The sequence below is a fragment of the Bartonella sp. B1098 genome (genome assembly GCF_944896145.1).
Taxonomy (GTDB): domain Bacteria; phylum Pseudomonadota; class Alphaproteobacteria; order Rhizobiales; family Rhizobiaceae; genus Bartonella.
On record NZ_CALYLP010000002.1, the window covers coordinates 115,343 to 346,028 of the forward strand.

The window sequence follows — 230,686 nt, forward strand, 5'->3', positions numbered from 1 at the left end:
TTTCTCTCTTTCATTGCGTACAATCGCAGATACCGGAAAAAAATAGATTCAAATTTATAAAGAGAATGTATAAGTGATTTAACTTATTATTGTTTTTATGAAAGAAAGCGTATAGTTTAAGTTATTGATGAGAATTAATAAACAATGCGAAAGCTTATTTACATGAATAAATTGAAAAAGCGTGTTCTTGCTTTATTTTGTATTACGTCTTTGAGCGTAAGTAGCCTGCTCATAAATGAATTTTTGATTCCGTCAGCCTTTGCGCAGACAGCTATTGTTGTTACAGTTAATGGCAATCCTATCACAAATTATGATATACAAAGGCGTGTTGCATTTCTCAGATTGCAACAAAAGCAAGGCAATTTGGTGGCACAGGCTAAAAAAGAGCTGATCGACGAAGAGCTAAAAAATATTGAAATAAAACGTCGTAATGTTGAGGTCAGCAATGATGAGGTTGATAGAGCTTTTGAAAACTTTGCAACGCAAAATAATATGACAATTGATCAGCTCAATCGGATTCTGATCCAAAATGATATTACTGTACAACATTTCAAAAATTATATCCGTGGACAAATAGGATGGGGGCGTCTTGTTAGCGCACGCTATCAAGCTCAAATGGGTATGGTTAGCGAACAAGAAGCTGTGCGCAGAATATTAAAAAATGGTGGTGTGAAACCTTCAACCAACGAATATACATTACAGCGCATTGTTTTTGTTATTCCTGCACATCGTCGTTCAGAAATCTTTGAAAGACGTCAAAGAGAAGCAAGCAATTTCCGCGCACATTTCCGTGGATGTGCAAATGCCCAGAATCAAGCAAGGGGTATTTTAGACGTTACAATTCGCCATTTAGGAAAATTTCTGGAACCTCAACTTCCCAGTGCATGGGAGCAAGCTATTCTTGCAACACCTGCTGGAAAAATGACAAAATTACAAGAAACATCTGATGGGATCGAAGCAATTGCTGTTTGCAAAATAAAAAGGGTTTCTGATGATTATGTCGCTCGGCTGATATTTTCTCTTCAAGATAATAAAAACAGAAGCCCGAAAAAACTTGAAGAATTAAGCGAAAAATATTTAGAAGAACTGCGACGCGTAGCACGTATTCAATAATGACAGCTCTTGTTGTTAGTGGTGGTGATCCTGCCGGAATTGGTCCTGAAATAGCTCTAAAAGCATGGAATTTGCGTGTTAACCGTCAAGTTCCGGCTTTTGTGCTTATCGCTGATCCAGATGTTATTCGTTCACGCGCTCGTTTTTTACAGATGGATGTTGAGGTGGAATCTGTTTTAATCACCAATCCTGTCAAAAATTTTCAAAACGCCCTCCCTATTATACCCTTAAAAAACAAACAAAGTGACCAATTAGCTTTTCCTTCTCCAAACAATGCTGTCGGAATCATTGAAGCTATTGAGCGCAGTGTTCAATTGATTCAAAGTGGACATGCTTCTGCATTGGTTACTTGTCCTATTGCCAAAAAGAATCTTTATGATGCAGGATTTGAATTTCCAGGTCATACAGAATTTTTAGCCGATTTGGCTCATAAAGCTTTTCATAAATCTTATCATCCGGTTATGATGTTAGCTGGGCCTCAATTAAAAACAGTCCCAATAACTGTTCATATTCCATTCAAAGATGTTCCTTCACAGCTGACCCGTCATTTAATCATTCAAACGGCCTTCATTACTGAATATGACTTAAAAACACGATTTAAAATAACGTCACCTCGGCTCGCTGTCGCTGGTCTTAATCCTCACGCTGGAGAAGAAGGCGCAATGGGAAAAGAAGAGTTTGAAGTGATCACGCCTGCTCTTGAATATCTTAAAAAGAAAGGACTCAATATTATAGGTCCACTTCCTGCCGATACAATGTTCCACAAATGCGCAAGAAAAACATATGATGTTGCCCTTTGCATGTATCATGATCAAGCTCTTATCCCTGTTAAAACATTAGATTTTGATACCACTGTTAATGTCACGTTAGGTCTCCCTTTCATTCGTACGTCTCCAGATCATGGAACTGCTTTTGACATTGCTGATAAAGGTATAGCCTCTCCTGAAAGCTTTATTGCTGCTCTCAAACTTGCTCATCAACTTGCAAAAAATAATTCGATACCATGCCAATAGATAATCTTCCTCCTCTGCGTGAGGTCATTGATATATATGGATTGCAAGCGCATAAATCTTTGGGACAAAATTTCCTTTTTGACCTTAATTTAACCTCTAAAATTGCTCGTCAAGCAGGCAATATAGAAGGAAAACCTGTTCTTGAAATTGGTCCTGGTCCTGGAGGGCTCACACGCGCCTTGCTGGCAAAAGGTGCCATTGTAACAGCAATAGAACACGATGAGCGCTGTATACCAGCTCTCTTAGAAATAGAAAAATACTATCCGAACAAATTAAAAGTTATTTATAATGATGCACTGAAACAAGATTACTCAAAACTCTTTGAAACAATCCCAGAAAAGCCACGCATTATTGCCAATCTTCCTTATAATATTGGAACGCAACTTTTATTAAATTGGCTTTTGGTTGAACCATGGCCTCCTTTTTATGAATCCATGACATTGATGTTTCAACGTGAAGTCGCTCAAAGGATTACGGCTAAACCTCAATCTACTTACTATGGACGCCTGAGTGTCCTAGCTGGCTGGCGTACTACAGCTAAAATTGCTTTTGATGTGCCTCCTCAAGCCTTCATACCAGCGCCTAAAGTAACGTCTTCCGTTGTTCATATCATTCCACGAACTCAACCTCTTGTCTGCTCTGCGGAAAAACTAAGCTTTGTTACAAAAACCGCTTTTGGACAAAGACGAAAAATGCTTCGTCAAAATCTCAAAACACTTGGAGGTGAAGTCCTTTTAGAAAAAGCTAGAATTGATGGAACTCGCCGTGCTGAAACGCTCTCTATTTCCGAATTTATAACTTTAGCGAATTTGATAACCTAAAAAGTATAACTTTTTCAAAACAATAAAAATATTAATCAATCTTCTCAGCAATAAGTCTATCAACAAAAGAGCTAAGAAAAGCACATCTCTCGCGTTTCACTGTTTCAGCTAAATAAATCGATTTTATAAGTGATAAAGACTTATCTAAATCTTCATTAATAACCACATAATCGTAAGAACACCAATGCGTTAGCTCCGTTCGTGCATTTTCCAATCGTAAATCGATGATATCTTGACTATCTTCTGCTCGACGATGTAAACGTGAAACAAGCTCTTTCATGGATGGTGGAAGAATAAAAACAGATACTGTATCTCTTGGCATCTTTTTTTGCATCTGCTTGGTGCCTTGATAGTCAATATCAAATAACATATCATGACCAGAACTTAACGCATTTTCAATAGTTTCACGTAGCGTGCCATAATAATTCCCATGTACTTCTGCCCATTCAATAAATTCATCTCTATCACGTTTATATTCAAACTCTTCCTTTGAAATAAAGTGATAGTGGAGTCCATCGACTTCACTGGGACGCTTTTTCCTTGTGGTCACACTAACAGAAAGCTCTAATTGTTGATCTTTGAGGAGTAACCGAGAAATTGTTGATTTACCAGCCCCTGAAGGTGAAGAGAGAATAAATAAAAAACCGCGACGTTGATTTGTTTTTATCGTATTCAATACACTTTCAAAGGCTGTCATCACACCACTCTATTTTGTTCATAAATTTTCCCTCAAAATTTGAACGATACATTATTTTAACCTTTTTTCTAATCAATTGTTTTTTAGCAGTTCTCAATACCACACTGCACTTGCATTGAGAGAATTTATCATAAAATATATTACTTTCTTTCTTAAATATTTTGTATCTGTACGTTTATCTCACTTGTAACATACAAGAAAATGATTTTTATTATTCTCATCAAAAGCTTAAGGTGAAAAATCTTACTCTATTTGGAGTTCATATTTACGAAGCAAAAAGATTCCATATCATTATAAATCAATGTTTTGCCTTCAATTCCCGCCACTTGCGAACATTCATATTATGTTCTTCTAAGGTTCGAGAGAAAACATGTCCTCCTGAACCATCAGCAACAAAATAAAGCGCATCACTGCTTGGTGGATGTACTACCGCCTTCAATGAATCGCGACCTGGATTTGCAATAGCGGTTGGAGGCAAACCATTAATTTTATAAGTATTATAGGGTGTTTCCTTCTCAAGATCTGAACGGTAAATTGCACGCCCCGATGGCTTCCCTTTTCCTCCAAAGAGACCATAAATGACCGTTGGATCTGATTGAAGACGCATGTGCTTTGCAAGACGGTTATAAAATACCGCAGCAACCATTGGTCTCTCTGCTGTAACTCCGGTTTCTTTCTCAACAATTGAAGCCAATATGACAAACTCATCAATTGACTTAATAGGTAAATCAGGGGAACGTGTAGCCCATATCGCATGAATTAACTTTTTCTGTCCTTCGCGCAATCTGTTTATAATTTCTTGACGCGTTGTCCCCCGAATAAAGCGAACAGTATCCGTCATCAAATACCCCTCTGGAGGCAAAACTTTTGGAAGATCCCCAATCAAAATCTCATTTGCTGCTAATCGATCAAAAACTTGCTGAACCGTTAAACCTTCTGGTACTGTAAATGTATATTCAATGGATTTTCCTTTCACAAGAATATCCATAATATCATGCATTGAAGCATGGGCTGGAATTAAATATTCACCAGCCTTCAAGTGACTTGTGTTTTTATGATAACCAACCCCATAAACAAAAATATCTGATGATCGAATGAAACCACGTTTTTCTAGCAATAAAGCAATTTCACGAATTCCTGTACCCGGATGGATAAGAATAACCTGTTCTCCCTCAATTTTTCCCTTTTCTTCAAAAATACTTTTTCCAATATAAAGAGGAATACTTATGCCGAAAAGAATAATCACAATCAGCATGAGAAAAAAATGACCAAGAATAACCAAAGGATTACGGACGGTAGACGATTTCTTTTGTTTTCTATGTGTTAACATGTCACAACTATCTGCTCAATGATTCGAAGAGGAATCGTTCATGTCCTTATAATGGCATTCCATTTTTCACGCCGGACATAACCCCTCAATAGCGATTAAGGACAATATTGTAACTTCTCATTCATCTTATAATAAAGGTGAAAATTAAAAAGCAGAAATTAAATAAAAATACTTATTATCCCCTAAAACGTCGCATCACCAATGATGCATTTGTTCCACCAAATCCAAAAGAATTGGAAAGAATCGTATCAATCTTTCGTTCACGTGGTTTGTGCGGGACAAGATCAATTTTTGTTTCAATTGATGGATTGTCAAGATTAAGTGTCGCTGGCGCGATATTATCTCGTATAGCTAAAACACAAAAAATAGCCTCAGCAGCACCAGCTGCGCCAAGCAAATGCCCGATAGAGGACTTCGTTGATGACATAGAAACTTGTGGTGCATAATGTCCTAAAACACGTTCAACAGCTGCTAGTTCTATGGAATCAGCCATCGTTGATGTACCATGAGCATTAATATAATCAAGCTCACTCACATTCACTTGTGCACGCTTAAGAGCGGACATCATACTCCGCTGAGCCCCTTCACCACTTTCTGAAGGCGCTGTAATGTGGTAAGCATCCCCCGATAAACCATAGCCGATAATCTCAGCATAAATACGCGCTCCTCGTTTTTTGGCATGTTCTAGCTCTTCTAAAACAACAACCGCCGCTCCCTCCCCCATCACAAAACCATCACGATCAGCATCATAAGGACGCGAGGCCCGCTCAGGTTCATCATTGCGACAAGTAGAAAGAGCTCTACAAGCAGAAAAGCCCGCAAGAGATATCCGATTTATCGGAGATTCGGTCCCCCCTGCCACCATGACATCTGCATCACCGAACATAATCAAACGCGCCGCATCACCGATCGCATGCGCTCCTGTCGAACAAGCTGTCACAACCGAATGATTAGGTCCTCGTAAACCATATTGAATAGACACATAACCAGAAGCAAGATTAATCAAACGACCTGGAATAAAAAAAGGAGAAACACGGCGCGGACCTTTATCACGAAGCGTATAACCAGCTTCCACAATGCCCTCAATCCCTCCAATCCCCGAACCAATTAATACCCCTGTACAAATCTGATCTTCATCACTCTTAGGAAACCATTCAGCATCTGTAAGTGCTTGATTAGCAGCAGCCATTGCATAAACAATAAATGCATCAACTTTCCGTTGCTCTTTAGGTTCCATATATAAATCAGCATTATAGGTCCCCTCTGTTCCATCGCCTAAGGGGATACGCGCTGCAATCTGGCATGGCAAATCGGACACATCAAATTCAGTAATACGCCGAACACCACTTCTTCCTTCAAGAAGTCGTTTCCAACTATATTCAATATTACCAGCCAGTGGAGATACCAATCCTAAACCAGTAACAACAACACGTCTCATAACTTCTAACCTTGAACTAAACTTTAGCTCTCAAAGCTCTCTTTTCAAAAGAACTCCGAAGAATACAGGCAAAAGCAATAATACCTTTGCCCTTTAATCATCATGCAGAAGCTTTATCAATGAACTTGACGGCATCACCAACTGTGAAAATCGTTTCAGCAGCTTCATCTGGAATTTCTACACCAAATTCTTCTTCAAAAGCCATAACGAGCTCAACCGTATCAAGGCTATCAGCCCCTAAATCATCGATAAAGCTCGCATTTTCTACGACTTTATCAGCATTAACCCCAAGATGTTCCACAATAATTTTCTTAACGCGCTCTACTGTATCACTCATGTTGAAATCCTCGAATTTATATTTTCCTATAATTTGGTTAACTATATCGGCTCATCTAATCAAGCAATAGATGCATTCCTTCAAAAGATTTTAGCAATGATCTAAAACATCCTGTGGATATCCCCTACAAAATAAACCAATCTGACATTCCGACATCAATTGATCAACGACCATGTTAAAGAAATAGTGCATCTTTCCATTTCAATCGTTACTATCTAAAATAATACAGCTTATAAATCAATGTGGAATACAAGAAAATACTTAAATCATTGCCATTCCACCATTAATATGCAGTGTTTGACCTGTCATGTAGGCTGCCTCATCACTCGCTAGATAAACAGCAGCTGTGGCTATTTCTTGCCCGCTCCCCATACGCTTCATTGGAATCGCAGCCATAATGACTTCTTTTTGCTTTTCATTAAGCTTATCTGTCATGGCAGATTTAATAAATCCTGGAGCAATACAATTGACCGTAATGTTTCGTGACGCAATTTCTTGTGCCAATGCTTTAGAAAAACCTATCAAGCCTGCTTTTGCAGCACAATAATTCGTTTGTCCAGGATTTCCAACAACACCAACAACAGATGTAATATTAATAATCCTTCCATAACGACGACGCATCATAGAATGTATTAATTCACGTGTCAAAAGAGAAGCAGCTGTTAGGTTAACCTCTAAGACATCATCCCAGTCTTTATCTTGCATACGCACAAAAAGACCATCCCGAGTGATTCCCGCATTGTTAACCAAAATATCAACGCCATTCATTTCTTTTTCTGTAACTTCAGCCAATTGTTTAATCGACTGACGTTCAGAAAGATTAGCAGGGAACACAAAAACATTCTGTCCTAATTCTGCTGCCAATTCTTTAAGCTTGTCTTCACGTGTTCCATGAAGTCCAACAATGGCTCCCCTTGCATGGAAACAACGTGCTATTGCCTCACCAATTCCTCCTGATGCCCCCGTTACAAGAGCTTTACGTCCTGTTAATCTAAACATTTTTTTAACTCCTTCATAGATTAAACGCCAAGCATCCCTAGTGCTGATTCTATTTCATCAACTGTTCCAATTGTTATCCCCTTTATATCCTTGTTAATACGACGCGTTAAACCTGTTAATACTTTTCCAGAACCAACTTCAAAAAGTGTATCAACCCCATGAGAACCGATCCATTCTATTGTTTCACGCCACCGCACCCTGCCTGTTACTTGTTGGACAAGAAGAGTAGCAATACGTTCAGGATCACTTTCTGGTGCAACAGAAACATTGGCAATCAAAGGAATAATAGGAGCCACTTTGTTAACAGTCAAAAGCGCTTTCTTCATGGCATCCGCAGCAGGCTGCATTAAAGACGAATGAAAAGGTGCAGAAACCGGAAGAAGAAGCGCACGTTTTGCACCTTTTGTTGATGCAATCTCTACCGCTGTCTCAACGGCTTTTGCTTCACCTGAAATAACAATTTGCCCACCACCATTATCATTGGCAATCTGGCATAGTCCTTCTCCCGAAACAGTTTCACAAATTTCTTCCACAACGTGCTCTTCCAAACCGATAAGTGCTGCCATAGCGCCTTCACCAACTGGAACAGCAGCCTGCATGGCATTACCACGAATGCGCAAAAGCCTTGCCGTATCTGTAAGACTGAATGTACCAGCAGCACAAAGAGCTGAATATTCGCCTAAAGAATGACCGGCAACAAACTTTACCTTTTCTTCTATACGAAGCCCTAATTGTTCCATCACACGAATGACAGCCATGGATACAGCCATTAATGCTGGTTGTGCATTGGCTGTTAACGTTAAAATATCTGCTGGTCCTTCAAAAATGATCTCTGATAATTTCTCACCCAAAGCATCATCAACTTCCTCAAAAACCATTCGCGCCGCACAAAATTGCTCTGCAAGCGCCTTCCCCATCCCAACGAGTTGACTCCCTTGCCCTGGAAAAATAAAAGCTGCACCCATTCATCGACTCCTAAAATTGTGCCATTAACTTATTTTCTTTTGACCTTATTCATCCGCAAAAAGTCAAGATAAAGTGCTTTATTTAGAACGAATATCTCTCTTCAAATTATATCTTAAGGGTGGAATTTGATATAAAAACTTAGGAAAATATGGAGCTATAAACTGAATAATTCCCAGACTTATGAGACTTCCTAAAATGGTACCTGCTAAAATATCAAAGGGATAATGTACCCCCACAAAGATGCGTGCCCAACAGATCAAGCATAAAAACACCATAGCAAATTTAAAAGTACCTTTATATCGGTAAAAATAAAAGCTTGCTGTATAAGCTGCAATGGTCAAGGCATGATTACTAGGGAAAGAAGCTGTTGCTTGATGTTTAATCAGCGGTGTCGTTAATCCTACAACGAATGGACGTGGATGAAAATAAATGAGAGAAATAAGATAACCTATCAAAAGGGCTATGCTAATGCTCATGCAAATGCTTAACACGACACATCGTTCCCTTCTCCCACCACAAAACCACAATACACAAAGATGAAGAGGAATGATGTAAATTAAAAACTTTGCACAAAAAATACTCAACAAAACTAAAATTGACCAAGACTGATGGTTGCCGACAAACATCTTAAAGAGCGTAACATCAATCTGGTTTAAAAAATCCATTTTTCTCTCCTTTATCTGTATGTTACAGCACTATCTCTTTATAGAAGGGGGAAATATACTGAAAATATATCAAGATTTAATAAATCCATTTTTTTATGTGTATAAGCTTGCTATTTTAAAGGATAACCTGTAGATATGAGATGTTCGTTGCCGGCATTTAGCTGGAGGTTGAACGGAGGGCTGTAAAATATCAGTAGGAAATACAATGTTTCCGGCCTCCCGTGTCTCCGCTCTGAGATGTCTCAAATTGTAAACGCGTCCTTTCTTCTTTGGGTTTTCCAAAAAGACAAGTCGCAGAGGCTTTGCGCTAAAACCGGTGAGATTTAATTGAAGAAAGGCAAAACAATGGCTCTTTATGAACATATGTTTCTTGCCCGACAGGATATTGCACCGCAGCAAGTTGATGAACTTTTGAACCTTTACAAAGGTGTCATTGAAACGTATGGTGGAAAGGTTGGGTGTGTAGAAAATTGGGGACTTCGTCCTCTTGCTTATCGTATTCGTAAAAACCGTAAGGCTTATTATGTCTTGGTCAATATTGATGCACCCGCTGCAGCAATTGCTGAAATGGAGCGTCAGATGCGAATCAATGAAGATATTTTGCGCTATATGACCATTCGTGTAGAAAAACACGAAAAAGAAAAATCTGCGATGCTTTCACACCTTGATCGCAATACGGCTGGTCAGGATGAAGAGCGCTCTCGCTCCCCACGTCGTCAATGTGAAAATGCTATGGAAGAGGTAGAATGATGAATGATACGAATCAAAACTCTGCACGTCGCCCTTTTCATCGTCGTCGTAAAACATGTCCTTTTTCAGGGGCTAATGCGCCTAAAATTGATTATAAAGATATCAAATTATTACAACGTTATATTTCTGAACGTGGAAAAATTGTTCCTTCACGAATTACGGCTGTTAGTCAGAAAAAACAGCGTGAATTAGCTAATGCTATCAAACGCGCTCGCTTTTTAGGCTTACTTCCATACGTTATAAAGTAAACGATCAAGATACTTTGCAACTGGAGAAATTCTCCAGTTGCTTTTCTTATAGGGGTTTAAAAAATAGCTTATTGTATTCTATGTTAAGCTATTAAATGTAAAAGTTGAGGTATCAACATGCCTCTAACTGCAGAAAGCAGGACAGCAATAAATGACAAAAAATCGTACTGATGAGATATTAACTGGTGTTTTGGCGGGATTGTTTTCTGTTGTGATGGGAATGGCAATTATTAGTGTTGCCAATATCGCTCCCTTTTTTTCTTTTTTTCTTGGCTGTTTTTTTTCATTGCCAATTTTTATTGTTGCGTTCGGTCAAGGAACATTTGCCAGTTTCGTTGCCTTAATAAGCGCGACTGTTGTTCTTTTCATTGCCACGGATATCTATATTGCTCTTGGGCTTATGTTGTTATTTTTTCTTCCTGCTGTTTATGCCTCTTGGCTTCTTGGATTGGCACGACCAGCACAAAAAGAAAACGCATTGATATGGTATCCATTATCATCCGTTATTTTTCATTTAACCAACTTTATTGCTCTTATAGTTACCTTCATTGGACTTTATATAAAAACCCGTCCAGACACCCATCTCATTGCAAAAAAAATCATTGAAAACATCATACAAGCTTTACAACAAGTGCAGTCATTAAAAGAAGCTAATATACTGAATGTTAGTGAATTTTTAATGGCACATGCCGCAACTTTAGCAGCAATCGCTCTGACAGTTTATAGTTTGATTTTTCTCATTGGTAATCTTTATTTTTCAATGATAACAGCCCAATATATGAAGTGGCTAAAAAGACCTCGAGATGATTGGAGCAAAACTCTTCGCCTTCCAATTTCTGGAATTATTATTTTCATCGCTGTTTCCATCGCCTCAATGGCTGAATTGAGTGATTCTATTAATTTAGGGACGCGCATTTTTAGCTCTGCTTATACTGTCATCATATCAATTAGTGGTCTAGCCTATCTTCATAATATTACAAAAGGGGTTAGCGGTCGGGTTATTATACTTTCTTTTGTTTATATTGCTATTTTAACTGTTGTTTTTTTCCCACCTATTTCTTTCATGATGCTTTTGATGGGCATTTGGGCTGCTATTCAATATAACTTTCAATCACACAAAAAACTTCCCTAAATTTATTTGTTCGAAAGGAAAAACTATGGATATTATTCTACTTGAGCGCATTCCTCGTCTTGGTCAGATGGGTGATATTGTCTCAGTAAAAGATGGTTATGCACGTAATTTTCTCTTGCCTCAAGGTAAAGCTTTACGCGCAAATGAAGCAAATAAAAAACATTTTGAGATCCAACGCGCGCAACTTGAAGCACGTAATCTTGAACGCAAAAGCGAAGCGCAAAAAATTGCTGAAAAACTTGATGGTCAATCATTTATTGCTGTTCGTTCTGCTGGTGAAACAGGACAACTTTATGGATCTGTGTCAACGCGTGATATTGCTGAAATCATAACAAGTGAAAGATTCTCTATTGGGCGAAATCAAATTGAACTTAATCATCCAATAAAAATGATCGGTCTTCATACGATTACTCTTAACCTCCATCCTGAAGTTCAAATTTCTGTGGTTATTAACGTTGCACGCTCTACCAGTGAAGCACAACGCCAAGCAGAAGGTGAAACACTTACTTCTTCTGAAGAAATATATGATATTCAAGAAGAAATATTAGAAGGAAATCAGGAAGAATTGTTGGCAGAAAAAATTAATGACAACGATACAAACAGTCCTCATCAAGAAGTTTAATTGCTCCTTTTGCTTTCTGTTTTATATCTTTTATTCCATTTAAAAGATTGGTCATAAAATACTCACGTTTTAAAACTGAGTATTTTATGACTATCATATGTAAAGAACTAATTTTTATGAAGAATTAGAAGTATGTTATATAAGCACATTCCATATCAGAAATGATAACAGCAATAAAGAGAAATGCTTTTGTTTCTCCAGCATAAAAGCAAAAATAATTTAAAGCTCTACTCTTAAGAATGAATTTTGCATGAGCGGTAAGTTAATGATATCGTCGTGTGATCTACAATGATTCTATTTATAAAGAAGTCATTCTACTTACACCAGTATTAGAATTTTAAAATCACATAATTTCAAAGTGTTTCGATTTAGAGCGCTGAAACTACCACTTAAAATCACATATTATAAAAATAAAACACACGAAATAGATGCTATATTAACAATACACGAATGATAAATGAGCCATTAGAAGAGAGTTTTTTTTAATTATAGATTTTAACTTAAAATGAAGCTTTGTAGCTCTATTCTTTTAATGTAAGATTTTCAATTTATTGCCTAAAGTCGCTAGACTTAGAGTTTTAGTGGGAAAAGTTTATGGAAGAAACTAGCGTTGTTAATATCAGCTCTTCAAAAAAAGAAGATTCTCCTTCTTTTCGGCAACTTCCGCATAATATTGAAGCTGAACAAGCATTACTTGGTGCCATCTTTATCAATAATGATTCTCTCGACCGCGTTTCGGATTTTCTAAAACCAGAACATTTTTTTGAACCGTTGCATCAAAAGATTTATGCTGTTTTATCTCACCTTATTAAAACAGGCAAATGTGTAGATCCGGTTACGATCAAACCCCATATCCAAATGGAAGAGAAAATTGGAGATCTCACTGTATACCAGTATGTTGTTCGCTTAGCCAAAGAGGCAGTCACCATTATTAACGCTGAAGATTATGGACGCGTTATTTACGACCTTTTTATCCGTCGTTCTTTGATTAATCTTGGAACTCAAGTCGTCAATACAGCCTTTGATGCTCCTGTAGAGCTTACGCCTACCCAACAAATTGAAACTGTCGAAAATCAGTTATTTGAGCTCGCAGAAAAAGGAAAATATGGAGGCGGATTTGAGAATTTTAATGTGGCTGTCAAAAAAGCACTCGATATGGCAAGTGCTGCGAAACAGCGTTCTTCGCAATTATCAGGGATAGCCACTCATATTAAAACACTTGATGAAAAAATGGGAGGGTTACAAGCATCTGACTTAATTATCCTTGCGGGACGCCCCGGTATGGGGAAAACCTCACTAGCAACCAACATTGCCTTTAATATTGCCAATGCTTATAATCATAATGGTAATAAGCAAGAAAATGAAGGTGGTATTGTAGGGTTCTTCTCCCTGGAAATGTCCTCAGAACAGCTTGCAACTCGTATTATTTCTGAACAAACAGAAGTCTCTTCTTCTGATATTCGACGGGGGAACATTTCAGATGAACAATTTTCAAAAATTATTCGTGCGGTAAACCAACTCCAAAAGGCCCCCCTTTATATTGATCAAACTGGGGGAATATCAATTACGCAACTGGCTGCTCGTGCTCGACGTCTCAAGCGACAACATGGCTTAGATGTCTTGTTTATTGATTATATCCAACTCATGACAAGTAGCTCAAAGCGTTCGTCTGAAAATCGTGTTCAAGAGATTACAGAAATTACCACAGGATTAAAAGCTTTAGCAAAAGAATTGAATGTTCCTATTATCGCTCTGTCACAACTTTCGCGCCAAGTCGAAAACAGAACAGATAAACGTCCACAACTCTCCGATTTACGTGAATCTGGTTCAATTGAGCAAGATGCCGACATCGTTCTGTTTGTCTATCGTGAAGAATATTATTTCAAAAATGAAGAACCTAAACTGGGTACTCTTGAACATACAAAATGGCAAGATGAAATGGATAAAATTATGGGGAAAGCTGATGTCATTGTCGCAAAACAGCGTCATGGTCCGACAGGAATTGTGTCCCTTGCCTTTCAATCTGATTTCACACGCTTTAGTGATCTGGCAGATAGCAATTATCTTCCAGAACAAATCGGTTAAATCACCATGGTACGGAACCGTATTCAATTTATCTGTCAAAATTGTGGAACCGTCCATTCTCGTTGGGCAGGGAAATGTAGCGCCTGCGGAGAATGGAATTCCCTTATTGAAGAAAATGTAAATGGCGGCATAGGAAGTGGTCCTAAGCAGAATGCTCGTAAAGGACGCATCGTCGCCCTTACATCTCTTTCTGGAGATATCCAAGATGCTCCACGTATTCATTCTGGTATTGCTGAACTTGATCGTGTTACCGGTGGGGGCTTTGTTCGTGGATCAGCACTCCTTGTTGGTGGTGATCCAGGTATTGGAAAATCAACATTGCTTACACAAACAGCAGCGGTTTTATCCCGCAAAGGGCATAATGTTATCTATGTCTCAGGTGAAGAGGCTATTGCGCAAATTTGTTTGCGTGCGCAAAGGCTTGGCGCTCATAATACAGAGGTGAAACTTGCTGCTGAAACCAATGTTGAAGATATTCTTGCAACCTTAAGCGAGCATAAAAAACTTGATATGGTGATTATCGATTCGATTCAAACCCTATGGTCAGATACAGCAGATTCAGCCCCCGGCACTGTCACACAAGTCCGTATTGGTGCTCAGGCAATGATTCGCTTTGCCAAAAAAACAGGAGCCGCTGTTGTTCTTGTGGGGCATGTGACAAAAGATGGGCAAATTGCTGGTCCTCGGGTTGTTGAACACATGGTTGATGGTGTTCTCTATTTTGAGGGTGAAGGAGGACATCATTATCGTATTCTTAGAACTGTAAAAAATCGCTTCGGACCAACAGATGAAATTGGTGTTTTTGAAATGTCTGATAAAGGATTACGCGAAGTGATAAATCCATCCGAATTGTTTTTAGGAGAACGCAATGAAAAAGCACCAGGTGCAGCTGTTTTCGCCGGTATGGAGGGAACTCGCCCGATATTGGTGGAAATTCAAGCCCTTGTTGCTCCTTCTTCTCTTGGAACACCACGACGTGCAGTTGTCGGATGGGATGGAAATCGTCTTTCTATGATTCTTGCCGTTTTAGAAGCCCATTGTGGCATTCGTTTTGGACAGCATGATGTCTATCTGAATGTAGCAGGTGGATATCGTATATCAGAACCCGCTGCGGATTTAGCTGTAGCCGCTGCTTTGGTCTCTTCTCTTGCCAATATCCCTTTGCCAACGGATTATGTATATTTTGGTGAAGTCAGTCTTTCAGGAGCTACTCGTGCTGTTGCACATTCAGCACAACGCATCAATGAGGCAAAAAAACTCGGCTTTCAGGGGGCATTTCATCCCACAACAACAACGGAAATGATAAAGTCGCTCCATTTTCAACAAAAAACTTTCTCCGACCTTCCCGAACTTGTTGCTACTCTTACCGCAAGTAAAAAATGGTCTACACCACAGGCAGGATAATATAGAAAAAACGCTATAAAATACAAAATATCCTTGCTATAAGAATAAAAAATGACCTAACAAAAATATATTTGCACACAGATTTAAAGAACACAACTTTATGTATAAGGAACAAACAAATGATCATAACAATCCTTGATGGAATTGTCTTAGTCATCATCCTGTTGTCCGCTTTTCTTGCTATGCTTCGAGGATTTTCACGTGAAGTGTTATCATTGATTTCTTGGGCAGTTGCAGCTGTTACGACACTGTTTTTATTCAAACCTGTTTTACCTTTCTTTGAACAATATTTCTCTAATAAAATGATTGCATTGATCACAACATTGGTCACAATTTTTATTATTGTTCTCATTATTACTTCAATTATTACAATGAAAATCTCCGATTTTATTATTGATAGTCGAATTGGTATCCTTGACCGCACGATTGGTTTTATTTTTGGAGCACTTCGTGGTTTACTGATTATGGTTATCAGTATGTTGCTTATTAATGCCCTGATTAAACCAGAAAACCAAGCAGACTGGTTAAAAAATGCCAGAACAAAGCCTATCTTAGATTCACTGGGACAAAAAGTTTGGGAAATACTCCCAAAAGATCTTGGATCTGTTCTCGAAAAGGCAGAGAATTTGTTTAAAGACAGCGATAAACATACGAAGAAGAAACAACCTCATGAAAAAACGCTTCTTAAAAATGGAGAATAGCTTTTCATGAGGAAAGAGAACTCAATGATGTAAAATGTGATATTAATGATTCCTCTCTATCACAACTGAAAGAATATGATGATAAAAAGCGATATTTCCTGTCAAGAATTTTCATTAGATGATGATACCCTTCACGAAGAATGCGGGGTTTTTGGCATTCTTGGGCATGAAGATGCTGCAACATTAACCGCTCTTGGACTTCACGCACTCCAGCATCGTGGGCAAGAAGCAGCTGGTATTGTTTCTTATCATAATAAAATATTTCATCAAGAAAAGCATTTAGGTCTCGTTGGTGATCACTATACAAACCCCGCAACACTTGCGCGCTTACCAGGAAATCGCGCTATTGGACATACCCGTTATTCAACAACTGGAGAAGTGGCATTACGTAATGTTCAACCCCTTTTTGCTGAATTGAAAGTTGGAGGTATTGCTATTGCACATAATGGTAATCTTACCAATGGTCTTACATTGCGCCGTGAACTCATTGCTTCTGGTGCTATCTGTCAATCAACGTCAGATTCAGAGGTTTTTCTCCATCTTATTGCCCGCTCACGTTATGAATCGTCCTCTGATCGTTTTGTTGATGCGATTCGGCAAGTAGAAGGTGGGTATGCTATGTTAGCGCTCACACGTACAAAGCTTATTGCGGCACGCGATCCAACAGGAATTAGACCTCTTGTGATGGGAGAACTTGATGGTAAGCCTATCTTTTGTTCTGAAACTTGCGCCCTTGATATTATTGGAGCCAAATATGTCCGCGATGTTAAAAATGGAGAAATTATCATATGTGAAATACAAAAAAATGGAGAAATTACGAAAAAAATTATAAAACCAGAAAATGCAAAACCAGAAAAACTTTGCTTATTTGAATATGTTTATTTTGCCCGTCCAGACTCAATCGTTGGAGGGAGGAGTGTTTATACAACACGCAAAAATATGGGAATCCGTTTAGCACAGGAAGCCCCTTGTAAGGGGGATGTTGTGGTTCCTGTTCCAGATGGTGGAACACCTGCTGCAATTGGCTATGCACAAGAAATTGGAATTCCCTTCGAGCTTGGTATTATTCGTAATCATTATGTTGGTCGTACTTTTATCGAACCAACACAGCAAATTCGCGCTTTTGGCGTCAAGTTAAAACATTCGGCAAACCGTCCTATGATTGAAGGAAAACGTGTTATTCTGGTTGATGACTCTATTGTACGGGGAACAACATCCCTTAAAATTGTACGAATGCTTCGCGATGCAGGAGCAAAGGAAGTTCATATGCGCGTCTCTAGCCCTATGATTTTCTATCCTGACTTTTATGGCATTGATACACCCAAGGCTGAAAGCCTTTTAGCAAATCAATATCCAGATTTAAAATCTATGTGCAATTTTATTGGAGCAGACTCTTTAGAATTTCTTTCAACGGACGGATTATATCTTGCTGTAGCAGGGGAAAAACGAAATAACGCCGATCCACAATTTACTGACCATTATTTTACTGGATATTATCCTACGCATCTGGTTGATCAAAAAAACCTCTCCAAAATTCATCAATCATCTGTCCTTAAAACAAGAGATTAATGATGACAAAACGTGACTTTAGTCTCCATGGGCGTGTCGCACTTGTTACGGGTGCATCAAGAGGAATTGGCTATTATTTAGCACTCGAGCTCGCTGCACGCGGTGCTCATATTATTGCTCTTGCACGAACAGTCAGCGGACTGACTGAATTGGATAATAAAATCCGAGAAAACGCGGCTCTTGCTACCCTCGTTCCGCTCGATTTACATCATATGGAAAACATCGATGCTCTTGCACTCTCAATTGCCAATCGCTGGAAAAAACTCGATATTGTCGTTGCAAATGCAGGAATCCTTGGAACACTCTCACCAATAGCGCATATAGAAAATACGGTCTTTGAAGATGTCTTTCAAATAAATCTTTTCAGCCAATGGCGCTTAATAAAAGCTGTTGAGCCCTTATTACGTGAATCTGATGCTGGACGAGCTGTCTTGTTATCCTCAAGCGTTGCGCATGTTGCTCGCCCGTTCTGGGGAGCTTATGCAGCCTCTAAAGCGGCTTTAGAAATGATTGCCCGTTGTTGGGCAGAAGAACTCAAACAAACTCCTATTAAGATTAATTGTGTCAATCCTGGAGCCACACGTACAGCTATGCGCGCTGAAGCTATGCCTGGTGAAGATCCAGAAACGCTCCCCTCACCACAAGAGGTTGCAAAAAAAATAGTCCATTTGCTCTCACCTGATTTAAAGGAAACTGGAAAACTCTTTAATGTCCGTGAAAATCGGTTTGTGGATTATTATGCCCCTCATTGATCATCATCTGAAATGTAAATAGACCACACTCTCTCTTTCCTGCACTTCTCAACAGAAGAATGAAGCAGTTTATGATTCTTGGATAGCCTTTTTAGCATCAGCCTTTTTCTCTTCTAAAGCGGCCCGTTTATTATAAGCAACGAAACTACAGGGGAGAAAAATCATATAGCTAACAGCTGTAATCAATAAAGTTTTCCATGTGTAAGTCGCAAGAAAACCGACATAAATAACAATGACCAACATGCAGGGTATAACGATATCACGCCTCAAGTTTTGATCAATTGTCTTTGCATTCCACACTGGTAAACGACTAATCAAAAGAAAAGCGATAATGACTGTATAAAGACTAAAAAACAATGCCCACCCCCAATTGGGGACCAAACCAAGAGCACCTAAATAGGTAGGTAATAAAAGGAGTAACGCTCCTGCAGGTGCAGGAACACCAACAAAATAACTTTTCTGCCATTGTGGGATATCAGCATTATCCAACATCACATTAAAACGCGCTAATCGCAAACAACAAGCAACACAATAAACAAGAGCTGCAACCCAACCAATGTGGTGTGCTTGATTCAAAATAAAAGAATAAACAATAAGCGCAGGGGTAACACCAAAATTGACAATATCAGCAAGAGAGTCCATCTGTGCCCCGAAAGATGAACTCCCATCTATTAAACGTGCAATGCGACCATCAGCACCATCTAGAACTGCAGCCAAAAGCACCATTAAAATAGCAGCCTCATAGCGATTCTCAAAAGCCAAACGAATGCTGCTCATCCCTGCGCAAATTGCCAAAATAGTAATGATATTGGGAATAACATAGCGCATTGATGTCGATGAACGTCGCCGATTTGCAATATCATCATGCTGCCCCTCAGGATTGAATGAAGAAAATGGCGAAAAATTTTTCATTGGGTGGCCCTAATCGTATCTGAAATCCGTTGTAGCATTCTTATCATCAAAAGACCCTAAAACTGTCTCTCCAGCAATGGCTGTCTGTCCAACGGCAACACGCAATTTCATTTCAGTTGGTATATAAATATCAAGGCGAGAACCAAAACGAATCAACCCAAATCGCTCTCCCGTGATAACAGCATCATTTTCTTTTGACCAACAAACAATCCTACGAGCAAACATCCCTGCTATTTGTACGATAGCAATTTTACCATGCTTGCTCTCAATGACCACCCCATTCCGCTCATTAAACTGACTAGCCTTATCAAACTCCGCATTGGTAAACCTACCTGGATGATAAATAATAGACTCTACTGTACCACTGATAGGAATACGGTTGATATGGCATGAAAAGACGTCCATAAAAATGGAAATACGAACCATTTCATCTTTCCCTAAGCCTAATTCTTCAGGTGGAACACATGATTCTACAAATGAAATACGCCCATCTGCAGGCGACATAACCCAATTTGGATTCAAAGGGATCACACGATCTGGATCACGAAAAAAGTATATACACCACACTGTGAGAACAAGACCACACCAAAACAACGGACTCCATATCCAACCAAGAATGAGCGAAATAACAAAAAATGCTACAATAAAAGGATAGCCTTCTTTATGAATCGGCACAAAGCTATTATGGACAGATTGTAAAATACTCATATCATTTCCTATTCATCGTAAACTTAAACAAGCAATAAATCTTTTTGTTCCTCTTGCTTTTATGTATTTTATCAATCACTCTATATAAAGATAGAGATTACATTTTGCCCACCTTATTTTTTACGATTAACAATACCCGTTTCATCTTCTTCACGCATTTTACGTAATTTTTCTTCAGCTTGCGATGCTTCAAGCTGCTTATTCCACATTGAAGCATATAAACCTTTCTTTCGTAAGAGCTCTGTATGCGTCCCATTTTCAATAATACGACCGCTTTTAAGAACCAAAATTTCATCAGCATTGATAACCGTAGAAAGACGATGTGCAATAATCAATGTTGTACGTCCACGGCTTACAATATCCAATGCTTGTTGAATTTCCTGTTCCGTTGCCGTATCAAGAGCTGCTGTTGCTTCATCTAGAATAAGAAGTGGGGGGGCTTTTAAGAGTGTCCGTGCAATAGCCACACGTTGTTTTTCACCCCCTGATAATTTGAGACCACGCTCTCCTACCATAGATTGAAAACCTTCTGGTAATATCTCAATAAATTTTGATATTTGTGCCATTTCAGCAGCTTTGTACACCTCTTCATCTGTCGCACTTGGGCGCCCATAGTGAATATTATAGGCAATTGTATCATTAAATAACACTGTATCTTGTGGGACCATGCCGATCGCTTCACGCAAACTTTTTTGTGTTATGTCACGAATATCCTGCCCGTCAATTGTGATAGAACCTGCATCAACATCATAAAACCGAAAAAGTAATCGAGAAATAGTTGATTTTCCTGCACCCGATGGACCGACAATGGCGACTGTTTTTCCTCCAGGGACTTCAAAATTAATATCTCTGAGAATCTGACGCGTCGAATCATAAGAAAATTTTACCTGATGAAAACGAATGGTCCCATCGCTTATCTCTAATGGTCTAGCATTTGATTTATCAATGATTTCCTGCTGAACATCTAAAAGATCGAACATCGCTTCAATATCCGTTAAACCTTGTCGAACATCACGATAAATTGAACCAATAAAATTCAGTGGAATGGAAAGTTGCATTAAAAGGGCATTAATAAAAACAAAATCTCCTACAGTTTGTGTCTTATAAAAAACTTCATAAGCCGACATCAGCATCATGATCGTCATTCCAATACCAAAGATAAGAGCCTGACCAAAATTAAGCCAGCTTAATGATGTCCAAATCTTTGTTGCGGCTTTTTCATAACCCACCATAGAAGCATCAAAACGATCGGCTTCTAGAGTTTCATTGCCAAAATATTTAACCGTTTCAAAATTTAAAAGAGAATCAACAGCGCGCGTATTTGCCTCAGTATCTGCTGTATTCATTTGTTGACGAATGCGAATACGCCAATCACTCGCCTTAATGGTAAAAAAAGTATATAATAAAACCGTTATAACAACAATGAGAAGATAATGCCATCCGTAGTTGATATAAAATACAAGAGCCGTTAATATAAATTCTAAAACTGTCGGTACGGTATTGAGAATTGAAAATCTTACGATCGCTTCAATTCCTTTTGTCCCACGCTCAATCACACGAGAAAGCCCACCAGTTCGGCGTTCTAAATGAAATCGTAAAGATAACTCATGAATATGAACAAAGGTTTTATAAGCTAATTGACGAACAGCATATTGACCAACAGTGGCAAAAAGGGAGTCGCGTAATTGATTTAATCCAGCCTGCATAATCCGCGCGACATTGTACGCCAAAACGAGCATGATGGGGATAATCAAACTGGACGGAAACCATTCAGGGAGCTGAAAGCTTGTATCAAGCACATTCGTAGAATATTTAAAGAAATACGGCACAGATATGAGAACGAGCTTGGACAAAACAAGATAAAATATTGCCCACAGTACACGTATTTTTAGATCACGCCGACCTACCGGCCACATATAAGGCCATAAATTGTAAAGTGTGTGCAGAGTCTTCCCTGTATCGGATGATACAGTTTTTGTCATTTCATTGCGTTTCATAAAGCCCTTACTTCTCTATCATCCACACGAAAAAGGCAAAGCATCCCCCTGTGGTTGTTTATAAGTTTCTTACGCTTTTCAATAAGCTATACCTACTCGTTGTTTGAAGTTAGACTGTTTTTGAAAAAGGAACAAGAAATAATCCATTATACAGCTTATTATTTTGATCTGTATTCTCATACCACTCTGCTGCAAATAAATTTTCAACTTTTACATGCTTTTTTTTCAATTCTGCCTGAAGCCACTTTTTTGTCTTACCAATCTCTTTAAGACCATCATCAATAACTTCACCATTTTCTACGACAATCGTCGATTTCTTCCCCTCTTCCTTCTTAATAACAGTGCAATCACCATTGGTTTCCAAACGAACAAAAGCAGCTTCATGTAAGTGACACCCTTTAAGACGTAACATGGTAATGAGATCATTAACATTGATCCCTAAGCTCTTAATCTTATCCATTTGAAAGACCCCATCTAAAACCAATGTAACATTTCGCCCTGCAATAAGGCGGCGAAAAAAAACTGAATAGCGTGCAAAAAAATTAAAAGAGGTAATCAAGGCTTGCCAAATCAGTAGAACAAGCAATAATTGAGTACTGCTAATATTCTCATTATAAATGACTCCTCCAATAATACCTCCCATAACAAAATTGCTGACCAGATCAACAGGTGTCATCTGACTAAGACTTCCACGACCCATCGTTCTTAGAATAAATAGGAAGGCAACAAGACCTACAGCCAGCTTAAGCGCGATATATCCATAGTGATATAAAAGTTCCATCATATTCTCCCTTTAATTTACGAGAACTGCTGGAATAGGAAAATTAAAATCGTTTTATTTCCCACATGGTTATGCGCTCACCACTCCGTGGATCCTTACTATCTTTTAAGAGAACCCCCTCGGCTGCAAGCTCATCACGAATTGTATCCGCAGCTTCCCACTCTTTATTATGGATAAGCCTTAGTCTTTCGGCAATGCGCTGATCAATAAATTTTGAATCAAGAGATGTTTTTTTTATAAATAATGGGCTGTCTATTTTTTTAACCCATTCTTGTCGTAATAATCCTAATAAATTCATCCCATTGGCAAGAGCCCAAGCATCGCCTGCTTTATAAAATTTTCGCAAAAGAGTAAGTGCTTTTGGCGTATTAAGATCATCACTGAGGGCATCTATCAAAGTATCATCAATCGCTTCATTGTTTTCCATCATACTCTTTTTACTGCGAAGCAATTCATACCAACGATACAGTTCACTGCTCGATTGCATTAAACGCTGCGCTGTCCAATTTAACGGTTCACGATAATGCGTCTGGAGCATTGAAAAACGTGCAGACAAACCCGCCCAATTTTGCTTCATTTCATCAGCTAAAACACCATTAAATTCCAAAAAATTATTCTCTAAAACAGAACGAATGGTTATAAAATTGCTAAAGCTTTTTGACATCTTTTTGCCTTCAACTTGTAAAAAGCCGTTATGCATCCAAAAATTAGCCATTCGCTCTGTCCCAAAAGCGGAACAACTTTGTGCAATCTCATTTTCATGGTGAGGAAAAATTAAATCAAGTCCACCACCATGAATATCAAAAATATTCGCGATCGGATCATCACAAGTTAAACCACCACCGTAGGGCGCTAACAACTTTGCCATTGACATGGCAGAACACTCAATATGCCAACCTGGACGACCTAAAACAGGAATTCCGCCCGGCGATTCCCAACCTGGTTCTCCTTCCACAGAAGGTTTCCATAAAACAAAATCCATCTCTTCCCGCTTATAAGCAGCAACATCAATACGCGCCCCCGCCCTCATTTCATCTAAAGAACGATTTGAAAATGCTCCATAATGGGGAGGATTTTTGATGCTCTTTATAGAAAATAATATATGATTTTCCGCTTTATAAGCATGTCCCTTTTCAAGCAATCTTTCGATGAGAGCGCGCATTTCCTCTAAATGCTCAGTTGCGCGCGGCTGGCTGGTTGGCAATAGACAACCAAGTGCTATTGTATCTTGTTGAAACTGAGAATATGTGCGTTCTGTTAATTGACGAATAGCATCATTTAGTGAAACGTTTGGATATTCGTGGGCAGCTCGTGCATTAATTTTATCATCGACATCTGTAATATTACGCACATAGAGAACATGATCATTGCCATAAACATGACGCAATAAGCGAAATAAAATATCAAAAACAATGACAGGGCGTGCATTTCCTATATGCGCGTAATCATAAACTGTTGGACCACAAACATAAAGACGTACTTTTGTCGGATCTATTGGTGTAAAATTTTCTTTTTTACGTGTCAGCGTATTATAAAATCGCAACTCTTTCATCATTATACTCCGTAAACGATATTACGCACCGTTCTTTTAAATGCCTCTTCTCTCAAATGATCACATTATGCGGTTTAGACTAAAACTTCACCTTATCATCAATTCTTCTTCCCCTATGATGGTATTTACGGCTGTCTCTATCATTTATCCTAAAAACAATCTCTTTTATTTGATTGGACAAAAGCATTCTATAGATAGAGAGCTTTTCCCTTCTTGAAGGAAACAAGTTTAGAAAAAATTCCATAGGCAATAGAATATTTATATGAAAAATAGATTACAGGAAGCAAATCTTAAAACTTTAACCCCATAAAGCTTCGTCAGTATTTTCAATATTTCACAATGGGTTCCTTACTGTCTCTTACGCCCTATATTTTATAATCAATCATTGAAAATAATGTCGCAATTAACCCTCTTTTTTAACAGCGTTCTCATGACACAACTACTTTATCTGTACAGAGTTTTATTCAAAGAAAGCAATCAAAATAATGCGTAATAAATTGAGAAAAATCATTCTTTTAATATTTCTTGTCATTTCAATGCCAACCTTTGCACAACAATCTCCACCTTATGAGAAAAAATTACTTCGCCTCGCAGAAATTTTAGGATCACTGCATTTTCTCCAAAATCTTTGTGAGTCTCCAACAAACCAATGGCCAATAAATCAATGGTATGACTATATGAACGCACTCATTGAAGCAGAACACCCCATTCCACAAAGACGCGCTTATTTTTATGCAGCATTTAATGAAGCGTATCGTGCTTTCTCAGAAAATTATCACCATTGTACACAAGCAGCCATTGAAGCTCATCAAAAATATATTAAAGAAGGGAGAGTTTTATCTGAAAACCTTCTCATGCATTATAACAATTAACCTGTATAAAAAGTACCTCCTTCAATTTAAGTGATATTAATGATGTCTCCTTACAAATGAGTAGAGCAATAAGTTATCTTCTCGAAAATAGAGAGACTTTTTAAAAATAACGCCTCAATATGCTTTTATTCTTATGAGTGCCTTTGTCTTCTGTAGAAAATCATTCTTTGGCTTCCTCCCCCCTTAAAAGATGAAGATTCTTAATCCAATCTGGTTTGTAAATCGCCCAAGTTCTATTGAGTTCCACTTGGCTTCCCACTTATGTGATGTGCTTTGAGACTCTACAAAAAAGCTTAAGAACATTCATCACGCACTAAAAAACATTTATGTGTCAAGGAGATTGATATGCCTTATATCACATCACCGCTCTAAAAGATGGTATTTTGGGCATAACAAAATAAAACTGATGCTGTTTACACCAAAGTTTCTATAAATTTAACAGGCTCTCCTTGTGAAGGTGTGACAATTTCACCTTCCCACATAACGCGCATACCACGGACAATAGTCCCGACAGGCCAACCTTTAACCTTTTGACCATCATAAGGTGTCCAACCGGCACGCGAACCAATTAAGCTATTCGTAATAACTTCTTCTCGCTTAAGATCAACAATGGTCAAATCAGCATCATATCCAACAGCAAGACGTCCTTTACAGCTTATACCAAAAATACGACTAGGGCCATGTGACGTGAGATCAACAAAACGCTCAAGAGACATTTTTCCTGCATTCACATGTGTTAACATAATGGCGGCTGTTGTTTGCACTCCTGTCATTCCTGAAGGTGAAGAGGGGTAAGATTGAAGCTTGTCCTCAAGGGTATGAGGCGCATGATCTGAGCCTAAAACATCAATAATCCCCTGTCGAACACCGTACCAAAGAGCTTCACGGTGGCGCGGTTCACGAATAGGTGGATTCATCTGAATTAATGTACCAAACTGCTTATAATCATCAGCCGTAAGAGTCAAATGATGGTGTGTCACTTCAATTGTTGCAACATCTTTATGTTTTTTGAGAAAATCAATTTCTTCTTCTGTCGAAAGATGTAACACATGAATGCGCGCTTTCGTCTCATGGGCAATTTTTACCAAACGCTGCGTACATTTTAACGCCGCAATCTCATCACGCCAAATCGGATGTGAAGATGCATCCCCTTCCATACGCAGTATTTTACGCTCTTTAAGCCTTTCCTCATCTTCAGAATGAAAAGCCGCACGACGGCGTGTATTTTGCAAAATAAGGCGTACACTTTCATCATCATCGACCAAAAGATCACCGGTAGAAGATCCCATAAAGACTTTAATTCCAGCTGCACCAGGAAGTCTTTCTAATTCAGAGAGTTCATGAGCATTTTCACGCGTTCCTCCAACCCAAAATGCAAAGTCACAATGCATACGATGGAATCCGCGCTTAACCTTATCGCTTAATGTTTCTTCTGACGTTGTCAATGGATTAGTGTTAGGCATCTCAAACACTGCTGTAACCCCCCCTAACACAGCGGAATATGAGCCACTTTCCAAATCTTCTTTATATTCATTGCCTGGCTCACGAAAATGCACTTGACTATCAATAATTCCCGGCAAAATATGAAGCCCCGTACAATCAATCACCTCACCAGCTGAGGCACATGTAAGGTCGCCAATTTCAGCAATACGGCCATTTGTAACACCAATATCACGCTTGCTTTTTCCATCATGATTCACAAGTGTTGCACCTTTAAAAATTGTATCAAATGTTTTAAACATAGCCATGCTCCTTACATATTGCTCACTTATCGATTATGTAACTTTGAGCAGAAAGGCAAGAACCATGATTGAAAAACAAAATGCCATTTGCTTAAAAAACCGCAAAATTATTCAAATTACAGGCGAAGAAGCAACAGATTTTTTACAGTCCCTGATCACAACAGATGTAAAAAAAATAAGTCCCCAAGAAATTTTCCCTGGAGCCCTCTTATCCCCACAAGGAAAGGTCCTTGCTGATTTTCTTATCGGTAAAAGAAAGGAAAGTTATTTTATCGATATTGTGATGTCTTTGGCCGATACACTCTACAAGCGTCTGTTGCTCTATAAACTGCGTAAAAAAGTAGAAATTACACAACCATTACAAGGACTTGTTATAGTTTCTTGGAAAAATGAATCAGATACTTTAAGTTTTGATTCAAATTTTATTGATAAACGCTTTCCACAACAAGAAAAAATAATACGAATCTATAGCAAAGTTCCTTTTTTGGTTTCAGAAAATTATGACACATGGAATCAATTGCGAATTCGTTATGCAATTGCAGAAAGTGATCAAGACTATGAAGTCGGCAAAGTTTTTCCTCATGATATTAATTACGATCAAATTAATGGATTAGCATTCAACAAAGGGTGTTATATTGGACAAGAAATTGTTTCACGAATGCACCACCGACGTGCAGCACGTCGCCGTATCTTGATTGTAAAAGGCCAGCGTGACCTCCCCCCTCAATCGAGCCTTGAAGCAGGAACAAAAGTACTTGGACACTTGGGAACATGTGTTGCAAATGAGGCTCTCGCTTTAATGCGTATTGACCACGTCAAAGATGCTATGGATCATAACATTCCCTTTACTGTAAAAAATATTCCTGTCACTATAAGCATTGCTGAAAATATGAATTTTACCTTTCCTGAAAATACGATAGAAAATGCACATGGCTAAAGCTGAATTATTAAAAAGTGGAGAAGCACGCGCTTGGCAAAGAATGCTCTCTGGACGCAGACTTGATCTTCTCAATCCTTCTCCTTTTGATATTGAAATTGAAGATATTGCTCACGGCCTTGCGCGTGTAGCACGTTGGAATGGTCAAACACGAGGAGAATATGCCTATTCTGTTGCACAGCATTCACTTTTGGTTGAACAAATATTTCAAAAACTTTTTCCACAGTCGCCGCGTCATGAATGTCTCTGTGCTCTTCTTCATGATGCACCAGAATATGTCATCGGCGATATCATTTCACCCTTTAAAGCTGTCATAGGAAAACAATATGAACGCATTGAAAAGCGCATCCAAGATGCAATCCACATGCGCTTTTCTCTTCCCGTTGATCTTTCTCAAAAACTTTTAAAAAAAATTAAACACGCCGATCGTATTGCGGCATATCATGAAGCGATCACATTTGCTGGATTTAATACAGAAGAAGCCCTTCGCTATTTTGGCTCTCCCAATAATATTTCACCCGATGATCTAAATTTACAGCCCTCCTCTACTCAACAAATTGAAAACGCTTTTTTAACGCGCTTTAATGACTTAGATGGCCAAAAATTATAAACTCTTCACATTGTTAATTTTTTGTCATTACAGACTCATTAACCTGATTTATAATAATAATTTGTCGTTTTTCACATTAAATGAGTTCCCTCTAATATGGCAAGATTCACTCATTTCAAATCTGTTTATATTAAATCAATCAAAATCATTTACTTGCACGTCATAAGCAAAGAAAGCCCTAAGGATAAAAACTGTACAAGAAGATTAAAAATGCCGCTTATGAGCCCTCTCAAGTGGCAAGCGCTCGTCAGCAACATTGGTAGTTAGCACAATGTGTAATGCTACCCACTTGTTTTTTTATGAAGCGTAAAAATGGTCGTACTTTCTAAATTTTATACAGTTCCTGAGGGCTTTTCCATTATAGTATTCACGAGTGCCGTCGCAAAATAGAATGAGGTGTCTAAATATTTCTTTTAAAAAGTACGTAAATTAGCATTCCAATGACATTCTGTTTTACATCAGAAGACTGCCTCCATTAAAGCAATAAAAAAATCATAGCTAAAATTTCATACAAAAATATATGAAATAATGCACATTCATTACAAAAATAAACAAATGTTCTCTTATCGAACTTTTTAGCTTAAGCTAAGATTTATTTCAGTTTATAAACTTCCCTATCCGTTGGAAAAGAACGGGATGTAACATCCTCTGCATAGTTTTTGATTGCGGTTTTCATGGCTTGTTCAAGGCCTCCATAACGGCGTACAAATTTGGGTACGTGAGCACCATAGCCCAACATATCTTCCATCACCAAGACTTGTCCATCACATTGATTAGATGCGCCAATACCGATTGTTGGAATAGAAAGCTTTTCTGTCAATTTTACGGCTAAAGGTTCGACAATCCCTTCCAAAACAATAGCAAAAGCTCCAGCCTCCTCAATCGCTGCTCCGTCGTCTTCAATTCTTTGCCAATCACTCTCTTTCCGTCCTTGTGTTTTAAAACCACCAAAACGATTGACCGCTTGGGGAGTAAGACCAATATGTCCCATCACTGGTATGCCACGTTTACATAAAAAATCTACTGTTTCTGCTATATAAACTCCACCTTCAAGCTTAACGGCTCCACACCCCGTTTGTGCAAGAATACGCGATGCATTTAAAAAAGCTTGCTCTTTGCTTTCCTCATAAGAACCAAAAGGCATATCAATAACGATAAGAGCTTTTTGAGATCCACGCACCACAGCCTGCCCATGTAAAATCATCATATCTAAATTAACAGGAAGCGTTGTCTCAAACCCATATACCACCATACCAACGCTATCACCAACCAAAAGGATATCGCAATAGGGGTCAGCAATCCGCGCAGTATAAGCTTGATAAGCTGTTAAAGAAACAATCGGCTGTTCTCCCTTTCTTGCACGTATCTGAGAAGATGTTATACGCTTTACAGTTTTATGTACACTCATTTTCCGCCCTTCTTTTGCAATATGTATTGATCAATAAGCCTTACCTCGCCAAAGCGAACAGTAAGAAGTAAAACCGCTGGTTTATTCAATGTTCCTTTGACCTCGCATAAAGTTTCCATATCCCGTAAATCTATTGCTTCAACGATTGCACGCGTTTCTTTTTGTAAAATATTGCGAACAATTTTGCATAACTTATCAACCGACCGCTCACCTTCATGGTAAAGCTTTTCAGCAGCTTTTCCACTTTCAAGAATAATTTTGGCGGCTTTACGATCTTCTAATGTTAAAAGTTTATTCCGCGAAGAGTGAGCAACACCATCTGCTTCACGTAAAATAGGGACTCCAATAATTTCAACAGGAAAAGCTAAATCTTCAACCATACGCCGAATAATTAAAATTTGTTGAAAATCCTTTTCTCCAAAAAAAGCTTTATTGGGCTGAACAATATTAAAAAGCTTAGCAACCACACTCGTTACACCACAAAAGTGCCCTGGACGTAATTTTCCCATCAACATACGTGATAATTTTTTCACTTGCACAATTGTATCATTTCCCAAGGGCCACATTTCATCTACAGAAGGCGCAAAAACACATTCAACACCCGCTTTTTCCAATAAAGCACAATCGCTTCTCAAGTCTCTTGGATATTTATCAAAGTCTTCATCAGGTCCAAATTGCTTTGGATTGACAAAAATAGAAACCAATACGCGATCACACGTTGCTTTTGCACGCTGTACTAATGCTAGATGCCCCTCATGAAGAGCTCCCATTGTTGGAACAAAACCAATTGAAAAGCCTAAACTTCGTTCTTCTGAAGTATATTGGCGAACTTCAGCAATTGTCTTTAAAATTTTCATTTTCCCATTCTATTCAATTATAATCACATCAAAAAATGACTGCCTGTATACCAAATCGACGCTCAAACAACTGTATCAAATTCATGCGCACTGATGGCTGTTTTATATCTCGTGGCTCCCAGACATGACGCATAAGAAAAAAACCCGTTAAGTTAAAACCATTTATTATATCCCTAAAATCAGTAGGACGAGTCGTTCTTTGCACAAGAAACTGTGGAAGAATGAGAAGCTTTTTTTTCCAAGGTTCCCCTGCTTCTTCACAGACAGCCCGTCCGGATTTTGGCGATACGTAATAAAGTTTTTCCTGACGACCTGTTACAGCACAACAAGATAAATCAAGACCAAAACCAAGTTCTTCAAGAAACCGCATTTCAAAACGTACCAGCAATTCCGCATTTATAAAGGGTTCATCAAAATTCCGCATAAAAAGGTGTAAAATATCATATAAAGTGGGGTGCGGATCACGCTCAGGAAGAAGCCGCAAATGAAAAGCGATCAATTGCAAAGCATAAAGCGCTTCTGGTAGACAGATTAATCGTGCCGCATGTAAATCAAGTGCTTCAAGGCGAAAAAGTCCCAAATGTTCTTCTAAACGTGCACTCCATTCAGCCTCCACAAAATTTCCGGGCTGAAGAAGAGCAGCCATACGACGCGAACGCCCTCCTTTTACCACGCCCATATAACGACCATGTTCACGCGTCATAATCTCAAGAATAACACTTGTTTCACCATATTGGCGTGCCCCAAGAATAACTGCTTGTTCTTTCCACTTCATTTTTTCATTATTTTAAAAAATCCAATCCCATTTTGCGATAACGTTCTGGATCGGTATCCCAATTATTACGCACTTTCACAAAGAGAAAAAGATGAACCTTTTGATCCATAATTTCCATAAGCTCCTTGCGTGCTGCTTGACCAATCGTTTTAATTGTATCGCCTTTTGCTCCTAAAACAATTTTCTTCTGACTCTCACGCTCTACATAAATAACTTGATTAATTTTAACGGAACCATCTGAACGCTCTTCAAAGCTTTCCGTTTCAACCGTTGAGGAATAAGGAAGCTCATCATGAAGACGAAGAAAAAGTTTTTCACGCGTAATTTCAGCAGCAAGATGACGCATGGGCATATCGGAAATTTGATCTTCCGGATAATACCATGGCCCCTCCTGCATCATGTTACTCAACGCATGAAGTAAATCCCTGCAACCAGAACCATTTAGAGCAGAAATCATAAATGTTTGCGCAAACTTTACACGTTCATTTATTTGAGTGGTTAACGCTAAAAGAGATGATTTAACAACTGTATCAACCTTATTGAGAACAAGAACTTTTTCTTGTTTCATAGTGTTTACACTCTCTAACATCATCTCAACTTCATCTGAAAGACCACTTTGAGCGTCAATTAAAATGAGCAGAACATCAGCGCTCTTAGCCCCTCCCCAAGCAGCAGAGACCATGGCACGTTCTAAACGCTTATGAGGACGAAAAACACCCGGAGTATCGACCAACACAATTTGCACATTATCGTGAATAACAATACCGCGGATTAAAGTTCGTGTTGTTTGTACCTTATGCGTTACAATTGAAACCTTTGTTCCGACCAATTGATTAACCAGTGTCGATTTACCGGCATTAGGCATACCGATAAGCACAACAAACCCAGAACGCGTTTTCATAACGTCATTCATGATCGCTTTTTCCTACGTTTTTCCATACTCCCTCTCGTCGCAAAATTTTTTCAGCGGCCATTCTTTCAGCATATCTTTTAGAGCTCCCCAGCCCAATCTCTGAAGCAAAACCTGAAATACTAACCTCTACCATAAAAACAGGATCATGATCTGGACCTGAACGTTTTATTACCTGATAATGTGGCTGTGCATTGCCTTGGATATGCGCCCATTCTTGTAATTCTGTCTTGGCATCACGTCGAGCTGCATTCATTTTCTTTGCCCGACTTTGCCAATATTTTTGAATAAAAGGACGAACGCTTTCCAATCCTCCATCAAGATACATAACAGCAATCAAAGCCTCTACGACATCTGCATGCATATTGATGAGTCGACGCCCTTCAAAATTTCTCATCTCAAAACCGACTTGGATCATATCAGACAGCCTCATTTCACGTGCAATATCAGCACATGTCTGCGCATTAACCAGATGATTCAAACGGACTGATAATTCACCTTCACTTGCTTTCGGAAAAAGTTGATACAGCATCTCTGCAATCAAAAGTCCTAGAACCCGATCTCCTAAAAATTCTAATCGTTCATAATTCCCTTGTTCCGAATCCTGTACACTCGCGTGTGTTAATGCTCTTTTTAATTTCTCTTCATCTTTAAAACGATGCCCCGTCAACTTGCAAAGCTGATCAATCACGAGACGTTTCATCGTTTTTTCCTTGCTTGATAAGCGGCAAATCATGAACCTTATTTATGAAAGAAAACAAACGTTTCCAACGTACATCAAATGGCCAGCGCCAAATCTGCCAAGCACTTGAACCGTTACTGATAGAAAAGAAAATCACGCTCGCGCGACCAATAAGATTTTCTTCTGGAACATAGCCTACATCCAAACGACTATCATCTGAATTGTCACGGTTATCCCCCATCATAAAATAATGCCCCTGAGGAACCTCAAAGACTTTCGTGTCATCAACTTTTGGGATGAAAGCTAAATCAAGCGTATCGTAGCGAACACCATTTGGCAATGTCTCGCGATAGACCTCAACAGGATAGTTCACTTCCGTTATATCAGAATTATCAATCTCTCCCATAAAGTGACGTGAAACAGCCTCATCATTAATATAAAGAACACCTTGACGAACTTGTATACGATCACCTGGCAGCCCAACAACGCGTTTTATATAATCGATCTTTGGATTACTTGGTAAACGAAAAACGACCACATCTCCCCGTTGAGGTTGAGACGCCCAAATACGTCCAGAAAAAAGGGGAGGAGAAAAAGGAATGGAAAAATGAGAATACCCATATGCATACTTAGAAACAAAGAGATAATCCCCCACTAATAAAGTAGGACGCATGGAACCGGAAGGAATACTAAAAGGCTGAAAAAAAAGTGTCCGAATAAACGCTGCTAAAAGCAGAGCCTGTGTTAAAACAGAAATTAATTCAAGAATCCCACCTTTTTTTTCTTTTTTATGCACTTTATCTTTTTGGACCATCACCAACTGCCTTCCCATCACAAATATAACTTTTTTTCATCATAATATTCAAATAACAAAAGCACAATCTCTCACGCCATCTATCCACGTGGAAGTGCTTCAATAATAACAAATGCCTGCGCCCAAGGAAAATCATCTGTTATGCTGAGATGAATAATCGCCTCATGATGAGGAGGTAATAACTTTTGAAGTTGCCCTTGCGCACGATTTGTTAATTGCATGATTGGTTTCCCGGAGGACAAATTAACCACCCCCATGTCTTTCCAATTGATCCCACAAGCGATTCCTGTCCCTAAGGCTTTAGCACATGCTTCTTTAGCGGCAAATCTTTTCGCATAAGAAGAAGATTTCTTTTTGAGATTTTCGGACCTATTCCTTTCAATATCCGTAAAAATGCGCTGGATAAAACGCTCGCCATAACAAACCAACATTTTCTCAATACGTCGTATATCAACCAAATCATTTCCAAGACCAACAATCATAAGTATCCGATCTTTCTTACGATGAACGCTTCTTTAAACGCCTTTTTTTTATAATCTTTTGATATCGCTTTTGTTTAAAACGAACCGTTGCTCTGTAAACACCTATATAAGATAAACCACCAAAAACAATACCTAAAAGAGTTCCACCTAAAATCATAGGACTCATAATTGTATCCCATGCCCCTTTAAAAAGGAGAGAGAGATTTGACACTGTCAAACCGTTAAAAAGAGAACGAATTTGAGAAAGAGAGATCTCATTGACATCGCTAAAAAGCGATAAACAAAAATACCCTACTTTATAATCAGCCATGACAATCAATAAAAATGTGAGTGGATTAGAAAAAACCGTCCCAATGATTGCAGCCGCAAAGTTTGCACGCAAAATCCAAGAAAAAAATATTGCCAAGATAATATGCACCCCGAAGACAGGAGAACAAGCTAAAAAAATACCAATAGAAAACCCTAGTGCAACCTCATGCGGTGTTGCTGATATACGCAAAATACGTTTATAGATGTAAGAAAACGAGCGGGAAAATGAACGACGCGGCCATAACCAAAGTCGAATACGCGTTACAAAATCTACTGGTTCTCGACGACGAAAAAGCATATGACTCTCAATATACATCTTTTGATGATAAAATAATCTATATCATCCAAATTAATTTTTTTAAGTTTTTGCATAAAAAAAAATAGAAAGACAATTAAATATTTCGACTGCCTGGTTTAATCGCTGGAAGAGCAGAAAGATCTGCAGGAAGTTCATCACCCGCATAAGAAGTGATCTCATATTCAGCTAGCGCAATCAACGGAACGCCAACATCAACCTTACCACCAGAACGATCAAGGATGCATGCACTTGCCAAGACCTTTGCTCCTGCTGCCACCAACGCCTCAACGGTCTCACGAATAGAAAGCCCCGTTGTCACAATATCTTCAACAATAACAACCCGCGCACCCTTCTTGATTTCAAAACGTCGTAATTCAAAGACGCCATTGATACGCTCTACCCAAAGAGAAGGAACACCAAGGTGACGTGAAGTCTCATAGGAAGGAATAAGACCACCAATTGCGGGGCCAACAACATAATCAATTTGTTCCTTGATAGATTCTTTGATTTTTTCAGCCAATCCACGACAGAGTTTTTCCGTCAAGTCAGCATGCATAAACACTTTTGCCTTTTGCATATAAGTTGCACTATGGCGTCCCGATGTTAAAATAAAATGCCCTTCTAGAATAGCATCTGCTTGTTTAAAAATATCAATGACATCTTGTGTATTCATTGCAAAATCTTCCTTGTTATCCATGAACCCGCCGTACTGTACTGACTGAATTTGCCTTTTTTAACTGAGAAAAAATACGATTCAAATGTTTTAAATCCCAAACTTCCAAATCAATCATCATTTCTGTAAAATCTGTTGCCGTTCGGATCAAAGATAAATTTTGGATATTGGCATCGTTAGCAGAAATTATTTGCGTAATTTCAGCTAAAGAGCCAGGACTATTGACAACCAAAATATTTATTCGCGCAGGAAAACGTTCATTCATTTGAGCGTCAATATCCCAGCGGACATCAATCCATCGTTCTGGCTGATCATCATAGGCCATCAAAGCCGAAGACTGGATTGGATAAATAACGATCCCAGCGCCTGGTTGCATAATACCAACAATCCGATCTCCAGGCACTGCTCCTTCTGGTGAAAAACGGACAGGTATATCTCCACGGGTTCCTCGAATAGGTAAGGCTTTAGATTGATGATCCTCTATCATTGCATCCTTTTCATTTTCTGGAACCTTAAAAATCATCCCTTGAGCATTTTCAATATTGAACCACCCTTCCTCCCCTGGCTTAAAAGATGATTTTTGGACTACACGCTCTTGATAATCAGGATAAACCGCTTTAATCACATCAGCGGAAAACAATTCTCCACGCCCAACAGCAGCCAAGACATCCTCTACATCTTTACGCGCCAAACGCGGTAAAACTTTCTTCAAAACATCTTTTGAAAATTGTTTTCCCATATATTCAAATGAACGCTCAAGAATACGATATCCTAAGCCTGAATATTGCTTACGCACCGCTGCTCTGCTTGCGCGTCGGATAGCTGAACGCGCTTTACCTGTGACAACAAGAAATTCCCACGCAGCGGGCGGAATTTGAGCGTGTGAACGGATAATATCAACTTCGTCACCATTTTTTAATTTAGTCATTAAAGGCATAATACGACCATTGATTTTTACGCCCACACAAGAATCGCCAATGTCTGTGTGGACAGCATAAGCAAAATCGATAGGTGTCGCGCCTTTAGGAAAAGCAATTAATCGACCTTTTGGTGTAAAACAAAAAACTTGGTCTTGAAAAAGCTCAAGTTTTGTGTGTTCTAAAAACTCTTCCGGATTATCTCCATCAGATAAAGATTGTATCGTTTGACGCAACCATGCATAGGCATTTGTTTCGCTTGATAACTTCGAAGTCGAATAATTGGAACCCTGCTCCTTATATATGGAATGGGCAGCAACCCCATATTCAGCAACTTCATTCATGGCAGCCGTTCTAATTTGCAACTCAACGCGTTGTCTCGAAGGTCCCACAATGGTTGTATGAATAGAACGATAATCATTTTGCTTCGGTATAGAGATATAATCTTTAAAACGACCAGGAACCATCGGCCAGGTCGTATGGATGACACCAAGAGCACGATAACAATCATTCACGGATTCAACAATCACACGAAATCCAAAAATATCCGATAGCTGTTCAAAAGATAATGCTTTGCTTTCCATTTTGCGAAAAACTGAATAGGATTTTTTCTGACGGCTTTTAACATCTGCTTTAATGCCATTTTCCAAAAAAAGTTTTGTCAATTCATTTTCAATTGTGAAAAGTAAATCACGATTGCGCTTTGATAATTCAGAGAGTCGATTGGTAATCGTACGATGACCTTCTGGATTTAAATAAAAGAAAGAGAGATCCTCTAATTCTTCACGCATATCCTGCATACCCATACGGCCCGCAAGTGGCGCATAAATATCCATTGTCTCCTCAGCAATTCGTCGACGTTTATCATCACGCATGACGCCAAGGGTACGCATATTATGAAGGCGGTCTGCAAGTTTGACTAAAAGCACACGAACATCATCAGAAATGGCAATAAGAAGTTTACGAAGATTTTCTGCCTGTACAGCTTTCTTTGATACAAGATCAAGCTTATTAAGCTTTGTAAGCCCTTCAACCAACTTCCCAATTTCAGAACCAAAAAGTTGATCAATTTCTGCTCGTGTAGCACTTGTATCTTCGATTGTATCATGCAAAAGAGCAACAGCAATCGTTGCCTCGTCCAATCGCATATCTGTTAAAATAGCAGCGACTTCTAAAGGATGAGAAAAATAAAGATCACCTGAAGCACGCTTTTGATGTGCATGCTTTCTCATTGCATAATCATAAGCCCTGTTTAAAAGAGCCTTGTCTACGTCAGACTTGTAACGCTGAACACGCTCAACAAGCTCACACTGACGCATCATACGAGCATATCCTTTATCTTTTCACACCTTTAATCCTTATTGAACACACCTTATCAATAAAAGACAAAAAAAATAACCACCCCTTACATGACAAAGTATTTTTACTCCTGTAGTATCAACCAATGCAATTAATAATCGTCATTTTTTTCTGGAACGACCAAACCTTCAATCCCCGCTAAAAGCTCTTCTTCTGACATATGATCAAATGAAGTTCCTTCTTCTTGCGATGATGAATTAAAAACACTTTCAGCTTCACTTGAATGGGTGATAAATTCACTTGCCATTTCTGGCTCATCTACTTCCACATGCTTTTGTAGCGAATGAATAAGATCTTCTTTTAAATCAGCAGGCGACAACGTTTCTTCTGCTATTTCACGCAAAGCAACAACTGGATTTTTATCATTATCACGATCGACTGTAATTTGCGCTCCTTGTGAAATCTGACGCGCCCGATGACCTGCTAAAAGTACCAATTCAAAGCGGTTATCAACTTTATCAATACAATCTTCTACCGTTACGCGGGCCATTTATGCCTCTTTCTCAAATAAAAAAATTTAATAGTGGATTAGGAGAGTATATACAATAATCAAAATAAAACACAAGAAAAACAACACACGCTTTCATATTTTTTGCTTAAAGAACTTATTTGAGAAAACTCTTGGAAACTTTATATGAAAATGTATATCCTGCTCATGCTTGTTATCAAAGCTGCGCTTCAAACAATTCCAATAGATTAGATTTGAGCAAAGGAAGGTGTTTCTTGACAAAATACCTCTTTGAGGTCTTTATTCTTTTAACAGAAAAACCAGCTCTTAAAAATCCTTTCTAATAACAACAATCTTATGCATACTTTTTATGATACTATATTTATGAAAGACGGAATTTTTTCTTTAAACATTATATGTATTGCACGCTTATTTATCGAATGAATTACGGAAAGATTGCCTCTCGTTCCATTATCATTAGCCATAAGTTCATATTAAAATTTCTTCTAAAATAGTTTATTGATATTCTAGATTATTTATAAAAACATCACTCATCATATACGCCATAAAAGACTCAAAAGAATAAAAAAATTGATGCCTAACACCATGAACAACTCATTAACACCGCCTTGCCCAGAGCCCCCCAAAAATTGCAATTTATGCCCCAGGCTCCATCAGTTTATCGCTGACTGGCGTGTGAAAGAACCAAGTTGGTATAACGCACCGGTCCGCCCTTTCTTTCCCTATAAAGGAGCAGATACAACGCGTCTTCTCATTGTTGGTCTTGCTCCTGGACTACGCGGCGCCAATCGAACTGGACGTCCATTTACGGGTGATTATGCTGGACACTTACTTTATTCCACTTTAAAAAAATTCGGGTTTGCGCAAGGAACTTTTGAAGAAAGAGCAGATGATACTCTTGAACTGATTGATGCTGCAATCGTTAACTCTGTTCGTTGTGTTCCACCAGAAAACAAACCCACCGGTGCGGAAATTAATACGTGCCGCTCTTTTTTTTCGCCTCTTTTAACAAATCTTCCCAAACTTAAAGCCGTTATTACCTTAGGTACCATTGCACACCATTCAACCGTACGCGCTCTTAATGCAAAAGTTTTAGCACATCCTTTTGGACATGGCACAATCAATAACATTGGTAGATTACGCATCTTTTCCAGCTATCACTGTTCTCGTTATAATACGAATACAGGCCGCTTGACAGACGCTATGTTTCACCAAATTTTTCAAGAGGCAAAAACATACTTAGATCAATGCTAAATCAATAAAGCATATCCAAGCCGGTCATCCATATCTTTTTAAAAGTCTTGCTTTTTCACGTCCCCAATCACGTTTTTTTTCCGTTTCGCGCTTATCATGAAGTTTTTTTCCACGGGCTAGCGCAATCTCTAACTTAACGCGCCCACGTTCATTAAAGTAAAGTTTGAGAGGAACAAGTGTCATTCCCTCACGGGATGTTGCATTAAAAAAACGTGCCATCTCACGTTTTGAAAGTAATAATTTACGCAAACGTCGCGGCTCATGATTAAAACGATTAGCCTGCGTATATTCAGGAATATAGCTGTTGACTAACCATAATTCCCCATTTTCAAAACTGGCATAGCTTTCAGCAATATTAGCATGATTAGAACGTAAAGACTTTACTTCCGCTCCTTGAAGAACAAGGCCCACCTCAAGATTATTAAGAATTTCAAAATTAAAACGTGCTTTACGATTATCAGCAATTATTTTCCGTACGGGTGCGTTCTTTTTTTTATTCATGGCTTTTCAATATCATTTTATGCTTTTAAAAGACCCGCATGACTAAGAGCTGCATCAATAATCTTCTTGGTGCTCTGTGTTAATGGAACAATCGGAGAACGCACTGTCTCACCACAAAATCCCAATTTTGCAACAGCATATTTAATCCCGGCAGGGCTAGGTTCAATAAATACAGCACGATTGAGAGGCATGAGGCGATCATTTAATTCCCGTGCTGTTTTATAATCCCCATGAAAACAAGCGGCTTGAAGCTCTGCACAAAGTTTTGGAGCAACATTGGAAGAAACTGAAATACATCCGACACCTCCATGGGCATTAAAACCTAACGCTGTACAATCATCACCGGAAAGTTGCACGAAATCTTTACCACATTTTTCACCTTGTTCACTTACGCGCTCAATTCTGCTCGTTGCATCCTTAACACCAATGATATTGTTAAAATCTTGATAAAGGTCTCTCATCGTTTCCACAGCCATATCAATAACAGAACGACCCGGAATATTATAAATTATAATCGGGATAGAAACAGCTTTGGCAATGGAAGAAAAATGCTTATATAAACCAGACTGATTGGGTCTATTATAATAGGGTGTAACAACCAAAACGGCATCTGCACCAGCTTTTTGCGCGTGTTGTGCGAGCTCTATAGCTTCACTTGTGCTATTAGATCCTGCTCCAGCAACAACAGGAACACGCTTTGCGACCTGCTCAACACACAATGCTATAATTCGCTTATGTTCTTCATGACTTAAAGTTGCTGATTCACCTGTCGTCCCAACAGGGCTTACACCGTTAATCCCTTGTGTGATTTGCCATTCAACAAAATCACAAAACGCTTTCTCATCAATTGCACCCTTCTGATCAAACGGTGTAATAAGCGCAGTTATAGCTCCCTTGAGCATGATCAACTCCCTATAATGTTCGCTTTTATTTTTTTTATAATCGCCTTTATAAATTTTAAATAGAGCATAATCTTGCTCTATCATCGAAGCAAGATGAATTTCAAAAAAAGCCTTCATAAGATCAATATATTCTTCCTTAGATTTTGAACATTTCTTTAAAATAAGCCGTCTGTATTAACGTGTTTTTCATGCTTGTATTCTATAAAGCCTTAGTTTTTTTTTACAAAAAGCAAGGTCTCAAGGTCTTTTCTCTATGCGTGTATTTTCCACCTCTCTTTTCGTAGCAACCTTTACTACACTTATACTGGCAATAAGAATTTTATTTTCAAATGCCTATGCACAAACACCTTTTTTACATGGGAAAGCACCAATCCCTTCGGCACGTCCTACCGCCCTTACTGTCAAACAAGCAGCTCAACCTCTTCAACAAAGACACACTACATCGCACAATACTGCGACACTCAAACAACTAAAAGCTGGGCTAGATGCCCTTGCAAACAACAATATTGCAAAAACAATAAGTCTTCGTAATTCACTGGAAAAACATAGCCTTGATCGTTATATTTTAACATGGGCGCTGGGGCTATCAAACCAAGATAATATACCAAGTTCTGAAATATATAATGCCATCAACATGCTAAAAGGATGGCCCGGTATAGAAACGATGCAACGCAATGCTGAGCGTGCTTTTCTTAACGAAACCAATGTCACACGCGCTATCATCCAAAAATTTTCTCATCATCCCCCTCTTACAGCACAAGGTATGGCTCTCTTCGCTAAAGCACTTATCGCGATGGGGCAAACCACTCGTGCTCAACATGTTCTTGCACCGTGGTGGCATAAAACACCGCTTAATGCAAAAGAAGAAGTGTTCGTTCTTAAAAGTGCAAGTGCGGCCTTAAAACCTATTGATCATTTAAAACGCATGCAGTTTATGCTGTATGCACATCGTTTTGATACAGCAGCACGCGTTGCAAAATTAGCCCATGCTCAATCTCTTTTTGATGCTTTTGTGGCCGTTGAAAAAAATGATCCTAGAGCAACACAAAAATTACGCGCTGTCGAGAGAACATGGAAAAAAGATCCTCTCTTCCAGTTTGCTCGAATGCGCCATCTTCGGCGAACAGAGCAATATGATGCAGCCGCAACACTCATGATGAAAACATCAAAAGATGCCTTCCATCTTATGAACCCTCATTCTTTGTGGAAAGAACAACGCGCCCTTTCTCGCGAAATGCTCGATTTAAACAAACCCAAAATGGCTTATCAACTCGTTGCGATGCACACTGGTATGACATCTGCATTAGCCGTCGATGCTGAGTTTCATGCAGGATGGTATGCACTACGGTTTCTTCATAACCCTAAATTAGCAATGCAGCACTTTTCACGCATTCCTCAACTTTCTTCTTTACCTTTTTCTGCATCACGTGGATATTACTGGATGGGACGAACAGCAGAAACGCTAGGAGAACACAAAAATGCTCAACACTACTTTCATCGCGCAGCGCATTTTGGCGCAACTTACTATGGTCAATTAGCCGCTGCACGGCTTAACCAAAAAAAACTTAACATTTCCTTTCCTAAACCAACAACTGCTGAGCGACAACATTTTAATGCACGAAAAGCTATCAAAGCAATTCAACGTCTTGAAGAAGCCGGCTATGCGGATCTTGCTAAAGTTTTTTATAGAGAACTCGGAAAAAAAATAGAAAGCCCCGGTGAATTAGCTCTTCTGGCTGTCATGGCAGAAAAAAATGGTGACTATTATACCAGCCTCAAAATTGGAAAAATGGCTGCTTTTCAGGGTAAAAATGTCGGGGCACTTTCTCATCCGCTGGGAGCTATACCGGCTTCTGCTCATATTTCTGTAGAAGAAAAATCGCTTATCTATGCCATTGCACGCCAAGAAAGCGAATTTAATCCAACAGCCATATCAAAAGCAGGTGCACAAGGGATCCTCCAATTGCTTCCTACAACAGCAAAAGCACTAGCAAAAAAATACTCAATCGCATGGTCTCCTAAAAAATTCGGCAGTGATGCTCATTATAATGCAACATTAGGGGCCCATTTTCTCAATGAACAATTGGAACGTTTTAATGGATCCTATATCTTAACGCTTATTGGCTATAATGCGGGGCCCCGCCGAGTCAATGAATGGATAAAACGTTATGGCGACCCTCGAGAACAATCTCTTGATAACGTCATTGATTGGATTGAGCGCATTCCTTATACAGAAACACGGAATTACGTGATGCGCGTCATGGAAAATTATGGCGTCTACAAAGCAAGACTCACTGGGAAAATAGATATAAAAACCGACCTGCTTTCTGGTAGATGGAAATAATGTGCCTTAATCTTCCCTAATAGCATTGTATTCTTAAGAGATATCTTTATTCCCTCTTAAAGAGTATTCACATACAGCCTCACTCTTAACGTGCAAGTAAGTCAAGTGATTTTAATGGATTCAGTATCAATAGAGTTGAATAAGAAAATCCTATGCTATTCGAAGCTCTCATTCCAAATATAAAATAATGAATTATCATTATAAATCATCATGTTGCGCAAATAGTTTATTTTTTCTCAACACATAAACGATCATATCATAGAGGTTATCAATAGAAAAAGAGTGAAATGAATAGCGCATCCTTTTACTATTGCTTATTCATCAACATTAAAATCTTGTACAATAGCATATTTTGAGGATGTTTTTTCTGCTTACAATATTTCTCTATCCTAAAGGGCCAATAGTATGCATTTCTTATAGCTTTTTTGTTTTAAAAAGGCGTTTTTTAATGTTTCTAAGTTCATTTCACAATGGTGAATCTGAAGAGTGCTTACGAAAATCCTCTCACGAATAGTACCAAAAGCGATTAGATAGAGTGCCTTTAATGCGATAAAAGCTATAAAGCCTTATCATCCCCTAATTCCCAATGTTGCAATAACCCTGTCATTTAGAGCGTTCATAAGAAGTATGTTCACTCTTAAAGTTTCTTATCCATGTTCTCCCTTGGCCCTTGTGACGTCTTTAAGCGAATGGTTTTGATTGATTCAACATAAAAAAATTAGAGAGAACTATATTTCATTCAAATTATAAAATGATGAGCAATCATTATAAATCAATATATTATACAAACAGAGCTCCCTATAAAAAATCAGCTAAAGATCAAGGATACTCTAATCATTTTATTCACTTTTGATGGTGGAGGGGGAGGAAAAGAACCAACACGTTGAAGTGCCGCCATAGCCAATCGATCAAGTTCTGGATCTCCAGCAGAAACGACAACACGGCTAGAAAAAATACTCCCCCGCTCATGTACTCTAAATTCTAACTTCACCGTTCCTTTTGCCCAGCTGGTACGTTGGCCTACAACATAATCTTTTTGCTTTTCTAATTGCAATTGTACCTTTGCTAACCACTCCATTAACATCATATCTTCAAGCCCTGCTGTACTGCCGCTCTGTCTGGCGGATGATGAATGCATGGCCTTTACAGGTGGATGTTTTACAACTGTCTTTAGACTTGTTTTTTTTTCAAATATTTTATCTTCTACTTTTTGAGGAAGAGATTCTTCTAAAGATTTTACTGTAAAATCATCTTTTTCTAAGGTATGTTGGGGCGCTTTTGGTTGAACTTCATCCACCATTTCCAATATCTCTGGCTCTTGCTCAGGAAGATTTGGTTGCGATAGTTCTGATTTTGTACTCAGACTTGATAAATCTGGATCATGTTCTGGATTCGGCGAATCTCTATCAGCATCTAGATATACACTCTCTTGGGCAAGAGTTAGCATAACAGTCGACGAGAGCATACCATTATTCACTCCAATCTTTCGAAAATAAAACTGTGCTCCCAATGCAATATGCAAAGAAAGAGCGCCAACAAATGCACCAACCCAAAGAGTTGGTAACTGCCTCGTATTTGCAAAGTTCATTGTTTCTTCTGCCACTATTCTAATTGCAATATTGATATTTCATCTCATTAAAACAAGCTATTTTGAAATTGCAACTTTTTTCTTGACTGATTCTATCATGTTTAATATGGTCTCTCTGTGATTTTGTATTGTTAAATCATTCCCGCTTGGTTAGCTAATTTTTGATAGAGTTAAGTCAAGCATTTTTGCGGGGATTTTTATTTTATATGTAAAATTTCAAGCTTAGAGAGGGGATGTTTTTAAAAAGATTATTAAAAAAAGGTTATAATGTGTTATGCAAATAAGACGAGAAAATATATACGAAAGCTGTGTGATTTTAGGTGTTTTGTCGGTTTTTATACCTTCATTTGTTTTTGCACAAAATAGCAATAGGAATGTTGTGACAGAGCTCAAACCAATCCTTATTAAAGGACAAAAAATAGGAGATGCTTTAAATTCGATAACCATTCTAACTGATCGTAAAACCAACAAGAATATTGATGAAAAACAAATAACTGATATGTATGACGTGAGTCGTCTTAATCCTTCTGTCTCCTATAACTCTGAAAATAATAGTTTTGTTATTCGTGGTTTAGATGCAAACCGTATTCTTATGACAATGGATGGTATTTCTCTTCCATGGTTTAATGATGTATTCCGTGGTGGCGGTGGAAACACAACTTTTGATTTCAATGCTCTCTCTACGTTTGATACTATTCAAGGATCAGATTCTAGTCTTCATGGTTCTGGTGCTCTAGGAGGAATGATTGCATTGCGTACCCTTAATCCTGAAGATCTTATCGTGGAAGGAAAAAATTGGGGAAGCCTTATAAAGGGTGGTTATAATTCTGTTGATAACAGCTGGCACATCGATCAAGCTTTTGCTGTGCGCAATTACCGGACATTTTTGCTTTTCCAAGGGTCTTATATAGAAGGTCATGAGCGCAAAAATATGGGAACAGTGGGAGGATATGGAGAACGCACGCGTAAAAACCCTTCTCATTTTGACAAAAATAACTTGCTTTTTAAAGTTCATCAATATTTGAGTGATAACCATCGAATTGGTTTGACTGCAGAACGTTTTGGTCATAATAGTAACACCCATGCATTAAATTCATCTAAGAGATATGCTCCGGGTTCCGTTTATGAGCGGGATGATAAACTTCGTGAGCGCTTTTCTCTTTCTTATAATTATAATGGTAATGGCGACGCACTTCTTGATGCGTTTAGTGGGAAGCTTTATTGGCAAAGACAATCAAGTCGTTACGTTATGAGTGGCGTTCGTGTTTCAGCTCCCAAAGGGGATTATTTGAGAGATAATTTTTTGCGTAATATCAATTATGGCTTCAATGCTGATGCACTTAAAAAAGTAGATTTTAGCACTGTGAGCCATACGTTAAAGTTTGCAACAAATGTTGAAGCATCTAAATTTCATCACTATTTGTTTGGTAAAGATAGTTGTCATATAAAAGAACACGCGCAAGGATGTCTTTTTGTTCCTTCTAATCGATCAGATTCACCAGACACAAATGGTTACAATTTAGGTTTTGTTTTTGAAGATGAAATTGGGTTAGGTGATGGTCGTTTTCGTGTAACGCCGGGGGGGAGATATGATTGGTACAAATATGTTCCTCAGAAAACAGCTCCTTATGAAAAAGCACTGATTTCTGATAAATTCCCTCCAGAAAGAAGTGGATCACGCTTTTCTCCTAAATTGCGCATGGAGTGGGATGTACGTAATCAAGTAACGCTCTATGCTCAGTGGGCACAAGCTTTTCGTGCACCACGTATTTCAGAGCTCTACGTCTCTTATATCAAGCCTGGTGCTTATTACGTGAAAGGAAATCCTGACCTTAAACCAGAAACAAGCAATGGCTATGATGTGGGGTTACGCTATGGAAATGGAAGTTTTGGTGGTTCCTTTAATGCCTTTATTAACCAATATAAGAATTTCATAGATACTGAGGATAAGGGCCCATCAGAAGACTTCAGATTTGCGCGTCAGCATTACATGAATCGTTTCCGCGTGCAAATTTTTGGTTTTGAAACAAAAGCGCATTTAGCCCTTAAAAATGGTTTTCATAGCAGTGTTGCTCTTGCTTATTCACAAGGAAAAGATCTTGATAAAAAGGAGTATCTTAACTCAATTCCTCCTTTGAAAGCAGTTATCGGTTTAGGATATGCAAAAGAGGTTTGGGGAGGTGATATTATTCTTACTTTGGCGGCCAAACGTGACAAAGTAGCTAAAGAATCTGATTACCAAAAAATTCCAGGATACCATGTCGTTGATATGACAGGGTGGTGGAAGCCATTCGGTGAAACAGGACCTATCTTGAGAGCCGGTGTTTATAATCTTTTCAATACAAAATATTGGAATGTATCAGAGCTTCCTTCAAGTGGAGGCTCAACACCGAAGGATTATTATAGCCAGCCTGGTCGTAACTTTAAGGTGTCGTTCGTACAAAAGTTTTAGTTACTTTTATTAACGATTAAATCAATAAAATTGTATCGATAAAAGGATTAGTTATTGTGTTTCTATTTTCAACATCTTTAAAATTACAAAGATTTGATAGAAAAGTTTTAATTCTTTCTGTTTTATCGTTTTTTTGGTTGTTCAGCTGTTGGCGGTGGGGCATTATTTTGTGATAGATTAACTCTTAAAAGAATTTAATCTATCGCCTTGAAATTGTAAAATTTGAAAGTTAGTTTTTGAATTAAGTAACATAAAGGTAAAGTCCATGGCATATACAGCTGAAATGATTCTTCGTTTGCGTGAAGAAAAAAAAGAAATGCGAAACCGCGATTTTGCGGTTTCGATTGGTATATCTGAAGCAGAACTTATCGGAGCCTATTGTACCATTGGAAAAGCAAAAAGACTGCAAGCTGATGTTGCTACTCTCTTGGAAAGTGCACCTCGTCTTGGAAAAGTCATGGTCTTAACACGCAATGAATATGCTGTTCACGAAATAACAGGATGTTTTGAAAAAATTATTCAAAATCAACATATTCCTATTACACTAGGTGAAATTGATTTGCGTATTTTTACAAAACAATGGAAGTTCGGTTTTGAATGTGATGTCATTATCCTTGGAAAGCCTGAAAAAAGTCTGCAATTCTTTGATGAGCATGGCGTTGCTATTTTAAAGGTCTATTCTAAAGATATAACTAATATGGAAGAGTGGAATAAACTTGTTGAAAAGCTCCTTCTTGAAGATCAATCCTCTGTTCTTGACATTCTTCCCGTTTCTCTTCCAATTCAGTGTGACATAACAGAATTGGATATTGAGAATTTTCGGGATCGTTGGCGTAAAATGACAGATGTACACCAACTTCATAAAATTATTTCCGAATTTAAAATTAATCGGCATCATGCTGTAAAATATGCTGGAAATGAATTTGCCGATGAACTACAGGTAAATGCTGTTGAAATAATGCTTAACCAAGTCGCAGAACAAGAACTGCCTATCATGTGTTTTGTTGGGAATAAGGGGTGTATTCAAATTTTTAGTGGAACTGTAAAAAATATTAAGCAAATGGGACCTTGGCTTAATGTTCTTGATCCGGGGTTTGACCTTCACTTACTCATGTCTGGGATTGCTAGTGTGTGGCATGTTCGCAAACCTACCCGCGATGGTTATGTCAGTTCACTTGAAGTTTTTGATAAAAATGATGGTATGATTGTTCAATTTTTTGGCTTGCGTAAAGAAGGTCAAAAAGAGCGTGAGGATTGGCGTGCTTTATTGAAGTCTCTTCCTCTCTATCAAGAATTAGTCGTCGCTTAGAAAGATAAAATATGCTTATACTTCTTTTGCGTAGACACTTCAGTTTTTTTCTTCTTTTTTTATTGCTTTCTCTTAGCTTTTTTTCTCAACGTGTCATTGCTGAACCTACCACACATTTTTCTGAGAATGCACGGATTGTTTCCATTGGCGGTTCTCTGACGGAAATTGTTTATGCATTAGGCGCACAAGATCAACTTGTTGCCCGTGATAGTACAAGCGTTTATCCTAAAGAAGCCCTCAAACTTCCTGTGCTTGGCTACATGCGTGCTCTTTCACCTGAAGGTGTTCTATCTCTTGCTCCAGAAGGTATCTTGCTCGTTGAAGGAAGTGGACCTCCTTCAACAATTGAAATTCTCAAAAAAACATCAATCCCTATCGTGATCATACCAGAAAACTATTCTCGAGAAAGTGTCATAGAAAAAATTCGCCTCGTTGGAAAAGCCATCCATCGTGAAGCACAAGCTGCTGCATTAATTCAAAAAGTAAGCCGTGATTTTGTAGATAATGATGCTCTTTTGGCAAAAGTAACGAAACCAAAGCGGGTTCTTTTCATTTTATCTGTACAAAATGGACGCGTTATGGCATCTGGAACAGATACAGCGGCTGATGGTATCATAAAACTTTCAGGGGCTATCAATGCCATTACCGATTATAAAGGGTATAAACTTCTCAATAACGAAGCGTTACTAAAAGCAGATCCTGATGCTATTTTGCTTATAACGCATAGTGGAAAATCTATTAATCTTGAAAAGCTTTTAGCTATACCAGCAATTCAGGCAACAACTGCTGCCAAAAATCACGCTATTAAACAAATGGATGCTATGTACCTTTTAGGATTTGGTCCACGCACTGCAAATGCATCAAGAGAACTTATTCATATGCTTTATGGTGCAAACCAAAACGATAAAGACGGATAGAATTGGTAGAGACGCTGTCCATGGTTTATGCACCTGAAACAGAAAAACATAAAAGAATAAAGCGTGAAGATTTGAGAAAAATACTCTTATTCGCTCTCATAATATTCCTCATCTTTAGCATTTTAAGCGGACTTTTAAATGGCGCTTCAAATACTTCACTCTTTGATTTCCTTTATAGCCTTTTTACGCAAGAATTTTCTGTCAGTCGTAAAACACGCGATTATCTCATATTTATTGATATAAGGCTTCCTCGCGTTATCTTAGGGCTATTAATTGGAGCAGCTTTGGCTGTCTCTGGTGTTCTGATGCAAGGACTTTTCCGTAATCCTCTTGCTGATCCTGGAATTGTAGGTGTATCAGCAGGAGCCGGTCTTGGTGCTGTTTTAGCCATTGTTGTAGGTTTTGCCTTTCCTGCTTCATTTGCGCCTTTTCTAGAGCCGTACAGGGTTATCATAGGCGCTTTTTTGGGTGGGCTTTTATCAACGATTGTTCTCTACATAATAGCAACGCATCATAGCTTTACCTCTATTGCAACCATGTTGCTTGCCGGTATTGCCCTTGGAGCCTTAAGCAGTGCCGTTGTCGGAACGTTGATTTTTATTGCAAATGACCAGCAATTACGCGATATTACTTTTTGGAGTCTTGGCTCTCTTGCGGGTGCGACATGGCTGAAAGTATGGCTTGTTCTCCCTTTCATCTTTATTGGTCTTCTTTTCTCCCCCTTTTTATCACGAGCCCTGAATGCTCTTGCACTTGGAGAAGCCGTTGCTGGTCATATTGGCTTCCCAGTTCAACGCGTTAAAAATATTGCCATTCCCCTTGTTGCTCTTATGTGTGGAAGTGCTGTTGCTGTCAGTGGTGGTATTGGTTTTATTGGGATTATTGTTCCTCATATTTTACGTCAGCTTATTGGTCCTAATCACCGCTATCTCATTCCTTATTCTGCTCTCTTAGGAGCAGCATTACTTATTTTTGCTGATACGTTTGCACGCTTAATTGTTGCTCCCGCAGAATTGCCAATTGGAATTGTAACAGCACTTTTTGGGGCTCCCTTCTTCCTGTGGATCCTTATATGCAAACGAGGAACAGACTTTTCATGATTGAAGCGATAAATATTTGCGTTCAGCGCGGGAAGAAACAGATTCTTAACCACATTAATCTTCAAGCTAAAAGTGGCGCTTTTACCATCATTATCGGTCCCAACGGATCAGGAAAAAGTACTTTCGTCAAAGCATTAAGTGGGGAAATTCCTTACAGTGGGAAAATAACCTTAAATGGTTATGATGTATGCCAAACAAAAACTTATGAAATGGCAAAAATGCGAGCCGTTTTACCACAATTAACAACACTCGTATTTCCATTCTTAGTCCATGAAGTTGTAGGGCTTGGCCTTTCTGTAAACCAAATTACCATTGCCAAAACCGAATTGCAAAATCTTATCCAGGAAGCTTTAGAACGCGTTGACCTTTCTGATTACGGTAACCTGTATTATCATCAATTATCAGGTGGAGAACAAGCGCGCGTACAACTTGCACGTGTTCTTTGTCAAATCTGGAAACCCATTTATAATGGGATTCCTCGTTGGATGATATTAGATGAACCTATCGCTAGCCTCGATATTCAACATCAAGTTATCGTTATGGACATTGCAAAACAATTTGCCCATTCTGGCGGTGGCGTTCTTGCTGTTCTTCATGATCTCAATCTCGCAGCACATTATGCAGATAACATGATCTTGCTCAAAGAGGGCGAGATTTATTGCGAAGGAAATGCCTCTACCGTTTTGACAACACAAAATCTCCGCAATGTTTATCATTGTTCCTTAAACGTTTCTGAATTACCTAAAGAAGATATCCCATTTATACTCCCTCAAACGGCATCCTCCTGTGAAGTTAGATCTCAAAGCTATCGGCTTCAATCTAAAAATTAAAATCCATAAAAAAATAAAATACGAAAAGATCCAAGAGTCTGTTTTATTTTTAAATGAACTCTTTTCTCTAAATCTATAGAAGATTTATTTGTGGTTTTAGTGGCATTATTTTTTTCATAACGCATGTGTTTTAGCTGTTTTTATCAATAGATAAATACTGTTTTATAATGATCATTTACCTTCCTCTATAGCCAATAAGAAGATCAAATATGATCATATTTTTCACTTTTCTTCCTCTATTTAAAAAAATTGTTTTTTGACTCTCTTAAGTATCATATAAACCGTATAGAGGTTTCCTCTTTAAATATATAAAAAATAACGCGGAATTACTCCGCGTTAACAAAATTATCAAATGTATATAGATTCTGTATTTCCCAATCATACTCATGATTTTATAGCATAGACGACTGTTGTATTAACAGGTCGCGTTTCTGCTTCACCCGTATGGGAAAGAGTTACTTTGTGTGTGTGTGCACCAGCAGAATCTGTTGTTCCTTGAAAGGAAGCATCATAGGTATAACATTTTGGTATTCTCCCATTAATACCATTTAACCATCTAACATCTCTATACTTAAAATTGTGCGTATGTTCGCCTGATTCTTCAATGGTCCCGATATGCGTATGCGATTTTATGCTATCTTGTTGTTCATCGGCAAATTTTCTATCATCATCTAACCCCCGACCATCATCAAAGCCCCGTAAAAACATGCCTCTAAAATCGGGAACTTTAAAAGTTGTATCACTGTCTTTTCCCCATTGATCACCTATTGCCTTGAATAACTGCGGATAATCTTTACGCTTATAGGTCTTACCATCACATAAAAGCCAACCGGTTGGTATTTCTTGCATCGCAAATGTCGCAATAAATCCAGCCGGAAAAATTTGCATCTTTGGAGATGTAGGATTTAATAAATACCAACCATCTCGACCTTCCGTTGAAATATTGTCATTATATACCATTTCATAAATACCATCTGTTTGTAGCTCTCCCCCTTCTAACGGTATAACACCTGTATTCGTCGCTTTATAAATAGGCTTTTCTTCCACGCTATTAACTTTTATTGTCGTCTTGCCAACATTCACGCCATGGGCCTTAAAACGTATGATGATATCATTGTTGTATTTCTTTATCGGTGAAACTGTCTTTAAGGTAATTAATGTTGTTTTATCTTCCGCATTGATCATAAAGCCTGCGTCGATAGATCCACCATTATCTGCAAGATATTCACGCACGCGTTGCATCATCGCCCTTGCACTATCATTGACAGAACTAGGCGGCTGGCCTTCTGCCCAATTAATAATATTATCTGAATGAGCATTTTCATCAGCCTTTAGCGACCAATCGTAAATATTCGACATTATAAATCCCCCATTATTTTTCATCGTTTTTCTAACAACTTCTCGTTCTGTACTCTAAAATTTTCCCGCCGCACTGGGATATCATAACCACAGCACTATCCGTATTTTACGCATTCCTTCTCTCCTCACTCCTTTCAATTTAATAAGCTAATTTCATCAGACTTTTTTCATAACATCAATCTTAATGCTTCCACTTCTCATATGTAATGTAGGCACCTCATCTGATGTTATTTGATATCTTGTTTTGTTTCTTTGCTATCGTTATACAGTTGTATTTTTAAATCTTGTATCTTGTTGCAAAGTTTTACAAATACCGTTCAAATTTTCCCTTACTATGGATTTCATATAACCATTATTAAATGCAATAACTTGTCATTTGCATAGAAAGTCGCTGATTTAAATTTTTAATGAAACATTTTATTTGTTCAATATGTTAAATCTCTCTTTTGATTATGATTTGTATTTAAAAAATTTAAAAGTTAGCTTCAAATTCTTTGCATACCTCATTATGTTTTTATTGACATGAGGGTGCTTTATTCTATTTCATTCAATTTATTTCTGAATTTGTATTACGAGATCAATACTAATGTTTTTTGAACGGACTTCTGTTCAACCTCAATGCATCATAGAGAATATATTTAAATGACAATTTCCCCCTTCAGTAAACTGAAATACTAAAGAAAGATCATAGACTTTCCTCAAGTCCGAAGGTTGTATCCGATCCGGATATTAAGAAATATACCCTCACCCCCAAGCTTTTATGAATACATCTCGTCGATTTTTTTTAAACCAACGCCCTGTAACCGCCTGCTCTCCTCCCTCACTTAGAACAGCTCTCTCCCTATATATATTTTATTATAGGTATATTTTTTTTGCAAGAACAATAAATCCTTTTGAACATGATCTCGCAATTATTGGTGTTCTCCTTAATTGATTACGATATAAAAGTAAGCACTCTCGTAAACTATTTTGCTAACTCATCTGCCTCATCAATCCAAACAACAAATGCCCGATTGATTTACATTTTCTACCCCTCCCCCCCTCAGTTATCAAAGACAATTTCTTAATATATAAGTTTATCACTTCATAATGCCTCTTTTTATTCTTAAAAAATACACCAAAATCGTTTAAAATATATCTTTGTGATTGACAATGTCCGTATTTACGCCAATCATACCAGTGTTAACAAAAGTGTTTATATGGGGGAGTGCAGATATTATTTAGATATTGCATTAATCTTTTCAAAATAAATTTTCTTAAGCTTTATTGAAGATCACTTACTATAAAATGTTAGAAGCATTTCTTCATTCAAGAGTACGTAATTGATCATTTGAATATATCCCCATACCACCTTAGTTTTTGAACTCTGTGTTTAGAAGGAAAAAATTTGTGCCCCAAAATATTCCATCAATCAATTGCAGCCCCTTTCTAGCCTCACGCAAAATTTATCAACAGAGTCCTCTTTTTTCTGATGTGCGTGTCCCCTTGCGTGAAATTTCATTAACCGATGGGAGTGGTGAAAAACCTTTAAGTGTTTACGATACTTCTGGTCCCTATACCGACAAAGATGCAATCATTGATCTTACAAAAGGTTTACCCGCAATTGGCTCATCTTGGCTCTCTAAGCGTGATGATACTGAACCTTATCCTGCACGCCCAATTAAACCTGAAGATAATGGATTAACGAGCTCTCCTATACCCGCCTTTGAGAAAAAACAATCTATTTTGCGCGCAAAAAATGGCAAAGAAATTACACAAATGGCATATGCACGTGCAGGTATTATTACAGAAGAAATGGAATATGTCGCTATACGAGAAAATGAAGGGCTCTCAATAAAAGATCAACAACAAGCGCAATCAAATCCATTGGGTGGAGAAATACCAGAAATTTACACTGCGGAATTCGTTCGGAATGAAATTGCCTGTGGGCGTGCCATTATTCCCCAGAATATCAATCATCCTGAATGCGAACCAATGATTATTGGGCGCAATTTTCGTGTTAAAATTAATGCCAATATTGGCAATTCAGCCGTAACATCTTCAATGGCAGAAGAAGTTGATAAAATGGTTTGGGCTATTCGTTGGGGCGCAGATACAGTGATGGATCTCTCGACGGGGCGAAATATTCACAATATCCGTGAGTGGATTATTCGAAATTCTCCTGTACCCATCGGGACTGTTCCTCTTTATCAAGCGCTCGAAAAAGTACAAGGTATTGCTGAAAATTTAACATGGGACATTTTTCGCGATACTCTTATAGAACAAGCAGAACAAGGTGTTGATTATTTTACTATTCATGCTGGCTTAAGGTTACCATTTATTCCGATGACCATTGATCGTATAACAGGGATTGTATCTCGGGGTGGTTCTATTATGGCAAAGTGGTGTCTTCATCATCATAAAGAAAGCTTTCTCTATGAACATTTTGATGAAATTTGTGATATTGCAAGCACCTATGATATCTCTCTTTCCTTAGGAGATGGATTACGCCCTGGCTCTATTGCTGATGCTAATGATGAAGCCCAATTTGCTGAACTTAAGACTTTAGGAAAATTGACAAAAGTTGCGTGGGAAAAAAATGTACAGATTATGATTGAAGGACCAGGACATGTCCCAATGCACAAAATTAAAGAAAATATGGAACAGCAACTCGATCTCTGTCATGAAGCCCCTTTTTATACTTTGGGCCCCCTTACAACTGATATTGCTCCTGGTTATGACCATATTACATCCGCAATTGGTGCGGCTATGATTGGATGGTTTGGAACCGCTATGTTGTGCTATGTAACACCTAAAGAACATCTAGGGCTTCCCGATAAAAATGATGTCAAAACGGGAGTCATCACTTATAAAATTGCCGCTCATGCTGCTGATCTTGCAAAAGGTTTGCCCAGAGCACAATTACGCGATAATGCTCTCTCCCGTGCACGATTTGACTTTAGATGGCATGATCAATTCAACCTTTCTCTTGATCCAGAAACGGCTTGTGCCTTTCATGATGAAACAATGCCTAAAGATGCGCATAAATTGGTGCATTTTTGTTCTATGTGTGGACCAAAATTCTGTTCTATGCGTATTTCTCATGATATTCGTGATGCTGCATCACTCAAAAAAGCAAAAGGTGAAGGTATGGTCGCTATGGCTGAAAAATATCAAGAAAGCGGTGACCTGTATGTTGAAGCTGCTCAAAAAAAAGAGAGTCAATAGTTGAAGAATATTCTTATAAAAGGTGCGGGGGTCGGTGGTTTAACCGTTGCTTTTATGTTACAACAAAAAGGTGCTCATGTTACTGTATCGGCCCCTCCTTTTTCTCCTATAGGAACAGCAAGTTGGTATGCCGGAGGAATGCTTGCGCCTTACTGTGAAAGAGAAAATACTGAACAGATCGTTGAAGATCTTGGTGTACAAGCCATACAATGGTGGCACAAAATATTTCCAGATCTTGTCATAAGAAAAGGAACTTTCGTTGTCGCACCAGCACGAGATAGGGTAGAACTTGAACGATTTTCAGCGCGGACACATCATCATAGAATTATAAACGGTGAAGAAATAGCACGTCTTGAACCTGATCTTGCAGAACGTTTTAACCATGCGCTTTTTTATGAAAATGAAGCCCATCTTGATCCTCGTAAAGCGCTCATTGCTTTAAAAAAAATCTTGATAAAAAACGGTGCATGTTTTGTTGATGTCAAAACATCTGAAATAAATTTTGATATGATCATTGATGCAACAGGAATAGCACGTTTAGGAAAAGATAAAAATATACGGGGGGTGCGTGGTGAAATGCTGCTCGTACGCTGTAGAGATATTAAACTTTCCCGCCCCATTCGTCTTCTTCATCCACGCATCCCACTTTACATTGTTCCGCGACAAGATAATATTTTTATGATTGGCGCAACGATGATTGAAAGTGACTTTGATGGTGCCATCTCTGTGAGATCAATGATGGAATTGCTCAACGCAGCCTATACCTTGCATCCTGCTTTTGCTGAAGCAGAAATTGTTGAATCTGGCGTTGGAGTCCGCCCAGCCTATCCTGATAACTTCCCTTCTGTACGCAAATATGGTAATCATATTTCTATAAATGGATTTTATAGACATGGTTTTCTTTTATCTCCAGAAATGGCAAAACAAGCGGTAAAATTGGCATTGGAATAAAACATGCAAATCTTTGTTAATGGTGAAAAAGTTCAAACAGAAACCACTTTTCTCAATCTCTTGCTTGAAGAATTGGGGTATGAAGGAAATTGGCTCGCTATTGCTGTTAATGCAAAAGTTATTCCTGTAGAGGCACGCAACCAATTTATTTTACATGAAGGAGATAAAGTAGAAATTTTAAGCCCAATGCAAGGAGGCTAATATTTATGTTGAATCTTTATGGACGTGAATTCTCATCTCGTCTTATGTTAGGTACAGCGCAATATCCCTCACCTGCTGTTCTTCGTGATGCTGTTCATAAATCGAATACAGAAATTGTAACCGTTTCATTACGCCGCGAAAGCGCTGGTGGCAAACAAGGGGGACAATTTTGGCAATTCCTTCAAGAGCTTGATATAACGATACTTCCCAATACCGCAGGTTGTTACACTGTTAAAGAAGCTGTAACAACAGCCCATTTAGCACGAGATCTCTTCAAAACCTCTTGGATTAAACTCGAAATTATCGGGAATGCCGATACCTTACAGCCCAATGTTTTTGCTCTCATCGAAGCAGCGCAAATTTTAAATAGTGAAGGTTTCCATATTTTTGCCTATACAACCGATGATCTCATTGTTGCTGAAAAACTTTTAGATGTTGGTTGCCAAGTTATTATGCCTTGGTGTGCGCCTATTGGCTCTGCCAAAGGTCCTCATAATACTGATGGACTGCGTTCTATTCGCGCTTATCTTCCTGATGTTACTCTTGTGATTGATGCCGGCATTGGGCGTCCATCTCATGCTGCTGTTGCTATGGAAATGGGTTATGACGCAGTGCTTCTTAATACCGCAGTTGCTAAAGCAGGTGATCCTGTCTTGATGGCTGAAGCATTTTCTAAAGCTATCCAGGCAGGGCGTATGGGATATCAAGCAGGCATTCTTGAAGCACGCAATGTCGCCGTTCCTTCAACACCCGTTATTGGAAAAGCAGTATTTTCATGAAATTGGATCCATTTTATCTCATCGTTGATAATGCTGATTGGATTGAACGCTTGGTTCCTCTTGGTATCAAACTCATACAACTGCGTATGAAAGACGAAGATCTTCAAACAATCCGTCAACATATCAAACGCGCAAAAAACATCTGTGATAAATGGGGAGCACAATTCATAATTAATGATCATTGGCGTATAGCCATTGATGAAAAATGCAATTTTATTCACCTTGGGCAAGAAGATCTAAGCAATGCTGATCTTCCTGCAATTCGCAAAAATGGTATAAGATTTGGTCTTAGCACCCATGATGAACATGAATTGGATATCGCCCTCTCTGTTTATCCTGACTATATTGCTCTTGGCCCTATTTATCCGACAATCTTAAAAAAAATGAAATGGCAACCTCAAGGATTAGAAAGAATCAAACAATGGAGAAAACGGATTGGTGCTTTACCTTTCGTTGGCATTGGTGGTTTAAACCCAGAACGCGCAATAGATGTTTTGAAAGCAGGAGCCAATAGTGCTGCTGTTGTCACAGACATTATCCTCCATAAAAAACCTGAAGAGCGGGTAGAACAATGGCTCAAGGTGACCCAGCCATGGCGTTAACACCTTCTGTTCTCATTGTTGCAGGCACTGATCCAACAGGAGGTGCTGGTATTGTTCGTGATATAGAAACAGCTGCATATTTTCATATCAAAGCCAATTTAGCCATTACTTGTGTCAATGTACAAGATGATCATCACGTTGCTGAAATCGTGCCCATGAATGAAAAACTTGTTGCTGCGCAAATGCGCATTGCCCTAGAGGCTCATTCAATCAGCGCAATAAAAATTGGTATGACAGGAAATCAAGCCATTATAGCAGCAATTTGTCGTGTACTCGAAGATTATTCCCATATTCCCGTCATTCTTGATCCTGTACTGATTGCCTCATCAGGAGGAAAACTAACAACGGAAAAAATCATAGAAATTATGATCAACCAGCTTCTCCCATATGTTACTCTTTTAACACCAAATAGAGACGAGCTTGCTCTTCTTAGCCAAACCCCACTGGCATTTCATCATGAAGAGACAATACAACAAGCAAAAAAACTTTTGTCATTGGGCGCTCGTTCTATTTTAGTAAAAGGAGGGCATGCAGAGGGACCTCTTGCAATCGATAGCTTCATTGACAAAATGGAAGTTATCAATATTTCTGCTCCACGTTTAAAAGGGACAATGCGTGGAACAGGATGCATTCTCTCAAGTGCTATTGCAGCCCATTTAGCACTCAATGAATCGCTTATTTCAGCTGTAAAAAAAGCAAAAGCATATACCCATACAGTTCTTTTAACCCATTGTAAAAACAGTTTTTAAATAATATAAGCTTATATAAAAGTAATATTTATGTATTTTATTTATATAAATAATATTTTATACTTAAATTTACTATAAAATATAATTTTCATTAATTTTTAAATATAAAATATAATGATAAGTATTTTATTATTTAATCACTTGCATAAAAGTTAAAATTCTTTTACTATGACTAAATTAGTTTGTTTAAAAAGCTAAAATAGCGTATCTAAGTAAATTGTACATTTAACAATGTATATAATCGCAAACTTCCACATTTTATGATGTGCCTTTTTTATGAAAAGAGAAAATGCTATCAGCGTTTTTAGGTACGAACAAACACATTTATAAAACTTGAAGGATAATTTTGTTTGATCTATAATTGCTAGATCATTAGAAAAAATAAAATGTTAAATCAAACGCCGTACTCAATTTCCTATGAAGAACTTTTGAACTTTTATAAAGAAAGTGGTGTGGATGCTGTCCTGACAGACTTGCCTATTGATCGCTTTAAGCAGCTTCCTTCTTCCGAGAGAAAATTAGCACCTGTTGTGAACATTTCTCATAATCAACAAACATCCCCCGAAACATCTCCAACTATAAAATTAGATCATCATCCACTCCATAACTCGAGGGCTATACAAAACGAACCTGCTGCTATAGAGAGTGCCAAGAATGCAAAAACACTTGATGAATTAAAATCTGCTCTTCTTGCATTTAATGGCTGTTCATTAAAATTGACAGCAAAAAACACCTGTTTTTCAGATGGAACAGCAGGAAGCCCCCTGATGCTTATAGGCGAAGCCCCAGGACGAGAAGAGGATATACAAGGCATTCCTTTTGTGGGAAAAGCAGGAATGTTACTGAATAAAATCCTCGCATCAATTGGCTTAACAAGAAAAAATGTGTACATTGCTAATACTATTCCTTGGCGTCCTCCAGGAAATCGTACACCAACACCAAGAGAAATTGCCTTGTGCCGCCCTTTTATTGAACGACACATTTATTTAGCACGTCCTCGTGTGCTTATAGCACTGGGAGGCGTTGCGGCACAGTTCCTTACCGGATCTCAAAATGGGATCATCCGAACACGAGGAAAATGGCATGTTTATGAAAGTGAGGATAATATAAAAATACCTGTTATGCCAACTTTCCACCCTGCTTACCTTCTTAGAACCCCTAGTCAAAAGAAGCTTACATGGATAGACTTCTTAGAAGTAAAAAATCGTCTCGATAGCCTTTTGTAATTCTTTAATCTTCTTTGACACTAAAATTAAAAACCTTCTTTAACTCTTAAAACACGAATGGGAAAAACTATGGAACAGCCAACAACAGCTCTTTATCGTTTGGAAGACTATCAGCCAACCCCTTACGCTATCCCTAAAACACAACTTTCTTTCCAATTGGCACCAACAAAAACTTCTGTTACAGCCATATTGTCTATTGAACCCCGTCATGATACAAAAGAATTAACACCTCTTGTACTTTCAGGCGATGATCTTACTTTAATTTCTGTTGCAATTAATGGTGAAATATTAGCCCCAAACACTTATAAAGTTACGCCTTCACGTTTAGAAATTACCACGCCACCAGCCGCTCCCTTTACGTTGGAATTGGTTACAGAACTAAATCCTGAAAGCAACCGCCAACTTATGGGGCTTTATCTTTCAAATGGTGTTTATTGCACACAATGTGAATCGGAAGGTTTTCGTCGTATGACTTATTTTTACGACCGCCCAGATGTTCTTTCTACCTATAGAGTGAAAATTGAAGCCGATTCCCAAACAATCCCTATCTTGCTTTCAAACGGTAATCTGATGGAAACAGGAACTTTAGAGAATAATCGCCATTTTGCCGTTTGGGAAGATCCTTATCCTAAACCATCTTATCTCTTTGCTTTGGTAGGTGGTGATCTTGATAAGTTAGAGGACCATTTTACAACTGCATCTGGACGACGTGTCGAACTTGGTATTTATGTAGAAAAAGGAAAAACCAAACGCGCTGCTTATGCTATGGATGCGCTCAAACGTTCCATGCGTTGGGATGAACAATGTTTCGGACGCGAATATGATCTTGATGTTTTCAATATTGTTGCTGTTTCAGACTTTAACATGGGAGCAATGGAAAACAAAGGTCTTAATATTTTTAATGATAAATATGTTCTTGTCGATCCTGAAACAGCAACCGATCAGGATTATAGAAATGTTGAACGCGTCATTGCTCACGAGTATTTCCATAATTGGAGCGGTAATCGTATTACCTGTCGCGATTGGTTTCAACTCTGTTTAAAAGAAGGATTCACTGTTTATCGTGATCAAGAATTTTCATCAGATCAAAATGTACGTAGCCTACAGCGAATTGAAGATGTAAAAACATTAAAAGCGACGCAATTTGTCGAAGATGCAGGACCTCTTGCTCATCCGGTCCGTCCTCGTCAATATAGCCAAATTAATAATTTTTACACCACAACAGTTTACGAAAAAGGTGCTGAAGTTGTTCGCATGATACGGACGATTTTAGGTCCCTCTCTATTTCGTAAAGGCACTGATCTTTATTTTCAACGGCATGATGGACAAGCTTGTACCATTGAAGATTTTATCACCTGTTTTGCTGAAGTATCTGGCCGAGATTTCTCCCAATTCATGCTGTGGTATGAACAAGCTGGAACACCCAACGTAGAAATCGATAGTCATTATCGTGATGGTGTTTTAACAGTTCATGCAAAGCAACATATTCCCGCAACCCCACAACAAAATACAAAAAAGCCCATGCTTCTTCCTATTGGATTTAGCTTGCTGGGATCTAATGGAGAACGCCTCGCTTATGAAGCGGAAACAGAAATTCAATCAGACGTTATGCTGTTGTCCAAAGAAAGCCAAACCTTTACATTAAAGGGGCTTTGTGAAAAACCTGTTTTATCACTGCTGCGCGATTTTTCTGCGCCAATCATTCTACACACCCCATTTAATGAAAGCGAACTTATTTTTCTTGCGCAACATGATGACAATCATATCAATCGCTGGCAGTCTCTTAATCAATTAATGACACAAGCTTTGATTGAAAGCATTCAAGATAAAACACAAGAAAAAGCAACACTCTCCTCTGCTTTGCTAAAGCTGATTGAAACGATCCTAACAGATGAAAACTTAGAGCCTGAATTTCGTGCCTTCTGTTTAAATTTACCTAGTGAAGTTGAGCTTGCTCATACAATCGGTAAAAATATTGACCCTGATCGTATTCATTATATCCGCAATCAGTTTTTAGCTTCACTTGCAAAAACACATCAAAAGCTCTTAACAAAGTTCTATGGGCAAATGCAAACCCAAGAACCCTATTTACCAAACACTGTACAAGCTGGAAAGCGAGCATTCAAGAATATCATACTGGATTATCTTTCCATCGCCGAAGCCAATCCAAATCGCGCTGCTCTACAATATGCAACAGCTGATAATATGACTGATCGAATGGCAAGTATCGCTGTTCTCATGAAGCGTTTTAATGAAAGTGAGCAGGCACAAAATGCTTTAAATGATTTTGAAAACCGCTATCGGCATGACCCTTTAGTCATGGATAAATGGTTTTCTATTCAAGCAATGGTTGCTAGCGCATCAACACTCGAGAATATTCAAAAGCTTATGCAACACCCGCTGTTCTCACAAGATAATCCTAATCGTGTACGGTCCTTGATCGGTGTCTTTGCCTCTCATAACCCCACAGGCTTCAACAGAATGGATGGAGCATCTTATCATTTTCTTTGCCAAATCATTTTAGAAATTGACAAAAAAAATCCACAGCTTGCTTCACAATTATTAACCATGATGCGCTCTTGGCGACAATTAGAACCCATTCGGCAACAAAAACTTGAAACTGAATTAAAAACAATTGCTGCTGCGCCAAAATTATCAAGCGATGTCGCTGATATCATCAACCGTCTGCTCACTTAAAACAAAAAAATATTTTAAATCAATATGATATTATTTTTTTTAAATAAATTCTAAAAACACCTCGATCACCATTAAACCGATAAATAGGCAATCCAAGCCTGTTTACCGGTCATGTTTCACATGCCTTTTCCTTTTCGTATTCCACATTCATAAAAGTAAAATACTTTTTTTAAAAAAAAGACTGGACAGAAGACTCCTGTTTTGATTCACTGCGCTTTGATGGGGTTACTCATGAAGATCGAAGCAGTTTTTAAATCACATTATTTCGGAATTAGAGGAACAAGAGATGACTAAATTGGACGCATATAATGCGCCAACGGAAATATATGCTGATTCAAAATCGAGCGCTCAAAATCTTAAAGCGCAGACAAAACCTATTCATCTGCTTTCTGGTTCTGCTTATCAAAAACTTCTCTTTATTGAACCTTGGTTACGACGCTCATTTCCATTTGTCATTGTCGCATTTCTCATTGTTCTTGCAGTCATTCGTTTTGTATCAATCTATGATTGGCGCAATACAATTGATAAAAGCACGCGTTCTACCCTCACGCTCTTAGCTTCTCATATTACCAATACAATTGATCATGACTTATTGGTTATTTCTCAGAAAGGAAAAGTCTCTGTCCTTTCTCATGATCATTTGCAAAATATCCTCACCACTTTTCGCAATCAAGATCTTATCAATCCCAGCACTCTCATCGCCGTTGTTGATCAAAAAGGCAATATCTTGGCTTCATCTAGTTCAGAAATCATCTTAGGAAAACCTTTACAAGATTTTATCTCTGACAGCATTGCTTTACAATCTCTTGGACAACACGCTGGAATTATGAAAATTACAATAGGCAAGGATACCCCTGCTCTTGCTTCATTTCATCAAACAAAAAACAGGCAATATGGCGTATTCATTAGCGAAAAGATGCAAGATAGCACTATGGAATGGCGCAGATTTTTTTCGCTTAATATAACCCTCTTCATTGGAACAAGCGGTATTATTCTTGTTCTTCTTTATGCTTATTATAATCAACTTTTACGAGCACGTAAAACAGATCTTGTTTCAGAAAAAATTCAAAACCGTATTGATATGGCAATGATGCGTGGGCGTTGTGGATTATGGGATTGGAATATGGCAAGTGGACGCGTCTATTGGTCACGAGCAATGTATGAAATGCTTGGCTATGTCCCTCAAGATGCATTGCTCTCCATTTCCCAAATTAGCGCCATTATCAACCCTAATGATGCCAATTTTTTTGACCTTGCTCAAGAATTAATGGGAGGCAAAAAAAAACATATCGATATCAATATTCCCATGCGTCATGCTGATGGTCATTATGTATGGATGCGATTTCGCGCCGAAGTTACTGAAGAAGAAGAACCCCATTTGGTTGGTATTTCCTTCGACATTAGTGAACAACAACAATTGGCTGAACAAACAGCACAAGCCGATCTTCGTATCCGTGACGCGATTGAAAATATTTCAGAATCTTTTGTCTTGTGGGATGCTGAGGGACGTTTAGTCATGTCCAATAGCAAATTTTGCGAATATGCCGCTATTCCTCAACAAATTCTACAATCAGGGATCCAACGTGCAACCGTCGAAGCCATGGCTCGCCCTGCACTCAGTGAATACCCTCTCAAAGATGACGGTCACGGTAACTTAACCAGTATTCGCCAAACAGCAGATGGTTATTGGCTTAAAATTAATGAACGGCGAACCCAAGACGGAGGTTTGGTTTGTATTGGCACGGATATTTCTGAGCTTAAACAACAACAGGAAAAATTTGAAGACAGTGAAAGGCGTCTTTTTTCTTTTATTCAAGAACTCAAACGCACTAGAGGGAGTGCTCAACAACGCGCAACAGAAGTGGAAAAACTTAATAAAAGTCTGAAAGCAGAAAAAGAGCGTGCCGAAAGTGCAAATAAAGCTAAATCAGAATTTTTAGCCAATATGTCTCATGAATTGCGCACACCTCTGAACGCTATTCTCGGCTTTTCAGATATCATGTTACAATCGACTTTTGGCCCTCTTGGTTCACAGCGCTATAAGGAATATATGCATGATATTTACAATTCAGGAACCCATCTTCTAACTCTTATCAATGATATCCTTGATATGTCAAAAATCGAAGCTGGAAGATTTACGCTTGATTGTAAAAATACCGATCTTGAGCCCATCATTAGTGAAGCAGTACGAACGCTTACACCACAGGCTCAAGAAAAAAACATTGCTGTTACAACAAACATTACACCAGAACTTCATGCTGAAGTCGATGGGCGTGCAATGAAACAGATTTTCCTTAATCTCATCTCTAATGCGGTTAAATTTACGCCTTCTGGTGGAAATATCGATGTCTGCGCTTTCAAGAAAAAAAATAACCTTATTTTTAAAATTACCGATACAGGTGTTGGTATTCCGCAATCAGCCATCAAAAAACTTGGGCAACCTTTTGAACAAGTTGAAAATCAGCTGACTAAATCTCATACGGGCTCAGGTCTTGGATTAGCCATTTCACGCTCGTTATTAGAACTACACAAAGGGAAACTTGAAATTACTTCAAAAGAAATGAAAGGAACAACCGTAACGATTATAATGCCCATCACACAAGATTAAATTTGTTTTTAATCTCCTCTGTTTGTTCTCGTTGTAACAAAATCTGTTTCCGTTTAACGCCCCAACGATATCCTGAAATAAAACCATTTTTACGGACAACACGATGACAAGGAATAATGATAGCCAATTCATTACGTGCACACGCATTAGCAACGGCACGAAAAACTTTTGGCATCCCCACACGGCATGCTAACTCCTCATATGAAATTGTTTCACCACACGGTATATCGCATAATTGTGCCCATACTTGCCGTTGAAAAACTGTACCCTTTATATCTAGGGGTAAATTATATTTTTTTACCAACTTAGGCGTTTCTATCATGGCTATAATATGGGCAACCTCTCTCTTAAATGCATTGTCACCCACAACTTGTTGTGCACCACCAAAGCGTACTGTAAACTCCTGTAATAATTGCTCTGAGCTATCGCCCAACGCACTATAACAAATCCCTTTTTGAGATTTAGCCACTAAAAGTTTTCCTACGGATACATCTTCCAGACAAAATATTTTCTTTTGGGAAATATTCAGCATTTTAACTTTCTCTCTATTTTAAAATTTTAAAAAGTTTTGAAGATAACCTATAAAATAAAGGGAGACTATTTACATCTTTTAAAACAAAACATGATTATCCTGAAATTATCTTCTTCGTTATTGTACTAAAATACACTCTCACGATTTTATGGTCTGAAAACAGACAGAGATTGGCTTTCTTCTTCCCCTAAAAAAACAAGACTGCAACCAGAGTCAATCTTGAAATAAAACAGCTTTTTCTCTCACAGTTTCCAGCCCCAAACACTTCAATATAGTTCACTTCATAAATTCTCCTGAAATCCTAGATTGAATTTTATCACATACTCTAACAAAAAATACCTCATATATCATTTTCATGCCCTATATCATCCTCTAAACAGCAGTGTTTTACAAAATAAAAAGATAAACTTCCCCTTTCATTTTACGAAACTTCATCAAAACATAATGATTTATGTTTTATTCCCCACGAATGCTTGAATATTCTTGTTTTTTTGAGCACTCTTATTTTCTTATCAAATGTTATCCTTTTGATATACTGATCAGGTAATTCAACCAAAAAAAGGAATTTATTTTCAATTTTATGAAAAAAAGCATGGAAAAGGCATTTTAGTGCTTACTTTCTTTGTCACTTAACTTATAAAATGACTGTAGCCTCAAAACTTAAATATTTTTCTTGCCACAATCGTGTACGGATATTTGTCATAGGAAAAAACCATGCCCAAACGCACAGATATAAAATCTATTCTTATCATCGGCGCAGGACCTATTATTATTGGTCAGGCATGTGAATTTGACTATTCAGGCACACAAGCCTGTAAAGCATTAAAAGAAGAAGGATACCGGATTATTTTGGTCAATTCTAATCCTGCCACAATTATGACAGATCCAGATCTCGCTGATGCAACTTATATAGAGCCCATTACGCCTGAGATTGTTGCTAAAATTATTGCCCATGAACGTCCCGATGCCCTTTTGCCCACCATGGGAGGACAAACAGCTCTCAATACCGCTTTATCATTAAAGCGTATGGGGATTTTAGACCGCTATCATGTTGAAATGATAGGAGCCAATGCCGAAGCGATTGATAAAGCGGAGGATCGTGCTTTATTCCGCCAAGCGATGGCAAAAATCGGTTTGGAAACACCACGGTCTATGTTAGCCAATGCCACAGAACTGAAAGAAGAAAATCGCCAGCAACATGCAAAAACGCGTGCTGAACTTAAAGAAAAACTTTCTGGTGCAGCCCTTGAAAAAGCCCTCGAAGAACTTGAACGCAACTGGCGACATACCGAAGCTGATCGCAAACAGCATTATATCGCCCATGCAACAGCAAAAGCAGTTCAAGCGCTTGATGTTGTTGGGCTTCCAGCTATTATTCGTCCTTCATTTACCCTTGGTGGAACCGGGGGTGGAATTGCGTATAATCGCTCTGAATTTTATGAAATTATTGAACGGGGGCTTGAAGCTTCTCCTACAACAGAAGTTTTAATTGAAGAAAGTGTTTTAGGATGGAAAGAATATGAGATGGAAGTTGTTCGTGATAAGAACGACAACTGTATCATTGTTTGTTCTATTGAAAACATTGATCCGATGGGTATTCATACCGGTGATTCGATCACTGTAGCCCCTGCTCTCACCTTAACCGATAAGGAATATCAACGTATGCGCAATGTTTCGATTGCGGTCTTGCGTGAAATTGGTGTTGAAACGGGAGGATCCAATGTACAGTTTGCTGTTAATCCTGAAAATGGGCGTCTCATTGTTATTGAAATGAATCCGCGCGTTTCTCGCTCTTCAGCACTTGCTTCAAAAGCAACGGGTTTTCCCATTGCCAAGATAGCTGCAAAACTCGCCGTTGGCTATACACTTGATGAATTGAAAAATGATATCACAGGTGGTGCGATACCAGCATCATTTGAGCCTTCTATTGACTATATCGTGACCAAAATTCCTCGTTTTGCTTTCGAAAAATTTCCTGGATCATCATCTGTCCTTACGACTGCGATGAAATCTGTAGGAGAGGTCATGGCCATTGGACGTACTTTTCAAGAATCATTACAAAAAGCACTCCGTGGACTTGAAACAGGACTTACTGGTTTTGATGAAATTATCATCCCAGAACATGCTGAAGGTGATGAAAAAAGTTCTATACGCTCAGCCATTGCCATACCAAGTCCTGACCGTCTACGCTATGTTGCTGAAGCTATGCGCGCGGGCTTACCCTTAAATGAAATTCACCAAATCAGCAAAATTGACCCATGGTTTTTAGAACAAATAGCTTCCATCGTTGAAATGGAGCAGCGTATCCGCATCCATGGATTACCTCAAGATCAAGATAACTTACGTATGTTAAAAGCTATGGGATTTTCGGATGCGCGATTAGCTACCCTTACCGGAAAAGAACCCGATGATATCGCCGCTTTACGTAAATCACTGAATGTTAAACAAGTCTTCAAACGGATTGATACTTGTGCTGCTGAATTTTCTTCTCCTACAGCCTATATGTATTCAACATACGAAGTTCCCTTTGCCGGTATAGAGCGCTCAGAGGCACAGATTTCTGAACGTAAAAAAATTGTGATTTTAGGTGGTGGTCCCAACCGCATTGGACAAGGAATTGAATTTGATTACTGTTGCTGCCACGCGGCTTTTGCCCTACGTGATGCAGGCTTTGAAGCGATTATGATTAACTGCAATCCTGAAACCGTTTCAACTGACTATGATACCTCTGATCGTCTTTACTTCGAATCTTTAACAACAGAAGATGTTATCGCTATTTTAGAAGCAGAACAGGAAAAAGGTGAACTCGTTGGAGTCATCGTTCAATTTGGTGGACAAACCCCCTTAAAATTAGCAAGCGCTCTCGAAAAACACAACATTCCCATCCTTGGCACTTCACCTGATGCCATCGATTTAGCAGAAGATAGAGATCGCTTTCAAAAACTATTATTTAAACTTAACTTAACACAACCTAAAAATGGAATTGCCCACTCTATCGAACAAGCACGCCTCATTGCCCATGAACTAGGATTCCCATTGGTTGTGCGTCCTTCTTATGTTTTAGGAGGGCGTGCTATGCAAATTATCCGTGACGAGCGAAGCTTGCAAAATTATTTACTTGAAAGTGTGCCTGAATTAATTCCAGAAGATATCAAAGCTCGTTATCCCAACGATAAAACAGGACAAATCAATATATTGCTTGGTAAAAATCCGCTTCTCTTTGACACTTATCTAACAGAAGCCATTGAAGTAGATGTTGATTGTCTGTGTGATGGCAAAGAAACACTGATTGTGGGAATTATGGAACATATTGAAGAAGCTGGGATCCACTCCGGTGATTCAGCGTGTTCTTTACCAGTTCATACGCTCTCACAGAACATCGTCGCTGAATTAGAGCGCCAAACAAAAGCATTAGCACAAGCACTTCATGTTCGTGGCTTAATGAATGTACAATATGCCATTAAAGATGACACTATTTATGTCTTAGAAGTTAATCCCCGCGCTTCACGGACAGTTCCATTTGTTGCGAAAACAATTGGTCGCCCTATTGCTAAAATGGCTGCACGTATTATGGCAGGAGAAACGCTGCACAATGCTCTCCAAGCTTATGGTGGATTACCTTCTTCGCAGAAAAAACAACATATTGCCGTCAAGGAAGCCGTGTTTCCTTTTGCCCGTTTTTCAGGTGTTGATACGCTTCTTGGTCCAGAAATGCGCTCAACCGGTGAAGTTATGGGACTTGACTATGAATTTGCGCTTGCTTTTGCTAAAGCGCAACTTGGAGCTGGTGTAAAACTCCCTAAGGAAGGAACTTTATTCGTTTCTGTAAGAGATGAAGACAAAAAACGCATCTTAAATCCTGTAAAACGTTTAACAGAGCTTGGCTTTTCTGTTGTTGCCACAAGTGGAACACAAAAATTTCTCGCTGAACATCATGTTGAGGCAAAAAAAATCAACAAAGTTCTAGAAGGTCACCCGCATATTGAAGATGCTATTCGTAATCGCCAAATTCAATTGATTTTTAATACAACCAGCACAGCCAGTGCTATCTCAGACTCCAAATCATTACGCTATGCCGCACTCATGCAAAATGTCCCCTATTATACAACAATAGCGGGAGCCAAAGCTGTCGTAGAAGCGATCAAAGCACTCAAAAAAAAGCGCCTTGAAGTACGTTCCCTGCAAAGTTATTTCAGTTGAATTTCTTGCCATGTGGAAAAGCACACGCTTTTTGATACTCTTTCTTGATTTTTTCTTTGTGTAAAAAATGGTAATTAAAGCTTGCTTTTTATGCTAAAGGCTTTTATATGCGGTCTATCGAATTTTCGGTTACGTGACTTTCTTTCCTGTGCGTTCTGCACTTTTGACGAAACTTCTCCCACCTAATTTCGATTTACAACCGTAGTGAAGAATTATAGCTTCAGTACACAATATAATTATATATCTAAGGAGTTTCCTATGTCTACAGGAACAGTTAAGTGGTTTAATACAACAAAAGGTTTCGGATTCATTCAGCCTAGTGATGGCAGCGCAGATGTATTTGTACACATTTCCGCCGTTGAGCGTTCTGGTCTAACCAATCTTAATGAAGGGCAAAAAATTTCTTATGATGTTCTTCAAGATCGTCGTTCAGGAAAATTTGCTGCTGGCAACCTTGCAGCCCTTTAAAGTTTAAATTCTGCAATATTTTATTTAAAAATCTTCGTCTATAACGACGAAGATTTTTTTACTTTGTATAAAGCAAAATTGATCTTAACAAAAGAAAACACTGCTTATCTATTTTGCACAATTTATCAAGATATTTCTCTCCTTCCTCTAATACTTTTATAGTCCTTAAGAGAAGAATTCCTTGTCAAAATTCTCAAAAAACAACACTATAAAAACCCATATCAAAGTATTTTAGAAGTTTTTTATTGCATACAATATAATCTCTTATAGAATATCCTTAAAGCAATAATCATCTATTGATATAATATAAGGATTTTTAATTATGGCTTTTATTGCCGACAAGCTGTCTCGTATCAAACCCTCTGCAACAATTGCTGCTTCCCAAAAAGCTCGTCACTTAAAAACATTAGGGCGCAATGTTATTGCCTTAAGTGCTGGAGAACCAGACTTTGATACCCCAGAAAACATCAAAAACGCGGCCATTGAAGCTATTCGAAGGGGAGAAACAAAATACCCTCCTATATCTGGAATTCCAGAATTGCGCCAAGCAATTTCTGCAAAGTTTAAAAGAGAAAATAACCTTCTTTATCAACCAGAACAAATTATTGTTGGGACCGGTGGAAAACAAATTCTCTTTAATGCATTGATGGCAACTTTGAATAAAGGAGATGAAGTCATCATTCCATCCCCTTATTGGGTGAGTTATCCAGAAATGGTCGCACTTAACGATGGTACGCCTGTCTTTTTAGAAACAAAAGCCGAATTTTCTTATAAACTCCAACCACAAGAGCTTGAAGCGGCCATTACTCCCAAAACAAAATGGTTCATTTTTAACTCTCCTTCAAATCCATCAGGGGCCGCTTATACATATCATGAATTGAAAAAACTCACAGATGTTTTAGTAAAATATCCTCATGTCTCTATCCTTTCAGATGATATTTATGAACATCTCACGTATGAAGGTTTTACCTTTGTGACTCCCGCTCAAGTAGAACCAGCGCTTTATGAGCGTACACTCACAATGAATGGTGTTTCCAAAGCCTATGCGATGACGGGCTGGAGAATCGGTTATGCAGGGGGACCACAAGAACTCATTAAAGCTATGGATATCATTCAAGGTCAGCAAACATCTGGCACGAGTGTTATTTCACAATGGGCTGCTGTTGAAGCACTCAATGGACCTCAAGACTTTATCGCTAAAAATAAAAGTATTTTTCAAGCACGCCGTAATCTCGTTGTTTCCATGCTAAACCAAACTCCTGGCATTCATTGTCCAACACCTGAAGGTGCTTTTTATGTTTATCCTTCTTGCGCAGGACTTATTGGCAAAAAAACACCAAACGGCCAATGTATTAGGAATGATGAAGACTTTGCTATAGCGCTTCTAGAAACAGAAGCTGTTGCTGTCGTCCAAGGATCTGCTTTTGGACTTGGGTCAGCTTTTCGTATTTCTTATGCAACATCAGAAAAATTACTTGAAGAAGCTTGCACACGTATCCAGCGCTTTTGTAACAGTTTAATTTAAAACTTTTAACATCATCTCTTGTGATTATTTTTTGCCGAATGTCAATCTATCCAACATACTATCGAAAGCTATATTAAGGACAGGGCCTATCGATTCAGCAAAAATATTCATGAATAAACATAACAAAAATAGAAGCTGCAGATAAAAATCAAAAAAAACCAGCAATTAAATAAATGAATCAGTCTGTTGTCATGAGAGATGAAAAACCTGTTTAGCCTCCTCTATCCAATTTATAACACTAAGAAAGACCTCGTGCTTTTCAACATAATCGCCCTTATAATGAAACCTTTTCTATTACTTGGCTTCCTTTTCGCCAGAAAATGAAGAAAAGTCTATCCTTCTCCGTTGTGTAAATAGTCCAATTTCTCTTAAGTTTTCGCTATTAACCACTTAATTAATTTTATAGGTGTTATGAACAAGCCCTTAATATTCATCTTATACTCTCATAAAAAACACTCCATATATAAAGTTTTAAAAGAGTTTTATGGTACAACAGAATAAAACTCTCTCAAATTCCTCGTTGAACTTTTAGTCTACCTAAAAAAATTGTTGGATATTCATAAGTTTTGAAATTTTCTCTTATCAATCTTCCCATGCGTTGCAATTTCTAAGCACTCTTTTAGGAATAAAAAAAAAGCCGGACAAATGTCCGGCAAATCTGGAAAATCCTCAGAGATAAAATCAATCTGACAGATCTTCATAAGGGAACACTCAAGAAAATGCAATGGGAGGCAACATAATCAAGAGATAGCATTCTATGTCATTTTATAAGCAGAAGCACAATAAAGACTTAAGCGTATCTGCTATGCAATAAACACATAACTCTAATTTTTTCTCAATCTTGTATCTCTTTCATTAAATAGAAAGAGACCATCCCCATACGATTGTCCAATTTTCAATGTTATAATAGCCTTCACATTTGAGAGAACTTATAAGAGATATTTTATCCCTTTCTGCAAGAATATTTATTCACACAAATGCCCTTCCATCGTATGACCTAAAATAGTTTTAGAGACCTCATAAAAGACATCGGTTGTTTCAGCGAATCAATCGCGTAAACTAGAGTAAAATCTATGCAAACAAGCTCCAAGTTTATTTTTTTCATATCCTTTGATATACAGCTCTCAGCAAAGTAACCTCAATCTCAACAGAAAAAATCATTATGAGATAATAGGCACGCTTGTTTTAAATTTAAAGAGATCTGTCTCAAGCCCCTCACCCCCCAACTCGCGATAGCGCTGTGTGGATGTTATAACGATAAAAGCCAGTGAAATCCTCCATCTTTATACTTGTGAAGAAGAAAACTCGTACCATCACACATTTTACCAGCCCTCATGTTTAGACAGCCCTTGGTATTTGAGATGATTCAAAAGAGGCATGCCTTTCTCATAAAATTTTATCTATATGTCCCACCCGCTTGTAACATGCAAGCAAGTGAGTTGATTGATTCGATATAAACAGATTTGGAATGAGAAAAGCTTAAGGTACTCAAGCTTATAATTCAATATGAATAAATTTTTATTATCATGATAAATCAATAAATTGTACACTTAAAACATCACGCAATCAATGATTGTATTGATTCAATGTGGGAAAATTTGAAACGAAAGAGTATTATGAGAGTCTTAAGGTAAAAAACAATTAATTGTTCCTTATAAATAAGGCATGAATATTAAAAAGACCACTGACGCGCTTTTAAGAAAATATAATCTCGAAAAGCATTCAACCTTACTAAATTCTTTAAATTATAAGGATAACAAAAAAAAGTATCAAAAGAAGGAATATCAACCATATCAGGAAAAAGACGCACCAAGCGCTCATCATTATTGACAATATAATCAGGCAGTACAGCAATCCCAAGATCACGCATAAGCGCATTTTTTATTGAAATGATATTATTGATTTGTAGAATTGAAATGCGCAATGATCCATCACTTCTACCGGCTTTTTCCAACCAATTTAAACCAGATAAATAAGGAGGAACAGGTTCACCGAAAGAAATAATACGATGTTCATCGAGATCAGACAATTTTTCTGGTTTTCCATAATTTGCAATATACTTTTCCGAAGCATAAACATGCATATGAATTGTAAATAATTTTCTTTGTATAAGATCGGGTTGTTGGGGTTGATGGAGGCGAACAGCACAATCTGCATGACACATCGTCAAATCAAGCTCTTCATCAGAAAGTAAAAGCTGAACCTGCATATCAGGATAAAGACTAAGAAATTCTGGCATACGCTCTGCAATCCACCCTGCCCCCATTCCGAAGGTCGAGGTCACACGTAAATGCCCCGTTGGTTTTGCATAGCTTTCACTTAATTGCAAACGTACACTTTCAAGCTTCATCAAAACATCATGAGCTGTACGATAAAGAGTTTCTCCCTGTTCTGTAAGAATTAAACCACGCGCATGACGCAGGAATAAAGATACCCCAACCTCTTGTTCTAAAGCCGAGACCTGTCGGGAAACTGCTGATTGAGATAAATGAAGTTTTTGAGCAGCATGCGTAAAAGATCCTGCTTCCGCTGCAGCGTGAAAAACCCTCAACTTATCCCAATCCAACGGTGGCACCACAATTAATCCTACCTCTAGATCTCTATATTTTTAATAAATTATTAACGCTTAGATATATCCAAAAACCGTTCTGCTTCCAATGCCGCCATACATCCCCTTCCCGCAGCTGTTACAGCTTGACGAAATGTTTCATCTGTTACATCCCCTGCAGCAAAAACACCAGAAATGCTTGTTGCTGTTGAATCCGATGCTGTCCATAAATAGCCGCCTCGTTTTTGTTTCAGTTGCCCTTCAAACAGAGAAACAGCAGGATCATGCCCAATGGCAATAAATATTCCCTCTGCTTCCACTTTCATCTCATGACCTGTTTTAACGTTCTTCAAACGCGCTCCTGTTACAACAGCTCCCTTTGTCCCCTGAGCTGGAAGCCCCACAATTTCTTCGACCACATGATTCCAAAGAACACGTACATTATTACAAGCAAATAACCTATCTTGTAGAATTTTCTCTGCCCGAAACTGTGCTCGCCGATGAACTACGCTTACACTGTTTGCTATATGCGATAAATAAAGGGCTTCTTCAACGGCCGTATTTCCTCCCCCTACAACAATAACATCCTTACCCCGATAAAAAAAGCCATCACACGTAGCGCAAGCAGAAACACCACCGCCCATAAAGGTCTGTTCACTTTCTAAACCAAGCCAGCGCGCTTGGGCTCCTGTTGCAATAATCAGTGCATCACAAGAATATTGTGTTCCTGAATCTCCATATAAAACAAAAGGATACTTCAATAAATCTGCCTTTGTAATCGTATCATAGACAATTTTTGTCCCCATATTCTCAGCTTGTTTTGCCATTTGTTCCATCAACCATGGTCCTTGAATGGGGTCAGCAAAACCTGGATAATTTTCCACATCCGTCGTAATTGTCAATTGTCCACCCTGCTGCAAACCTGTCACTAAAACCGGCTGGAGCATTGCTCTTGCCGCATAAACCGCCGCTGTATAACCAGCCGGACCGGAGCCAATAATCAGCAGACGAATATGCGATTGTAGCATTAAATCCCCTTTATTTTTTACAACTTAATAATTCTATAAATTCTAACGGAATGTAAGTCTTTTAAAAAAATATTTTTCAATAGGCTCAATTATGTTATATATATACTTCTTTTCAAGTTTTATGAAAAGGTCTGATTATCAATTCATCAAGGCATGCTAATGTTAAAGACTAACCTTTATCCTATAAAGAGAAAAACGTAAATTCTTATGAGCACAAAACCATAATAAAAAGAGATACAAAGATAGGGAACGGTCATTTTTCAGTTTATTATCAATGTCTGTGCACGTTTTGCGTTGATCATGGGAGGAGCAATGCTTTTGCCAATTTTGGTGGATTTGCATGACAATAACCGTAATTGGATAATCTTTCTTTATTCTTGTGCCATAACCACCATGTTAGCAACGCTGATTCTTTTAGCTACGAAGGGGGCTACTTGTCGTTTTTCAGCACGACTTGGCTTTATGCTCACTGTTTGTCTTTGGCTTACAGGAAGCATTGTAGGTGCTTTGCCTCTTTATCTTTCCCCTCTTCCCATTTCTCTCGCAGGAGCCATTTTTGAATCTGTTTCGGGAATTACAACAACAGGCTCCACAGTTCTTTCTGGTCTTGATCATTTATCGCGAAGTATTTTGTTATGGCGTTCTATTATATGCTGGATTGGGGGCATTGGTTTTATCGGTTTAGCCCTCTTGCTTTTACCTTCACTGCGTGTGGGTGGCGTACGACTTTTTCATATGGAATCATCTGATAAATCTGAAAAAATATTGCCTCGCATCAATCAAATTGCTAACGGAATTATCATCGCTTATGTTGGACTCACATTGGCCTGTATGCTTTCTTATTTTGCTGCGGGCATGAATTTATTTGATGCCATTAACCATGCAATGAGTACGGTCGCAACTGCTGGTTTTTCAACGCATGATGCTTCTTTTGGCTATTTTTCTGATACACCAGCCATCTTAATTATTTCAACAATTTTCATGTTGCTTTCTGCTTTGCCCTTCGTACTTTATGTTAAATTAGTCCTTCCTGGACACTCCAAGCGCTTCCTTGACCCACAAGTGATTGTTTTTCTCCATATCGTTCTTCTTTTCAGCTTTGCTTTAGCAGCGTGGCTACGGTTTCATGATCATCGTGCTTTCCACTTGATTTTCCTTGATGTTATTTTTCATCTTTCATCCATTATTAGCACCACAGGTTACAGTGCTGAAGATTATCAACTTTGGGGGCCTTTTGCACTTGGAATCTTCTTCATTGTTTCTTTTACAGGCGGGTGTGCTGGTTCTACTTCTGGTGGTATGAAAATCAATCGCCTCATTATTCTTTGGCGTATTACACAAACAAATATAGAAAAACTTCTTTCTCCTAATGTCGTTGTAAAGGCGCGCTACGATCACTCAAATATATCAAACGATGTTGCTCAAGCTGTTTTATTTTTTGTCTGTCTTTATATGTTCTGTCTTGTTATCGGCATTGCACTTTTGCTTACAACCGGTCTTGACTTTACCTCTGCCTTCACGGGTGTCTTAACAGCACTTTCAAATGTTGGCCCAGGCTTTGGAGATATTATTGGCCCCGTTGGCAATTTTTCTACAATCAACGATAATGCTTTATGGATTTTAAGTTTTCTAATGTTAGCAGGACGCCTTGAAATCATAACAATATTCGTCCTTTTTATTCCCGCTTTCTGGCGTGAACAATTCTAATGCATAGAGCATTTTATTCTACCATGATAAAAAAGGCATGAACAATATACGGAATAATATTTAATCTTCAATCAATCATCTGAAGATTTCCTAAAATTTCAAATATCGTATAAATGATTGACGTAAAAATATTTCGGAAAAAAATTGAAGCGTTAACAGCTTTCAACACCGTAACATATAACACTTTACATGACACTCTTGAGCTTCTCTATCAAATAAAATGAATACAGAAAACAATCCTTTTTTACGAATAATCTCCATACAAAAAACATGAATATTGGCTTATAAAAACGTTTTTTTCCTGATAAGTCATTTCCTTATAAAAAACAAAATAGCATTTATTACAAACTCACAAGCTTATTAAAAAAATATCTCACAGCCCCCCTCTTTCACAACAACCCTCATGAAAAGTATAAAATGGGTATTCTTACTTTTACTTAAATAATAAGGTGCAAGTTGGTACCATAAAATAAGATATAAAACAGCACCACCATACTATTTTCTTTCTGTTAATATGGAGAAACCATCACTCTCTTTTTTAAGAGAAGAAAGCACTTTTTTGCTCTCTATTTAAGTCTTACAAAACAAACAATATCAGGACAAAACTGTTAAGATAGTCCATAAATCTATAGATTTGAGCTAAAACATCGTTTTCTTATTCTAAAATATCACTAGAATAAAAACAGCTTTCCTCCCTTCTCGTATGCTTTCTCATAAGCCTCATATCGCTCTCAAGCATATACATTTTTAATTTTTTTATCCAAATTTTGAAAAAATCTTATAACATTCTACTAAAGACAAAATAAATTGTGTAAAATAGCATTTATATTTTTGAGCTATTTTCTTGATGATTACGAAATAACCCTTAAGGGACGCACTTTATTATCATTCCTCAAGGAAATTTCCGATAAATATTAAAGTGTTTTTTCCGCAAACAGTTCTTTGTAAACACTTTCAATCTCGCTTGCTTCTTTTTCCAAAGGAAAGTGGGTACGAACATGCGCTAAAGCTTTTTCCCCTGCTGCCATTGTTTTTTCTAAATCAGCCAAATAAGGTTCAATTGCTGCCATTAAAGCAGCTCCATCTCCTGCTTTAACAACTGTTCCTGTTCCCTCTACAACCAATTCTTTAAAAACTCCTACATCACTCGCAACAACAGCTGTCTGTGATGCCATTGCCTCTAAAGGCGTCAAACCAAAGCCTTCCAAACGCGAAGGTGTTACATACAGAGACAAGCGGCGATACCACAAAGGTGTATTAAGCAGCTCACCAAGAAAAATAATGCGCCCTTCTAAACCAGCATCTGCAATCCTTTGGCGTAATTTTTTTTCAAATTTATAATGTTGTTCTGTCGTTCGACCAGCAATAAGTGCTGTCCAGTCAGGGTAACGTGGCAGCAACGCTATCATTGACTCCACAAACAAATCAGTGCCCTTTAAATAACGCACACGGCCAAAACACCCAACAGCATATTTTCCAGAAATCCCTGAAGAAGAAAAGCGATCATCAAGGGTTTTAGGTGGTGAAAAACGCCTAACATCCACACCATGCATAATAACTCTATAGGGCACTTCTAGATAAGATCCTGTCGGTACACTAGTAGCAATCACCCTATCCATACGTCGAAGCAACCATTTGGTAAAAGACTTATGGTGACGCCGAGAAGCGGATGTAAAAACGAGTTTAAGCTTCATTTTCAAGATATCGCGCAAAAAGATCCCACAAAGCATCTCAATATTGCGCCTTGCATGCCAAATACGAAACGGCTTGCCTTTCGGACTTTTCCAAAGTCCGAAAAGGTCCCGAAAGCCAAGAGCTGGCAAATTCTCTGGAAGCCCAAATCCCAAAGTAGATATACGCACCCCATGTTCTCGCTGCAATGGAATGAGTTGAATGACCGTAGATGTCACTCCGGACAAACGTTTTTTAAAGTGAGGAGCAATAATCTCCGTTTCTTGCAAGGATACACGCATAACTATTTAGATATTCAAATGTACTGAACCTTAATGATTTCGTAATTATGCGCACCACCAGGGGCATTCACTTCAATCACATCACCCTCTTGCTTGCCAATGAGTGCACGTGCAATCGGCGAAGAAATAGAGATTTTACCAATCTTTACATCAGCTTCTTGATCCCCTACAATCTGATACACCTTTTTTTCTTCAGTATCCTCATCTAAGAGTTTAATAGTCGCTCCAAATTTGATTTTGTCGCCTGAAAGACGAGAGACATCTATAACTTCTGCTCTTGCGATATAATCTTCAAGCTCATTGATACGCCCCTCATTATGACTTTGAGCTTCTTTAGCAGCATGATACTCGGCGTTTTCTGACAAATCACCATGGGCACGCGCCTCAGAAATTGCTTCAATAATTCGTGGACGTTCCTGTTGTTGACGCCAACGCAACTCTTCTTTAAGACTTTCAAAACCAGCTGTAGTCATCGGAACTTTTTCCATAATCCGTCCCTTTCTATTACACGGAAGGTTTAATAAAAACACAAAAAACGGCTTCCAAAATTACTTTTGGAATCCGAAAACTACGATCTTTTTCATTATATAGCACAGTATCCCTGTTTTCCATATAAAAATAAATAAAGGGAACAAAACATGCACTAATAGTGTTTAAAACATCTCATTTTGGTGTTTAAAACGTTAAACTTCGCTCTCCTCTTTAAAGTATCATAAAGAAGAAAGAATTGTAATTTTTTTTGTTTTATCATAGTCTAGCAACAGAAATCATATGGGATATAAAGAGAGAAGGATAATTTCTAAAGAAATTCTTTGTAGAAAAATGAAAAAAATTGTCATTTTTTTTATGTTTGGCTCTTTCTTTTTAGCCACGACAATATCTAAAGCAGCAGATGCCTTTGTGACAACAAATCTTAATTTTAGAACAGGACCTAGCATTCAGTATGCAGTTTGTGGCTTAATCTCTGCTGGAGAATTGGTTTTTGTTAAAAACTGTGAAGGAAATTGGTGCCATATCCGACATAACGCTCAAATAGGTTGGGTATCATCGCGTTATCTTTCATTTAAAGATGGCAATGACCTTTATCACACATACACAATGTCTTTAGCTCCAAAACAGATCCCATAGGATTATTCTTCATAACAACCATAATAACTTATCATCATGGCAAGAATGCAATAATATCCCACGAGCGACCACAAATATGCCCCTACCAAAGAAACATTTCGAAGAACTCGTCTCATAGAAAAAACTTGATCAATATCCTCATAAAAGCGCCAGTAAACCAAAACAAACCACTCAATAACGTTTTGCTGTTCTCGTAATAAAATTGTAAAAATTAGTATTTTCTTTAAAATCACCAGCACTTTTCTCTCAAAGGATACAACAATGAAAAATGGTGTTACTGCAACCGTAGAAGCTCTTTCTGCTCTCATTGCTTCAGGTAATCCTCTTTTTAAGAATGGAGCATTATGGACACCTCATCGCCCTATTCGTCCTGAAAAATCTGAAGGTGGTATTCCATTTCAACTCGAAACATCCTTTAAACCGGCGGGAGATCAGCCTCAAGCTATTAAAACTCTGGTTGAGGGAATTGAAAAAGATGAACGTACACAAGTGCTCTTGGGGGTGACTGGCTCGGGAAAGACCTATACGATGGCGAAAGTCATTGAAAAAACACAACGTCCAGCTCTCATTTTAGCCCCCAATAAAACGCTTGCCGCACAACTTTACGGAGAATTTAAAAACTTTTTTCCTCACAATGCTGTCGAATATTTTGTTTCTTATTATGACTATTATCAACCAGAAGCCTATGTTGCACGCTCTGACACTTATATTGAAAAAGAATCCTCTACTAATGAACAAATCGACCGGATGCGCCATGCTGCAACACGCGCCGTCTTAGAGCGTGATGACGTTATTATCGTCGCATCTGTCTCCTGTATCTACGGAATTGGTTCCGTAGAAACCTATACGGCCATGACCTCCCAAATAGAAAAAGGGAACAAACTCAATCAACGAAAATTCCTGGCTGATTTAGTTTCTCAACAATATTATCGGCAAGACATTAATTTCATTCGTGGTTCCTTTCGTGTACGAGGTGATACCATTGAAATTTTTCCTGCTCACCTTGAAGATCGTGCTTGGCGTATCTCGCTTTTTGGCGATGAAGTAGAAAAAATTACTGAGTTTGATCCTCTAACGGGACAAAAAACAGATGACCTTCAATCTATTAAAATTTATGCCAATTCACACTATGTAATACCACGTCCAACCTTAAATCAAGCAATGAAATTGATTAAACGAGAACTCGTTCAACGTCTTGATGAATTGAATGACGCCGGTCGTCTTCTAGAAGCACAACGCTTAGAACAGCGTACAATTTTTGATTTAGAAATGTTAGAAACAACAGGTTCATGTCCGGGAATTGAAAATTATTCACGTTATTTAACAGGACGAAATCCTGGTGAACCACCACCAACCTTATTCGAATATATTCCACTCAATGCTCTTGTTTTTATCGATGAAAGCCATGTCACGATTCCCCAAATTGGTGGCATGTATCGCGGTGACTTTCGCAGAAAAGCCACTCTAGCAGAATATGGTTTTCGCCTCCCTTCCTGTATGGACAATCGTCCTTTACGCTTTGAAGAATGGGACGCTATGCGCCCACAAACAATTGCTGTCTCCGCAACGCCTGGACGCTGGGAAATGGAACAATCCCATGGTGTTTTTGCTGAACAAATTATCCGCCCAACTGGGCTTGTTGATCCAGAAACAGAAGTTCGTCCAGCACGTACTCAAGTCGATGATGTTGTCAATGAAATTCGTAAAACAATTCAAAAAGGCTACCGTACATTGGTCACGGTCCTAACCAAACGTATGGCCGAAGATTTAACGGAATATCTCCACGAACAAGGTATTCGCGTACGCTATATGCATTCCGATATTGATACGTTAGAGCGCATTGAAATTCTTCGTGATCTGCGGCTTGGCACCTTTGATGTCCTCATTGGGATCAACCTCCTTCGAGAAGGTTTGGATATTCCAGAATGTGGTTTTGTTGCCATACTAGATGCCGATAAAGAAGGTTTTTTGCGCTCAGAAACCTCGCTCATCCAAACCATCGGTCGTGCCGCACGTAACGTAGATGGTCGCGTTATTCTTTATGCAGATACAATGACGGGCTCTATAGAACGTGCTTTACAAGAAACTCAAAGACGTCGACAAAAACAAATAACCTACAATAAAGAGCACCATATCACACCAACCAGTATCAAAAAAAATATCGACGATATTCTCAATGCAGGAAGTGAAAGCCGCCAAACTTTTACAAATATCTCTCATTTTATCACGCAAAATAATATAGATCGTAACAATTTAGCAAGCCATATTCAATCTCTGGAAAAATCAATGCGTAAAGCAGCAGCGGATCTTAATTTTGAAGAAGCAGCACGATTTCGTGATGAAATAAAACAACTCCAGAAAATAGAACTCGCAATCTCGGATGGATCCTTAAAATAGTATCGCGAACACCTTTCTCCCATGTTCCCCCTTTAACTCTTAAGTGACATAAATCATGATAACGAAGGTTCATTCATAGATATCAACGTTTTGAAAAAACAAAAAAAGAAAAAGATCTTACAAAAATACTTTTAACAAAACGGCAAAAAAACAAAGAAACATTTTGCCCAACAAATAATCTAAAAATCTCAAAGACTCTCAAATAAACCTTGAATTTCTGAAAGACTTACACGAAATACTCATAAACGAAACATGCTTTATACTTCAATAAAAATTGTCTCATATAAAGAAAAAAGGATCCATTAAAAAACTCAAATATGAGTCTTTTTAGAAAAATTTTTAAATTCTCAATCAATAATAATAAATTAAAGAGAATATTTTTTATAACCCCAAAAATTTATTTATAAAGATAATTTATCGTTTTTTATAGTGCATAAGAACCCAAAACGCCGTAAAATTTTCTCATTTCAAACCTGTTTATGGTGAAACAAAAAACGTCCGACTTATACCTGATAAAAAAATGCACATTAATGTAAAAGATTTGACCTATCAAAAAATGAACAATGATCTATGAATTCAAAAATATAACATATCTCCTTATTATAAAAGTATAAGTTTATAATAACATTAATGATATTCTTGATTCATATTTTTATTTTTTAGGTTATACGGAATCATATAATGCAAGAATTCTCTATCCAATAAAAAGTTTTTTTACTCTTGTAAAAATGAGATTTTATAAAATAATTTTTGTCAACCAAATAGCTCTTTATTCGTTTTGTCAAAATAAAGTCAAAAGTTGTTCAGATTATATTCAGTTTGTCACGTGTATGATGTGAAAAAATATAGATTTAAGTTAAGGAGTGTCGCTATGAAAAAATCTAGTAAATTAGCGGTATTATCAGTGGTATCAGCAACAACCGTTTTGATGCCACTCAGTACAGCGTTTGCCAATATGAAATGGATGCATAGTGAAAGTCATATTGATCAACAAATAAATGATATGAGAAGAAGTATGGATAAGCAAATGGAGGATATGAAGAAAGGAATGCATTCCTATTTTCCTTCTTATCATTCTAACAGCCATTCTACTTTTGAAAGATATCACTCTTCTCATACGCATCCCCACCATCATGTTGACCATAAAAGACGAGAACATAATCGTCATCATGTTGAACGCAAAACATATCGTTATGTTGAACGCAAAAAGACAACACATCGTCATATACATGAGCATCATGTAACACGCGATAACTCAGGGGATGCTGTAGCAGCAGGTATTCTTGGTCTCGCAGCAGGGGCGATTCTTGGCAATGTTTTGAAAAAACCAGAACAGCCACAAATTATCTATCAACCTATGCCACAAAGACAGGTTGTGTATCAAGAGGTTCCGCAAGTGGTGTATCAACAAGTTCCACAAACCCAAATCCTTTATGAATCTCAGTCAACAGCCACATACCAGCCGCTCCAGCAACCATGGACTCGTGGATGGCTTCAATATTGCAAGAAAAAGTATCGTTCATTCAACCCCAAAACAGGTACTTTTAGAGGCTATGATGGACAAGACCACTTTTGTTATGCTCCATTGAATTAGTATTTTTGCGTTGCTAAGAAAATTTTAAGTAACCCCAAAAAAACGCTTTAAAGCGTTTTTTTGGTTATATGCTGAGATCTTGAAGAAAAGGATTCCACCGATGCTCATAGCCTATATGGCTTCCAGGACCATGACCACAGATGAAACGAACATCATCGCCTAAAGGCAAAACTTTTTCTCGAAGTGATTTCATCAATTTTTCATGAGAACAAAAAGGAAAATCTGTACGTCCGATAGAACCACGAAAAAGAACATCACCCAATAAAGCAAAGCGTTCTTTTTCATTAAAATAAATAACATGACCAGGAGAATGCCCTGGTGTATGAAAAACCCTGAACACATGTTCAGCAAAATGGACACTATCACCATTTTCTAACCATTGATCCGGAATACACACAGAGGCATCCGTGATACCATAATTTCTTGCACTTTCAACCACAGCATCCATCACAGGCTTATCATCGCGATGTGAACCGATAATTTTTACGCCAAGTGCTTCTTTTACTTGCATCGCTGCTCCCACATGATCAAAATGACCATGTGTTATCCAAATTGCCTCAACGGTAATACCCATCTTTTTAATGACTTCTTGAATTCGAAGCCAATCTCCACCAGGATCTACTAAAACACCTACTTTCTGTTCTTTATCAAAAAGCAGAGTACAATTCTGCTGAAAAGGCGTAACCGGAATAATATGTGTACTAAAATGACTCATGAAACCCTTTTCAAGCTTACAAGAAACATTTCCTTCCTTTTATAAGATAACCTGCTCGACAGCTTTATGCAACTTATGTAAAGTTAAATCTTTTAAAAACTTCATTTAAAGGTTTTGGAGAATGACCAATCACGTTCAAGTTTTGTGTGACGATGCCCCTCACCTTCTTGTGATTGATGACGATACACGTATTCGTAATCTTTTATTTCAGTTTCTCATTAAAAATGGATTTCGTGTTTCAGTTTCAGCCAATGCCAATGAGGCAAGACGACTATTGAAAAGTTTAGATTTTGATCTTCTTATCGTTGATGTCATGATGCCTGGTGAAAACGGTATTAGTCTTACCCATTCACTGCGCCAAACAAAAGATGTTCCTATCCTCATGCTCACAGCTTTATCAGAAATAGATAGTCGTATCCGTGGATTAGAAGCAGGTGCAGATGATTATCTAGCAAAACCGTTTGATCCTCGTGAACTTCTCCTTCGCATCAATGCTATTTTACGACGCGGTTTTCCCCTTAGCCAACCCAAAATTGAGCAAATCGTTTTTGGGCCTTATATTTTTTCAATTTCACGGCGCGAACTCAAAAGGGGAGGAGAAATTATTAAATTAACTGATAAAGAACAAAAAATGATGGTCATTTTTGCCGAAAACGCAGGTGACATCATTCCGCGTCATCAATTTGCAATGGATGACAACACGATTAGTGAACGCGCCATTGATGTACAAGTCAACCGCCTTCGTCATAAGATCGAAAAAAATCCAGCATTGCCTATATGGCTCCAAACCGTACGAGGAATAGGGTATAAACTCTCAATTGCATAGGCAAACAATGATCAAAGCTTTAAGAATTTTTTTTCGATGGTTAACGAAAAAGATGCCTAAACGGCTTTATGCACGCTCTTTGATCATTATTATCGCTCCCATGGTGCTACTGCAAACGGTCATTGCTTACGTCTTTATGGAACGTCATTGGCAAATGGTAACGGAGCGTCTTTCAATAGCTGTCGTGCATGATATTTCAGCCATTATTGATATTATTGAAACATACCGGCAGCAAGATAACTATGAAGATATTAAACGTATTGCACAACAACGTATGGGCTTAAACATTTCTATTCTCTCTCCTACCCCCTTACCCCCTCCAGGACCTAAGCCATTTTTTGCAATTCTTGATTATTTTCTCAGTGAAGAAATCACCCGCCAAATCAATCGTCCCTTCTGGATTGATACCGTAGGGGATTCTGATCTTGTTGAAATCCGCATCCATCTTGGCCGCAATATCTTGCGCGTCTTTGCACCACGTAGCCAAGCTTATGCTTCCAATACTGCTATTTTTTTAAGTTGGATGGTAGGAACAGCCCTTGTTTTATTGCTGATAGCAATTTATTTTTTACGCAACCAAATAAAACCCATTCAACAATTGGCTGAAGCAGCTGAAAGTTTTGGGCGGGGGCGCCCCTTACCAAAAGGATTTCAACCACAAGGAGCCGATGAAGTTCGTCGTGCTGGTATTGCTTTTTTACGAATGCGCGAACGTATTGAACGGCAAATCGAACAACGCACCATGATGCTTTCAGGTGTAAGCCATGATTTAAGAACTATTCTTACACGTTTTAAACTCCAGCTAGCATTAGCAAATACTGATTTTGATATTAAACCGCTTGAGCAAGATGTCAATGATATGCAAAATATGTTAGAAGATTATCTTGCTTTTGCCCGTGGCGAAGGAAGTGAAAGTGTCAAGACCTTTGACCTCAACGCTCTTATGCAAAAATTCTCCGACGATGCGCATCTTCATAAACGTCAATTTTCTTATGCCATTGAAGGCCCTACACAAATACAAGTACGCCCTCGTGCGTTCACACGCTTGGTCAGCAATCTTGTCTCAAATGCATTTTGTTATGGAACGACCATTAAACTAACAGCCAACTCTCAAAAAGAATCCTTTATATTGATCATCGACGATGATGGACCTGGAATTCATAAAGATATGCGGACAGAAGTTTTTAAGCCATTCTTCAGAATTGATAGAGCACGAAATCAAGATGCAAGTGGAACAGGACTTGGTCTTTCTATTGCCCAAGACATAGCACGCAGCCATGGTGGCAACATACAATTGGATGAGAGCCCTCTCGGGGGATTACGCGCTATTCTTGATATCCCCCTATGAGCAATCTTTCAGCAAACCGCCTATAAACAATAACGGACTTGATATTTTAGGCATTCCCTACAGTTTCAAACAAAGTGTATTGCAGTGCCTTGTAAGCACTTTCTCCTGATAAAGCCACCATCTGAAAAGCAATATAATGGCTTTCACAGGCTTTCAGTGCGTGTATCAACAATGTTTCAACCTGTATATGGGATGGATGCACTCCACCAGCCAACAGAAGACCTTGTCGATAAATAACCGAATTATTCCTCTGCCAGTAATCAAAATGTCCCAGCAACAACTTTTCATTAATCGCGAGCAATAAGCGTTGTATTTCGGCTGTTCGAGCATTTTCAATAGAAAGATCAAATGAACAGGCCAAATGCAATGCTTCTTGCTCTTCCATCCATGAAAAAGCAAGACGATAATTTGCCCGTTTTCCTTCCACACAAACGCTAATTTCATCTTGGGCATCCCGCTCAAACGACCAATCATATTCACAGGCAATCTGTTCGATAAAGTCAACAGGATGCTCTTTTCTTTCTGTGGCGCAAAATGCAAGCCTCATCACAATCCTCAATCATCTTAAAACATTGTCAACAGAATATAAACCGCTTAAATTGTAACAATATTTTGTCACAATCAGAACTTTTATACCAAACAAATACACATTAAAAACATCGACACTACACCCCCCCAGAACACAATAGCGCTCTTTAGGGCAACCTGATAATCATAAAACGAATCATCAAGTCTTTTCAGTGTATTGATACAATTTCATAGCGCCAGCCCCCCTGATTCAAAAAAGTGAATTTTACCCCCCAAAAAAATTAAAAATAAACAAATGCTCCGCTCTAACAGACTCAAGATTAAGCATTTTTTAGTTTCACACATCGTATTGAAAAATTGGGGATATTTTTTTGAAGATTCTTTTTTTAGAAAAACTATTTTACTTTTTTCGTGTCTGCTTTTTTTCTAAATCATCAAGACGCTTTTTCAAATCAGCATTATCAGCATGGACTTTCAGCACCATCTCCTTAAAGGTCTCAAATTCTTCACGTGAAACAAGATCAAGTTTGTTGGCTATCTTTTCAGCTTGCACACGAAAAGCTGTTCCAGCTTCACGTCGTATACCTTGCGCAACGTCAGCGGCATCTGTTGCTAATTTTGCTAATTCATCAAGAATACGGTTTGATCCATTACGCATAACATTTTTCCTTAAATTTTAATATTGACGCACGCATTATAGTGTATTCTCATAACATTTAGATACTGTAATTTGTTCCTTTTACCCTATTTTTACCTATTATGCCGATTTTTCATGACGAGTTTGTTTGAAAATTTTTATATTCCTTTTTATCGCCATAATTTTTTACCATAATGTGAATAGATATTTATTCTCCTTCCTGACTTGACCATTGTGCATTCATCTGTCATTTCTGACCATTAGAGTCACTTCATATCCATCTTATACAATGTAAAGTGCTTAATTCATGAACAATCTTGTCTGTCCAGCCATTGCTTTTCCATCTTTTCTTGATCCTGTCATTATCCAGCTAGGCCCCATAACACTTCATTGGTATGGGCTTGGTTATGTCGTTGGTATTCTTTTTGCTTGGTGGTATGCGCAAAAATTATTAAAAAAACCGTCTCTATGGCATAAAAACCACCCTCCCATGGATAAGGAAAAGATCGGAGATTTCGTTGTCTGGTCTGCCATAAGTGTTGTTGTCGGAGGGCGTTTAGGACAAGTTCTTGTATGGGATCCTCTTTATTACTTCAGCCATCCAAGTGCTATCATTGCCGTATGGGATGGGGGAATGTCTTTTCATGGTGGTCTTATTGGTATTATCATTGCAATGATTTTGTTTGCTCGTAAAAATAACATCAATGTACGATCCATGTTTGATATCATTGCTGCCGGTGCGCCTATCGGTATCGGCATTGTACGAATCTGCAATTTCATCAATCAAGAATTATGGGGCAACGTTACCACACAACCTTGGGCAGTTTGTTTTCCTCTAGATCCTTACTATTTACCGCGCCACCCAAGCCAACTTTACGAAGCATTTACAGAAGGATTTTTTCTCTTCACTCTTCTCCTCATCGTTATTTTTGCCTTCAAAGCATTCAAACGCCGTGGGACTGTGTCAGGAATATTTATTATAGGCTATGCAATAGCACGCAGCATCTCAGAAGTTTACCGCGCTCCTCAAGAAGATCCAGAATGGTTCTCTACTCTTTTCCATTCTACAGGCTTTACCTATGGCATGGCTTTATCTCTTCCCATGCTTCTTTTAGGGTTTTATCTCCTCCTTCAAGCGTTTAAAGATAAATCTACCGAAAATGACATCCCTCAAAGAAAAAATTAAAGAAATCATCGCATCTCATGGCCCCATTACTGTCAGTGAATATATGACATTGGCGCTCACAGATCCTCAATTTGGCTATTATCAAACACAAACACCTTTTGGGCGCACTGGTGATTTCATAACAGCACCCGAGGTAAGCCAATTATTTGGAGAAATGATTGGCATTTGGCTTCTTGCAAATTGGAAGGCCCATGGTTGTCCTCAGCCTTTCATTCTTGCTGAAATAGGACCAGGACGTGGAACTTTGATGGATGACATTTTGCGAACCATCCAAAAGCTTTCGACAACAGCATTTAATGCTGCTGAAATTTTTCTGATTGAAATAAGTAAAAAACTCGCAAAAGAACAAAAAAAGCGCCTTTTCTCTTATCGAAAACAAATCCATAGCATTGAAAATTTTAATCAAATTCCTTCAAAACCTCTCTTTCTCATTGGTAATGAATTCCTCGATACCCTCCCCATCAACCAATATATTAAAATCGATGGTGAATGGAGAGAACGCCGCATCACAAGCAATAAAGATGGAGATTTCATCTTTATTGCTGCCCCGCATAAACTTCCTTCTTCTTGTCTACAAACCTATTGCTCTGAAGTCCCTGATGGGACAATTTTTGAACATGCTCCCTTACGACATCAATTCATGCAACAGATCAGTCACCATTTAGTGCAAGTCACAGGTTCTGCTTTGCTTATCGATTATGGTGCGTGTGACCTTGCCTTTGGCGATACCTTGCAAGCACTCTCAAAACATAAATTTCGAGATATTTTTGATGCCCCTGGTGAACATGATTTAACATCCCATGTTGATTTTTCTTTTTTAAAAAATATAGCTCTTGAACAGGGCTGTTTTGCTGAAACCTTAGAGCAAGGAGAATTTCTTTTTAAAATGGGGCTCATGAAGCGTGCAAAACAGCTTGGAATGGGAAAAAGCGCTTCCTTGCAAGACAAAATCCGCCAAGATATCCAACGGCTCGCTGGCCCAGATCAAATGGGTAAACTATTTAAAGTTTTACATTTCAGTGATAAAAATATATCTATACCTCCCCAATTTTGATGATCGGCAATTGTGTCAATAAGCACATCATTATCTGAAATGTTTATCGACAAATAGAAACATCTCATTTCAAATAATCCTATAAGGAACTTTTATGAAACCTATCCCTCATCCCATCCTCGCAAAAAATCTCTCTACTTTACACACCCATGGAATAAAACATGGATTTTTTACACGTCAAGCTAGTGTTTCAAAAAACCTTTGTCATAGCCTTAATGTTGGAAAAAGGTTAAATGATCAACCTGAATATATTGTGCAGAACTGTCTTTTGATCGCTGATTATTTTTCTATTGAGGTACAAAACTTAGTCACGGTCAATCAAATACATTCTTCTGATGTTGTCGTAGTCAATCAAGCGTTTATTGACAAACCTCCCAAAGCAGATGCTCTCGTTACCACCACACCAGGGCTTGTAATCGGTATTCTTACAGCAGACTGTGGCCCAATACTGTTTGCTGATCCACAAGCTGGGGTCATCGCCGCAACGCATGCTGGCTGGCGCGGAAGTTTAAATGGAATTATTGAGAAAACAATTGCTGTTATGGAAAAACAGGGAGCCAAAAGACAATCAATAACAGCAGCTCTTGGACCTTGTATTGGTCCACACCACTACGAAGTAACAAGTGAATTTTATAACCAATTTATTGAGAGTCACAGCAAATTTCAAAAATATTTTTTAAAAACAGAAAAAGTCAATCATTTTCATTTTAATCTATGGACGTTTATTATCAATCAACTCAAAGAAGCAGGCGTTAATGCTTCTTGTGTAGAGCTTTGTACCTATCAAGATGAACAGCATTTTTTTTCTTATCGACGTACAATACACCGCAATGAACCTGATTATGAGCGGCAAATTTCTGCTATTATGTTGAAATAAATATTTTTTTCAAAAAAAGATCAAAACCGCAAACAAAATAATGTCGATAAAATAAGTACGCTTTTTTCATAAAAATTCTTATTGGCGTTACAAAACACGAAAACTGTCGCATTGAGAAATAAAACAAATTCTTCTGTTCAACGTTTGCTTATTAATGACCTTTAATACGTCATTATTTAAACATAAAATATCACTGAAGCTATTTTCTAAATCAAGTCATTGAAGAAAAAGCTAAATTGGATGATTAAAAGTATCTTCACTTGCCTTCACTCTCACTACAAAAAATAACATATCGATTTTACAAAACACCTAGAAATACCCAAAAAATAAAAAACATGACACGCATCACGATCAGCAAAAACATACTTAGAACAAGGATTATATAAAAGCTCATAGAGATAAAAAATATTTCTAAATTATGAAATAAAATTCATATTATAAAATATCTCATTTTTAAAATAAAAGAGCATACGTATTTAAATGGAATTTTGTAACAAAGCTCTTTAAGCGATTTTACTCCTCAATGATCACAACAGATAAAGTGAATAAATCTTGCTCTATCACAGATCCCCCTGTACAAATAAAATCGTATCCTTTGTTTTTTCTTAACAATTTCAAGAATTAACGCTAAAGGAAACAAAAATTTTGGAAAAAAAGAAAATATACCGCATAGCTCTTTAATAATAATCAATAAAATTGTAAGGCTTTTGTAATTGTTTTCTTGCAATTTAATAAAAAGAAATTAAAAACCGTGTCGCATTCCTACCATGATTATTCAGAGGTTCTACTATGAAACTTTTCTGCGGAAATTCTAACCCACGCCTAGCTGAAGATGTTACAAATTATTTGAACATACCCTTAGGTAAGGCCACTGTAAAACGCTTTGCAGATCAAGAAATTTTCGTAGAATTGCATGAAAATGTGCGTGGACAAGATGTTTTTGTTTTGCAATCTACATCATATCCGGCAAATGATCATTTGATGGAATTGCTCATCATGATTGATGCCCTTCGTCGTTCTTCTGCGCGTCGTATTACAGCGGTGATACCCTATTTTGGCTACGCCCGCCAAGATAGAAAACCTGGACCACGGACTCCTATTTCTGCAAAACTTGTTGCCAACCTGATTACTGAAGCAGGCGCCCATCGTATTTTAACATTAGACCTTCATGCAGGACAAATTCAAGGTTTTTTTGATATCCCTACGGATAATCTCTATGCTGTTCCTGTCATTTCTCGCGATGTCAAAATGCATTATTCTCTTGAAAATGTTATTGTTGTTTCACCTGATGTGGGTGGTGTGGTCCGCGCTCGCTCACTCGCCAAACGCTTGAACAGTTTGCTTGCTATTGTCGATAAACGTCGTGAACGTCCTGGTGAATCAGAAGTTATGAATATTATTGGAGATGTATCGGGGAAAGATTGTCTTCTACTGGATGATATTGTTGATTCTGGTGGAACTTTATGCAATGCAGCAAGTGCTCTCTTGAAACACGGTGCCAATAGTGTCACGGCTTATATCACGCATGGTGTTCTTTCTGGGAGTGCAATCGAACGCATTACCCACTCAGAAATGAAAGAATTGGTTATTACAGATTCAATTATGCCAACAGGAGCCATTGAGAAAGCTCATAATATTCGCGTTTTGCCCATTGCTGATCTCATTGGAGAAGCAATCGCCAGAACAGCAGCAGAACAATCTGTTTCCAGCTTATTTGGTTAAAGTGGTTCTTTGGGATCTCCTGGTGCCGTTTCGACACCAAGATCAGGAAATGCAACGATGCGTTGACCACTAAAATGCGTATGAATAACAATGAGGCCGCGCTCTTCAAAGTAGGTTAAAAGCCGACGTGCACGACTTAAAGAGTGTGTCCCATAAAGACGGGCTAAAAATGCATCAGATGGGCATGGCTTTCCACCCAATGCGGCCTGTGCCACATTCAAGAAGACCCCTTGAACATCATCTTCCAAACTTTCTGATATCTGCAAAATATATTTCCAATGTTCACTGACAGCTGTTTGTTCATCGACAAAAGCTTGAGCAATCGCCAATTTACGCCGAAATTGTGAAAGATTAAAAGGAACCTTAGACATACCATGGATACGGCAACGAACCGAAAAATCTTGATAAAGCACCGCTGTTGAACGATAAAAAGCCTCAGGATCCTTAAGAATTTCCCGAATAACTTGTTCTGCTTGACTATTACGCTCAACATCAGAAAGTTCAGGAAATAAACTTAGATTTTCTTCTAAGTCCTCTTGTTTTTTATGCACCACCTCCTCTAACATCTCGTGCATTGATTTTTCTCTCACAGGCTCTCGTATTTGTTTAAATGGCGTTAAAATTTCCTCTGGTGAAGCCGTAAAAACGAGTTCTTTTGCATCTATGTGCTCTGTTGGAAGTGGCATTAATTTAGGGCTAGAAGAGCGTGCTAAAGTTTCAACAGAACCAATGATAATTGGTAAGGGACGTCGTGATAAAGCAGGACCTAAGGCTATAAAATTTCCCCGCTCAAGATCTCTAAACATTTCCGCTTGGCGACGCTCCATCCCCAAAAGATCAGCCGCACGCATCATATCAATATCTAAAAAAGTCCGTCCTATTAAAAAATTTGAAGCTTCAGCAGCAACATTTTTGGCAAGCTTAGCCAAACGTTGTGTTGCAATAACACCAGCAAGACCACGTTTACGTCCTCGACACATAAGATTGGTCATAGCGCTCAGAGAAATTTTACGCGCTTCATCGGAAACTTCTCCTGCCGCAGTTGGCGCAAACAATTGTGCTTCATCGACAACGATAAGCATAGGATACCAATAATCACGCTCCACATCAAACAATGCTCCAAGGAAAGCCCCCACAGCACGCATCTGTTGTTCGGTATCCAACCCTTCAAGATTAAAGACCACCGAAACCCGATGTTGCCGAATGCGATGGGCAATACGCGTCAATTCTAATTCACTCCGTTGAGCCTCTACAATAACATGACCAAATTTATCGGCCAAAGTTATAAAATCCCCCTCTGGGTCAATCACACAGTGTTGCACCCACTTAGCACTTTGTTCTAAAAGACGGCGTAAAAGATGTGATTTCCCTGAACCGGAATTCCCTTGTACAAGAAGACGTGTCGCCAATAATTCTTCCAAATCAAGAAGTGCTGGCATCGTTTTATGCAAAGCACGACACTCTGACATCTCACCCAAGGCAATCTCAACCTTCATAACATCTCCAGTGTTTGATTTTAAACATATCAGCGCCTATTGGTTGATTCTCCATCCACACCGCAATTTGTAACATTTCCTCCTTTTTAACGGTAGAAATCATCGATTTTTCCCACAACTCTTGCATCTATGAAGAGTTTGAATTATAGAACAAACTTCTACGTAGACACCCTTGGAGGCAACGTAGAATGGAGCAATCGCTGTTTTCTAGCGCATATCTTCATATCCATGCAAAAACTATTATTGTTTTTGAAGGATCTCCAATCATGTAAAAAGGACTTAAATTATGAGTAAAAGTTACACTCTTAAGGCCGAAAAACGCGAGCGGGTTGGTAAGGGGTCCTCCCGTGAACTTCGTCGCAACGGTCTTATCCCTGCTGTCATTTATGGTGAAAAACAACCTCCTTTGGCAATAACAGTTCCCTATAAAGAAATTTTCTACAAAATCCACGCCGGTGGCTTTCGGACCACCATTGCAACAATTGTTCTCGACAAGCAAAAAATTATGGTCTTGCCAAAAGATTACCAATTGGATCCTGTGCGTGACTTTCCACTCCATGTCGATTTCTTACGCATTTCAGCAAAATCCGTTGTAGAAGTGAATATTCCTGTCCACTTCCTCAATGAAGATACAGCACCTGGAATTAAAAAGGGTGGTGTCCTCAATATTGTTCGTCACGAAATTGAATGTACAGCTCCAGCGAATGCTATTCCTGAAGCTATCGAAATTGACCTCTCCAGCTACTCTATTGGTGATTCTATTCACATTTCAGCCGTTCAACTGCCAAAAGATGTGACACCCATCATCCAAGATCGGGACTTTACCATTGCAACCATTGCAGCTCCCGCTAGCCTGGATATCACTGATGAAACTTCCGAACAAGAAAAGGATGAAGACGAAGCGCCAACTTCATAAAACACAACAGGCGGGAATCTTTCCCGCCTTCATTTATGAGACGTATACTCCCCTCACACTTTGACTGAAGGTACATATGTGGCTTATTGCTGGTCTTGGAAATCCTGGTTTGCAATATCAAAATAACCGCCATAATATTGGTTTTATGGCTGTGGATGCTATTTATCAGTCCTTTTCTTTTTCTCCATGGTCGAAGAAGTTTCAAGCAGAAATCTCCAATGGTTTTATAAATAATGAGAAAATTTTTCTTATAAAACCACAAACTTTCATGAATCTATCGGGGCAAGCTATTGGCGAAGCTTTGCAATTTTACAAATTAGATTTAAAGAATTTGATCATCATTTATGATGAGTTAGACCTATCACCGGGAAAAGTCCGTATAAAAATTGGGGGAGGAAATAATGGACATAATGGTATTAAGTCTATTGATGCCCATTGTGGTACTGACTATTGTCGTCTGCGTATAGGAATTGGTCATCCTGGAAGCAAAGAACTTGTTCATCAACATGTTCTAGGAAATTTTACCAAATCTGATCAAGAATGGTTGCTCCCTCTCTTAAATACCCTTGCAAAAAATATTACTCTCCTCATAAAAGGTGACAAATCTCTCTTTATGAATGAAGTTTCACAAACGATAAAAAACAAAAACTTATCCTAATCGCTTATTTCTCTTATTGGCAAAAAATCAACACTTCTCTATAGAAATTTTATATAATACATTGATTTATAAAATTAATTTTTTGTAAGCTGAATAAAAGCATCAAATATCATAAGATTCATTTCAAATCTATTGATAATGAAAGCAATCAAAACCATTGGTGTACACCTCACGAATTGGAGAGGTATACGGATAAAATCTCTTGAAAAAAGAAAGAGAATGCCTCTTATAAGTCTTATCAAAGGTAAAGCCTGTTGGGGAAACATGAAAAGCTGACAAAGAAAATCATCATATTTGTACAGACCTTTTGAAAAAGAGAAGATTGAATAGAAAACCAAAATACTCAAATGGCTCTCTCCAATCTTCTCCCTCAAATTAAAAATCATTTGCCTGAATGGTTGACTCTAGCGGATCGTAGCCATTTGATTGTTGACTGTAAACTGTAGGCACACTCCTATTGTTTTGTAACACCACAACACGTGAACCAACGGGAACACGATCATAAAGATCAATAATATCTTGATTAAGCAAACGGATACACCCGCTTGAAATCGCACGCCCAATTGACCAAGATTCATGTGAGCCATGAATACGGAAAAGTGTATCTTTCCCATTTTTGAAAAGATAAAGTGCTCGTGCGCCCAATGGATTATCGGGGCCTGGTGGCATTCCTTTCCCCAAATGACCATAACGTTCTGGTTCTCGAGCCATCATTGCTGCAGTAGGTGCCCAATTTGGCCAGCGACGCTTGCGCTGTACAACCCCCTCACCTTCAAATGCTAGGCCTTCCTTACCGACCCCAATTCCATAGCGTAAAGCTTTCCCATTTTCACCAATAAGGTAAAGAAAACATTCTTGCGTATCGATAACCAACGTTCCAGGTGGATAAGATGTATAATAAATCACTTCTTGTCGCCAAAACTTTGGATCAATTTTTGCAAGTTCAACAGCAGGTAACGGATAAGTTTCATTCTTTACAGGACCGTACAAAGCCTGTATTTCTGGTGGAATGTATCGAGCTTGTTGAAAAGAAGCTGATGACATATCTGATTGACGTGTTGTAGCACATCCTGCCAAAGCTAAAAGTGCTGCAATTAAAAAGGCACAACGAGATAACACTCTTCTATTTTCTCCGATTAAACTATTTATGCAGATTTGCGTACCATGAAAAACTTAGCACACTATTAACATTAACTAGAAGTTTTCTTAAATTAAGAACTTTAGAAGGTAAAAAAAGCAGATTATTTATTGCTGTAGACTTTTTTCTCACTTCTTGCAATACAAAGACTATAACTCTTCTGAAAATATGCTATACAAATTTTATCTTGAGCATAAAATCAACAGAAAAGAAGGATTCTCATGGGCTTTAAATGCGGTATTGTTGGATTACCTAATGTTGGTAAATCAACTCTTTTTAATGCATTAACAAAAACAGCCACTGCACAGGCTGCCAATTATCCTTTTTGTACCATTGAACCCAATACCGGTGAAGTTGCTGTTCCAGATTTACGAATGGAAAAAATTGCATCAATTGCTGGTTCAAAAGAAATTATTCCTACACGCATTAATTTCGTTGATATTGCGGGGCTTGTACGAGGCGCGTCAAAAGGCGAAGGTTTAGGGAACAAATTTTTAGCCAATATTCGCGAAGTCGATGCCATTATCCATGTTTTACGCTGTTTTCAAAATGAAGATATTACCCACGTAGAAGGACGTATTGATCCTATTTCTGATGCGACAACCGTTGAAACTGAACTCATGCTGGCGGATCTTGAAAGTCTGGAGAGACGAATCGTACAAATCCGTAAACGAGCAATTGGAAAAGATAAAGAAGCTCTTACAATTCTCCCTGTTATGGAAAAAGCATTAAATATTCTGCAACAGGGAAATCCTGTCCGGTTATTACTCAAAGATATTGCTTTAGATGAACACCATATTCTAAAGAGTTTAAATCTTCTCACTTCCAAGCCTGTACTTTATGTTTGTAACGTAAGCGAAAATGATGCCGTTCATGGAAATAACTTTACCCAAGCAGTTGAAAAAATGGCAATAGAGCACAATGCGCAAAGCATTATCATTTCTGCATCTATCGAAGCAGAAATCACGCAACTGAATGATGCTGAAGCATCAGAATATCTCGATGCTCTAGGGTTCGTTGAGCCAAGTTTAAATCGCCTTATTCGCGCTGGTTATTATTTACTTGATCTTATTACTTACTTTACCTGCGGACCTAAGGAAACACGAGCATGGACAATTACGCGTGGTACAAAAGCTCCCCAAGCCGCCGGCGTTATTCACTCTGATTTTGAGCGCGGCTTCATTCGCGCCCAAACGATTAGCTACAATGACTATATTGCTCTGGGAGGAGAAAGCGGTGCAAAAGAAGCAGGAAAGGCCCGCGATGAAGGAAAAGAATACATTGTGCAAGATGGCGATATCATGTTATTTAAACATAATACTTAAATCTTTATTCTCCCTTAATATTTTATCTTGAAGACTTTGCAATAAGTCTATAGAAGGGTGTTGCAAAAACTCCCAAGTTCTTCTGAACTAAAAACCGGTTGCTACCATATTATTATGGTAGCAACTTTTTTATCGATTAAAGAATGAAAATATAAAATTAGCGCATCCAACGCCCTTCATATTTAAATGTTGGAGCATCTTTTAAAGAATCCTTTGTCGCATTTGTAATAAGTTTCCACTTACCATAATTATTTGTCATTTGGATTGTTTCTGGAGAAACAACCACATAACTCTCCCCTATGCCAAGGAAACCGCCAACCGCAATCACAAACCCCACAATATTATTTTCACGTAGAATAATATCTTTTACTTCACCAATATTTTCATCTTCTATATTATAGACATCGGCACCTATAAGGCTGGAAGCAACAAAATCCGTTGCTAAAGGTGTTACATAGCGCACAGACTTATCGATCCCCACCTGTACAATACCCGTTGAAGAAATTATTTCAGGTTTAGAAGGCACTTCAAAAGACTGAGCATAAGTACTCGAAAGCATCAAAATTGACATAAGGGTAATACATACAATTTTTTTCATTTTAACATCTCCGTTTTTACTTTGCTTTTACTTTATAAAAACTCAATGCATCATAAACAGATTTGTTCCTTATGCTCTTTATACTTTTTCCTCTTTCAAACGCGGTCACTTTATCCTTTTCTCTTTATTTCCTCTTTTGTTTCTTCCTCTAAATGACACCAAATACGATTTTTAAAAATATAAACAAGCCCTGCAAAAATGATTAAAAATAAAATAACACGAAAACCGGTTTTTTTACGAATTTCCATATGAGGATCGGCCGCCCACATCAAAAAAGCAGAAACATCACGCGCGTAATGTTCAACAGTTTGGGGGGTTCCATCTTCATAAGTAACCACACCATCACTCAAAGGAGGCGCCATGGTTAAAGAATTACTGGCAATAAAATAAGGATTATACCAATAACCATCTGCAACTTCTACCTTCTTTGGTGCTTCCTGGTATCCTGTTAAAAGAGCTGTAATATAATCGGGACCAGCTGTATCATAATGAGTCAAGACATCCGTAATTAAAGCAGGAAATGGCAAAGATACACCACGTGCCCGTGCCATCAATGATAAATCTGGAGGATAAGCACCATTTAAAATAAATCTTGCTTCTTCTTCATTCGCAAAAGGAGAAGGAAAATAATCCGTTGCGACCCCAGGACGTTTAAAATTTTTTCCTTCTCGATTAGGACCATCACGCACTTCATATTGTGCCGCCAAAGCTTTAATCTGTTCTTGATCATAGCCAAGAGCTTTTAAATGGCGAAAAGCCACATATTTTAGCCCATGGCAGCTGGAACAAACTTGTTTATAAACTTTTAACCCACGCCGCAATTGCGCCTTAACATAAAACCCAAATGGCCCTGAAAAACTCCATTCTTGTTTTGTAGGAATCTGTGAGGGAAAAGAAATAAGTTCCTCCTCTTGATCCAATCGATCAGAGGCATGACTGACCCCACTCTGAACAGAAAAGCTCATAGCAATAATAATCAATCCAATAAAAACATTTACCATAGTCTCTTTTTTTCCTGTTGCAGATCTTGCATAATCGAAGAAGGAAGAGAACGACTTTTTTCAAACGTAGGCAAAATCGGTAAAATAACCAAAAAGAATATAAAATAATAAATCGTAGCCAATTGCGCCCATAAAAGAATTCTGTCACTTATTTCTCTTGAACCCAGCCAACCAAGAAAAACGACATCAAAAACCAATGCCCAAAAGAAAATTTTATAAATAGGCCGATATCTTGCCGAACATATTTTAGAACGATCTAACCATGGAACAAAAATTAACACGAGAATCGAACTGACGAAGAGAACAAAGCCTACAAAAGTTGAAGAAAAAATACCTATATCAAAAGTTATAGCACGCAGCATCGCATAAAAAGGCAAGAAATACCATTCTGGAACCACACGAAGCGGTGCCTTTAAAGGATCGGCCACGCTATAATTTTCGGCTTGCCCCATATAATCGGGCATATAAAATAAAAACCAAGCAAAAAAGATCAAAAAAACAGTAATGGCAAAAATATCTTTGATAAGTGCATAAGGCGAAAACGGTACCGTTTCCTTATCTGATTGTATCGCAAGACCCGTTGGATTTCCCTGCCCGACACAGTGGATTGCCCAAATATGAAGCCCTACAAAAAGAAGCAAAACAAATGATAGAACATAATGAAAAACATAAAAACGATTCAATGTTGGTTGTCCTACACCATAACCCCCAAGAAGTGTTTCATGTAACCATGCTCCCACCAAAGGTATCGTTTTTAAAAGTCCTGCAATCACTGAGGCGGCTGAAATAGACATCATCCCCCAAACAAGCACATAACCAAAAAATGCGATTGCCATCATGATAATATAAATAAAAATCCCTGTGACCCACACCATTTCTCGCATATTTTTATAAGAACCATAATAAAGTCCGCGCGCCAAATGGATATAAACGGCAATAAAAAAAAATGAAGAGCCTACACTATGCCATGGACGAAAAAGCCATCCAAACTGGCCTTCACGCCGAAATCGTTCACCCGTTTCAAAAGCCAAATGAATATCTGGAACATAATGCAGTGACAAGACAAGACCAGTCAAAAGCTGTGATAAAAGCATAAGGGTCAAAATACCGCCAAATGTATAAAAGTAATTAAGATTACGCGGAACAGGAAAAATCACAAATGCATTATAAAAAAAACGAGGAAGAGGAAAACGCTTATCAAACCAACGGGAAAGAGCATTTTTAGGACAATAAGGAGGAAACCTTGTCATGACCTTATCCTATTTTGAGCAAAGTATCAGAAAGAAATTGGTAAGGAGGGATCGCCAAATTATAGTTCGCTGGACCTGACCGCACTCTTCCAGCGGTATCATAAACAGCCCCATGACACGGGCACAACCACCCTCCAAATTTCCCCGATTGCCCAAGTGTTACACAGCCTAGATGCGTACAAAGATTAATGACAATAAGCCAATTTTCACGGCCTTTACCGGCTGAACGTGCAAAATCCGTCGCTTCTTTTTCACCTTCAAGATTAGGATTGCGGGCTTGACGATCTTTTAAAAGACTCAAACTCGTAGCGCGCGCATCAGCAATTTCTTTTGCCGTACGGTTTCGAATAACAACAGGCTGTCCTCGCCATTTCACCGTCACCGACATCCCCTCCTCAATACCGGAAAGGTCAACCTCAACAGAAGAAGATGTCAAAACAGCCTCATCTGGGCGCAACTGACGGATAAAAGGCCACGCAACAACCCCCATTCCAACTGCTCCTGTAACAGCTGTTACCAAAAACAGAAAATCCCGCCTCGTTTGCTCACCCATTGCCTTAACTTCAAAGAGACACGTTGCTAAAACACCTTTTTATCATACCCTCTCCCATTGCACAATGCTTGGATCAATCACCACTGTCTTAACCCATAAAAATACCTCTGTAAAAAATTTCTACTCTTTGGATAACAGATATACAAAAACCTAGTTTAATGATAATTTATCATCCTACAAAGTAAATAAGAAACCTAAGTACCCTAGGTTTATTTCAAACCTCTGTTCCTATTCAATCAATCAAAACCTTTCCCTTACCTGATAAAAATCGAGATCCTTAAAGAAAAAACTTTCTTGTTATGGTCAAATCTCCGTCCCAATGAAAGATCCAACCTCATTAAATATCCTCCTTTTCACCATATCGTTCAATCGAAGGAAATCCCGAATCATGAGATTCCCTCTTATCTCAAACAAATCTTTGACCGTAACTTTTTCTTAAAACTTAAAGTGCATAAAAACTAAATGCAAAAATCATATATTTCTTGACCATATTTTTCGAATAAATTACGGCACTTCTTTACAAAGCTGAAAAAAATCATATTACAGAGAATATGACACTTCATATAGCTCTTTTCCAACCTGATATTGCTGGTAATACCGGAACAATTTTACGTCTTAGTGCTTGTTTTGGTTTACATGTGCACATTATTGAACCCGCAGGCTTTAACCTGTCGGACCGTAATCTCAAACGTGCAGGATTGGATTATCTCGAATATGCTTCCTTAGAACGACACATTGATTGGCAACATTTTTTAAGCTCTATGAAACACTTTAACTGCCGTCTTTTGCTTTTAAGCACAAAAGCAAAAACATGCTATACGCAGATAGACTATCAAAAAAATGATGTTTTACTTTTTGGTCGTGAATCAGCTGGCGTTCCCGATTATGTCCATGAAGCTGTCGATTACACATTGAAAATTCCCATGAAACCACCGGCACGCTCTCTCAATCTCGCCATGAGCGTAGCCATAACAACAGGAGAAGCACTGCGCCAAATTGGTTATTATGAAGAAAACTGTAATCTATAAAAACACAACACTTCTATCAAAGCATTACATAGAATATCAAAATACATAAACTCTGGTTTTTAAATAAATAGAAAAAATTATTTTTCAAGAATTTTACAAATCTTAAAAACCTATACTCTTCAACGATACGTCTGGAATAAAGCCGCTAAAAGCTCATAAGCTATCCTATAAATATAGTTAAAGTGTATAACATCTGCCATCGCCCAATACCTAAGTGCTGATAAAATAAACGTTTCTTAGTGCCCATTACCTCCATTTTATATCACCACCTGTGAATAATTAAATACCTCTCATATAAAAATGCATTGAGCATCCTCCTCTTTATGTTCATAAAAAATACAAACCGTTATCATTATTCCCTCTAATCTGTTCTTATTTTCCAGAATCTTTATCTTTGATATGGTTTATTAAGAGGCATTTTTCCCCCTATAATCGTTTCTTCTCACAGGACTCCTCTCGCTTGTGACGAATAAGGAAATAATTTTGATTGATGTAATATGAATAGATTTGAAATAAGATAATCTTACAATATTTGGCGCTCTTATTTCATATGAGTAATGGTAACTTGTTATTGTAAATCAATTTTTTCTAATAGGGCATGACGATCCATTAAAAATCCACTTTCAATCCATATCATTTCTAGTTCTTTAAGCTTTTTTCCTAAAAGGATACCTTTTGAAAAACCTTTTTTTATTAAATCATTACCATTAATGGGAAAAGTTGGAATCTGCCATTTTTGAACAAGCTGATAAAGTTTGAGATAATCTTCTTTTTTTTGCAAAGCATCCCCTTTTTCTGGAATATCGGCATGTGATGCAGCCACAGACAAGGATAATTGATCTAAAACCGGCTGTCGCCCATGAAAATAAATCAATTTTTGTACAAAATGATCAGAACAGTTTTGGCTTATTATTTCTAACTCTGCCCATTCCTTTAACCGTGTTGTTTCCTTATGGGAAAAACGCAAACGCTGTGCCATTTTATGAAGACGTATAGGATCAGGAGGAAGAAGACTTTCTAGCCGTAAAAATGGATCAACTTTCCAACCCAGCATCTGTTCTGTTTTCACCAATGCGTGAATTGCATCAATGCCCCATTTTTCTGTTTCAGGAAAAATGAGTGACAAAATTCTGCTTTGTCGCATCCATAAAAGAGCACGTGTTGGGTCAAAAGCTAAAAGAAGCTTTTTCATTTCTGCCCAAATACGCTCAGAAGAAAGTTTTTTTAAACCGTGTTTTAAACGAACACATGCCTTCAATCCTTGCCCATCAGGTCGCCCCACTCCATACCACGCAAAAAAGCGAAAAAACCGTAAAATACGCAAATAATCTTCACTAATACGATTTTCTGAAACACCGATAAAACGAACTGTTCGGCTCGCAATATCGCTCAAGCCTCCTACATCATCATAAAGGTTGCCAGCAGCATCACAATAAAGGGCATTTATCGTAAAATCTCGCCGTTCAGCATCTTTTTTCCAATCACGCCCAAATATCACTTTTGCATGACGACCATCTGTTTCAATATCGCTGCGAAGCGTTGTGACCTCATAAGAACATGAATGCGCAACCACTGTTATTGTACCAAACGCAATCCCCGTAGGAATAGCCTTAAATCCTGCTTCTTCTACACGCGCGATAATCTGTTGCGGTAAGCAAGTTGTCGCAATATCAATATCACTAATAGGCTGCCCTAATAGTTGATTGCGCACCGCTCCCCCCACGATACGTGCCTCTTCCCCCTCTAAAGATAAAATACGAAGAAGTGTTTGGACATCACTTTGTTGTAACCACGCAGCCTGTTTAAAGTTCTGCCTTATATTCACCCTTTAACCTTTCAAAAAAGTTGTCTTCATTGCTTTCAAAAACTCTCTTCATAAAACAAAGTTTTTAAAACATTCCTTATAAAACATGCCTCTTTCTTCAAAGAAACTTTTCTCTATCTATACACGAATATGAAAAAAAACGGCTTATGATGCTTCTTTTCTTCTCATTTTCTGTTACAAACAATAAGATGTCCATTATTGTGCAGAGAAAATTACCATTTTTGCGACAAACGCCTTAAGGAAAAAATATGAGTCACCGTGATCCAGCATCTAATTCTGTGAAAAAGGTTAATAACAAACAGGAGGCCCAAGTCATTATTGAGGATATTGATACGGCACACAAAGAATTAGATATTATACAGCAAGAAATTGACAAAGTTATTTTTGGGCAAAGTCATATCATTGAATATGCTTTAACAGCTATTTTTGCTGGTGGTCATGCTCTTCTTGTCGGTGCTCCGGGGCTTGCAAAAACACGTCTTGTGGAAACATTGGGAACCGTTTTAGGACTTGATGAAAAACGTATCCAGTTTACCCCAGACTTAATGCCATCGGACATTATCGGTTCTGAAATCATGGATTCCGATAAAGAAGGGAAGCGTTCTTTTCGCTACGTTCAAGGTCCCATTTTCACGCAGCTTCTCATGGCTGATGAAATCAATCGTGCCTCTCCACGCACACAGTCAGCTCTTTTACAGGCTATGCAGGAGTATCATGTAACCGTTGCAGGAACCCGTTATGATTTACCACAACCTTTTCATGTTCTTGCAACGCAAAATCCTCTCGAACAAGAAGGGACCTACCCACTTCCTGAAGCTCAACTCGACCGCTTTTTGATGCAAATTGATATTGACTATCCTGACCTTACAACAGAGCGGCGGATCATTTTAGAAACAACAAAAGAAAAAAAATCAAATGCAAAAGCAATTTTATCCGCCAAAAAATTGCAAAAAATTCAAAATATCGTTCGCAAAATGCCTCTTTCAGAAAATGTGATCGAAGCTATTTTAAAAATTGTCCGCTCAGCCCGCCCTGATAAAGACAATATCCTTGCCAATACTTATGTTTCTTGGGGACCTGGTCCGCGCGCATCACAAGCTCTTTCACTTTGTGTTCGTGCGCGTGCTCTTTATTATGGGCGTTTAGCCCCTTCACTTGATGATGTTGAAGCTTTGGCCTATCCTGTATTACAGCACCGTATGGCGCTTAATTTTTCTGCTCGTGCTGAAGATATAACAGTGAAAGATATTATCAATAACCTTGTGAAAGATGCCCTTTAAATGGCTATTGGCAAAAAAGTTTTACAAAAACCTCCATTGTCGCTGGCAAAAGAGCTGTATAAGGATAATGGGAAAATGCCATATTTCCTTTTACAAGCACGTCATATTGCCAATACACTGATAACCGGATGGCATGGTCAACGCAAACGCGGTAATGGAGAAAATTTTTGGCAATTTCGCCCCTATATGGAAGGAGAATCCATTACCCGCATTGATTGGCGTCGCTCAGCGCGTGATGAAAATACCTATCTCCGTGAGCATGAATGGCAAATGACACAAACCGTTTGGCTTTGGCCTGATCAGAGCCCATCAATGCATTACTGTTCGCGCTTTTCTAAAATCTCTAAAGGCAATCATGCCATTATTTTAACCCTTGCCTTGGCATCACTTCTAGCACGTAGTGGCGAACATATTGCTATTCCCAACTTAGTACCCCCCACAATGACATCCAATGTCGTAGAACGAATAGCATTTGCTTTAGAAAATCATTCAGATGAAAATTCATTTCCCGATTTTTCAACGATTACACACTTTTCACATGCCATTATAATGAGTGATTTTCTCGATCATCCTGAAAAAGTCATCCAACATTTAACTCCTTTATCGACAAAACAGGTGACAGCTCATTTAATTGAAATTGCTGATCCTGCAGAAGAAAGTTTTCCCTACACAGGTCATACGGAATTTTTTGATCCTGAAACGAAAGAAAAACACATTTTTGGAAAAGCAGAAAATCTTCGTAAGAGCTATTGTAAGCTATATCAAGTACGTCGACAAGAATTGGTAAATTTTTGCACACGCCAAGGGTGGTCTTATCACGTCAGTACAACAGATCAACCTTTAACAGAAACCATTTTGCATCTTGTAAATACAATGGGCGACTCTTCATTGCAAAAAAGGAGGGCACTTTGAGTTTTTCTGCTCCCTTTCTGTTATTAGGGCTCTTATTTCTACCGATCATGTGGTGGCTGTTGCGGATATCCCCTCCACCTCCACGGAAAGAGCTTTTTCCTCCTTTACGCTTCTTACCCAAATCACCCCATCAGCAGGAAACAGCAAAACATACCCCTTGGTGGTTGCTCTTGTTGCGTTTAACCATAGCCGCACTGGTTATCATCGCTCTAGCCCACCCTACTTGGAATCAAAAGCCAATAAGCTTTTCTGGATCTCAACCCCTTGCGCTCATTATTGATAATGGGTGGGCATCTGTAAAAGAATGGAAAAAACGTATCTCTATCGCTGAAATGCTCCTTGTACAGGCAGAAAAACAGCAAAAAAATATTTATCTTGTTGCAACGGCTGAGAATGATATCTCCAATGTGGAACCCAAACCAGCAAAGGTTATAAAACAACATTTAATGCATTTGCAACCGCGTCCTTGGCCTGTAAATCGTGTGCATATCTTAAAAGAATTCAGTAAAATAAACAAAGGAAAGCCTCTTGATATTGCTTATTTAAGCGATGGATTACAAACGAATGACGATGAGCAAACTTTTGCTTTACTTGAAGAATTAAAACCTAGAAACTTCTTGTGGTATTTAGCTGATATTTCTGATTTAATCGGCATAACATCTATAGAAAATAGCAATGGAAATATGGTCGCGCGTATTATTCGCTCAACAACACACGATGCGATGCCCGCTACACTCAGCCTTTACGATTCACACAATCAACTTCTTGGTCAATTTACGAAAAATTTCTCTGTAGGCGAAACAACAGCACTTATTCCTTTTGATGTCCCCCTTGAACTGCGCAACGATATCGCTTGGATAAAAGTCAATAAGCAAAACCATGCTGCTGCAACTTTCTTAGTAGACAGCCATAGCAGGATAAGCCGTGTTGCTCTTCTCTCTCCCGATACCAACGAAATGACCCAGCCTTTACTTGCTCCGTTTTATTATATTATCAAAGCACTACAAGGTCATACACAGCTTATAACTTCCGGTGGAAGAGAACTTTCAACAGATATTGATCATTTACTTCAACAAAATCCATCTGTTTTCATTATGGGTGACATAGTTAATATCCCTGAAAAAGCAGAAAAAAAGCTTTCTGATTTTGTGAATAAAGGGGGGACACTCATCCGCTTTGCAGGAGAAAAACTCAGTAGTGCAGAACATTACGATAGTCTCCTTCCGGTACCGCTGCGTCAAGGGCAACGTTCTCTCGGGAATATTATGTCTTGGACAAAACCGCAAAAAATTGCCCCTTTTGCAAAAAATAGCTTTTTCTTTAACTTTCCTTTTCCAGAAGATGTTACTATCTCGCGCCAAATCCTCGCAGAACCAACTCCAGATCTTTTCGAAAAAACGTGGCTCAGTCTTTCAGATGGAACCCCTCTTATTACCGCAGCAAAGCGTGGGAAAGGAACCCTTATTCTCATTCATATTGCCCCTGACCCTACATGGTCTAATCTTCCTCTTTCTGGTTTTTTTGCACAAATGTTGCAAAAACTAATCACATTAGGGTCTTTTGAAAACACAAACCCAACACACAGAGAAAAAAGAACAAGGGTACAAAATCCTTGGCGAACCATAGCCGCTGATGGACAATTACAAGTACCCTCCTCTGATGTTGTTCCACTGGTCTTTGACACTCAAAATCCGCCTCGTCCTTCCTATCATACTCCCCCAGGGCTTTATGGTGTCAAAAATAATTTTTATGCGCTTAATCTCTTAACTGATTCATCGCGCTTGATGAAGCAATCATCATTGCCAACTTCTCTTAACAAGAACCCTTTATCTTACGATACAAAAGAAAAAAATCTTATCGGTCCCCTTTTAGGATTAGCCCTCTTATTATTTGCCTTTGATCATTTTCTCATTTTATGGATGGGAGGTATTTTTTCTTTTCATAAACGGCGTAATCTGTTTTTCTTTCCTCTCATCATTCTGATTGGCCTATTTTCATATGATTCAAGGCTTCATGCGCAAACGACAGAAAATCATCATGATAGTGTGCAAGCCGCTGGTGCAACACATCTTGCCTACGTTATAACCAACAATCATGAAATTGATACAACGAGTAAAAGTGGTCTAGAAGCCTTAAGTCAATTTATCGCAGAGCGCACAATGCTTACCCCCGGCTCTGTTAGAGCACTTGATCTCGATAAAGATGAACTCTCCTTTTATCCTCTTATTTACTGGCCAATTGATGTTCAGAGTCCTATACTCACCCCCAAAAGCCTTGAAAAAATAAATAACTTTATGAAACATGGAGGAACCATTTTATTTGACACGCGCGATCAGATAAAAAGCAATCTTAATCTTGAAGAAGATGCCACTCCAGAAACGCAGAGATTACGAACCATCTTAAAAGGGTTAAACATTCCCTCCATTGAGCCAGCCTCAACAGATCATGTTGTTGCGCGTTCCTTTTATATTATGCCAGATTTTCCTGGTCTCTACCGTGGTTCACCTTTATGGGTTGAATCCTCATCAACGAACAAAAAAAATAAAAATTCTCTTGCCAGCGGCGATAATGTAAGTTCCCTGCTCATCACCGCAAATAACTTTGCTGCTGCTTGGGCACTCGATGAAAAAGGGACATGGAAATATCCCCTTGTTCCCAATGATCCAATGCAACGTCTATGGGCATTTCGCGCAGGCTTAAATATTGTCCTTTATGTGCTTACTGGAAACTATAAAGCAGATCAAATTCATGTTCCAGCACTCTTGGAACGCTTTAAAAGAGAAAGAAGGCAATGATACCACTTTTCACTTTTCAGCCTTTTTTACCTCTCTTTTGGATTCTGCTGTTAAGCGGAATATCCATTCTTTTTGTCGTTTTTGGTCTTGTTACACAACGTCAAGGGTCTTTATTTCGTCTGATGGCATTGAGTGCTCTCATTCTTGCTTTGCTTAATCCAATGATTATCAAAGAACAGCGCGAACCGCTAAAAAGCACAGTAGGCATTGTCATTGACCGCAGCAAAAGCCAAACTTTTGGAACACGGATAGATGACAGTGATAAAGCGCGCGCGCAATTAATCAAAACATTGGCGCATTATCCACAATTTGAACCACGTTTTATTGAAGCTGGAAAACTGGCTGATCACCAATATGCCCCATCAACAAATTTGTTTGATGCTTTAACACAAGCACTCTCTGATGTACCACCCTCTCGTTATGCAGGAAGCATTTTTATCACTGATGGACAAGTACATGACATTCCTGACCTATCAGATCTTCATCATGAAGCCCCTCTTAATGCTCTGATCACAGGACGCTCAGATGAATTTGATCGTCAAATCAAGTTTATTTCTCCTCCACGCTTTGCTCTTGTCAACAAACCACAAAGGCTTTCCATTTTGGTAAAAGATCAAGGAGTCCGCCCAAAAACAATACCACAGAAAGCCAATATGACACTCAGCGTCAATGGACAAGAAGTTGGCCATTATTCTGTGACTCCTGGTATTATTTTTCAAACTGAAATTATCCTTCCCCATGCTGAAAAAAATATTATCCAAGCAACAACTGAACCTTATAAAGGTGAAGTAAGCATTGAAAATAACAGCGCCATAACAACCATTGAAGGAATCAGAGAAAATTTACGCGTTCTTCTTATTTCAGGTGCCCCTTATAATGGAGAACGGACATGGCGTGATCTTTTGAAAGGTGACTCCAATATTGATCTTGTTCACTTTACGATTTTGCGTCCCCCCACCAAAGCAGATAATACCCCTTTAAGCCAATTATCCTTGGTGGTCTTTCCCACAAGAAAGCTCTTTGTTGAAGAGATTAATAACTTTGATCTCATCATCCTTGATGGTTACCAGCACTCTGCCGTTTTGCCTTTAATCTATTATGATTATATCGCCCAATATGTACAAAAGGGTGGTGCATTGCTAATGGTAACAGGACCTGAATTTATCCAAAAAAACTCACTTGCAAAAACACCTTTAATAAGCATTCTACCGGCATTGCCCAATGGAACTATTCTTGAAAAACCTTTTCGCCCAGCGTTAACCAAAGAAGGCGAACGTCATCCTGTCTCAAGAGATCTTGCAACGCTTAATCTTCCAGCTTCTCAATGGGGGCGATGGCTGCGACAAATTGCTATTCAAGATACATACAAAGGCACAGCGCTCATGAAAGGCGCCGATGAACAGCCACTTTTACTTCTTTCCCATGTTGATAAAGGGCGTGTAGGTATGTTGCTTTCCGATGAAAGTTGGCTTTGGGCACGAGGTTTTGAAGGTGGTGGTCCTTATGCGGCTCTTTATCGCCGAATTGCCCATTGGCTCATGAAAGAACCAGAACTTGAGGAAGAAAAATTAAGTGCGACCAGCAACCATCATCATTTAACAATTCGCCGCCAAACTCTGAAAGACCGTCCAGAACCCGCTGAAATAACTTTTCCTTCTGGAAAAAAACAAAAGATCATCCTTACTAAAGAGCAAGAAGGTCTCTTCTCCACAACTGTAGCCACTGATGAGACAGGGATTTTTACCATCAAAAATGACGATTTAACAATACTTGCTTCTGTAGGGATGCTCGATAATCTTGAATTGTTTGATTTAATTTCAACAAAAGAAAAATTAACCCCCATTATTAAGCACACGGGTGGCTACATCGGACGTTTACACCCTGAGGGAAAAGAAAACATTCATCTTCCTCCACTCAAGCTCATTCAATCAAAAATAAACCCATTATCTTCCCCAGCACATTCAATTATTTTGAAAGAAGCGACAGAAACGCGTTTAATCAATACCTTTTATTTTTCGTTATTTTCTGGTTTTTTTGCCCTGCTTGTTTGTCTTTTACTGTTGAGCAGCATGTGGTATCGTGAAGGCCGTTAAAAAATCCTGAGATTTTGTAAAATCATTTTGAAATTAAGCTGATCTTTTTGTGTATTTACTTATCTTTTACAATGAGATAAGATATTGACTTATCATTGAATAATTTACCACTTCTTCATATCGAGTTATTATTCCCGTTAGGGTTTTCCTTATTTGTAATCCTGTTCATATTCAATCAATTAAAATCATTCTTTTGCACATCCTTAAAAGAGGTGCTGCATGGATAAAAACCATTGAAGAAAAGAATACCTTTTAAGAATCTTCTTAAAACAAGGGTTTTTATAAAATTTTGATGGGATAATATAACTGTTTTGGTTTACACCTTGTATGAGCGTAAAGATGTTGGTTCATGAATAAACCTTATAAACGAGGTTTTTCATAATATTGAAAACTTTCGTTAAATGAGATCAAAGGCACTGGAAAATATTTTTTCAAAAAAATATGTGAATGGACAACACAATATTTTATTTGGAATATTCCTCTTAAGGCGTTTTGTTTTGCGTGAAAAACATCTCCCATTAAAAACGATATATGGCAGCACAAAACCGTAAAAATTCTTGATAAATACAATATATTCTTTTGCATTTTACACTGAAAGATTAGATTTTTTCATGATAATGTGTGTTCGTATAAAAGCTGTTTAAAAGTCTTAAAACTTTATGACCATCATTTTATAGTTTATCCCATCATATAAAAGACATATCGGTTGCCAAGAATGGTCTGTTGTATTATGCTGTCCTTTGTCATAAGACATACAATACAGCATCAATTCTTCAAAGAATTTTCGAATTTTCTCCTACTTTCAATAAGCTATTTTTCCTTTTACAATCTTTCTTGCCTTTAAGCACCAACTTATCTTATGCTGATTCTTTAAATCCTTTTTAATACTCTACGAGCTTTTATGTTTTATCTTGCCCATATATCGGATATACATCTTTCCCCTCTCCCGAAACCTTCCCTTTTTGAACTTTCTGGAAAGCGTCTTACCGGTTACTTAAATTGGCAAAAAAAACGTAAGAGTCAAATGGCAACAAATGTCCTCGAAACTTTAATAGATGCCTTGAACAAAACAAAGCCTGATCATGTTGTGATCTCTGGTGATCTTGTGAATCTTGCTCTTGATAAGGAATTTGAGCAAGCGCGTCGTTGGCTCCTGACCTTAGGACAACCTCAAGATATTTCTTTGATATTTGGAAATCATGATGCCTATGTCCGCGGAGCCCTCCAAAAAGCATGTATGCTCTTTAAACCTTGGATCACAGGGGACATACCTCAAAAAAGTACCTTTCCGTTTCCTTATATGCGCATTCGCGAAGATGTCGCCATCATAGCTGCTTCTTCAGCCATTGCGACTCCACCTTTTCAAGCTTCTGGTTATTTTGGTAAAATGCAAGCGCAAACGTTACCGCACTTTTTAAAAGAAGCAGCACAGCGCAACCTTTTTCGTGTTGTCATGATCCACCATCCCCCTTTTCCCAAAGCAACATCTTGGCATAAAAAACTACGAGATACAAAACGTTTTCTAGAGGTTATCAAACACCACGGTTGCGAACTTATTCTTCACGGGCATACTCATTTACCCACATTGAAGTGGACTGAAGGACCAATTAAAAAAATTCCTATTGTTGGTGTTCCTTCCGCATCACAAGCTTTTGGTGATAAAAAACCACCCGCGGGTTTTAACTTATTTTCCATTGAACGCTTACAAAATCAATGGCACTGTCAATTGCAACGTTATAGCGTTATCAGTCCCCAAAACGAAATCGCCTGTACTGAAACAATTAATCTTTAAACACTTCCAAAGTTGTCAAAAAAACAAAAAACGAAAATATTTTCACTTCATATCCTCCCTTTCATAAATCATAATTTTATTGCCCTCCTTCTCTTAACAAGAAAAAACTCTCTACCTTCTTTGTCGATGCTCAATTTCTCTCAGAGAGCTCCATTGGCCATCCCTCTTATGTGGCTCACTTTAAAAATTCATTGGTTTACTTCCTTCCCATTCTTAAGGGCAAAGCTTTCTCGCCTATCTGATCTAGAAATAATTCGGATTATTTTCGTACGGGTTCCACCTGCTGATTGCGCATATGACTTAACTTCACAAAGTTCTACAAACCTTGCCATTACACTTCATCGCGCGCACTCTCTAAAGGATCTCATAGGAAAAATTCTCATCCCCCTATAATCATGATATTTTATAGGATATAGAGAACCGCATTTAGTTTCCATCCCTAAATATCAATGACGATAAAAAGTTTAATAATAACTAAAACATATAATTTCAATAATCCATCCCCCCCTGTAATTCATAAAAAATGATATTGATTTATGGCCAATAGATTTGAAATGATCCCCTACTATTATACGTGACAGTTATTATCGAATATTTGAAAAATTTATAAAAAATCATAGCTTCTCATTTAATAATAAACATAGAGAATAATGCTTTTTATGTCTCGATAAATTTCTAATTTTCTATCTATTTTTTTCCTAAATCATTTTATAGATCTTTATTATTATTGTATTATTATCTATAATAAAGCATGAATTATCTAATAATAATAAAATTATAGTATGAATTTTATTATTATTGAGTTATCTTGTGGATGTGATTTTATGCGATTTTTTTGTTATTAAATAAAATATTTTATGATAACGCAAAATAGAAAATTTAATTGTATAAGAGGTCTTTCAAATACAAGAGAATGTCATTGGATTGCCTATTCACGTGCTTATTTTAAAGAAGCATCTTTGCTACTCAAATCCTTTCACAACGGCTCCCATGAATGGTTTGATGGTAAAGTCCCATTAAGCCCCATATTTTTGCGTTTATGAAGAAGAAATTTGCTACCATTACACACTTTGCCCCCTAATGTTGGGACAATCTTTAACTCTTGAGACTGTTCATAAAAAATATTTTTATTCTTTCCTTAATGTTTTTATACGCACAGGCTTTCCCAGCCTGTAACCTACAGACAAATGATTTTGATTGTTTCGAGGTGGAATAGATTTTAAATGAGAGAATTCTACGATATTCTGAATTATTATTCCACATGAAATAGTAATTTGTTTATAAATCAAACTATTGTCCAAATAAAATAGTACCTTTCCTCAATAGAGGAGATTTACCAGTACCTACTTGAAAAATAAAAGCCTCATTTTAAAATGAGGCTTTTAAATTGTTTAATTCTGCAAAAAATTAAAATTTATAAGCGACCCCTACACGGAAGTCGTTTGTCTTGTAGCCCATTTCAACTTTATCTTGCACAAATTTCTTCTTACCAAAATCTGAATAACGATATTCTGCACGCAAAAGAATATTATCAGTCATTGCAAAATCAATCCCCCCCCCAAGAGTATAACCAATCATGGTCTTTTTTTCGTCATACACTAAATGAGCAAGATCACTCGCCTTATTTTCCGTATTAGATTTGTTAGAGATTATGTTGCTAAGCTGTGTATAAGCAACACCTCCGGCCACATAAGGCATCAAACGATCAAAAGAAAAACCAAATCTTACTCGTGTAGCACCAGCCCATTTTTGTTTTAAAGTGTGATGCACCACTCTATCAGAGGCTGCCGAATGATCTTCATCATCACTAGTACCTACTGTTATAATTTTTGATTTTGATGCTGATTCTTCGGTTTTATCTTCTTGTGGCGAATTATGATCTTTTGTACCCTTTTTATTAAACCACATGAGATCTGTATCAATACCTATAATAAAACTATTGTCGATATCAATATTGGAACCTGCATAAATGCCACCAATAAAACCGGAAAGTTTAGGTAAATCTTCCTTTCCAATTGGAAGCCATTGTCCTGCATTCTCATTTTTTAAATAACTTGCTTTAATTTTACTTGAAAAGTAACCAATCTGTCCTCCAATATAAAACCCTGTCCAAGAAAAAGCAGGCGCTGTAATAACAGGAACATGTTGCTCAGGAACAATAGCATCCGCTGCCCGTAATACAGAAATTGACATTAAAGAAAAGATAGATGTTGAAACTAAATACTTTGTAATCATAATTGCTCCCCTAAAAGCTAATGTGATAAGTAAATAATAGTGAATCGTTTCACATTTTTTGCAAAAAATCTATAGCAAAAATGACACAGTTATAAAAAATTAAAGTTTATATTTAAATATTAAATTATTTTTTTAATAAATAATATTTTAAAAATTTTAAATACTCTTTATATTTCTCTTTAGTTATTTAATCTCTATTGGCTTTTATAGATTCATATTTCCCATTATTATCCAGGATTATATCAATAATTATAATATTAATTTTTTGAAAACTGAGAGAGATAATCAACAAAACTTTTATCTTATTTACTTAAATATCTTCGTAATATTCCTGTTATAAGAAGTCATATATAGCCATAATCTTTATAAGATTTTATCTAAATCTGTGTGATAAAAACACTCTTGCACATCTTCTTGTGTTGAAGATCTCTCAATTCATAAGTGTATCTGATAGACTGCTGCTTTATAAATGAGCTATATGCTTCTATCATACCCATAAGCTAAGCTCACAAAGAGTATTATTTACTAAAAGTCATCAATCCATTGATTTTTGTATGAAGAATAATGCCTAGAATAAGTTCATTTAACAGAAAAGTTCTTTCATTACACTTGAGAAACGAGTAGAGAAAAATTTTTACTCTCTAAAGATCTCAAGGTATAGCGTATAATGAAATATCAAAATTAATATATAAAAAGGGAATGAAAAGTTTTTATTATTCTATAATATCTGTTTAGGTTTTATCTGAAAATTACATCCAGTACTTTCATAAAATCATGATAAAAGATATTTAATCTTTTATAATTTTTGTAAAAATTGAACAGACCAATTGCCCAGTTTCTGCAATTAATTTTTCAACACGAAGCAAATCAGGTTCCCCAACGCTCTTTAACAAAAGGTCACTTAATCCAGGTGGCATATCATTGGGATCAAGGGGATCACTTAAGCAAAGCCGTATAATTTGACTCAAATTTGTATAGAGACGATAGGCATAATGTAAATCAGCAATACATGACTGATTAAGAAAACTACTTGGTAAGTGATCTAAAATATCGGCTGTCGTCGCCCCAATTTGAAACTCAATGACATGCGTAATAAGAGAAAATTGAGCGATAAACTCCAAATCTACAATGCCACCAGACATCGTTTTAAAATCCCATTGATTTTTTGGTGGTTTTTCTTTTGCAATCAAAGAACGCATTTCACATACTTCTCTTGCAACTTCATTCTTATTACGAGAAATAGCAATAATTGTGCACACTTCATTTTCTAGCTTTTGTAAAAAATCAGAATCTCCTGTAATGCCTCGAGCCCTTGTTAAAGCAAGATATTCCCATATCCATGCTTCTTGACGATAATATTTTTTAAAAAATGGAAAAGAAACAGCAACAGGTCCTTTATTGCCTAAGGGACGTAATCTTAAATCAACGGCATAAAGAACACCTTGGCTTGTCAGTGTGGATAAAGCAGAAACAAGACGCTGTGCTAAACGCGTATAATATTGAGGGATGTAAAGAGGCTTTTCTCCATCAGATATTTCTGCATCATCATCGTGTTCATAAAGCAAAATGATATCAATATCCGAACCGGCTGTTAATTCACGACTTCCAAGCTTTCCCATTCCCAATATGCCCACACGTCCCCCTTTAATACGGCCATGAAGACGAGAGAACTCCTCTTGAACGGCAGAAAATGTTTTTGTAATCATAAGATCAGCAAGCGCAGTAAAAGCAAAACCTGCTCTTTCTCCTGTAATTGTACCATTCAAAATTCGAATACCAATCAAAAAACGTTGCTCATCTGCAAAAATCCTTAAATGGTCCAGAATTTCCTCATAAGAGGAAACATCTTCAAGAAAATATTCAAGTCGTTTTTCTAAATAAGTTTTTGTGGGCAATTCTGAAAGAATATTAGGGTCTAACATTCCATCAAAAACATGAGATCTGCGTGTAATGATTTCCGCAAGACGTGGCGCAGCCCCCATGATCAAAACAAGCATATCTAAAAGGGAGGGATTAGACTGCAAAAGACTAAAAAGCTGAATTCCTGAGGGTAAGCCCTGTAAAAAACTATCAAAACGCAACATTGCCTCATCAGCTCGTTTTGTTGCACCAAAAGCTTTCAAAAGAGCTGGTGTTAATTCTGTTAATCTCTCACGCGCTTCAGCGGATTGCGTTGCTCTATAACGACCACAATGAAGAGTGCGCATAATACGACAAATATCACTCGCTCTTTCAAAACCTAAACGGCTTAATGTTATTAATGTCTCCGGATCATCTCCTTCTCCTGTAAAAACTAAATTGCCAGTTTCTAAACCGAGTTCTTGTTCATTCTCAAACAGTGCTGCATAGTGTTTTTCAACAACCTGAAGTGTTTTTAATAAATCACGGATAAAACTGCTCCTGTCTTGATAGCCCATTAAATAAGCAACACTCGTGAATTGAGAAATATCATTTGGAAGAAGATGCGTTTGTTCATCCGCAAGCATCTGAATACGATGTTCTACATTTCTTAGAAAAGCATAACTTTTTATAAGACTATCTCGCGTTTTCTCACTGATCCAACCAAGCGTGTGAAGTTCTGCTAACATTGCAACTGTCTGACGGCCACGTAATTGAGGAAAACGTCCACCAGCAATAAGTTGTTGTGTCTGAACAAAAAATTCAATTTCACGAATACCACCACGACCTAACTTTATATTATGGCCATAAGCAGCAATTTGACCGTAACTTTTATGCGCATGAATTTGACGTTTGATCGAATGAATATCAGCAATCGCTGCATAGTCTAAATATTTTCGCCACACATAGGGAAAAAGCTCTTTAAGAAAATTAAAACCTGCTCTCTTATCGCCGGCCACTGGACGTGCTTTAATCATAGCGGCTCGTTCCCAATTTTGTCCACGCCCTTCGTAATAACGCAAAGCAGTCCTTACTGGTAAAGCCAAAGGTGTTGATCCTGGATCTGGACGAAGACGAAAATCAAGACGAAAAACATATCCTTCGGCCGTGCGCTCTTGAATGATACGGATTAATCGGCGTACCATTTTAGAAAATACATCAACACTTTCAGAAAGATTACCAATATGAGGAGACGTTTCATCAATGAAAACAATAAGATCAATATCAGAAGAATAATTAAGTTCTCCTGCTCCTAATTTTCCCATCCCTAAAATGATTAAACCACAGTCTTTTTCTGGATTCTCACGGCTCAGCAAATTGAGCTTACCATGATCATGCGCTTCTCTTAAAAGAAAACGCAATGCTACACCTAATGCTGCTTCACCCAAACGTGTCAACCAAGCACATGAAACTTCATAAGTAAAAACACCACTCAAATCAGCTAAAGCAATGAGGACATGCACCTCTCGTTTCTTGCACCTTAAAGCAGCCATCAATGAAGTTTCATTGATAGATTTCTCCTTATCAATAACCGTAATATCATCGATAATTTCGCTTATCCTTGTTTCTATATCAACATGCAATAAAGGACTAAGATATGATGGATTAGCAATTAAAACCTCACGCAAAAAAGGAGATAAGGTCATAACCGAACGGATAAAATTAATCTGCGTTCCATTCTCTAAAATGATGGAAACAAGCGGTTCTAAACCTTCTTTCCTTGCTTGTGCTGCCATGTCTTTTAACCATTGGGAACCACTTTCATTGAGAGGGCATAAAGGGAGAAGCTGTGTTTTTAAAAAAGCTTGTTTCGTCTGATCTCCCTTGAAAAGCATTTTGCCTTCCTTTCTATTGCATTATACTTTTAAAATAGTCGTTCCGTATGAAAATAAAAAAGTAAAAAAATATCTTTAAGGAAATAACAAGACAGCTCTAAGTCCTGGATTTGCATTTTCAAGTAACAATTCACCCCCGTGTAGCTTCATAACTGCTTTTGCTATACTTAAACCAATCCCAAAACCAGGTTGTGTACGGCTTTCTTCAAGACGAACAAATCGTTTTGTTACTTTCTCACGTTTATCCTCTGCTATTCCTGGACCATTATCGCTTACAACAACTAATAAATGTTCATCACGATATTCCATTGATAAGCAAACCTTCGCTTTCCCTCCATCTTTAGAAGCATATTTAATCGCATTATCAATAAGATTAAAAATTGTTTGCGCAACAAGTTCACGATTCAATTTAAGCTCTTTATCAAAGATATCTCCTAACTGAAGTAAAATACCTGACTCTTCAGCAAAAGGTTCGTAAAGTTCAACAGCATCTTCAAGGATCAGTTTCATATTCATCATCTCAAGATGCTCAATTGCACTGCTTGCTTCAATGCGTGAAATCATTAAAATCGCATTAAACGTACGAATAAGTTGATCTGATTCAGCAATAACACTCTCAAGGACCTGACGATATTCAAGCTTTGTCTTATTTCCCGAAAGTGCCTCTTCAGCACGATTTCTAAGACGTGTTAACGGTGTTTTTAGATCATGAGCAATATTATCTGATACTTGACGTAAACCAATATTTAACTCTTCAATGCGGTCTAACATAACATTAAGATTCGTTGATAATCGATCAAACTCATCCCCTACCCCAGAAACCGGTAAACGCCCACTGAAATCACCATCCATCAAGCGCCGTGATGCTGCCGTGACCTGATCAATCCTTTGTAAAGCTCTCCTGCCAACAAAAAACCATATGAGTAAAGCACCTCCCACCATTGCAGCAAGTGCAATGATTACAGCTTTACGAATAACCGCCGCAAAACGTTCGGGCTCATCCAAATCGCGTCCTATAAGGATTTTCATAGCATTAGGTAAATCAAAAACAACCGCCAAAGCGCGATGTTCACTTGTTTTGCCATGTTCTCCAAAACGGGAATACAAAAAGGAAGTAGAAATAAAACCACTCTGTTGCAAAAGACCTAATTCAATACGTGCTACATTGCCTGCTAAAATACGCCCCATAGGATCCGTAACAAGATAAAGAAATGCCCCTGGTTGTCTTGAACGATAATCTATCGTACGCATTAATAAAGAGAGCCCCCCATAATTATAAGCATTTTCAATATACTTTAATTCTTCATGTAAAGCCTGTTCTGTCTGCTCTTTTAACAGAGAAGCAGAAAATGCTGTCATATAAATAGAAAGACCTGTTGCCACCAATCCAAACAATAAAATGTAAAGTGCTGAAAGCCTTAGCGCAGTCGTGCGCATTATATTCATCAAACGATTCATGCTTTGTTATCTGGTGCTTTCAGCATATATCCAGCACCACGCACCGTATGAAGAAGTGGAACATCAAAGTCTTTTTCAATTTTTGCTCTCAAGCGCGATATATGAACATCAATAACATTTGTTTGCGGATCAAAATGATAATCCCAAACATTTTCCAAAAGCATCGTGCGGGTAACAACCTGCCCCGCATAGCGCATTAAATATTCAAGGAGACGAAACTCTCGTGGTTGCAATAGAATGTTTCTATCACCCCGTTTTACCGTATGGGCTAACCGATCAAGCTCAAGATTGCTTACGCAATAAACAGTTTCTGCTTCTTTAGGATTCTTCCGCCGTTGTAATACTTCAACACGCGCAAGAAGTTCAGAAAAAGCATAAGGCTTTGTCAAATAATCATCCGCCCCTGCACGCAAACCCGTCACACGATCATTGACTTGCCCTAAAGCTGAAAGGATAAGAACCGGTGTCTCATTGCCTTTAGCACGCAATTGTGAAATAATAGAAAGACCATCACGATGCAAAAGCATCCGATCAACAACCATAACATCATAATTTTCTGTTTCAGCTAAAGCGTATCCCGTATCACCATCATAGGCAACATCAACGGAATGCCCGACCTCTAAAAAAGCTTTTTCGAGATAACGTCCTGTTTCACGATCATCTTCGATAACGAGTATTTTCATAAAACGCATCTCCGTTATTGTTATAAAATTGCATTGTAGGACAGAAATCTATAAAATCTCTGTCCCACTGATAATAAAGTGCTATTTTTTGAAAATTGGAAGAGCGACAAAACGATTTTGATCATTTGTTCGCACTTGGAGAAGTATCGCCTTTCGTCCTAACTGCTGAGCATTTTCGATTGTACTGATAATATCAGAGACTTTTTTAACCGGTTTATTATTCACTGTCACAATAACATCACCTGGGCGGATTCCCTTATCGGCAGCATCTGAATCCGAATCCACATCTGTTACAACCAATCCTAAACCATCCTCAGAAGGAGCAACAATTAACCCATAATCTTCCAATGTTTCATCTGAATTACCCCGTTCATTTAAATATTTTAAACTTTCTTTCTTACCTTCATCTTCAGGCATTGCAGCAAGTTTAACTTTGATCTTTTTCTCCTTACCGGATCTAAAAATCCCTAAAGTCACAGTTTCTTCCGGACTCATATTTGCAATACGCTTTGCCAAGTCACGAGAATCATTAATTTTTTCATCATTCACTGAAATAATAACATCACCTGCCTTGATACCAGCCTTTGCTGCTGGTCCTTTTAATGGATCTGTAACCAAAGCACCTTTCGCTTCTTGCAAACCTATCGAATCAGAAATTTCCTTCGTTACTGGCTGAATCATAACCCCAAGCCAACCACGTTGAACTGAACCTTTTTCGATAAGCTGTTGCACAACCTGTTTCGCTGTCCCTGCCGGAATAGCAAAAGCAATCCCCACATTGCCTCCTGAAGGAGAAAAAATCGCTGTATTAACGCCAACAACTTTGCCATTCAAATCAAAAGTTGGACCTCCCGAATTTCCTCTATTAACAGCAGCATCAATTTGAATAAAATCATCATAACTACTGGTACCAATATCTCGTCCACGGGCCGAAACAATCCCTGCTGTCACTGTTCCACCAAGGCCAAATGGATTACCAATAGCAACAACCCAATCACCAACGCGAAGCTTTGAATCATCTCCAAAATCAACATAGGAAAATTTTCTTTTGTCATTTACTTTTAGGACTGCAAGGTCAGTTTTTGGATCTTTCCCAATGAGCTTTGCATTCAATTCTGTACCATCATCAAGAACAACAGAATAACTTGTGCCTTCAGAAATCACATGATCATTGGTCACAATGTAACCATCAGACGAAATAAAAAAACCCGATCCAAAAGCGATAGGACGGAGTCTTTGTGAATGATGGGGAAATTTATTTTTAGGCTTATCAAAATCATAAAACTCTTTAAAAAGCCTTTTTAAAGGATGTTGATCTGGTAATTGATCAATCCCTGGACTACTAAAAAAGTTGCTAAAGAACCAATCTGCTTTCTTTTTATTGCTCTTTACTTGCACCGCAACAACCGCTGGCTTCACTTGAGCAACGATATCTGCAAATCCCTGTTGTTGCACTAACGAAGTAAATACAGAACTTGCATGAGCCTTTGTCGTCCATAAGCTTGCTGTACATCCACTAAAAAACAGTGCACTCTCCAATACTGCGGAAAAACTTACTGCGACAAATGTTTTAAAGAAAGTTTTTTTTAACATTTACTCTATGCTCCTATTCAATCATACTTTCTATCCCAATCTGATCACCTATAAAATACCAGACCTTACCGTTTTCTGTCTAAATTATTAAAGTTTTGTAAGATTTTAGTATCCACCAATACCATTTACAATAAAGTTGATTGCTTATTGCAGATGAGCTAAATTTTTCCCTCTATGTAATATCTTTTTGACTACAATAGCGTTTTTGTCTGTTTTTCCCCGTTGCATTTACAATCATTATTTTCTCACGCTTATACCGTTTTAACTGGAAAAATATGACACTTGCACCAATGATGATAATCATCAAAGGTGAAAACCATAAAAACCAAGTTGTTTTATTTAATGGCGGTTTTAAGAGAATGAATTCACCATATCGCTCAACAAGAAAGTCAATCACTTGCTGATTGCTATAGCCTATTTTTAGTTTTTCTCGAATTAAAAGCCTTAAATCACGTGCTAGAGAAGTATCTGAATCATCAATTGATTGATTTTGACAAACCGGACACCGTAAATGCGATGAAATATCGCGCGCGCGCTTTTCAAGAGCTGTATCCTTTAAAATTTCATCCGGCTCTACTGCTATCGCTAATCGAAAAGAAAACATTGCGATTAAAAAACATAAAAGCCAAAGATTTTTTTTCATCTCAATGTCCTCTCCTAAAATTTAAAGTAAGCAACACCCTCTTGTAGGCTCCAGTGCGAAACCAATATCCCAGAAGGGAAAAACATCCGCCCATAGCCATCATGAATGCCCCTAACCAAATACATATTATATAAGGCTTCCACCATATATGCACAACAAGACTCCGATTATCGAGATGTCCCGGCACAATATAGAGCTGTGATAAGCCATAATTTTGAAGACCAACTTCCGTTGTTGATGTATTTTGGCTTGAATAAAATCGCTTTGAAGCTGTGATATGGCCCACGATTTTTTTATTTTCATATATTTTAAAATAAAACTCCATTGCCGAATAATTCGAACCAAAACGATTATCCACGGCATCAAAATAAAGTGTTTTATCCGCTATCGTCACCCACTCTCCTATGTTCATGGTTAAAATGCGTTCTTGACCAAAACTTGCCACACAAATAATACCAAATAATGTAACGCCTAGTCCCATATGCGCCATTGCAGCACCAAAAACAGACCATGGTAATCTTATAAATCTCTTAACCCGCACCCCAAAAGTTACCTTGTGATATCCACTCTTTCCCCACAGATCCGCTAAACTGCCTAAAAAAACAAACGTTGAGAGCCCAATGCCTAAAACTGCGAGAATATTACGCACAGATGTCATATAAAATATTATAAAACAGACAATACCAACCAAGACAAAAACCAACCACAACCGTTCAGAAACTGCGAGAAAATCACCCCGTTTCCATGCCATCATTGACCCAAACGGAACAAGCAACAACAGCAAAAGCATGAGCGGTCCACAGGTAAGGTTAAAAAAATCGGCTCCTACAGAAATTTTTTGCCCTGTTAACATCTCAATAAAATAAGGATAGAGCGTACCAATTAATACTGTGGCTGTTATTGTTGTCAGTAACAAGTTATTTAAAACAATAAACCCTTCACGCGAAATTGGTTGAAAAACTCTTTCTGTTTTTAAAAGAGGGATGCGCAAAGCAAAAAGGAGAAAAGCTGCTCCCGTAAAGAAAAATAAAAGTGCAAGAATTGCTTTTCCCCGTGCTGGATCAACAGCAAAACTATGAACAGATATTAAAAGACCAGAGCGAACAAGAAATGTTCCTATCAGAGAAAGAGAAAAAGTCAGCAGTGCTAAAAACAAAGTCCAACTTTTCAATATTCTTCGTTTTTCAAGAACAAGAGTACAATGTAAAAGAGCTGTTCCGGAAAGCCAAGGCATAAACGAGACATTTTCAACAGGATCCCAAAACCAATACCCTCCCCATCCTAGCTCATAATAAGCCCAATAGGAGCCAACCATAATCCCCAATGTCAAAAAACACCAAGAAAGTAGAAGCCAAGGACGAACCCAATGCGCCCAAATCCTATCAATATGCCCGATAATCAATGCTGCAACGGCAAAAGAAAAGCAAAGTGAAAAACCAACATAACCTAAATAAAGAAGGGGAGGATGAATCGCTAATGCGATATCTTGTAAAAGAGGATTGAGATCATTTCCCTGTAATGCAGGTGGATTCACACGTAAAAATGGGTTGGATACAAAAAGAATCAATAAAAGAAAAGCGCTTGTAATCCAACTTTGGCAAATTAAAATAAGTGTCTTAAAATCTTCTGGCAAATCTTGGCTAAAGAAGGCCACTAATGCACTAAAAAAAGTAAGACTTAAAATCCATAACAACATAGAGCCTTCGTGGTTGCCCCAAACACCTGTGATTTTGTAGAGCATCGGTTTTTCTGAATGAGAATTCTCAACAACATTCAAAACAGAAAAATCAGAGACAACATGAGCGTAAATCAGCACTAAAAAAGAGAAGAGCAATAATGTAAAAGTGATATATGTGAGGGGGATAGCTGTTTGCATTAACAAACGCTCTTGCCTCCAAAAACCTAAAGCAGGTAAGAAAGCTTCTAATAAGCTTACGGCAAATGCAGCAGCTAAAAAAATATGCCCCAGTTCGACAAACACAATCGAATTATTTCTCCACACTGTAATGTTTTTTCAAGCGATCTGCGGTTTCTTTAGACATATAAGTTTCATCATGTTTTGCTAAAATACGCGTCCCTATAAAAAAACCCTGTTTATCAAAATGCCCCTCTACAATTACCCCCTGACCTTCACGAAAAAGATCCGGGAAAACACCATTGAAAATTACCTTTTCATGTTTTGTGTTATCCGTTACAAAAAAAATAACACCACTCTCTCCAACATATTGAACGCTCCCCTTTTCAACAAAGCCGCCCAAACGCAAAGGACGCCCCGTTAAAATATCTTCTTTTGTAATTTCAGAGGGCATTCTAAAAAAACTGACTGCATGACGCATTGCATATACGAGAAGGCTTACTGCAATTGCCATAATCAAACAACACAATAAGATGATCCGTAAGCGCTTTTTTTTTCGCTGCTTTAAAATAAGCTTCAACGAAACAGAATTCTTTAAAGATTGATTGTTTATAAACACTCTACGAAAAAATTTTAAATACATTTATAAACATCCATATTTTATTTTTTAAGAGCTTTGCACATCTTTTCTATAGGTGCAACTTTTTATCCAATACCTCACCTTTGCCAACACGCTTATCAATACTTTTCTCCCTTTTTTAGTTTTTATCCTAATTTTTATTTATTCTATAACAACCTGGGCTGGTTCTTGACATTCTTCATTTCTGCTCTTCAACCTCCTTTACCTATCCCTTCCTCTTCCAGAATGATTACTTCTCTTATCTTTCTAATTGACGACGATCACTTTTCTTTGTCGGTTTACTTGATGAATCACGTAACTGTATCATCATCTTTTCAACCCGTGAGCGTCCTGCAAAATTTTTAGGCATTGTATCAAGAAAACTTTGTAAAAACTGCACTGCCTGCGCCGTTTTTCCAGCTTGATGAAATGCATCCGCCAACAAGAGACGCGGATAAAAATCTGTTGGCGCTAAATCTGCTGCTTTTTGAAAAGCTCTTTGTGCCTCTTGCGTTATCACTCCCCCTTCATAACCAACCAACGCTAAACCATATCCTACAAGCCTTGGTGCTGCTTCTCCATTCAAACGAAGGGCATCTAAATAAGTATTCACAGCTTCTTGAAAATGGCTTTCTTCGAGATACCCTACCGCTAACGCATCTGCTAATTCGCCATCATAAGGAGAACGGAAAAAAAGCACTTGCAGGCGAACAAGTTTTTCTTGCTTACTGAGAAGTTTAGGATTCTTAGCCATTAATTCGTTAAAAAAATAACTCTTTACTTCTGGATTACCTGTTAGCCCATAGATACTCCACGTCATAAGAAGAACAAACAAAACACTAAGCGTTTTAAGAATATTTCTTTTTTTATAATGCCTATAAAGCTTATAAGACTCAACCGTATGGATATAACTTCTATAACCATCCATGGTCTGAATTTGCCATTTTTTCTTTACCCCATCATCAAAACGTAGTGAAAGAAAAAGAGTTATTGCCAGAAAAGTGAGAAAAAATGCTGCAAAAATGAGGAAGAGCATATCATTTTTTTCCAATACAAACAGAAGATAATTCGCTTACCTTTACCCTCTTCACGAGAAGAGTAATGTGAAATGATAAAAAATTATTTCTTTATAAAGAATATCATAAAATCTATTGTTCATTTTTCTCATTTCTCAATAGATCAAACAAGGCTTTATTTTCATATTTTGATTATAAATACGGATCTTCTGAAATGCCTCCCTCATTTTTTGTATTGTCTAAATGTTTCTTTACAAACTCTCTAGATATTTTCTGCTTAATGAGAAAATATGTTATTCTCCCATTTTGGGTAATAAAACTTTTGTACACAGCCCCCCCAAGACAGAACGCGATAAAAAGAGAGTGCCTCCATATTCATTGACCATATCTGAAACAATTGCTAACCCTAAACCTGTTCCCGGTTTACTTTCATCAAACCGTCGCCCTCTTTTTAACGCTTCATCAATTTTATCTTCTGTTAAACCAGGACCATCATCTTCAACAAAGATACTAAAATATTTTTCTTCTTCAATGTTTTCTTCTAAACAACAAGAGATCAACACCTTTGCGCGAGACCACTGAGTAGCATTTTCAATCAAATTCCCTATAATTTCCTCTAAATCTTCCTTTTCACCAGAAAAAACAATATCATCAACATCCATAATAAATTCAATTTGTTTGTCAGGATTAAGCTTTTTCATAACCCGCACTAAACGATCAACCACACTGCGAACAGATGTATGATAGACAATACTATCGCATTGTGCAGCAATCCGCGCCCGCTGAAGATAACGATTGATTTGAGCTTGCATGATTTGCGTTTGCTCTCTCAACAAACAAGCCTTTTCTCCGCGCATCTTATCTGTCTCATTCATAATCACGGACAAAGGTGTTTTCAATGAATGTGCGAGATTACCAACCTGTGTGCGAAATCGCTCAATAATACGCTGATTATTCTTAATGAGAGCATTCATCTCTTGAACAAGCGGCATCACTTCGCTGACTAAATCGCTATTCACATAGTGAACTCTTCCTTCTCGAATATCATTCAATGCGCGTCGAATAAGCTTCAACGGTTGAAAACTAAAGAAAATAAGAGCAATATTAATCAGAACACTCCCAATACCAAAACTCCAAAGAAAAATTTGCAAAGTTCGCTTAAATTCCTTTACTTGAGCATGCGCTTCATCAATATTCCCAACAAGCCGAAAACGTGCAATATGATTTTTACTATCAAGAACAACATCACTCTCTATGACTTTTAGCTTTTGGCCATTGTTTCCCTTTATCCGATAAGAGCGAAAGAATTTATTGTCAAAAGGTATATCAACATCGCTGGGTGTAAAGATCTCTCCTGTTCCCAATGAGGGGGAAGTCAATCTTCCTTTTAAATTATGGGATATCGCAACAACTTCCCAATACCATCCCGTTGTTGGATCAGCATAACGAATATCATCAATTCCAGCTCCTCCTTTCAAAGTATTTTCCGGTGACACCGTTACTGTTGCAATCAAACTGTAGAGTTGAGCAGAAAGGATACGCTCTAGGCTTTCTTCAGTTGAACGCTTATAAAATAAAATACTCACTGCAGAAATTGATAAAAGAGAAATAACAACCCATAGAGTTGATAAGATCATAACACGTAAACTGAGCGATCGCGTAATGACAAAAAAGAACTTCTGAAACCAATTATCCTCTTTGAAAACATTCATTCATCACCTAGCGTTCTCACGCGATATCCCATACCTCGAATAGTCTCAATCAAATCCACGCCAAGCTTCTTGCGTAACCGCCCTACAAAAACTTCCACTGTATTTGAATCCTTATCAAAATCCTGATCATAAAGATGTTCGGTCAGCTCTGTTCTTGAAATGACCCTGTCACAATGATGCATCAGATACGAAAGAAGTCTGAATTCATAAGAGGTTAGTTTAATCAATTGACCATCCACAAAAACACGGGATGTCTTTGTATCCAACAAAACATTTCCGCAACATAAGGCACTTGTTGCATGTCCTGTCGCACGACGAATAAGTGCCCGCAAGCGCGCCATCACTTCCTCCAAATGAAATGGCTTCACAACATAATCGTCAGCCCCTGCATCAATACCGAGTACCTTATCAGACCAACGATCTCGTGCCGTTAGCATTAAAACAGGCATGGTGCGCCCTTCTTGACGCCACTTTTCAACAACACGAATACCATCAATCTGCGGTAAACCTATATCAAGTATTACCGCATCATAAGACTCTGTGCTGCCTAAAAAACAAGCCTCTTCACCATCGAAAGCACTATCGGAAACATATCCTGCACGTCTTACAGCTTCTACCAATTGATGATTGAGATTTCGATCATCTTCGGCAATTAAAATACGCATGACAATATCTACCAAATGCTAATCGGCGGGAACCACAACCTCAACGCGTCGCAACTTTTCACCATTATGGGCTGGAATAACAACTACAATTGCACACATATCTCTTCCATCCTCAACAACCAGTTTTGAACGGACGAGAACCCCCTCCTCCTGAGTTGCAACCTTCTTACCCATCTCAGCGCAACCAGCAGCCATAACAGAATCGGCTCCTAAAAAAGATGCTATTATCACGAACAAGAAAAATTTTTTCATCATAGATATTTCAATAACCTATCTTCTTAATCTTCTGATAAGATACAAGAAATAATGTTTTTTTTCGGGTCAATTTAAAAACCAAAAATGAAAAATAATTTATCCTCTGTCTTACAGAATAACATATTAATATTACTCAAAATTTTTAAAAATTCAAAATAAAATATTTTTAATAATGATAATAAAGTTTATTGGATAAAATAATAAAAGCTTAATACACAATCTTACAAGAAATGAATAATTCTCCAGTAAACTCTTTCCCTGTAGCACTATAGAAAAAAAATACTTCTACTCCATATAATTTTTATAGATTTGTTTGGTTTTATTGCTTTGCCATAGGTTCTTTTTAAATGTTTAAATTTTTAAAAAAAAAGAAAGGACAACAGCATAAGCCATTTCACAGTCCTTCTCTCATCGAATTAGATGCACGATTAGATACAGCGCTTTATCGTATTCGTTCTGCAAACAGTTTTTTCTGGAATAAAGCAAAAATCATCTCACAAAATTTTCATCTTCAAGGATGGAAACGCTTTATCGTTGAAGTTTTTGATGAAATACTCACATTAGGGTTGATAGGCTTTACTCTTTTTACTATTTTGGGCATTTCTGTTTTTGAACTAACCAAAACAGATTGGTCTTCTCCACAAAATTTTTCCATTCTTTTTCTCGATCGCTACGGAAATTCCATTGGTCATCGTGGTGCACTGCCGGCGATCTCTGTCCCCGTTGAAGAAATGCCTGACACCGTTATTAAAGCAGTTCTCGCTACAGAAGATCGTCGTTTTTTCGATCATTGGGGCATTGATTTTCAAGGGCTTACACGGGCAATTTCACAAAATATGCAAGCTAAAGGTGTGGTACAAGGAGGTTCGACGCTCACACAACAATTGGCTAAAAATTTATTCTTAACAAACGAGAGAACCATAACACGTAAGATCAAAGAAGCTTATCTTGCTCTTTGGCTTGAAGCAAATTTTAGCAAAAAACAGATTTTGCAACTTTATCTTGACCGTGCCTATATGGGAGGGAATAATTTTGGTATTGCAGCAGCAGCAAAATTTTATTTTGGAAAAAACATACGTCATATCTCTTTAAGTGAATCGGCGATGTTAGCAGGGCTCTTTAAAGCGCCAACCAAATACGCTCCTCATAGTCATCTCTTTGCAGCTCAAACACGTGCCAATGTCGTCCTTTCTAATCTTGTTAACAGTGGCTTCATGACGGAGAGCCAGATTATCAACGCACATCGCCATCCTGCTAGGCCCCTTCTCCAAATAGACAATAATCAGCCTGACTATTTTCTCGATTGGGCATTCGAGGAAGTCAAAAAAATGCGTGATCAACTTCCAAGCCATCGTTTAATTATTCAAACAACCTTTGATCCAGCAATTCAAAAAGTAGCAGAAGAATCAATTGCCTATCATTTACATCAATATGGTCAACAATATCGCGTAACACAAGCCGCCACTGTTATACTTGACAATAACGGTGCTGTATGTGCAATTGTTGGAGGAGTGGATTATAAGAGGAGTCAATTTAACAGAGCAACACAAGGCGGACGGCAAACTGGGTCTTCATTTAAACCTTATGTTTACGTAACCGCACTGGAACACGGTCTTTCACCTTCAACAATTGTTTTAGATGCCCCTATCAATTGGGGAGGATGGACACCTAAAAATAATTCTGGTCGTTATCTGGGAAAAATTGATTTGGCAACGGCTTTAGCCTTTTCCATTAACACAGTTCCTGTTTACCTCACCTATCAATATCTTCACCGCGATACAAAACCCATTATAGATCTTATCAAGAGTATGGGGATCAACGCACATATTTTATCACACAAAACGATGGTTCTTGGTACTTCCAACATGACCCCCATGGATCAAGCAACGGGCTTTAATGTCTTTGCGAATGGTGGAATAGCTGGTAATCGTCATGGATTCACGCAAATCAGAACACTCGATGGTCATTTAGTGTGGGATTTCGAACATAACGGAAAAAAACTACATCGAGTTCTCAGCAGTCAATCAGCGACTTATATAAACCAAATGATGGTGGGTGTCACAACACGAGGATCCGGTAAGCGTGCTGCTCTACCCATGACACTTGTTGCTGGAAAAACTGGAACATCACAATCCTATCGCGATGCTTGGTTTGTGGGCTTTACGGGTAATTATACTGGCGCAGTATGGATGGGAAATGATAACTTTTCACCCATGAATCGTGCTTTTGGAGGAGGTGTTCCTGCCATGATATGGCATCGCATTATGCTCGCAGCACACCAAAATATCATGCTCAAACAGCTCTACGGTGTTAAGGATTCTCTGCTTCCTTATCAGCCTCAAACACCTTCCTCCCATACAGCTTCTGAATTTTTTTCCCCAATACCCTCTACGCTTTCTCCTGAAACATTGAATATCGTGCACTTGATTAAAAAAGATCTGAAAAAGACTTCTGCAATTTCTTTGAAAATGAAAACAACTGGAGATTCAACATTTTGAATTCAAAATATTCACTGATGCTTTTTAATATTACCATTTTCTTTTTTATCTTCGCTTTTTCCATTTTATGGGGAACACTGAGTGTCGATTATGTGCTCAATTCCTTTCCTCATTTTGGACCCTTTACAATTGGAAAATGGAGTGCTTACCCACAAGTAGGTACCACCGATATGGATCCTTACACCCGCGCCCGCACTGCCAAACAAGGCATTGTTTCACTCGGACGTACTGAAGGTATTCAATTCCAGATTTGGCAAGATAATCAAGGGCGTTCACTCCACCCTCACTGTCATTATTTGCTCAAAGGCACCATCCCTGAAACCCGTCTTTTTACCCTTTATACAGCTGACAAATCCCTTAACCCCTATACTTCATCAAAAGAAATACCTTTTGAACTCCACACGAACGCTATTACTTATGAGCATGATGGCGAATTGCGCATCCATATTTCACCTACACCGCAAGCCGGCAATTGGCTTGCAACCGTTAGTCAAAAAGAATTCGGGCTTATTCTTACCTTATACGATACCTCAATCATCTCAGCAACGGCATTACAACAGCTCACAATGCCCTCAATAGAACAAATCCCATCAGGACAAATAAATTGTGACTAGATTTATTCATACCGCACTTCTTGCAATCATTGGCACTATTATCGTTCATATTTGTGTTCTCTTTCTGATCCCCACTTGGGCACAAAATAATATATGGACAAGCCTTAAAAAATCTGAAGCCCCTTATCAATTTGTTGATTTTACTCCCGATAATCCTATTCAACAATCTGCTGATCCACTCTTTCTTCTTAAAGTCTGCAGATTTAATCTTGAAAATGGACCTGTTCATTTAAAGGCTTTGAAAACACAACAATTTTGGTCACTAGCAGCCTACACACACAACGGAATTATTTTTTACAGCCTTAATGACCGAACAGCCCCTGATGCGACACTCGACCTTATCATTGGAAAACCAATACAAATAATAGAACTTAAAAAATCAAAATCTAAAATAAATGCTAATTCAGTTTTAGTTGCTAAAAATTTAAATGAAGGTTTTGCCATTTTACGTATTTTCGCCCCCTCTTCTCTTGCAAAAAAAGAAAGTGAAGCTTTTCTTTCATCGGCGACTTGTAACATATTTTATGAATAAAAATATTCTCACTTTTACAGCAACTTACTTTTTAATAAAAACAAAACCCATCAAAACAGTTATCTTTTTCCTCTATGAATCGAATATTCGAATTTAAGTTTGTCTGATTTTAAATCCATCAATTTTTTTATTGAGTGAGAATGAAATCTCTGTTGCACACACTCATCTTGTATCTGGTATCTGGATAATAATTTGATTTCTAATGATAATTTATTTAAATGTTGAATGAGCACTCCAAAGATCGTAGGTTTCTCTCATTCCAAACTTGTCCCATGTTGAATCAATCAAATCCGCGTCCTTTGCATAATACAAGCGAAATTGACGCCTAAATAAAAACTATACAATAAAAATGTCTCTTATGAATCGTCTGCTTAAGAGTGACGCAATATTGGAGACGAACAAATAAAACAATGACGCTGGTTTTCTTTTTCATAAACGTAAAGATGGATATGCTCAATCGCTTTATCGTTATAGCCTTCATAAGCGTTGTCGCAAAATGGTTGTGACGAGTAAGATGTCTCTTTAAAATAAACGCCATGAATTTGGCACTCTAATGGTATTCCGTTATTCGATAAGCCTATTTGACAAAAAAATCCCCCGCAATGAGAAGAAAAAAAAGAAAGTTCTAAACAAATATACTGATACCAATAATAAAACTTGTTATCTGAGCTGATTGCTATTTATTGACAAACATTCTCCTAAAATTCAATCAATGACAGAATAAAGTGCTGAAGAAACACTTATTCCCATCAATGAAAGCCCTAAAACAATCGCTAAAAATTGATGAAATATCACGCATCCTTGATCTCAAAAATAAGTGCTTTACTTTTGTCTTATGAGCAAAAACTTTTGTAGGATATGTCATCTGAAAAAACTTTGCTTATAGTTTACAATCGAGGGGAAAAAACTTCATGAAGAAGAAATATGTTCGGTTAATTTCAAGAGCAGCGGTATGGTCCCCTCGATTTGGAGGATTAGCGTTTTTTATTTTATTATTTTCGGTCACCTTACAACGTTTTTCCGTCATTCATGTAACCGACTTTATAATTTTGACCAGTATCTCTACTGGCTGTGTGATTATTTCTGTTTTTCTCGCTATTAAAGCACTTCATAGTTTGTGGAGCTGTGGGGCTCTAGGGGGAATGAAAGCTTTAAAGGGAATTATTTATTCACTTATAACGGCAACACCATTGGTATTATTTTTTGGACTTTGGTTTACCTTGCCTGCTCTTTACGATATTTCTACTGATACACAAAGACCACCGGCTTTTTTTCGCACAATACGTCCCAGTGATGCTTTACCACTCAAAAGTGTTTTGCTTGAACAAGAAACATTACAAAGGTCACAATGGCCAGAAATGTCGGGGCGACGTTATGATGGCTCACCTGAACGCATTCGCGAATCCGTTCTCAATGTTTTAGCTGCGTATGATTGGCCTATTGTAGCACAACGAGTATTTAAAGGCGAAGAAAATGAGATTTATATTGAAACGAGAGCTAAAACTTTTTACCTAGGTTTTATTTCAGACATCGTGATCCGCTTAACTGATGAAGGTGATACTACCTTTGTTGATATGCGTTCTTCTTCTCGTTATTTGCCAAGAGATTTGGGGAGCAATGCTGCCTTTATTATCGACTTTATGGATGCCCTTGATACGGAAATCGCTTCACTTCCTCTTTTACAAGATGATGGATAACAATCAAGAATGTACGTTATTTCATAAAAAAGCTTATTTTTCAATAAATTATGATATATAAGAAAATAATCACTTTTCAAAATCTACAAACTGAGCATTCTTATACAAAAGATAATAATCTCAAATCGAACCATTCTTAAAATAATTAAAAAGATTCAAAAATGGGAAATAAAAAACAGAATCCTTGGTGATAAGGCTGATATTAAAGACACTATTTAACTGCAATCATTAAATATTTTTTAAATATGAATATTATATAAAAATAATAATTTATTTTTTATAATAATACATAATAAATTATAATTATATTATTATAATAATGTAATGACTTAATTATATATTATTTTAAAACTCCTATATATTCAACTCGTAAATTTCCAGCATAATATAATATAAAAAACATGATTGTTAATAACATTACTTTTTTATACTATAGTTCTCGCTTTTAATTATATCATTAAAAATTCATATATAAACGTTGCCACTAAGAAGCCAGTAAAAGTATTCATAACAAAAAAATTCAAAATAAAATATCTATTATCATACAAAATATCCCTGAAATCAGCTTAGCCATAGCTTTAAAGTATGTTTACAATATTACTGAGCTCAGAAATATTTTTCTCGCTATTTTCTAAATAAATTAGAAACAATGTCCATCCACTTTACGGATGGCATTAATCGTACTTATCTACCAAGGCGTCACCAGCTCCTGCTAGTTCACCTCCTATTGCTCCATTGACAAAGCCAGAACCGACACCTCCCACCCCAAAAAACACCTCCGATTGCACCAGCAATACCTCCTGTTACTACTCCTATGAGGCCACCTGCACCTGATGCTTGAAAATGAGTGCCTATTCTACAATCATCTTCTTCTGAGAAAAGCCAACCTTGGGGATGCGAATTGCTGTGTAAATCATTTGATGAGCTTGAACTACCTATTTTAATCCGCCTTATTTATTAGAAAAACGTATCACAGTGATACAATTAAATTTAGTTACGGTTTAGAAAATTTTCAAATACAATTTTAAAAAATATAAATAAAAATACTGTATAAATAATAAATACATTATGTTTATATTGTATTTGTAAAAATATATATATTTTAATTAAGCAATAATAATATTTAAAATACTATTTAATATGCAACATTTATCTCTCTTTCTCTTAAACAAAATCATAAATTCAAATGAATTATTCACAAGAAAAAACCGTAGCCTTCTCTTGGTCTGCAAGAACAACAAAGAAATATCTTTATTATGTCATCGAACTCAGTTGCGTTGCTGTTGTTTTGCGTTTTCTGGGCTTGGTAAATCCTTATATTTTTCACTCGATTATTGACTGTATTCCCCCTTTTCAGCACTATATTGTCATTGTCTTGATGGTTGCTATCATGCTGTTTAGCACTGCTCTTAGCTATTCTATCAGGTTACCTAGACGCTTATTTAGCCAATCGGCTTATCCTAGAATTTGGACGACGTATACCCATCTTTTAAGCATCTCCTTGCCTGTGTTATATCATTAGCAAGTAGGGGAACTGTTTTTGCGTATTGGAGAGGTTGATACTATTCACGGTTTTTTAACAGGAACCATCGCCACAATGTACTGAATATTTTGTTCGCAATCATTTATCTTGCTGCACCCTTTTCTATTAGTCCGAAACTTACCTTTATTGTTCTTATCATTTTACCTTTACAAATGGATTCTTTAGTATCGGTTGGTTCCTTTTCACGCCGCCAATTACGCTGTACTTTCACTCTGCAAGCTACCCATAAATCACGCCTTATTGAAAATTTTACCAATCTTGAATCCATCAAAGCACACGTAAAAGAACCAGCGCATACGATACGCATGCAAGAAACTTTAGCCCGCAGTTTCGATCAAAATCTTACGACCAGTGAATTTCATCTTTTAAATGGGGCTTTAAGCTATATTTTTGGTGCTCAGACAGTGTTGTAAAATCAAATCACACTAGGAAAACTTATTGCCTTTCATCTTCTCGCTGGCAATGTTTCTGGTCCTATCTTAAGTCTTGCCTCCCTATGGGAAGAAAAAAGCCCTCCCTTCAACTCATCATAAGTCCTCAACTTGAAGCTAAAAATATCTGTTTTTCGTATGGAGAAACACCTATTGTTAACTATCTTGATATTTGTTTAAAACCTGGACAACCCATTATGTTACTTGGTCCTTCAGGCTGTGGAAAACCAACCTTTGCTAAACTTTTTTATGGTCTTTACCCTCCAACAAATGAACAGATATTAATTAACAATCAATCTTTACAAAATTTTGATATCCGTAGTGTGCGCCAAACAATTGCGTATTTTCCTAAAAGTCCTTGCTTCTTTCGGAACCATTCTTGAAAATATGCATCTTGTAAAACAAAATGCCTCTGAGAATGAAATCAACACCGCCCTTCATACAAGTGCTTGTCATGATCTTATTACGCAATTGCTTCAAAGGCTTCATACCCAAGTAGGCGCGCAAAGTAGCCTTTTATCAGGTGGACAACGCCAACGTCTAGCATTGGCTTGTTTTTTCTCATCGAACCGCAGATTCTTATCTTGGATGACCCCACTTCCGCATTGGATGACAGGGTCAATGCAAAAATTGTTGAGATTTATATAAACTTTCACAAGATCGTATTGTTCTCATCATTACCCACAAACGTGCTCTTTTTCTCCATCATGCAACTATATTAAATTTCTTTGATTTGGAGGCAAAAAATGGCAGATAAGACTCCCCATTTGTGCCCTTTATCACCAACGCTTCATATGGTGATCACTGTTTTTGTCGCCTTATTTTTTTTATTGTGATTGGTAGTTTTATCACCAAAACAGAGATTGTTGCACGGGGCAAGGATAGGTTATTCCCACTTCCTATATTCAACTCGTCCAAACGCAAAATACAGAACACATTGAAAAAATCCTCGTAAAAGAAGGGCAATTCGTTCATCAAGGAGACCTCCTTATTCAATTGGATTCGCGTGAAGCTTTAAATGAGTGCGCACGTGTTCAAGCTGATCGTTTTACACGAAATGGTGCTGTTCAATACGCACAATTGGATAGATTACGAGATGATCAGCAATTAAGCCAAGAAAAGCTCAAAGATGCCAAAAGCTTGATGGAAACAAAAGTCATAAGCCATTCTCTTTTTTAGAAGGTTTACATGACTTTAAAAATGTGGAACATGAAATTTTAGCCAATCAAAGACGCTTGGAAGAAAACAGTGCTGAAATAGAACTCTCTCTGCAAAGCTTAAAAACCAAACTTGACAGCAGCCAATATTGTCTTGACCACTTATCACTTTATGCTCCTGTGGATAAACGCATTGACGATTTAAATATCCACACTTTGGGTGGCTTTGTAGAAACTGGTAAAACGCTCATGCATATTGTTCCTGGTTTAGGTGTGCTCATTGTTGAAGCGTTTTTTGATAATCAAGATATTGGTTTTTAGAAAAAGATCAACGTGCTTACGTAAAATTTTCTGCCTTTCCACCTGAACGTTATGGCGTTATCTACGGTGCCGTTATGAATGTAGGTGCAATAGCGTGCCATGAGCAAGAAATTAATGGTGTTTATGCTGTTTTAATCAAAATCGACCAAGATCATATCACTTTTAACCACAAAGCGCTTAAATTTATTCCTGGCACGACCGTGACAGCTGATGTTATTACTTCCAAACGGCGTCTCATTTCTTATTTCTTTGAACCTTTACCAAAATTTTAGAACAATCCCTAAAAGAAAGATAATCTGTATGAATGAAACCCCATCTTTATCACTCATAAATCCAATAATGGCTTTGGGTGTTATGGTTGTTTTAATGCTTTAATCCCACTTATACCGCCACTGGCGAATCTGGGATATTGAACGAAATTTAGGATCAACTTTACAGACTGGGCAATACAAATTCTATAAAACGAACATGGAGAATTTCGTGCCTTTACCACATGGACTTTTTTAGATGAAAAAAATCATAAATCCATGCTTGAAACGGGAGAGCCAATGCCGATTGGAAAAGTGGAAAATATATGTGGTTCAGGTTTTGTAGGGCCTTATAGTCATGCTTCTCGTATCGTACGCGACATGCAGAGACACGCATTTCCCCACCAGCATCATTGTTATGCTGTCCGACGCAACGCAGATGGTGGGATTAGAAAAATCACCCAACTAGCTTTTACACACCAGGTACGCAAATCATTTAAACCCTATTCTTTGAAAGAAGAAACTTTAAAAAAACTATTTGAGCAATAGCGATTGTGAAAGAAAACCTTACCATATTGAGGGCTAACACGCTGAAAACGAATACTTTTTAGTTTACCAGATTGGTACCAATAGTAATAAATCACTAAGAGGTTTAGCCCATCCTCAAAACTTCCTAAAAATTTGACTTGACTGATTTCATTAAAGTATGGCTGGGGTACCTGGATTCGAATCATAAAATTATACGCTATAATATATTGATTTTATTTGTATTTTTTAATAGTTAGGGAATGTATAATTAGGTTCGGGAATAGGGTTTTGCAACGTGCCTTTACAGAGCGCATCTTTTTTTGCCAACTTTCTCCAACAATCTTTTCAATCTTTCTAAGTCTTGTTGTGAAAAATTCTCTAAGTTTCTGACAAACATGCCAGCAATTTCACGCCCAAATGAATCAGAAGGTTTTATTGTGAAACTCTTACGGCAAGAATCAGCCTCTTTTCTTAAAATGCATGCTGTTTCTTGATCTAAGGCATAAAGCTTTATGATCTTTTCTTCCATACCAACCGGTACAGACCTTTTGCCAATCTCGACTGAAGATAAAAATGCTACAGATATATCTAATTTTTCAGCCATGTCTAAAAGACGTTCTGAGTGATCAATACGAAGTTTGCGTAAGGTTTTGCCAAAAAATGTAAGCATTCTAAAAATCCTGTTAGAAAAAAATATTTTTGAGACTTTCTTCAAAAGTTGTGAATAAGAACTTCCTTTCAAAGTGCTTTTTTAGCTATTTTGAGAAGAAATTTGATTCATCTAATTTTTGGTGAACCACTGTTTTAGATGTGCAATGACATTATCTATTGCATCCATAAGACGGGCAAAATCAAGGATAAGCAAAAAAAGAAAAAATGCTATCCACTTCATGAGACGCGACATCACTTTCACACTTTGGTAGGTAATAATCATTTCTTGAAGCATTTCTTTTTCCGCTTCTGTAAGCTCTGTGTGTTTTGTCGTTTGTTTTCTAACCATGTTTCCACCCACACAAGCGCTCGCCCTGCTTATTATGTTTTAAAATCTCTCTTGCTAGGTTTGGGGTAATGACAATAAGATCTTGTTTTTCTAGATAAATTGGTAACCAACCAACACAAGAGACATGTTTATTTATCGCGCACCCAACGAGAAAGTTCAGAGCGCACATCAACATCACTTTTCCGATTAACTTCATTTTCTACCTCAAACCGTGTGATTGCTGTCTTTAAAGTATTCTCTGTTTGTTTTTGCTGTTCAGCCTTTTTGCCAAGTGTAAAAACTCTCACTAAAACTATAAAAAAAGCGGCTAAAGCCGCACCTGTTACCATCAGATTTTTTTTCAGCCATAAGATCATAAACAGTGCTCCTGAAAGCGTTTAGCAACAAAGAAAAGACCAGCACCTGCTGCCAAAACCATAATAGCTGCGAATGCCCATTGGATAGGACCATTGCCAGCTAAAAAACCACCAAGACCTGAGAAAGAACCAATAATGGGTGCCAATGCTTCTGCTTTGAAGATACCTGTTGAATCCTTTGTTTCTACTGTTTGGTAGTTGGAGGAAACAAAAGCGCCTTTTGCCCATAATCCTGCTTCTGCTGCACGCCGGTGGACAAGACCTTGTAAACGTTTCCCACCAGCTTTGGTCCATTTTTGCAATTCGGCAGGGACTGCTTCATAATCGCCTTTGTTGAGTCTTTTAAGTAATGTAGAATTTTGAAAAGCTGGAATGCCTACATTATAACAAAAGGAAACGAGAGCCCCAAACTGCTCGTCACTTAAAATCACACAAACCGCTTTTTCTACAGCTTGTTCATATTGCCGCAAATCTGCTAAAAGTATGGATTCAGCTTTTTTTTCTGTAATGATCATGCCTTCAACAACTGTTGGTTTGCCGGCTTTCTCAGTATGCCCATAACCAATCGTCCAAACACCAGAAACATCTTGATAAGCCTGTAATCGCAAACCTTCCCACTTTTTCAAACAATATAAACAATCTTCGTTTATTTTTCGTGCCATCGTTCCAATTCCATTCTATAAATATACCTTTATGAGTACAGCGCCATCGCCACCATCGCCACTAGAGGAGGACGTAGCATCTTTTCCGGGAAAATAACCACCACCACCACCGCCATAAAGTTCCTTACTCCCTTTAGCACTTAAGGCGCCTTTACCACCATGACCGCCCCACATGCTATGGCCACCATGACCAACTTGACCATTAGAATAACTACCGCCACCACCGCCGCCACCGCCATAAACGCTACTTCCACCATCACCACCTTTACCGCTCATGCCGTCAGGTCTGACAGCGTCACCTCTTCCGCCTTTACCGCCTTTACCGCCAGTGCCGCCGCCGCCACCGCCGCCATAAACACTACTTCCACCATCGCCACCTTTACCACCATCACCACCTCTACCGCCCATGGCACTAGTGCCACCATCACCACCTCTACCGCCTCTACCGCCTAAACCATAAATACTACTCCCACCATTACCACCTCTACCGCCTTTACCACCCTTAAAATCACCACCATCGCCACCCCAACCGCCCCAACCACCATCAGATAAAAAATTATCGCCACCACGACCGCCACTGCCACCATTGCCAAGACCGTTGTCATAACCACCATAACCGCCTTTACCGCCATGACCGCCAAGAAAACCATCTCCGCCATCTCCGCTATCTTTGTCTTTAGCATTCTCACCCTTAAACACACCTTTTTGATAAGGTTTAATTGAATCTTTTCCACCAAAAGCTGTAATAAATTGACCAACTACTGTGGAATATCCTGCAGGATTCTTAGGAAATTTTCCGCCTTTTCCAATACGCACCGAATTATTCCCAAGAAATTTCTTCTTTGTTCTTACATACGTACAACAACCACCAAAACCACCTTCGCCGCCTTGTATATTATGAAGACTATCACTCCCAGCATCGCCGCCACCCCAAGCCCATATTTCAAGTTCCGTTTCATCCGTGATTCCTTCTGGCCAAGGAATATTGCCACTTTCTGTTATGAGAATTTCAATAGGTTTTTTGTATCCACTATCATTTGAGCTATTGGCTTTAATTGAAGCAAGCAAATCGACAGGAGATATCAATGCATCAACTGTTTTTATGCCATCAATCCAGTCTTGTTTTTTAAGAGGTTGAATGAGATCAACTTTTTTCTGCACATCATACGCTATATCTTGGGCTTTACCGGCTGTTGTTTGCGCAACACTTGCCTCAGCTTGTGCCTTGTCTGCTGTTTTTTGTGCTACATCAGCCGTTGTTTTTGCATCTTTCGCTGTATTTAATGCAACATCTGCAACATTTTTTGCTTCACTTGCAATATGAATCCCTTGTTCTACATCGTCTTCAACTTTATTAATTTTTGCAATTTGTGTACGCTCTTGAGGGGTTAAAATAAGGTGCTCATTCCCCTCTTTCATATTATCCATATCAAATGCATCTTTTGCTATTTTATCCGGATCATAAATCGACTTTGACATACCAAGGGACTTTGATATTGCAAAATAATTGATGGTATTTTTGAGTTCTACCGGAGAGATAGGATAGTGAACACCTTCATCCCCCATACGCCACTTTTCCATCGTTGGCTGGGTAGGACTTAACCATTGCAGCTTTAATCTTTCCTGTATCGTCAAAATCTTTTTTGTAGGACCTTCATTCATATTTTCCATGGAAAACACATTTGATCTCACATTGTCGGGATCATATGTAACCGCACTCATATCACCAATTCCTAAAGGTGATATTTTTATCCAACCATCTCCTGATAAAATCGTATTCTCATGAGCTTCTCCACTTGCTTCAATATCGCAAATTGTGACCTTATCCTTGTAAGCAAGGGCTCCGATATCTCTCTTGGCAACCGCATCATCGGCTTTTTTCCCCTGAGCTGCCGTTGCAAAATATTCTACCCCATAAGCCGCTGCACTGCCCACTGAAACCGGTGCAAGAGCCTTACTATCTAGAACACCTTCTTTGACTTCTTCTTTTGTTGCTGGTTCAAGCTTAAAGATATGTGTGTGATAGGGTAATGGCATCGTATTTCATTCCTTAAGTAAGTTCGTTTTCTGAGATTGTGTGTGAAAACTGAGACACTGTAAGCGCAATTCATCAATGGTTTTTTGCATGATCTCAATACGTTGCTCTGTTGCTTCTTGATACTGTGTCAAAGCGCTTAAAAGATCATGCTTTATGTCTCTTTTGATAAGATCAAGGACCTTATTTAAAGGTGCGTGAACCATGCGATTGCTTGCATAAAAAAGGACGCGGATTTGCTCCGCGTCCGCAATATCATCAATAGCAGACGGATTATTGATCATCTGAAAACCTCACGATTTTATGGCATATACCACGGTAGCATTAACGGGGCGTGTTTCTGCCTCACCTGTTGAAGATATGGTTACCCTGTGCGTATGCGCACCAGCAGGTTCTGTTGTCCCCCCGATGACTGCATAATGATAAGAGGGATTTCTTCTACCGATATCATTGGCACTCCATCCAACTCCATCATACCGAAACTCGTGTGTATGCTGCCCTGCTTCTTCAATGGTGGCAACATGTGTATGCGATTTGAGGCAATCTTGCTGCATATCAGCAAATTGTCTACCTCTGTCTAAACCACGCCCATCATCAAAGCCGCGCAAAAACATTCCTCTAAAATCTGGAACTTTAAAGGTTGTATCGCTCTCTTTTCCCCATCGAACGCCTATTGCCTTGAATAATTGCGGATACTCCTTGCGTTGATAGGTTGCTCCATCACACAAAAGCCAACCATTTGGCAATTCTGGCATCGCAAAGGTGGCAATAAACCCGCAAGGAAAGGTTTCGACCTTTGGAGGTGGAAGTGGTGTGGGATTTAAGAGATACCAGCCATCGTGTCCTTTTGTTGATACGCCATCATTATAGACTATTTCATAAATACCACCTGTTTGTAACTCACTACCTTCCAATGGCATTATTCCCATATTGGTAGCTTTATAGAGTGGCTTTGCTCCTATATTATTAACATTTATTGTTGTAGGTCCCACGTTCACACCACGCGCCTTAAAACGTAGAATGATATCATTTTTATATTTTGCTATAGGTGAAACCGTCGTTAACGTTATGGCTGTTGTTTTGTCTTGTCCATTCACCATAAAGTTTGCATCAAGAGAACCACCATTATCTGCAAGATATTCACGTACACGCTGCATCATGACCCGCGCACTATCATTGACAGAACTAGGTGGTTGTCCTTCTGCCCAATTAATCATGGTATCAGAATGGGCATTTTTATCAGCCATTAACGACCAATCATAAATATCAGACATTATAAACCCCCGTTCTTCTTAATAACTCTTCTCGTAATTGTTGCTTTTTTTGCTGCCCATATGAACGAACAGGATTTCTTCTTGACGAATCAATTAAGGGAGTTAAGTCTATCGGATGTGCACTTGATTGTGAAAACCCCGCCATCATTGGTTGCTGCATCATTTGTTGATGTGCCATTTGTGTTTGTTTATCTTGTGCATCTGCATTACGCCTGATCAAATCAACCAAATTCATCACACCCTTTTTAAGAGTACCAGCGTCAATGCCTTGCCCCTGCAATGGTGTATTTTCATGCAATGGCGTATTATACGCCATCAATGGTTCTCTCGCTTGAACACCTTGAATCGCCCTTTGAAATCTCTCAACACCATGCAATGGAACCTCTTCATTTGCTCTGCTCTGCCTATTGCCCCAGCTTTGTTGTGTCATACCATTCGAAGCATCTTGCGTGTTGTTGTAAAGCCCATAAATATGATTCATAAAATCCCCTGCGGTTGCTTCCAGATTTCCTCCGTTAAGGACAACTGCTTGACGCCCTAAAAGCTGGCTTGCTGGCATATTTGGATTTTTGATAAGCTTTACAGCCCCTGCGGGTCCTTGTTGATGTGCAAGATAAAGCTCTGCCTCTGATGGTTCTCTGCCTAATGCTGTAGCTAAATAACGTGTATTGTCCTTGGTCAATCGTGCCATAGCATCAGTTGCTTGAAAGGGATCAAACTTATCATTGAGTTGATATTGCTTTGCTGTTGAATCGAGAAATTGATAGAGCCCCCCTGCACTGCTTTTGCTGTTTTTTGCATTGGGATTGCCATTACTTTCTATCATGGCTACCCGTTCAAGAAAGCTTTCTGGCAAACCATATTTTTGTGCTGCCTGTGAGATGGCATGCTTTACATTGGGATGAAAATTGATCATTAGTTTATAACCGTTCTATCAGCACTACTATTCAAAAGAATGCCAAGAAAATTAATAAATTTTGTGTGATCTTCTTTGGTGATTAAGCGTTTCTTTTCTGCTTCGTGAAACGCCTTAATTAATTCAACGGCTTTTTCTCTTGCCAACCCAAAATCTCCTTTTTCCCACGCGGTTATGAGAGCCGCAATATCTCTCTCAGTACCTCTATGAACGCCTAAAAGTTTGCGTCCCAATTCTCTTGCGAAAGTTGTTATGGCTGCCTTGATAAGGTGAAGTTTTCCTCCACTCACAGCTTGTTCTGCTGCCTTTTCTTCGACTTCACCCATATGGTTTGGCAATCGTGCAAAAAGCTTTGTTCTGTCCACTTCTGGTCGCAACACTTTCATAAGTTGTTTTGCTTTATCCTCACCATAACTCTGCCGCAATTTTTCTTGACCATTTTTTGTGTCAAACAAACTCAAAAGATTATGTTCAAAATTCTGTGCATTGCCTGCCGCAGTTTCTATTTGTGATCGCACACCCTTTTGAAAAGCCTCTTTTTCCATTACCCCAAAATCTGAAAGTTGGCTGTTGATTGTATCAAGATCAACACTCTTCTTCAGTGCTTGCTTCCCTCGCTCCAAAGCATCACCGATAGTACGCTCATCATAATAAATTTTCCGTGCCTTCGCATAATCTGGAGATGACGTATCCAAAATGTCCAGAATGCGTTGTTTGAACAGAGTCAAATCTCGAGCATACCCTCGTTTTCCTTTGATACGAGCAGCGTTAATTTGATCATCCAAAACCTCTTTCATTTTATGTAAAATCCGCATATTCAGCTTTGGATATCCGTTGCTTCCTATAACGGTTGCATCCACTTCATTTGGCATTTGTGCAATTGCTTTTTTGTATGCTTTTTGGAATGCGGGGGTTTCTTGCAAGCGCGATAAATCTTCACGAACAGCATTTGAAATGGGAGAAGCTTTCGCCCTCTCATAAAATGGTTCAGCCTTTTTCTGTGCTTGCTTAATAATTTCTTCTTTTAAATTGAGCGTATCGACCTTTGGACCCAAAACCTCTGTCAAGGCATCACTTACTCGCTTATCACTGGCATATTGTCTTTCATTCAAACGATTACTTATGAGTGAATAGGTATCAGGATCTTTTTTTGCCGCCCTAAAAGCTCTTGCAGCAAGCCCATCATGAAGATCAATAATCATTGAATCAGGACCACGCTGTTTTAATGCTCTCTCAAGCTTATCAACCCCTTCATCGCCTAAAGTACGACTTACATCTCTAAGCGCTCTATCGCTTATTTGAAATGCCTCTTTTTCTGGCATTTGCGCTGCTTTTGCCGCCATTTCAGCTGGACTTATAGGTCCTCTCAATGCTGCTTTAAGTGATTTTGTCATAAAAGGTGTTACTTTGGATAACCCACTGGCAACAAATGGCGTTGCACCACCTAGCCCTGCACCAAACAGTGTGGTTGCTACAGTATCCTCTACCCCCTCCCCCTCACCACTACCCGCTATCCCCCCATAAATGGCTCCGGTTTTTGCTGCGCGCCCCAAGCTAAATTTTGCCGCCTCTTTGCTTGCAGCGGCTTTCATTGCTGCTTCACCTGCCGCTTTTGCCGCTGCCCGCTCTGCACCCTCAGCCAAAGCAGATTGCACCGCCCTTTCTCCTGCCGCTAAAGCTTTACTGGTTATTTGTGCTCCTGCCAGACCTGCTCTGCTCCCCAAGACAACATCAGCCCCAATTGCTGCACGAGCCGACGCCGTCGCAGCAGCAGCCCCTCCCGCAGGAGGAAATAGCGCAGAAGCAATTATGGGTGCCGCAGCACCCGTTAAATTCCCCGCAAGAGATGCATAAAAATGATCTCGGTTTGCCGCTCTTTGATAATTTCGCCATCGCTTTGTTACTTCATTATATTTTTTGACTGCTTCTTCATCTCCCATCCAATAATTAATAGGTCCCAGAGGTCCCGAAGCGAATACTCCAGCTATTTCATCATCATAGCCTAGGGTTAACCCGTGAAGCGCTCCCCAGCCAAAAGCACCAGCCGTACTTGGATGTGGATCATCTTCTTCTGTGATCGCATTATTTTCTGCAAAATAACCCTTTAGCCTTTCTTTATTCTTCGAGAAAAGCTCTTGCAGTTGTTCTGGTGTATAATCACTCACATGCCCTATGACTCTTGTATTTTTTCTATGAATGAGAGGGGGTATTAATTCAGCCATTGGTTTTTTCCTTAATGCGTCCATCTCGATCTATAAACAATATGCCTTCCGGCAATGCTTCTATCTGTTTTTCTAGTGAATCATTTGACTGTGCATGATTTCCCTTATTCCCCTTATAAGCATCTTCCCCATAAGCAGCGCGAACGAGTTCGCTTGTTGCCTCTGCACCACCAAAAAGGATTGCCCGCGTTGCTGCATTAGATTTATTAAAAGTCTCAATAACTGTTGTTAAAGACTCTTTCATTTGCTCTGATGAAAGATCTTGATTGAGTGCTGCTACAGAATTTTGCAATGCTTGCAATTCCATATTAGACAAATTCCCAAAGCCAGATGCGCCATTTGGTGAAAATGCTTTTGCTTTTCTTAAAGCGTCAAGACCGATATTTGCCTTCAATGAATCGAGCATATGCCCAAATTGTGCAGGCTCTGTTCCAGGAATTTTTGCTAACCAATAACCAATCTTACCAACAGTGTGTGGACTTTCATCAATTATTTTTCTTAATTTCTCTGCCGATGAGATTGCCAGATTTGCTCTGGTAAGCTGGTCCGTAATTTTCAATTGTCTTTGCTGGTCTTTAATTTCCTGTTCGCGCTGCTCTTGGATTAATTTATGTTCTGCACCACTGCCTGTAATTGGCATCGCACGTACACCACCGGCTGCATTTTCATCTTTAACAAGCATATAGCCAGCTTCAGGCTTTGACAGCATGCTACTCATATCCCCTCCTAGTCCAGAAGCAGTGGAACGTTGTCCCCCTTGTATAGGTATAATTTTCCCTGTGCTTGTTGAAACTTGGAAAGCCATATCCTCTGGCAATCCCTGTTCTGCCTTTTCTTCTGCTGTAAGTGTTCTATAACCTTCTTGAGGACTTAACGTGCTCCCTATGACCTTCTGAGCTAAATCTGGATATTGCGCAACTGCTTTTGCGTCTTCATCACTATATCCTTTTGAACGCAAGAAATCTAAAGTTTGCTGACTAGAACCTGTCTGAGGGCTTAATGTACTGCCAATAATTTTCATGGCAAGATCAGGGTATTGTATAATTGCTTGCGCATCTTTATCGTTATACCCCTTTGAGCGTAAAAATTCAAAAATTGGTCTATTTTGTGCACGTACATTATTGCCTTGCCGCATAATGATCGCTGCATTTGAAAAGCTTTCTTGCGGTGTTTTTCCAGAAGCCAACCCTGCAAAAAAATCCATGAGATGTTCGGAGAATTCTGATTTTCTAAAACGCTCCCATAAGCTGCTTGGATTTGCGTCTTTATGGATAAAATTTCCAACGGCGTTTACATAATCTGTTGCCTGATTAGAAAGATCATCGGATTTTAAATGTTTTTCTTCCGGCAAGTGTGCATTCAAATGTTTTTCTTCTCGTATTGGTGCCTCAAAAAAACTTTTTTCATCATTTTCTGAATCGTTTTTCAAAGGTTTTTCTGCCATAGATTTCCCATTAAATTGAGCAAGATAATCCATCGCCTCTTTTTGCTGTCGCCCTGCCTCATTCCCATCAGATTTATCTATGTTCGCACCAAAGGAAGATTGAGAAGGCAATGTTTCAACGACTTTTTGCTCTGAAATGCCATGCTTGTCTTGCTCTACAGCCTCTTTTGCTTTGACAAAATAATTTGAATAATCCGGCAAGGGAGGCATTTGGTTTTTTAAATCATCCGTAGACATAATCAATTCTGCTGGCGTTTTTTTTCCAACTTCTCCTCCTGTTTGAGAGCCACGAATAAGCCCACTAAAATCGACTTTTTCTGGATTATTAGACTCATCTCTAGCATCAAAAGGGTTTGTACTAAAAGCAGCACGTTCTAAAAAACTAGGCTTGTATCGTCCTTCAAATGGCGTAGTTTGGGGCGTAGAATGTTTTTGAAAAAGATATTTAGGTAACTGAAGAAGACCCTGATATATTAAAGGGCGCAAAACTTTTGGATTCGTAAATAGTGATAAAGTATTAAAGCTGTTCTGTTCCATCACTGCACCCTTTCCATTTCAAATCCAAGCTTGCCATAATCAACATGCAAAAAGCCTGTGGTATTATGTAAAAAAACGGCTTCGGGCTTTAACTTCAAAACGTCTTGTGCCATCACCCCGCGATAGCGCTCTGGATACCCCTTATAGTTGTATTCATAGAGTTTATAGCCATTTTTCTGCCCTGCATCTGTGATGTTTTCTTTTGCCCGTCTATCGCTAAGTCCAGCAAAAGTACCCAGTATGGTTCCAACATTCCCAATAATTTGCCATGGATTAGGTTTTGGTTGCGGAGTAAATAGGGTCTGTTGTCCCGTTTGCATTCCGTAATTTCCAGCAGAAGCCGTACCAGCTGCAAGCAGCTTACTTAACTGGTCCCAATCAAGATTATTCTGCTGTTCCCATTTTTGTCGCTGTTCGTCTAATTGTTGTTGATGATTGGCATCAAGCAAACCGCTGCCTGCCAATGCATTGATATTTGCCTGACTTTGACCTTGAAAAAAGTTATTAGCACCAGCCAACTGATTTTGATTGGCTTGATCAATAAGACTATTGGCATTCATCATATTATTGACGTCTTGGTTATATTGCTGTGACAACGCCCCTGTTGCTATACCACCTAACTCATCTGCCAAAACACCCGTGTGCGCACCAGAACCATAACGCCCTGCACCCGCCAATGAACTATTAATTGTGTTCGTCGCTTTATTTAATGCATTTTGCAGCGCTTCGTTAAAGTAAGGATTATTGCCTATCTCGTGACCAGAAGCCATGTTTTTTAAATTTTGGCTGGTTGAATTTTGTCCTGTGGCTAATCCATTTAAAGTACTGTTCTGATAATGAGAAGCAGCGTTGTTAAGCCCATTAATCGTATTTTTTGTTTGATCACTTAAACCTGCAACACGTTCACCATCATAAACGGCTTTTCCGCTGCCTTGATTATAAAAATTCATGGCATCTTGAGCTGCACGTTCAAAGATACCCTTTGCCCATTCAGGTGGTGCATTTGTTTGCGTGGTATTTTGCGTCGTCTGAATTGGTTTTGAACTTTTTCCCATATTAAAGCTGCTTTCTATATTCTAAAAGATTAACGAAATAGCCATGCGATTTAAGGGATTTTTCCCACCCACGCCGACCGATAATAATAAGTTCTTTTGCCCCTTTTTCTTTGTAATATGCTTCAATTTGGGGAATAAGCTTCGTTAGGAGTACTCCTCCTTTTCCCCCAAGCGTGACAATAACCGCCCGTAAAACTCCAGTGACAAGTTTCTGTAATTCTGTTGTAACATGTGCCATAAAGTTTTCATTCTCATCCACGATAATCCAGAGAAGCTTATCTCCTTTCAAAATATCGTTTAAAATGCTCTGCGTATTATAATCATCGGGGAATTTTTTCTGAAAATAAGATATTGATTTTATAACCTTATCCAAATAGGGCACCATTTGTTCAGCACTCCATTTTTGCGTGTTATAAATTCTAAAATTCATCTTATACCTGCAGGTTTTAGTGTCACATCAAAGCCTGTTATATGAGTCCATGGTGTGCTTTCTGGTATTCTAAGTCGCAAAGCATGATAACGAGCGCGTGAGCGAATATTGTACATCCCGCTGCTATAGCCAGCGTAACGTTCTTTTGCCCAATTTAATTGATTTCTATCATCAATGATAAAAGCAGCTCCAACGCTTAAAAAACCATTTGTCGTATCTGCTTGAACAAAAGCCTCACTCATAAGATTAATCTGTCTGCCTGTATCGCCTACAGTTTGTGAAGCAATGACAGCTTCCATAGGAGGACCAGCAAAAAAACCAAACCTATTGTCTGGAGTAAACGCTCCCAACATTGGCGCCCCATTTTGCCACATTTTACTATCAAGAGAAGCGTGTAAATCTTTCAAGCATGCTTGTACTTCGTCTAAGCCTTCTAATGTATAACCTGCCGCAAAGAGGGGAAATAAGAGAAGTATCTCGCCTTTAATGACGCTCCATATTTGCAAGAGCCAATCATAAACATAGATATTCATCCCCATAATATCGTCATTTATAGAAAAATAAACACGCGAATAGACTGGATCAATACAAGCTTTCATCTCATCAATGGCAAAGTTATTGTAAAGCGTAAAGATAGTTTTATCGACTTTGCCAAAACCAATAGGTAACATCTCACCTGCATTGTTGATTTGATAAAACCCATCATCAGAGACAAAAAAAGTATAGTCTCCACGGCTTGCAATTGCGCTGCTGCTTTTTGCTCCTATTTTGTCTTTTATTTTTACAAAACTAAATATTATTTTAGACCCTGGAACAAAGGTTGCATGATAAATGGCAGAACGCATAAAAATCAGCGGATTGGTTGCTTGTGTAGACCCTTGAACAAACTCACCATCGGGAAAATCTTGATAATCGCAACTTTTCTCACCAACCTTCCAATGTGTTGCATCATTAAGACCAGACCAGTGAACACGATTTGGTTTATCTGTTAATTTCATCAAACAGACAAAATCTCCCCAAATACGAACAAGTCCAGCACGCGGGGGATTGCCTCCTAAATCATCAAATCTATCTGCTGTTTTTAATGCCAATATTTGCGGCGTATCATTGTTATTAACAGCAATGATGTAATCACCAAAGACAGCAAAAGACCAAGGGGCTGTTTCATTAGCATGATAGGGTTCGCCAAACTTGCTCACATCTTTCCAGCCGCGTGTGCTGTTATCATATTCGTAAAGCTTTGTTGATGTTCCGACAATGATACGCACACCACTCAATGAGCGTACTGCATAGACCCCTAAAATAACATCCGGAAAAGATTCTGAAACCGGTGCAACTTTGGGAACTGGAATATAGGAATTGGGTGCAGGCAAAACGTTGACGATCTCACAAGAATAACCCGTATTAATAAATGCAACATCTGGTCTAAATTCAGCAATAGGAATAAAAGTCATCAGAAATCCGTATGTTGAATTTTCAATAAATTCTTGCGCCGTGAGGTCTCAATTTGAAGCGCATCGAGTTGCTCTTGAAACATAGCAAAAGCTGCCGCTGCCATCTGTGGTTCTTTAATAATATTCGTATAAATTTCATATTTTGCACGTGTTTTAATCAGTTCATAGGCTTCCAAAAACCATATTGAAGCTTCTTGTACACTCTCAATATCTTTTATTCTGATAGGATCAAGAAGTAGCCTGATAGAATAGACACGGTCTGGAGTTGGATACAAAATAAGCTTTTGTTCAAAATAACTGTATCGCGTAGGCATGCCATGGTTACAATCATTCTCAAAGTTCTCAATCACGAGTGGATCTGTATGTAAAAGTTTCGATTTGCTGTGATTATCCTCATAAATGTAAGCATCAACAATGCGAACAGCAGTCGAAATAACTGGATTTTCCTCGGCTCCATAACGGCTTTTCCCTTTGAGAGTGGTCAAAACAACTTCGCGACTTTCATTAAAATAAAAAGGCAATCGTTCACAAAACCGAATAGCTGAAAATATTGCCTTTTGAACTTGATCAACATATTCATCTGTTTGATCATCTATTTCATCTTGGATATCATTCACCATCTGAATGAAATTTTTATCATGAGGAACAAGGGTCTGTTTGTCGCCAATCGGACCACCTGTCTGTACTATTATTGTCATATTACTTTCTTCCAAACATGAGGGGGCGTGCAAAAAACAAACGTCCCCTTATGCCTTTAAATTTGTGCCTTTAACGATTGGTATAAAACTCAACAATCACCTCAGCTTCACCTTTGGTGCTTTTCTTGTCTCGTGTCATATAAATCGCATTTTCAGCTTCTAATGGAACCTCTCGTTCTTCCATGGCTATGTACATATCGCCATTGATAGTTTGCAAAAGATTTATATCTCCATAATCATCACCATGAGGCTCTTTTCCCAATGTGGCTGTTACGTCTTCAAAGTCTGTTATGGTATAAACTTTAATGCTTTTGATAAACGCTCCTCGAGGGAGAACACCAATTTTCGTTATCAACCCTTGGTCTGTACATTTAACACGCGAGCGTAAAAAACTAACCTGCTGCGTACAATTGTTGCGTCCTTGCAAAACAGGCGGCAATCCCTCATCTATCATGGCAACGCTTTCCACGCTTTCATCAGTTTCCGTTGTAATGGTAGGATTTTCTGCCATCATTATCATCCTTTCATGAAGTTAAAATTGTTAGCTTGCTTCAGCAAAAGAAGGGATAACAATCGTGCTAAAGTCTTGTCCCCCTTGATCAGAATGGGGCAAGGTATAGCGTGATTTTTTCATGCCGATAATGGTCTTTGCAGCCAAACCAAATTCACGTTGATAATCAAACAGTTCTTCAACAAGTTTATAACGTGTACCGCCTTTCCCATCACCTCCTGTTGCTCCATTACCAACGCGCCCATAAGCCATAATCACGCTTTGCGCTCCAAGCAACACGGCACGACGAACAGATGTTACAGGTTCCCCTGTCTTTGAATTGATACCATTTGGTACATGCTCTGCTTCACGCAAGATGACACCGTTATACATACCCAGAGAGCCATCAAAAATTGGGTTTTGAGACCTTGCGCCATCGTAAGCTGCTTTGGTAATGTCTAACCATTGCCCGCTCTTTGTATTGGTACGCAATTGGGTAACCTGTGTTGGGTGGAGATACATTACATAAGCGGATTTTCCATCAACACGAACAGGGCGCAAGCGTGGATTAGCAAGTTTAGCGCGTTCAACAGCTTGATCTATAAGATCTAATGTAAAAACATCCTCTTTTGTAAGCTCTTCATCCGTTTTTTTCTTGCTTGGACGAATAATACGCAATTTGCTTGGCTCTAATGGTGCATTAAAACCATAATGCACCGGTTTAAGGGTTATGGTGCGTCCTTCAAAATGAATCCATGGTGCTGTATAACCTGCTGCTTGAATGAAGAACATCAAACTTAAACGGTCTGCATACCAATCAACAAGCCCATCCTTTGCTTCTGTTCGTAAATTAAATAAAACACGTTGTTGATCAATAGTTCCTTCATATTTTACGCGGACAGCATGAGAAAGCTCATTGATGCGCACCGTTTCATTCATAAATTGGAGTGCTTCTTCATTGCCTTCCAGCGTTTGTCCCTCGCTAACGCCATCCCCCATAAGTTGAACTCGTAATCCGCTCGTCACAGAGTCACCAGCGGATTTTCCTAACATATCCAATACTTGAATAATGCTGTTTTTGCCTTTTCCCATCAGCGGTGCAATGGGCAACGCCTTTGAGGTTTCTGTGTTTAGCATCTTAGCCCAAATGCCAACGGCTAATGGGTCATTGAGCTTTACTTCTGTTACTGCCATTTCAATCAATGCCTTTCTTGGTTTTTAAAACTCGCCTTGCGGCACCTCCAAACGATAACAATCACTTGGATTCTCTCTGTTGCGCCACCGCGCACATCTTCACGCTCTGCTCATAATTTGTTCAAATTTTTCAGGATTTTTCTCAACCCATACAGCAAATTCGGCTTCTGGCATGGAAAAGAGCGTTCTCACATCCATACCGCCTGTTGGAACTTGTCCGCCGCGCGCTGTAAGTGTGCGTGCTGCTTGAGAGCGCTCTTGAAGGGCTCCTACTTCGTCCCTTCCCCCTACTTCATCCTTCATTGGTGTTCCACTATAGCCAAAAGCCTTTGCTTTTTGCACAAGCACCTCGATTGGGTTTATGCCGGCTTTTTGACATTGCTGACATATTTGACGCAGTTCAACACCAATTTGTTGTTGGCGTGCCATGGGGTCGTTCCATTGCGGATAAAGACCTGCTTGTGCCTGTAGAGTATTGTCTGCTATTTTATAGAGATAATCGGTGATACTATCTAAATCTGGATATTTATCTTGCACCTGCGCTTTGGCTTGTTCAAAATAATCCCCTAATTGCTGGCGTTCATATTCTTCTTGCCTCACACGTTCTTGGCTTTCTCTCATCAGAGAAAACTCATCAAGCAATTTCTGTTGTTCCTGTACCTTATGACTAAGCCATGCCACATGTGCTTTTGGATCATCTTCTAGAGTGGGGACATTTTCATCACGGTGTCTTGCCGCCTCTTCTTGCATTGCTGCATATTTTTGCGCAAACTCAATGGCAAGTTCACGCGCTTCTATGGCATTTTTCTCTGCCTTTTGGCGTGCTTGTCGTTCTTGCTCTAGTTTATCATCACTTGGCTGCTGTTGAGGTGGTTCTGCTAATGGCTTTTCAGAACTTTCCTCTGCTTCAAACACCTCTTCAACTTGCTCTGGCTCAACCAACTCAACAGGATGATCACTAGCGAAATGTTCATCATAGATTGCTTGCTCTTCAGGTGTAAACTCTTCTTCCATATTCTCTTTTGCTCCTTTAATAGATTCGCGCTCTTTCGGTTGTTGCTCGATACTGTTCCAACTGCGCTCGATACGCTTTTCGCTCTAGGTCACGCTGCTCTATCTCGTTTTTTGCCCGTTGAAGTTCGAGCTGCATGCGCGCTTGTTCTTGTTTCAAGAAAAGCTCAATATTTTTCTGCTGCAACGCTGCTTGTTTCTGCTGTGCATCGAGTTGATAAAGTGTTCCCTTTGCTTGGCACTCCTGTTGTAAAGCTGCAATCTTTGCTTGTTGTTCTGGCGTTAATTGTGCTCCTTGTCTTTGTTGCATCATCTCCTGCTGTTGTTGTTCTTGTTGTGCCTGCTGTGCTTTTGCCGTTAAATTTGCGACTAATGTTGCCGGTAATGGCGAAAGCTTTAAAAGATCTGGAATCATCTCTGGTGTTAAGAAACCACCAAGCAACGGCAACATCTGCGTAATTGCTGCAAAAGTTCTCTCTTTTTCATTGGGGCTTGTTGGTGAATCATCAACAATAATGTCGTATTCAAGCGTCGTTACAGCTTCACGGGTTAAAGGCACATACTGCGCATTTTCTGGTCCAGAAATACGTACCAAACGACCATCGGAAAGATAGTTTTGAATAAGATAAAGGATAATCTTTCCCTGTCGACAGCGATAAAGTTTCAGATTATCAAATAAGCCTGCAAGCAAATTAAGCGTTGATTGCCGACGTGTATTTTCCAACACATTTGCTTGATTAACCTCTCTTGTGCCGATAAACTCTGCCGATAATCCTGTTACATGCGTTATCGCTTCACGCGATTCATTAAACAACTGAAAGAAGCCGCTAGGGAATTGTGCACTTGGCTTTGGCTGGATTTTTCCTCCTGTAAGCGCCCCGTTTTTAACCCAAGTAATGGTATCGGTTCGTGCCCAATTTTCGAGTGCTTGGCGCTCATCATCAAACGCGCCTCGTTCTGCCATCAAGCCCCCTTTGGCTTGACTATTCAGAATATACATAACCTGACTAAAATATTTATTCGACCATTTTTGCGGATCTTTTGCGGGGCGAACAATTCCGTAAAACTGGTTCTTCAGTTTATCCAACGTGCCTGTAATACATTCCCAGCCAAGCTGCCCATCAGGCGCTAATGGTTTATCAGGCTTTGCTAAAAGACGCCGTCCCAAAAAAGCGCGTCTTACCACTTTTTTATTAAAACACACCCCTTGTAGTTGTGGTATTATCCTTTGAAGCTGTTCGAACTCTTGTTTGCTATAATTGCGCATCTGTCCTGTTTGAAGATCAGGCGCCTTGAAATAAGCTTCGTATTCAAACCAACGGCATTCAACAAGTGTAACATAGCGTTTTCCAGTAAATGACTCTGATGATGATGCAGTATTGGAATCCTCATGATAGGCATCAAGTGATGCACGATACTCCTCACAAGCAGTTGTATCATCAATTGCCCAATCGGCATGAAGATCTTCAACTGCCACATCAGGAAAAAGACTTTTAGCATCCTCAATGGTTTTACGGTCAACATACCACATACGCTGTGCATCAATGAGATTGGGTCTTACGGCATTCGCATCCCATACCATTTTCAACGGATCTAAACGCTGGACAGCGGGAGTTCCTTCAGGATCTGTTTCATAATCAAGTCTGGTATCTGTCCAGCCCATGCCACAAATGATCATATCCTGAAAAGCATCGGAATCGGCATATTCCGCCTCTGCCTCATCACGAAACCATTCTGCTGCTCCGGTTAGCAATTCATTAGATATGGCTGCTCCCACTTGCCGTGGTTGAAACTGCACTTCACGCTTGTTGTTACGCTCTGCCCCAACAATTGCATTAACAAGGGGTGCAATGCGATTAAAGGTCATGACGGGGCGCCGCTGCGCCTTTAAAACCGCAAGATCTTCCTCTGCCCATTGACGACCATTATAAAAATCAAAATCTTCACGCGCCTGTTCACGCCATTCATTAACGTGTTCAATATCTTCCTTATACCAAGATTTTAAGCGCCTATAGAGTTCATATTCATCAAAACATGTCGTTTTTTTATAGTTATGACTTAGAATGCCATCCATGATGCCGCTTCTCTTTCCATAGTGCGATAACGTTCTTGTTGCGGTTTAATAAGTGGTGCTTCATAAACAATGCACATAAGTCCAAAGGCATCCGCACCATGACTGGACCAATCATGCTCTGCCCCCAAACCAATGCCCCGCTTCTCATCCCATTTTTCATGATACCAACTGAGTGCCTTACGACCCGCTACGGTCGTTTCCTCATTAAACCAAACAGAAGGTAAAATACGCCGCACTGCCTCTATTCGCATTTTGACAGCACCAGCCCCTTGATTGGGAATGACTTGCGTTTCAAAACCCGCATCATTAAGAGCACTTTCAAAACTCACATTGTGCACACGGTCTCTAGTCGCACCATCATGCGGCAAAACCATCAGTGCCTTCTCATAACCATTTTGCCGTAACCAGCCGATATGTTCCGATAATGGCTGCCCTTGTGCCTCGTAATAATCCAGCACTCTGATCTCTCTGCCAACAAATTGTGCTATCCAAATCGCTGTGGCATCTGCCTTAGCACCCGTCCCCCCAATATCCCAAAAGGCGCGTATCTGCATTAAAGGATCACGGGCAACACGCCCTATCCGCCCCTCTTGCTCGGCTGCTAACATTTCCTTTTGGTAGTAAGCCCCTTGAACCGCTGTAAGATAAGCCCCTTCCCAGATATGCTTATAAGTCTCTGGACGGTTTCTAAGGTCATCAAGCCGCGCTTCATTCAAGATCTTGGGAAACTTCGGATTATCGGACCAGTTGATCTCAACACGTTTAATGGCTTCATTATCCGAAAAGCGAAATCGTTTCTCAACTGGTGCATTATCCCGTAACGGATTCCATGTTACCCATAACTCGGCTCTCCAGCCCTCTCCCTCTTCACGCAATGTTGGAATAAGCGTCTGCCAAGCTGTCTCTGTGACCGGCTCTGCCTCATCAACCCAACAGAGTAAAATACGCCCCATGGACTTGATACTTGCAATATTACGGTCCAGTCCACAAAACTGAAAGGCTATACGCCCATCATTCGACTTAATCGAAGCCTCTCCAACCTTGTAATAGCTCTTTAAAAAATCGTGCGATTCAATAGCACGCTTAATTTCCTCCAATGAACTTTCTGCCAACGAATTTTGAAACTGACGCGCACAAAGAATAGTCCCCGATATCCCTTGCATGCCAAATTGATAGCCTTTTAAAGCCGCCATCAAAGCAAATGATCTTGTCTTGCCAGACCCCCGTCCACCCCAAGCTGCTCGAACCAAAGCATCCCCTGCAAAAAGTGGAATAAGCTTCGGTACGATCTTAATCTGTCTTGTCGTCATTCATTAAAGGCGCTATTTCCACACGCCCTATCATTTTAATTGCTTCGCCATCTTCCCCTGTCACTTGCAAAGGCAACACCTTACCAAGCAACGCTAAATAAGCAGCAGGGCATTTGAGTGCTTGCTTTTCCAAATAAGAGATCAACCCTTCCTTGCCATACTTATTGCCTGCCAATTCAGCTGCTTTAATAATTGCCTCTTTAAGAAGACGTGTATTCTTATTCGGTACCCCTTTGACACGCCCTTGCCCTGCTTTCGGTGGCATTCTTTTTGGCTGCGAAGTCACCTCTGTATTTTCTGCTGTCATCAAATACTTTCTCCAGATAACAAAAAACCCCGCAAACGCAGGGCTCTAAACAATCATATCATTATAAAAGGGGTTTAACGAGAAACGATCTACTGTAATTTTGGACGCAATTCGACTAGTACAGCAGCGTTATAAAACACCATTATTTACCCCATGTCAACAAAAAAATCACGATATTGTATATTTTTTTATTTTTTTCTCTAAATCTAGTATCTTTTATAGCCAAAATCTCGTAATTGCCTCATCTAAACGAATCAATTATACAATTGAGGACTGCTAAAAAGGGGAGGAGAAATGTGGTTTTTCAAAAAAGCAGATTTATGCAGAATTAAAAAGACATTTACACTAATTTTATTTTTACCACTCTTTGCTATAATTGGCTTGATGATATTGGGTTTTGATCCCTTCGGATTAAACAACGAACAACAAGATAAATTAATTGTACCAATATTTGTAGCATTTGTATCGTATTTCTTGATACTAAGTGCATGTGCAAGAGAAGAAAAGCTAAGTTTAAAAGATGAAAATATTGACAGCGCATTTTATGAGCTCTTGTCCCTCCAATTCCAAACAGGATGCTATACAGCTATGGCAGCAACCTTTGTATTTTATCCTGTATTAGGAATAGCATTTTTAGGAGTGTTAATTTTTATTGCTATAATACAAAATTTAGATGAAATTGTAGGGATCGTAGCGATTATAGCATTGATATTAATTTGTCTTATAGCGTTTATAGCGTTGATCAAATTTATTTGGAAAATTGTCTAACGATCAAAATATTTATTAAGTCTTTTCCCCTAATCTTTAATATATACTTAAACTTCAACCATAAAAGAAATAATGAATTATTTATCAGTAAAAAAAATAAGTTACTTATTAGTCATAGTAATCAGTGGGCTTTTTCTTTCTGATTATGCCAAAAGTGAACAGATTTTTACTCATTATCAGTCTTCTACTACTGATGAAAATTTACATGAAAAAATTAAAGTTGTGCAAAAGGAATACGTAGTAGCACAGCACCCAAAAAAGATTTTATCAGATAGTGGAATTAATCAATATAACATTTCGTTTTCCGCTGTTTCTGATTATGAAAAACCTCGAAGGCGCATAACATTTGATGATTTCATAGTTGTAATAGTAGTACTCATATTTATCAGTATAATGTCCATTATCATTAATTTACTTTGGCGTTTTAAATTAAAAATTCCTGCTTATTTATTTTTATTAACAACCGCCGCAGTTAGTTGTATGATATTACTCCTTTTAATCCTTGATTAAAGATTAAAATATTTTATAAAAGATTTTCCTTAACTTTTATATATATTTTTTCTATGTCTAACAGCCAAAACTAACACGACAAGCTCTTTATCATAAAGATCACACAATATCCTGTAATCTCCTACACGATACCTCCATAAACCTGATAACTGACCTCTTAAGGGCTTACCTATTGCACGCACATCCTCGAGAAAAGCAACATGTTGATCTAAAAAAACAACAATCCGACGTGCTTCTTTTTTATCGCATTTTTTAAAAAAAACTGAGAGCTTTTTTTTCATCTCTAATCGTCCAAGCCAAGCTCTTTCCTCACCTCTTCAGAAATAAAAAAGGTGCTTTTTGCACATAGAATAAATTATTTTTCCTAGTATTTAGAAGACGTACAGAAAACACTTCACGCCATGCTGCTTACTTTAACATCGTTCAGATGCGTAAACAAAACTACGTGAGAAATGTTGCTAGCTTAGCAAGGACTTCATTCATAATCATGGGAGGGACTGTTTCCATTTTTTTACCCTGACGTGCTCCAATATCAAGAGCACGTGGCTGGTCACAACGTATCACGCCTGTTGTATGTAGTCCTGCTCCCATTAATGAGACAGCAAAACCTGCTGTTCTAGCAAAATTTCCCCCGCTTGTTATAGGTAAGACAATGGGTGTTTTCGTTACACGATTAAACGCTTCTGGTGATACAATCAGTACAGGACGCGTTCCTTTTTGCTCATAGCCAGAAGATGGATCAAGAGATACAAGCCAAATTTCGCCCCGCTTCATCACAAGAGCTCTCTACCAACAGGTTTAGCATCAAACCACTCCATATCCTCATCTGCAAAATCATCTGAAGGATTGCATTGGGCTAACAATTCATCAAGAGTATAACTTGGAAATGTTTGTGGTTTCACAATCAATTGTCCATTATCAACAGCCAAACCAACTTGCGTATTTTCAGTAAGATGAAGAACATCAAGCAATGCTGGCGGTATGGAAAGCATCACTGACCCTCCAACTTTACGTAATTTTGTTGTATGCATAAAACGCCCTCTCTAAAATATTATATAAAAATATAACATTTTAAAAGCTATTTCAAGAGCTTTTGATGCTTTTATAAAAAGACGCGTAAAACATTTACCATTTATTTTTTTGGTCAAAATATTTCTGGAGAGCATTCAGAGCAATTCGCAAGGATAACACAAGATGTGGCAATGTTTGATCTTCTACAACAAGATATTGTAAAGCTCTATGAAGATTATACTGTTTATAGAGACGCTGTGCCTCTCTTACCACCTCTTGTATATTTGAAAACTTCTCTGTTGCACGTTCAACCCACTTCTCTCTTGCTTTGTCATCAGAAGATGATGGCATTTCGTCATAAATAGCGCTTGGCAAACCTTTTGCACACGAATAGTCATTTTTCACTTCAAGATATTTTTGCGCTGCATCATACTGGTCTTGGGTAAGCACACCTTTTAAACACAGCCGCCCAACATAAGTACCAGAAAGCGGATTTTTAGCCTCTTCTATGGTCAAGCAGAAGCGCTTTGCACGCATTTCAATTGCCAATTGATTAACAGGATCTTGACGTACTGTTACTTGTGAAGTGTAAGCATCTTGCTTTCTCATACATCCCCTCATCTATGGAAACTCACATTTTTTTCTTTTTGCTATATCTTTAAATCAAAACGGCATGCTGTCATGAGCAGATATGCCATAATCATCAGTACCTGAAGCGATAGCATAGCTTTGAGAAGTGATAGATGAAGGAGTGGATTGCTCTTTTTTTGCATCAAGCAACTGCAATTCGCCTTTGTATTGTGACAAGACAATCTCTGTTGTGAAGCGGTCAATACCGTTTTTATCTTGCCATTTACGAGTTTGTAATTTTCCTTCTACATAAACCTTTGAACCTTTGTGTAAATATTGAAGAGCAATTTTTGCCAAATGTGGATTAAAAACTACCACGGAATGCCATTCAGTTTTCTCTACTTTTTGATTGGTATTTTTATCCGTATAGCTCTCAGAAGTAGCCAACCGAAAATTGACGACTTCAGCACCAGAATTCATTGTTTTGCTTTCGGGATCTGCCCCTAAATAGCCAATTAAGATCACTTTATTCAACATGTTTGTAAGTTCCATTTGATTTGCATTTTATATACGTAAAATCCTATCATAATTTGTTTATTTTTTCAATTATTTCAATAAGATAATAACATTTTTTTAAGTATTATCACTATGAACGGCATTAATTTTGTTAAAAAACAGTTATAAGTAACTGAATATACGCTGTTAGTACTAACTTAACTTCACTTAATCGCTTGCATTTTCATTTGTTTTTTATAGCAAAACAAAAGCCGCATCCATTTAAGACGCGGCTTTTTTCTATAAGGCAGCCCTCCGCCCCTTATTTAGACTGTTTTATCTAAAGTTTGTTCACTACCGTCAGTATCATCACAAATCTTTTGCTTGCCATTAATAACGGCATTGCCATAAATTTTGACACCCTCTGCAATAATAGACCTGTTAGAAACACATGCATCATCATAAATTTCTACTTTTTCATAAATACGAGCATTCTCATAAACACGTGCATTGCCATAAATCTTGACATCTTTATAAACAGCCGCTTTCCCATAAACCTTAGCATTATCAAAAATATGAGACCCCTCACAGACATGAGCAGATCCTGATACTTTAGCATTGCCATAAACAGAACCCTTTACATAAGCACTATGCCAAACTTTTGCATCGTCATAAATTTTTGCCCTTATAGAAATAAAGGCTTTGCCATAAACCACGGCATTGTCACAAACTTGACCACAAATTTTTGCGTCTCCATAAACCTTAGCATTATCACTAACCACGCACTTGCCATAAATTTTTCCCTTGTTACGAAACCACACGTCACTACAAATGTTGGCATTATCATACACATGGGCATTGCCATAAACATGGGTATCGCGACCATAAACCCTAGCTTTTCCATAAATCTTGGCATTGCCATAAACTTTGGCATTATCAGCAACAGCAGCGTCATTACGTATTTTTGCATTTTCAGAAATGACAGCATTCATAATAACCATAGCATTATCATAAACCCAACAATCCCCATCATGAGAGAGGTTATCTTCCCTTTCAATAAAGCCGCCAAGGTCTCCAGCCTTGACATCATCAAAATCTCTTAAAGCACGAATGCGATAAATGTTTCTAGGTTGACGGGTTTCAATATCGTAAACCTGTTTTGTTCTGCCTGTAAATTCATATTTTTTCATTGGAATTTTTCCTTAACATAAAAGTTTCTATTGACACCTTATAAGAGCGTCGGGCGCTAGAAACACGGTGTTAAGTCCGCTGTATGCTTTCCCCTAAAAAGGGTATTGTATGACATAACCACACCCGACAAAATCATTATATGCTAGTCATAACATAAAAGACAGCCAGTATTTTAAGAATTGGAAAAACCTTATCGTGGTTTGTCCGCTTAACACCAAGTGTTTCTACACACTTGGAATTTTTCTAAACGAACTTTCTTTCGCTGTCAACATACCTTTGCGATTTTTTTCACTTTTTTATTCTGATATTTACTCAATTGAATATCCACTGCTTTTTCTAGCTCTCTGTCTATCTCTTCACTCGATAATGGGTAACCTCTCTCACCATCATTCGTTATCTCACAAATCAACTGATCATCTTTTGTACGTTTTTTGATTTTCGCATTTAACTCCTTTATCAACGCTTCATAATTCAAAACGCTTTTTGGTAAGTTGCCACCGTAAACCCACGCTTTCACTTGCGCCTTGGTACTGTAATCAACATTCGCAGGCATCTCATGGTATTGACCACCATCGAATTCCTCGTATTCTCTTGCACCATCTTCATATTCGTAAAGGTTGTAAAAATACTCTGCTACTCCCAATCCCCATGGGGCATGTCCTACCGCTGTTGCCACAAACTTTTTTTGTATGGGCTGTTTACGGTTTATTAAGGATAAATGTTTTAAAATGGGCATGTTTTAATTCTAACTTTACCTATGAGCTTATTTGTCTCAAATTTGACCGTACAGAGCGTTTTGTATTGCGGATATGTTCTTCATCATAAAAATCTTTAAATCGCTCTGTACGACACCTTTTTAGCTGTTTAAACGCATATCTAATCTCAAAACAATCAGCACTTTTCACTATTTTGCTGTCTTTAAGCCGCTTTTGAATTGTTATCATGCTCTTCGCTAGGCTTTCCTATTCTCGTGAATGAAATGCGTTTACCACCCAATGCCTTGTTGCGTGTATTTTCAACAGCGATAAAAACTTTCTCAGCAGCTCCAAGAAGACTGCTTTCCAAATCACGACAATACCGTGCAAGATCAGCAGATGAAGGAACAAACGTCGTTGACATGCCTTTGGCTTCTCCACGTATAAGATTTTTAACAGCCTGCAACAAAGCCCATAACGAAATGCCTTTAAGAGCAGCAATATAAGCCTTTGCACGTGCCTCTGCATTCGAAACTTTTTGCATTGTCAAACCACCTTCAAGCACATCAAGAGCCTCTGCAATGTCTTCAACAGACGCTTTCAAGGTAAGTAAGTTTTGGATTGTCTGATAGGTTGTAAAAGCTTGTTCCTCTAGTGCTGGTGTCAATTGCACGCCATTGATCAAGGTCCATGGATATTCCATTGTGACGCACTTCACCATCTGATCTGCAATGTTTTGAAGTGGATTCGCTAAATCCTGCTTCACGGATAAGGTTACGGATTGCCTCTCCGGTACCACCACAAGTTTTTTGATCTTTTGAAAAGTTTCCATATTGTTTCTCCCTTTCTAATTTTTCCTTTTTCTTGGCTAATGCCCCTATAGGGCTCGTAATCCAATTGTACCAAGTCATTTGCCAATCGCGTTTTTTGGCCTTGGAATATGGGTTGGCTTCCCAATAATTGGTAAATCTTTCAAATTCTAATAACGCCTCATCATGCGTTAACCCTTTATCGATTGCGTATTGCAAATTAGGTTCGAAATCAGCAGGCAATCGACACTCTCGATTAGTTTTCGCTCGTTTTGCTTTTTTCGGAACGCTTTCTTGCTCGTGAATGGGTGATTGGTTTTCTGATGATGTTTCGATTAGCTCTGATTGGCTATCAACATCATCACACTCGATTGGCTCGTCAACCAAATCGATTGTTTCTAAATCTTCAAACTCAGTTTCTTTTTTTGATAAAACGATAGTTTTATTTTTTTTATATATATTATTCTTATTCTTTATAGCTTGATTTTGCTTGTCGTTTGCTTCAGCAAAAAAAACGTTTTGCTTAATTTTTGCTTCAGCAAAATCATTATTTTGCTTAACGTTTGCTTCAGCAAAATTATCAACGTGTTGTTTTATATTACTTTTCGCTTGTGCGCCTTTTTTACCAGCTTCACTACGAACTCGCGATATGTAGTCTTTTTTATCAGCAAAATCTTTTAGCTCTTCTTCAACACGCCTATTCCACAATCCATCATCTGTCTCAATAAGTTTATCATCACTTATTAAATATTCGACAATAGTTGCAAACTTTTTCTGCGAACAATTGCAAGCGCGTGCAAGCGTTTCAAAATCTGTTTTAATTGGTGCTTTCTTATCATACATGCGAACAAGAAGCGTTATATAAACACCCCGTTGTTCCAATGTCATTCCATCTGTACCACTAATCCAGTCATACAAATTAAATCGTATCCACGGCATCCCATTAGACATGCCCGCTCTCCCTTTCTTTAATTAAATGTAAAATCGCTAAAGCATCCGCTTCATTATCATCACAAGGCGCGTGTCCTTTTGCACGCATTGCCTCTATAATCTCTTCTTTCGACGCATTCCCCTTGCCCGTCGTCACTTTCTTAATCGTACAAACCGGTATCCCCTCATACGGTATCTCATGATGTTCACACCACGCCGTTAACGTTGCTAACAAACCACCGTAAACATGCGCTGCATCGGTTCCAACATGACGCCTCACCTCTTCAAAATAAACCGCGTCAATGCTACCTGCTGTCTGCTTTATTTCTGTAAGCCATCTCTTAAAGCGTAAATAACGCATCCCACCGCCTTCAAAACGGCGTGATTTAAAATGTTCTGTATCGCTTGTTATGTGACCATCAGCACCGCATATAGCCCACCCCGTCTTGGTCCCTAGATCAAGACAGAGAATGGTTTGTGCATGCGTGATCATAATCCCCCCTTAAGGCTGTTGTGTATTTATCTGCACGCCATGATGACATGCACAGTGATTAAGCTTTTAAAAATTGTGCTGTTGGTGCTCGTTATTATCTGTAGGAGTAGGTGTAAAAGCAGATACTTGAAATGATATAGTCTCATATGATTGCCCTCCATAAAAAAACGAGAAAAAATCTTCTGCCTTAATCGGTGCTCCAATTCTTTTGGCTTCATTTAAAAGAATTGGGATATGTTTTGTCGGAATTCTCCCACCAGTTCCACCTTTTGATACAGGACGCAGCCAGACATACACACGTGTTCTATGAACTCCGAGCAACTGAGACACCCTACGAACTCCACCTAACAGATTTATTATTTCATAAAATTGTTTCATAGCCCATTATGTAGCGATTATAAAAACAATGTCAAGAAGGAAAATTGATAATGAAATTACATGTTTCTAAATTAGAAAATGACGATTGTATACAACGTACCTACAATAAAGATATGACAATAAGTATTTCGCAATGGCTACAAAATGCCTTATCTGAAGCTGGATTAAGCCAATCAGAGCTTTCAAGACGGCTAACAGCTTCTTTAGGTCGCTCTATAGATCGTGCTGCCGTCAATAAAATGCTAAAGGGAACAAGAGATATTTCTGCTCGAGAATTATTAGAAATATCAAAGCTTACAGGCGCTTCTATTCCCACTAATCACTTAGTTCCTTTGATTGGATCTGTAGGAGCCGGCGGAGAAATAATCGCTATAGATTCTGGTTGTCTAGAAGAAGTAGAAGCCCCACCTTCTGCTCCTAAAGGAACTGTCGCCGTTCGGGTGGTAGGTGATTCTATGTTTCCAGCCATTGAAGAAGGAAGCCTTCTTTTTTATTCCTATCATCTGCCACCAGAGGATCTTATTAACAACCGCGCTATCGTAAAAACTAAATGTGGAAAAGTTTATATCAAAGTATTACGTCTCGGAAAAGAAAAAGGGAAATGGGTTTTATCCAGTATAAATGGAAAATATGCCGATATCGTAGATGTAGAATTAGAATGGTGTGCACCTATCGACTGGATTAAGCCAGCCAGAATATGAATTAATATTTTTATACTTTTCTTCAAGTAAGTCTTTAATTTATCATTTTTAAAAAAAATTTTCAAAATCGCTACATTTTTTTATTGACTTTGTTTTCAAAATCGCTACATTGGTATCCATAAACCACAAACAAACAATCGCCACGAGGCGTCAGGGAGGGGAAATTATGGAAAAGCCAATTCTTATTAATTCCGATGAAATTCTTTTAATCTACTTCGATAAAGATCAACACATTGCAGAAGGTGGACCACTTGATGCAAGCCAAATTCTAAGCATTGTTTATGGAGTAGATGATGTTATACAAATCTTTCGCATAAATCCTTCTGAAAAGAGTTGTGAAGACATTTCTGAAGAGATGGCAGAAGCATATGTAAAAGAAAATATCGAACATCTCTATGAGGAGAGGAAAGTTCATTACTTTATACGCGAAAGTGATATCTACAATGAAATTTTAGAAGAGATCGCAGAAGAAAAATATGAAGACGAAATGTACGGGACTTATGAACAACAGCACCGTTTAACTCCTTGGGATGTCCTTCCAAACTACCCAAGCTATACGTCACGTTTCTAAAAGCACCCCTTTTTCAAAAAATTATCACACAAACCAATGCCGTTCTTTTCAAGAGCGGCAAAGGGAGAGTCTAACTTAAAGGAAATAAATCATGGAAAAAAAATACGAACTTACCGATAAAACAATCGAAGTTGATGGTCACACTCTCCACCGCATACGCGCTTTAAGAGACTTTGGAGATATTAAGACTGGTGATCTAGGTGGCTTTATTGAACATGAAAGGAACTTAAGCCATGAAGACGACTGTTGGATTGCTAATAATGCTTGGGTTTATGATTATGCACGTATCTATCATAATGCCAAGGTTTATGACAATGCTAAGATTTATGGGAATGCCCTTGTTTATGATGATGCAGAAATTTTTAATAATGCCTTGATTTATGGACATGCAAAAATTTCTGATACAGCGTGTATTTGTGAAGATGCCACAATTTACGATAATGCCGAAGTTTATAACAAAGCAAGAGTTGCTGGTGATGCCTACATCTATGGTAATGCCAAAGTTTTTGGCTTTGCAGAAGTTTCTTTTAATGTTCGTATTTTTGGAAAGGCTAAAATTACTGGTGAAGCCAAGATTTATGACGGAGCGCATGTTTATGAAAAAGCTACGGTTGGCGGTCACACAAAGGTCTCTGGTAATGCTCGTGTGTTTGGTGGTTCTATTGTTTGTGATAGTGCTAAAGTAACCGGAAATACAAAAGTATCCGGAAACGACACTGTTTTAAGGTAGGGGCAAATAATCATGGAAAAAAAATACGAACTGACTGATGAGACAATCGAAGTTGATGGAACAACGCTTTACCGAATTAGAGCATTGAAAGACTTTGGAGATGTTAAAAAAGGAGATCTAGGTGGTTTTATTGAAAATGAAGGAAATCTTAGCCATGAGGGCAATTGTTGGGTAGGTGGTTCATATATACCCTGTGCAACTGGATATGTTTATGGCAATGCCAAAATTTATGAGAATGCTAAGGTTTATGGCAATGCACGTGTTTATGACAATGCAGAGGTTTTTGGAAATACCTATATTATGGGTCCTGCTCGCATTTATAACAATGTAAAAATTTATGATAATGCTATTATATCAGGCTGTTTCGTGGGAAATGTTGAGATTTTTGGAGATGCAAAAGTTTATGAGAATGCTCGTATTTATGACGAAGTTAAGATTTATCAAAATGCCGAGGTTTGTGGATTAGCTAATATTAACGGAAACACGAGAATTCCTCAAGATATAAAAATTTAACAATCAAACCAAACAACTTTTAATACATGCGTGATTCACGCCACCGGTGAGTTGCGCTTTAATGGAGGAAATCAAGATGAGTGAGTTAACTATCACGAAAACCGAATTAGAAAAACAAACAAATGATGGTGAAAATCAAACAACAGCTATGGAGCTTATTTTAGAAAGAGCTTTACAAAGTGATGTCGATCTGGACCGTCTCAAGAGTCTTCTTGAATTGCGAGAAAAGGAGATAGAACGACAAGAGCGCCAAGACTTTATCCGTGATCTTTCTGCTATACAAATGGAATATAAAAACATCGAACAAAATGCCCTTAATACACATACTAAAAGTATCTATACAACGCTTGATAAATATATTGATGCAATCAAGGAACCTCTTGCAAAACATCACTTTGCCTTGTTTTCTCAGATCAAAGAACAGAATTCAAACGGTATAACCGTAGAAATGACTTTAACACATAAATCAGGGAATGAAATATCAACACAAGGAACATTTCCCTTTGACACAACAGGGAGCAAAAACAGCATACAAGCGGTTGGCTCTACAATTACCTATGCACGAAGATACCTGCTAGGCATGCTTCTTAATGTAGCAAGAAAAGAAGACGATACAGATGGAGTCACAATTCTTGCTGGTATCTCTTCTGAACAGATGAATGAAATCAAAGAATTAATGGAACAGACACAATCAAAGGAAAGCGATATTATTTCTTTCATAGGAGTAAAAAGCCTAACACAGATGTCTTATAAACAAGCACAAACCGTTTTGTTTGCTTTGAAAAAAAAGCAACGCTCGCAAATGAATAAAGCACAACAAGAGCAACAAAAGGCGGTGTGAAATGGAACAAAGAACAGCAGAATGGTTTCAAGCCCGTTTAGGTAAAGTCACCGCTTCAAACGTTTATAACGTACTCAGTAAAACAGCCAAGGGAATGCCTACAAGCAAATATGAAGACTACAAAATAAAGCTTATGACAGAGCGATTAACAGAGGAAATAAGCCAATCTTATACAACACCGGCTATGCAATGGGGCATTGAACATGAAGAAGATGCCTTGAGAGAATATGAATTCATTTATGATACAGAGGTCACAAGGTGTGGTTTCATTCAACATCCCACAATCCAAATGGCTGGTGCAAGTCCTGATGGGTTTATTGGTGAAGATGGTTTAGTAGAGGTTAAATGCCCGCAACCACCAAATCATCTACGCTTCTTTATAGATAGTAATATCAAGCCTGAATATCTTGCACAAATGCAATTTCAAATGGCTTGTACGGGGCGCAAATGGTGTGATTTTATCAGTTATGATCCGCGTTTTGTAGGCAGATCATCTGATTTTCGTATGAAAATCAAGCGCATTCACCGTGATGAAGAACAAATCGAACGGATTAATCAAGCGGTCGAAATCTTTTTAGCAGAAATAGAACAAGAGATGCAAAAGATTTTGACGAAAGCCGCTTGATATTATGGGGGTGCTCTCTCCTCCCAGCACCCCCACCCTTTCATAATAATTTTAATCAATACGTGATTCACAACACGGGTGAATTGCACCTAAATTAAGGGGAATAGACATGGCACACCGCCCACCTACCATAACACAACCAGCCATTGCACGCGCTTTAAGAGAAGCCAAAAAACAAGGAGCAGAGGTTGTAGAAATCAAACCTACTGGAGAGTTATTAATTCATATCAATAAAACTATAACAACACCAACAACAAGGAATAATGCTTACAGTATTGAAGACTTTCCACCTCTTGAAAACGAACAAGAAGAATGTAGTACTCACCCTTCTTGCCCCTCTGTTGACGGCATAGAGTTCTAATCATGCCCAAACGTCGTCCACCATATCTTGTTCGTGAACGCACACGCCATGGTAAAATTATATGGTATGTCCGTATTGGTCATGGACCACGAGTTCGGATTGAAGGAACGTATGGAACACAAGAATTTGTTGATAATTATACACTTGCCCTTAAGCACGTGCAAAATGGCTCTTCTAAGATAATAAAACGCACTAAGCTTACAGAAGGGTCTTTTGACTGGTTATTGCATCAGTATTTACAAAGTATGCAATGGCATAATCAATCAGAGTCAACGAAAAAAGTTAAATATAGAATTCTAAACAATATTTCTAAACATATTGGTAATCGCGCGTATAAAAGTATAGAAAAACAACATATTCTTGATGCTGTAGAAAGAAGACGCAATACTCCCGCAGCAGCAAGACACTTTTTAACGGCTTTAAATGGTCTTTTTAATTGGGCGGTTGATAATGCTCTTTTAAACAGAAACCCCGCTTTTAACATAAAACCGCCAAAATCCTTTAACGCAGAAGGCTTCACCCCATGGTTAGAAGAAGACATAGATAAATATTATCACAAATGGCATCATGGTACCCATGAACGCGTTTGGATTGATGTGCTTTTGTATACGGGCTTACGTCGTGGTGATGCCGTTCGCATTGGCTGGAAAGATGTCAAAGATGATATTATTCATCTCAAAACAGAAAAGAGCCAATTTAAAACAGATGTTTTTCTTCCTATTTTACCAGAGCTTGCAGAAACCCTTAAAGTTGGTCCCATAGGCGATGAAACATTTATTTGTGGAAAAGAAGGTAAAAAACTGACTAAGGAAAGTTTTGGCAACTTATTTCGTAAAGCTTGCAATGCATCAGGGATAAAAAAATCAGCCCATGGATTGAGAAAATTAGCAGCCACCCGCGCAGCTAATGCCGGTGCTACAGTTTCACAAATGAAAGCACTTTTTGGCTGGACTGAGGATAATATGGCATCTCTTTACACAAAGAGCGCAGATCGTAAACGTCTCGCAATAGAAGCAATTAAAAAGCTTCAAAAAAGTTAGGGATATACAGAAAATAAGTTAAAAGAATCAACGGAAATAAAATTCCCGTACTTTCTGATAACTCATTGATTTCATTAAAGTATGGCTGGGGTACCTGGATTCGAACCAGGGAATGCCGGTACCAAAAACCGGTGCCTTACCGCTTGGCTATACCCCAAAAAAACACGCTTTACAGCTGCTTTTGCACCTTATAGCGATTCCTATGATGAGACGCAATATCTGAAAATAAAAGATCTTACTTTTTTATCATAAAGTCTCTAAACCTTGTACAATACTGCAACGATACAAATTTCCAACAGAAACGGATAGACAGTCATTCTCTTAGCACAAGTCACAGCCATTTATCCATCAATTATTTCACTCTTATATTAATTTCTCTAAAAACAGAAGATGAAAATCTTATCGTTTATTCATGTCTCCAATAAATGAGTATATGTTTTTCTTGATATATTCAAAACTCATCTTACTCAATTAAAACAAAAGTTGTCTTTTATGTTGTGTTATTCATGGATAACGCTACGAAATAAAATCAAGCGCATTGAAAAAATTTCCTTTTGAAAATAATATTTTATATTCTGTTGCAGACTCCATAACACACCAATAAATTGACAAATAGACAAAAAAGAACAAAGGTTAATAGCTATCTCCATTTACTTTATTATTCAAAAGATCATGATATTTTTTATCCGTTCATAGATATAAAAATTTTTTCATAAGCAATCTTTAAGTTAAATTAAGGCCCTTTTTGATTGATGAACCCATACATTTCCTAAAAGCTCTTTTTACAAAAAGAGAGATATTAAAATTAATTAATACAAAAATTAATACAAATAAGCATTCAACATTTGCTTTTAGATGCTGCAAATGGCAAATTAGATTTTTGGAGTGAGCTTAACAATTAGAATCGAGGAGACTTTTAAATGCCTTTTGAATTGGTTGCATTGCCTTATGATTACGATGCTCTTGCGCCCTATATGTCACGCGAAACACTTGAATATCATCATGATAAGCATCACCTCGCTTATCTTACCAATACCAACAACCTTGTAAAAGACGCAGGCTTGGAAAATGAAAGCCTTGAAAAGATTGTTAAAAAAAGTTTTGGAAAAAATACTGGTTTGTTTAATAATGCAGCGCAATATTACAATCATAACCATTTTTGGCATTGGATGAAAAAAGATGGCGGTGGTCAAAAACTCCCTGAAAAACTAGTAAAAGCTATTGAATCTGATCTAGGAGGCTACGACAAATTCCGTGCTGATTTTATTGCTACTGCTGGTGCTCAATTTGGCTCCGGATGGGCATGGGTTGCTGTTAAAGATGGTAAGCTTGAAATTATGAAAACGCCAAATGGTGAAAATCCTTTGGTTCATGATGCTCAACCTATTCTAGGTGTAGATGTGTGGGAACATTCCTATTACATTGACTACCGCAATGCTCGTCCGAAATATCTCGAAGCTTTCGTGGATCATTTGATTAATTGGGATTATGTTTTAAAACTTTATGAAGATTGTGGACTGTAAGCTGTCTAGATAATTTTTTAGTGTCGATAATAGTCCTTATAATCTTATAAATTATAGGGACTGACAAACAAAGATATTATAGGTTAACAACAGTCTTTGCCTGCTATCTTTAGAATATATGCGTAGATATAAGCAACTTCTTCTAACTTTGAAAAACGTCCAGCCGCACCAGCGTGCCCTGAATCCATGTTAATACGCAATAAAATTGCATTATCATCTGTTTTTAATTCACGTAATTTTGCTACCCATTTTGTAGGTTCCCAATAAGTTACACGAGGATCTGTTAATCCTGCAATCACAAGCATAGGGGGGTATTTTTGCGCTTTGACGTTATCATAGGGAGAATAAGAAGCTATAAGATTATAATCTTCTTGTGATTCAAGAGGATTTCCCCATTCGGGCCATTCTGGAGGCGTTAGAGGTAAGGAAGCATCGAGCATCGTTGTTAAAACATCAACAAAAGGTACATTGGCTATAATTCCAGCAAAATCCTGTGGCGCTATATTGGCAATAACCCCCATCAACATTCCTCCTGCCGAACCACCATGCGCAATAAGCCGATCATGAGCTGTGAATTTATTGTCTACAAGATAGCGCCCACAGGCAATAAAATCGGTAAATGTGTTATATTTAAAAAGATGCTTTCCTTTCTCATACCACTCAACCCCTTTTTCTTTGCCTCCACGAATATGGGCAATAGCATAAATAAAACCTCTGTTTACGAGAGAGAGGGCATTCCTATTGAAACTAGCAGGAATAGAAATCCCATAAGCACCATAACCGTAAAGCAAACAAGGTGCACAACCATTAAGAGGTGTTGTTTTATGATAAAAAAGTGAGATGGGAATTTTTTCACCATCCTCTGCGGTGGCCATAATACGCCGCGTTATATATTCATCTTTATTATGACCAGAGGGAATTATTTGTGTCTTTAACAATATTCGTTTGCGACTTTTCACCTCGTAATCAAGTACTTGATCAGGTGTTGTCATCGATGAATAAGAAAAGCGTATAGATTGACTATTATATTCCGCTGCACCTTGCAAACCTAAAGAATAAACCTCTTCATCAAAAGCAATGGAATGAATTTGTTTCGTTGTACGCTCCATAATTTTTATACGAGGAAGTCCTTCAAAGCGTTCGAGCCAAATAAGAAAGCCTTGATACGCATCATGGGATAGGATTAAACATCCGAGCTGATGAGATACAAGCTCTGACCAATTTTCTGATTGCGGAGCTGAACACGGCGCAACCATCATTTTAAAGTCCTTTGCATTATCTAAATTAGTAAGAATATAAAAGACATCACCACCTTCTGTAAGTGAATATTCAACACCTTTTTGCCGTTTTCGTACACATTGAGGAACGCTAAGAGGCGCTTTGGCAGGAATTAACCAGATCTCTGAGGTTTCATGATCATGAATATTAATATAAATAACATCATGAAGCTTAGAACCGCTTACATTTAAGAAAAAACCTGGATTATCTTCACGAAAAATAAGTTTATCTTGTGATTGATCTGTGTCTAAGCGATGATAATAGAGCTCTGAAGGTCGGTGGTTCTCATCCAACTTTGTATAGAAAAAACCTTCAGATTGAGCATCCCACACAATTTGTCCGGATGTGTCAATTATGGTGTCCGTAAAATCAGATAATGTTTCTAAATTACGAATTTTAGCTGTATAGAATTCCGATCCTTTATCGTCATAAGTCCATACAACATATCTATGATCTGGAGATTCTTGAACTGAACCAAAATTGAAATATTCTTTACCTTCAGCCAAAAGATCTCCATTAAGATAAACATGTTTTTTTCCACCATTCCTTGGTGTCCGAAAATAATGTGGTTGTTGCCCTCCGGTAACATAAGAAAATCCGTAAGCAAAAGGTCCATTTTTTATAGGAACGGAACTATCATTCTCTTGGATTCTGCTTTTCATTTCGGTAAAAAGCAAATCTCTTAATGGCTTTGTATCAGCCATCTGAGCCGCTTGATAAGCATTTTCTTTTTCGAGATGATATCGAATATTGGAATCAAGACAGTTAGGATTTTTAAAAACATCTTTCCAGTTAGATGCACGTAGCCAATGATAGGGATCATCACGAAAAATACCGTGATATATTTCCTTATGAGTGATTCTAGATGCCTTGGGAGGAATTGTAAAAGTGCGGGTCATACATAATCCTATATTAAAATATGTTAATTGCTTCGTTTATATGTTAAAATCGAAGTTATTGATGCAAATATAAAAATATAATTTCTACACACTTGCAAAAATAGCCTCGTGATCATTTTTACAATTAATATCCTTCTCTTTATTAGCTATCATAGCTATTGTTTTGTGGGGATAGAATACCACTTTTATAATAAAAGTGACGGATAAGACAATTAAGTTATAAGAGAAAGCATTGATTTTTTTTGATACAGTATAAATGTATAATTTTATAGAAAGGATAAATATGTATAAATTGTTGATATTATATTATAAAAAATAAAAAAGTATTCTATATCGTTTTAATGTATAGTTTTATATTATAAATGGTGATGTTTTGTCATATTTATAATATAGTTTGTTTTTATCTATTAATTTTAATAAATAAAAATCATAAAAATAAATTTAAATTCTATAAAAAAATATTTAATAAATTATTAATTATTTAAAATAAAAATAATGTTTTATGTCTTGTATTTTTATAATTCGTAATTTTATTTTTACGTTCTCAAAAAAAATAAATAAATTTCATCTTATATTTTTTTTATATTTGTGATATATCGTATATATGTATGATATGTTATAGAATAAAACTGTATTTTAATATGTAAGAATTTCGTTTTTCTTATTATGTATTATGACAAAAAAGAGGTATTTATTTGATTTTTTTGTGTTTTGGCAATTTTATAAAATAATTGAATTGACAAAAAAGATTTTTGTACAATATGAAACTTATGTGCATCGGATCTTTATATTATGAGTATATGCACTATATCTCAATTTTGGATTACTCGATTTTGAATTAAAGGAAACAAGAATGGAACATCGTGCAGTCTTAGAGACTGAAAGCAATTTAGTTATTACATTGGTTGCTGATATTGTTGCTGCCTACGTGAGTAATAATTCTATTCGACCGACTGAAGTGCCAAGTTTGATTGCTGATGTCCATGCTGCTTTTCGTAAAGCAGGAAACTTAGAATTAACGGAAGTCGAAGCTGAAAAACAAAGGCCTGCCGTTAATCCAAAGCGTTCGGTATTTCCTGATTATCTCATTTGCCTTGAAGATGGAAAAAAATTTAAATCTCTCAAGCGTCATCTCATGACACATTATGGAATGTTACCAGAGGAATATCGTGAAAAATGGCAGTTAGACAGCTCTTATCCTATGGTGGCGCCTAATTATGCAAAAACACGATCAGCTTTAGCCAAAGAAATGGGGCTTGGACGCAAAAGTAAACGGAAAAAAGCTAAATAGTCATATTTTGCGAAAAAGTAGTTCCTAATATATATATAAAGTTGCTTTTTAGAGTGCACATTTTTTGTGAAATTTTTGTGTGCATAATGGTTTTTAGAAAGGGAATTATATAGAGCTTTCGTTACGGATTCGTTTAATCATTGATTTTAAACCGTTGGATCGTTGTGGTGTAAGATTTTCATTTAAACCAAGTTTTTCAAAGAGCTCTTGAGCATCAGAGTTACGAATTTCAGAAGCTTTTTTACCTGAATAAAAAGCAAGAAGAATATAAATGAGTCCACGCACAATATGGGCATCGGAATCACCTTGAAACGTTAATATTGGATCTTCTGAATTATTACGTGACGATAAAAGCCACACTTGGCTAACACAACCAGGAACTTTGTGGGCATCGTTTCGAGCACTTTCTGGAAAAGGTGGCAATTCATGGCCAAGCTCAATGACATAACGATAACGATCTTCCCAACTATCCAAAAGCGAAAAGTTTTCTATAATATTGTCGATTGTTTCCGCCATGATCTTAGTCCTGTTTCCTTTTAATCATCATGTTGAATATATTATGGGTAGATAAATATTTATATTCCTAACACAACGAATATGAAGAACGTTAAAAATTCTTATTTTAAGATAACATTGTATGATTTTGTGAGAATTTTTTTATTTTCATTTTTGAGAAGCATTAGGAGAAACCTCTATATTATTTTTGTGCCCTAATATGTGTCCTAAATATTCATAAACAGCTCTTGCACCGTAATATGCGCGTTCGCCAAGTAAACTTAAAAAGGACCTTCCTACTTTACAAGTTTCTTTATTACGGTCACAAAATGTTCCTAAGTCATTTAAAGCTTCCTTAAAAGCAATAATCACATCGCTTGTTATTGTCTCATTATTTTTTGAGTTAGAAGAATGATTACTGCTTGGATTTGCTACAAAAAATGAAATAATGACAAAAACAAAAAACAAAAAAAATGATAATTTGATTAAAAAACGTATCATGAGCAATCAATGTACCGCAATGGTAAAGGCAATAAAAAAAAAGAGTATTTTACACACTGCTTCTTTATAAAAAATTTATAAAATGAGTTTTTTATAAAATTGAGTATTCATTTATTGGACCTATATCATTAGCTTTTTTATAAATATGATACGATACCGCTGTATAAAAATGGGATATATTGTCTATTTGGAAAAAAATTAATACTTAAATTATACAAAAATATCAAATCATTTCGTTATAGGATTATTATATATAATAAACTATGATAAGAAATAAGAGACATAATCATGATCGTACATAAGGGGTAGGAAGTGAATACCCCACATTTGTCACCTTTTATTCCACAAGAAAGTGAGCGATAAGATAAGGATTAAACATATAGCCCAATTTCTTTTCCATATTGTGTACATACTTATTTTAAATGATAATTCATTATTTTAAGCTTAGTTGAAAGGGCTAAAGAAAAGCCAAATTCTATTATTCTGACTCTCATGTCGATAACATATTGATATTGTCTATAAAATTTTTACTGGCACACCATAAACATGATCAACATGTCAATAAAAATAGAGAGGAATCTCTTACGATTCCCTCTCAAGCCAAGATGTTTTTATAACATTGTAAACATCAATTTAATTGATACTTATGAAAATAATTGAATATGAATAGAAGGATTTGTGCCAAAATATAATACCATTAAGAATTAATTGCTCTTATCAAACCGTTTACGGATAAGTAACCCTCTCTATGTAAATTATAAAGGATAATAATGGCTATCATCATTCTGGCGTTATAGGAAAATATTCTCAACTTGATTTTAAAGAATAGCAAATATATGTGCTAAAAATGAAGAATAACGTAGCATTATTGTTTAGATCATTAGATGTGATAATGCTTGTTTGAAAACACGACAGGGTCTTGAGAGTTAATCATTTGATGCTCTCTTTATACAGATTAAAGATTTGTAAAATATGAAACTAATAAAAGTTGATAAGAGCTCTTGTTGATTTATCAACTTATAAATGGATATAATAAGGCTGCTTATTTTAGGCACTTGAAAGGAAAAAATAATATCACTGCACTTCTTTCTATCTTGAAATAAGAAATAATTTACATTCGTTTTTTTGTGAAAAATAAACGCAACTGAAAATCAAAACTAATGACAACAAAGCGAAAGACATCCCGAAAAAAAACTGTAAAACATCGTAAATACCATCGTAGTCTTTTTATTACTCTTCTTCTTATAACTTTTCATTTTATTTTTTGGATAGCAAAAACTCTTTATTTTTATACACGAAAAAATACTCTATTTTTTGTTGGTTTTCTTCTTTTTAGCATTAGTTTTTTATTTGTTTCATTTAATGCTTTATTTTCTCAAATGACAACACATCAAAATATTTTTTTTCAAATGAAGTTTTCCTCTTCTCAAAGTATCGAAAAAAAACCTAATCTATCTGAAAAAGAAGCAAAATCACAAGAACCCTCTCGTGTGGCTTCTGTACATTCTTCAAGTCATCCCCAAACAAATTCACCTTTTCTCCCTCCATCAGCAAGTATGCTGGAAAAGCAAAAAGAACTCGCAGAATTAGGACTTTATAATGGACCTTTAGATGGACTGGATGGTCCTAAAACGCGTCGTGCTATCGCTTTATGGAAACAACAAGCTACTCAAAAAAAGCAAAACGACGTTTTACCCAACGCCACAACAGATGAAATTGCAATATTAATTAAGCAGAGCGAAATAGAAATGGCAAATGATACAACAACAAGAAATATAACAAATTCGAAAGAAGCTATTTTAGATCCTTCTGTTGAAGATATTTTACAGGTGCAAAAAGCTTTACGTAATTTTGGTCATGAGGAAGTTCTTGTCACAGGAATAGAAGATCAAAAAACCATAGAAGCCTTAAAACAGTTCCAAAAAATGTTTGATCTTCCTATCACGGGAAAAATTAATCTCACAATTTTAATGAAAATGCGTGAAATTGGTTTATTAAATTAAAGCTAATCATCTATATTATAAAAAACAATCTCTTGATTGATAATGATAATTTATCATCTTCTTGCTTAATACCCCCGAATACAAAAATATTTTTTTACCGCAAACCTTTTTATATTAAATAATCAGAATGATTTTCTTACGCATTCCATATTGAGCCATATAATTTACTCGCAAGGGGATCACGACCGGTTGTAGAAAAAAATCATTATAAGAAAGTAAAGGACTTACTTTAAAATTTTTATTGCTTCTGATGATCAAAAAATACGAAATTCTGTTATTGTATCACACCTTCCTTTCATATTCTCAAGCCAGAAATGATCCATATTTACTGTCAATTTGCTTTTGTGAATATAACGCAAAGGATATGTCCGAACATCTGAAGAATAAGGAGACGAAACGCTAGTGATATTATGGTTATTGTTTCGCAAAATGTTTTATAAAAAGCCGGCACATTTCTCCAATTCATGATTGGAAAAGTTTCATATTTTATGGCGTTGTTTCCTAAAAAAGTCTGTGCTTTTGTTGTGGCTTGTCAATCCTCATTCAATCGCATGTTTGAGATAAGGACTAAGGCGTTTTCTCTGCTGTTATTGCTTTTGTATGCCAAATGGGTGCAAGCGCGTATATCTGCTGTTTGTGTAATCCCTTAAAACAGGAAGTCAGCCTAATTTGGGCAGAACATAAAAGTTTTAAGAGTAGAAATCATTTGTCATCTTGGTCATTTTCTTTTCATTTAACTTTACGACTTTCAAAGACATCTAAAAGCCGTGCCTTCTTTTAAATAATGGAGAGTATTATCTCACGCTTTTATTTATCACGTGTCTTTTGCGGATCACCACCCCCTCATGTAAAATAAAACGTCCCCAATGGAATCTTTGCCATTCATGGGACTTTCTTTAAAGAAACATTTCTTAAAGTATCCAAACCTATTTTGCAACAATATCCGTGAATAATATAATAGCAGTTCCACTGTGCACTATCATCTGTATGCTTGTAAAGGAGCAAGCTGGCATCATTACACATTGTTCCTACTTTCAATGATGCAACAGCTTTTGGTGCTTGGGACGATCCATGAAAAAAAATAGCCTTGCTTTAATTTTTTTATCTACATAGTTCTCCCCGTCTGTAAAGAGCAAGAAACATGGTTTTGATTGATTCAATTATTAAAGAAGTTGAAATGAGGAAATCTTATGATATTCGGAAGGATATTCAATATGAGAAATATATAAATTATATTTATAATCAATACCTTATATAACTTTTATATTTTTCCATAAGTATAAAGCTGGCAGCGCACAGGGAATTTTATAAACTGACAGGAAGTTTTAGATAATTCCATTCCACAAGTGATGACGTGAAATGGGTTAAGAAACATTTTTTCAAAACAGCCCATCAATGTATAAAATAAATGCATTTGTTTGAAGCATTCTGTTTTGTGTGAGGCGTTCCTGCTGTTAAAAAGCAGATGCATAAATTAACTGCACAAGCGCCCAACTCTCTATCAAGCGTCCGTCCATACTGAAAGCCTATTAATAATAACCCTGTTTTATCTTGCCTCCTATTTTATACCCCCCCAAAAATACACTTTCTCACATGCTATAAATTATGGGAGATTTTAGAAATGCTTTTTATTTTCTTTAAGGAATAAAATAAAAGAACGTACATAAAAATTTATTTCGGCAATCACGATACATAAAAAAAATATTAACCTGTTATATCCTTTTTGCTATTGCAGCCTGTGCTGCTGCTAAACGGGCAATTGGAACTCGAAAAGGGGAACATGAAACATAATCTAGGTTATTTTCTTCACATAAAGCAATAGAAGCAGGATCACCTCCATGTTCACCACAAATTCCCAATTTTATTTTTGCACGCTTTGAGCGTCCACGCTGTGCAGCAATGGCAATCAGTTCTCCTACACCATCACGATCAATAGATACGAAAGGATCTTGTTCTAAAAGACCTTTTTGAAAATAGGTTGCCAAAAAAGGAGCCGCATCATCACGGGAAATTCCAAAAGTGGTTTGTGTCAAATCGTTTGTTCCAAATGAAAAAAATTCTGCTGTTTCAGCAATTTCATCGGCTCGAAGCGCTGCTCTTGGAAGCTCAATCATCGTCCCAACCATATACTGAATAGAGCTTCCCTTTTCTTTCATCACTTCTTTAGCAACCTGATCAATACGCGCTTTGACAAAATCAAGTTCAGATTTAAGCGCAATAAGTGGCACCATAATTTCAAGCACAACAGGAGAGCCAGATTTTTGGGCGGCTTCTGCTGCTGCTTCAAAAATCGCCCGCGCTTGCATTTCAGCAATTTCAGGATAAGTAATGGCTAAACGACATCCTCGTAATCCAAGCATAGGGTTAAATTCGTGCAACTGCTGTGCACGTTCAGCAAGCGCTTCTGCAGAAACACCCATAGCTTTTGCAACTTCAAGAATTTCTGCATCGGTTTTTGGTAAGAATTCATGGAGTGGCGGATCAAGCAAGCGAATGGTCACAGGCAAACCACACATAATTTCAAACAATTCACTAAAATCTGAACGCTGCATTGGCAAAAGCTTGTCTAACGCTTTGCGTCGTCCACTTTCATCATGACTTAAAATCATTTCACGCATGGCAACGATACGTTCACCAGAAAAAAACATATGCTCCGTACGGCAAAGACCAATACCTTCAGCCCCAAAAGAACGCCCCATACGGGCATCAGATGGTGTTTCAGCATTGGCGCGAACTCTTATACGTCGCATCCTATCAGCCCATTCCATTAACTTTGCAAAGTCTCCACAAAGCTCAGGCTGCAACATCGCAACCTTCCCTTTGAAAATTTCCCCACTTCCACCATCAATCGTGATAACATCACCCTTTTTAAAATTTTCTCCTGAAGCAAACAACGTATCCGTGTTATAATCAATCCGCACACTGCCAGCACCGGAAATACATGGCTTTCCCATCCCCCGCGCCACAACAGCAGCATGGCTTGTCATACCGCCGCGCGTTGTTAAAATTCCTTCAGCAGCATGCATCCCATGGATATCTTCTGGGCTTGTTTCTACACGGACCAAAATAACTTTGCGCCCTTCCGCTGATGCTGTTTCTGCCTCTTCTGACGTAAAAACAATTTCACCCGTTGCGGCTCCAGGAGAAGCCGGTAAACCACGCCCTATAACAAAACGTTCTGCTTTGGGATCAAGTGTTGGGTGCAAAAGTTGATCAAGTGACTTTGCATCAATACGCATCACAGCCTCTTTGCGACTTATTAAGCTCTCCTCAACCATTTCAATTGCCATCTTGAGAGCTGCACGCGCTGTGCGTTTTCCTGAACGAGTCTGCAGCATCCATAATTTACCCTTTTCAATGGTAAACTCGAGATCTTGCATATCTCGATAATGCTGCTCAAGTTTCTGTGCGATCTGACATAACTTCAAAAAAGCTTCAGGCATGATTTTTTCTAAAGACGGATTATTTGAACCAGCAACAATACGTGCATTTTCTGTAATATTTTGAGGCGTTCGAATGCCCGCCACAACATCCTCTCCTTGCGCATTAACTAAAAATTCACCATAAAGTTCTTTTTGTCCTGTCGATGGATTGCGTGTAAAAGCGACACCTGTTGCCGAATCTTCTCCCATATTCCCAAAAACCATAGCTTGCACATTCACTGCCGTTCCCCAACTTTCAGGAATGCCATGTAAACGGCGATAAGTAACTGCACGTGCTGTCATCCAACTTGAAAAAACAGCTCCAATCGCCCCCCATAACTGTTCTTCAGGGTCTTGTGGAAAAGGTTTTCCTAATTGTTCTTCAACATAGGCTTTATAAGAAATAATAACATTTTTCCAATCATCTGCTGTCATTTCTGTATCAACAGTGTAACCATTGTGCGCTTTTGCTTCATCAAGAATCTCTTCAAAATACGAATGGTCTACGCCTAAAACAACGTTAGAATACATTTGGATAAAACGCCGATAACTATCATAAGCAAAACGTTCATTATTGGCTTGTAAAGCAATCGCTTTGACAGTTTCATCATTCATGCCAAGATTCAGTACTGTATCCATCATCCCTGGCATAGAAGTCCGAGCCCCCGAACGAACAGAAAGCAAAAGCGGTCTTTGTTCATTCCCAAATTCACGTCCCGTTTGTTCAGCAACACGTCCTAGTGCTTTCTTAACAGATTCCTGTAACTCTTCTGGATATGATTTGTCATGGGCATAATAAAAATTACAAACTTCTGTTGTCAGAGTAAAGCCAGGTGGTACTGGCAAACCAAGATTACTCATTTCTGCCAAATTAGCGCCTTTACCTCCCAGAAGATTACGCTCGCTTGCACTTCCTTCTGCGCTGCCATCTCCAAAACTATAAACCCATTTTTTCATTATATAAATCCTCCCATATCAGCACCAAAACATTATTCAACACAGACTCATTTAAAAACAATGATTTGATTTAAACACCAGCAAAACAAAAAATATCGTTTCATAATCACTTCATAAATACACAATACCAATCCTTCCAAAAGAGAAATGATCACACATCTCACTTACCCCCTTCTGGAAGATTAAAATTCAGTTTTTAAGATAACCATCAATCACCGAAAAAAACTCGTCTACGTTCATGGCACCTTCATATTTATCACCATTGATAAAGAAAGTAGGCGTTGCTGTGACACCAAGTTCTTTACCACGCTCAAAAGATGCATTCACTTCATCTAAAATGGACTGATTTTGCAAACACTCAGTAAAACTCTCATCTGTAAAACCCGCCATTAAGCTAATCTTTTTCAACGGTGTCAGAGCATCTTTTACCCAAACCCACTCATTTTGTTTTTGAAATAAAACTTCTATCAAAGGAAAATAGCGATCTTCTGGTGCACATCGTGCTAACATAAAACCTGCTGTTGCCCGAGGATCAAAAGCATAATCGCGAAAAATCATTTTCACTTTGCCTGTTTTGATATATTTTTTACGAATTTGAGGAAGGATATCATTATAAAAATGTGCACAATGCGTACATGTCAACGAAGCATACTCAACAATGATGACTGGTGCATCCGCCTCTCCCTCAAAGCGATCCTTTACTTTACCCGACTGAAGAAGCTCAGCCATATCCACCGTTGCAACAGGTTTGGTGCTACGTGCTAAAGCAACTGTTACACTGTTTTGTACAATCGTTATGAAGAGAAAAATTATTCCAAAAGATAAAAAAGAACGATATTTTACCATAAATAATACTTTTCTGTTGTTATTAAACGAATAGGAATCCAATGCTTTTGCATATATTAAAGGAAAATATATAAAATATCTTGCTATTTATTATTTTTTTCCGAGAAAATGCAACAGCCAAGTTTATAAAGTGATTGGCGTAAGTTTTTATCTTCAATTCCTTCGAGCATTTTTTCTAGGTATTTTTTGTCTTTTTCACTCAAAGTCGGCTTTAGGGGCCCATGATTCATAAAAATCGATACACTCCTTTGTTTAATCTTGATGCGATCAATCGCAATATAACCAAAAAATCCATTAATTCTATGAAGCAATTCCTCCGTTTCATGCATCAATTTTAAAGCAGTAAATCCTTCACATGCGATAACAAGTGTTGCGGGCTTAAAAACTTCATCTTGATCGGCGCGACGTTTCCAAATAATTTTAAGAGGTATTGTATGTTTACTGATATCATAGCCCACAATTTGTGGCCAATGCTCTATAAGCGCAACATTAAGCCCTGTCCGTTTGCGTAAAACTGGATCAAGTATTTTCAGTACCGTCTCAGAAAGAGAATAAAAAGCATGTTTTTTTAGTTGTTTTCTCATTTTTAGATCATTGTTCAACCGTTTACTCAATTACAATCATTTGCTTCATCTAAAAATTATTGCCTTTCCAATTTATATAATATCAATAAAATAAAAAATTCTCTCCTCACCAAAATCTCGACAATAAAAATAAAAGAGCAAAAAAACATGGATTACCAAATCAATGCTTTTTTCTTTTGCATTTTACATTTCCCTATGCTTGAAAACAATCATGTATGAAATTTCTTCGCACCTTCTTTCTTGGTACGATCAAAATCACCGACATCTCCCATGGCGGATTACCCCTGAAGAGCAAAAACAAGGTATCCGTCCTGATCCTTATCACGTTTGGCTTTCTGAAATCATGCTTCAACAAACGACCGTTGAAACGGTTAAGCCTTATTTTAAAAAATTTCTGAAACTTTGGCCTAATCTTTCCTCTTTAGCAAAAGCCTCCCAAGATGACATCATGAAAGCATGGGCTGGACTTGGTTATTATTCACGTGCACGTAATCTTAAAAAATGTGCACAACAGCTTGTTGAAAACTACGCAGGGCAATTTCCACAATCTGTCAAAGCCTTACGAACTCTCGCGGGGATTGGAGATTATACAGCTGCAGCCATTGCCGCAATTGCTTTTAACCAACCTGTAGCAGTGGTTGATGGTAACGTCGAACGTGTGGTAACCCGACTTTTTGCTATCAATTCAATATTACCAAAAGCAAAAGCTGAAATTAAAGAACAAACACAAAAGATTACCGCTTTAAGTCGTCCTGGAGACTTTGCTCAAGCAATGATGGATTTGGGAGCAACAATTTGTACACCACGCAAACCGTCTTGTTTTATCTGCCCTCTTCAAAGTTTATGCAAAGCGGAAAAGATGCAACAAACAGAAGCTTTTCCAGTCAAAGCTCCTAAAAAAGAACGCCCTTTAAAAACAGGTGTTGCTTTTGTGGTCCTTAATAAAAAGAGACAAATTTATTTAGAAAAAAGACAGACACAAAAACTCCTTGGCGGAATGACCCAAATTCCTAATAATATTGGTATAAACAACAAAAATGAACTTCAAAATGCACCCTTTACTGCCAATTGGCAATTCAAAGGACAAATTACCCATGTTTTTACTCACTTTTCTCTAAAACTCGATGTTTACTATACTGACGATCTTCATGAAATGAATTGTGAAAATGGTTGGTGGTGCAATATTCAACATCTTGCCAACGAAGCACTCCCTACTGTTATGAAAAAAGCTATCTCCATAGCACTTCCTAATTCTTTCAGATTTAAATGACCGTCCCTATCAGTAAAAATGTTTGTTAACGGAGACGTTGATATCCCTAGCGACTATTTTTTCCTCTGTAAAAGAAAAATTTAAGGAAATGAAATGATCAATTCTTGCTATAGATAAAAATTAAGAAGGGATAGAAAAGCTTAGAAATCTTAGATTTAAATTTCAGGCTCTATCCTTTTTTTTCCTGTGAAAGAGCAAGCCGGTACCCATCACACACTTTACTCATCTCCAATGTTTTGTCTACAGCCCTTAACTCTTGAGATAGTTCACAAGAGGTACTTTTAGTCCTTTTTTAGCAATTTTACCCCTATGTTAGCCCCGCTTATAACGTGCAAACAAGCGATTTTGATTGATTCAATATGAAACAGCTTTGAAATAAGAAAATTTACGATATTTTGGGGAAGCTAATTCAAGTTGAACAATGCAAATTATCTTTATAAATCACATATTGAACGCACTTTATAGATCTAAGTCTTACCTCAAAAAAACTCTTGATTTTAAACTTCTGAGTGAGGCTTTTAATTCTGATATTTCATTTTTATAAAATTATATTGAAATTTTATTATTTTGGCACTTAAATAAGAATATAGAATGAAACTTTTTCATTTTGATGTCTTCTAACAGAAATATAAAAAACACTCATTTAAAACTTTGCAAGCAAAACGTGCATACAAATAACGCTTTAAAGGGCATAAAATGCCCTTATGTCTCTCTCTATTAAGGGCATCTAAACATTGCTGGTCAATAGAATGAAGTGATCATCTTCGTTTATAAAACACCTGTTTTTAACATTTGTGAGCGTATGATCATTCTTAAATGATCTATGGATTTCAATCGTCCATTTTCCTCATAATACCAAAAGGTCCAACCGTTACAACTCTGCGAATCTTGAGCCTTTCTTCCCATTGCATGAATTGAGCCAGCTTCACCACCATGCATAATCGTACCATCAGCTCTTACAATAGCAGATACTTGCTTCTTGCGATCATAAAGAACTTCCCCAGGATAGAGTAAACCTGCTTCAAGCAAACTATTGAATGCTACGCGCGGCTCTGCTTTTTTTCTATCCAAAATCGCCAGTTCTGGTTGTGCTAAAGGTTTAACCGCCGCAATCCTCTCACACGCTGCATCAATGTAATCTTGCTCACGTTCAATCCCCACAAAGTCACGCCCTAAAAGCTTGGCAACAGCACCTGTTGTTCCCGAACCCAAAAACGGATCAAGAATAACATCACCAGGTTTACTAGAAGCCATAATAATACGCGCTAATAACGCTTGTGGTTTTTGTGTTGGATGTAATTTACGCCCTGAATCATCCTTTAAACGTTCAGCACCTGTACAGAGAGGAAAAAGCCAATCTGAACGCATTTGTAAATCTTCATTCGCCGCTTTTAAGGCTTCATAATTAAATGTGTACTTTTTATCTTTTTGATCTCGTACAGCCCAAATAAGCGTCTCATGGGCATTTTGAAAGCGGCGCCCTCGGAAATTAGGCATCGGATTATTTTTGCGCCAAATAATATCATTAAGCATCCAAAAACCTAAATCTTGTAATGCCGTCCCAACTCGAAAAATATTATGGTAAGATCCGATAACCCAAAGTGTTCCGTTAGGTTTTAACACACGACGACACGCAAGCAACCATGCACGGGTAAAAGCATCATAAGCAGCAAAACTCTCAAACCGATCCCATGCATCATCAACCGCATCAACAAGCGAATGATCTGGACGGTATAGCGCACCATCCAATTGCAAATTATAGGGGGGATCCGCAAAAATCATATCAACGGAATGTTTGGGCAATTTTTCTAAAACGGCAACACAATCTCCTTTAAAAATTTTATTGCGCCATGGCATCTGTGAGGGAGTACGAATGAAATCTTTTTGAAGCTGAATAACTGTCATGAAAAACCCAACAAAATGAACTGAATTTGCCCTATAATCAATCAAAATAGTTTATAGGCCCGCATTACCAATCCATATTTACAAAATAGAGTAAACGTATCGTTAAAATTCTACAAAATTGATATTTGTTTTTATTTTTTTTAAGTAAAAAACTTTCATAAGAATGAATCTTTATTTTTCTTTTTTAATGTACTGTTCCCATAGCTTTTATTTTGTAAAAGAATTAAGAATCGTTTTCAAAGCGTATTTTTATGAAATAAGGTCCTCTTAAGATTGTTTTCATGAAAGTTGTCCATCTCATAACATGTAAAGGAATATCTTATGCCTCAGATAGATCTTATTATTTTTGATTGTGACGGTGTTCTCGTCGACTCTGAATATCTTGCAGCAAAAATTGGATCTCAATTGCTAAAACAAACAGGATATGAAATATCACCCGAAGAATTGAGTGAGCGTTTTGCTGGGCTTATCTTTCGCGATATTCTTAAACACGTTGAACAGGAAACAGAAAAACCAGTTTCTGCTCATCTCATAGATCAGATGACCAATATTTTTCGTACACAAATAAAAACTGAATTACGGGCGATTGCTGATGTAAGAGAAGCCATAGAAATGATTCAAACGCGCTATCCCTACTGTATCTGCTCTAATGCAAAGAGCGTAGATATAAAAGAGATGCTCATCACTGTTGATCTCTATGACCTTTTTGAAGGTAAAATATTTTCAGCACCTGAAGTTGGAACAAAAAAAACAAAACCAGCCCCTGATGTTTTCCTTTTTGCCGCACAACAATTAAAAGCAGAACCCCAAAACACAATCGTTATAGAAGATTCACTTCATGGTGTCCATGCCGCCATAGCAGCAGGCATGCGTGTCATCGGCTTTACGGGAGGTTCCCATAGCTATCTTGGCCACTCTAATGCACTTGCAGAAGCTGGTGCGGAAACGGTTATCGCAAAGCATGCTCATTTAGGAGAAGTTTTAGAAGCAATGGCCGTATGGCGCGATTTCTTATAAAAAAAACCTCTTGAAGATATCCGTTTGTAAATTCTTGTAAGAGGACATTTTTTCCAGATGTCCTCCCCTTCTTGCTTCTCTTCTTTCCTAATAATTTTAATAAATACGTGATTTTCAACATAGGGCGATTGCATCTTAATAATGTGAAGAAGAAAAAATATGGGACCTTGCTCAGAAACCATAAGTCTAACCATTACACATGCTTTAAAAGAAGCAAAAATAAGGATACGAACTCATAGAAATCCACTCTTCTGAGAAATCAAATCTACTGGTAAACTGCCTATCTTTCTCAAATCCAATATCCTAGTCCCAACATCAGTTACCCATCCTGATAAATGGCTCGATTCGTCAAAAAAAATATTACGATGCCTTACTCAATAAAGTATGCAAATTGCTATGCCAAAACCACGCCCCCTCAGCTTATTAAATACATTACGCAATAGGGTAAAATTTTTATGCTTTGTTCGTATTGACCATAGGATAACATATTAAAATTCTTGGAATCTATAAAACACAAGAGCTTGTTGAAAACGACAAAAACACTCTTGTTGAGCTACAAGAGTTTACACTTCCTCAAACTAAATCTCGTACATTTGTTGAAGGCTTATTGATAGTGCTGCTTAAGCAAGCTTTTGATAACATCAATTGGTATAATCTTTCCGAGGTTATATAAAGACTAAAAAATATATCTTTGATAAAGATATATGCTTTTATAGAAAATATTTCTTACCAAAAAACTGATGCGCAATATATTGATTTATATAATAATCTAGCATAGTTCAGATTAAATAAAAAAAATGAATGTCGTAAAATTCTCTCATTTCAAATATTGGATATGTTGAATCAATTAAAGAAATGAATAAAAACGCCTCTTCATGAAGCACCTCAAATGCCAAGGATTGTAGCAACATTAAGAATGAGCAAAGTGTATGACAATGCCCTCTTTCGTCTTTATAAACGTTAAAGATGCTGATACCCTAAAAATTTTATATATGGGGCTTTATCATTATCATTCACACGTATCATTGCGAAATAGGATTGGTATCTTGAGAATTTTTTTAACAAGAACATAAATATGAAACATATAATCGCTGATGTTGAAAAACGTAAAGAAATATCAGCAGCTTCTCAAAATTTTTTGAAAACACTTAATAGATTTTTTAAATAATCAATGAAACGAGATTTTTTCAAAAGTAATTCAACTTTAAGAAAAATACTTTTTCTAAAAAACAAAAGCAGTTTTTCAGTCTGAACAAGAAGAAAATTTTGAAAAATATTATCCAATGCTGATTTTACGCCCCTTATAAAAGCATCCGAATTGATATTCTCATACTGCTTTGTATCATAGTAATATTCTGTTCACATTGGCGAGAAAAAGGTTCAAGACAATATCATTGATTTCTATCCAACTTGAGCTCTCCTTTACACTATGAGAGAATTGTACATTTTTTATTATCTATAGCATAAAAGTATATATCATTAATAGCAAAGTAAGAAATAGCACTATGTTATTATGACAAAAGTTAAATAATAATATGAATAAGCAATATATATTATATATAGAATAAAATTTAATATGTCTATTTATGTTTAAATTATTGAAGCTGTTTTCATAAATGGATCATAATTTTCATATTTTTATTATGAAATTGGTATTTCAAAATAATATGAATATCATTTTATAAAAATGATACGGTTAATACATATCGTTTTATATTATAATACATAATAAAATATTGAATACAATGTTTTAAAATATATAATTTGTAATTACTACTGTTACTTTTTGCAATAATGTTTATAAAAATTTAAAATATATTTAGTATATGTGTTTTAAGCGTTGACTTAAAATACATAATGAAATATGTGTTTTATTTATAAGGTAAGTTATATGTATATATTGTATATTTACTTACATATATAAGTTAAAAGTATTTGAGGTAAGGTTATGGTTAAAATATTTAAAAATTATTTCTTAAGTGTTTTTATAGCAAGCACTTTTTTTCTTTCACAAACTGTAAATGTTAATGCAAATTATTTAGAAAATACTACCCCAAAAGAGGAATTGTCTATTCCCCTAATGAAACAAATAAAGTATGCAAAATCTGATGCAGTTTCTACAACTGCTTTCTATGCTCCATCTGTCAGTTATCAAACAGAAAATGGGACAACCTTTCAAGGAAAAGTTGAAAAGGTCCTTGACCCCATGACTATAGGAATAGGAGTATTGGTTACTGGATGTGTAATAAATGTTATAGGATCAATCATAAGTTGGATAAAGGACATCTCAACGTTCTTAAAATAATTCAATGTATTGTATAACACTAGAATAAGGACTTCATTATGTATTATTCATTTGTTGTAAGTAATTACATAATGAAGATCCTCTTACTAAAATATAAATGCTGTAGATTATATCCAAATATCCAAATTATAAATATACGCATATATATTGAATAGTATAAAACATTTGAGGTAAATTATGATTAAATTATTTAAAAGTCATATATTAATTATTTTTATGATGTTTACCTTTTCTCTTTCACAGATTTCAAATGCCCATGCAAACTATTTGCAAAAGAGGACTCATCGTGAAAATATTTTTGTTTCTGCAATAGAACAGAAAAGAAAGGATGCAGTTCATACCATTTCTCTCTATATACCAAGCCTAAATCGTAATGTGGACAATGAAACGATCATTGAAGGAAAAGTTGAAAAGGTCATGGAACGTCTTGTATTTGGAAATTTTGGTCTTGCGATGGCAATTGGATATGCATCAAGTACGCTAGGCATGTTTTTCGGATGGATGATAGGAAAAATAATATCGTATTTTAAATCTCGTTAAAATTGAAATTTCAGAAGAATAAAATCTTTTTGTATGAAATATAAATATAGATGCATTCTGTTTTTATTTATTGTTGATGATAAATAACAATGAATTATCCCATTAAAAGAATGAAAAACAGCTTTAAATGCTTTCTCTTTTCTCAATGTGCACTAATTCTACCAATGCATCTATTCAATTCATACTAAAATAAAAGTATTGGTGATAAATGATGATTCAAATATTAAAAACTTATGTATTAAATATTTTAATAGTGATTGCTTTTTTACTTTCACAAGTTATAAATGTTCATGCTAATCATTTAAGAAATGATGCTCCATGGGAAACTATTCCTCTCATAGAACAAGAAAAGAAACAAGCTATCAATATCGCTGCTTTCTATGTCTCAAATTTCATTCATAATGTAAAAAATGAATCTGCCATTGAAGGAAAAGTTGAGAAAGTGTTTGAACCCATTACTCTGGGCGTTTTTTCTACAGTAGGCGCTTTGGGTTTTGGATTCTTGACAGGATCTATTATGGCAATAATTAGCGGAATAATCGGATGGGGAATCGGCAAACTTAAATGCAAATAATTCAAAGATACTCAATTATTTTTTCTATTTTAAATAGGAATTTTTACAGCCTGCCTGCCATCATTTGGCAGGCTGTTTTTATGCTTTCTATGGATAAGCTTGAGGTTACCATATTGTATAGCACAAATATAATACTTAATTCATATATAAGCTGATAACTTAAGCTAAACAAAGATTATTCAAAATATACATTTGCGCACGAAATGCCATAAAATTACCTTATAAATTTTCCAATGTGAATCTCAAGATGCATCATTTCAACATTCATTTTAGTAAATTTAATTGTTACTAAAGTATTAAGAGCGTAAAATAGTTCTAAACAATTGAATTTTACAAAAGAGTTCTCCAATAAATATCATTCTATTTATTTTATTTCATGATTCAGGAAGCTACATAAGGGAAGATACGTTGTAAGTTTTAAATGAATGAATAATAGAGAGAAAATTTCCAACTGTAACAGATTTTCTGTGAACATTTGACGTTTGGATCTCAAAAATAAAAATGTTTAAGACTATTTCTTTCATTTTTCTTTTATTATTGAGTCAAAAAAAGAAAATAAGCTTCTATCCATTTACTAATTTAAATATTATGAAAAACATGAAATAAATAACTTCATCAATTTGCCAGAAATAAAAAAGGATAAAACTTATGAAATATATCAGCACGAGAGGACAATCTCCTGCTTTAAGCTTTACGGAAACGATCATGACAGGGCTGGCAAATGATGGTGGACTTTATCTTCCAGATAAAATTCCGCAACTATCATTTGATGCGTTACGCGCACTTCGTGGTCAGTCTTATACAACAATTGCTAAAACAGTTCTGTGGCCCTTTGTAAATAATGAGATCGAATATACAGCTTTTGAAAATATGATTGCTGAATCTTACGCAACCTTCCATCATCCAGCAATCTGTCCATTACAACAAACTGGAATAGATGAATTTATCCTTGAACTTTTTCATGGACCTACTTTAGCTTTTAAAGATGTGGCAATGCAGTTTCTTTCTCGACTGATGGATTATGTTTTGACTAAAAAAAATAGATGTGCAACGATTATTGCTGCAACATCGGGTGATACAGGAGGAGCTGCGATACAAGCTTTTGCTGGAAAAGAGCACTCAGATATTTTTATTTTATTTCCTAAAGGACGTGTATCATCTGTTCAACAACGGCAAATGACAACCAATCAAAGTACAAATGTTCATGCCATTGCCATTGAGGGAAATTTTGATGATTGCCAGGCTCTTGTCAAAGCAATGTTTAATGATCATCATTTTCGTAAAAAAAGAGCCCTTTCAGGTGTTAATTCTATAAATTGGGCGCGTATTATGGCGCAAATTGTTTACTATTTTTCATCTGCACTTTCTTTAGGTGCTCCTGATAGAGCTATTTCATTTACTGTTCCTACTGGAAATTTCGGTGATATTTTTGCAGGTTATGTCGCTGCTCGTATGGGATTACCCATCGCTCAACTGGTTATTGCAACAAATGATAATGACATCCTTGCACGGACATTGACCACCGGTAGTTACAAAACACAACCCATCATCCATACAACATCACCTTCTATGGATATTCAAGTCTCTTCTAATTTTGAACGTTTACTGTTTGAAAGTAGCAATCGTGATCCAATGTGGATTTGCAATGCAATGGAAGACTTGAAAAAAACGGGATCTTTCATTCTTAATGAAAAGCAACTCAAAAATATTCGTTCCCTCTTTTCCGCTGGGAAAAGTAACATGGCTGAAACAGCACAAACAATTGATCGTGTCTATAAAGAAAGTGGCTATCTTGTTGATCCACATACAGCCGTCGCCCTTAAAGTAGCGCGCGAAAATAAAAAACCACATATTCCAATGATCGTCCTTGCCACGGCTCATCCTGCTAAATTTCCTGATACGATTAAAAATGCTTGTGGACTTCATGCCCCATGGCCTTCTCATCTCAATGATGTTATGGAAGGTGAAGAACACTTCATAAGTCTTGCTAATGATGAAAAAATAGTCAAAGATTATATTTCTTTAAAATCGCGTGCATCTTATTAAAGTTAGCTGCATTAATTTAAATCAAAAATATTCTAATACCTTTAACTATGAGGTTATCTAGCGTGTTTAATGGAGTCGTAAATACATGGATGTAGATGTCTGTCGCCTTAGTAATGGTTTGACGATCGCCACACATACAATGCAACAGATTGATAGTGTTGCACTCGGAATATGGGTTAAAGTAGGCTCACGCAATGAAACCTTCACACAGCATGGTATTGCCCATCTTCTTGAACATATGGCTTTTAAAGGAACTGAAAACCGTAGCGCTTTTCAAATTGCAACCGATATTGAAGATGTTGGCGGTGAAATCAATGCCACAACCAGTATTGAAACAACAGCTTACTTTGCACGTGTCCTTAAAAGCGATATCCCACTTGCTATCGATATTTTAGCCGATATTTTGATGCATTCAAAATTTGACGAAGATGAACTAGAACGAGAAAAACAAGTCATTTTTCAGGAGATTGGTGCCGCCCATGACACGCCTGATGATATTGTTTTTGATCACTTTACAGAAACTGCCTTTCGTCATCAATCCCTTGGTCGTTCTATTTTAGGAACAGCTAAAACTCTTCAATCATTTACATCTGTTGATCTTCATGATTTCATCAATAAACAATATAGTGCAGATCGTATGATTGTCGTCGCGGCTGGAGCTGTAAAACACGAAAGCTTTATAAAAGAAGTTGAAAGTCGTCTTGGCACTTTTCGCCCCCATTCAACCGCATCTCTTCCTAATCTTGCAAATTATGTCGGTGGCGACTTTCGTGAATATCGTGATTTAATGGATACACAAGTTGTTCTAGGGTTTGAAGGGCGTGCTTATCACGCGCGTGATTTTTATGCGACCCAAATTCTTTCAATCATTCTTGGTGGAGGGATGTCCTCACGTCTTTTTCAAGAAGTAAGAGAAAAACGTGGATTATGCTATTCTATTTATGCTTTTCATTGGGGGTTTTCAGACACTGGGCTTTTGGGTGTTCATGCAGCGACTGGACAAGAAGGGCTCAAAGAACTCCTGCCTGTGATTCTTGATGAACTTTCCAAGGCAAGCAAAAACATTCACGCCAATGAACTCCAACGAGCACAAACACAATATCGTGCTAATCTCACAATGTCACAGGAAAATCCTTCTAGTCAAGCGCATCTCATTGCTCGCCAAATACTTCTTTACGGTCGCCCCATTCCAATAGCGGAAACAATTGAACGCCTCAATCTCATCACACCTACAAGATTAACTGATTTAGCGCATCGCCTTTTTACAAGTTCCACGCCCACACTCACTGCTGTCGGACCTGTAGGCCCCCTCATGAATTTTGATGACTTAACATCAACTCTTTCATATAAGCTAAAGTAAAAAACTGCTTTTTAAAAAGATGTATCATAATGAGCATGAATATATTTTATCATAAAATTTACCACTGAAACTCTTCTCATTAAATAAGTTTTGGAAATATTAGGCAAAGAGGCGTACACAACTATCCAATTTCTCCTTCATGTGATAGAGATTCTAGTACGTAAAGTTTATATTCATGAAATTTAGAAATTCATGATATAATTTTGCGCTTTTAAAATATACAATTCCATCCGCTTCAAGTTTTATGGAAGCAAATTATATAGTCTATTTGTATATAAAATCATATAACTTAAGAGGAAGTGATCACAATTTATTCTGTAAATAAATAGTAAAAGGTGGACGTTTTTTCTTAAAAATCTAAATGAAAATTAAACATCCTAAATATTGAGAGTGGGGCATTGTGAAGAGTTTGCGTAAAATAATTGACATCATTTTCATTATCGTCGTTAGTTCTTTTGTCCATCTTACATCAGCACACGCTATTGAGCCCATTAAGATTTCTTCTCAGGATGCTGCTCTTGATCTCTCAAAAGCAATTGAAATTCACCATACAAACAACTCTATTTTTCAAACAAGTACAGCGCCGGGACCAGATGGTATTGTATGGCGTATTGAAGTGCAGGCAAAAAGTGAAAAATTTTCCGGAAACTGGGCAGTTTTTTCTCTTGCAAATCCAACAGATGAACAAGTCGATCGTCTCATCGTTGCCCCCCACTACCGCATGGCGCATTCTGGATTTTTTGGGCCAGACCTTGGATCAGCACGGATACAATCTATAACACCAAGTGAAGGTTTTTCTCTCGATCGTCAACCGAGTATGAACTCTGATATTTTTCATATTACTCTCAATCCCGGTGCTGTTGTTACATTTGTGGCCGAACTTAACTCTGCAAATCTACCGCAAATCTATTTATGGCAGCCTGAAGCTTATAAAGATGCCATTAATTCTTATACGCTTTATCATGGTATTCTTCTTGGAATATCAGGTCTCTTAGCCCTTTTGTTAACTGTTCTCTTCGTTGTCCGTGGAACAGGGCTGTTTCCTGCAACAGCTGCTGTCGCTTGGGCCGTGCTTTTTTATATTGGTATTGACTTCAACTTTTTAAATAAATTCTTTGCAGTTACGCTCACAACACAACCAATCTGGCGTGCTGGTACAGAAGTAGCCCTTGCCGCAACACTCTTCATTTTTCTTTTTACCTACCTCAATCTTAATCGCTGGCATTATCATTTTAGTTATGGTGCCATCGCTTGGATCATTGCCTTTTGCAGTTTAGGAGCCTTTGCTATTTATGATCCAATCAGAGCAGCAGGAATTGCCCGTCTATCATTTGGCCTTACCACTGTGCTAGGCATACTGTTAATCATCTATTTTTCAATCAGAAGTTATGACCGCGCCATTATGCTTATCCCAACATGGTTGCTTATTAGCTTTTGGGGTGTGGGAGCCTATGCCTGCATAGCAGGACATTTAAACAATGATATTATCCAACCAGCATTAGCGGGAGGATTAGTGCTCATTGTTCTTCTCATTAGCTTTACTGTCCTGCAACAAACTTTTTCTCATGACGCTTTCCATGAAGGCATATTTTCCGATCTTGAACAACAAGTCCTCGCAGCAAAAGGAGCTGGAAATATCATTTGGGATTGGAATATTGAGCGTGATCGGATCGTTGTTCATCCAAACATAACAACCCTTTTTGGTACTGAAATCCACAACCTCAATGGGACGATGCGCAACTGGATTTCAGCCTTGCACTATGATGATCGTGAACGCTTTCAAGCCGTATTAGATATCATTCTTAAAAATAAAAAAGGGCGTATTGATCAAATTTTTCGACTTTCTTCCGGGGGTGGTTATTATCATTGGTTTTCTCTTCGCGCACGTCCAGCAATGCAAAAAGATGGGAAAGTCACACGTGTCATTGGAACTATTGTCAATATTACGAACCATAAAAAATCTGAAGAACGCTTATTGCATGATGCAATTCACGACAGCTTAACTGGCCTTCCTAACCAACAAATTTTCTTTGATCGGCTACAAAATTATACCTCTTTGGCAAAAGCAAATATTAAAATTAGACCGACCGTCTTTATGATTGATTTTGACAATTTTCGCCAAATTAATCGCAAATTAGGCATAGCCGTTGGGGATACTGTATTGCTTATAATCGCTCGTCGTTTAAATCGTCTTATTAACTTTCAAGATACCTTATCGCGCCTTTCAGCAGACCGTTTTGCAATCATTTTACTCAGTGAAACTGAACCACAACAAATTGCAACATTTGCGGATCATTTGCATAAAACAATTTCAGCACCTATTTCACTTTCGGAAAATAAAATAATTCTTTCAACCTCTATCGGATTGGTTACATGGAGTGAAAGCCGATCAACGGCTAAAGATATTTTTAATGATAGTGAATTAGCAATGATTCGTGCAAAACAAATGGGTGGAAACCATATTGAACCTTTTCGTCCTAATTTTCGCACCCTGGGTCTCGAACAGAATACTCTGGAAAAAGATATTCATTATGCCATAAAACGTCATGAGATGAAAATCCTCTACCATCCTATTCTTAATTTATCAGACGGACATATTATTGGTTTTGAAACAATTGTGGAATGGCATCACCCAACTTATGGAAAATTAAATGCCTCTGATTTCATAAAAATCGTAGAAAATGAACAAATCGTTATGGATTTGTCACAATTTATCATCGAGAATGCCATTATCGATCTTATAAATGTAGAAGAAAAATTTCCCCAACAATCTTTCTTTATTTCAATTAATTTACCAAGCGCAGAGATGATTCATCCTCGTTTTATCAGTCAACTGCGTGCCGCTCTGCTTCGCCATCCTCTCCACAAAGGGCGCTTGATGATTGAGATATCTGAATTTGTCTTAAGAAACAATCCTGAACAATCAGCCCACTTTCTTGAACAAATTAAAACACTTGGAATGAATCTCGCACTCGATAATTTTGGAACAGGTTATTCGTCCCTAACCTATCTCGTACGTTATCCATTTGATATGGTTAAACTTGATCGTTCACTTATCTCAATCGACTCTCTCAAGAAGAAACTTGTTCTCAAGTCTATCATTAATATGGCAACAGATCTTAACTTGCAAATTATCGCAGAAGGTGTTGAGAATGAAAAAGAAGCAATCTTCCTCCGTCAAGAAGGCTGTAAGTATGTTCAAAGCACACTTGTGACGAAACCAATTGCCATAGAAGAATTAATTACTCTCGTTCAAAGCCATTTTCCTTATAAACCAAGATATTGATTTATAAGGAAAATTTATCGTTATTCAAGTTGAATTAAAACTCTGAATACCATAAAATTCTCTTATTTCAAAATTTCTTTCATGTTGAATCAATCAAAACCATTCGCTTTCACGTCACAAGTAAGCAAAACCTAGGTGGAGAAAAAAATATTAAAAAGGAATAAACATGCCTCTTATAAAGAGTCTTAAATGCCAAGAGCTATCGTATTAAGGAATGGCAAATATAACAATGGTGCCCGGTTTGTTACTTTACGAGCGTAAAATAGGGGCAATAGATTTATTTTAATACAACTCACAAGTGCGTTGCGAAATGGGCTTGGGTGCATTGAGGGATGTTTCTTTAAAATAAAAACATAAGGAATCGAATAACATGCAAAATTAAAAAGTTCAGAAAAAACTCTACGCGTGTCCCATTTCAGAAGCAAGATAGATTGGATCAATCCCCATGCGTGTTAAACTTTTATCATATTTGCAACTTAGATCACTTTCAAAAAGAAAACTAGGTGATGTAGAACTGATTAGCCAACCATTTGTAGAAATTTCTGCTTCAAGTTGCCCTGCTTTCCATCCAGCATAACCTAATGCTACCAGAGCATGTTGCGGGCCTTGTTCACAACTGATCGCTTTTAATATATCAATTGTCGCAGTAAAACAGATCTTATCTGCAATAAAAACAGTTTCTTCACAAGCATAATCATCTGAATGAAGGACAAAACCACGCGAAGGATCAACAGGGCCACCATAGCGAACTGGAAACTGTTTTATTGGTTCAGAAAGACGTTTTTTTTGAACGCTATCTATTACGCCAAGGTGAAGCAAAAGCTCTGGAAAATCAATATGATGCAATTGATTGAGAATAATGCCCATCGCACCAGCATCAGAATGCGCACAAACATAAATAACAGAACGAATAAAGCGTTTGTCATTCATCCCAGGCATTGCTATGAGTAATTGTCCACCCAAAAAGCCATTACACTGATTCATTAATCTGTTATTCTCCATAATTTACATGATAAAAGTTTGTCTATTTAGTACACTAGGAAAATAAAACTCCAATGAAAAAAAGTCACATATTTACAAATTTACAAAATATCCCAGCTTTCTTTTATAAAAAGCTTTTCGTTACTTTAAGCTTAACATTGATAGTTTTAGAATTACTTAACATTTCTGTAAATGCTCAAACAGAACAAAAACTCAAGCTTTTCTCAACCTCTTGGTATGAATCAGAGGGGGGGCGTATTCGATTAGCAATCACTGAACCTTCTCTTTCTGAAGTGAGAGAAGGCTTTATTGAAATTGTCCTCAAACCAGGATGGAAAACGTACTGGCGTAATCCAGGTAATTCAGGAATGGCACCCTTTTTTAATTTCAACCAACAAGTTTCTTATGAAATCTTTTATCCTACTCCACAGCTTTTTGAAATAGAAAATGATTGGTCATTAGGCTATAAAGATAAAGTGGTATTGCCCTTTCATCTATCTTCTTCAAGCAAAAATTTAAGTGGTACTTTTACTCTTGGATTATGCCATAAAATCTGTCTTCCTTTGACTGTTAACTTTGATTTTTTGCCATCTGCTCTTAAAAACAAACCTCTGCCTATTTCCTTGTTAAAAAATGCCCAAGATTCTTTGCCGCGCATGACGCAAAATGCCCTAAAAATAAGCGCCGAAAAAAATAATAATACCCTCCTTATAAAAATACAAAATAATAACAAAAAAATGCCCTACTCTCTTTTTTTAGATGGAGAAGAAATGCAAATTGGAGCAGCAAAAAAAATCAATGCGAATGCGGAATATACACTCTTTAGCGCTCCACTCTATTTCGTACCAGAAGAAACCAACCATAAAATTTTTTATACAGTCTCTTTTAAAGATCACGCCTTAAGTGGAACATTTATATTCCATACGCCATCAAACCCTCTTGCTACCCCATGATAAAAGAGAAAAAAATCTCAAACAATAATTATGCTGGAAAACGCCCATTTTCGAGATATTGCGCAATTGCTTTGCGAGCAAGAGCATCAGCGCGTTCATTCTCTGGATGGCCCGCATGACCTTTAACCCAGTGCCATCTGACTGTATGGCAAGAACAAGCCTCCTCAAGAGCTTGCCATAGCTCCATATTTTTCACAGGACTTTTTGATGCAGTGCGCCAATTATTCTTTTTCCAACCTTCAATCCACTTAGTTATACCGTTACGCACATAAACTGAATCCGTATAAAGATCGACCAAACAGGGCTCTTTAAGCGCCTTGAATGCACAAATTGCCGCCATGAGTTCCATTTGATTGTTCGTTGTATGAGCCTTACCGCCATAAAGCTCACGTTCATGACCATTCCAGCGTAAAATTGCTCCCCAGCCTCCAACTCCAGGGTTTCCTGAGCAAGCACCATCTGTATAAATTTCAACGACTTTTTGTTGATTAGCCATAAAATTTAAAAACCTAATTCACTTAGCGAATTTACGTTACTGAAAAAACAAAGCTTATGCCAATACTCCCATGGATCTTTCTTAATAACAAAGCTATCAGACGGTGTATTAAACCAATCATAAAGACGTGTGAGTAAAAAACGTAAAGATGCACCGCGAGTCAATAAAACAATCTTGTCCAATTCTAAAGGGATCAAGGATCTTATTTTTTGATAATTTTCCAATAATTTACGTGCTTTGCTAAGATTATAGGAATGATCAGGTTCAAAGCACCACGCATTTAAACAAATTGCTAAATCATAAGAAAAAAAGTCATTACAAGCAAAATAGAAATCTATTATACCAGAAAGACGATGATTCACAAAAAAGACGTTATCATTAAATAAATCTGCATGAATAATGCCTGTTGGTAAATTGAACGGCCAATTTTCCTGTAAAAAAACCAATTCCAACTCAATTTTTTGTCCAAACTCTTTTAACAATGAATCTTCTGTTATTTGACAACGTTGCCACAATGCCTGCCAGTCCATAATAGAAAGCGTATTTTTACGACTGAATGTAAAATCTTGTCCTGCTAAATGCAATTGCGCTAACCCTGTACCGACTTCGCCACAATGACCTATATCCGGCTGTCGAATCCACTCTCCTTCCAGAAAGGTAATAATAGCAGCAGGGCGTCCTGCTAGTTTACCGATCATCGTTCCATCATTTTGAATAACAGGTTGTGGACAAGGAATTCCACGTTGCCCCAAATGCTGCATCAAGCGACAAAAAAAAGGTAAATCATCTTTTGAAATACGCTTTTCATAAAGTGTTAAAATGAACCGCCCTTGTGTTGTCTCCAGTATAAAATTAGAATTTTCAATCCCTTCCTCTATCCCCTGATAAGATAAAAGTGATCCTATTGCATAACGTGTTAAAAACACTTTTAAATCACTTGGGTGAATATCTGTATAAACCGCCATTATTCTGCTTTCGTTTTAGACATGTTTGTATTCTGATTTTCATTTTTTGCATTATTTTCTTGACCATTCACAAATGCCATATCTTGAGACGTTAAAATGACGTCACGTAGTTCGCGACTCACTAGAAATCTTTCCGTTTCCACCACTGTTTCAGCTAATTCTATTGTTACATCATAACGCGCGCGAAAAGCTGAAATAATTTCATCAATAATAATTTCAGGTGCCGAAGCCCCTGCTGAAAGACTGACAACAGAAAGAGATTTTAGATTTTCAAAATTAATTTCATCAGCGCGCTGAACTAAAATGGCTTGCCGCGCGCCAGACTTTTCGGCAACCTCTACCAAACGTCGTGAATTAGAAGAATTTGGCGCTCCAACAATCAAAAACAAATCACTCCCCTTTGCAGCTGCCTTAACCGCATCTTGTCGATTCGTTGTAGCATAGCAAATTGACTCAGCCGCTGGGGCTGCTAATGTAGGAAAACGTTGTTGTAATACATTGAGAATTCCTGCTGTATCTTCAACAGAAAGCGTTGTTTGTGTAACAAACCCTAATTTATCTGGATCACCTGGTTGATAATGCAAAGCATCTTCTACCGTTTCAATAAGCGTCACAGCCCCATCTTCAAGTTGTCCCATTGTCCCTATAACTTCAGGATGACCCGCATGACCAATCAATATAACATGACGACCGTGACGTTGATGGCGTATCGCTTGTTTATGAACTTTCGAGACCAATGGACACGTTGCATCGAAATAAAATAAGTTATAACGTCGTGCCTCTTCTGATACAGATTTTGGGATACCATGGGCAGAAAAAACAACCGGTTGATTGCGATGTTCTTCTGGAATCTCATCAAGTTCTTCAACAAAAACAGCGCCCCTTTGCTGTAATCCCTCAACCACATAACGGTTGTGTACAATTTCATGACGAACATATACGGGAGCACTATATTTTTTTAATGCAAGCAGAACAATCTGGATAGCACGATCAACCCCTGCACAAAATCCACGCGGACCACAAAGACGTATCGTTAAAGGGGGAAGTCCAGACATAAATCATCCTTAATCTCTATAGCTTTAGTCTCATATTCAAACGATCTATCATTATACATTGAATAAGCAATGTAAAAAAAACGTGCAATATCATCTTTCGCATGAACACACTCTATAGTGTTTTCTTACAGCATTTTCTTACAGAAAAACTTTTTAAAATTCACTTTTTCATTTTATTTGCCTAAAGGTCGATAAAATGCCAAACAAGAGATTCAATCAAAAGAGCTCCAAAGATCGCTGCCAAATAAAGTAACGAAAAGAAGAACGTTTTTTTGGCCATCAAAATAGTTTCATCATGGGTATCAGCTTTCCATAAACGATAGGAAAAATAAACAAAAATAATGCCTAAAATTGTCGAAAAGATACCATAAAAAATCCCCCCAAGGCCAGTAAAACAAGGAGAAGCAGCGCATAGTGCCGTCAAAATAGTATAAAATAAGATCTGTTTTTTTGTTGAGTATTCACCTCGTACATTAGGCATCATAGGGACGCCCGCAGCCTTATAATCAAGAGATGAGAAGAGAGAAAGAGCCCAAAAATGAGGGGGGGTCCACATAAAAATGATTAAAAATAATAAAAAGCTATCAAAACTCACTGTCCCGGTTGTTACAGCCCATCCAATCATTGGTGGGAAAGCCCCAGAAGCACCACCAATAACTATATTTTGTGGTGTGATACGCTTTAACCAAATTGTATAGATAACAACATAAAAGAAAATTGTAAACGCAAGGAAAAATGCCGCAAACCAATTAATGAAGCTCCCCATAACCAATACCGAAAGTAGAGACAGAGCCATGCCAAAAATAAATGCCTTTTGGGAGCTGATTTTGCCCATAGGAATGGGACGCGTTTTGGTCCGTTCCATTACGGCATCAATGTCAGCATCATACCACATATTTAGTGCTCCCGCACCGCCACCGCCAATTGCAATACATAAAATTGCTAAAAAACCATACCACGGATTGATGGGAACAGGAGACACCATTAAACCAACCAGTGCTGTAAAAACCACAAGTGACATAACACGCGGCTTTAATAACGTGATATAATCACCAATACTGGATTTTGGTGGCATTGATTTACCATTTGCAACCGATAATTCTCCTGAAATAGACATTCCACTCAAGCCCCTTTTCCATTTCTTTCATTCACAAACAGATATTATTTGACAAATAATATCTAGCGTATGAGAATGATCTATTAAGACCAATCTTATTTTTGAGCAAATATGACATACTTTTTTTGTACGCATCTCCTAAAAATAGATAAAGATATTTGCAATAAAAATACATTTTTACAATCAACATTTTCTCTTACATTACAAATTTATCATAAAAATGTATCCTACCAAACATCATAAAGCCATGCTGAAAATTTATCTCCTATAAAATGCTCTTTCTTCTCATTTCCCTTTATTTCTTGCATAGAGATGACTATATTTGGTAAATACTGGTTTTGTGTTATAGGTTTTATGTGGGGAATTCATTTTTTATGCAAATCTATGCATGATTGTGTATGTGTTGAATCGGATAGGATTTTCTGTGATACTTTATAAATTACTCAAAAAAGCTTTTTTTATTGGTGCTGTTCTTCACACACTTTTTAGTAGTTTGATCAATCATGCTTTTGCACAAACGCCTTATGCGCAAAATGTTCCCGTTCCACAAACCTACGGTGCATGGACAAAGGTTTGTGGTCTACCACCAGGAACACCTAATATGCAGTGTGAAGTTGTACAAAACGTCCATACACAAGGTCGTCATGATATTACTTTACGCGTTACATTTTATAAACTTCCTCAAAAGCAAGGGGCTTTAATGCGTGTTTTTGTTCCGATTCGCGTTGAGCTACGTCCTGGCGTTAGAATTAAAATTGATGATAAAAATATGGGCAGAATGGAATATCGCCGTTGTCTTGGTGATAATTGTGTTGCTGAAGCTTTTCTTAAAGAAGACATATTACAACTCTTTTTAAAAGGAAAAATGGCAACCTATTTTATCTTTACAACCCCTGAGCAAGGAATTGGAGGCCTCGTTGACCTACATGGTCTTGGCGATGCCTATGCAACTTTACCCACATGAATGAAATCAACGCCCATGGGATGATTAAAATCTCCTCATCTATTTTGAGAACTTTTTAAATTAGACCAATAAAAATCTTCTACACCCCCAATAAAAATAGGATAACTCTTATGAAATCGCTGATTGATCATTTTGATATTGCTTCCTCTAAAGTACAATCACTTGTACAGGAAGCACTTCATTATGCAGATGATGGCGAACTTTACCTCGAGTATAAAGAAAGCGAAACCCTTTTATTTGATAATGGACAACTTAAAAACGGCTCTTTCCATCAAGATATGGGGTTTGGTCTGCGTATCGTTGCTGGAGAAGCGACTGGATATGCACATTCTAGTGAATTATCAGCTGCTGCACTCAACCGCGCTTGTGAAGCAGCTAAAGCTGTTACCTATAATAATCATGCTGGACCTTATAGCATAGCTCCTCAACAAACGAATAAAAGGCTTTATCAACCGCATAATCCCCTTGATGCTCCATCCTTTGAAGAAAAAAGTGCTCTTTTGCAAAAAATTGATGCTTATTTACGAGCAAAAAATGATAAATTGCATCAAGTAACTGTTGCTCTTTCTGGTTCACTACAACATGTTGAAATTTTACGGGCGGATGGGTATCTGGTTCGTGATGTGCGTCCTCTTGTACGGCTTTCTATATCTGTGGTTGCGGCTGAAGGGAATCGACGTGAAAATGGTTTTTATGGATGTGGGGGGCGACAAGAATTTGAACAATTTATTTGTGAAGACAATTGGAAACAAGCCGCGGATGAAGCCCTACGTATGGCTTTAATAAATTTAGAAGCAGAAGCAGCACCTGCAGGAACATTTGATGTTGTCTTAGCCAATGGATGGCCTGGTGTTATGCTTCATGAAGCCGTAGGTCACGGTTTAGAAGGTGACTTTAACCGCAAAAAAACATCTGCTTTTGCTGGACTTTTAGGACAACAAGTTGCCGCAAAAGGTGTAACAGTTGTTGATGATGGAACAATTCCTCATTGCCGAGGCTCTCTAACTATTGATGATGAGGGAACCCCTTCAGGATATAACGTTCTCATTGAAGATGGAAAACTCGTTGGTTTTATGCAAGATAGGCTTAATGCACGACTTATGGGGAGTAAATCAACAGGAAATGGACGGCGCGAATCCTATGCTTATGCCCCAATGCCACGAATGACCAATACAATCATGCTAGGAGGCGATAAAACACCTGAAGAAATCATTTCTTCCCTTAAAAGTGGTATCTATGCTGTTTCATTTGGGGGAGGACAAGTGGATATTACTTCTGGCAAATTCGTCTTTGAATGTACTGAAGCATACCGAGTAGAAAATGGTAAAATTGCTGCCCCCATCAAAGGTGCAACTCTTATTGGAAATGGACCAGATGCTATGAAACGTATCACTATGATTGGAAATGATAGTAAACTGGATAATGGTATTGGCATGTGCGGAAAAGCAGGACAAAATGTTCCTGTTGGTGTTGGGCAACCTCATTTTCGAATCAATAATATGACGATCGGTGGAACTGCGCTTAAAGAATAAATTTGCTCATTTCTGCCCAATATTGCCCCCTTCCCGTCTATTCAAACGGTTTATGAGGGAGGATGTTTTTTGTATGCAATGCATTGATTTTAAAGATAATCCAACGTCATTCAACTTGAATGAGAACCTTTATACCGTATTCTTTTATTTTTAATCTGTGTATGTTGAATCAATAAAAAACATTGATTTGTATACTATAAGATCCGTGTGGAGTAAAACTATACAAGAAAGACATACCTCTCATGAACCGTCTCAAATGCCCAAGCATGTCATTGGGAGATAGTCAACATAACGGTGCTGCTGGCTTATTCAGATATCCTCTCAAACATACCTTTTTCATAATATGTTCGTCTTTTGTGTGGAGTAGCATTGTCTTTTATATTTCATAATCAAAAAGTCTCAAATAAGAAGGCTTCCTATATTCAATGCTCTTAATTCAATGAGAAAAAGATTATTATTGTAGATAAATTTTGAAGAGATTTTTATAATAATACGCAAGTAAATTTTTTAAAATCTTCATGGCGTTAAAAAAAATCAAGCTAAAGCTTCCAGCCCTTCTTCTTTTTCTTTTTGCTCAAAACAGCAACAATTTCAACATGGGCTGACCATAAAAATTGATCAATTGGTGTGATTTTTTCTACTTCATACCCCCCAGCAACAAGAAGAGATAAATCACGCGCAAATGTAGCAGGATTACACGAAATTGCTACAACACGGGGTATTGTTGCCTTCGCCAGTTCAAGGACTTGTTCCTCTGCACCCGCACGAGGAGGATCAAAAACAACACTCTCAAAACACTCAAGTTCCTTTACAGAAAGTGGATGGCGGAAAAGATCGCGTCTTTCACAAGTGACTGTTTTTAAACCTGTTGAAAAACGTGCTGCTGAACTTAAATTTTCTAACGCACTCTCATCATTTTCTATTGCATGAACATTCATCTTTTTTGCCATACGCAAGGTAAATGTTCCTACCCCTGAAAACAAATCAAGAGCATTCTTCATTTTTTTTAAATGAGTCAAAATAATATTGCCCATTATATTTTCAGCTTCACAGGTTGCTTGAAGAAAACCACCAGAAGAAAATTCAACACGGACATCTCCAAAGTAAATCTCTGGTTTTTCTCGTTCAATCAAAACTTCACCGTCAACAGATAAACGTGTAATCCCATATGAAAGAGCTGCACTGATCATTTTCTGGCGAAGTGATTCATGGTGTATAATGCAACCGCTTAAAGCAACATCTAAGCCATTTTCAATGCGGGTAATCGTAACATGAAACCGTTTGACAGAGCTGCTTAGAAAAGCACAGAGCTCTCTGATATTACGCAACTGAGAAATAAGCTCTGGGCAGCTTACCGGACATTCCTCAATAGCCACGATCTCATGAGAAAGATAACGATTAAAACCAACTTTTTGACCCTGTGGAGTCATGAATGCTGTTAGAGTTATCCGTCGTCGGCTATAGGGTTTACATTCTATTAAAGGCGCAACAACGCTCTTAATTCCATAGTTTTTAAGCGCATCAACAACCAATTGTCGTTTCCATACGCGATAAGCATCAGCACGCCAATGTTGAAGAGTACAGCCTCCACATTCTCCAAAATGCTGACAAAGAGCATCAATGCGTTCTGGTGATTTTTGTTTTAATGCTATACATGTCGCATATTTTCCATGAACAATAATTTCTGCACACTCTCCTGGCAAAGTAAAAGGCACATAAACAGAGCCGTACGGCATCTTAGCAACACCATAACCATTTGCTCCTATATGGTCGATTATGATATCGTCACTCACTGTTGCTTTTCTCCAAATAGTAAATATTCCACATTACCATCACTACCTGTAATGGGGGAGGGGAGTAAATTTTTTGCACGCCACCCTGTTTGAGTATTTAACCAGACAAAAAGCTCTTCAGCGGTTTCTTTAGCCCTTGATGGATCTAATATTCCTCCCTTACCAAGGTGCTTACGACCAACCTCAAACTGAGGCTTTACCAGTAAAACAGCTTGGGCTCCCTTTTTAGCTAAAGACAAAACGGGAGGCAATGCAAGTTTGAGAGAAATAAAACTAACATCTGAAACAATAAGATCAATTTCCCGCCCACCTAAATGTTCCTGTTGAAAATCCCTAACATTTAAGCCTTCTAATAAGGTTATAGCACTATTGCCCAATAAACGTTTATCAAATTGATGATGTCCAACCTCAACAGCAATGACATGTGCTGCTCCACGTTCTAAGAGAACTTGTGTAAAACCACCTGTTGATGCACCAACATCAATGGCCGTCACTTTATCCGTTACAATTGGAAATGCATCAAGTGCAGCAATCAATTTTAATGCTGCCCGTGAAACATAATTCTGCGCTGGATCACAAACGAAAATCTCTGCATTATCAAAAAAGATTTGTCCCGCTTTTAAAACGATTTCACCATTAACTTTAACCGTTTGGCGCATAATAGCATCACGTGCGCGGGAACGTGTCGTAAAAAAGTTTTTTTCAACTAAAAGAATATCAAGCCTTTTTTTGGAAGCCATTTCATACTCGAATTTTCTATTCCATTCGAATCTCGCGCCCCAAAGCCGTCAACACCGTGTTGACAATCCCCATAGCACCAAGCCCAATCGTTGAGAGAACTTTTTCTGGTGAACCATGATTCAAATATTCATCAGGAAATTTTAGTGTACGAACTTTCAAACCATGCTCTAAGAGCCCTTCTTGTGCTAAAAATTGTAATAAATGCGCTCCAAACCCACCAATCGCACCTTCTTCAATGGTCACCAATACTTCATGCTCACGTGCTAAATGACACATTAAATCTTTATCCAAAGGTTTTGCAAATCGTGCATCTGCAACCGTTGTCGATAGCCCTTTAGCTTCCAACATCTCAGAAGCTCGCAACACTTCTAACATCCGTGTTCCAAAACAAACTAGAGCAATCCTATCTCCTTCACGCAGAACACGTCCTTTTCCAATCTCTAATATCTCACCACGTTGCGGTAAATCTATACCAATACCTTCTCCACGTGGATAACGAAAAGAAATGGGGCCCTGATCATAAGCTGCAGCTGTACGCACCATATGCATCAGTTCAAGTTCATCTGAAGGCGCCATAACAACAAACTCAGGAAGCGTGGCCAAAAAAACAATATCAAAACTACCAGCGTGCGTTGCACCATCTGCCCCCACAAAACCGGCTCTATCAATAGCAAAACGTACCGGTAATTTTTGAATTGATACATCATGAATAATTTGATCATAAGCACGCTGTAAAAAAGTAGAATAAATTACAACAAAAGGCTTATACCCTTCACAAGCAAGTCCTGCTGCAAAAGTTACGGCATGTTGCTCAGCAATCCCAACATCAAACATCTTTTTAGGAAACTTTTCTGCGAAAGCATCAAGACCTGTCCCTGTTGGCATCGCTGCCGTTATGCCAACAATCTTATCATCATGACAAGCTTCTTCTATTAAAGCTTTAGAAAATACCTTGGTATAGGGTAGAATATTACTTGATGCTTTAACCTGCCTTCCTGTTGTGACATCAAAACGATTAACACCATGATATTTATCAGAGGAAGCTTCTGCAGGTGGATATCCCTTTCCCTTATGCGTTACAACATGCACCAAAACAGGACCATGAGGGTATTCACGAACATTTTTTAAAACAGGCAATAAATGCCCCAAATTGTGCCCATCTATGGGGCCAACGTAATAAAAGCCAAGCTCATCAAATAACGTTCCCCCAACCAAAAGTCCACGCGCAAATTCCTCTGAACGACGTGCTTTATCCAAAAAAAACTTTGGCAATTTTTCACTCAACATCTTTACACGTTCACGCAAATGACGATAAGAGGGACGTGATACTAATCGTGCAAGATGCCCACTCATAGCACCTGTAGGCGGTGCGATAGACATATCGTTATCATTTAGAACAACAATCAAGCGTGCATCCAAAGCACCAGCGTTATTCATTGCTTCATAAGCCATGCCTGCAGACATTGCACCATCACCAATGACAGCAATGATATTGCGTCTTGTCTCTGCTTTCAAAGCACTTGCCACCGCCATGCCAAGCCCCGCCGAAATAGAAGTCGATGAATGTCCCGCTCCAAATGGATCATACTCACTTTCTGAACGTTTTGTGAAACCTGATAGCCCCCCCTCTTGACGTAACGTGCGAATTTTTTCTCTACGCCCCGTTAAAATTTTGTGCGGATAGGTTTGATGACCAACATCCCAAATAATCCTATCCTCTGGTGTATTAAAAATATAATGCAACGCAACCGTAAGCTCAACAACACCAAGTCCCGCCCCAAGATGGCCACCTGTTACAGAAACCGCATCAATTGTTTCGGCCCGCAACTCATCAGCCAACTGTACCAGATCAGACTCAGGTAATGCCCGCAAATCTTTCGGAAAACAAACACGATCAAGCAATGGTGTTAAGGCCTGAGACAAAAAAAATCCTTTCTATTATCTTAACTCAAGAGAAAGCAACAATAAAAATATATCTTTTCTACTCTTTTATTGAGCGTTTTACATCTTTTTTACTGAAAAAATACTCTTCTCTCTTTGAGATGATTGATGATCTTTCCTATTTTTAACTTATTTTATAAAAAAGAAATCAATAAAATTTACTCTCTATCAACGAAGATTATTGCATTTCTTAAGCCCCACAATAAATATCCCAAAATATTTAATATTATTGAGCGTCAAGCGGCTCTACGCCTTCTGGAGAACCTGTCTGTGAAAGCTGAATTTTTTCAACTTTGGCTTCAGCAACCTTCAAGAGTTTTTCACAATGTTTTTTCAGCGCTTCACCACGTTCATAAATATCAATGGATTGTTCCAAAGGCACATCGCCACGTTCCAAATTCTCAACAATAGCTTCAAGTTGCTTAAGCGCTTGCTCAAAGCTTAAGGCTGTAATATCTCCCTCTTGTATCTCTTTTTTCATATGAACCTCAAAAAATATCTGTCCTAGATATACGAATTCCAAAATCTTCTAAACCTAGATAATGGTGCTCTTTAGAAGCATAAACAATAACAGAGCCTATTCCTAAATATTTTAAAATTTGCGATCCTAAACCAATTTTGCGCCATTCTTCTTCGCGTTCAATCGCCTGCACATGGTTTTCTGAACCGTCTCTTGCCACATTTTGAATGCCAAGAGTTGATCGTATAATAGATCCTTCACGCAAATAAATAAATACGCCACGTTTTTCTTTTTCCATCATACGCCGCATTATCACCATGATATCTGAAGATTGACAAAAAATGTCATTTATAATGTTTTCATGATGTAAATGTACAGGAATACTTTCACCCTCACGGATATCACCAAAAATAACCGCACTATGCTGAACAGCTTCCCAAGGGAGTTGATAACTTTGAATAAGAGCAGGTCCTACAGGTGTTTCAATCGGCATTTCTCCAACATGCTTGATCAATATTTCTTTATGCTGGCGGTAAGCAATTAAATCTGCAACCGTTATGATATGCAACCGATGTTTTTGTGCAAATTTTGTGATCTGATCGCCATGTTTAACACTTCCATCATCATTGACTAACTCACCAATAACACCAACCGGTGGTAAACCAGCTAATTGACATAAATCAACAGCAGCTTCCGTGTGACCTGAACGCATGAGAACTCCCCCTTCATGCGCAATCAGAGGGAAAACATGCCCTGGACGAACAAAATCATTCGCATTTGCATTTGAATTTGCAAGATTACGCACCGCTAATGTACGGTCATGCGCTGAAATCCCTGTTGTTATGCCGTGTTTAAAATCAACAGTAACCGTAAATTGCGTTCCGTGTGCAGAGTTATTATCTGGTACCATAGGAGCAAGATTAAATCGTTGTGCTTCTTTTTTAGGCATAGGTGTACACACAATACCCGTTGTGTGACGAAGAATAAATGCCATCTTTTCTTCTGTACAATGAGCTGCAGCAACCGTTAAATCACCTTCATTTTCACGGTCATTATCATCTGTCACCACAACAATTTCACCACCTTCAAAAGCTTTAAGCGCAGAAATAATTTTTTCTTCATTATACGCCATTATTCACCTTCTCAATCATCCAACTTGACCGCGATGTCTTAAATAATGGTCAGCAAGTGCACAAGCAACCATCGCTTCACCAACAGGAACAGCCCGAATCGCAACACATGGATCATGACGTCCCTTCGTTATTACGTCTACATTATGACCATCAACATCAATGGAACGACGAGGCGTTAAAATGGATGACGTAGGTTTTACAGCAAAACGTGCAACAATTGGCTGTCCACTCGATATTCCCCCTAAAATACCACCAGCATGATTGGATAAAAAAAGTGGTTTTCCGTCATTTCCCATCCGCATTTCATCGGCATTTTCTTCTCCCCTCAAACAGGCTGCCGCAAAACCATCACCAATTTCAACTCCTTTTACCGCATTAATTGACATAAGGTATGATGCAATGTCTTGATCAAGTTTTGCGTAAATAGGAGCTCCTAAACCTGCTGGAACATTTTCTGCAACGATCTCAATAACCGCACCAACAGATGTACCCTCTTTACGAATTTTACGGATATAATCACTAAAAATTTGAACCATCTCTGCATCAGCTGTAAAAAAAGGATTATTTTCAACCTCCGACCAATCCCAACGATCACGATTAATCTTATGGGAACCAATGGCTATCACGGCTCCTCGTACAACCAAACCAGGAACAACTTTACGGGCCAACGCACCAGCCGCAACACGTGCTGCTGTCTCGCGTGCTGAAGCACGCCCTCCCCCTCGAAAATCACGAATGCCATATTTAACATCATAAGTATAATCTGCATGACCAGGACGATATTGATGAGCAATTTCTCCATAATCTTGAGAGCGTTGATCTGTATTTCGAATCAATAGAGAAATTGGTGTGCCTGTTGTAACGAATGTTACCCCGTCTTCCTGAGCAATTGCTCCTGAAAGGATTTCTACTTGATCTTGTTCTCGGCGCTGTGTTGTATATAAGGATTGCCCAGGTCTACGCTTATCGAGATAAGCTTGAATTTCTGCACGCGTAAAAATAATTCCGGGGGGACAACCATCAATGACACAACCAAGAGCAGTACCATGACTTTCACCCCATGTTGTTACACGAAACAAATGACCAAATGTATTATGCGACATCAAAAAAGATCCGTTTCTCTGTCAAATATATGCAATGACAACGCATGTTGAACTATATACAAAACAGCTCTTTATTCCCAAATATTCTTGGCTACTTTAAATTTGGTCAAATCATCGCTGTCCAATATAAATCCTATAAACCAAACTTATTCTTTAACGACGGAAATATCTGGAGCATCAACGGCTTTCATACCGATGATATTATAACCTGAATCGACATGATGAACTTCACCGGTAACAGAACGAGACAAATCCGAAAGAAAATAAAGGGCAGAATCACCCACCTCTTCAATGGATACCGTACGACGTAAGGGCGCATTATATTCATTCCATTTTAGAATATAACGGAAATCACCAATACCTGAAGCCGCTAACGTTTTAATGGGTCCAGCAGATATTGCATTAACACGAATCTTTTGGGGACCTAAATCTACCGCTAAATATTTCACGCTCGCCTCAAGAGCTGCTTTGGCAACACCCATGGCATTATAATTGGGAACAACCTTTTCTGCCCCATAATAGGTTAGTGTTAAGATTGAACCACCGTCTCGCATTAACTTTTCTGCACGTTTTGCTAGAGCTGTTAGCGAATAAACAGAAATATTCATGGTCATCATAAAATTTGATTCGCTGATATCAATATAACGACCACTTAATTCATCTTTATCAGAAAAACCAATAGCATGAACTAAAAAATCAAGTCTGCCCCATTTCTTCTCTATAGCTTTAAAGACCATATCAATAGAGGCGCTGTCAGAAACATCACAATGTCCACAAACAAACCCCTTTAATTCTTCAGCCAAAGGCTCAACACGCTTTTTCATTGCTTCACCCTGATAGGTGAAAGCAAGCTCTGCTCCTGCAGCACTCGCCGCTTTAGCAATTCCCCAAGCGATGGAGCGATTATTAGCCAACCCCAAGATTAAACCACGCTTACCATACAATAAACCATTACCCTTAGCCATCAGCACTGCCCCATTGTTACTTAAAATTAATATTATTTATCTGCCTATGACACAGGTCAACTTTTTCTTCAAGTAATTGGTTTAAAATCAAACAAAAACTACACTGTATATATAAAAATTTTAAAAATTAATCCTTTTGCGTTTGCAAAAACTGTTCTAGCGCAGCATTTCCACCTTCCGGCAACATAACACGAACATGCACATAAAGATCATCTCTTGTACCATTTTTCAAACGAAGCCCTTTTCCTTTCAACCGCAAAACGCGATCAGAACTTGACCAAGCAGGTATCGTTAAGACCACACGTCCTTCCAATGTCTCAACTTCTTCTTTTGCTCCCAAAACAGCATGTTTAAGAGAAACGGGTAAATCAAGATGGAGCGTCCTTCCTTCAACCCGAAAACGAGGATGTTTTTGAATTTGAATGGTTATCAACGCATCTCCTGCTTGACCATGAGGCACCTCTTCTCCCTGACCTTTTAAACGAATAGTTTGCCCATCTTCAATATAATCTGGAAGTTTAATTTTTAACTTTTTTCCATGAGGAAAAACAGCTTCCACTTTTTCTGCACCAAGCATCTGCTCTAATGTTATGGTAAGATTAGCGCGAATATGGGCTCCTTGTTGAGGGCGATTATAGTGTGTGGAATTCGAGAAGCTACCAGCTCCTCCAAACAGATCGCGAAAAATATCACTCGCATCAAAACCCGCCCCCCCTGAAGAGGAAAAGTCAAATCCTTTTGTTCTTCCTGAAAAAGGATTTTGTTTATTGCTAAAATTTTCACCAGCACCATAGGCTTGATAAAGTGGTTTGCCTTCCATATCAATTTCACCGTGGTCAAATTGTGCCTTTTTATCTTTATCACCTATAATCTCATAAGCTTGATTAATTTCAGCAAACTTTTCTTTAGCCTTTGCATCATCTTTATTGTGGTCTGGATGATACTTCTTTGCTAATCTTCTAAATGCTGATTTAATCTCTTGCGGTTTTGCGGTACGTGCCACACCCAGAATCGTGTAGGGATCACGCATATTGCCCTCTTTTCAATTTTTTCGTTTTCAAAATATCAACGGATATGTTGCTCAATATTCCTCATAGCTTCATCTGTTTATTCTAGAGATAATTTCTTCTTTTCTTTATATGTCTATCAAGAAAGTAAAATACCAGATAAAATGAGATATTTATTTAATATAGCTCATTGTCTTCTATGCTAAAGACAAAAATAACGAAACACCATAAAAATATATGAAAGCATTGGCTTTTTGAAAATAAGAAAAAATGGTACTTTACTTTTTGATGAAAAAGTAAATGAGAAAATGTCCATGATCACTGCCATTTGGAGACACTATGAGTGATAAAATACCAATAGACGATCATTTTATGCACATGCAAAAACCTTTTGAACTTTTTGCAAAGTGGCTTGAAGAGGCAACGATAAGCGAAATAAATGATCCAAATGCTATGGCACTCGCAACAGTTGACGAAACAGGTCTCCCTAATGTTCGAATGGTTCTCCTCAAAGACTATAGTCCTCAAGGCTTCATCTTCTATACCAATTATGAAAGCCAAAAGGGAAAAGAAATTTTAAAATCAATGAAAGCATCCTTAGGGTTTCATTGGAAATCGCTTCGTCGTCAGGTCAGAATAAGAGGAATTGTTGAAAAAGTAACTCAGCAGGAAGCCGATGCTTATTTCCAATCGCGCCCCCGTGGGAGTCGAATTGGTGCATGGGCATCAAAACAATCTCAACCTTTAGAAAATCGTTTTGTCCTCGAAAAAGCCATTGCTCAATATACTGCGCGTTATGCTCTAGGCAATATTCCACGACCACCTTATTGGTCTGGGTTTCGTGTTAAACCACTTTCTATAGAATTCTGGTGTGATCGCCCATTTCGTTTACATGATCGTCTACTTTTTACCCGCGATTGTGTTAAACACAACAATTGGAAAAGACAAAAACTTTACCCTTAATCCTTCAAGCTTCATCGTTACAAAGTTTTTTTTCACAGTTAAATGATGACTTTCTATTTGCTAAATTCTAAAAAGAGGTGATTTATTTCATTTCAAGAAGAATTTTATTTTTCTATAAACGTTGGTTGATAATGTTCTTCATCGCTTGAAACTAGGTTAGCTATAAGCTTCTTGAAGAGAAAATGCTGTCTTCAGCAAAATGATGCTTTTACTTTTGAACTTCTGATAAGGGAAGCAGTGATATTCAAAGGAAGCCTAGTATCATAAAATAGTCGTACCGATGTTGTTTCTAATGAATACATAAAAAGTGCACTTTCAATTAAAAAGTTGTTTATTCCTCTTCCCATCATCACAGAACATATGATTTTATCTAACGTGTTGTTAAACTGCAGGATAAAATATCATCCATAAACCACCACAGACTAAACCAGTAAAAATTACAAAACCAATAAGCGAATTAGATTTGAAAAGCTTAAGACATTGTGCACTGTCATCGATATCAATGACTTTAATTTGAAACAACATATGGATGCTTGCTAAAAAAATTCCAAAAAAACTCAATAGAGGGACTTTAGCCAAATAAAATGCTAAACTCACGAATATGACAAAACCACCATACAAAAAGACTAAAGCACGCTTAGTTCCTTTGCCAAAGAGAAGCGCCGTAGAACCGATCCCCACAGTAGCGTCATCTTCTTTATCTTGATGTGCGTAGATGGTATCGTATCCTATGGTCCACAAGATTGATCCAACATAAAGTAAAATTGGTGCCCAGCTTAAACTTCCAAACACAACGGCCCACCCCATTAGTGCTCCCCAATTAAATGCAATACCTAAAAAAAACTGTGGCCAATAGGTTACGCGTTTCATAAAAGGATAAAATGCAACAGCTATTAAAGACGAAATGCCCAGAAAAAAACTAAACCTATTAAATTGTGATAAAACACCTAAACCAACCAAACATTGCACAAGTATAAAAACTTTTGCTTGAAACCGACTCACATGACCTGTCGGTAATGGGCGAGAACGTGTTCTCTCGACCTGAGAATCAATTTTATGGTCAATAAGATCATTCCAAGTACATCCTGCCCCTCGCATAGCGATGGATCCTAGAAAAAAAAGAAAAAGGTACCAAATCCAATGAAGAAGCATTGGTAAAAGAGGCTCATAACGCATGTCATAAGAGAGAAAAGCCATTGTTGTTGACCAAAAACAAGGCCACATCAACAATTGCCATCCGATCGGCCGATCCCAACGCGCCAATTGCGCATAAAACCATAAAGAACAGGGAAGAAAATTATAGACCCATTGTTTGGCAGAGGCATCCATAACCCGTCCTTGACTATCATAGGACTGAACATGAGGAATATTTTTATTTTTTTTCATCAAATGATTTACCTTTAGTCTTGCGATAGAGACATTTCATTCTTATGAGAAGAGGATGAGATTAATCATCTTTTATGAGAGGAGCAAGCAATGAATATTCTTCTTATTGGCTCAGGTGGGCGAGAACATGCTTTAGCATGGAAAATAGCAGCATCACCACTGCTCAAAAAATTATATTGTGCTCCTGGCAATCCTGCAACAGCAGAATTTGGTGAAAATATTAATTTAGACATTGATAACCACCCCCTTGTTATTGATTTTTGTAAAGCACATTCTATTGATCTTGTGATTGTAGGACCAGAAGCACCATTGGTTGCAGGTATAACTGACTCTCTTAATAGCGCCAACATCTGTGTATTTGGTCCGACTCAAAAAGCTGCTCAACTAGAAGGTTCAAAAGCTTTTACAAAAGATTTATGTCGTAAGAATAACATTCCTACAGCAAGTTACCAATGCTTTAATGATGCAGCTAAAGCCAAAGCTTACATTCATCAACAAGGTGTTCCCATTGTCATTAAAGCGGATGGCTTAGCAGCTGGCAAAGGTGTTGTGGTCGCAACAACAATAGAAGAAGCATTGAATGCCGTTGATGCCTGCTTCAGAAGTGCCTCCTGCGATGTAGAAAACAAAATTGTTATCGAATCTTTTCTTGAAGGTGAAGAAGCAAGCTTCTTTTGTCTTTGTGATGGTAAAATTGCCCTTCCCTTTGGATCTGCTCAAGATCATAAACGTGTGGGTGATGGCGATACTGGAGCAAATACCGGTGGTATGGGGGCTTATTCACCAGCGCCCATCATGACCAAAGAAATGGTGAATCATACCCTCAAAAAAATTGTTGAACCCGCTTTAAAAAGCATGCATGAAATGGGCATCCCCTTTAAAGGCATTCTCTTCGTTGGATTGATGATAACGCAAAAGGGACCCGAACTCATTGAATTTAACGTACGATTCGGTGATCCTGAATGTCAAGTTTTAATGATGCGCCTCAAAGACGATATTCTGCCGATTTTTCTTGCTGCAGCTCAAGGAAATCTTGAAAATAAACCTCTTCAGTGGTCTGAAAAAGTTGCTCTCACCGTTGTTATGGCTGCGAATGGTTATCCAGGCTCTCCCCAAAAAGGAACTGTTATCCGTAACGTTGATAAAGTAAACACTCTTCCCGATGTGAAAGTTTTTCACGCTGGTACCGCATTGCGCAATGGAAAACTTATTGCAAATGGTGGACGTGTTCTCAATATAACAGCAACAGGAAAAACCATTACGAACGCACAAAACCGTGCTTATGAAGCGATTGATTGTATTGATTGGCCAGAAGGCTTTTTTCGTCGTGACATTGGATGGCGCGCCATTGCGCGAGAAAACTAAACTTTTTGGTATTCTTTGTTACGATTTGATTCTTTCACCTAACAGCATGATACGCTAATTTTCTTATTTGTTTTGGGTTGTTTATAACTTTGGAAAAAACGAGTCTATTTTCCTTAAAAAATAAAATACCGAAAAAGAACGCACTTCATGTTATTTGTGCACAAAGCAATATTCCTCATGCTCTTTGACCTATTTCACAATATTAACCGTGGAGAGTATAAATTGATTCCACCATCTTTATTGAATAAAGGCAGAACCGATACCACCGTTGTATCAAACACCTAATCTTACCCATAACCTTTGTTATCTAGAAAATTTATCAAAGAGTTTTTGCTCTTTTTTATGATCTTCAACCACATGAGCATCTCTTCCTGGTGACCTGCAAGACAATGATTTTGATTAGAAAAAAATGAAATGAGAATATTATATTCGTCACTCTCATTCACTATGACAAAATGATCATTATTTTATAAATCAATAACTTGCTTTATAAAAAAGAAAGTAAAGAGACACTCTCAGTAATCTGCGTATTCTTTAACGATATAGCAAAACCAAAAATTACATCATCAACAAAAAACATTGAATATAATTATCCCTGCTACCAATATGTATTGTCAAAAAAACTCTTATTTACAATTCTTGGCTTCCTCTTTGCCTTAAAAAACGAAAACTCCTGCCAGAATCGATCTCTAAACAGTCAGATTTCTTATTGAGTTGGTTCCCCTTGTCTGCCCACTTATGTGCTTTACTGGTGTAAGGCTCGATAAACAAACTTAAGAATATTCACCTTGTCCCCTAAAACACCGCATGTGTGCAGCTCGCATATCTTCTATCACCGCACTAAAGAACCGCATTTACATCCCAATAAGATCGATGCTTATAGTCGCATAAAAATGAATGCACATGAATGTTACTGAAGTGCAATTCTATTTGCAATTATCAAACGCAAACCTAACGGATTGCTATAACGAAGTAAAAAACGTTTTTGTTTAGAATGCGGCGTTGTACAAAAAAATCGATGTAAATCAGAACGATCTTTTACAACCACAATGCGATTATCTTCATCAATCATAAGCATGGGAAGACCATAAGTATCCGCCCATAATCGCCAATCCAGAAGAACATTATTCAAATCTCTAGAAACCAAAAGTGGAATACAAGATTCTTCATCTGCATGAAGTAACTCTAATGCAACAGCTCTTTCTCCTGAACGTGTTTTTACAGTACGTGCTGCAATTCCTTTGAAATGATAAGGGGGGACTAAATGTGATAAGCTTGACGGTTTATCCATTTTAAAAAAAACACCGCGCTCATTTAATGAACAAATGACCTTATTACCTGTTTTGGATGAAAAATATATCGTCGTTTGTGGCAAATGGCACGGATCCAACCGAAATTCAAGCACCGCTTTTGCCTGATTAAAGCATTGATTAGCCATATACAGTGTCCCAATTTATCTTAAATAACATACACCTTTTAGCAACTTTTCCTCATTGGATTATTAAAAGTTTGAATAAAAAACAACTTGTTTCTTTTTTGGTTATTAAAACCTAAACAAAAATATAGATCAGCATTCTTGAATTATAATACTTTTCCAGGATTCATGATTCCTAAAGGATCGAGTGTTTTTTTTATTCCTCGCATAATATCCAATGCAACAGGCAATTTAAAAGAACGAAGTTCTTCGCGCTTAAGCTGACCAATTCCATGCTCAGCAGAAAATGCACCTTGATAGTCCATCACTAACCTATGAATGCGATGATTCATTTTTGACCATAACTGCAAAAATGCTGTCGTATCAGCGCCTATCGGTTGTGTAACATTATAATGCAAATTTCCATCTCCCATATGTCCAAAACAAACCACCCTTGCCCCTGGAGCAATATCTTCAACAATAAGTGCTGCCTTAGAAATAAAATCAGGAATGGAAGCAAGTGGTACTGCAATATCATGCTTAATCGATCCTCCCGCTAACTTCTGTGCTGGTGATATAGCTTCACGCAATTGCCAGAAAAAATCTTGTTGTTTTAAAGATTGCGCAACAATTGCATCTTCTATCACCGCCCTCTTTAAGGCTTTTTCTAAAATAATACTCAACACAGACAATGCTTCATCATTGCCTTGCAACGATGAAATGTTCATTAATACATACCATCCATGTTTCTGCTCAAAAAGAGACGTCACACACATCTTATAATCTAAAGCCATTTGCAAACTGAAATTTCCCATGAGCTCAAAGCCCGTCACCATCCCTCCTCCATATTCTTGAGTCAGAGATAAAAACTCAAGAGCCTTTTCTGGACTATGTAACCCCACCAAAGCAACGGCTTTTCCTTTTATTTTTGGAAAAATCTTCAAAACGGCTGCAGTTATAACGCCTAATGTACCTTCCGCACCAATAAAAAGATTTTTCAAATCATACCCGCTATTGTCTTTTTTAACAAAGCGCAAATCATCCAAAAGACGACCATCCGGTAAAACAACTTCTAAACCAAGGCAAAGATCACGCATATTGCCATAGGCTAAAACAGCCGTCCCTCCAGCATTCGATGAAAGATTTCCCCCTATTTGGCAAGAACCTTCAGATGCCAAAGAAAGAGGAAAAAAACGACCTGATTCATCTACTTTTTTTTGTAAATCCCGTAAAATAACACCAGCTTCTACAACAACAAAATTCCCCTCAAGATTTATCGCTCTCATCTTATTTAACCGCTCCATGGATAAAAGAACGCTCTCCCCTCTTTCATCTGGTTGTTGCCCCCCCACAAGCCCTGTGTTTCCACCTTGAGGTACGATTGGTGTGCGTGTTTGGCTCGCTAACTGCATGATCAATGAAATTTCTTGCGGTGAAGATGGACGTAAAAGTAAGGGCGTTTTGCCATGAAAAAGCCCTCGCTCTTCAAGCAAATATGGTGCAATCAATGCCTGATCTGTTATAGCATACTTAGCCCCAACAATCTCTCTAAACCTCTCAATTAATTCCTGCTCCATGTTCATTTCTCCCTTGGAGCTGCAGCCCGTATAAGACGATCATTGATAGCCTCCCCTAATCCATATGATGGAATAGGTTCTACGGCAATACATTTCACTTTAAATGAATCCAATTCCTTCATGTATTGAAATAAATGAGAGGCTGCCTCTTCCAACTTTCCTTCCTCGCTAAGGTTTAAACTAAAAACGGCATTTTCAGCCCCCATAACGCGCTTTGAACCAAATGCTAAAAGCGCTTCACCATTTTCCACCTTTTCTACATTCAAACGAATCGCAGCATTGGGAGCATAATGTGACTTTAACATCCCTGGAGCTTCAATCGCTGCCCTTTGATCTATCCGCTTTAGCGACTTTCCTACAATTTCTTCAATTTTATCAGCCGCAAGCCCCCCTGGACGCAAAAGATAAATATTTTCACCACAAATCTTAATAATTGTTGATTCAAGCCCTATTCTAGTTGGTCCTCCATCCAATATCAAAGGAACAGATTCTCCCAAAGATGCAAAAACAGCCTCAGCCGAAGTAGGACTAAGACGCCCCGATTGATTCGCACTAGGAGCCGCAAGTGGACGGCCAAAATATTGTACAATTTCCGCAAAACGACTGTCTGGAAAACGAATAGCTAATGTATTCAAACCGGCAGTCGTTAAAGGATGGATATCATGTTGTGCTTTTAAGGGTAAAACCAATGTCAAAGGTCCAGGCCAAAGGGCTTCCATGAGTTGGCGTGAAAGAAAATCAATTTCAACATAGCGCTCCGCCATTTCGATACCGTTGACATGCGCAATAAGAGGGTTAAATTGCGGACGCTTTTTTGTAGAAAAAATAGAAGAGAGTGCCCTTCCATTGGTTGCATCGCCCGCTAATCCATAAACAGTTTCCGTTGGTACCGCTACTAACTTTCCTTGTTCAAGGAGCGCTATTGCTTCTTTTATCGAAACGCTATTAAGTGGTCGAATCGTCATGACACATCATTCCTATAACGCTCTTTGAGTGGCGCAAAACTATAACGATGTAATCCTACAATTGGCCCCTTTTTATCAAGAACTGTACGATGGGCTAGCGTTGCATACCCTACATGCTTCTCAAAACCATACCCTTTATAAACTTGTCCAGCACATTCCATCATCCGATCACGCGTTACTTTCGCAATAATAGATGCGGCTGCAATTGAAACCGAACGCTGATCACCCTTAATTAATGCCGTTGCGGGACAGGGCAGCTGAGAGGGAATATCACGTCCATCAACAAGGATATAATGAACTGGAACAGCTAATCCCGTAATACAGCGACGCATTGCTTCCAAAGTTGCTTTTCTAATATTAGACTGATCAATTGTACGGGCGCAAAGACTAGAGACTGAAAACGCTAATGCACTTTGCAAAATTTCATGATAAAGTTTACTGCGTTGAAGGAAAGAAAGCTTTTTTGAATCATTTAACCCATCAGGAATATGATTTTTATCCAAGATGACTGCCGCTGTTACTACAGGCCCAGCAAGAGGTCCCCGTCCCACTTCATCAACCCCTGCTATATGCAAAAAACCTTGGTTTTGCAAATCCAATTCATATGAAAAGTTTGGCTGAAGCGGCAAATTAAACATCTTTGATAAATCACAAATACAACAAACACCCATCTATTTCTGCAACCTGCTTATTTTTTGCAAGCATTACAGTTTTAAATAGCTCTTCAAACATTGCATGAATTCTTGCACAAAAGATAGAAATAAAATGTGAAATGAAAGAATATCCTACCGTCCATTTTCTCTTCTAAAAGCTTATTCTAGTATGTATTTATTTTATCCAAAAAACAAAAAATAGATTTTTTTAATCCTCTCTTCATTATGTATAATAGAATTAGGGCAAAATAGAAGTTTTTATTTCTCAAATCGTTCCCAAAGTCATGATCGGTTTTACAAACCAATTTGGGTGCATTAACTTGATAAAAAGAGCTGCCTGTTGAGCAGCTTGCTGATCTTTAAAAATGCCAAAACAAGTTGCTCCCGTTCCAGACATACGAGAAAAAAGAGAGCCACATTCATCTAATATAGATAACACTTGTGTTAATTGAGATGCCATTTTTAAAGCAGGTGCAAAAAGATCATTACGCGTTTCTTGTAAAGCTTCAACCAATGAATCAACGCTCTTTAAAGCGGCTGGATCAATTTTTAAAGAAGAATGATGGCGCTTGTCTAACGCTTTAAAAACAGCTTGTGTTGAAATTTCTTGTCCATGATTAACCAATACTATTGCAAGAGAACAAGCTTCCTTTAGTCGTATAATCTCTTGGCCAATCCCTTTAACTAAAAGTGGCTGCTGATATTCCAATGCAAAAAGGCACATAGGAACATCAGCACCAAGAACTAAACTCATTTTTGCTAATTTTTCACAAGAGCAATCCAGATTCCATTGTTGACGCAATATGCTGATAACCCCTGCAGCATCACCTGAGCCACCACCAATACCTGAAGCAATCGGAAGTGTTTTTACAAGGCGAAAAAAAGCAGGTTGAGCCCTTTCAGGGAAAGTCTTACGCATAAAGTTCTGTGCGCGAATAACCAAATTATCTGAATAAGATACAAGTTCTTTTGCAAACGGTCCCGTTAAAATAAACTGGTCACTTTCACAAGGCGCATAGTGTAGATAATCACCGCTAAGACTAAAATAAACCAAACTTTCTATTAAATGATAACCATCAGCACGTTGCCCTACAACATGCAGAGCTAAATTCAATTTAATGGGTGTAAACACATAAGAATGTCTTTGGAATGAAACTTGTACATCCGATGTCATATGACGTAATATTCACTTTTATAGGGTTCTTTTACAACTATCCCCCTTTTATTCACACTTTTACCATTAGCCCTATAAACCGTTCTAAATATTATTAATTTTTTTTCTAAACAAACAATAAATATTATGAAGAACTCTCATACAAAATAAACGACATGTTCTCATTCGTATCATTTCAAGCCTTTTTTCTTCTAACATCTGTTTTTTAGATAAAAATCCCTTTCGCTTGAATGTTCCTTTTTATCACAAACCATAACGCTGCCAAAGTGCCCGCTCTTCTGCGGCCATCAAAGCACTGTCAACGACCGTATAAACTGCATGAGCAGTCACTCCTGAGGGCGTTTTAAGTCCTAAAAAACTTTTTGGAGGCGTAATAAGTCGAATTTTTGCATCATTACCAAAGCGTTCCTTAATAACAGAACGCACATCATTCAACCCGTCAACCAGACCAAGTTCCACGCCTTTCTTTCCACTCCAAAACATTCCTGTAAAAATATCTGGATCACTTGATAACTTCGCTGCACGCCGTTCTTTTACCAAATCAATAAAAGTTTGATGAACTTCAAGTTGGAGAGATTTCAAATGCTCAATATCAGCTTTTTTTTCAGGCTGAAATGGATCTAGTGTAACCTTGTTCTTTCCTGCTGTGTAAACGCGACGTTCCACACCAATTTTCTTCAAAAGTTCCGGAAAACCAAAGGAAGCTGAAACCACCCCAATGGAACCAACAATCGAAGAAGGATCTGCAAAAATTTCATCTCCCGCACAAGCAATCATATAACCACCAGATGCTGCGATATCTTCAATAAACACAAGAACTTTTTTATTGTTTTCTTCTGCTAAATCGCGGATACGCTTGAAAATAAAACGTGATTGCACTGGAGAGCCACCAGGAGAATTAATAACAATTGCAACAGCTGGTGCTTTTTTGTACGCAAAAGCCTTTTCTAAAAGATTGGCACATCTACTGAGAGAAAGCGTACGAGATATAGACGATGAATCCATAATTGCCCCTTTAAGGCGAACAACAGGAACTTCAAATTTATTGGAAGAAAAACGGCGTGGAATAAGATTTTTTAAAATATCCATCAAAACAAAATCTCCTTAATTTAAGAACAATTAAATAAGCAAGGACACAAAAAAGGAAGAACGTAATACCATCCAAAAGCGCCAATCAATCCCCACATGACAACTAGAAATATAATTTC

General features: G+C 37.9%; 204 protein-coding genes, 1 tRNA gene and 3 pseudogenes (1 of these 208 only partly in view). 92 read left to right on the top strand and 116 right to left on the bottom strand.

The features are described from left to right. The 4 genes from NNJ85_RS00505 to rsmA form a co-directional block, all read left to right on the top strand. A protein-coding gene (locus NNJ85_RS00505; RefSeq protein ID WP_254472699.1) for an LPS-assembly protein LptD crosses the window boundary here: on the top strand, positions 1-46 show its 3' end. 2,309 nt of this gene lie to the left of the window's left edge; 46 of the gene's 2,355 nt are visible here — the last part of the coding sequence; its start codon lies off the left edge, out of view; the stop codon is at positions 44-46. 116 nt (positions 47-162) lie between these two features. Continuing rightward, on the top strand, positions 163-1,113 hold the full coding sequence (locus NNJ85_RS00510) for a peptidylprolyl isomerase (protein ID WP_254472700.1): 951 nt from the start codon (positions 163-165) through the stop codon (positions 1,111-1,113). Beyond that, a complete protein-coding gene (gene pdxA / locus NNJ85_RS00515) occupies positions 1,113-2,126 on the top strand; it encodes a 4-hydroxythreonine-4-phosphate dehydrogenase PdxA (RefSeq protein ID WP_254472701.1) in 1,014 nt (337 codons plus the stop codon). The genes NNJ85_RS00510 and pdxA overlap by 1 nt, the downstream gene beginning before the upstream one ends. After that, positions 2,117-2,947, top strand: a complete 831-nt coding sequence (rsmA, locus tag NNJ85_RS00520; RefSeq protein WP_254472702.1) for a 16S rRNA (adenine(1518)-N(6)/adenine(1519)-N(6))-dimethyltransferase RsmA — start codon at positions 2,117-2,119, stop codon at positions 2,945-2,947. The genes pdxA and rsmA overlap by 10 nt, the downstream gene beginning before the upstream one ends. 31 nt (positions 2,948-2,978) lie before the next feature. Here rsmA and gmk read toward each other — a convergent pair whose 3' ends face one another. From gmk to NNJ85_RS00555, 7 genes and pseudogenes are all read right to left on the bottom strand, one after another. Beyond that, entirely contained in the window at positions 2,979-3,644 is a 666-nt protein-coding gene (gene gmk / locus NNJ85_RS00525) for a guanylate kinase (protein ID WP_254472703.1), read from the bottom strand. 298 nt (positions 3,645-3,942) lie between these two features. Next, positions 3,943-5,053: pseudogene (mltG, locus tag NNJ85_RS00530) on the bottom strand (endolytic transglycosylase MltG). 96 nt (positions 5,054-5,149) lie between these two features. Next, complete coding sequence (gene fabF, locus NNJ85_RS00535) at positions 5,150-6,412, bottom strand: beta-ketoacyl-ACP synthase II (protein WP_254472707.1); 1,263 nt, start codon at positions 6,410-6,412, stop codon at positions 5,150-5,152. 100 nt (positions 6,413-6,512) lie between these two features. Beyond that, on the bottom strand, positions 6,513-6,749 hold the full coding sequence (locus tag NNJ85_RS00540) for an acyl carrier protein (protein WP_004860281.1): 237 nt from the start codon (positions 6,747-6,749) through the stop codon (positions 6,513-6,515). A 261-nt stretch (positions 6,750-7,010) separates the two neighbouring features. Then, the gene (gene fabG / locus NNJ85_RS00545) at positions 7,011-7,748 is read right to left on the bottom strand and encodes a 3-oxoacyl-[acyl-carrier-protein] reductase (RefSeq protein ID WP_254472709.1); all 738 of its coding nucleotides are present in this window, start codon (positions 7,746-7,748) and stop codon (positions 7,011-7,013) included. A 20-nt stretch (positions 7,749-7,768) separates the two neighbouring features. Further along, positions 7,769-8,713 (bottom strand): ACP S-malonyltransferase, encoded by a 945-nt coding sequence (gene fabD, locus NNJ85_RS00550; RefSeq protein ID WP_254472711.1) that lies wholly within the window; start codon positions 8,711-8,713, stop codon positions 7,769-7,771. 78 nt (positions 8,714-8,791) lie between these two features. Further along, positions 8,792-9,379, bottom strand: coding sequence for an undecaprenyl-diphosphatase (locus NNJ85_RS00555; RefSeq protein ID WP_254472712.1), 588 nt, complete (start codon positions 9,377-9,379; stop codon positions 8,792-8,794). 345 nt (positions 9,380-9,724) lie between these two features. On the opposite strand from NNJ85_RS00555, the gene rpsF reads away from it, so the two are divergent. From rpsF to NNJ85_RS00600, 9 genes are all read left to right on the top strand, one after another. Further along, entirely contained in the window at positions 9,725-10,129 is a 405-nt protein-coding gene (gene rpsF / locus NNJ85_RS00560; RefSeq protein ID WP_254472713.1) for a 30S ribosomal protein S6, read from the top strand. Further along, on the top strand, positions 10,129-10,377 hold the full coding sequence (rpsR, locus tag NNJ85_RS00565) for a 30S ribosomal protein S18 (RefSeq protein WP_254473860.1): 249 nt from the start codon (positions 10,129-10,131) through the stop codon (positions 10,375-10,377). The genes rpsF and rpsR overlap by 1 nt, the downstream gene beginning before the upstream one ends. Before the next feature lie 151 nt (positions 10,378-10,528). Beyond that, positions 10,529-11,509: a hypothetical protein gene (locus NNJ85_RS00570; protein WP_254472714.1), complete on the top strand. Its 981-nt coding sequence runs from the start codon at positions 10,529-10,531 to the stop codon at positions 11,507-11,509. Between the two features lie 25 nt (positions 11,510-11,534). Beyond that, the gene (rplI, locus tag NNJ85_RS00575; protein ID WP_254472715.1) at positions 11,535-12,131 is read left to right on the top strand and encodes a 50S ribosomal protein L9; all 597 of its coding nucleotides are present in this window, start codon (positions 11,535-11,537) and stop codon (positions 12,129-12,131) included. Positions 12,132-12,725: 594 nt separating this feature from the next. Further along, on the top strand, positions 12,726-14,216 hold the full coding sequence (locus NNJ85_RS00580) for a replicative DNA helicase (RefSeq protein ID WP_254472716.1): 1,491 nt from the start codon (positions 12,726-12,728) through the stop codon (positions 14,214-14,216). A 6-nt stretch (positions 14,217-14,222) separates the two neighbouring features. After that, positions 14,223-15,620 (top strand): DNA repair protein RadA, encoded by a 1,398-nt coding sequence (radA, locus tag NNJ85_RS00585; RefSeq protein WP_254472717.1) that lies wholly within the window; start codon positions 14,223-14,225, stop codon positions 15,618-15,620. A gap of 119 nt (positions 15,621-15,739) precedes the next feature. Then, the gene (locus NNJ85_RS00590) at positions 15,740-16,321 is read left to right on the top strand and encodes a CvpA family protein (RefSeq protein ID WP_254472719.1); all 582 of its coding nucleotides are present in this window, start codon (positions 15,740-15,742) and stop codon (positions 16,319-16,321) included. Positions 16,322-16,399: 78 nt separating this feature from the next. Beyond that, positions 16,400-17,890, top strand: a complete 1,491-nt coding sequence (gene purF, locus NNJ85_RS00595) for an amidophosphoribosyltransferase (RefSeq protein WP_254473862.1) — start codon at positions 16,400-16,402, stop codon at positions 17,888-17,890. Positions 17,891-17,892: 2 nt separating this feature from the next. Then, positions 17,893-18,642 carry an SDR family NAD(P)-dependent oxidoreductase gene (locus tag NNJ85_RS00600; protein ID WP_254473864.1) on the top strand — a complete coding sequence of 250 codons (750 nt, stop codon included), beginning with the start codon at positions 17,893-17,895 and terminating at the stop codon, positions 18,640-18,642. A gap of 69 nt (positions 18,643-18,711) precedes the next feature. Here NNJ85_RS00600 and pssA read toward each other — a convergent pair whose 3' ends face one another. The 5 genes from pssA to cysS form a co-directional block, all read right to left on the bottom strand. After that, positions 18,712-19,554: a CDP-diacylglycerol--serine O-phosphatidyltransferase gene (pssA, locus tag NNJ85_RS00605; protein WP_254472721.1), complete on the bottom strand. Its 843-nt coding sequence runs from the start codon at positions 19,552-19,554 to the stop codon at positions 18,712-18,714. A 9-nt stretch (positions 19,555-19,563) separates the two neighbouring features. Continuing rightward, positions 19,564-20,262 (bottom strand): phosphatidylserine decarboxylase, encoded by a 699-nt coding sequence (locus NNJ85_RS00610; protein WP_254472723.1) that lies wholly within the window; start codon positions 20,260-20,262, stop codon positions 19,564-19,566. Between the two features lie 113 nt (positions 20,263-20,375). Next, complete coding sequence (locus NNJ85_RS00615; RefSeq protein ID WP_254472725.1) at positions 20,376-22,259, bottom strand: ABC transporter ATP-binding protein/permease; 1,884 nt, start codon at positions 22,257-22,259, stop codon at positions 20,376-20,378. A 109-nt stretch (positions 22,260-22,368) separates the two neighbouring features. Then, positions 22,369-23,040 (bottom strand): DUF421 domain-containing protein, encoded by a 672-nt coding sequence (locus tag NNJ85_RS00620; RefSeq protein ID WP_254473865.1) that lies wholly within the window; start codon positions 23,038-23,040, stop codon positions 22,369-22,371. A 43-nt stretch (positions 23,041-23,083) separates the two neighbouring features. Next, positions 23,084-24,592, bottom strand: coding sequence for a cysteine--tRNA ligase (gene cysS / locus NNJ85_RS00625; protein ID WP_254473867.1), 1,509 nt, complete (start codon positions 24,590-24,592; stop codon positions 23,084-23,086). Positions 24,593-25,077: 485 nt separating this feature from the next. Here cysS and NNJ85_RS00630 point away from each other — a divergent pair, with 485 nt between their 5' ends. Then, positions 25,078-25,464: a TIGR02301 family protein gene (locus NNJ85_RS00630; RefSeq protein ID WP_254472727.1), complete on the top strand. Its 387-nt coding sequence runs from the start codon at positions 25,078-25,080 to the stop codon at positions 25,462-25,464. 413 nt (positions 25,465-25,877) lie between these two features. Here the strand turns inward: NNJ85_RS00630 and NNJ85_RS00635 are convergent, their stop codons facing one another. Further along, positions 25,878-27,206 (bottom strand): dihydroorotase, encoded by a 1,329-nt coding sequence (locus NNJ85_RS00635; protein WP_254472729.1) that lies wholly within the window; start codon positions 27,204-27,206, stop codon positions 25,878-25,880. A gap of 64 nt (positions 27,207-27,270) precedes the next feature. On the opposite strand from NNJ85_RS00635, the gene NNJ85_RS00640 reads away from it, so the two are divergent. Further along, the gene (locus NNJ85_RS00640; protein ID WP_254472731.1) at positions 27,271-28,143 is read left to right on the top strand and encodes a folate-binding protein YgfZ; all 873 of its coding nucleotides are present in this window, start codon (positions 27,271-27,273) and stop codon (positions 28,141-28,143) included. Next, positions 28,136-28,753: an HD family hydrolase gene (locus tag NNJ85_RS00645; RefSeq protein ID WP_254472733.1), complete on the top strand. Its 618-nt coding sequence runs from the start codon at positions 28,136-28,138 to the stop codon at positions 28,751-28,753. Before NNJ85_RS00640 ends, NNJ85_RS00645 begins: the two co-directional genes overlap by 8 nt. Positions 28,754-29,345: 592 nt before the next feature. On the opposite strand, the gene panB is transcribed toward NNJ85_RS00645, so the two are convergent. From panB to rpoZ, 11 genes are all read right to left on the bottom strand, one after another. After that, positions 29,346-30,161 (bottom strand): 3-methyl-2-oxobutanoate hydroxymethyltransferase, encoded by an 816-nt coding sequence (gene panB / locus NNJ85_RS00650; protein WP_254472735.1) that lies wholly within the window; start codon positions 30,159-30,161, stop codon positions 29,346-29,348. Next, entirely contained in the window at positions 30,158-31,018 is an 861-nt protein-coding gene (panC, locus tag NNJ85_RS00655; protein ID WP_254472737.1) for a pantoate--beta-alanine ligase, read from the bottom strand. Before panC ends, panB begins: the two co-directional genes overlap by 4 nt. Before the next feature lie 28 nt (positions 31,019-31,046). Then, complete coding sequence (recO, locus tag NNJ85_RS00660) at positions 31,047-31,793, bottom strand: DNA repair protein RecO (RefSeq protein WP_254472739.1); 747 nt, start codon at positions 31,791-31,793, stop codon at positions 31,047-31,049. A gap of 7 nt (positions 31,794-31,800) precedes the next feature. Next, positions 31,801-32,706: a GTPase Era gene (gene era / locus NNJ85_RS00665; RefSeq protein ID WP_254472741.1), complete on the bottom strand. Its 906-nt coding sequence runs from the start codon at positions 32,704-32,706 to the stop codon at positions 31,801-31,803. Continuing rightward, entirely contained in the window at positions 32,699-33,406 is a 708-nt protein-coding gene (rnc, locus tag NNJ85_RS00670) for a ribonuclease III (RefSeq protein WP_254472743.1), read from the bottom strand. Before rnc ends, era begins: the two co-directional genes overlap by 8 nt. Continuing rightward, complete coding sequence (gene lepB, locus NNJ85_RS00675; protein WP_254472745.1) at positions 33,387-34,199, bottom strand: signal peptidase I; 813 nt, start codon at positions 34,197-34,199, stop codon at positions 33,387-33,389. Before lepB ends, rnc begins: the two co-directional genes overlap by 20 nt. A gap of 80 nt (positions 34,200-34,279) precedes the next feature. Beyond that, a complete protein-coding gene (gene acpS / locus NNJ85_RS00680; protein WP_254472747.1) occupies positions 34,280-34,681 on the bottom strand; it encodes a holo-ACP synthase in 402 nt (133 codons plus the stop codon). Positions 34,682-34,697: 16 nt separating this feature from the next. Beyond that, positions 34,698-35,288 (bottom strand): DUF2062 domain-containing protein, encoded by a 591-nt coding sequence (locus NNJ85_RS00685; RefSeq protein ID WP_254472749.1) that lies wholly within the window; start codon positions 35,286-35,288, stop codon positions 34,698-34,700. 94 nt (positions 35,289-35,382) lie between these two features. Then, positions 35,383-35,961, bottom strand: a complete 579-nt coding sequence (pyrE, locus tag NNJ85_RS00690) for an orotate phosphoribosyltransferase (RefSeq protein WP_254473869.1) — start codon at positions 35,959-35,961, stop codon at positions 35,383-35,385. A 16-nt stretch (positions 35,962-35,977) separates the two neighbouring features. Then, positions 35,978-38,200 (bottom strand): bifunctional (p)ppGpp synthetase/guanosine-3',5'-bis(diphosphate) 3'-pyrophosphohydrolase, encoded by a 2,223-nt coding sequence (locus tag NNJ85_RS00695; RefSeq protein ID WP_254472751.1) that lies wholly within the window; start codon positions 38,198-38,200, stop codon positions 35,978-35,980. A 128-nt stretch (positions 38,201-38,328) separates the two neighbouring features. Beyond that, positions 38,329-38,727 carry a DNA-directed RNA polymerase subunit omega gene (gene rpoZ / locus NNJ85_RS00700; RefSeq protein WP_254472753.1) on the bottom strand — a complete coding sequence of 133 codons (399 nt, stop codon included), beginning with the start codon at positions 38,725-38,727 and terminating at the stop codon, positions 38,329-38,331. A 552-nt stretch (positions 38,728-39,279) separates the two neighbouring features. Here rpoZ and NNJ85_RS00705 point away from each other — a divergent pair. Continuing rightward, positions 39,280-39,960 (top strand): uracil-DNA glycosylase, encoded by a 681-nt coding sequence (locus NNJ85_RS00705; protein WP_371923314.1) that lies wholly within the window; start codon positions 39,280-39,282, stop codon positions 39,958-39,960. Between the two features lie 24 nt (positions 39,961-39,984). Here the strand turns inward: NNJ85_RS00705 and smpB are convergent, their stop codons facing one another. Continuing rightward, a complete protein-coding gene (smpB, locus tag NNJ85_RS00710) occupies positions 39,985-40,461 on the bottom strand; it encodes an SsrA-binding protein SmpB (protein WP_254472755.1) in 477 nt (158 codons plus the stop codon). A 17-nt stretch (positions 40,462-40,478) separates the two neighbouring features. Next, positions 40,479-41,363 carry a 4-hydroxy-tetrahydrodipicolinate synthase gene (dapA, locus tag NNJ85_RS00715; protein ID WP_254472757.1) on the bottom strand — a complete coding sequence of 295 codons (885 nt, stop codon included), beginning with the start codon at positions 41,361-41,363 and terminating at the stop codon, positions 40,479-40,481. Between the two features lie 253 nt (positions 41,364-41,616). On the opposite strand from dapA, the gene NNJ85_RS00720 reads away from it, so the two are divergent. After that, the gene (locus NNJ85_RS00720) at positions 41,617-43,707 is read left to right on the top strand and encodes a lytic transglycosylase domain-containing protein (RefSeq protein WP_254472759.1); all 2,091 of its coding nucleotides are present in this window, start codon (positions 41,617-41,619) and stop codon (positions 43,705-43,707) included. Positions 43,708-44,515: 808 nt separating this feature from the next. Here the strand turns inward: NNJ85_RS00720 and NNJ85_RS00725 are convergent. Next, the gene (locus tag NNJ85_RS00725) at positions 44,516-45,295 is read right to left on the bottom strand and encodes an energy transducer TonB (RefSeq protein WP_254472761.1); all 780 of its coding nucleotides are present in this window, start codon (positions 45,293-45,295) and stop codon (positions 44,516-44,518) included. 274 nt (positions 45,296-45,569) lie between these two features. Here NNJ85_RS00725 and NNJ85_RS00730 point away from each other — a divergent pair, with 274 nt between their 5' ends. The 5 genes from NNJ85_RS00730 to NNJ85_RS00750 all read left to right on the top strand — a co-directional run bounded on the left by NNJ85_RS00730 (position 45,570) and on the right by NNJ85_RS00750 (position 51,903). After that, positions 45,570-47,747, top strand: a complete 2,178-nt coding sequence (locus tag NNJ85_RS00730; protein WP_254472763.1) for a TonB-dependent hemoglobin/transferrin/lactoferrin family receptor — start codon at positions 45,570-45,572, stop codon at positions 47,745-47,747. Between the two features lie 265 nt (positions 47,748-48,012). Beyond that, a complete protein-coding gene (locus NNJ85_RS00735) occupies positions 48,013-49,056 on the top strand; it encodes a hemin-degrading factor (RefSeq protein WP_254472765.1) in 1,044 nt (347 codons plus the stop codon). An 11-nt stretch (positions 49,057-49,067) separates the two neighbouring features. Beyond that, positions 49,068-49,973, top strand: a complete 906-nt coding sequence (locus NNJ85_RS00740) for a hemin ABC transporter substrate-binding protein (RefSeq protein WP_254472767.1) — start codon at positions 49,068-49,070, stop codon at positions 49,971-49,973. Positions 49,974-49,993: 20 nt separating this feature from the next. Continuing rightward, positions 49,994-51,073 carry an iron ABC transporter permease gene (locus NNJ85_RS00745; protein WP_254472769.1) on the top strand — a complete coding sequence of 360 codons (1,080 nt, stop codon included), beginning with the start codon at positions 49,994-49,996 and terminating at the stop codon, positions 51,071-51,073. After that, positions 51,070-51,903 (top strand): heme ABC transporter ATP-binding protein, encoded by an 834-nt coding sequence (locus NNJ85_RS00750; protein WP_254472771.1) that lies wholly within the window; start codon positions 51,070-51,072, stop codon positions 51,901-51,903. The genes NNJ85_RS00745 and NNJ85_RS00750 overlap by 4 nt, the downstream gene beginning before the upstream one ends. Positions 51,904-52,287: 384 nt before the next feature. Here NNJ85_RS00750 and NNJ85_RS00755 read toward each other — a convergent pair whose 3' ends face one another. Beyond that, on the bottom strand, positions 52,288-53,262 hold the full coding sequence (locus NNJ85_RS00755) for a tail fiber protein (RefSeq protein ID WP_254472773.1): 975 nt from the start codon (positions 53,260-53,262) through the stop codon (positions 52,288-52,290). A 1,389-nt stretch (positions 53,263-54,651) separates the two neighbouring features. Between NNJ85_RS00755 and thiC the strand changes: the two genes are divergently transcribed. The 9 genes from thiC (at position 54,652) to NNJ85_RS00800 (ending at position 66,282) form a co-directional block, all read left to right on the top strand. Then, positions 54,652-56,469, top strand: coding sequence for a phosphomethylpyrimidine synthase ThiC (thiC, locus tag NNJ85_RS00760; protein ID WP_305883483.1), 1,818 nt, complete (start codon positions 54,652-54,654; stop codon positions 56,467-56,469). Beyond that, positions 56,470-57,420: a glycine oxidase ThiO gene (gene thiO / locus NNJ85_RS00765; protein ID WP_254472775.1), complete on the top strand. Its 951-nt coding sequence runs from the start codon at positions 56,470-56,472 to the stop codon at positions 57,418-57,420. 3 nt (positions 57,421-57,423) lie between these two features. Continuing rightward, positions 57,424-57,621: a sulfur carrier protein ThiS gene (thiS, locus tag NNJ85_RS00770; protein WP_254472777.1), complete on the top strand. Its 198-nt coding sequence runs from the start codon at positions 57,424-57,426 to the stop codon at positions 57,619-57,621. Positions 57,622-57,626: 5 nt separating this feature from the next. Further along, positions 57,627-58,400 (top strand): thiazole synthase, encoded by a 774-nt coding sequence (locus NNJ85_RS00775; RefSeq protein WP_254472778.1) that lies wholly within the window; start codon positions 57,627-57,629, stop codon positions 58,398-58,400. Further along, positions 58,397-59,002: a thiamine phosphate synthase gene (locus NNJ85_RS00780; protein ID WP_254472780.1), complete on the top strand. Its 606-nt coding sequence runs from the start codon at positions 58,397-58,399 to the stop codon at positions 59,000-59,002. Before NNJ85_RS00775 ends, NNJ85_RS00780 begins: the two co-directional genes overlap by 4 nt. After that, on the top strand, positions 58,993-59,751 hold the full coding sequence (locus NNJ85_RS00785) for a hydroxymethylpyrimidine/phosphomethylpyrimidine kinase (RefSeq protein WP_254473873.1): 759 nt from the start codon (positions 58,993-58,995) through the stop codon (positions 59,749-59,751). The genes NNJ85_RS00780 and NNJ85_RS00785 overlap by 10 nt, the downstream gene beginning before the upstream one ends. 386 nt (positions 59,752-60,137) lie before the next feature. After that, positions 60,138-60,977, top strand: a complete 840-nt coding sequence (locus tag NNJ85_RS00790; RefSeq protein WP_254472782.1) for a uracil-DNA glycosylase family protein — start codon at positions 60,138-60,140, stop codon at positions 60,975-60,977. Between the two features lie 69 nt (positions 60,978-61,046). After that, entirely contained in the window at positions 61,047-63,674 is a 2,628-nt protein-coding gene (pepN, locus tag NNJ85_RS00795) for an aminopeptidase N (RefSeq protein ID WP_254472784.1), read from the top strand. 286 nt (positions 63,675-63,960) lie between these two features. Then, positions 63,961-66,282 (top strand): ATP-binding protein, encoded by a 2,322-nt coding sequence (locus NNJ85_RS00800; RefSeq protein ID WP_254472786.1) that lies wholly within the window; start codon positions 63,961-63,963, stop codon positions 66,280-66,282. On the opposite strand, the gene NNJ85_RS00805 is transcribed toward NNJ85_RS00800, so the two are convergent. Then, positions 66,269-66,814, bottom strand: coding sequence for a methylated-DNA--[protein]-cysteine S-methyltransferase (locus tag NNJ85_RS00805; protein WP_254472788.1), 546 nt, complete (start codon positions 66,812-66,814; stop codon positions 66,269-66,271). The two genes, NNJ85_RS00800 and NNJ85_RS00805, sit on opposite strands and share 14 nt — an antisense overlap. A 714-nt stretch (positions 66,815-67,528) precedes the next feature. Between NNJ85_RS00805 and carB the strand changes: the two genes are divergently transcribed. From carB to NNJ85_RS00820, 3 genes are all read left to right on the top strand, one after another. Next, entirely contained in the window at positions 67,529-71,014 is a 3,486-nt protein-coding gene (carB, locus tag NNJ85_RS00810; protein WP_254472790.1) for a carbamoyl-phosphate synthase large subunit, read from the top strand. Positions 71,015-71,272: 258 nt separating this feature from the next. Next, positions 71,273-71,482, top strand: a complete 210-nt coding sequence (locus NNJ85_RS00815; protein ID WP_005773801.1) for a cold-shock protein — start codon at positions 71,273-71,275, stop codon at positions 71,480-71,482. Positions 71,483-71,804: 322 nt separating this feature from the next. After that, positions 71,805-73,007, top strand: coding sequence for a pyridoxal phosphate-dependent aminotransferase (locus tag NNJ85_RS00820; protein WP_254472792.1), 1,203 nt, complete (start codon positions 71,805-71,807; stop codon positions 73,005-73,007). A gap of 1,672 nt (positions 73,008-74,679) precedes the next feature. Here NNJ85_RS00820 and NNJ85_RS00825 read toward each other — a convergent pair. Together NNJ85_RS00825 and trxB are read right to left on the bottom strand one after the other, a co-directional pair. Next, positions 74,680-75,585, bottom strand: a complete 906-nt coding sequence (locus NNJ85_RS00825) for a LysR family transcriptional regulator (protein ID WP_254472793.1) — start codon at positions 75,583-75,585, stop codon at positions 74,680-74,682. A 41-nt stretch (positions 75,586-75,626) separates the two neighbouring features. Beyond that, complete coding sequence (trxB, locus tag NNJ85_RS00830; RefSeq protein ID WP_254472794.1) at positions 75,627-76,583, bottom strand: thioredoxin-disulfide reductase; 957 nt, start codon at positions 76,581-76,583, stop codon at positions 75,627-75,629. Between the two features lie 312 nt (positions 76,584-76,895). On the opposite strand from trxB, the gene NNJ85_RS00835 reads away from it, so the two are divergent. Continuing rightward, the gene (locus NNJ85_RS00835; protein ID WP_254472795.1) at positions 76,896-78,290 is read left to right on the top strand and encodes a TrkH family potassium uptake protein; all 1,395 of its coding nucleotides are present in this window, start codon (positions 76,896-76,898) and stop codon (positions 78,288-78,290) included. A gap of 914 nt (positions 78,291-79,204) precedes the next feature. Here NNJ85_RS00835 and NNJ85_RS00840 read toward each other — a convergent pair. Both NNJ85_RS00840 and greA read right to left on the bottom strand, forming a co-directional pair. Then, a complete protein-coding gene (locus NNJ85_RS00840) occupies positions 79,205-80,263 on the bottom strand; it encodes a glycosyltransferase family 4 protein (protein ID WP_254472796.1) in 1,059 nt (352 codons plus the stop codon). 14 nt (positions 80,264-80,277) lie between these two features. Continuing rightward, on the bottom strand, positions 80,278-80,751 hold the full coding sequence (gene greA / locus NNJ85_RS00845; protein WP_005773808.1) for a transcription elongation factor GreA: 474 nt from the start codon (positions 80,749-80,751) through the stop codon (positions 80,278-80,280). Positions 80,752-81,085: 334 nt separating this feature from the next. Between greA and NNJ85_RS00850 the strand changes: the two genes are divergently transcribed. The 3 genes from NNJ85_RS00850 to NNJ85_RS00860 all read left to right on the top strand — a co-directional run bounded on the left by NNJ85_RS00850 (position 81,086) and on the right by NNJ85_RS00860 (position 85,382). Further along, positions 81,086-81,391 carry an SH3 domain-containing protein gene (locus NNJ85_RS00850; protein ID WP_371923320.1) on the top strand — a complete coding sequence of 102 codons (306 nt, stop codon included), beginning with the start codon at positions 81,086-81,088 and terminating at the stop codon, positions 81,389-81,391. 261 nt (positions 81,392-81,652) lie between these two features. Then, positions 81,653-83,788, top strand: coding sequence for an excinuclease ABC subunit UvrB (gene uvrB, locus NNJ85_RS00855; RefSeq protein WP_254472798.1), 2,136 nt, complete (start codon positions 81,653-81,655; stop codon positions 83,786-83,788). 871 nt (positions 83,789-84,659) lie between these two features. Next, positions 84,660-85,382, top strand: coding sequence for a BA14K family protein (locus NNJ85_RS00860; protein ID WP_254472800.1), 723 nt, complete (start codon positions 84,660-84,662; stop codon positions 85,380-85,382). 64 nt (positions 85,383-85,446) lie between these two features. Here NNJ85_RS00860 and NNJ85_RS00865 read toward each other — a convergent pair whose 3' ends face one another. Beyond that, entirely contained in the window at positions 85,447-86,097 is a 651-nt protein-coding gene (locus NNJ85_RS00865; RefSeq protein ID WP_254472802.1) for an MBL fold metallo-hydrolase, read from the bottom strand. Between the two features lie 121 nt (positions 86,098-86,218). On the opposite strand from NNJ85_RS00865, the gene NNJ85_RS00870 reads away from it, so the two are divergent. Next, positions 86,219-86,923: a response regulator gene (locus tag NNJ85_RS00870; protein WP_254472804.1), complete on the top strand. Its 705-nt coding sequence runs from the start codon at positions 86,219-86,221 to the stop codon at positions 86,921-86,923. 7 nt (positions 86,924-86,930) lie between these two features. Beyond that, a complete protein-coding gene (locus NNJ85_RS00875) occupies positions 86,931-88,271 on the top strand; it encodes an ATP-binding protein (RefSeq protein ID WP_254472806.1) in 1,341 nt (446 codons plus the stop codon). Positions 88,272-88,317: 46 nt separating this feature from the next. Here NNJ85_RS00875 and NNJ85_RS00880 read toward each other — a convergent pair whose 3' ends face one another. Both NNJ85_RS00880 and NNJ85_RS00885 read right to left on the bottom strand, forming a co-directional pair. After that, positions 88,318-88,818: a YbjN domain-containing protein gene (locus tag NNJ85_RS00880; RefSeq protein WP_254472808.1), complete on the bottom strand. Its 501-nt coding sequence runs from the start codon at positions 88,816-88,818 to the stop codon at positions 88,318-88,320. 381 nt (positions 88,819-89,199) lie between these two features. Next, positions 89,200-89,457, bottom strand: coding sequence for an accessory factor UbiK family protein (locus tag NNJ85_RS00885; RefSeq protein WP_005773817.1), 258 nt, complete (start codon positions 89,455-89,457; stop codon positions 89,200-89,202). A 286-nt stretch (positions 89,458-89,743) separates the two neighbouring features. On the opposite strand from NNJ85_RS00885, the gene lgt reads away from it, so the two are divergent. From lgt to NNJ85_RS00905, 4 genes are all read left to right on the top strand, one after another. Continuing rightward, positions 89,744-90,622 (top strand): prolipoprotein diacylglyceryl transferase, encoded by an 879-nt coding sequence (gene lgt / locus NNJ85_RS00890; protein WP_254472810.1) that lies wholly within the window; start codon positions 89,744-89,746, stop codon positions 90,620-90,622. Continuing rightward, positions 90,597-91,676 (top strand): class I SAM-dependent methyltransferase, encoded by a 1,080-nt coding sequence (locus tag NNJ85_RS00895; RefSeq protein ID WP_254472812.1) that lies wholly within the window; start codon positions 90,597-90,599, stop codon positions 91,674-91,676. Before lgt ends, NNJ85_RS00895 begins: the two co-directional genes overlap by 26 nt. Before the next feature lie 94 nt (positions 91,677-91,770). After that, positions 91,771-92,553: a peptidoglycan editing factor PgeF gene (pgeF, locus tag NNJ85_RS00900; protein WP_254472814.1), complete on the top strand. Its 783-nt coding sequence runs from the start codon at positions 91,771-91,773 to the stop codon at positions 92,551-92,553. A 789-nt stretch (positions 92,554-93,342) separates the two neighbouring features. Then, positions 93,343-94,275: a ribose-phosphate pyrophosphokinase gene (locus tag NNJ85_RS00905; protein WP_254472817.1), complete on the top strand. Its 933-nt coding sequence runs from the start codon at positions 93,343-93,345 to the stop codon at positions 94,273-94,275. Here the strand turns inward: NNJ85_RS00905 and NNJ85_RS00910 are convergent. Continuing rightward, a complete protein-coding gene (locus tag NNJ85_RS00910) occupies positions 94,272-95,771 on the bottom strand; it encodes an ATP-binding protein (protein WP_254472819.1) in 1,500 nt (499 codons plus the stop codon). The genes NNJ85_RS00905 and NNJ85_RS00910 overlap by 4 nt on opposite strands. A 286-nt stretch (positions 95,772-96,057) precedes the next feature. Here NNJ85_RS00910 and NNJ85_RS00915 point away from each other — a divergent pair, with 286 nt between their 5' ends. Continuing rightward, on the top strand, positions 96,058-96,687 hold the full coding sequence (locus NNJ85_RS00915) for a 50S ribosomal protein L25/general stress protein Ctc (protein ID WP_005773824.1): 630 nt from the start codon (positions 96,058-96,060) through the stop codon (positions 96,685-96,687). A gap of 76 nt (positions 96,688-96,763) precedes the next feature. Then, complete coding sequence (pth, locus tag NNJ85_RS00920; RefSeq protein WP_254472821.1) at positions 96,764-97,345, top strand: aminoacyl-tRNA hydrolase; 582 nt, start codon at positions 96,764-96,766, stop codon at positions 97,343-97,345. A gap of 375 nt (positions 97,346-97,720) precedes the next feature. Here pth and NNJ85_RS00925 read toward each other — a convergent pair whose 3' ends face one another. Beyond that, positions 97,721-98,464: a L,D-transpeptidase gene (locus NNJ85_RS00925; protein ID WP_254472823.1), complete on the bottom strand. Its 744-nt coding sequence runs from the start codon at positions 98,462-98,464 to the stop codon at positions 97,721-97,723. 240 nt (positions 98,465-98,704) lie between these two features. Between NNJ85_RS00925 and ychF the strand changes: the two genes are divergently transcribed. Next, positions 98,705-99,808: a redox-regulated ATPase YchF gene (gene ychF / locus NNJ85_RS00930; RefSeq protein ID WP_254472825.1), complete on the top strand. Its 1,104-nt coding sequence runs from the start codon at positions 98,705-98,707 to the stop codon at positions 99,806-99,808. 157 nt (positions 99,809-99,965) lie between these two features. On the opposite strand, the gene NNJ85_RS00935 is transcribed toward ychF, so the two are convergent. From NNJ85_RS00935 to petA, 4 genes are all read right to left on the bottom strand, one after another. Continuing rightward, positions 99,966-100,406, bottom strand: coding sequence for a PRC-barrel domain-containing protein (locus NNJ85_RS00935; RefSeq protein ID WP_254472827.1), 441 nt, complete (start codon positions 100,404-100,406; stop codon positions 99,966-99,968). 110 nt (positions 100,407-100,516) lie between these two features. Continuing rightward, positions 100,517-101,407 (bottom strand): cytochrome c1, encoded by an 891-nt coding sequence (locus NNJ85_RS00940; RefSeq protein ID WP_254472829.1) that lies wholly within the window; start codon positions 101,405-101,407, stop codon positions 100,517-100,519. Beyond that, positions 101,401-102,657: a cytochrome b N-terminal domain-containing protein gene (locus NNJ85_RS00945; protein WP_254472831.1), complete on the bottom strand. Its 1,257-nt coding sequence runs from the start codon at positions 102,655-102,657 to the stop codon at positions 101,401-101,403. The genes NNJ85_RS00940 and NNJ85_RS00945 overlap by 7 nt, the downstream gene beginning before the upstream one ends. Positions 102,658-102,661: 4 nt before the next feature. Further along, entirely contained in the window at positions 102,662-103,210 is a 549-nt protein-coding gene (gene petA, locus NNJ85_RS00950) for a ubiquinol-cytochrome c reductase iron-sulfur subunit (protein ID WP_254472832.1), read from the bottom strand. Positions 103,211-103,761: 551 nt separating this feature from the next. Between petA and NNJ85_RS00955 the strand changes: the two genes are divergently transcribed. Continuing rightward, a complete protein-coding gene (locus tag NNJ85_RS00955; RefSeq protein WP_254472833.1) occupies positions 103,762-104,238 on the top strand; it encodes a tRNA (cytidine(34)-2'-O)-methyltransferase in 477 nt (158 codons plus the stop codon). A 568-nt stretch (positions 104,239-104,806) separates the two neighbouring features. Here the strand turns inward: NNJ85_RS00955 and NNJ85_RS00960 are convergent. Further along, positions 104,807-106,063, bottom strand: coding sequence for a CCA tRNA nucleotidyltransferase (locus tag NNJ85_RS00960; protein WP_254472834.1), 1,257 nt, complete (start codon positions 106,061-106,063; stop codon positions 104,807-104,809). A gap of 248 nt (positions 106,064-106,311) precedes the next feature. On the opposite strand from NNJ85_RS00960, the gene NNJ85_RS00965 reads away from it, so the two are divergent. From NNJ85_RS00965 to NNJ85_RS00985, 5 genes are all read left to right on the top strand, one after another. After that, entirely contained in the window at positions 106,312-107,343 is a 1,032-nt protein-coding gene (locus NNJ85_RS00965) for a MoxR family ATPase (protein ID WP_254472835.1), read from the top strand. Then, positions 107,344-108,255, top strand: coding sequence for a DUF58 domain-containing protein (locus tag NNJ85_RS00970; protein WP_254472836.1), 912 nt, complete (start codon positions 107,344-107,346; stop codon positions 108,253-108,255). It abuts the gene before it with no gap. After that, a complete protein-coding gene (locus NNJ85_RS00975; RefSeq protein ID WP_254472837.1) occupies positions 108,252-111,050 on the top strand; it encodes a DUF4159 domain-containing protein in 2,799 nt (932 codons plus the stop codon). Before NNJ85_RS00970 ends, NNJ85_RS00975 begins: the two co-directional genes overlap by 4 nt. Beyond that, positions 111,047-113,143: a hypothetical protein gene (locus tag NNJ85_RS00980; protein ID WP_254472839.1), complete on the top strand. Its 2,097-nt coding sequence runs from the start codon at positions 111,047-111,049 to the stop codon at positions 113,141-113,143. The genes NNJ85_RS00975 and NNJ85_RS00980 overlap by 4 nt, the downstream gene beginning before the upstream one ends. Positions 113,144-114,044: 901 nt before the next feature. Then, complete coding sequence (locus NNJ85_RS00985; protein WP_254472840.1) at positions 114,045-114,935, top strand: metallophosphoesterase; 891 nt, start codon at positions 114,045-114,047, stop codon at positions 114,933-114,935. 188 nt (positions 114,936-115,123) lie between these two features. On the opposite strand, the gene NNJ85_RS00990 is transcribed toward NNJ85_RS00985, so the two are convergent. From NNJ85_RS00990 to NNJ85_RS01050, 13 genes are all read right to left on the bottom strand, one after another. After that, on the bottom strand, positions 115,124-115,267 hold the full coding sequence (locus tag NNJ85_RS00990) for a hypothetical protein (protein WP_254472842.1): 144 nt from the start codon (positions 115,265-115,267) through the stop codon (positions 115,124-115,126). A gap of 1,075 nt (positions 115,268-116,342) precedes the next feature. Continuing rightward, on the bottom strand, positions 116,343-117,170 hold the full coding sequence (locus NNJ85_RS00995) for an outer membrane protein (protein WP_254472844.1): 828 nt from the start codon (positions 117,168-117,170) through the stop codon (positions 116,343-116,345). 788 nt (positions 117,171-117,958) lie between these two features. Next, positions 117,959-120,904 (bottom strand): bifunctional [glutamine synthetase] adenylyltransferase/[glutamine synthetase]-adenylyl-L-tyrosine phosphorylase, encoded by a 2,946-nt coding sequence (locus tag NNJ85_RS01000; protein WP_254472846.1) that lies wholly within the window; start codon positions 120,902-120,904, stop codon positions 117,959-117,961. A 75-nt stretch (positions 120,905-120,979) separates the two neighbouring features. Continuing rightward, positions 120,980-122,362, bottom strand: coding sequence for a HAMP domain-containing sensor histidine kinase (locus NNJ85_RS01005; RefSeq protein ID WP_254472848.1), 1,383 nt, complete (start codon positions 122,360-122,362; stop codon positions 120,980-120,982). Further along, positions 122,359-123,045 (bottom strand): response regulator transcription factor, encoded by a 687-nt coding sequence (locus NNJ85_RS01010; protein ID WP_254472850.1) that lies wholly within the window; start codon positions 123,043-123,045, stop codon positions 122,359-122,361. Before NNJ85_RS01010 ends, NNJ85_RS01005 begins: the two co-directional genes overlap by 4 nt. An 81-nt stretch (positions 123,046-123,126) precedes the next feature. Next, on the bottom strand, positions 123,127-124,638 hold the full coding sequence (locus NNJ85_RS01015; RefSeq protein ID WP_254472852.1) for a Do family serine endopeptidase: 1,512 nt from the start codon (positions 124,636-124,638) through the stop codon (positions 123,127-123,129). A 172-nt stretch (positions 124,639-124,810) separates the two neighbouring features. After that, complete coding sequence (locus tag NNJ85_RS01020; protein WP_254472854.1) at positions 124,811-125,281, bottom strand: cytochrome c-type biogenesis protein; 471 nt, start codon at positions 125,279-125,281, stop codon at positions 124,811-124,813. 1 nt (position 125,282) lies between these two features. After that, complete coding sequence (locus NNJ85_RS01025) at positions 125,283-127,262, bottom strand: heme lyase CcmF/NrfE family subunit (RefSeq protein WP_254472856.1); 1,980 nt, start codon at positions 127,260-127,262, stop codon at positions 125,283-125,285. A gap of 7 nt (positions 127,263-127,269) precedes the next feature. After that, positions 127,270-127,749, bottom strand: coding sequence for a cytochrome c maturation protein CcmE (ccmE, locus tag NNJ85_RS01030; protein ID WP_254473875.1), 480 nt, complete (start codon positions 127,747-127,749; stop codon positions 127,270-127,272). Positions 127,750-128,014: 265 nt separating this feature from the next. Next, a complete protein-coding gene (locus tag NNJ85_RS01035) occupies positions 128,015-128,791 on the bottom strand; it encodes a tetratricopeptide repeat protein (protein ID WP_254472858.1) in 777 nt (258 codons plus the stop codon). 273 nt (positions 128,792-129,064) lie between these two features. Beyond that, complete coding sequence (locus NNJ85_RS01040) at positions 129,065-130,483, bottom strand: ATP-binding protein (RefSeq protein WP_254472860.1); 1,419 nt, start codon at positions 130,481-130,483, stop codon at positions 129,065-129,067. Beyond that, positions 130,480-131,148, bottom strand: a complete 669-nt coding sequence (locus tag NNJ85_RS01045; RefSeq protein ID WP_254472862.1) for a response regulator transcription factor — start codon at positions 131,146-131,148, stop codon at positions 130,480-130,482. Before NNJ85_RS01045 ends, NNJ85_RS01040 begins: the two co-directional genes overlap by 4 nt. Before the next feature lie 18 nt (positions 131,149-131,166). After that, positions 131,167-131,403, bottom strand: coding sequence for a hypothetical protein (locus tag NNJ85_RS01050; protein ID WP_254472864.1), 237 nt, complete (start codon positions 131,401-131,403; stop codon positions 131,167-131,169). A 347-nt stretch (positions 131,404-131,750) separates the two neighbouring features. Between NNJ85_RS01050 and NNJ85_RS01055 the strand changes: the two genes are divergently transcribed. The 12 genes and pseudogenes from NNJ85_RS01055 (at position 131,751) to NNJ85_RS01110 (ending at position 140,993) form a co-directional block, all read left to right on the top strand. Further along, positions 131,751-133,901 (top strand): transglycosylase domain-containing protein, encoded by a 2,151-nt coding sequence (locus tag NNJ85_RS01055; RefSeq protein ID WP_254472866.1) that lies wholly within the window; start codon positions 131,751-131,753, stop codon positions 133,899-133,901. 17 nt (positions 133,902-133,918) lie between these two features. Next, complete coding sequence (locus NNJ85_RS01060; protein ID WP_254473877.1) at positions 133,919-134,515, top strand: DUF1214 domain-containing protein; 597 nt, start codon at positions 133,919-133,921, stop codon at positions 134,513-134,515. Continuing rightward, complete coding sequence (locus NNJ85_RS01065; protein ID WP_254472868.1) at positions 134,508-135,047, top strand: hypothetical protein; 540 nt, start codon at positions 134,508-134,510, stop codon at positions 135,045-135,047. The genes NNJ85_RS01060 and NNJ85_RS01065 overlap by 8 nt, the downstream gene beginning before the upstream one ends. Before the next feature lie 911 nt (positions 135,048-135,958). Beyond that, on the top strand, positions 135,959-136,744 hold the full coding sequence (locus NNJ85_RS01070; protein ID WP_254472870.1) for a DUF1499 domain-containing protein: 786 nt from the start codon (positions 135,959-135,961) through the stop codon (positions 136,742-136,744). Positions 136,745-138,355: 1,611 nt separating this feature from the next. After that, on the top strand, positions 138,356-138,700 hold the full coding sequence (locus NNJ85_RS01075) for a hypothetical protein (RefSeq protein ID WP_254472872.1): 345 nt from the start codon (positions 138,356-138,358) through the stop codon (positions 138,698-138,700). 215 nt (positions 138,701-138,915) lie between these two features. Beyond that, the gene (locus tag NNJ85_RS01080) at positions 138,916-139,101 is read left to right on the top strand and encodes an ATP-binding cassette domain-containing protein (protein ID WP_254473879.1); all 186 of its coding nucleotides are present in this window, start codon (positions 138,916-138,918) and stop codon (positions 139,099-139,101) included. Then, a complete protein-coding gene (locus tag NNJ85_RS01085) occupies positions 139,040-139,366 on the top strand; it encodes an ATP-binding cassette domain-containing protein (RefSeq protein ID WP_305883484.1) in 327 nt (108 codons plus the stop codon). The genes NNJ85_RS01080 and NNJ85_RS01085 overlap by 62 nt, the downstream gene beginning before the upstream one ends. A gap of 297 nt (positions 139,367-139,663) precedes the next feature. Continuing rightward, positions 139,664-139,711, top strand: a pseudogene (locus NNJ85_RS01090) (hypothetical protein); the annotation flags it as partial. Between the two features lie 3 nt (positions 139,712-139,714). Then, positions 139,715-139,897: a hypothetical protein gene (locus NNJ85_RS01095; protein ID WP_254472874.1), complete on the top strand. Its 183-nt coding sequence runs from the start codon at positions 139,715-139,717 to the stop codon at positions 139,895-139,897. Between the two features lie 23 nt (positions 139,898-139,920). Then, a complete protein-coding gene (locus tag NNJ85_RS01100) occupies positions 139,921-140,196 on the top strand; it encodes an HlyD family efflux transporter periplasmic adaptor subunit (protein ID WP_254472876.1) in 276 nt (91 codons plus the stop codon). A gap of 74 nt (positions 140,197-140,270) precedes the next feature. Continuing rightward, complete coding sequence (locus tag NNJ85_RS01105) at positions 140,271-140,468, top strand: hypothetical protein (RefSeq protein WP_254472878.1); 198 nt, start codon at positions 140,271-140,273, stop codon at positions 140,466-140,468. 276 nt (positions 140,469-140,744) lie between these two features. Then, positions 140,745-140,993, top strand: a complete 249-nt coding sequence (locus NNJ85_RS01110; RefSeq protein WP_254472880.1) for a hypothetical protein — start codon at positions 140,745-140,747, stop codon at positions 140,991-140,993. Positions 140,994-141,273: 280 nt separating this feature from the next. Here NNJ85_RS01110 and NNJ85_RS01115 read toward each other — a convergent pair whose 3' ends face one another. From NNJ85_RS01115 to NNJ85_RS01215, 21 genes are all read right to left on the bottom strand, one after another. Beyond that, positions 141,274-141,642, bottom strand: a complete 369-nt coding sequence (locus NNJ85_RS01115) for a helix-turn-helix transcriptional regulator (RefSeq protein ID WP_254472882.1) — start codon at positions 141,640-141,642, stop codon at positions 141,274-141,276. Between the two features lie 111 nt (positions 141,643-141,753). Further along, entirely contained in the window at positions 141,754-141,972 is a 219-nt protein-coding gene (locus NNJ85_RS01120; RefSeq protein WP_208441653.1) for a hypothetical protein, read from the bottom strand. Beyond that, positions 141,965-142,168, bottom strand: a complete 204-nt coding sequence (locus NNJ85_RS01125) for a hypothetical protein (protein WP_254472884.1) — start codon at positions 142,166-142,168, stop codon at positions 141,965-141,967. Before NNJ85_RS01125 ends, NNJ85_RS01120 begins: the two co-directional genes overlap by 8 nt. After that, positions 142,101-142,328, bottom strand: a complete 228-nt coding sequence (locus tag NNJ85_RS01130) for a hypothetical protein (RefSeq protein ID WP_254472887.1) — start codon at positions 142,326-142,328, stop codon at positions 142,101-142,103. Before NNJ85_RS01130 ends, NNJ85_RS01125 begins: the two co-directional genes overlap by 68 nt. After that, positions 142,325-142,990: a lysozyme gene (locus NNJ85_RS01135; RefSeq protein ID WP_254472888.1), complete on the bottom strand. Its 666-nt coding sequence runs from the start codon at positions 142,988-142,990 to the stop codon at positions 142,325-142,327. The genes NNJ85_RS01130 and NNJ85_RS01135 overlap by 4 nt, the downstream gene beginning before the upstream one ends. Positions 142,991-143,005: 15 nt before the next feature. Further along, complete coding sequence (locus NNJ85_RS01140; protein ID WP_254472890.1) at positions 143,006-145,027, bottom strand: hypothetical protein; 2,022 nt, start codon at positions 145,025-145,027, stop codon at positions 143,006-143,008. 6 nt (positions 145,028-145,033) lie between these two features. Then, positions 145,034-145,309 carry a hypothetical protein gene (locus NNJ85_RS01145; protein WP_254472891.1) on the bottom strand — a complete coding sequence of 92 codons (276 nt, stop codon included), beginning with the start codon at positions 145,307-145,309 and terminating at the stop codon, positions 145,034-145,036. A 9-nt stretch (positions 145,310-145,318) separates the two neighbouring features. Continuing rightward, entirely contained in the window at positions 145,319-146,299 is a 981-nt protein-coding gene (locus NNJ85_RS01150; RefSeq protein ID WP_254472893.1) for a phage tail protein, read from the bottom strand. After that, positions 146,292-147,215: a transglycosylase SLT domain-containing protein gene (locus NNJ85_RS01155; RefSeq protein WP_254472894.1), complete on the bottom strand. Its 924-nt coding sequence runs from the start codon at positions 147,213-147,215 to the stop codon at positions 146,292-146,294. Before NNJ85_RS01155 ends, NNJ85_RS01150 begins: the two co-directional genes overlap by 8 nt. Continuing rightward, positions 147,215-149,437 (bottom strand): hypothetical protein, encoded by a 2,223-nt coding sequence (locus NNJ85_RS01160; protein ID WP_254472895.1) that lies wholly within the window; start codon positions 149,435-149,437, stop codon positions 147,215-147,217. Before NNJ85_RS01160 ends, NNJ85_RS01155 begins: the two co-directional genes overlap by 1 nt. Next, positions 149,430-151,418, bottom strand: coding sequence for a hypothetical protein (locus NNJ85_RS01165; RefSeq protein WP_254472896.1), 1,989 nt, complete (start codon positions 151,416-151,418; stop codon positions 149,430-149,432). Before NNJ85_RS01165 ends, NNJ85_RS01160 begins: the two co-directional genes overlap by 8 nt. Then, positions 151,418-152,473, bottom strand: coding sequence for a tail fiber domain-containing protein (locus tag NNJ85_RS01170; protein WP_254472897.1), 1,056 nt, complete (start codon positions 152,471-152,473; stop codon positions 151,418-151,420). Before NNJ85_RS01170 ends, NNJ85_RS01165 begins: the two co-directional genes overlap by 1 nt. A 1-nt stretch (position 152,474) precedes the next feature. Then, positions 152,475-152,858 (bottom strand): hypothetical protein, encoded by a 384-nt coding sequence (locus tag NNJ85_RS01175; protein ID WP_371923321.1) that lies wholly within the window; start codon positions 152,856-152,858, stop codon positions 152,475-152,477. A gap of 41 nt (positions 152,859-152,899) precedes the next feature. Beyond that, positions 152,900-154,357: a hypothetical protein gene (locus tag NNJ85_RS01180; RefSeq protein ID WP_254472899.1), complete on the bottom strand. Its 1,458-nt coding sequence runs from the start codon at positions 154,355-154,357 to the stop codon at positions 152,900-152,902. Next, complete coding sequence (locus tag NNJ85_RS01185) at positions 154,357-155,055, bottom strand: hypothetical protein (protein ID WP_254472900.1); 699 nt, start codon at positions 155,053-155,055, stop codon at positions 154,357-154,359. Before NNJ85_RS01185 ends, NNJ85_RS01180 begins: the two co-directional genes overlap by 1 nt. 70 nt (positions 155,056-155,125) lie before the next feature. Beyond that, positions 155,126-155,566 carry a hypothetical protein gene (locus NNJ85_RS01190; protein WP_254473881.1) on the bottom strand — a complete coding sequence of 147 codons (441 nt, stop codon included), beginning with the start codon at positions 155,564-155,566 and terminating at the stop codon, positions 155,126-155,128. 30 nt (positions 155,567-155,596) lie between these two features. Then, entirely contained in the window at positions 155,597-156,739 is a 1,143-nt protein-coding gene (locus NNJ85_RS01195) for a N4-gp56 family major capsid protein (protein WP_254472901.1), read from the bottom strand. A gap of 99 nt (positions 156,740-156,838) precedes the next feature. Then, a complete protein-coding gene (locus NNJ85_RS01200) occupies positions 156,839-157,753 on the bottom strand; it encodes a hypothetical protein (RefSeq protein ID WP_254472903.1) in 915 nt (304 codons plus the stop codon). Between the two features lie 16 nt (positions 157,754-157,769). Further along, entirely contained in the window at positions 157,770-159,824 is a 2,055-nt protein-coding gene (locus NNJ85_RS01205) for a portal protein (RefSeq protein WP_254472905.1), read from the bottom strand. Continuing rightward, on the bottom strand, positions 159,809-161,134 hold the full coding sequence (locus tag NNJ85_RS01210) for a PBSX family phage terminase large subunit (RefSeq protein ID WP_254472907.1): 1,326 nt from the start codon (positions 161,132-161,134) through the stop codon (positions 159,809-159,811). Before NNJ85_RS01210 ends, NNJ85_RS01205 begins: the two co-directional genes overlap by 16 nt. Next, on the bottom strand, positions 161,115-161,441 hold the full coding sequence (locus NNJ85_RS01215; protein WP_254472909.1) for a hypothetical protein: 327 nt from the start codon (positions 161,439-161,441) through the stop codon (positions 161,115-161,117). Before NNJ85_RS01215 ends, NNJ85_RS01210 begins: the two co-directional genes overlap by 20 nt. A gap of 294 nt (positions 161,442-161,735) precedes the next feature. On the opposite strand from NNJ85_RS01215, the gene NNJ85_RS01220 reads away from it, so the two are divergent. Next, a complete protein-coding gene (locus NNJ85_RS01220; protein WP_254472911.1) occupies positions 161,736-162,209 on the top strand; it encodes a hypothetical protein in 474 nt (157 codons plus the stop codon). A 72-nt stretch (positions 162,210-162,281) separates the two neighbouring features. Next, the gene (locus NNJ85_RS01225) at positions 162,282-162,719 is read left to right on the top strand and encodes a hypothetical protein (protein WP_254472912.1); all 438 of its coding nucleotides are present in this window, start codon (positions 162,282-162,284) and stop codon (positions 162,717-162,719) included. A gap of 29 nt (positions 162,720-162,748) precedes the next feature. Here NNJ85_RS01225 and NNJ85_RS01230 read toward each other — a convergent pair. From NNJ85_RS01230 to NNJ85_RS01280, 11 genes and pseudogenes are all read right to left on the bottom strand, one after another. Further along, positions 162,749-163,019, bottom strand: a pseudogene (locus tag NNJ85_RS01230) (type II toxin-antitoxin system RelE/ParE family toxin). Between the two features lie 141 nt (positions 163,020-163,160). Beyond that, positions 163,161-163,493, bottom strand: a complete 333-nt coding sequence (locus tag NNJ85_RS01235; protein ID WP_254472917.1) for a type II toxin-antitoxin system PemK/MazF family toxin — start codon at positions 163,491-163,493, stop codon at positions 163,161-163,163. Next, positions 163,493-163,750 carry an AbrB/MazE/SpoVT family DNA-binding domain-containing protein gene (locus NNJ85_RS01240; RefSeq protein ID WP_254472919.1) on the bottom strand — a complete coding sequence of 86 codons (258 nt, stop codon included), beginning with the start codon at positions 163,748-163,750 and terminating at the stop codon, positions 163,493-163,495. Before NNJ85_RS01240 ends, NNJ85_RS01235 begins: the two co-directional genes overlap by 1 nt. Positions 163,751-163,844: 94 nt before the next feature. After that, positions 163,845-164,339: a hypothetical protein gene (locus NNJ85_RS01245; RefSeq protein WP_254472921.1), complete on the bottom strand. Its 495-nt coding sequence runs from the start codon at positions 164,337-164,339 to the stop codon at positions 163,845-163,847. Between the two features lie 54 nt (positions 164,340-164,393). Then, the gene (ssb, locus tag NNJ85_RS01250; protein ID WP_254472923.1) at positions 164,394-164,837 is read right to left on the bottom strand and encodes a single-stranded DNA-binding protein; all 444 of its coding nucleotides are present in this window, start codon (positions 164,835-164,837) and stop codon (positions 164,394-164,396) included. A 284-nt stretch (positions 164,838-165,121) separates the two neighbouring features. Next, positions 165,122-165,985, bottom strand: a complete 864-nt coding sequence (locus tag NNJ85_RS01255; protein ID WP_254472924.1) for a hypothetical protein — start codon at positions 165,983-165,985, stop codon at positions 165,122-165,124. 266 nt (positions 165,986-166,251) lie between these two features. Next, positions 166,252-166,722 carry a hypothetical protein gene (locus NNJ85_RS01260; protein WP_254472925.1) on the bottom strand — a complete coding sequence of 157 codons (471 nt, stop codon included), beginning with the start codon at positions 166,720-166,722 and terminating at the stop codon, positions 166,252-166,254. A gap of 182 nt (positions 166,723-166,904) precedes the next feature. Beyond that, positions 166,905-167,348, bottom strand: a complete 444-nt coding sequence (locus NNJ85_RS01265) for a hypothetical protein (RefSeq protein ID WP_254472926.1) — start codon at positions 167,346-167,348, stop codon at positions 166,905-166,907. Continuing rightward, positions 167,269-168,441 (bottom strand): YdaU family protein, encoded by a 1,173-nt coding sequence (locus tag NNJ85_RS01270; RefSeq protein ID WP_254472927.1) that lies wholly within the window; start codon positions 168,439-168,441, stop codon positions 167,269-167,271. Before NNJ85_RS01270 ends, NNJ85_RS01265 begins: the two co-directional genes overlap by 80 nt. Further along, complete coding sequence (locus NNJ85_RS01275) at positions 168,434-168,913, bottom strand: crossover junction endodeoxyribonuclease RuvC (RefSeq protein ID WP_254472928.1); 480 nt, start codon at positions 168,911-168,913, stop codon at positions 168,434-168,436. Before NNJ85_RS01275 ends, NNJ85_RS01270 begins: the two co-directional genes overlap by 8 nt. A gap of 66 nt (positions 168,914-168,979) precedes the next feature. Then, positions 168,980-169,243 carry a hypothetical protein gene (locus NNJ85_RS01280; protein ID WP_254472929.1) on the bottom strand — a complete coding sequence of 88 codons (264 nt, stop codon included), beginning with the start codon at positions 169,241-169,243 and terminating at the stop codon, positions 168,980-168,982. 98 nt (positions 169,244-169,341) lie between these two features. On the opposite strand from NNJ85_RS01280, the gene NNJ85_RS01285 reads away from it, so the two are divergent. The 8 genes from NNJ85_RS01285 (at position 169,342) to NNJ85_RS01320 (ending at position 174,673) form a co-directional block, all read left to right on the top strand. Next, the gene (locus NNJ85_RS01285; protein ID WP_208441681.1) at positions 169,342-169,992 is read left to right on the top strand and encodes a S24 family peptidase; all 651 of its coding nucleotides are present in this window, start codon (positions 169,342-169,344) and stop codon (positions 169,990-169,992) included. Positions 169,993-170,158: 166 nt separating this feature from the next. Next, positions 170,159-170,563: a hypothetical protein gene (locus NNJ85_RS01290; protein ID WP_254472930.1), complete on the top strand. Its 405-nt coding sequence runs from the start codon at positions 170,159-170,161 to the stop codon at positions 170,561-170,563. A gap of 91 nt (positions 170,564-170,654) precedes the next feature. Then, a complete protein-coding gene (locus NNJ85_RS01295) occupies positions 170,655-171,293 on the top strand; it encodes a hypothetical protein (RefSeq protein ID WP_254472932.1) in 639 nt (212 codons plus the stop codon). A 12-nt stretch (positions 171,294-171,305) separates the two neighbouring features. Further along, positions 171,306-171,806, top strand: a complete 501-nt coding sequence (locus NNJ85_RS01300; RefSeq protein ID WP_254472934.1) for a hypothetical protein — start codon at positions 171,306-171,308, stop codon at positions 171,804-171,806. A 76-nt stretch (positions 171,807-171,882) separates the two neighbouring features. Beyond that, positions 171,883-172,647 (top strand): ERF family protein, encoded by a 765-nt coding sequence (locus tag NNJ85_RS01305; protein WP_254472936.1) that lies wholly within the window; start codon positions 171,883-171,885, stop codon positions 172,645-172,647. Between the two features lies 1 nt (position 172,648). After that, complete coding sequence (locus NNJ85_RS01310; protein WP_254472937.1) at positions 172,649-173,272, top strand: lambda exonuclease family protein; 624 nt, start codon at positions 172,649-172,651, stop codon at positions 173,270-173,272. Between the two features lie 109 nt (positions 173,273-173,381). Then, on the top strand, positions 173,382-173,633 hold the full coding sequence (locus NNJ85_RS01315; RefSeq protein WP_254472939.1) for a hypothetical protein: 252 nt from the start codon (positions 173,382-173,384) through the stop codon (positions 173,631-173,633). Positions 173,634-173,635: 2 nt separating this feature from the next. After that, positions 173,636-174,673: a tyrosine-type recombinase/integrase gene (locus NNJ85_RS01320; protein WP_254472941.1), complete on the top strand. Its 1,038-nt coding sequence runs from the start codon at positions 173,636-173,638 to the stop codon at positions 174,671-174,673. An 82-nt stretch (positions 174,674-174,755) separates the two neighbouring features. On the opposite strand, the gene NNJ85_RS01325 is transcribed toward NNJ85_RS01320, so the two are convergent. Continuing rightward, positions 174,756-174,830 (bottom strand) — tRNA-Gln (locus NNJ85_RS01325). A 763-nt stretch (positions 174,831-175,593) separates the two neighbouring features. Here NNJ85_RS01325 and NNJ85_RS01330 point away from each other — a divergent pair. Then, positions 175,594-176,196: a superoxide dismutase gene (locus NNJ85_RS01330; protein ID WP_254472943.1), complete on the top strand. Its 603-nt coding sequence runs from the start codon at positions 175,594-175,596 to the stop codon at positions 176,194-176,196. A gap of 83 nt (positions 176,197-176,279) precedes the next feature. Here NNJ85_RS01330 and NNJ85_RS01335 read toward each other — a convergent pair whose 3' ends face one another. Further along, positions 176,280-178,373 carry a S9 family peptidase gene (locus NNJ85_RS01335; protein ID WP_254472945.1) on the bottom strand — a complete coding sequence of 698 codons (2,094 nt, stop codon included), beginning with the start codon at positions 178,371-178,373 and terminating at the stop codon, positions 176,280-176,282. A gap of 853 nt (positions 178,374-179,226) precedes the next feature. Between NNJ85_RS01335 and NNJ85_RS01340 the strand changes: the two genes are divergently transcribed. Next, entirely contained in the window at positions 179,227-179,664 is a 438-nt protein-coding gene (locus NNJ85_RS01340; RefSeq protein ID WP_005773912.1) for a MucR family transcriptional regulator, read from the top strand. A gap of 105 nt (positions 179,665-179,769) precedes the next feature. Here the strand turns inward: NNJ85_RS01340 and NNJ85_RS01345 are convergent, their stop codons facing one another. Together NNJ85_RS01345 and NNJ85_RS01350 are read right to left on the bottom strand one after the other, a co-directional pair. Beyond that, positions 179,770-180,180, bottom strand: coding sequence for a SufE family protein (locus NNJ85_RS01345; protein WP_120101053.1), 411 nt, complete (start codon positions 180,178-180,180; stop codon positions 179,770-179,772). A 147-nt stretch (positions 180,181-180,327) separates the two neighbouring features. Further along, complete coding sequence (locus tag NNJ85_RS01350; protein ID WP_254472947.1) at positions 180,328-180,660, bottom strand: DUF5330 domain-containing protein; 333 nt, start codon at positions 180,658-180,660, stop codon at positions 180,328-180,330. Positions 180,661-181,820: 1,160 nt separating this feature from the next. On the opposite strand from NNJ85_RS01350, the gene NNJ85_RS01355 reads away from it, so the two are divergent. Then, on the top strand, positions 181,821-182,663 hold the full coding sequence (locus tag NNJ85_RS01355) for a peptidoglycan-binding domain-containing protein (protein ID WP_254472949.1): 843 nt from the start codon (positions 181,821-181,823) through the stop codon (positions 182,661-182,663). 1,712 nt (positions 182,664-184,375) lie between these two features. On the opposite strand, the gene ppdK is transcribed toward NNJ85_RS01355, so the two are convergent. The 3 genes from ppdK to NNJ85_RS01370 all read right to left on the bottom strand — a co-directional run bounded on the left by ppdK (position 184,376) and on the right by NNJ85_RS01370 (position 188,472). Continuing rightward, on the bottom strand, positions 184,376-187,042 hold the full coding sequence (ppdK, locus tag NNJ85_RS01360; protein ID WP_254472951.1) for a pyruvate, phosphate dikinase: 2,667 nt from the start codon (positions 187,040-187,042) through the stop codon (positions 184,376-184,378). Between the two features lie 189 nt (positions 187,043-187,231). Then, the gene (locus NNJ85_RS01365; protein WP_254472952.1) at positions 187,232-187,888 is read right to left on the bottom strand and encodes a DsbA family protein; all 657 of its coding nucleotides are present in this window, start codon (positions 187,886-187,888) and stop codon (positions 187,232-187,234) included. A gap of 83 nt (positions 187,889-187,971) precedes the next feature. Beyond that, positions 187,972-188,472 (bottom strand): DUF721 domain-containing protein, encoded by a 501-nt coding sequence (locus NNJ85_RS01370; RefSeq protein ID WP_254472953.1) that lies wholly within the window; start codon positions 188,470-188,472, stop codon positions 187,972-187,974. A gap of 163 nt (positions 188,473-188,635) precedes the next feature. On the opposite strand from NNJ85_RS01370, the gene mutY reads away from it, so the two are divergent. Continuing rightward, positions 188,636-189,742: an A/G-specific adenine glycosylase gene (mutY, locus tag NNJ85_RS01375; protein WP_254472954.1), complete on the top strand. Its 1,107-nt coding sequence runs from the start codon at positions 188,636-188,638 to the stop codon at positions 189,740-189,742. Between the two features lie 768 nt (positions 189,743-190,510). Here mutY and NNJ85_RS01380 read toward each other — a convergent pair. After that, entirely contained in the window at positions 190,511-191,599 is a 1,089-nt protein-coding gene (locus tag NNJ85_RS01380; RefSeq protein ID WP_371923322.1) for a site-specific DNA-methyltransferase, read from the bottom strand. Between the two features lie 369 nt (positions 191,600-191,968). On the opposite strand from NNJ85_RS01380, the gene NNJ85_RS01385 reads away from it, so the two are divergent. From NNJ85_RS01385 to NNJ85_RS01415, 7 genes are all read left to right on the top strand, one after another. Further along, positions 191,969-192,664 (top strand): HAD family phosphatase, encoded by a 696-nt coding sequence (locus tag NNJ85_RS01385; protein WP_254472956.1) that lies wholly within the window; start codon positions 191,969-191,971, stop codon positions 192,662-192,664. Between the two features lie 1,948 nt (positions 192,665-194,612). After that, a complete protein-coding gene (locus NNJ85_RS01390) occupies positions 194,613-194,969 on the top strand; it encodes a hypothetical protein (RefSeq protein WP_254472957.1) in 357 nt (118 codons plus the stop codon). A gap of 177 nt (positions 194,970-195,146) precedes the next feature. Beyond that, positions 195,147-195,509: a hypothetical protein gene (locus NNJ85_RS01395; protein ID WP_254472958.1), complete on the top strand. Its 363-nt coding sequence runs from the start codon at positions 195,147-195,149 to the stop codon at positions 195,507-195,509. A 211-nt stretch (positions 195,510-195,720) separates the two neighbouring features. Then, positions 195,721-196,083, top strand: a complete 363-nt coding sequence (locus NNJ85_RS01400) for a hypothetical protein (RefSeq protein ID WP_254473890.1) — start codon at positions 195,721-195,723, stop codon at positions 196,081-196,083. 648 nt (positions 196,084-196,731) lie between these two features. Further along, positions 196,732-198,129, top strand: coding sequence for a threonine synthase (thrC, locus tag NNJ85_RS01405; RefSeq protein ID WP_254472960.1), 1,398 nt, complete (start codon positions 196,732-196,734; stop codon positions 198,127-198,129). Positions 198,130-198,214: 85 nt separating this feature from the next. Further along, a complete protein-coding gene (locus NNJ85_RS01410) occupies positions 198,215-199,489 on the top strand; it encodes a pitrilysin family protein (protein WP_254472962.1) in 1,275 nt (424 codons plus the stop codon). A gap of 400 nt (positions 199,490-199,889) precedes the next feature. Then, complete coding sequence (locus NNJ85_RS01415) at positions 199,890-202,775, top strand: EAL domain-containing protein (protein ID WP_254472964.1); 2,886 nt, start codon at positions 199,890-199,892, stop codon at positions 202,773-202,775. A gap of 399 nt (positions 202,776-203,174) precedes the next feature. Here NNJ85_RS01415 and NNJ85_RS01420 read toward each other — a convergent pair whose 3' ends face one another. Then, a complete protein-coding gene (locus NNJ85_RS01420; protein ID WP_254472966.1) occupies positions 203,175-203,759 on the bottom strand; it encodes a YqgE/AlgH family protein in 585 nt (194 codons plus the stop codon). Positions 203,760-203,830: 71 nt separating this feature from the next. On the opposite strand from NNJ85_RS01420, the gene NNJ85_RS01425 reads away from it, so the two are divergent. Further along, positions 203,831-204,709: a protein-disulfide reductase DsbD domain-containing protein gene (locus tag NNJ85_RS01425; RefSeq protein WP_254472967.1), complete on the top strand. Its 879-nt coding sequence runs from the start codon at positions 203,831-203,833 to the stop codon at positions 204,707-204,709. A 28-nt stretch (positions 204,710-204,737) separates the two neighbouring features. Here the strand turns inward: NNJ85_RS01425 and rnhA are convergent, their stop codons facing one another. From rnhA to cyoE, 4 genes are all read right to left on the bottom strand, one after another. After that, positions 204,738-205,205, bottom strand: a complete 468-nt coding sequence (gene rnhA / locus NNJ85_RS01430) for a ribonuclease HI (RefSeq protein ID WP_254472969.1) — start codon at positions 205,203-205,205, stop codon at positions 204,738-204,740. A gap of 5 nt (positions 205,206-205,210) precedes the next feature. Beyond that, positions 205,211-206,170 (bottom strand): homoserine kinase, encoded by a 960-nt coding sequence (locus tag NNJ85_RS01435; RefSeq protein WP_254472971.1) that lies wholly within the window; start codon positions 206,168-206,170, stop codon positions 205,211-205,213. Next, positions 206,170-207,225: a 4-hydroxy-3-methylbut-2-enyl diphosphate reductase gene (gene ispH / locus NNJ85_RS01440; RefSeq protein ID WP_254472973.1), complete on the bottom strand. Its 1,056-nt coding sequence runs from the start codon at positions 207,223-207,225 to the stop codon at positions 206,170-206,172. Before ispH ends, NNJ85_RS01435 begins: the two co-directional genes overlap by 1 nt. A 181-nt stretch (positions 207,226-207,406) precedes the next feature. Next, entirely contained in the window at positions 207,407-208,342 is a 936-nt protein-coding gene (gene cyoE / locus NNJ85_RS01445) for a heme o synthase (protein ID WP_254472974.1), read from the bottom strand. 388 nt (positions 208,343-208,730) lie between these two features. Between cyoE and NNJ85_RS01450 the strand changes: the two genes are divergently transcribed. Further along, positions 208,731-209,306 (top strand): invasion associated locus B family protein, encoded by a 576-nt coding sequence (locus NNJ85_RS01450; protein ID WP_254472975.1) that lies wholly within the window; start codon positions 208,731-208,733, stop codon positions 209,304-209,306. 110 nt (positions 209,307-209,416) lie between these two features. Beyond that, positions 209,417-210,838: a metalloprotease TldD gene (gene tldD / locus NNJ85_RS01455; protein WP_254472976.1), complete on the top strand. Its 1,422-nt coding sequence runs from the start codon at positions 209,417-209,419 to the stop codon at positions 210,836-210,838. A gap of 539 nt (positions 210,839-211,377) precedes the next feature. Here tldD and NNJ85_RS01460 read toward each other — a convergent pair. The 8 genes from NNJ85_RS01460 to NNJ85_RS01495 form a co-directional block, all read right to left on the bottom strand. After that, positions 211,378-212,631 (bottom strand): class I SAM-dependent RNA methyltransferase, encoded by a 1,254-nt coding sequence (locus NNJ85_RS01460; protein WP_254472977.1) that lies wholly within the window; start codon positions 212,629-212,631, stop codon positions 211,378-211,380. Further along, entirely contained in the window at positions 212,628-213,371 is a 744-nt protein-coding gene (locus NNJ85_RS01465) for a TlyA family RNA methyltransferase (protein WP_254472978.1), read from the bottom strand. Before NNJ85_RS01465 ends, NNJ85_RS01460 begins: the two co-directional genes overlap by 4 nt. A gap of 16 nt (positions 213,372-213,387) precedes the next feature. Further along, the gene (gene dxs, locus NNJ85_RS01470) at positions 213,388-215,295 is read right to left on the bottom strand and encodes a 1-deoxy-D-xylulose-5-phosphate synthase (RefSeq protein WP_254472979.1); all 1,908 of its coding nucleotides are present in this window, start codon (positions 215,293-215,295) and stop codon (positions 213,388-213,390) included. 244 nt (positions 215,296-215,539) lie between these two features. Continuing rightward, a complete protein-coding gene (locus tag NNJ85_RS01475) occupies positions 215,540-215,794 on the bottom strand; it encodes an exodeoxyribonuclease VII small subunit (RefSeq protein WP_254472980.1) in 255 nt (84 codons plus the stop codon). A gap of 7 nt (positions 215,795-215,801) precedes the next feature. Beyond that, entirely contained in the window at positions 215,802-216,905 is a 1,104-nt protein-coding gene (gene ribB / locus NNJ85_RS01480; protein ID WP_254472982.1) for a 3,4-dihydroxy-2-butanone-4-phosphate synthase, read from the bottom strand. 15 nt (positions 216,906-216,920) lie between these two features. Continuing rightward, a complete protein-coding gene (gene aroC, locus NNJ85_RS01485; RefSeq protein WP_254472984.1) occupies positions 216,921-218,009 on the bottom strand; it encodes a chorismate synthase in 1,089 nt (362 codons plus the stop codon). 146 nt (positions 218,010-218,155) lie between these two features. After that, positions 218,156-218,974: an enoyl-ACP reductase FabI gene (gene fabI / locus NNJ85_RS01490; RefSeq protein WP_254472987.1), complete on the bottom strand. Its 819-nt coding sequence runs from the start codon at positions 218,972-218,974 to the stop codon at positions 218,156-218,158. A 127-nt stretch (positions 218,975-219,101) separates the two neighbouring features. After that, the gene (locus tag NNJ85_RS01495; RefSeq protein ID WP_254472988.1) at positions 219,102-220,004 is read right to left on the bottom strand and encodes a DnaJ C-terminal domain-containing protein; all 903 of its coding nucleotides are present in this window, start codon (positions 220,002-220,004) and stop codon (positions 219,102-219,104) included. 316 nt (positions 220,005-220,320) lie between these two features. On the opposite strand from NNJ85_RS01495, the gene pdxH reads away from it, so the two are divergent. Next, positions 220,321-220,944 carry a pyridoxamine 5'-phosphate oxidase gene (gene pdxH, locus NNJ85_RS01500; RefSeq protein WP_254472990.1) on the top strand — a complete coding sequence of 208 codons (624 nt, stop codon included), beginning with the start codon at positions 220,321-220,323 and terminating at the stop codon, positions 220,942-220,944. 381 nt (positions 220,945-221,325) lie between these two features. On the opposite strand, the gene ubiA is transcribed toward pdxH, so the two are convergent. Continuing rightward, positions 221,326-222,330 (bottom strand): 4-hydroxybenzoate octaprenyltransferase, encoded by a 1,005-nt coding sequence (ubiA, locus tag NNJ85_RS01505; protein WP_254472992.1) that lies wholly within the window; start codon positions 222,328-222,330, stop codon positions 221,326-221,328. 90 nt (positions 222,331-222,420) lie between these two features. Here ubiA and purD point away from each other — a divergent pair, with 90 nt between their 5' ends. Then, positions 222,421-223,695 carry a phosphoribosylamine--glycine ligase gene (purD, locus tag NNJ85_RS01510; RefSeq protein WP_254472993.1) on the top strand — a complete coding sequence of 425 codons (1,275 nt, stop codon included), beginning with the start codon at positions 222,421-222,423 and terminating at the stop codon, positions 223,693-223,695. 910 nt (positions 223,696-224,605) lie between these two features. Here the strand turns inward: purD and NNJ85_RS01515 are convergent. The 6 genes from NNJ85_RS01515 to NNJ85_RS01540 form a co-directional block, all read right to left on the bottom strand. Further along, a complete protein-coding gene (locus tag NNJ85_RS01515) occupies positions 224,606-225,133 on the bottom strand; it encodes a DUF6101 family protein (RefSeq protein WP_254472994.1) in 528 nt (175 codons plus the stop codon). Positions 225,134-225,276: 143 nt separating this feature from the next. Then, the gene (locus NNJ85_RS01520) at positions 225,277-226,686 is read right to left on the bottom strand and encodes an FAD-binding oxidoreductase (protein ID WP_254472995.1); all 1,410 of its coding nucleotides are present in this window, start codon (positions 226,684-226,686) and stop codon (positions 225,277-225,279) included. A 2-nt stretch (positions 226,687-226,688) separates the two neighbouring features. Further along, positions 226,689-227,651, bottom strand: coding sequence for an L-threonylcarbamoyladenylate synthase (locus NNJ85_RS01525; protein ID WP_254472996.1), 963 nt, complete (start codon positions 227,649-227,651; stop codon positions 226,689-226,691). Next, complete coding sequence (locus NNJ85_RS01530; protein WP_254472997.1) at positions 227,648-228,322, bottom strand: ribonuclease HII; 675 nt, start codon at positions 228,320-228,322, stop codon at positions 227,648-227,650. The genes NNJ85_RS01525 and NNJ85_RS01530 overlap by 4 nt, the downstream gene beginning before the upstream one ends. 247 nt (positions 228,323-228,569) lie before the next feature. Further along, entirely contained in the window at positions 228,570-229,478 is a 909-nt protein-coding gene (locus NNJ85_RS01535; RefSeq protein ID WP_254472998.1) for a 4-(cytidine 5'-diphospho)-2-C-methyl-D-erythritol kinase, read from the bottom strand. A gap of 243 nt (positions 229,479-229,721) precedes the next feature. Next, positions 229,722-230,567 carry a S49 family peptidase gene (locus NNJ85_RS01540; protein ID WP_254473000.1) on the bottom strand — a complete coding sequence of 282 codons (846 nt, stop codon included), beginning with the start codon at positions 230,565-230,567 and terminating at the stop codon, positions 229,722-229,724. Between the last annotated feature and the right edge of the window lie 119 nt (positions 230,568-230,686).

What these genes read in the sequence shown, in the direction of transcription:
- NNJ85_RS00510 (WP_254472700.1), top strand. Translation starts at nt 163, where the DNA reads ATGAATAAATTGAAAAAGCGTGTTCTTGCTTTATTTTGTATTACGTCT.
- pdxA (WP_254472701.1), top strand. Translation starts at nt 1,113, where the DNA reads ATGACAGCTCTTGTTGTTAGTGGTGGTGATCCTGCCGGAATTGGTCCT.
- rsmA (WP_254472702.1), top strand. Translation starts at nt 2,117, where the DNA reads ATGCCAATAGATAATCTTCCTCCTCTGCGTGAGGTCATTGATATATAT.
- gmk (WP_254472703.1), bottom strand. Translation starts at nt 3,644, where the DNA reads ATGACAGCCTTTGAAAGTGTATTGAATACGATAAAAACAAATCAACGT.
- fabF (WP_254472707.1), bottom strand. Translation starts at nt 6,412, where the DNA reads ATGAGACGTGTTGTTGTTACTGGTTTAGGATTGGTATCTCCACTGGCT.
- NNJ85_RS00540 (WP_004860281.1), bottom strand. Translation starts at nt 6,749, where the DNA reads ATGAGTGATACAGTAGAGCGCGTTAAGAAAATTATTGTGGAACATCTT.
- fabG (WP_254472709.1), bottom strand. Translation starts at nt 7,748, where the DNA reads ATGTTTAGATTAACAGGACGTAAAGCTCTTGTAACGGGGGCATCAGGA.
- fabD (WP_254472711.1), bottom strand. Translation starts at nt 8,713, where the DNA reads ATGGGTGCAGCTTTTATTTTTCCAGGGCAAGGGAGTCAACTCGTTGGG.
- NNJ85_RS00555 (WP_254472712.1), bottom strand. Translation starts at nt 9,379, where the DNA reads ATGGATTTTTTAAACCAGATTGATGTTACGCTCTTTAAGATGTTTGTC.
- rpsF (WP_254472713.1), top strand. Translation starts at nt 9,725, where the DNA reads ATGGCTCTTTATGAACATATGTTTCTTGCCCGACAGGATATTGCACCG.
- rpsR (WP_254473860.1), top strand. Translation starts at nt 10,129, where the DNA reads ATGAATGATACGAATCAAAACTCTGCACGTCGCCCTTTTCATCGTCGT.
- NNJ85_RS00570 (WP_254472714.1), top strand. Translation starts at nt 10,529, where the DNA reads ATGACAAAAAATCGTACTGATGAGATATTAACTGGTGTTTTGGCGGGA.
- rplI (WP_254472715.1), top strand. Translation starts at nt 11,535, where the DNA reads ATGGATATTATTCTACTTGAGCGCATTCCTCGTCTTGGTCAGATGGGT.
- NNJ85_RS00580 (WP_254472716.1), top strand. Translation starts at nt 12,726, where the DNA reads ATGGAAGAAACTAGCGTTGTTAATATCAGCTCTTCAAAAAAAGAAGAT.
- radA (WP_254472717.1), top strand. Translation starts at nt 14,223, where the DNA reads ATGGTACGGAACCGTATTCAATTTATCTGTCAAAATTGTGGAACCGTC.
- NNJ85_RS00590 (WP_254472719.1), top strand. Translation starts at nt 15,740, where the DNA reads ATGATCATAACAATCCTTGATGGAATTGTCTTAGTCATCATCCTGTTG.
- purF (WP_254473862.1), top strand. Translation starts at nt 16,400, where the DNA reads ATGATAAAAAGCGATATTTCCTGTCAAGAATTTTCATTAGATGATGAT.
- NNJ85_RS00600 (WP_254473864.1), top strand. Translation starts at nt 17,893, where the DNA reads ATGACAAAACGTGACTTTAGTCTCCATGGGCGTGTCGCACTTGTTACG.
- pssA (WP_254472721.1), bottom strand. Translation starts at nt 19,554, where the DNA reads ATGAAAAATTTTTCGCCATTTTCTTCATTCAATCCTGAGGGGCAGCAT.
- NNJ85_RS00610 (WP_254472723.1), bottom strand. Translation starts at nt 20,262, where the DNA reads ATGAGTATTTTACAATCTGTCCATAATAGCTTTGTGCCGATTCATAAA.
- NNJ85_RS00615 (WP_254472725.1), bottom strand. Translation starts at nt 22,259, where the DNA reads ATGAAACGCAATGAAATGACAAAAACTGTATCATCCGATACAGGGAAG.
- NNJ85_RS00620 (WP_254473865.1), bottom strand. Translation starts at nt 23,040, where the DNA reads ATGGAACTTTTATATCACTATGGATATATCGCGCTTAAGCTGGCTGTA.
- cysS (WP_254473867.1), bottom strand. Translation starts at nt 24,592, where the DNA reads ATGAAAGAGTTGCGATTTTATAATACGCTGACACGTAAAAAAGAAAAT.
- NNJ85_RS00630 (WP_254472727.1), top strand. Translation starts at nt 25,078, where the DNA reads ATGCGTAATAAATTGAGAAAAATCATTCTTTTAATATTTCTTGTCATT.
- NNJ85_RS00635 (WP_254472729.1), bottom strand. Translation starts at nt 27,206, where the DNA reads ATGTTTAAAACATTTGATACAATTTTTAAAGGTGCAACACTTGTGAAT.
- NNJ85_RS00640 (WP_254472731.1), top strand. Translation starts at nt 27,271, where the DNA reads ATGATTGAAAAACAAAATGCCATTTGCTTAAAAAACCGCAAAATTATT.
- NNJ85_RS00645 (WP_254472733.1), top strand. Translation starts at nt 28,136, where the DNA reads ATGGCTAAAGCTGAATTATTAAAAAGTGGAGAAGCACGCGCTTGGCAA.
- panB (WP_254472735.1), bottom strand. Translation starts at nt 30,161, where the DNA reads ATGAGTGTACATAAAACTGTAAAGCGTATAACATCTTCTCAGATACGT.
- panC (WP_254472737.1), bottom strand. Translation starts at nt 31,018, where the DNA reads ATGAAAATTTTAAAGACAATTGCTGAAGTTCGCCAATATACTTCAGAA.
- recO (WP_254472739.1), bottom strand. Translation starts at nt 31,793, where the DNA reads ATGAAGTGGAAAGAACAAGCAGTTATTCTTGGGGCACGCCAATATGGT.
- era (WP_254472741.1), bottom strand. Translation starts at nt 32,706, where the DNA reads ATGAATGACGTTATGAAAACGCGTTCTGGGTTTGTTGTGCTTATCGGT.
- rnc (WP_254472743.1), bottom strand. Translation starts at nt 33,406, where the DNA reads ATGAAACGTCTCGTGATTGATCAGCTTTGCAAGTTGACGGGGCATCGT.
- lepB (WP_254472745.1), bottom strand. Translation starts at nt 34,199, where the DNA reads ATGGTCCAAAAAGATAAAGTGCATAAAAAAGAAAAAAAAGGTGGGATT.
- acpS (WP_254472747.1), bottom strand. Translation starts at nt 34,681, where the DNA reads ATGATTGTTGGTCTTGGAAATGATTTGGTTGATATACGACGTATTGAG.
- NNJ85_RS00685 (WP_254472749.1), bottom strand. Translation starts at nt 35,288, where the DNA reads ATGCTTTTTCGTCGTCGAGAACCAGTAGATTTTGTAACGCGTATTCGA.
- pyrE (WP_254473869.1), bottom strand. Translation starts at nt 35,961, where the DNA reads ATGAATACACAAGATGTCATTGATATTTTTAAACAAGCAGATGCTATT.
- NNJ85_RS00695 (WP_254472751.1), bottom strand. Translation starts at nt 38,200, where the DNA reads ATGATGCGTCAGTGTGAGCTTGTTGAGCGTGTTCAGCGTTACAAGTCT.
- rpoZ (WP_254472753.1), bottom strand. Translation starts at nt 38,727, where the DNA reads ATGGCCCGCGTAACGGTAGAAGATTGTATTGATAAAGTTGATAACCGC.
- NNJ85_RS00705 (WP_371923314.1), top strand. Translation starts at nt 39,280, where the DNA reads ATGCCTAACACCATGAACAACTCATTAACACCGCCTTGCCCAGAGCCC.
- smpB (WP_254472755.1), bottom strand. Translation starts at nt 40,461, where the DNA reads ATGAATAAAAAAAAGAACGCACCCGTACGGAAAATAATTGCTGATAAT.
- dapA (WP_254472757.1), bottom strand. Translation starts at nt 41,363, where the DNA reads ATGCTCAAGGGAGCTATAACTGCGCTTATTACACCGTTTGATCAGAAG.
- NNJ85_RS00720 (WP_254472759.1), top strand. Translation starts at nt 41,617, where the DNA reads ATGCGTGTATTTTCCACCTCTCTTTTCGTAGCAACCTTTACTACACTT.
- NNJ85_RS00725 (WP_254472761.1), bottom strand. Translation starts at nt 45,295, where the DNA reads ATGAACTTTGCAAATACGAGGCAGTTACCAACTCTTTGGGTTGGTGCA.
- NNJ85_RS00730 (WP_254472763.1), top strand. Translation starts at nt 45,570, where the DNA reads ATGCAAATAAGACGAGAAAATATATACGAAAGCTGTGTGATTTTAGGT.
- NNJ85_RS00735 (WP_254472765.1), top strand. Translation starts at nt 48,013, where the DNA reads ATGGCATATACAGCTGAAATGATTCTTCGTTTGCGTGAAGAAAAAAAA.
- NNJ85_RS00740 (WP_254472767.1), top strand. Translation starts at nt 49,068, where the DNA reads ATGCTTATACTTCTTTTGCGTAGACACTTCAGTTTTTTTCTTCTTTTT.
- NNJ85_RS00745 (WP_254472769.1), top strand. Translation starts at nt 49,994, where the DNA reads ATGGTTTATGCACCTGAAACAGAAAAACATAAAAGAATAAAGCGTGAA.
- NNJ85_RS00750 (WP_254472771.1), top strand. Translation starts at nt 51,070, where the DNA reads ATGATTGAAGCGATAAATATTTGCGTTCAGCGCGGGAAGAAACAGATT.
- NNJ85_RS00755 (WP_254472773.1), bottom strand. Translation starts at nt 53,262, where the DNA reads ATGTCGAATATTTACGATTGGTCGCTAAAGGCTGATGAAAATGCTCAT.
- thiS (WP_254472777.1), top strand. Translation starts at nt 57,424, where the DNA reads ATGCAAATCTTTGTTAATGGTGAAAAAGTTCAAACAGAAACCACTTTT.
- NNJ85_RS00775 (WP_254472778.1), top strand. Translation starts at nt 57,627, where the DNA reads ATGTTGAATCTTTATGGACGTGAATTCTCATCTCGTCTTATGTTAGGT.
- NNJ85_RS00780 (WP_254472780.1), top strand. Translation starts at nt 58,397, where the DNA reads ATGAAATTGGATCCATTTTATCTCATCGTTGATAATGCTGATTGGATT.
- NNJ85_RS00785 (WP_254473873.1), top strand. Translation starts at nt 58,993, where the DNA reads ATGGCGTTAACACCTTCTGTTCTCATTGTTGCAGGCACTGATCCAACA.
- NNJ85_RS00790 (WP_254472782.1), top strand. Translation starts at nt 60,138, where the DNA reads ATGTTAAATCAAACGCCGTACTCAATTTCCTATGAAGAACTTTTGAAC.
- pepN (WP_254472784.1), top strand. Translation starts at nt 61,047, where the DNA reads ATGGAACAGCCAACAACAGCTCTTTATCGTTTGGAAGACTATCAGCCA.
- NNJ85_RS00800 (WP_254472786.1), top strand. Translation starts at nt 63,961, where the DNA reads ATGACTAAATTGGACGCATATAATGCGCCAACGGAAATATATGCTGAT.
- NNJ85_RS00805 (WP_254472788.1), bottom strand. Translation starts at nt 66,814, where the DNA reads ATGCTGAATATTTCCCAAAAGAAAATATTTTGTCTGGAAGATGTATCC.
- carB (WP_254472790.1), top strand. Translation starts at nt 67,529, where the DNA reads ATGCCCAAACGCACAGATATAAAATCTATTCTTATCATCGGCGCAGGA.
- NNJ85_RS00815 (WP_005773801.1), top strand. Translation starts at nt 71,273, where the DNA reads ATGTCTACAGGAACAGTTAAGTGGTTTAATACAACAAAAGGTTTCGGA.
- NNJ85_RS00820 (WP_254472792.1), top strand. Translation starts at nt 71,805, where the DNA reads ATGGCTTTTATTGCCGACAAGCTGTCTCGTATCAAACCCTCTGCAACA.
- trxB (WP_254472794.1), bottom strand. Translation starts at nt 76,583, where the DNA reads ATGCTACAATCGCATATTCGTCTGCTGATTATTGGCTCCGGTCCGGCT.
- NNJ85_RS00835 (WP_254472795.1), top strand. Translation starts at nt 76,896, where the DNA reads ATGCTTTTGCCAATTTTGGTGGATTTGCATGACAATAACCGTAATTGG.
- NNJ85_RS00840 (WP_254472796.1), bottom strand. Translation starts at nt 80,263, where the DNA reads ATGCGTGTATCCTTGCAAGAAACGGAGATTATTGCTCCTCACTTTAAA.
- greA (WP_005773808.1), bottom strand. Translation starts at nt 80,751, where the DNA reads ATGGAAAAAGTTCCGATGACTACAGCTGGTTTTGAAAGTCTTAAAGAA.
- NNJ85_RS00850 (WP_371923320.1), top strand. Translation starts at nt 81,086, where the DNA reads ATGAAAAAAATTGTCATTTTTTTTATGTTTGGCTCTTTCTTTTTAGCC.
- uvrB (WP_254472798.1), top strand. Translation starts at nt 81,653, where the DNA reads ATGAAAAATGGTGTTACTGCAACCGTAGAAGCTCTTTCTGCTCTCATT.
- NNJ85_RS00860 (WP_254472800.1), top strand. Translation starts at nt 84,660, where the DNA reads ATGAAAAAATCTAGTAAATTAGCGGTATTATCAGTGGTATCAGCAACA.
- NNJ85_RS00865 (WP_254472802.1), bottom strand. Translation starts at nt 86,097, where the DNA reads ATGAGTCATTTTAGTACACATATTATTCCGGTTACGCCTTTTCAGCAG.
- NNJ85_RS00870 (WP_254472804.1), top strand. Translation starts at nt 86,219, where the DNA reads ATGACCAATCACGTTCAAGTTTTGTGTGACGATGCCCCTCACCTTCTT.
- NNJ85_RS00875 (WP_254472806.1), top strand. Translation starts at nt 86,931, where the DNA reads ATGATCAAAGCTTTAAGAATTTTTTTTCGATGGTTAACGAAAAAGATG.
- NNJ85_RS00880 (WP_254472808.1), bottom strand. Translation starts at nt 88,818, where the DNA reads ATGAGGCTTGCATTTTGCGCCACAGAAAGAAAAGAGCATCCTGTTGAC.
- NNJ85_RS00885 (WP_005773817.1), bottom strand. Translation starts at nt 89,457, where the DNA reads ATGCGTAATGGATCAAACCGTATTCTTGATGAATTAGCAAAATTAGCA.
- lgt (WP_254472810.1), top strand. Translation starts at nt 89,744, where the DNA reads ATGAACAATCTTGTCTGTCCAGCCATTGCTTTTCCATCTTTTCTTGAT.
- NNJ85_RS00895 (WP_254472812.1), top strand. Translation starts at nt 90,597, where the DNA reads ATGACATCCCTCAAAGAAAAAATTAAAGAAATCATCGCATCTCATGGC.
- pgeF (WP_254472814.1), top strand. Translation starts at nt 91,771, where the DNA reads ATGAAACCTATCCCTCATCCCATCCTCGCAAAAAATCTCTCTACTTTA.
- NNJ85_RS00905 (WP_254472817.1), top strand. Translation starts at nt 93,343, where the DNA reads ATGAAACTTTTCTGCGGAAATTCTAACCCACGCCTAGCTGAAGATGTT.
- NNJ85_RS00910 (WP_254472819.1), bottom strand. Translation starts at nt 95,771, where the DNA reads ATGAAGGTTGAGATTGCCTTGGGTGAGATGTCAGAGTGTCGTGCTTTG.
- NNJ85_RS00915 (WP_005773824.1), top strand. Translation starts at nt 96,058, where the DNA reads ATGAGTAAAAGTTACACTCTTAAGGCCGAAAAACGCGAGCGGGTTGGT.
- pth (WP_254472821.1), top strand. Translation starts at nt 96,764, where the DNA reads ATGTGGCTTATTGCTGGTCTTGGAAATCCTGGTTTGCAATATCAAAAT.
- ychF (WP_254472825.1), top strand. Translation starts at nt 98,705, where the DNA reads ATGGGCTTTAAATGCGGTATTGTTGGATTACCTAATGTTGGTAAATCA.
- NNJ85_RS00935 (WP_254472827.1), bottom strand. Translation starts at nt 100,406, where the DNA reads ATGAAAAAAATTGTATGTATTACCCTTATGTCAATTTTGATGCTTTCG.
- NNJ85_RS00940 (WP_254472829.1), bottom strand. Translation starts at nt 101,407, where the DNA reads ATGGTAAATGTTTTTATTGGATTGATTATTATTGCTATGAGCTTTTCT.
- NNJ85_RS00945 (WP_254472831.1), bottom strand. Translation starts at nt 102,657, where the DNA reads ATGACAAGGTTTCCTCCTTATTGTCCTAAAAATGCTCTTTCCCGTTGG.
- petA (WP_254472832.1), bottom strand. Translation starts at nt 103,210, where the DNA reads ATGGGTGAGCAAACGAGGCGGGATTTTCTGTTTTTGGTAACAGCTGTT.
- NNJ85_RS00955 (WP_254472833.1), top strand. Translation starts at nt 103,762, where the DNA reads ATGACACTTCATATAGCTCTTTTCCAACCTGATATTGCTGGTAATACC.
- NNJ85_RS00965 (WP_254472835.1), top strand. Translation starts at nt 106,312, where the DNA reads ATGAGTCACCGTGATCCAGCATCTAATTCTGTGAAAAAGGTTAATAAC.
- NNJ85_RS00970 (WP_254472836.1), top strand. Translation starts at nt 107,344, where the DNA reads ATGGCTATTGGCAAAAAAGTTTTACAAAAACCTCCATTGTCGCTGGCA.
- NNJ85_RS00980 (WP_254472839.1), top strand. Translation starts at nt 111,047, where the DNA reads ATGATACCACTTTTCACTTTTCAGCCTTTTTTACCTCTCTTTTGGATT.
- NNJ85_RS00985 (WP_254472840.1), top strand. Translation starts at nt 114,045, where the DNA reads ATGTTTTATCTTGCCCATATATCGGATATACATCTTTCCCCTCTCCCG.
- NNJ85_RS00990 (WP_254472842.1), bottom strand. Translation starts at nt 115,267, where the DNA reads ATGGCAAGGTTTGTAGAACTTTGTGAAGTTAAGTCATATGCGCAATCA.
- NNJ85_RS00995 (WP_254472844.1), bottom strand. Translation starts at nt 117,170, where the DNA reads ATGATTACAAAGTATTTAGTTTCAACATCTATCTTTTCTTTAATGTCA.
- NNJ85_RS01000 (WP_254472846.1), bottom strand. Translation starts at nt 120,904, where the DNA reads ATGCTTTTCAAGGGAGATCAGACGAAACAAGCTTTTTTAAAAACACAG.
- NNJ85_RS01005 (WP_254472848.1), bottom strand. Translation starts at nt 122,362, where the DNA reads ATGAATCGTTTGATGAATATAATGCGCACGACTGCGCTAAGGCTTTCA.
- NNJ85_RS01010 (WP_254472850.1), bottom strand. Translation starts at nt 123,045, where the DNA reads ATGAAAATACTCGTTATCGAAGATGATCGTGAAACAGGACGTTATCTC.
- NNJ85_RS01015 (WP_254472852.1), bottom strand. Translation starts at nt 124,638, where the DNA reads ATGTTAAAAAAAACTTTCTTTAAAACATTTGTCGCAGTAAGTTTTTCC.
- NNJ85_RS01020 (WP_254472854.1), bottom strand. Translation starts at nt 125,281, where the DNA reads ATGAAAAAAAATCTTTGGCTTTTATGTTTTTTAATCGCAATGTTTTCT.
- NNJ85_RS01035 (WP_254472858.1), bottom strand. Translation starts at nt 128,791, where the DNA reads ATGCTCTTCCTCATTTTTGCAGCATTTTTTCTCACTTTTCTGGCAATA.
- NNJ85_RS01040 (WP_254472860.1), bottom strand. Translation starts at nt 130,483, where the DNA reads ATGAATGTTTTCAAAGAGGATAATTGGTTTCAGAAGTTCTTTTTTGTC.
- NNJ85_RS01045 (WP_254472862.1), bottom strand. Translation starts at nt 131,148, where the DNA reads ATGCGTATTTTAATTGCCGAAGATGATCGAAATCTCAATCATCAATTG.
- NNJ85_RS01050 (WP_254472864.1), bottom strand. Translation starts at nt 131,403, where the DNA reads ATGATGAAAAAATTTTTCTTGTTCGTGATAATAGCATCTTTTTTAGGA.
- NNJ85_RS01055 (WP_254472866.1), top strand. Translation starts at nt 131,751, where the DNA reads ATGTTTAAATTTTTAAAAAAAAAGAAAGGACAACAGCATAAGCCATTT.
- NNJ85_RS01060 (WP_254473877.1), top strand. Translation starts at nt 133,919, where the DNA reads ATGCTTTTTAATATTACCATTTTCTTTTTTATCTTCGCTTTTTCCATT.
- NNJ85_RS01070 (WP_254472870.1), top strand. Translation starts at nt 135,959, where the DNA reads ATGAAGAAGAAATATGTTCGGTTAATTTCAAGAGCAGCGGTATGGTCC.
- NNJ85_RS01080 (WP_254473879.1), top strand. Translation starts at nt 138,916, where the DNA reads ATGTTACTTGGTCCTTCAGGCTGTGGAAAACCAACCTTTGCTAAACTT.
- NNJ85_RS01105 (WP_254472878.1), top strand. Translation starts at nt 140,271, where the DNA reads ATGAATGTAGGTGCAATAGCGTGCCATGAGCAAGAAATTAATGGTGTT.
- NNJ85_RS01110 (WP_254472880.1), top strand. Translation starts at nt 140,745, where the DNA reads ATGCCGATTGGAAAAGTGGAAAATATATGTGGTTCAGGTTTTGTAGGG.
- NNJ85_RS01115 (WP_254472882.1), bottom strand. Translation starts at nt 141,642, where the DNA reads ATGCTTACATTTTTTGGCAAAACCTTACGCAAACTTCGTATTGATCAC.
- NNJ85_RS01120 (WP_208441653.1), bottom strand. Translation starts at nt 141,972, where the DNA reads ATGGTTAGAAAACAAACGACAAAACACACAGAGCTTACAGAAGCGGAA.
- NNJ85_RS01125 (WP_254472884.1), bottom strand. Translation starts at nt 142,168, where the DNA reads ATGAAGTTAATCGGAAAAGTGATGTTGATGTGCGCTCTGAACTTTCTC.
- NNJ85_RS01130 (WP_254472887.1), bottom strand. Translation starts at nt 142,328, where the DNA reads ATGATCTTATGGCTGAAAAAAAATCTGATGGTAACAGGTGCGGCTTTA.
- NNJ85_RS01135 (WP_254472888.1), bottom strand. Translation starts at nt 142,990, where the DNA reads ATGGCACGAAAAATAAACGAAGATTGTTTATATTGTTTGAAAAAGTGG.
- NNJ85_RS01140 (WP_254472890.1), bottom strand. Translation starts at nt 145,027, where the DNA reads ATGCCATTACCCTATCACACACATATCTTTAAGCTTGAACCAGCAACA.
- NNJ85_RS01145 (WP_254472891.1), bottom strand. Translation starts at nt 145,309, where the DNA reads ATGATCAATAATCCGTCTGCTATTGATGATATTGCGGACGCGGAGCAA.
- NNJ85_RS01150 (WP_254472893.1), bottom strand. Translation starts at nt 146,299, where the DNA reads ATGTCTGATATTTATGATTGGTCGTTAATGGCTGATAAAAATGCCCAT.
- NNJ85_RS01155 (WP_254472894.1), bottom strand. Translation starts at nt 147,215, where the DNA reads ATGATCAATTTTCATCCCAATGTAAAGCATGCCATCTCACAGGCAGCA.
- NNJ85_RS01160 (WP_254472895.1), bottom strand. Translation starts at nt 149,437, where the DNA reads ATGGCTGAATTAATACCCCCTCTCATTCATAGAAAAAATACAAGAGTC.
- NNJ85_RS01165 (WP_254472896.1), bottom strand. Translation starts at nt 151,418, where the DNA reads ATGGAACAGAACAGCTTTAATACTTTATCACTATTTACGAATCCAAAA.
- NNJ85_RS01170 (WP_254472897.1), bottom strand. Translation starts at nt 152,473, where the DNA reads ATGGGAAAAAGTTCAAAACCAATTCAGACGACGCAAAATACCACGCAA.
- NNJ85_RS01175 (WP_371923321.1), bottom strand. Translation starts at nt 152,858, where the DNA reads ATGGTGCCCTATTTGGATAAGGTTATAAAATCAATATCTTATTTTCAG.
- NNJ85_RS01180 (WP_254472899.1), bottom strand. Translation starts at nt 154,357, where the DNA reads ATGACTTTTATTCCTATTGCTGAATTTAGACCAGATGTTGCATTTATT.
- NNJ85_RS01185 (WP_254472900.1), bottom strand. Translation starts at nt 155,055, where the DNA reads ATGACAATAATAGTACAGACAGGTGGTCCGATTGGCGACAAACAGACC.
- NNJ85_RS01190 (WP_254473881.1), bottom strand. Translation starts at nt 155,566, where the DNA reads ATGGCAGAAAATCCTACCATTACAACGGAAACTGATGAAAGCGTGGAA.
- NNJ85_RS01195 (WP_254472901.1), bottom strand. Translation starts at nt 156,739, where the DNA reads ATGGCAGTAACAGAAGTAAAGCTCAATGACCCATTAGCCGTTGGCATT.
- NNJ85_RS01200 (WP_254472903.1), bottom strand. Translation starts at nt 157,753, where the DNA reads ATGGAAGAAGAGTTTACACCTGAAGAGCAAGCAATCTATGATGAACAT.
- NNJ85_RS01205 (WP_254472905.1), bottom strand. Translation starts at nt 159,824, where the DNA reads ATGGATGGCATTCTAAGTCATAACTATAAAAAAACGACATGTTTTGAT.
- NNJ85_RS01210 (WP_254472907.1), bottom strand. Translation starts at nt 161,134, where the DNA reads ATGACGACAAGACAGATTAAGATCGTACCGAAGCTTATTCCACTTTTT.
- NNJ85_RS01215 (WP_254472909.1), bottom strand. Translation starts at nt 161,441, where the DNA reads ATGACAGCAGAAAATACAGAGGTGACTTCGCAGCCAAAAAGAATGCCA.
- NNJ85_RS01220 (WP_254472911.1), top strand. Translation starts at nt 161,736, where the DNA reads ATGTGGTTTTTCAAAAAAGCAGATTTATGCAGAATTAAAAAGACATTT.
- NNJ85_RS01225 (WP_254472912.1), top strand. Translation starts at nt 162,282, where the DNA reads ATGAATTATTTATCAGTAAAAAAAATAAGTTACTTATTAGTCATAGTA.
- NNJ85_RS01235 (WP_254472917.1), bottom strand. Translation starts at nt 163,493, where the DNA reads ATGAAGCGGGGCGAAATTTGGCTTGTATCTCTTGATCCATCTTCTGGC.
- NNJ85_RS01240 (WP_254472919.1), bottom strand. Translation starts at nt 163,750, where the DNA reads ATGCATACAACAAAATTACGTAAAGTTGGAGGGTCAGTGATGCTTTCC.
- NNJ85_RS01245 (WP_254472921.1), bottom strand. Translation starts at nt 164,339, where the DNA reads ATGAGAAAGCAAGATGCTTACACTTCACAAGTAACAGTACGTCAAGAT.
- ssb (WP_254472923.1), bottom strand. Translation starts at nt 164,837, where the DNA reads ATGTTGAATAAAGTGATCTTAATTGGCTATTTAGGGGCAGATCCCGAA.
- NNJ85_RS01255 (WP_254472924.1), bottom strand. Translation starts at nt 165,985, where the DNA reads ATGAAAAAATATGAATTTACAGGCAGAACAAAACAGGTTTACGATATT.
- NNJ85_RS01260 (WP_254472925.1), bottom strand. Translation starts at nt 166,722, where the DNA reads ATGCCCATTTTAAAACATTTATCCTTAATAAACCGTAAACAGCCCATA.
- NNJ85_RS01270 (WP_254472927.1), bottom strand. Translation starts at nt 168,441, where the DNA reads ATGTCTAATGGGATGCCGTGGATACGATTTAATTTGTATGACTGGATT.
- NNJ85_RS01275 (WP_254472928.1), bottom strand. Translation starts at nt 168,913, where the DNA reads ATGATCACGCATGCACAAACCATTCTCTGTCTTGATCTAGGGACCAAG.
- NNJ85_RS01285 (WP_208441681.1), top strand. Translation starts at nt 169,342, where the DNA reads ATGAAATTACATGTTTCTAAATTAGAAAATGACGATTGTATACAACGT.
- NNJ85_RS01290 (WP_254472930.1), top strand. Translation starts at nt 170,159, where the DNA reads ATGGAAAAGCCAATTCTTATTAATTCCGATGAAATTCTTTTAATCTAC.
- NNJ85_RS01295 (WP_254472932.1), top strand. Translation starts at nt 170,655, where the DNA reads ATGGAAAAAAAATACGAACTTACCGATAAAACAATCGAAGTTGATGGT.
- NNJ85_RS01300 (WP_254472934.1), top strand. Translation starts at nt 171,306, where the DNA reads ATGGAAAAAAAATACGAACTGACTGATGAGACAATCGAAGTTGATGGA.
- NNJ85_RS01305 (WP_254472936.1), top strand. Translation starts at nt 171,883, where the DNA reads ATGAGTGAGTTAACTATCACGAAAACCGAATTAGAAAAACAAACAAAT.
- NNJ85_RS01310 (WP_254472937.1), top strand. Translation starts at nt 172,649, where the DNA reads ATGGAACAAAGAACAGCAGAATGGTTTCAAGCCCGTTTAGGTAAAGTC.
- NNJ85_RS01315 (WP_254472939.1), top strand. Translation starts at nt 173,382, where the DNA reads ATGGCACACCGCCCACCTACCATAACACAACCAGCCATTGCACGCGCT.
- NNJ85_RS01320 (WP_254472941.1), top strand. Translation starts at nt 173,636, where the DNA reads ATGCCCAAACGTCGTCCACCATATCTTGTTCGTGAACGCACACGCCAT.
- NNJ85_RS01330 (WP_254472943.1), top strand. Translation starts at nt 175,594, where the DNA reads ATGCCTTTTGAATTGGTTGCATTGCCTTATGATTACGATGCTCTTGCG.
- NNJ85_RS01335 (WP_254472945.1), bottom strand. Translation starts at nt 178,373, where the DNA reads ATGACCCGCACTTTTACAATTCCTCCCAAGGCATCTAGAATCACTCAT.
- NNJ85_RS01340 (WP_005773912.1), top strand. Translation starts at nt 179,227, where the DNA reads ATGGAACATCGTGCAGTCTTAGAGACTGAAAGCAATTTAGTTATTACA.
- NNJ85_RS01345 (WP_120101053.1), bottom strand. Translation starts at nt 180,180, where the DNA reads ATGGCGGAAACAATCGACAATATTATAGAAAACTTTTCGCTTTTGGAT.
- NNJ85_RS01350 (WP_254472947.1), bottom strand. Translation starts at nt 180,660, where the DNA reads ATGATACGTTTTTTAATCAAATTATCATTTTTTTTGTTTTTTGTTTTT.
- NNJ85_RS01355 (WP_254472949.1), top strand. Translation starts at nt 181,821, where the DNA reads ATGACAACAAAGCGAAAGACATCCCGAAAAAAAACTGTAAAACATCGT.
- ppdK (WP_254472951.1), bottom strand. Translation starts at nt 187,042, where the DNA reads ATGAAAAAATGGGTTTATAGTTTTGGAGATGGCAGCGCAGAAGGAAGT.
- NNJ85_RS01365 (WP_254472952.1), bottom strand. Translation starts at nt 187,888, where the DNA reads ATGGTAAAATATCGTTCTTTTTTATCTTTTGGAATAATTTTTCTCTTC.
- NNJ85_RS01370 (WP_254472953.1), bottom strand. Translation starts at nt 188,472, where the DNA reads ATGAGAAAACAACTAAAAAAACATGCTTTTTATTCTCTTTCTGAGACG.
- mutY (WP_254472954.1), top strand. Translation starts at nt 188,636, where the DNA reads ATGCTTTTTTCTTTTGCATTTTACATTTCCCTATGCTTGAAAACAATC.
- NNJ85_RS01380 (WP_371923322.1), bottom strand. Translation starts at nt 191,599, where the DNA reads ATGCCATGGCGCAATAAAATTTTTAAAGGAGATTGTGTTGCCGTTTTA.
- NNJ85_RS01385 (WP_254472956.1), top strand. Translation starts at nt 191,969, where the DNA reads ATGCCTCAGATAGATCTTATTATTTTTGATTGTGACGGTGTTCTCGTC.
- NNJ85_RS01390 (WP_254472957.1), top strand. Translation starts at nt 194,613, where the DNA reads ATGGTTAAAATATTTAAAAATTATTTCTTAAGTGTTTTTATAGCAAGC.
- NNJ85_RS01395 (WP_254472958.1), top strand. Translation starts at nt 195,147, where the DNA reads ATGATTAAATTATTTAAAAGTCATATATTAATTATTTTTATGATGTTT.
- NNJ85_RS01400 (WP_254473890.1), top strand. Translation starts at nt 195,721, where the DNA reads ATGATTCAAATATTAAAAACTTATGTATTAAATATTTTAATAGTGATT.
- thrC (WP_254472960.1), top strand. Translation starts at nt 196,732, where the DNA reads ATGAAATATATCAGCACGAGAGGACAATCTCCTGCTTTAAGCTTTACG.
- NNJ85_RS01410 (WP_254472962.1), top strand. Translation starts at nt 198,215, where the DNA reads ATGGATGTAGATGTCTGTCGCCTTAGTAATGGTTTGACGATCGCCACA.
- NNJ85_RS01420 (WP_254472966.1), bottom strand. Translation starts at nt 203,759, where the DNA reads ATGAATCAGTGTAATGGCTTTTTGGGTGGACAATTACTCATAGCAATG.
- NNJ85_RS01425 (WP_254472967.1), top strand. Translation starts at nt 203,831, where the DNA reads ATGAAAAAAAGTCACATATTTACAAATTTACAAAATATCCCAGCTTTC.
- rnhA (WP_254472969.1), bottom strand. Translation starts at nt 205,205, where the DNA reads ATGGCTAATCAACAAAAAGTCGTTGAAATTTATACAGATGGTGCTTGC.
- NNJ85_RS01435 (WP_254472971.1), bottom strand. Translation starts at nt 206,170, where the DNA reads ATGGCGGTTTATACAGATATTCACCCAAGTGATTTAAAAGTGTTTTTA.
- ispH (WP_254472973.1), bottom strand. Translation starts at nt 207,225, where the DNA reads ATGTCTGGACTTCCCCCTTTAACGATACGTCTTTGTGGTCCGCGTGGA.
- cyoE (WP_254472974.1), bottom strand. Translation starts at nt 208,342, where the DNA reads ATGTCTATTTCAGGAGAATTATCGGTTGCAAATGGTAAATCAATGCCA.
- NNJ85_RS01450 (WP_254472975.1), top strand. Translation starts at nt 208,731, where the DNA reads ATGATTGTGTATGTGTTGAATCGGATAGGATTTTCTGTGATACTTTAT.
- tldD (WP_254472976.1), top strand. Translation starts at nt 209,417, where the DNA reads ATGAAATCGCTGATTGATCATTTTGATATTGCTTCCTCTAAAGTACAA.
- NNJ85_RS01465 (WP_254472978.1), bottom strand. Translation starts at nt 213,371, where the DNA reads ATGGCTTCCAAAAAAAGGCTTGATATTCTTTTAGTTGAAAAAAACTTT.
- NNJ85_RS01475 (WP_254472980.1), bottom strand. Translation starts at nt 215,794, where the DNA reads ATGAAAAAAGAGATACAAGAGGGAGATATTACAGCCTTAAGCTTTGAG.
- ribB (WP_254472982.1), bottom strand. Translation starts at nt 216,905, where the DNA reads ATGGCGTATAATGAAGAAAAAATTATTTCTGCGCTTAAAGCTTTTGAA.
- aroC (WP_254472984.1), bottom strand. Translation starts at nt 218,009, where the DNA reads ATGTCGCATAATACATTTGGTCATTTGTTTCGTGTAACAACATGGGGT.
- fabI (WP_254472987.1), bottom strand. Translation starts at nt 218,974, where the DNA reads ATGGCTAAGGGTAATGGTTTATTGTATGGTAAGCGTGGTTTAATCTTG.
- NNJ85_RS01495 (WP_254472988.1), bottom strand. Translation starts at nt 220,004, where the DNA reads ATGCGTGATCCCTACACGATTCTGGGTGTGGCACGTACCGCAAAACCG.
- pdxH (WP_254472990.1), top strand. Translation starts at nt 220,321, where the DNA reads ATGAGTGATAAAATACCAATAGACGATCATTTTATGCACATGCAAAAA.
- ubiA (WP_254472992.1), bottom strand. Translation starts at nt 222,330, where the DNA reads ATGAAAAAAAATAAAAATATTCCTCATGTTCAGTCCTATGATAGTCAA.
- purD (WP_254472993.1), top strand. Translation starts at nt 222,421, where the DNA reads ATGAATATTCTTCTTATTGGCTCAGGTGGGCGAGAACATGCTTTAGCA.
- NNJ85_RS01515 (WP_254472994.1), bottom strand. Translation starts at nt 225,133, where the DNA reads ATGGCTAATCAATGCTTTAATCAGGCAAAAGCGGTGCTTGAATTTCGG.
- NNJ85_RS01520 (WP_254472995.1), bottom strand. Translation starts at nt 226,686, where the DNA reads ATGGAGCAGGAATTAATTGAGAGGTTTAGAGAGATTGTTGGGGCTAAG.
- NNJ85_RS01525 (WP_254472996.1), bottom strand. Translation starts at nt 227,651, where the DNA reads ATGACGATTCGACCACTTAATAGCGTTTCGATAAAAGAAGCAATAGCG.
- NNJ85_RS01530 (WP_254472997.1), bottom strand. Translation starts at nt 228,322, where the DNA reads ATGGGTGTTTGTTGTATTTGTGATTTATCAAAGATGTTTAATTTGCCG.
- NNJ85_RS01535 (WP_254472998.1), bottom strand. Translation starts at nt 229,478, where the DNA reads ATGACATCGGATGTACAAGTTTCATTCCAAAGACATTCTTATGTGTTT.
- NNJ85_RS01540 (WP_254473000.1), bottom strand. Translation starts at nt 230,567, where the DNA reads ATGGATATTTTAAAAAATCTTATTCCACGCCGTTTTTCTTCCAATAAA.